General features: G+C 74.3%; 221 protein-coding genes, 1 tRNA gene and 2 pseudogenes (2 of these 224 cut by a window edge). 133 read left to right on the top strand and 91 right to left on the bottom strand.

Going from position 1 to position 226,653, the window contains the following annotated elements:
• From ZF1_RS04585 to ZF1_RS04615, 7 genes and pseudogenes are all read left to right on the top strand, one after another.
• On the top strand, window positions 1–699 hold the 3' portion of the coding sequence (locus tag ZF1_RS04585) for a siderophore-interacting protein (RefSeq protein ID WP_482636570.1). 126 nt of this gene lie to the left of the window's left edge; the window shows 699 of its 825 coding nt (coding positions 127–825); its start codon lies off the left edge, out of view; it ends in the stop codon at window positions 697–699.
• A 197-nt stretch (window positions 700–896) separates the two neighbouring features.
• Entirely contained in the window at window positions 897–4,520 is a 3,624-nt protein-coding gene (gene mfd / locus ZF1_RS04590) for a transcription-repair coupling factor (RefSeq protein ID WP_482638676.1), read from the top strand.
• Window positions 4,521–4,804: 284 nt separating this feature from the next.
• Window positions 4,805–5,992 carry a type III PLP-dependent enzyme gene (locus ZF1_RS04595; RefSeq protein WP_482636571.1) on the top strand — a complete coding sequence of 396 codons (1,188 nt, stop codon included), beginning with the start codon at window positions 4,805–4,807 and terminating at the stop codon, window positions 5,990–5,992.
• Entirely contained in the window at window positions 5,989–9,558 is a 3,570-nt protein-coding gene (locus tag ZF1_RS04600; protein ID WP_482636572.1) for a S41 family peptidase, read from the top strand. Before ZF1_RS04595 ends, ZF1_RS04600 begins: the two co-directional genes overlap by 4 nt.
• Window positions 9,559–9,571: 13 nt before the next feature.
• Window positions 9,572–10,495: a SurA N-terminal domain-containing protein gene (locus ZF1_RS04605; RefSeq protein ID WP_476653845.1), complete on the top strand. Its 924-nt coding sequence runs from the start codon at window positions 9,572–9,574 to the stop codon at window positions 10,493–10,495.
• A complete protein-coding gene (locus tag ZF1_RS04610) occupies window positions 10,495–11,421 on the top strand; it encodes a nucleoside triphosphate pyrophosphohydrolase (RefSeq protein WP_062400292.1) in 927 nt (308 codons plus the stop codon). The genes ZF1_RS04605 and ZF1_RS04610 overlap by 1 nt, the downstream gene beginning before the upstream one ends.
• Before the next feature lie 519 nt (window positions 11,422–11,940).
• Window positions 11,941–12,051 (top strand): annotated as a pseudogene (locus ZF1_RS04615) (lytic murein transglycosylase); the annotation flags it as partial.
• A gap of 233 nt (window positions 12,052–12,284) precedes the next feature.
• On the opposite strand, the gene efeB reads toward ZF1_RS04615, so the two are convergent.
• The 4 genes from efeB to ZF1_RS04635 all read right to left on the bottom strand — a co-directional run bounded on the left by efeB (window position 12,285) and on the right by ZF1_RS04635 (window position 16,072).
• Window positions 12,285–13,514 (bottom strand): iron uptake transporter deferrochelatase/peroxidase subunit, encoded by a 1,230-nt coding sequence (efeB, locus tag ZF1_RS04620; protein WP_482636573.1) that lies wholly within the window; start codon window positions 13,512–13,514, stop codon window positions 12,285–12,287.
• Window positions 13,511–14,659: an iron uptake system protein EfeO gene (gene efeO / locus ZF1_RS04625; protein WP_482636574.1), complete on the bottom strand. Its 1,149-nt coding sequence runs from the start codon at window positions 14,657–14,659 to the stop codon at window positions 13,511–13,513. Before efeO ends, efeB begins: the two co-directional genes overlap by 4 nt.
• A gap of 44 nt (window positions 14,660–14,703) precedes the next feature.
• On the bottom strand, window positions 14,704–15,528 hold the full coding sequence (gene efeU, locus ZF1_RS04630) for an iron uptake transporter permease EfeU (RefSeq protein ID WP_482636575.1): 825 nt from the start codon (window positions 15,526–15,528) through the stop codon (window positions 14,704–14,706).
• A 133-nt stretch (window positions 15,529–15,661) separates the two neighbouring features.
• Complete coding sequence (locus tag ZF1_RS04635; protein WP_043279643.1) at window positions 15,662–16,072, bottom strand: tetratricopeptide repeat protein; 411 nt, start codon at window positions 16,070–16,072, stop codon at window positions 15,662–15,664.
• A gap of 153 nt (window positions 16,073–16,225) precedes the next feature.
• Between ZF1_RS04635 and eno the strand changes: the two genes are divergently transcribed.
• The 3 genes from eno (at window position 16,226) to ZF1_RS04650 (ending at window position 18,820) form a co-directional block, all read left to right on the top strand.
• Window positions 16,226–17,521 carry a phosphopyruvate hydratase gene (eno, locus tag ZF1_RS04640; RefSeq protein ID WP_062400300.1) on the top strand — a complete coding sequence of 432 codons (1,296 nt, stop codon included), beginning with the start codon at window positions 16,226–16,228 and terminating at the stop codon, window positions 17,519–17,521.
• A 170-nt stretch (window positions 17,522–17,691) separates the two neighbouring features.
• Complete coding sequence (locus ZF1_RS04645; protein ID WP_073577652.1) at window positions 17,692–18,291, top strand: FtsB family cell division protein; 600 nt, start codon at window positions 17,692–17,694, stop codon at window positions 18,289–18,291.
• Window positions 18,292–18,295: 4 nt separating this feature from the next.
• Complete coding sequence (locus tag ZF1_RS04650; protein ID WP_062400304.1) at window positions 18,296–18,820, top strand: DUF501 domain-containing protein; 525 nt, start codon at window positions 18,296–18,298, stop codon at window positions 18,818–18,820.
• Here ZF1_RS04650 and ZF1_RS04655 read toward each other — a convergent pair.
• Window positions 18,817–20,460, bottom strand: coding sequence for an acyl-CoA dehydrogenase family protein (locus tag ZF1_RS04655; protein WP_482636576.1), 1,644 nt, complete (start codon window positions 20,458–20,460; stop codon window positions 18,817–18,819). The genes ZF1_RS04650 and ZF1_RS04655 overlap by 4 nt on opposite strands.
• Before the next feature lie 86 nt (window positions 20,461–20,546).
• Here ZF1_RS04655 and ZF1_RS04660 point away from each other — a divergent pair, with 86 nt between their 5' ends.
• Both ZF1_RS04660 and ZF1_RS04665 read left to right on the top strand, forming a co-directional pair.
• On the top strand, window positions 20,547–21,500 hold the full coding sequence (locus ZF1_RS04660; protein WP_251785847.1) for a Ppx/GppA phosphatase family protein: 954 nt from the start codon (window positions 20,547–20,549) through the stop codon (window positions 21,498–21,500).
• Entirely contained in the window at window positions 21,497–22,213 is a 717-nt protein-coding gene (locus ZF1_RS04665) for a uracil-DNA glycosylase (protein ID WP_482636577.1), read from the top strand. Before ZF1_RS04660 ends, ZF1_RS04665 begins: the two co-directional genes overlap by 4 nt.
• A gap of 101 nt (window positions 22,214–22,314) precedes the next feature.
• Here ZF1_RS04665 and ZF1_RS04670 read toward each other — a convergent pair whose 3' ends face one another.
• Window positions 22,315–23,133: a class I SAM-dependent methyltransferase gene (locus ZF1_RS04670; protein ID WP_482636578.1), complete on the bottom strand. Its 819-nt coding sequence runs from the start codon at window positions 23,131–23,133 to the stop codon at window positions 22,315–22,317.
• Window positions 23,134–23,166: 33 nt separating this feature from the next.
• Here ZF1_RS04670 and ZF1_RS04675 point away from each other — a divergent pair.
• The 3 genes from ZF1_RS04675 (at window position 23,167) to ZF1_RS04685 (ending at window position 24,885) form a co-directional block, all read left to right on the top strand.
• Window positions 23,167–23,240: transfer RNA gene (locus tag ZF1_RS04675), tRNA-Leu, on the top strand.
• Between the two features lie 605 nt (window positions 23,241–23,845).
• Complete coding sequence (locus tag ZF1_RS04680) at window positions 23,846–24,370, top strand: hypothetical protein (RefSeq protein ID WP_482636579.1); 525 nt, start codon at window positions 23,846–23,848, stop codon at window positions 24,368–24,370.
• 215 nt (window positions 24,371–24,585) lie between these two features.
• Window positions 24,586–24,885 carry a DUF1905 domain-containing protein gene (locus ZF1_RS04685; RefSeq protein WP_346108009.1) on the top strand — a complete coding sequence of 100 codons (300 nt, stop codon included), beginning with the start codon at window positions 24,586–24,588 and terminating at the stop codon, window positions 24,883–24,885.
• Between the two features lie 234 nt (window positions 24,886–25,119).
• Here the strand turns inward: ZF1_RS04685 and ZF1_RS04690 are convergent, their stop codons facing one another.
• Together ZF1_RS04690 and ZF1_RS04695 are read right to left on the bottom strand one after the other, a co-directional pair.
• A complete protein-coding gene (locus tag ZF1_RS04690; protein ID WP_482636580.1) occupies window positions 25,120–26,463 on the bottom strand; it encodes a PP2C family protein-serine/threonine phosphatase in 1,344 nt (447 codons plus the stop codon).
• 350 nt (window positions 26,464–26,813) lie between these two features.
• The gene (locus ZF1_RS04695) at window positions 26,814–27,866 is read right to left on the bottom strand and encodes an IS110 family RNA-guided transposase (protein ID WP_345647661.1); all 1,053 of its coding nucleotides are present in this window, start codon (window positions 27,864–27,866) and stop codon (window positions 26,814–26,816) included.
• A gap of 340 nt (window positions 27,867–28,206) precedes the next feature.
• Between ZF1_RS04695 and ZF1_RS04700 the strand changes: the two genes are divergently transcribed.
• Both ZF1_RS04700 and ZF1_RS04705 read left to right on the top strand, forming a co-directional pair.
• Window positions 28,207–28,845: a dihydrofolate reductase family protein gene (locus tag ZF1_RS04700; RefSeq protein ID WP_482636581.1), complete on the top strand. Its 639-nt coding sequence runs from the start codon at window positions 28,207–28,209 to the stop codon at window positions 28,843–28,845.
• Between the two features lie 5 nt (window positions 28,846–28,850).
• Complete coding sequence (locus tag ZF1_RS04705; protein WP_208818806.1) at window positions 28,851–29,405, top strand: dihydrofolate reductase family protein; 555 nt, start codon at window positions 28,851–28,853, stop codon at window positions 29,403–29,405.
• 155 nt (window positions 29,406–29,560) lie between these two features.
• On the opposite strand, the gene ZF1_RS04710 is transcribed toward ZF1_RS04705, so the two are convergent.
• The 4 genes from ZF1_RS04710 to ZF1_RS04725 all read right to left on the bottom strand — a co-directional run bounded on the left by ZF1_RS04710 (window position 29,561) and on the right by ZF1_RS04725 (window position 31,749).
• Window positions 29,561–29,845 (bottom strand): putative quinol monooxygenase, encoded by a 285-nt coding sequence (locus ZF1_RS04710; RefSeq protein ID WP_208818807.1) that lies wholly within the window; start codon window positions 29,843–29,845, stop codon window positions 29,561–29,563.
• A 29-nt stretch (window positions 29,846–29,874) separates the two neighbouring features.
• Window positions 29,875–30,408 carry a putative immunity protein gene (locus ZF1_RS04715; RefSeq protein WP_482636582.1) on the bottom strand — a complete coding sequence of 178 codons (534 nt, stop codon included), beginning with the start codon at window positions 30,406–30,408 and terminating at the stop codon, window positions 29,875–29,877.
• Window positions 30,409–30,646: 238 nt separating this feature from the next.
• Window positions 30,647–31,141, bottom strand: a complete 495-nt coding sequence (locus ZF1_RS04720; RefSeq protein WP_405419318.1) for a hypothetical protein — start codon at window positions 31,139–31,141, stop codon at window positions 30,647–30,649.
• An 8-nt stretch (window positions 31,142–31,149) separates the two neighbouring features.
• Window positions 31,150–31,749 (bottom strand): TetR/AcrR family transcriptional regulator, encoded by a 600-nt coding sequence (locus ZF1_RS04725; RefSeq protein ID WP_405419316.1) that lies wholly within the window; start codon window positions 31,747–31,749, stop codon window positions 31,150–31,152.
• A gap of 85 nt (window positions 31,750–31,834) precedes the next feature.
• On the opposite strand from ZF1_RS04725, the gene ZF1_RS04730 reads away from it, so the two are divergent.
• The gene (locus tag ZF1_RS04730; RefSeq protein WP_208818810.1) at window positions 31,835–32,041 is read left to right on the top strand and encodes a hypothetical protein; all 207 of its coding nucleotides are present in this window, start codon (window positions 31,835–31,837) and stop codon (window positions 32,039–32,041) included.
• A gap of 5 nt (window positions 32,042–32,046) precedes the next feature.
• On the opposite strand, the gene ZF1_RS04735 is transcribed toward ZF1_RS04730, so the two are convergent.
• Complete coding sequence (locus tag ZF1_RS04735) at window positions 32,047–32,400, bottom strand: bleomycin resistance protein (RefSeq protein WP_224403517.1); 354 nt, start codon at window positions 32,398–32,400, stop codon at window positions 32,047–32,049.
• Between the two features lie 29 nt (window positions 32,401–32,429).
• On the opposite strand from ZF1_RS04735, the gene ZF1_RS04740 reads away from it, so the two are divergent.
• Both ZF1_RS04740 and ZF1_RS04745 read left to right on the top strand, forming a co-directional pair.
• Entirely contained in the window at window positions 32,430–32,633 is a 204-nt protein-coding gene (locus tag ZF1_RS04740) for a hypothetical protein (RefSeq protein WP_482636583.1), read from the top strand.
• Window positions 32,630–32,785, top strand: a complete 156-nt coding sequence (locus ZF1_RS04745; protein ID WP_482636584.1) for a hypothetical protein — start codon at window positions 32,630–32,632, stop codon at window positions 32,783–32,785. Before ZF1_RS04740 ends, ZF1_RS04745 begins: the two co-directional genes overlap by 4 nt.
• A 9-nt stretch (window positions 32,786–32,794) precedes the next feature.
• Here the strand turns inward: ZF1_RS04745 and prcB are convergent, their stop codons facing one another.
• Window positions 32,795–33,586 (bottom strand): proteasome subunit beta, encoded by a 792-nt coding sequence (gene prcB, locus ZF1_RS04750; protein ID WP_482636585.1) that lies wholly within the window; start codon window positions 33,584–33,586, stop codon window positions 32,795–32,797.
• 102 nt (window positions 33,587–33,688) lie between these two features.
• Here prcB and ZF1_RS04755 point away from each other — a divergent pair, with 102 nt between their 5' ends.
• Complete coding sequence (locus ZF1_RS04755) at window positions 33,689–34,738, top strand: NAD(P)H-dependent flavin oxidoreductase (protein ID WP_482636586.1); 1,050 nt, start codon at window positions 33,689–33,691, stop codon at window positions 34,736–34,738.
• A gap of 7 nt (window positions 34,739–34,745) precedes the next feature.
• Here the strand turns inward: ZF1_RS04755 and ZF1_RS04760 are convergent, their stop codons facing one another.
• Window positions 34,746–34,991 carry a DUF397 domain-containing protein gene (locus ZF1_RS04760; RefSeq protein ID WP_482636587.1) on the bottom strand — a complete coding sequence of 82 codons (246 nt, stop codon included), beginning with the start codon at window positions 34,989–34,991 and terminating at the stop codon, window positions 34,746–34,748.
• Between the two features lie 254 nt (window positions 34,992–35,245).
• Here ZF1_RS04760 and ZF1_RS04765 point away from each other — a divergent pair, with 254 nt between their 5' ends.
• Window positions 35,246–35,461 carry a hypothetical protein gene (locus ZF1_RS04765; RefSeq protein ID WP_482636588.1) on the top strand — a complete coding sequence of 72 codons (216 nt, stop codon included), beginning with the start codon at window positions 35,246–35,248 and terminating at the stop codon, window positions 35,459–35,461.
• Window positions 35,462–35,487: 26 nt separating this feature from the next.
• Here ZF1_RS04765 and ZF1_RS04770 read toward each other — a convergent pair whose 3' ends face one another.
• Entirely contained in the window at window positions 35,488–35,712 is a 225-nt protein-coding gene (locus ZF1_RS04770; RefSeq protein ID WP_062400338.1) for a hypothetical protein, read from the bottom strand.
• Window positions 35,713–35,903: 191 nt separating this feature from the next.
• Here ZF1_RS04770 and ZF1_RS04775 point away from each other — a divergent pair, with 191 nt between their 5' ends.
• From ZF1_RS04775 to ZF1_RS04785, 3 genes are all read left to right on the top strand, one after another.
• Window positions 35,904–36,197, top strand: coding sequence for a hypothetical protein (locus tag ZF1_RS04775; RefSeq protein ID WP_482636589.1), 294 nt, complete (start codon window positions 35,904–35,906; stop codon window positions 36,195–36,197).
• A gap of 156 nt (window positions 36,198–36,353) precedes the next feature.
• On the top strand, window positions 36,354–37,169 hold the full coding sequence (locus tag ZF1_RS04780; protein WP_224403511.1) for a Bax inhibitor-1/YccA family protein: 816 nt from the start codon (window positions 36,354–36,356) through the stop codon (window positions 37,167–37,169).
• 147 nt (window positions 37,170–37,316) lie between these two features.
• Window positions 37,317–37,760, top strand: a complete 444-nt coding sequence (locus ZF1_RS04785; protein WP_208818816.1) for a hypothetical protein — start codon at window positions 37,317–37,319, stop codon at window positions 37,758–37,760.
• Between the two features lie 64 nt (window positions 37,761–37,824).
• Here the strand turns inward: ZF1_RS04785 and ZF1_RS04790 are convergent, their stop codons facing one another.
• Complete coding sequence (locus tag ZF1_RS04790) at window positions 37,825–39,045, bottom strand: acetyl-CoA C-acetyltransferase (protein ID WP_482636590.1); 1,221 nt, start codon at window positions 39,043–39,045, stop codon at window positions 37,825–37,827.
• Window positions 39,046–39,157: 112 nt separating this feature from the next.
• On the opposite strand from ZF1_RS04790, the gene ZF1_RS04795 reads away from it, so the two are divergent.
• The 3 genes from ZF1_RS04795 to ZF1_RS04805 are packed head-to-tail and all read left to right on the top strand — an operon-like array spanning window position 39,158 to window position 42,193.
• On the top strand, window positions 39,158–39,619 hold the full coding sequence (locus ZF1_RS04795) for a pyridoxamine 5'-phosphate oxidase family protein (protein WP_482636591.1): 462 nt from the start codon (window positions 39,158–39,160) through the stop codon (window positions 39,617–39,619).
• Between the two features lie 19 nt (window positions 39,620–39,638).
• Window positions 39,639–41,009 (top strand): cystathionine beta-synthase, encoded by a 1,371-nt coding sequence (locus ZF1_RS04800; RefSeq protein WP_482636592.1) that lies wholly within the window; start codon window positions 39,639–39,641, stop codon window positions 41,007–41,009.
• A gap of 38 nt (window positions 41,010–41,047) precedes the next feature.
• The gene (locus ZF1_RS04805; RefSeq protein WP_251785810.1) at window positions 41,048–42,193 is read left to right on the top strand and encodes a cystathionine gamma-synthase; all 1,146 of its coding nucleotides are present in this window, start codon (window positions 41,048–41,050) and stop codon (window positions 42,191–42,193) included.
• Between the two features lie 15 nt (window positions 42,194–42,208).
• Here the strand turns inward: ZF1_RS04805 and ZF1_RS04810 are convergent, their stop codons facing one another.
• Window positions 42,209–42,436, bottom strand: a complete 228-nt coding sequence (locus ZF1_RS04810) for a hypothetical protein (protein WP_073577681.1) — start codon at window positions 42,434–42,436, stop codon at window positions 42,209–42,211.
• Window positions 42,437–42,527: 91 nt separating this feature from the next.
• On the opposite strand from ZF1_RS04810, the gene ilvA reads away from it, so the two are divergent.
• Window positions 42,528–43,751, top strand: coding sequence for a threonine ammonia-lyase (gene ilvA / locus ZF1_RS04815; RefSeq protein ID WP_346108033.1), 1,224 nt, complete (start codon window positions 42,528–42,530; stop codon window positions 43,749–43,751).
• A gap of 102 nt (window positions 43,752–43,853) precedes the next feature.
• On the opposite strand, the gene greA is transcribed toward ilvA, so the two are convergent.
• The gene (gene greA, locus ZF1_RS04820; protein ID WP_174525543.1) at window positions 43,854–44,342 is read right to left on the bottom strand and encodes a transcription elongation factor GreA; all 489 of its coding nucleotides are present in this window, start codon (window positions 44,340–44,342) and stop codon (window positions 43,854–43,856) included.
• A gap of 473 nt (window positions 44,343–44,815) precedes the next feature.
• On the opposite strand from greA, the gene mca reads away from it, so the two are divergent.
• Both mca and ZF1_RS04830 read left to right on the top strand, forming a co-directional pair.
• On the top strand, window positions 44,816–45,766 hold the full coding sequence (mca, locus tag ZF1_RS04825; RefSeq protein ID WP_405419297.1) for a mycothiol conjugate amidase Mca: 951 nt from the start codon (window positions 44,816–44,818) through the stop codon (window positions 45,764–45,766).
• A 92-nt stretch (window positions 45,767–45,858) separates the two neighbouring features.
• Entirely contained in the window at window positions 45,859–46,158 is a 300-nt protein-coding gene (locus ZF1_RS04830; protein WP_405419295.1) for a hypothetical protein, read from the top strand.
• A 25-nt stretch (window positions 46,159–46,183) separates the two neighbouring features.
• On the opposite strand, the gene trhA is transcribed toward ZF1_RS04830, so the two are convergent.
• The gene (gene trhA / locus ZF1_RS04835) at window positions 46,184–46,846 is read right to left on the bottom strand and encodes a PAQR family membrane homeostasis protein TrhA (protein ID WP_482636593.1); all 663 of its coding nucleotides are present in this window, start codon (window positions 46,844–46,846) and stop codon (window positions 46,184–46,186) included.
• 80 nt (window positions 46,847–46,926) lie between these two features.
• Between trhA and ZF1_RS04840 the strand changes: the two genes are divergently transcribed.
• Window positions 46,927–47,697 (top strand): isoprenyl transferase, encoded by a 771-nt coding sequence (locus ZF1_RS04840; protein WP_482636594.1) that lies wholly within the window; start codon window positions 46,927–46,929, stop codon window positions 47,695–47,697.
• A gap of 134 nt (window positions 47,698–47,831) precedes the next feature.
• Here the strand turns inward: ZF1_RS04840 and ZF1_RS04845 are convergent, their stop codons facing one another.
• Window positions 47,832–48,263: a hypothetical protein gene (locus tag ZF1_RS04845; protein WP_062400354.1), complete on the bottom strand. Its 432-nt coding sequence runs from the start codon at window positions 48,261–48,263 to the stop codon at window positions 47,832–47,834.
• Between the two features lie 1,109 nt (window positions 48,264–49,372).
• Complete coding sequence (locus ZF1_RS04850) at window positions 49,373–49,762, bottom strand: hypothetical protein (RefSeq protein WP_208818823.1); 390 nt, start codon at window positions 49,760–49,762, stop codon at window positions 49,373–49,375.
• A 310-nt stretch (window positions 49,763–50,072) separates the two neighbouring features.
• Between ZF1_RS04850 and ZF1_RS04855 the strand changes: the two genes are divergently transcribed.
• Window positions 50,073–51,326: a DUF885 domain-containing protein gene (locus tag ZF1_RS04855; protein ID WP_476653863.1), complete on the top strand. Its 1,254-nt coding sequence runs from the start codon at window positions 50,073–50,075 to the stop codon at window positions 51,324–51,326.
• A gap of 454 nt (window positions 51,327–51,780) precedes the next feature.
• The gene (gene phoH2 / locus ZF1_RS04860; RefSeq protein WP_062400360.1) at window positions 51,781–53,061 is read left to right on the top strand and encodes an RNA 5'-3' helicase PhoH2; all 1,281 of its coding nucleotides are present in this window, start codon (window positions 51,781–51,783) and stop codon (window positions 53,059–53,061) included.
• Between the two features lie 48 nt (window positions 53,062–53,109).
• Here phoH2 and ZF1_RS04865 read toward each other — a convergent pair whose 3' ends face one another.
• Complete coding sequence (locus ZF1_RS04865; RefSeq protein WP_476653864.1) at window positions 53,110–53,937, bottom strand: class II aldolase/adducin family protein; 828 nt, start codon at window positions 53,935–53,937, stop codon at window positions 53,110–53,112.
• A gap of 42 nt (window positions 53,938–53,979) precedes the next feature.
• On the bottom strand, window positions 53,980–55,425 hold the full coding sequence (locus ZF1_RS04870) for a GuaB1 family IMP dehydrogenase-related protein (RefSeq protein WP_208818826.1): 1,446 nt from the start codon (window positions 55,423–55,425) through the stop codon (window positions 53,980–53,982).
• A 92-nt stretch (window positions 55,426–55,517) separates the two neighbouring features.
• Here ZF1_RS04870 and ZF1_RS04875 point away from each other — a divergent pair, with 92 nt between their 5' ends.
• A complete protein-coding gene (locus ZF1_RS04875; RefSeq protein ID WP_482636595.1) occupies window positions 55,518–56,294 on the top strand; it encodes a UTRA domain-containing protein in 777 nt (258 codons plus the stop codon).
• Here ZF1_RS04875 and ZF1_RS04880 read toward each other — a convergent pair.
• From ZF1_RS04880 to glpX, 4 genes are all read right to left on the bottom strand, one after another.
• Window positions 56,225–57,754 carry an ATP-dependent DNA ligase gene (locus ZF1_RS04880; protein WP_482636596.1) on the bottom strand — a complete coding sequence of 510 codons (1,530 nt, stop codon included), beginning with the start codon at window positions 57,752–57,754 and terminating at the stop codon, window positions 56,225–56,227. The two genes, ZF1_RS04875 and ZF1_RS04880, sit on opposite strands and share 70 nt — an antisense overlap.
• Window positions 57,755–57,799: 45 nt before the next feature.
• Window positions 57,800–59,089, bottom strand: coding sequence for an EAL domain-containing protein (locus ZF1_RS04885; protein WP_482636597.1), 1,290 nt, complete (start codon window positions 59,087–59,089; stop codon window positions 57,800–57,802).
• A gap of 138 nt (window positions 59,090–59,227) precedes the next feature.
• A complete protein-coding gene (locus tag ZF1_RS04890; protein ID WP_405419278.1) occupies window positions 59,228–60,628 on the bottom strand; it encodes a class II fumarate hydratase in 1,401 nt (466 codons plus the stop codon).
• 54 nt (window positions 60,629–60,682) lie between these two features.
• Window positions 60,683–61,669, bottom strand: a complete 987-nt coding sequence (glpX, locus tag ZF1_RS04895; RefSeq protein ID WP_178374467.1) for a class II fructose-bisphosphatase — start codon at window positions 61,667–61,669, stop codon at window positions 60,683–60,685.
• A 217-nt stretch (window positions 61,670–61,886) separates the two neighbouring features.
• Between glpX and ZF1_RS04900 the strand changes: the two genes are divergently transcribed.
• A complete protein-coding gene (locus tag ZF1_RS04900; RefSeq protein ID WP_482636598.1) occupies window positions 61,887–62,732 on the top strand; it encodes a DUF4245 domain-containing protein in 846 nt (281 codons plus the stop codon).
• Between the two features lie 75 nt (window positions 62,733–62,807).
• On the opposite strand, the gene ZF1_RS04905 is transcribed toward ZF1_RS04900, so the two are convergent.
• The 4 genes from ZF1_RS04905 to ZF1_RS04920 form a co-directional block, all read right to left on the bottom strand.
• Window positions 62,808–63,977 carry an alpha/beta hydrolase family protein gene (locus tag ZF1_RS04905; RefSeq protein ID WP_482636599.1) on the bottom strand — a complete coding sequence of 390 codons (1,170 nt, stop codon included), beginning with the start codon at window positions 63,975–63,977 and terminating at the stop codon, window positions 62,808–62,810.
• A gap of 228 nt (window positions 63,978–64,205) precedes the next feature.
• Entirely contained in the window at window positions 64,206–64,430 is a 225-nt protein-coding gene (locus ZF1_RS04910; RefSeq protein ID WP_178374371.1) for an exodeoxyribonuclease VII small subunit, read from the bottom strand.
• Window positions 64,430–65,668: an exodeoxyribonuclease VII large subunit gene (gene xseA / locus ZF1_RS04915; protein ID WP_482636600.1), complete on the bottom strand. Its 1,239-nt coding sequence runs from the start codon at window positions 65,666–65,668 to the stop codon at window positions 64,430–64,432. Before xseA ends, ZF1_RS04910 begins: the two co-directional genes overlap by 1 nt.
• Complete coding sequence (locus tag ZF1_RS04920) at window positions 65,665–66,279, bottom strand: lipid droplet-associated protein (protein ID WP_476653872.1); 615 nt, start codon at window positions 66,277–66,279, stop codon at window positions 65,665–65,667. The genes xseA and ZF1_RS04920 overlap by 4 nt, the downstream gene beginning before the upstream one ends.
• A 113-nt stretch (window positions 66,280–66,392) precedes the next feature.
• Between ZF1_RS04920 and ZF1_RS04925 the strand changes: the two genes are divergently transcribed.
• Complete coding sequence (locus tag ZF1_RS04925) at window positions 66,393–67,370, top strand: 4-hydroxy-3-methylbut-2-enyl diphosphate reductase (protein ID WP_178374368.1); 978 nt, start codon at window positions 66,393–66,395, stop codon at window positions 67,368–67,370.
• A gap of 70 nt (window positions 67,371–67,440) precedes the next feature.
• Here ZF1_RS04925 and ZF1_RS04930 read toward each other — a convergent pair whose 3' ends face one another.
• The 3 genes from ZF1_RS04930 to ZF1_RS04940 all read right to left on the bottom strand — a co-directional run bounded on the left by ZF1_RS04930 (window position 67,441) and on the right by ZF1_RS04940 (window position 70,642).
• Entirely contained in the window at window positions 67,441–67,989 is a 549-nt protein-coding gene (locus ZF1_RS04930; RefSeq protein WP_062400384.1) for a L,D-transpeptidase, read from the bottom strand.
• 192 nt (window positions 67,990–68,181) lie between these two features.
• On the bottom strand, window positions 68,182–69,042 hold the full coding sequence (locus tag ZF1_RS04935; protein WP_482636601.1) for a DUF6542 domain-containing protein: 861 nt from the start codon (window positions 69,040–69,042) through the stop codon (window positions 68,182–68,184).
• Window positions 69,043–69,046: 4 nt separating this feature from the next.
• Window positions 69,047–70,642 (bottom strand): DNA recombination protein RmuC, encoded by a 1,596-nt coding sequence (locus ZF1_RS04940; protein WP_482636602.1) that lies wholly within the window; start codon window positions 70,640–70,642, stop codon window positions 69,047–69,049.
• Between the two features lie 252 nt (window positions 70,643–70,894).
• Between ZF1_RS04940 and ZF1_RS04945 the strand changes: the two genes are divergently transcribed.
• A complete protein-coding gene (locus ZF1_RS04945) occupies window positions 70,895–71,431 on the top strand; it encodes a hypothetical protein (protein ID WP_482636603.1) in 537 nt (178 codons plus the stop codon).
• Window positions 71,432–71,495: 64 nt separating this feature from the next.
• On the opposite strand, the gene ZF1_RS04950 is transcribed toward ZF1_RS04945, so the two are convergent.
• A complete protein-coding gene (locus tag ZF1_RS04950; RefSeq protein WP_062400390.1) occupies window positions 71,496–71,996 on the bottom strand; it encodes a methylated-DNA--[protein]-cysteine S-methyltransferase in 501 nt (166 codons plus the stop codon).
• Entirely contained in the window at window positions 71,993–73,486 is a 1,494-nt protein-coding gene (locus tag ZF1_RS04955) for a DNA-3-methyladenine glycosylase 2 family protein (protein WP_482636604.1), read from the bottom strand. Before ZF1_RS04955 ends, ZF1_RS04950 begins: the two co-directional genes overlap by 4 nt.
• A gap of 726 nt (window positions 73,487–74,212) precedes the next feature.
• Here ZF1_RS04955 and ZF1_RS04960 point away from each other — a divergent pair.
• From ZF1_RS04960 to ychF, 3 genes are read left to right on the top strand one after another with little or no spacing between them, the layout of a single operon-like run.
• Window positions 74,213–75,697 carry a sensor histidine kinase gene (locus tag ZF1_RS04960; protein ID WP_482636605.1) on the top strand — a complete coding sequence of 495 codons (1,485 nt, stop codon included), beginning with the start codon at window positions 74,213–74,215 and terminating at the stop codon, window positions 75,695–75,697.
• Window positions 75,694–76,365 carry a response regulator transcription factor gene (locus ZF1_RS04965; RefSeq protein WP_482636606.1) on the top strand — a complete coding sequence of 224 codons (672 nt, stop codon included), beginning with the start codon at window positions 75,694–75,696 and terminating at the stop codon, window positions 76,363–76,365. The genes ZF1_RS04960 and ZF1_RS04965 overlap by 4 nt, the downstream gene beginning before the upstream one ends.
• A gap of 25 nt (window positions 76,366–76,390) precedes the next feature.
• Window positions 76,391–77,464 (top strand): redox-regulated ATPase YchF, encoded by a 1,074-nt coding sequence (ychF, locus tag ZF1_RS04970; protein ID WP_482636607.1) that lies wholly within the window; start codon window positions 76,391–76,393, stop codon window positions 77,462–77,464.
• Between the two features lie 28 nt (window positions 77,465–77,492).
• Here the strand turns inward: ychF and ZF1_RS04975 are convergent, their stop codons facing one another.
• The 11 genes from ZF1_RS04975 to ZF1_RS05025 all read right to left on the bottom strand — a co-directional run bounded on the left by ZF1_RS04975 (window position 77,493) and on the right by ZF1_RS05025 (window position 84,301).
• A complete protein-coding gene (locus ZF1_RS04975; RefSeq protein WP_465878706.1) occupies window positions 77,493–78,629 on the bottom strand; it encodes a tyrosine-type recombinase/integrase in 1,137 nt (378 codons plus the stop codon).
• Window positions 78,629–78,817: a helix-turn-helix transcriptional regulator gene (locus tag ZF1_RS04980; RefSeq protein ID WP_465878708.1), complete on the bottom strand. Its 189-nt coding sequence runs from the start codon at window positions 78,815–78,817 to the stop codon at window positions 78,629–78,631. The genes ZF1_RS04975 and ZF1_RS04980 overlap by 1 nt, the downstream gene beginning before the upstream one ends.
• Window positions 78,814–80,166 carry a replication initiator gene (locus ZF1_RS04985; protein WP_465878709.1) on the bottom strand — a complete coding sequence of 451 codons (1,353 nt, stop codon included), beginning with the start codon at window positions 80,164–80,166 and terminating at the stop codon, window positions 78,814–78,816. The genes ZF1_RS04980 and ZF1_RS04985 overlap by 4 nt, the downstream gene beginning before the upstream one ends.
• An 83-nt stretch (window positions 80,167–80,249) precedes the next feature.
• Window positions 80,250–80,915: a hypothetical protein gene (locus ZF1_RS04990; RefSeq protein ID WP_465878711.1), complete on the bottom strand. Its 666-nt coding sequence runs from the start codon at window positions 80,913–80,915 to the stop codon at window positions 80,250–80,252.
• Window positions 80,912–81,127: a hypothetical protein gene (locus ZF1_RS04995; RefSeq protein WP_465878712.1), complete on the bottom strand. Its 216-nt coding sequence runs from the start codon at window positions 81,125–81,127 to the stop codon at window positions 80,912–80,914. Before ZF1_RS04995 ends, ZF1_RS04990 begins: the two co-directional genes overlap by 4 nt.
• Complete coding sequence (locus tag ZF1_RS05000; RefSeq protein ID WP_465878713.1) at window positions 81,127–82,554, bottom strand: FtsK/SpoIIIE domain-containing protein; 1,428 nt, start codon at window positions 82,552–82,554, stop codon at window positions 81,127–81,129. Before ZF1_RS05000 ends, ZF1_RS04995 begins: the two co-directional genes overlap by 1 nt.
• 98 nt (window positions 82,555–82,652) lie before the next feature.
• Window positions 82,653–82,841 (bottom strand): hypothetical protein, encoded by a 189-nt coding sequence (locus tag ZF1_RS05005; protein ID WP_465878715.1) that lies wholly within the window; start codon window positions 82,839–82,841, stop codon window positions 82,653–82,655.
• 1 nt (window position 82,842) lies between these two features.
• Window positions 82,843–83,193, bottom strand: coding sequence for a hypothetical protein (locus ZF1_RS05010; protein ID WP_465878716.1), 351 nt, complete (start codon window positions 83,191–83,193; stop codon window positions 82,843–82,845).
• 3 nt (window positions 83,194–83,196) lie between these two features.
• Window positions 83,197–83,385, bottom strand: coding sequence for a hypothetical protein (locus ZF1_RS05015; protein WP_465878718.1), 189 nt, complete (start codon window positions 83,383–83,385; stop codon window positions 83,197–83,199).
• A gap of 269 nt (window positions 83,386–83,654) precedes the next feature.
• Window positions 83,655–83,915: a hypothetical protein gene (locus tag ZF1_RS05020; protein WP_465878719.1), complete on the bottom strand. Its 261-nt coding sequence runs from the start codon at window positions 83,913–83,915 to the stop codon at window positions 83,655–83,657.
• On the bottom strand, window positions 83,912–84,301 hold the full coding sequence (locus ZF1_RS05025; RefSeq protein ID WP_465878721.1) for a hypothetical protein: 390 nt from the start codon (window positions 84,299–84,301) through the stop codon (window positions 83,912–83,914). Before ZF1_RS05025 ends, ZF1_RS05020 begins: the two co-directional genes overlap by 4 nt.
• A 137-nt stretch (window positions 84,302–84,438) precedes the next feature.
• Here ZF1_RS05025 and ZF1_RS05030 point away from each other — a divergent pair, with 137 nt between their 5' ends.
• Window positions 84,439–85,278 carry a hypothetical protein gene (locus ZF1_RS05030; RefSeq protein ID WP_465878723.1) on the top strand — a complete coding sequence of 280 codons (840 nt, stop codon included), beginning with the start codon at window positions 84,439–84,441 and terminating at the stop codon, window positions 85,276–85,278.
• A gap of 140 nt (window positions 85,279–85,418) precedes the next feature.
• The gene (locus tag ZF1_RS05035) at window positions 85,419–86,081 is read left to right on the top strand and encodes a hypothetical protein (protein ID WP_482636608.1); all 663 of its coding nucleotides are present in this window, start codon (window positions 85,419–85,421) and stop codon (window positions 86,079–86,081) included.
• 151 nt (window positions 86,082–86,232) lie between these two features.
• Here ZF1_RS05035 and ZF1_RS05040 read toward each other — a convergent pair whose 3' ends face one another.
• Window positions 86,233–88,020: an IS481 family transposase gene (locus ZF1_RS05040; protein ID WP_482638677.1), complete on the bottom strand. Its 1,788-nt coding sequence runs from the start codon at window positions 88,018–88,020 to the stop codon at window positions 86,233–86,235.
• Window positions 88,021–88,347: 327 nt separating this feature from the next.
• Here ZF1_RS05040 and ZF1_RS05045 point away from each other — a divergent pair, with 327 nt between their 5' ends.
• The 4 genes from ZF1_RS05045 to ZF1_RS05060 all read left to right on the top strand — a co-directional run bounded on the left by ZF1_RS05045 (window position 88,348) and on the right by ZF1_RS05060 (window position 94,534).
• On the top strand, window positions 88,348–89,697 hold the full coding sequence (locus ZF1_RS05045) for a PucR family transcriptional regulator (protein WP_465882522.1): 1,350 nt from the start codon (window positions 88,348–88,350) through the stop codon (window positions 89,695–89,697).
• Window positions 89,698–89,781: 84 nt separating this feature from the next.
• Window positions 89,782–91,356 carry a long-chain-fatty-acid--CoA ligase gene (locus tag ZF1_RS05050; RefSeq protein ID WP_465882520.1) on the top strand — a complete coding sequence of 525 codons (1,575 nt, stop codon included), beginning with the start codon at window positions 89,782–89,784 and terminating at the stop codon, window positions 91,354–91,356.
• Window positions 91,349–92,968 (top strand): FAD-binding oxidoreductase, encoded by a 1,620-nt coding sequence (locus ZF1_RS05055; RefSeq protein WP_465882518.1) that lies wholly within the window; start codon window positions 91,349–91,351, stop codon window positions 92,966–92,968. The genes ZF1_RS05050 and ZF1_RS05055 overlap by 8 nt, the downstream gene beginning before the upstream one ends.
• A 225-nt stretch (window positions 92,969–93,193) precedes the next feature.
• Window positions 93,194–94,534 carry an MFS transporter gene (locus tag ZF1_RS05060; protein ID WP_465882516.1) on the top strand — a complete coding sequence of 447 codons (1,341 nt, stop codon included), beginning with the start codon at window positions 93,194–93,196 and terminating at the stop codon, window positions 94,532–94,534.
• A gap of 281 nt (window positions 94,535–94,815) precedes the next feature.
• Here the strand turns inward: ZF1_RS05060 and ZF1_RS05065 are convergent.
• Window positions 94,816–95,148, bottom strand: a pseudogene (locus tag ZF1_RS05065) (transposase); the annotation flags it as partial.
• 527 nt (window positions 95,149–95,675) lie between these two features.
• Here ZF1_RS05065 and ZF1_RS05070 point away from each other — a divergent pair.
• Together ZF1_RS05070 and ZF1_RS05075 are read left to right on the top strand one after the other, a co-directional pair.
• Complete coding sequence (locus ZF1_RS05070) at window positions 95,676–96,125, top strand: hypothetical protein (protein WP_482636609.1); 450 nt, start codon at window positions 95,676–95,678, stop codon at window positions 96,123–96,125.
• 303 nt (window positions 96,126–96,428) lie between these two features.
• A complete protein-coding gene (locus ZF1_RS05075) occupies window positions 96,429–96,866 on the top strand; it encodes a BLUF domain-containing protein (RefSeq protein ID WP_062400404.1) in 438 nt (145 codons plus the stop codon).
• Window positions 96,867–96,872: 6 nt separating this feature from the next.
• Here ZF1_RS05075 and ZF1_RS05080 read toward each other — a convergent pair whose 3' ends face one another.
• The gene (locus ZF1_RS05080) at window positions 96,873–97,334 is read right to left on the bottom strand and encodes a nuclear transport factor 2 family protein (protein ID WP_482636610.1); all 462 of its coding nucleotides are present in this window, start codon (window positions 97,332–97,334) and stop codon (window positions 96,873–96,875) included.
• Window positions 97,335–97,424: 90 nt separating this feature from the next.
• Between ZF1_RS05080 and ZF1_RS05085 the strand changes: the two genes are divergently transcribed.
• Window positions 97,425–97,985: a TetR/AcrR family transcriptional regulator gene (locus ZF1_RS05085; protein WP_482636611.1), complete on the top strand. Its 561-nt coding sequence runs from the start codon at window positions 97,425–97,427 to the stop codon at window positions 97,983–97,985.
• A 7-nt stretch (window positions 97,986–97,992) separates the two neighbouring features.
• Here ZF1_RS05085 and ZF1_RS05090 read toward each other — a convergent pair whose 3' ends face one another.
• The 3 genes from ZF1_RS05090 to ZF1_RS05100 all read right to left on the bottom strand — a co-directional run bounded on the left by ZF1_RS05090 (window position 97,993) and on the right by ZF1_RS05100 (window position 100,254).
• Complete coding sequence (locus ZF1_RS05090) at window positions 97,993–98,826, bottom strand: SCO6745 family protein (RefSeq protein ID WP_482636612.1); 834 nt, start codon at window positions 98,824–98,826, stop codon at window positions 97,993–97,995.
• Between the two features lie 74 nt (window positions 98,827–98,900).
• A complete protein-coding gene (locus ZF1_RS05095; RefSeq protein WP_482636613.1) occupies window positions 98,901–99,788 on the bottom strand; it encodes an RCC1 domain-containing protein in 888 nt (295 codons plus the stop codon).
• 7 nt (window positions 99,789–99,795) lie between these two features.
• Window positions 99,796–100,254, bottom strand: a complete 459-nt coding sequence (locus tag ZF1_RS05100) for a GNAT family N-acetyltransferase (RefSeq protein ID WP_482636614.1) — start codon at window positions 100,252–100,254, stop codon at window positions 99,796–99,798.
• Window positions 100,255–100,910: 656 nt separating this feature from the next.
• Between ZF1_RS05100 and ZF1_RS05105 the strand changes: the two genes are divergently transcribed.
• The gene (locus ZF1_RS05105) at window positions 100,911–101,540 is read left to right on the top strand and encodes a hypothetical protein (RefSeq protein ID WP_062400412.1); all 630 of its coding nucleotides are present in this window, start codon (window positions 100,911–100,913) and stop codon (window positions 101,538–101,540) included.
• 88 nt (window positions 101,541–101,628) lie between these two features.
• Here ZF1_RS05105 and ZF1_RS05110 read toward each other — a convergent pair whose 3' ends face one another.
• From ZF1_RS05110 to ZF1_RS05120, 3 genes are all read right to left on the bottom strand, one after another.
• Window positions 101,629–102,186 carry a TetR/AcrR family transcriptional regulator gene (locus tag ZF1_RS05110; protein WP_482636615.1) on the bottom strand — a complete coding sequence of 186 codons (558 nt, stop codon included), beginning with the start codon at window positions 102,184–102,186 and terminating at the stop codon, window positions 101,629–101,631.
• Between the two features lie 61 nt (window positions 102,187–102,247).
• Window positions 102,248–102,847: a thermonuclease family protein gene (locus ZF1_RS05115; RefSeq protein ID WP_405419194.1), complete on the bottom strand. Its 600-nt coding sequence runs from the start codon at window positions 102,845–102,847 to the stop codon at window positions 102,248–102,250.
• A gap of 48 nt (window positions 102,848–102,895) precedes the next feature.
• Window positions 102,896–103,051 carry a hypothetical protein gene (locus ZF1_RS05120; RefSeq protein ID WP_168172178.1) on the bottom strand — a complete coding sequence of 52 codons (156 nt, stop codon included), beginning with the start codon at window positions 103,049–103,051 and terminating at the stop codon, window positions 102,896–102,898.
• Between the two features lie 140 nt (window positions 103,052–103,191).
• Between ZF1_RS05120 and ZF1_RS05125 the strand changes: the two genes are divergently transcribed.
• Together ZF1_RS05125 and ZF1_RS05130 are read left to right on the top strand one after the other, a co-directional pair.
• A complete protein-coding gene (locus ZF1_RS05125) occupies window positions 103,192–103,683 on the top strand; it encodes a GNAT family N-acetyltransferase (RefSeq protein WP_346108103.1) in 492 nt (163 codons plus the stop codon).
• 261 nt (window positions 103,684–103,944) lie between these two features.
• Entirely contained in the window at window positions 103,945–104,364 is a 420-nt protein-coding gene (locus ZF1_RS05130) for a YunG family protein (protein ID WP_083474545.1), read from the top strand.
• An 11-nt stretch (window positions 104,365–104,375) separates the two neighbouring features.
• On the opposite strand, the gene ZF1_RS05135 is transcribed toward ZF1_RS05130, so the two are convergent.
• On the bottom strand, window positions 104,376–105,446 hold the full coding sequence (locus ZF1_RS05135) for a 3-deoxy-7-phosphoheptulonate synthase (protein WP_482636616.1): 1,071 nt from the start codon (window positions 105,444–105,446) through the stop codon (window positions 104,376–104,378).
• 200 nt (window positions 105,447–105,646) lie between these two features.
• Between ZF1_RS05135 and ZF1_RS05140 the strand changes: the two genes are divergently transcribed.
• Entirely contained in the window at window positions 105,647–106,444 is a 798-nt protein-coding gene (locus tag ZF1_RS05140) for a carbon-nitrogen hydrolase family protein (RefSeq protein WP_482636617.1), read from the top strand.
• A gap of 40 nt (window positions 106,445–106,484) precedes the next feature.
• Here the strand turns inward: ZF1_RS05140 and ZF1_RS05145 are convergent, their stop codons facing one another.
• The 3 genes from ZF1_RS05145 to ZF1_RS05155 all read right to left on the bottom strand — a co-directional run bounded on the left by ZF1_RS05145 (window position 106,485) and on the right by ZF1_RS05155 (window position 108,807).
• Complete coding sequence (locus ZF1_RS05145) at window positions 106,485–106,784, bottom strand: 4a-hydroxytetrahydrobiopterin dehydratase (protein ID WP_062400425.1); 300 nt, start codon at window positions 106,782–106,784, stop codon at window positions 106,485–106,487.
• A gap of 104 nt (window positions 106,785–106,888) precedes the next feature.
• On the bottom strand, window positions 106,889–107,815 hold the full coding sequence (locus ZF1_RS05150; RefSeq protein ID WP_482636618.1) for a hypothetical protein: 927 nt from the start codon (window positions 107,813–107,815) through the stop codon (window positions 106,889–106,891).
• Window positions 107,812–108,807, bottom strand: a complete 996-nt coding sequence (locus ZF1_RS05155; protein ID WP_482636619.1) for an ABC transporter ATP-binding protein — start codon at window positions 108,805–108,807, stop codon at window positions 107,812–107,814. Before ZF1_RS05155 ends, ZF1_RS05150 begins: the two co-directional genes overlap by 4 nt.
• Before the next feature lie 95 nt (window positions 108,808–108,902).
• On the opposite strand from ZF1_RS05155, the gene ZF1_RS05160 reads away from it, so the two are divergent.
• Together ZF1_RS05160 and ZF1_RS05165 are read left to right on the top strand one after the other, a co-directional pair.
• Complete coding sequence (locus ZF1_RS05160) at window positions 108,903–109,730, top strand: NUDIX domain-containing protein (RefSeq protein ID WP_482636620.1); 828 nt, start codon at window positions 108,903–108,905, stop codon at window positions 109,728–109,730.
• A 78-nt stretch (window positions 109,731–109,808) separates the two neighbouring features.
• Complete coding sequence (locus tag ZF1_RS05165) at window positions 109,809–110,801, top strand: hypothetical protein (protein ID WP_405419181.1); 993 nt, start codon at window positions 109,809–109,811, stop codon at window positions 110,799–110,801.
• A gap of 255 nt (window positions 110,802–111,056) precedes the next feature.
• On the opposite strand, the gene ZF1_RS05170 is transcribed toward ZF1_RS05165, so the two are convergent.
• Complete coding sequence (locus tag ZF1_RS05170) at window positions 111,057–111,206, bottom strand: hypothetical protein (protein WP_208819333.1); 150 nt, start codon at window positions 111,204–111,206, stop codon at window positions 111,057–111,059.
• Window positions 111,207–111,330: 124 nt separating this feature from the next.
• Here ZF1_RS05170 and typA point away from each other — a divergent pair, with 124 nt between their 5' ends.
• The 11 genes from typA to ZF1_RS05225 all read left to right on the top strand — a co-directional run bounded on the left by typA (window position 111,331) and on the right by ZF1_RS05225 (window position 124,699).
• Window positions 111,331–113,226: a translational GTPase TypA gene (gene typA, locus ZF1_RS05175; protein WP_208819368.1), complete on the top strand. Its 1,896-nt coding sequence runs from the start codon at window positions 111,331–111,333 to the stop codon at window positions 113,224–113,226.
• A 152-nt stretch (window positions 113,227–113,378) separates the two neighbouring features.
• Complete coding sequence (locus ZF1_RS05180; RefSeq protein WP_482636621.1) at window positions 113,379–115,238, top strand: ABC transporter substrate-binding protein; 1,860 nt, start codon at window positions 113,379–113,381, stop codon at window positions 115,236–115,238.
• Between the two features lie 322 nt (window positions 115,239–115,560).
• The gene (locus tag ZF1_RS05185; RefSeq protein WP_482636622.1) at window positions 115,561–117,300 is read left to right on the top strand and encodes an ABC transporter family substrate-binding protein; all 1,740 of its coding nucleotides are present in this window, start codon (window positions 115,561–115,563) and stop codon (window positions 117,298–117,300) included.
• 170 nt (window positions 117,301–117,470) lie between these two features.
• Window positions 117,471–118,448, top strand: coding sequence for an ABC transporter permease (locus ZF1_RS05190; protein ID WP_482636623.1), 978 nt, complete (start codon window positions 117,471–117,473; stop codon window positions 118,446–118,448).
• Window positions 118,441–119,364 (top strand): ABC transporter permease, encoded by a 924-nt coding sequence (locus tag ZF1_RS05195; RefSeq protein ID WP_482636624.1) that lies wholly within the window; start codon window positions 118,441–118,443, stop codon window positions 119,362–119,364. The genes ZF1_RS05190 and ZF1_RS05195 overlap by 8 nt, the downstream gene beginning before the upstream one ends.
• Window positions 119,361–120,449 carry an ABC transporter ATP-binding protein gene (locus ZF1_RS05200; protein ID WP_482636625.1) on the top strand — a complete coding sequence of 363 codons (1,089 nt, stop codon included), beginning with the start codon at window positions 119,361–119,363 and terminating at the stop codon, window positions 120,447–120,449. Before ZF1_RS05195 ends, ZF1_RS05200 begins: the two co-directional genes overlap by 4 nt.
• Window positions 120,446–121,474 (top strand): ABC transporter ATP-binding protein, encoded by a 1,029-nt coding sequence (locus ZF1_RS05205; protein WP_482636626.1) that lies wholly within the window; start codon window positions 120,446–120,448, stop codon window positions 121,472–121,474. Before ZF1_RS05200 ends, ZF1_RS05205 begins: the two co-directional genes overlap by 4 nt.
• Window positions 121,475–121,521: 47 nt before the next feature.
• Window positions 121,522–122,637, top strand: coding sequence for a tRNA (adenosine(37)-N6)-threonylcarbamoyltransferase complex transferase subunit TsaD (tsaD, locus tag ZF1_RS05210; protein WP_226367184.1), 1,116 nt, complete (start codon window positions 121,522–121,524; stop codon window positions 122,635–122,637).
• Window positions 122,638–122,646: 9 nt separating this feature from the next.
• Window positions 122,647–123,534, top strand: a complete 888-nt coding sequence (mshB, locus tag ZF1_RS05215; RefSeq protein ID WP_178374349.1) for an N-acetyl-1-D-myo-inositol-2-amino-2-deoxy-alpha-D-glucopyranoside deacetylase — start codon at window positions 122,647–122,649, stop codon at window positions 123,532–123,534.
• Window positions 123,531–123,923: a hypothetical protein gene (locus ZF1_RS05220; RefSeq protein WP_251785722.1), complete on the top strand. Its 393-nt coding sequence runs from the start codon at window positions 123,531–123,533 to the stop codon at window positions 123,921–123,923. Before mshB ends, ZF1_RS05220 begins: the two co-directional genes overlap by 4 nt.
• Window positions 123,920–124,699, top strand: coding sequence for a hypothetical protein (locus ZF1_RS05225; RefSeq protein ID WP_062400446.1), 780 nt, complete (start codon window positions 123,920–123,922; stop codon window positions 124,697–124,699). Before ZF1_RS05220 ends, ZF1_RS05225 begins: the two co-directional genes overlap by 4 nt.
• 16 nt (window positions 124,700–124,715) lie before the next feature.
• On the opposite strand, the gene ZF1_RS05230 is transcribed toward ZF1_RS05225, so the two are convergent.
• Window positions 124,716–125,702 (bottom strand): GNAT family N-acetyltransferase, encoded by a 987-nt coding sequence (locus ZF1_RS05230; RefSeq protein ID WP_482636627.1) that lies wholly within the window; start codon window positions 125,700–125,702, stop codon window positions 124,716–124,718.
• A 128-nt stretch (window positions 125,703–125,830) separates the two neighbouring features.
• On the opposite strand from ZF1_RS05230, the gene fdxA reads away from it, so the two are divergent.
• From fdxA to ZF1_RS05245, 3 genes are all read left to right on the top strand, one after another.
• Window positions 125,831–126,157, top strand: a complete 327-nt coding sequence (gene fdxA / locus ZF1_RS05235) for a ferredoxin (RefSeq protein ID WP_020626080.1) — start codon at window positions 125,831–125,833, stop codon at window positions 126,155–126,157.
• Complete coding sequence (dapC, locus tag ZF1_RS05240; protein ID WP_405419156.1) at window positions 126,154–127,257, top strand: succinyldiaminopimelate transaminase; 1,104 nt, start codon at window positions 126,154–126,156, stop codon at window positions 127,255–127,257. The genes fdxA and dapC overlap by 4 nt, the downstream gene beginning before the upstream one ends.
• Before the next feature lie 156 nt (window positions 127,258–127,413).
• Entirely contained in the window at window positions 127,414–128,622 is a 1,209-nt protein-coding gene (locus ZF1_RS05245; protein ID WP_482636628.1) for an MFS transporter, read from the top strand.
• A gap of 12 nt (window positions 128,623–128,634) precedes the next feature.
• Here the strand turns inward: ZF1_RS05245 and ZF1_RS05250 are convergent, their stop codons facing one another.
• The 3 genes from ZF1_RS05250 to ZF1_RS05260 form a co-directional block, all read right to left on the bottom strand.
• Window positions 128,635–129,603 carry a CHAD domain-containing protein gene (locus tag ZF1_RS05250; protein WP_073577735.1) on the bottom strand — a complete coding sequence of 323 codons (969 nt, stop codon included), beginning with the start codon at window positions 129,601–129,603 and terminating at the stop codon, window positions 128,635–128,637.
• Window positions 129,604–129,666: 63 nt separating this feature from the next.
• Complete coding sequence (gene dapD / locus ZF1_RS05255) at window positions 129,667–130,602, bottom strand: 2,3,4,5-tetrahydropyridine-2,6-dicarboxylate N-succinyltransferase (RefSeq protein ID WP_405419151.1); 936 nt, start codon at window positions 130,600–130,602, stop codon at window positions 129,667–129,669.
• 11 nt (window positions 130,603–130,613) lie between these two features.
• On the bottom strand, window positions 130,614–131,318 hold the full coding sequence (locus ZF1_RS05260; RefSeq protein ID WP_405419148.1) for a helix-turn-helix domain-containing protein: 705 nt from the start codon (window positions 131,316–131,318) through the stop codon (window positions 130,614–130,616).
• Window positions 131,319–131,787: 469 nt separating this feature from the next.
• Here ZF1_RS05260 and dapE point away from each other — a divergent pair, with 469 nt between their 5' ends.
• The 8 genes from dapE to ZF1_RS05300 all read left to right on the top strand — a co-directional run bounded on the left by dapE (window position 131,788) and on the right by ZF1_RS05300 (window position 137,265).
• A complete protein-coding gene (gene dapE / locus ZF1_RS05265; protein WP_405421596.1) occupies window positions 131,788–132,861 on the top strand; it encodes a succinyl-diaminopimelate desuccinylase in 1,074 nt (357 codons plus the stop codon).
• Window positions 132,862–132,964: 103 nt separating this feature from the next.
• Window positions 132,965–133,747 (top strand): LOG family protein, encoded by a 783-nt coding sequence (locus tag ZF1_RS05270; protein ID WP_346108137.1) that lies wholly within the window; start codon window positions 132,965–132,967, stop codon window positions 133,745–133,747.
• Window positions 133,747–134,343, top strand: coding sequence for an LOG family protein (locus ZF1_RS05275; RefSeq protein ID WP_405419146.1), 597 nt, complete (start codon window positions 133,747–133,749; stop codon window positions 134,341–134,343). The genes ZF1_RS05270 and ZF1_RS05275 overlap by 1 nt, the downstream gene beginning before the upstream one ends.
• A gap of 4 nt (window positions 134,344–134,347) precedes the next feature.
• A complete protein-coding gene (locus tag ZF1_RS05280; protein ID WP_482636629.1) occupies window positions 134,348–135,343 on the top strand; it encodes a glucosyl-3-phosphoglycerate synthase in 996 nt (331 codons plus the stop codon).
• A 35-nt stretch (window positions 135,344–135,378) separates the two neighbouring features.
• The gene (locus ZF1_RS05285; RefSeq protein WP_178374339.1) at window positions 135,379–135,741 is read left to right on the top strand and encodes a DivIVA domain-containing protein; all 363 of its coding nucleotides are present in this window, start codon (window positions 135,379–135,381) and stop codon (window positions 135,739–135,741) included.
• Window positions 135,716–136,303 carry an SRPBCC family protein gene (locus tag ZF1_RS05290; RefSeq protein ID WP_482636630.1) on the top strand — a complete coding sequence of 196 codons (588 nt, stop codon included), beginning with the start codon at window positions 135,716–135,718 and terminating at the stop codon, window positions 136,301–136,303. The genes ZF1_RS05285 and ZF1_RS05290 overlap by 26 nt, the downstream gene beginning before the upstream one ends.
• The gene (locus ZF1_RS05295; protein WP_482636631.1) at window positions 136,300–136,926 is read left to right on the top strand and encodes a DNA-3-methyladenine glycosylase I; all 627 of its coding nucleotides are present in this window, start codon (window positions 136,300–136,302) and stop codon (window positions 136,924–136,926) included. Before ZF1_RS05290 ends, ZF1_RS05295 begins: the two co-directional genes overlap by 4 nt.
• Window positions 136,927–137,097: 171 nt before the next feature.
• The gene (locus ZF1_RS05300; RefSeq protein WP_010241564.1) at window positions 137,098–137,265 is read left to right on the top strand and encodes a DUF3117 domain-containing protein; all 168 of its coding nucleotides are present in this window, start codon (window positions 137,098–137,100) and stop codon (window positions 137,263–137,265) included.
• A gap of 80 nt (window positions 137,266–137,345) precedes the next feature.
• Here ZF1_RS05300 and glgA read toward each other — a convergent pair whose 3' ends face one another.
• Window positions 137,346–138,509 carry a glycogen synthase gene (gene glgA, locus ZF1_RS05305; protein WP_482636632.1) on the bottom strand — a complete coding sequence of 388 codons (1,164 nt, stop codon included), beginning with the start codon at window positions 138,507–138,509 and terminating at the stop codon, window positions 137,346–137,348.
• Window positions 138,510–138,646: 137 nt separating this feature from the next.
• On the opposite strand from glgA, the gene glgC reads away from it, so the two are divergent.
• Window positions 138,647–139,882 carry a glucose-1-phosphate adenylyltransferase gene (glgC, locus tag ZF1_RS05310; RefSeq protein WP_208819300.1) on the top strand — a complete coding sequence of 412 codons (1,236 nt, stop codon included), beginning with the start codon at window positions 138,647–138,649 and terminating at the stop codon, window positions 139,880–139,882.
• Window positions 139,883–139,919: 37 nt separating this feature from the next.
• Here glgC and ZF1_RS05315 read toward each other — a convergent pair whose 3' ends face one another.
• On the bottom strand, window positions 139,920–140,552 hold the full coding sequence (locus tag ZF1_RS05315; RefSeq protein ID WP_062400469.1) for an O-methyltransferase: 633 nt from the start codon (window positions 140,550–140,552) through the stop codon (window positions 139,920–139,922).
• A 167-nt stretch (window positions 140,553–140,719) separates the two neighbouring features.
• Here ZF1_RS05315 and sigE point away from each other — a divergent pair, with 167 nt between their 5' ends.
• From sigE to tatB, 4 genes are all read left to right on the top strand, one after another.
• Window positions 140,720–141,361 carry an RNA polymerase sigma factor SigE gene (gene sigE, locus ZF1_RS05320; RefSeq protein ID WP_482636633.1) on the top strand — a complete coding sequence of 214 codons (642 nt, stop codon included), beginning with the start codon at window positions 140,720–140,722 and terminating at the stop codon, window positions 141,359–141,361.
• Complete coding sequence (locus ZF1_RS05325; RefSeq protein WP_251785706.1) at window positions 141,358–142,008, top strand: anti-sigma factor family protein; 651 nt, start codon at window positions 141,358–141,360, stop codon at window positions 142,006–142,008. The genes sigE and ZF1_RS05325 overlap by 4 nt, the downstream gene beginning before the upstream one ends.
• Before the next feature lie 119 nt (window positions 142,009–142,127).
• A complete protein-coding gene (locus tag ZF1_RS05330) occupies window positions 142,128–143,705 on the top strand; it encodes a S1C family serine protease (protein WP_482636634.1) in 1,578 nt (525 codons plus the stop codon).
• 18 nt (window positions 143,706–143,723) lie between these two features.
• Entirely contained in the window at window positions 143,724–144,170 is a 447-nt protein-coding gene (gene tatB, locus ZF1_RS05335) for a Sec-independent protein translocase family protein (RefSeq protein WP_482636635.1), read from the top strand.
• A 72-nt stretch (window positions 144,171–144,242) separates the two neighbouring features.
• Here tatB and ZF1_RS05340 read toward each other — a convergent pair whose 3' ends face one another.
• Both ZF1_RS05340 and ZF1_RS05345 read right to left on the bottom strand, forming a co-directional pair.
• On the bottom strand, window positions 144,243–145,646 hold the full coding sequence (locus tag ZF1_RS05340; RefSeq protein WP_224403481.1) for an amidase: 1,404 nt from the start codon (window positions 145,644–145,646) through the stop codon (window positions 144,243–144,245).
• 5 nt (window positions 145,647–145,651) lie between these two features.
• On the bottom strand, window positions 145,652–146,638 hold the full coding sequence (locus ZF1_RS05345) for a D-2-hydroxyacid dehydrogenase (protein ID WP_482636636.1): 987 nt from the start codon (window positions 146,636–146,638) through the stop codon (window positions 145,652–145,654).
• Between the two features lie 96 nt (window positions 146,639–146,734).
• On the opposite strand from ZF1_RS05345, the gene ZF1_RS05350 reads away from it, so the two are divergent.
• The 5 genes from ZF1_RS05350 (at window position 146,735) to ZF1_RS05370 (ending at window position 151,337) form a co-directional block, all read left to right on the top strand.
• Window positions 146,735–147,232, top strand: a complete 498-nt coding sequence (locus ZF1_RS05350; RefSeq protein WP_482636637.1) for a DUF3830 family protein — start codon at window positions 146,735–146,737, stop codon at window positions 147,230–147,232.
• Window positions 147,233–147,271: 39 nt separating this feature from the next.
• Window positions 147,272–148,000: a maleate cis-trans isomerase family protein gene (locus ZF1_RS05355; RefSeq protein ID WP_251785694.1), complete on the top strand. Its 729-nt coding sequence runs from the start codon at window positions 147,272–147,274 to the stop codon at window positions 147,998–148,000.
• A 9-nt stretch (window positions 148,001–148,009) separates the two neighbouring features.
• Complete coding sequence (locus tag ZF1_RS05360; protein WP_482638678.1) at window positions 148,010–148,681, top strand: GntR family transcriptional regulator; 672 nt, start codon at window positions 148,010–148,012, stop codon at window positions 148,679–148,681.
• 63 nt (window positions 148,682–148,744) lie between these two features.
• On the top strand, window positions 148,745–149,674 hold the full coding sequence (locus ZF1_RS05365; RefSeq protein ID WP_251785693.1) for an AEC family transporter: 930 nt from the start codon (window positions 148,745–148,747) through the stop codon (window positions 149,672–149,674).
• Between the two features lie 406 nt (window positions 149,675–150,080).
• Window positions 150,081–151,337 (top strand): aspartate aminotransferase family protein, encoded by a 1,257-nt coding sequence (locus ZF1_RS05370; protein WP_482636638.1) that lies wholly within the window; start codon window positions 150,081–150,083, stop codon window positions 151,335–151,337.
• Between the two features lie 74 nt (window positions 151,338–151,411).
• Here the strand turns inward: ZF1_RS05370 and ZF1_RS05375 are convergent, their stop codons facing one another.
• Window positions 151,412–152,560 carry an Mrp/NBP35 family ATP-binding protein gene (locus ZF1_RS05375; RefSeq protein WP_062400483.1) on the bottom strand — a complete coding sequence of 383 codons (1,149 nt, stop codon included), beginning with the start codon at window positions 152,558–152,560 and terminating at the stop codon, window positions 151,412–151,414.
• Window positions 152,561–152,693: 133 nt separating this feature from the next.
• On the opposite strand from ZF1_RS05375, the gene ZF1_RS05380 reads away from it, so the two are divergent.
• Entirely contained in the window at window positions 152,694–153,185 is a 492-nt protein-coding gene (locus ZF1_RS05380; RefSeq protein WP_251785689.1) for a MarR family winged helix-turn-helix transcriptional regulator, read from the top strand.
• 4 nt (window positions 153,186–153,189) lie between these two features.
• On the opposite strand, the gene ZF1_RS05385 is transcribed toward ZF1_RS05380, so the two are convergent.
• On the bottom strand, window positions 153,190–153,729 hold the full coding sequence (locus tag ZF1_RS05385) for a DUF1003 domain-containing protein (protein ID WP_224403477.1): 540 nt from the start codon (window positions 153,727–153,729) through the stop codon (window positions 153,190–153,192).
• Window positions 153,722–155,038, bottom strand: a complete 1,317-nt coding sequence (locus tag ZF1_RS05390; RefSeq protein WP_482636639.1) for a magnesium transporter MgtE N-terminal domain-containing protein — start codon at window positions 155,036–155,038, stop codon at window positions 153,722–153,724. Before ZF1_RS05390 ends, ZF1_RS05385 begins: the two co-directional genes overlap by 8 nt.
• 66 nt (window positions 155,039–155,104) lie before the next feature.
• On the opposite strand from ZF1_RS05390, the gene ZF1_RS05395 reads away from it, so the two are divergent.
• The 7 genes from ZF1_RS05395 (at window position 155,105) to ZF1_RS05425 (ending at window position 163,223) form a co-directional block, all read left to right on the top strand.
• The gene (locus tag ZF1_RS05395; protein WP_224403475.1) at window positions 155,105–156,031 is read left to right on the top strand and encodes a PhzF family phenazine biosynthesis protein; all 927 of its coding nucleotides are present in this window, start codon (window positions 155,105–155,107) and stop codon (window positions 156,029–156,031) included.
• 165 nt (window positions 156,032–156,196) lie between these two features.
• Window positions 156,197–157,156, top strand: coding sequence for an HpcH/HpaI aldolase/citrate lyase family protein (locus ZF1_RS05400; RefSeq protein ID WP_062400493.1), 960 nt, complete (start codon window positions 156,197–156,199; stop codon window positions 157,154–157,156).
• A gap of 46 nt (window positions 157,157–157,202) precedes the next feature.
• Entirely contained in the window at window positions 157,203–158,396 is a 1,194-nt protein-coding gene (locus tag ZF1_RS05405) for an acyl-CoA dehydrogenase family protein (protein ID WP_062400495.1), read from the top strand.
• Between the two features lie 166 nt (window positions 158,397–158,562).
• Window positions 158,563–159,084 carry a YflT domain-containing protein gene (locus ZF1_RS05410; protein WP_062400497.1) on the top strand — a complete coding sequence of 174 codons (522 nt, stop codon included), beginning with the start codon at window positions 158,563–158,565 and terminating at the stop codon, window positions 159,082–159,084.
• Between the two features lie 146 nt (window positions 159,085–159,230).
• Window positions 159,231–161,477 (top strand): carbon starvation CstA family protein, encoded by a 2,247-nt coding sequence (locus tag ZF1_RS05415; RefSeq protein WP_482636640.1) that lies wholly within the window; start codon window positions 159,231–159,233, stop codon window positions 161,475–161,477.
• A 2-nt stretch (window positions 161,478–161,479) separates the two neighbouring features.
• A complete protein-coding gene (locus tag ZF1_RS05420; protein WP_202968085.1) occupies window positions 161,480–161,689 on the top strand; it encodes a YbdD/YjiX family protein in 210 nt (69 codons plus the stop codon).
• A 154-nt stretch (window positions 161,690–161,843) separates the two neighbouring features.
• Entirely contained in the window at window positions 161,844–163,223 is a 1,380-nt protein-coding gene (locus tag ZF1_RS05425) for a class I SAM-dependent methyltransferase (protein WP_482636641.1), read from the top strand.
• Between the two features lie 18 nt (window positions 163,224–163,241).
• On the opposite strand, the gene corA is transcribed toward ZF1_RS05425, so the two are convergent.
• Window positions 163,242–164,348: a magnesium/cobalt transporter CorA gene (corA, locus tag ZF1_RS05430; protein ID WP_062404203.1), complete on the bottom strand. Its 1,107-nt coding sequence runs from the start codon at window positions 164,346–164,348 to the stop codon at window positions 163,242–163,244.
• Window positions 164,349–164,712: 364 nt separating this feature from the next.
• On the opposite strand from corA, the gene ZF1_RS05435 reads away from it, so the two are divergent.
• On the top strand, window positions 164,713–165,216 hold the full coding sequence (locus tag ZF1_RS05435) for a MaoC family dehydratase (protein WP_405419109.1): 504 nt from the start codon (window positions 164,713–164,715) through the stop codon (window positions 165,214–165,216).
• A 109-nt stretch (window positions 165,217–165,325) separates the two neighbouring features.
• Here ZF1_RS05435 and ZF1_RS05440 read toward each other — a convergent pair whose 3' ends face one another.
• On the bottom strand, window positions 165,326–165,730 hold the full coding sequence (locus tag ZF1_RS05440) for an NUDIX hydrolase (protein ID WP_482636642.1): 405 nt from the start codon (window positions 165,728–165,730) through the stop codon (window positions 165,326–165,328).
• A 109-nt stretch (window positions 165,731–165,839) separates the two neighbouring features.
• Between ZF1_RS05440 and ZF1_RS05445 the strand changes: the two genes are divergently transcribed.
• The 6 genes from ZF1_RS05445 to ZF1_RS05470 all read left to right on the top strand — a co-directional run bounded on the left by ZF1_RS05445 (window position 165,840) and on the right by ZF1_RS05470 (window position 169,624).
• Window positions 165,840–165,992, top strand: coding sequence for a hypothetical protein (locus ZF1_RS05445; protein ID WP_167379107.1), 153 nt, complete (start codon window positions 165,840–165,842; stop codon window positions 165,990–165,992).
• A gap of 4 nt (window positions 165,993–165,996) precedes the next feature.
• Entirely contained in the window at window positions 165,997–166,554 is a 558-nt protein-coding gene (locus ZF1_RS05450) for a PH domain-containing protein (protein WP_062400505.1), read from the top strand.
• A 171-nt stretch (window positions 166,555–166,725) separates the two neighbouring features.
• Window positions 166,726–167,070, top strand: a complete 345-nt coding sequence (locus ZF1_RS05455; RefSeq protein ID WP_405421592.1) for a TetR family transcriptional regulator C-terminal domain-containing protein — start codon at window positions 166,726–166,728, stop codon at window positions 167,068–167,070.
• 50 nt (window positions 167,071–167,120) lie between these two features.
• Window positions 167,121–168,008 (top strand): PHP domain-containing protein, encoded by an 888-nt coding sequence (locus ZF1_RS05460; RefSeq protein ID WP_405419106.1) that lies wholly within the window; start codon window positions 167,121–167,123, stop codon window positions 168,006–168,008.
• 58 nt (window positions 168,009–168,066) lie between these two features.
• The gene (locus tag ZF1_RS05465; protein WP_208819254.1) at window positions 168,067–168,948 is read left to right on the top strand and encodes a RecB family exonuclease; all 882 of its coding nucleotides are present in this window, start codon (window positions 168,067–168,069) and stop codon (window positions 168,946–168,948) included.
• A 436-nt stretch (window positions 168,949–169,384) separates the two neighbouring features.
• Window positions 169,385–169,624 carry a hypothetical protein gene (locus ZF1_RS05470; protein ID WP_482636643.1) on the top strand — a complete coding sequence of 80 codons (240 nt, stop codon included), beginning with the start codon at window positions 169,385–169,387 and terminating at the stop codon, window positions 169,622–169,624.
• Between the two features lie 20 nt (window positions 169,625–169,644).
• Here the strand turns inward: ZF1_RS05470 and ZF1_RS05475 are convergent, their stop codons facing one another.
• Entirely contained in the window at window positions 169,645–170,898 is a 1,254-nt protein-coding gene (locus ZF1_RS05475; RefSeq protein WP_482636644.1) for an Rv3212 family protein, read from the bottom strand.
• An 8-nt stretch (window positions 170,899–170,906) separates the two neighbouring features.
• Entirely contained in the window at window positions 170,907–172,571 is a 1,665-nt protein-coding gene (locus tag ZF1_RS05480) for a DEAD/DEAH box helicase (RefSeq protein WP_374228739.1), read from the bottom strand.
• A gap of 455 nt (window positions 172,572–173,026) precedes the next feature.
• On the opposite strand from ZF1_RS05480, the gene ZF1_RS05485 reads away from it, so the two are divergent.
• Window positions 173,027–173,683, top strand: coding sequence for a ferritin-like fold-containing protein (locus tag ZF1_RS05485; RefSeq protein ID WP_020625914.1), 657 nt, complete (start codon window positions 173,027–173,029; stop codon window positions 173,681–173,683).
• Window positions 173,684–173,788: 105 nt separating this feature from the next.
• Window positions 173,789–174,019, top strand: coding sequence for a DUF3107 domain-containing protein (locus ZF1_RS05490; RefSeq protein ID WP_073578315.1), 231 nt, complete (start codon window positions 173,789–173,791; stop codon window positions 174,017–174,019).
• A gap of 78 nt (window positions 174,020–174,097) precedes the next feature.
• On the opposite strand, the gene ZF1_RS05495 is transcribed toward ZF1_RS05490, so the two are convergent.
• Both ZF1_RS05495 and ZF1_RS05500 read right to left on the bottom strand, forming a co-directional pair.
• Entirely contained in the window at window positions 174,098–174,421 is a 324-nt protein-coding gene (locus ZF1_RS05495; RefSeq protein ID WP_476653911.1) for a DUF4873 domain-containing protein, read from the bottom strand.
• A complete protein-coding gene (locus tag ZF1_RS05500) occupies window positions 174,418–175,116 on the bottom strand; it encodes a TetR family transcriptional regulator (protein WP_308818189.1) in 699 nt (232 codons plus the stop codon). Before ZF1_RS05500 ends, ZF1_RS05495 begins: the two co-directional genes overlap by 4 nt.
• Window positions 175,117–175,209: 93 nt before the next feature.
• Here ZF1_RS05500 and ZF1_RS05505 point away from each other — a divergent pair, with 93 nt between their 5' ends.
• Window positions 175,210–176,124, top strand: a complete 915-nt coding sequence (locus ZF1_RS05505) for an AurF N-oxygenase family protein (RefSeq protein ID WP_476653912.1) — start codon at window positions 175,210–175,212, stop codon at window positions 176,122–176,124.
• Window positions 176,125–176,138: 14 nt separating this feature from the next.
• Complete coding sequence (locus tag ZF1_RS05510) at window positions 176,139–177,050, top strand: alpha/beta fold hydrolase (RefSeq protein WP_208819244.1); 912 nt, start codon at window positions 176,139–176,141, stop codon at window positions 177,048–177,050.
• A 30-nt stretch (window positions 177,051–177,080) separates the two neighbouring features.
• Here the strand turns inward: ZF1_RS05510 and ZF1_RS05515 are convergent, their stop codons facing one another.
• The 3 genes from ZF1_RS05515 to ZF1_RS05525 all read right to left on the bottom strand — a co-directional run bounded on the left by ZF1_RS05515 (window position 177,081) and on the right by ZF1_RS05525 (window position 180,578).
• The gene (locus ZF1_RS05515) at window positions 177,081–177,707 is read right to left on the bottom strand and encodes a TetR/AcrR family transcriptional regulator (protein ID WP_062400521.1); all 627 of its coding nucleotides are present in this window, start codon (window positions 177,705–177,707) and stop codon (window positions 177,081–177,083) included.
• 102 nt (window positions 177,708–177,809) lie between these two features.
• Complete coding sequence (locus tag ZF1_RS05520) at window positions 177,810–179,597, bottom strand: HAD family hydrolase (RefSeq protein WP_482636645.1); 1,788 nt, start codon at window positions 179,595–179,597, stop codon at window positions 177,810–177,812.
• Window positions 179,598–179,603: 6 nt separating this feature from the next.
• Complete coding sequence (locus ZF1_RS05525; RefSeq protein WP_482636646.1) at window positions 179,604–180,578, bottom strand: hypothetical protein; 975 nt, start codon at window positions 180,576–180,578, stop codon at window positions 179,604–179,606.
• A gap of 142 nt (window positions 180,579–180,720) precedes the next feature.
• Here ZF1_RS05525 and ZF1_RS05530 point away from each other — a divergent pair, with 142 nt between their 5' ends.
• The 12 genes from ZF1_RS05530 to ZF1_RS05585 all read left to right on the top strand — a co-directional run bounded on the left by ZF1_RS05530 (window position 180,721) and on the right by ZF1_RS05585 (window position 197,639).
• Window positions 180,721–181,725 (top strand): alpha/beta fold hydrolase, encoded by a 1,005-nt coding sequence (locus ZF1_RS05530; RefSeq protein ID WP_482636647.1) that lies wholly within the window; start codon window positions 180,721–180,723, stop codon window positions 181,723–181,725.
• A gap of 61 nt (window positions 181,726–181,786) precedes the next feature.
• Complete coding sequence (moeZ, locus tag ZF1_RS05535; RefSeq protein WP_482636648.1) at window positions 181,787–182,959, top strand: adenylyltransferase/sulfurtransferase MoeZ; 1,173 nt, start codon at window positions 181,787–181,789, stop codon at window positions 182,957–182,959.
• A 231-nt stretch (window positions 182,960–183,190) separates the two neighbouring features.
• Complete coding sequence (locus ZF1_RS05540; protein ID WP_482636649.1) at window positions 183,191–185,350, top strand: hypothetical protein; 2,160 nt, start codon at window positions 183,191–183,193, stop codon at window positions 185,348–185,350.
• Window positions 185,351–185,571: 221 nt separating this feature from the next.
• Window positions 185,572–186,399: a TIGR02569 family protein gene (locus tag ZF1_RS05545; RefSeq protein WP_083474553.1), complete on the top strand. Its 828-nt coding sequence runs from the start codon at window positions 185,572–185,574 to the stop codon at window positions 186,397–186,399.
• A gap of 269 nt (window positions 186,400–186,668) precedes the next feature.
• A complete protein-coding gene (locus ZF1_RS05550; protein WP_224403460.1) occupies window positions 186,669–188,042 on the top strand; it encodes a nitrate/nitrite transporter in 1,374 nt (457 codons plus the stop codon).
• Window positions 188,043–188,045: 3 nt separating this feature from the next.
• Window positions 188,046–190,193 (top strand): molybdopterin oxidoreductase family protein, encoded by a 2,148-nt coding sequence (locus ZF1_RS05555; RefSeq protein WP_482636650.1) that lies wholly within the window; start codon window positions 188,046–188,048, stop codon window positions 190,191–190,193.
• A 270-nt stretch (window positions 190,194–190,463) separates the two neighbouring features.
• A complete protein-coding gene (locus ZF1_RS05560; protein ID WP_405419090.1) occupies window positions 190,464–191,903 on the top strand; it encodes an FAD-dependent oxidoreductase in 1,440 nt (479 codons plus the stop codon).
• 11 nt (window positions 191,904–191,914) lie between these two features.
• Window positions 191,915–194,458, top strand: coding sequence for a nitrite reductase large subunit NirB (nirB, locus tag ZF1_RS05565; RefSeq protein WP_482636651.1), 2,544 nt, complete (start codon window positions 191,915–191,917; stop codon window positions 194,456–194,458).
• Window positions 194,455–194,853, top strand: a complete 399-nt coding sequence (nirD, locus tag ZF1_RS05570; RefSeq protein ID WP_482636652.1) for a nitrite reductase small subunit NirD — start codon at window positions 194,455–194,457, stop codon at window positions 194,851–194,853. The genes nirB and nirD overlap by 4 nt, the downstream gene beginning before the upstream one ends.
• Before the next feature lie 106 nt (window positions 194,854–194,959).
• On the top strand, window positions 194,960–196,150 hold the full coding sequence (locus tag ZF1_RS05575; protein ID WP_482636653.1) for a uroporphyrinogen-III synthase: 1,191 nt from the start codon (window positions 194,960–194,962) through the stop codon (window positions 196,148–196,150).
• The gene (locus ZF1_RS05580; protein ID WP_482636654.1) at window positions 196,147–196,854 is read left to right on the top strand and encodes a sirohydrochlorin chelatase; all 708 of its coding nucleotides are present in this window, start codon (window positions 196,147–196,149) and stop codon (window positions 196,852–196,854) included. The genes ZF1_RS05575 and ZF1_RS05580 overlap by 4 nt, the downstream gene beginning before the upstream one ends.
• A 2-nt stretch (window positions 196,855–196,856) precedes the next feature.
• The gene (locus ZF1_RS05585; protein ID WP_482636655.1) at window positions 196,857–197,639 is read left to right on the top strand and encodes a putative protein N(5)-glutamine methyltransferase; all 783 of its coding nucleotides are present in this window, start codon (window positions 196,857–196,859) and stop codon (window positions 197,637–197,639) included.
• A gap of 341 nt (window positions 197,640–197,980) precedes the next feature.
• Here the strand turns inward: ZF1_RS05585 and ZF1_RS05590 are convergent, their stop codons facing one another.
• The gene (locus ZF1_RS05590; RefSeq protein WP_073578330.1) at window positions 197,981–198,262 is read right to left on the bottom strand and encodes an MGMT family protein; all 282 of its coding nucleotides are present in this window, start codon (window positions 198,260–198,262) and stop codon (window positions 197,981–197,983) included.
• 44 nt (window positions 198,263–198,306) lie between these two features.
• Here ZF1_RS05590 and ZF1_RS05595 point away from each other — a divergent pair, with 44 nt between their 5' ends.
• Window positions 198,307–201,798: an ATP-dependent helicase gene (locus ZF1_RS05595; RefSeq protein ID WP_482636656.1), complete on the top strand. Its 3,492-nt coding sequence runs from the start codon at window positions 198,307–198,309 to the stop codon at window positions 201,796–201,798.
• A gap of 105 nt (window positions 201,799–201,903) precedes the next feature.
• Here the strand turns inward: ZF1_RS05595 and ZF1_RS05600 are convergent, their stop codons facing one another.
• Both ZF1_RS05600 and ZF1_RS05605 read right to left on the bottom strand, forming a co-directional pair.
• Window positions 201,904–202,578, bottom strand: a complete 675-nt coding sequence (locus ZF1_RS05600) for a phosphatase PAP2 family protein (protein ID WP_405419079.1) — start codon at window positions 202,576–202,578, stop codon at window positions 201,904–201,906.
• A 10-nt stretch (window positions 202,579–202,588) separates the two neighbouring features.
• The gene (locus ZF1_RS05605; RefSeq protein WP_346108546.1) at window positions 202,589–203,437 is read right to left on the bottom strand and encodes an LLM class F420-dependent oxidoreductase; all 849 of its coding nucleotides are present in this window, start codon (window positions 203,435–203,437) and stop codon (window positions 202,589–202,591) included.
• 80 nt (window positions 203,438–203,517) lie between these two features.
• On the opposite strand from ZF1_RS05605, the gene serS reads away from it, so the two are divergent.
• The 3 genes from serS to ZF1_RS05620 all read left to right on the top strand — a co-directional run bounded on the left by serS (window position 203,518) and on the right by ZF1_RS05620 (window position 209,943).
• On the top strand, window positions 203,518–204,768 hold the full coding sequence (gene serS, locus ZF1_RS05610) for a serine--tRNA ligase (protein ID WP_482636657.1): 1,251 nt from the start codon (window positions 203,518–203,520) through the stop codon (window positions 204,766–204,768).
• A 708-nt stretch (window positions 204,769–205,476) separates the two neighbouring features.
• Complete coding sequence (locus ZF1_RS05615; RefSeq protein WP_482636658.1) at window positions 205,477–206,490, top strand: glycoside hydrolase family 16 protein; 1,014 nt, start codon at window positions 205,477–205,479, stop codon at window positions 206,488–206,490.
• 72 nt (window positions 206,491–206,562) lie between these two features.
• Window positions 206,563–209,943 carry an ATP-dependent helicase gene (locus tag ZF1_RS05620; protein ID WP_482636659.1) on the top strand — a complete coding sequence of 1,127 codons (3,381 nt, stop codon included), beginning with the start codon at window positions 206,563–206,565 and terminating at the stop codon, window positions 209,941–209,943.
• A 69-nt stretch (window positions 209,944–210,012) separates the two neighbouring features.
• Here ZF1_RS05620 and ZF1_RS05625 read toward each other — a convergent pair whose 3' ends face one another.
• The 6 genes from ZF1_RS05625 to ZF1_RS05650 all read right to left on the bottom strand — a co-directional run bounded on the left by ZF1_RS05625 (window position 210,013) and on the right by ZF1_RS05650 (window position 216,127).
• Window positions 210,013–211,635, bottom strand: a complete 1,623-nt coding sequence (locus tag ZF1_RS05625) for a solute symporter family protein (protein ID WP_073578335.1) — start codon at window positions 211,633–211,635, stop codon at window positions 210,013–210,015.
• Window positions 211,632–211,985, bottom strand: a complete 354-nt coding sequence (locus ZF1_RS05630) for a DUF485 domain-containing protein (protein ID WP_073578336.1) — start codon at window positions 211,983–211,985, stop codon at window positions 211,632–211,634. The genes ZF1_RS05625 and ZF1_RS05630 overlap by 4 nt, the downstream gene beginning before the upstream one ends.
• Window positions 211,986–212,174: 189 nt before the next feature.
• Complete coding sequence (locus ZF1_RS05635) at window positions 212,175–213,842, bottom strand: sodium/solute symporter (protein WP_073578337.1); 1,668 nt, start codon at window positions 213,840–213,842, stop codon at window positions 212,175–212,177.
• Window positions 213,839–214,177 (bottom strand): hypothetical protein, encoded by a 339-nt coding sequence (locus tag ZF1_RS05640; RefSeq protein WP_073578338.1) that lies wholly within the window; start codon window positions 214,175–214,177, stop codon window positions 213,839–213,841. The genes ZF1_RS05635 and ZF1_RS05640 overlap by 4 nt, the downstream gene beginning before the upstream one ends.
• Complete coding sequence (locus ZF1_RS05645; protein ID WP_073578339.1) at window positions 214,174–215,034, bottom strand: LytR/AlgR family response regulator transcription factor; 861 nt, start codon at window positions 215,032–215,034, stop codon at window positions 214,174–214,176. The genes ZF1_RS05640 and ZF1_RS05645 overlap by 4 nt, the downstream gene beginning before the upstream one ends.
• A gap of 1 nt (window position 215,035) precedes the next feature.
• Window positions 215,036–216,127, bottom strand: coding sequence for a sensor histidine kinase (locus ZF1_RS05650; RefSeq protein WP_301549119.1), 1,092 nt, complete (start codon window positions 216,125–216,127; stop codon window positions 215,036–215,038).
• A 117-nt stretch (window positions 216,128–216,244) separates the two neighbouring features.
• On the opposite strand from ZF1_RS05650, the gene ZF1_RS05655 reads away from it, so the two are divergent.
• The 10 genes from ZF1_RS05655 to nudC all read left to right on the top strand — a co-directional run.
• The gene (locus tag ZF1_RS05655; protein ID WP_202416755.1) at window positions 216,245–217,243 is read left to right on the top strand and encodes a potassium channel family protein; all 999 of its coding nucleotides are present in this window, start codon (window positions 216,245–216,247) and stop codon (window positions 217,241–217,243) included.
• Window positions 217,244–217,289: 46 nt separating this feature from the next.
• Window positions 217,290–217,982: a thiamine pyrophosphate-dependent enzyme gene (locus ZF1_RS05660; RefSeq protein WP_100879740.1), complete on the top strand. Its 693-nt coding sequence runs from the start codon at window positions 217,290–217,292 to the stop codon at window positions 217,980–217,982.
• Window positions 217,979–218,920 (top strand): transketolase family protein, encoded by a 942-nt coding sequence (locus ZF1_RS05665; protein WP_179760971.1) that lies wholly within the window; start codon window positions 217,979–217,981, stop codon window positions 218,918–218,920. The genes ZF1_RS05660 and ZF1_RS05665 overlap by 4 nt, the downstream gene beginning before the upstream one ends.
• Window positions 218,921–218,929: 9 nt before the next feature.
• Window positions 218,930–219,793: an exodeoxyribonuclease III gene (locus ZF1_RS05670; protein WP_357437509.1), complete on the top strand. Its 864-nt coding sequence runs from the start codon at window positions 218,930–218,932 to the stop codon at window positions 219,791–219,793.
• A gap of 105 nt (window positions 219,794–219,898) precedes the next feature.
• Window positions 219,899–220,879: a DUF4142 domain-containing protein gene (locus ZF1_RS05675; protein WP_482636660.1), complete on the top strand. Its 981-nt coding sequence runs from the start codon at window positions 219,899–219,901 to the stop codon at window positions 220,877–220,879.
• 463 nt (window positions 220,880–221,342) lie between these two features.
• The gene (locus tag ZF1_RS05680) at window positions 221,343–221,804 is read left to right on the top strand and encodes a class F sortase (RefSeq protein ID WP_482636661.1); all 462 of its coding nucleotides are present in this window, start codon (window positions 221,343–221,345) and stop codon (window positions 221,802–221,804) included.
• A gap of 58 nt (window positions 221,805–221,862) precedes the next feature.
• The gene (locus tag ZF1_RS05685) at window positions 221,863–223,140 is read left to right on the top strand and encodes an aldehyde dehydrogenase family protein (protein ID WP_083474558.1); all 1,278 of its coding nucleotides are present in this window, start codon (window positions 221,863–221,865) and stop codon (window positions 223,138–223,140) included.
• 39 nt (window positions 223,141–223,179) lie between these two features.
• Window positions 223,180–224,520: a M16 family metallopeptidase gene (locus tag ZF1_RS05690; RefSeq protein WP_178374296.1), complete on the top strand. Its 1,341-nt coding sequence runs from the start codon at window positions 223,180–223,182 to the stop codon at window positions 224,518–224,520.
• Window positions 224,521–224,569: 49 nt separating this feature from the next.
• Window positions 224,570–225,964 (top strand): M16 family metallopeptidase, encoded by a 1,395-nt coding sequence (locus tag ZF1_RS05695; protein WP_482636662.1) that lies wholly within the window; start codon window positions 224,570–224,572, stop codon window positions 225,962–225,964.
• Window positions 225,961–226,653, top strand: the 5' portion of a protein-coding gene (gene nudC / locus ZF1_RS05700; protein ID WP_476653939.1) for an NAD(+) diphosphatase. 333 nt of this gene lie beyond the right edge of the window; the window shows 693 of its 1,026 coding nt (coding positions 1–693); the start codon lies at window positions 225,961–225,963; its stop codon lies beyond the right edge, outside the window. The genes ZF1_RS05695 and nudC overlap by 4 nt, the downstream gene beginning before the upstream one ends.

A 226,653-nucleotide genomic window follows, 5' to 3' on the forward strand; every position in this document is an offset into this window, starting at 1 on the left:
GACGAGGCCTGCGTCTTCCACTTCCCGCTGCCCGACGGGGGCCGCGACGACCACGGTCGCTGGTACACCCTGCGCGAGGTCAGCCCCTGCCGCACCCGGGCGTCCATCGACCTGGTCTGCCACCCCGGCGGGGTCGGCGCGGGCTGGGCCCGGCGGGCCTGCGTCGGTGACGAGATCGAGGTCTCGCACTCGAACAGCTGGTTCAAGCGCCCGGCCGGCGTCGGCTGGCAGATCCTCGTCGGCGATGCGGCCGCGCTCCCGGCGCTCGCCCGGATCGTCACCGAGACCCCCGAGGGCGTCGACACCGAGGTCGTCCTGGAGATCGACGAGGTCCCGGCCGACTTCCCCACGCGGGCGCGGGTCCGGCGCGAGCCCGCGAGCGAGACCGGCAGCCGGCTGGCGGAGATCGTCGCCGGGCTGGCGCTGCCGGACGGGCCCGGCTACGTCTACGTCGGCGGTGAGGCGTCCGCGACCCGTGCCGCCCGCAAGCACCTGCGCCACGAGCGCGGCCTGCCGCCCGGCGCTTACGGCGTGCTCGGCTACTGGCGTCGTGACGCCGACACCTTCCGTCGCACCTGGCAGGCCAATCAGGAGCGCTTCGAGAAGGCCTACGCCGACGCGGCCGTCGCCGCCGGGGGCGACGACGAGCGGATGCTCGACATCTACGAGGCGACCCTGGAGCGCGACGGGCTGCTCTGAGCGAGGCGTGCCGCGGGACACGGACGCCTCGGTCGGCGCCCGCGTGGGCCAGGCGTAAACTCGGAGGTCGGCACCCCGACCGGGTCGGGAGCCCTACCGCGACCCGGGCAGGGGTCTGTCCTGCCCGCGGCCGGCCCCCGTCGCCGCGCGCACCGCCAGCCCACCTCCACCGAGGAGCCAGCGCCGTCGTGGCCATCCTGTCCGGTCTGCTCACCTCCGCCCTGTCCGACGCCGGTCTCCGCGCCGCCGTCGACGCCGCCTGTGCCGCGGACACCCGCGCCGGTGAGACCCCTGCCGTGCAGGTCGAGGGCCCCTCCGCGGTGCGCCCGCTGCTCGCCGCCGGGCTCGCCGAGACCTCCACGGTGCTCGCGGTGACCGCCACCGACCGGGAGGCCGAGGACCTCGCGGCCGCGGTGTCGGACCTGCTCGGCCACGGCGAGGCGCCGGGCGCCGCCGCCGACACGGTGCACGACTGCGCGGGCGCGCCGGTCGTCGTACTGCCGAGCTGGGAGACGCTGCCGCACGAGAAGCTGTCCCCGCGCCCGGACACCGTCGCCCGCCGGCTGACGATCTTCCACCGGCTCTCCTCGGCGGAGACCGCCCCTCGGGTGGTCGTGACCGCGGCGCGCAGCCTGATCCAGCCGGTCGCGCCCGGGCTGGGCACGCTCGCCCCGGTGACGCTGGCCGTCGGCGAGGAGTACGACTTCGAGCAGCTGCTGGTGCGGCTGGTCGAGCTGGCCTACAGCCGCGCCGAGATGGTCACCACCCGCGGCGAGTTCGCCGTGCGCGGCGGCATCCTCGACATCTTCCCGCCGACCGCCGAGCACCCGGTGCGCGTCGAGTTCTGGGGCGACGAGGTCTCCGAGGTGCGGTCGTTCTCCGTCGCGGACCAGCGCTCGGTCGGCGAGGTCACGCGGATCGACGTGCCGCCGTGCCGCGAGCTGCTCCTCACCACCCCGGTGCGCGAGCGGGCCGGCGAGCTGGCCCTGGAGCAGCCCGAGACCGCGGGCCTCAACCGCAACCCGCTGCGCGAGCTGCTCGAGAAGCTGTCCGAGGGCATCCCCGGCGAGGGCATGGAGTCGCTGATCCCGGCGCTGGTCGGCGGGGAGATGCAGACGCTCACCGACCTGCTCCCGGACGGGACGCGGGTGCTGCTCGCCGACCCCGAGCGCATCCGCACCCGCTGCGCGGACCTCGTGCGCACCGGGCAGGAGTTCCTGGAGGCGTCCTGGCTGGCGTCCGGCTCCGGCGGCGAGGCCCCGATCGACGTCTCCGGGTCGGCCTACCGCGACCTGCGCGTCACGCTGGACCACGCGACGGCGACCGGCCGCCCCGTGGTCTCGCTGTCGCCGCTGCTGTCGGGCTCCGACGACGTCGTCGTGGCGGGCGTGCACGAGATCGAGCCCTACCGGGGCGACACCGACCGCGCGCTGACCGACCTGCGCGCGCACGTCGCCACCGGCGGCGCCGCGGTGCTCGTGCTGGCCGGGCAGGGCACCGCCGACCGCTCGCTGGAGCAGCTGCGCGAGGCCGAGGTCCCCGCCTCCGCCGTCCCGGTGCTCGCCGACGCCCCGGAGAAGGGGATCGTCACCGTCACCTGCGGGCGCGTGCTGAACGGGTTCACCGCGCCGGAGGTCGGGCTGGTCGTCGTCTCCGAGGCCGACCTGACCGGCAGCCGCGCCGGGCTCGACACCGCGCCGCGCAAGACCACCCCCCGCAAGCGCAACGCCGTCGACCTGGCCGTGCTGCAGCCCGGCGACTTCGTCGTCCACAACCAGCACGGCATCGGACGCTTCATCGAGATGAAGGAGCGCACCGTCCAGGGCGCCACCCGCGAGTACCTGGTGCTGGAGTACGCCAGCTCCAAGCGCGGCCAGCCCGCCGACCGGCTGTTCGTGCCGACCGACGCCCTCGACGAGATCAGCCGCTACGTGGGCGGCGAGCAGCCCGCCGTCAACAAGCTCGGCGGCGGGGACTGGGCCAAGACCAAGAGCCGCGCCCGCAAGGCGGTCAAGGACATCGCGGCCGGTCTGGTGCAGCTCTACGCGGCGCGCCAGGCCTCGCCGGGGCACGCGTTCGGCGCGGACACCCCGTGGCAGCGCGAGCTCGAGGACGCCTTCCCCTACACCGAGACCCCCGACCAGCTCTCCGCGATCGACGAGGTCAAGCGGGACATGGAGCGTCCGGTCCCGATGGACCGTGTCATCTCCGGCGACGTCGGGTTCGGCAAGACCGAGATCGCGGTGCGGGCGGCGTTCAAGGCGGTGCAGGACGGCAAGCAGGTCGCGGTCCTCGTCCCGACGACGCTGCTCGCCACCCAGCACCTGTCGACGTTCTCCGAGCGGATGCGCCAGTTCCCGGTGACCGTGCGCGGGCTGTCGCGGTTCACCGACCCGGCCGAGGCGCGCGAGACGATCGAGAAGCTCGCCGACGGGCAGGTCGACGTCGTCGTCGGGACGCACCGGCTGCTCCAGACCGGCATCCGCTACAAGGACCTCGGCCTGGTGATCGTCGACGAGGAGCAGCGCTTCGGCGTCGAGCACAAGGAGCACATCACCGCGCTCCGGGCACACGTCGACGTCCTCACCCTGTCGGCGACGCCGATCCCGCGGACGCTGGAGATGAGCCTCGCCGGCATCCGCGAGATGTCGGCGATCACGACCCCGCCCGAGGAGCGGCACCCGACCCTGACCTACGTCGGCGCCTACGACGACAAGCAGGTCGCCGCCGCCCTGCGCCGCGAGCTGCTGCGCGACGGCCAGGTGTTCTACGTGCACAACCGGGTCAGCTCGATCGACCGGGCGGCCAAGAAGATCCAGGACCTCGTCCCCGAGGCGCGGGTCGCCGTCGCGCACGGGCAGATGAACGAGGACCTGCTGGAGCGGACCGTCAGCGCGTTCTGGCACCGCGAGTTCGACGTGCTGGTCTGCACCACGATCGTCGAGAACGGCCTGGACATCTCCAACGCCAACACCCTGATCGTCGAGCGCTCCGACACGCTGGGCCTGTCCCAGCTCCACCAGCTGCGCGGCCGGGTCGGGCGTGGCCGCGACCGCGGTTACGCCTACTTCCTGTTCCCGGCGGAGCACCCGCTCACCGAGACCGCGCACGACCGGCTCGCCACCATCGCCCAGCACTCCGAGCTCGGCTCCGGCGCGGCCGTCGCGATGAAGGACCTGGAGATCCGCGGCGCGGGCAACATCCTCGGTGCCGAGCAGTCCGGCCACATCGCGGGCGTCGGGTTCGACCTCTACATCCGCCTGGTCGGGGAGGCCGTCGCGGCGTTCCGCAGGCAGGCGGGCGGGGAGATCGGGGCCGAGCCGGAGGAGCTGCAGGAGGTCCGGGTCGACCTCCCGGTCGACGCGCACGTCCCGCACGACTACGTCGACGGCGAGCGGCTGCGCCTGGAGGTCTACCGCAAGATCGCCGAGGCGCCGGACGACGCCGCGCTCACCGCGATCGTCGAGGAGCTGACCGACCGCTACGGCGAGCCGCCGACCCCGGTGCGCAACCTGCTGGAGGTCGCCCGGTTCCGCCAGCTCTGCCGCCGCCTCGGCATCCGCGAGGTCGCCTCGGCGGGCACCCAGCTGCGGATCGGTCCGATGCAGCTGCCCGACTCCGCCCAGCTGCGGCTGCGCCGGCTCTACCCCAAGGCGCAGTACAAGGCGGCCGCGCAGGTCGTCACGGTGCCCAAGCCGGTGCAGGGCAACCGGATCGGCGGCGCCGCCATGCGCGACGTCGAGCTGCTCGGCTGGTGCGCGGAGCTGCTGCTGCAGATCGTGCCGACCTCCACCCCGGTGCACAGCTCAGCCTCGTCCTGACGCGGCCCCGACGCGGCGTTGACGCCGCGTTGATGAACACCGGGTGCTGCACCGGAGAACATCGGGTGTCGGCGTCCGTGCCGTTTCCGGGACGGAACGGGACGGACGCCGGCGAACTGCTCGCCGGAGTTGTCGGGATCAATCGCGCGACGTGGGTTCCCGTTTCCTCCGGTGATCCACGGCACCCCACGCGCGTGATCCACACTGTTTTACGATCGGATCAACGGCGGATCAGAACGCCGTTTCCGTCGTGAACCCCCGTTTCCGGGAAAGAGGTGTGTCCGATGTCCGATCGCCGGCCCGTCTCCACCGAATCCGTCGAACTCTGCACTCCGTACCTGGTGCTGGACCTGGACGCCGTCCGGGAACGGTATGCCGAATTCGGACGTGCACTTCCCGGAGCGGAACTGTTCTATGCGGTCAAGGCGAATCCGGCCCCGCGGCTCGTCGCATTCCTGGTCGGTCTCGGCGCGCGATTCGACGTCGCCAGCCGGCCGGAGCTGGAACTGTGCCTCGCGGCCGGCGCGCGGCCCGCGGACATCTCCTACGGCAGCACCGTGAAGAAGGAACGCGACATCGCGTTCGCGCACCGCAGCGGGGTCCGCCGGTTCGCCGTCGACTCGGCCGCCGAGCTGGCCAAGATCGCGCGCTGCGCGCCGGGGGCGGAGGTGTTCGTCCGGGTCACCTGCACCGGCGCGGGCTCCTGTTTCCCGCTGGACCGCAAGTTCGGGTGCTCGACGGCCGCGGCCGCGTCGTTGCTCCTCGACGCCGACGCGGCCGGTCTGCGCGCCGCGGGCGTGTCGTTCCACGTCGGCTCCCAGCAGCTCGACCCGGGGGCGTGGCGGGCCGGGATCGCCGACGCCGCGGAGGTGTTCCGCCGGGTCCGCGCCCGCGGGCTGCGACCCGACCTGCTCGACCTCGGCGGCGGCTTCCCCGCGCACTACGACACGCAGGTCCGCCCGCTGTCGGACTACGGCGACGCGATCCACGAGGCGGTCGCCGCGGAGTTCGGCGACGACCGGCCGGAGCTGATGATCGAACCGGGCCGGGGCCTCGTCGCCGACGGGGGGACGCTCCACAGCGAGGTCGTGCTCGTGTCCGACCGGGACGGTGACGCCGGTCCGCGCTGGGTCTACCTCGACGTCGGCCGCTTCGGCGGGCTCGCCGAGACCGAGAGCGAGCTGGTCCGCTACCCGATCCGCACCGCGCACGACGACGGCCCCCGCTCCCCGGTCGTCCTGGCCGGGCCGACCTGCGACAGCGCCGACGTGCTCTACCGCAGGCACCCCTACCTGTTCCCCGACGACCTGTGCGCCGGTGACGTGGTCCGGCTGCTGCACACCGGCGCCTACACCGCCAGCTACTCCTCGGTGGGCTTCAACGGCTTCGCCCCGCTGCGCTGCGTCTGCACCGGCGACCCCGCCGCGGGCGGGCCCGGATCGTCGGTGCGTGCGGCTAACGTCGCCGTGTGAGCTTCCTGCGCCATCCCCATCTGTCGGGTGACACGGTCGTCCTGGTCGCGGAGGACGACCTGTGGACGGCTCCGGTCGAGGGCGGGCGGGCCCACCGCCTGACCGCGGACGGGGTGCCCGTCACCGCACCGCGCTTCTCGCCCGACGGCGGGTCCGTCGCGTTCGCGTCCCGGCGCGACGGCGCACCCGAGGTGTACCGGGTCGACGCCGAGGGGGGCACGCCCACCCGGCTGACCTGGTGGGGCGAGGCGCCGACCCGCGCCGCGGGCTGGACCCCCGACGGCGCGGTGGTCGCGCTGTCCGCGCACGGCGACGCGACCTCCCGGCTGTGGGCGTACGCGGTCCCGGCGACCGGCGGGGCACCGCGGCTGCTGCCGTACGGCACGCTCACCGCGCTCGCCCACCAGCCCGGCGGACCCGCCGTGCTCACCCAGGTCGAGGGCGGGCGCGACGCGGCCCACTGGAAGCGCTACCGCGGTGGGCGCGCCGGCCGGCTGTGGCTCGACACCGCCGGGACGGGCGAGTTCACCCGGGTCCTCGCCGCTCTGGCCGGGCAGCTGGAGTGCCCCATGATCGTCGACGACGGGTCGGGCCCGCGGCTGGCGTTCGTCTCCGACCACGAGGGCTGGGGGAATGTCTACTCCGTCCCGCTCGCCGACCCCGGCACCGACCTGCGCCGGCACACCGACCACGGCTCCGGCGGCGGCACCGACTTCTACGCCCGGCACGCCAGCACCGACGGGCGCCGGGTGGTCTACGAGTCGGCCGGGGAGATCTTCCTGCTCGACGACCTGTCCGCCGCCTCGCAGCCGCGCCGGATCGACGTCCGGCCCGGCGGGCCGCGGCGCGCCCGCGAGCCGTTCCGCGCGTCGCTGCCCGCCGACCTCGGCCCGGTCCGGCCCGACCGCACCGGCCGCACGAGCATCGTGTCGGTGCGCGGGACCGTGCACCGGCTCACCCACCGCGACGGTCCCGCCCGCGCGCTGCTCGCCGAGCCCGGTGTGCGGGCCCGGCTCGCGCACCCGCTCGGTACGCACCGCGCCGTGTGGGTGGACGACGCGACCGGTGAGGACGCCGTGGTCGTGGCCCCGCTCGACCCGCACCTCCCGGACGCCCCGGAGCGGGCGCGGTACGCCGCGGGCGGCATCGGACGGGTCCTGGAGCTGGCCCCGGCACCGGACGGGTCCGCCGTCGCGCTCACCACGCACGACGGCAGGCTGCTGGTGCTGCACACCGGCGCCGATCCCGCACCGGACCCGGCGCCCGGCCCCGACGACCGGCACGACGACGGCGTGGTCGACGAGGCCGTCCCGGCCCGGGCGGTGGGGGAGCTGCGCGAGCTGCACCGCGGCACCGCGGGCGAGCCCTCCGACGTGTCCTGGTCACCGGACTCGGCCTGGCTGGCCTGGTGCGACCCGGCCCCCGAGGGGCTGTCGCGGATCGTGCTCACCCGGGTCGCCGACGGCGAGCACGCCGAGGTGACCCCGGCCCGCTTCCACGACAGCGACCCGGTCTTCACCGCTGACGGCAGGCACCTGGCGTTCCTGTCCCGGCGGGTGTTCGACCCCAGCTACGACGAGCACTCCTTCGACCTGACCTTCGGCACCGGCTGGAAGCCGTTCCTGGTGCCGCTGGCCGCGCGGACGCCGTCGCCGTTCGGGGCGGGGCCGGACGGCCGCCCGGTGGACCCGGCCGACGAAGGCCCGGACGACCCGCCCGCGACCCCGCCGACGCCCCCGGCCCCGCCGGAGCCCGGCGACGAGCCCGAGCCGTCCGGCGACGGAGCCGCCGACGGTGCGGGCCGCGCGGTGGCCGCGGCGACCGGGGCCGGGACGCAGGCCCGGAGCGGGGCGCGCGGCGGCCGTCGCCGGTCCGGACGCGACGCCGACGAGGTACCACCGGAGGTCGTCGTCGACGTCGAGGGGCTGGCCGACCGGGTCGTCGGCGTGCCGGTCGAGGCCGCCCGCTACACCCGGCTCTCCGCGGTCCGGGGCGGCCTGGTGTGGCTGCGGCTGCCCGGCGGCACCGGCGTGCTCGGCGACAGCCTCCCCGACGACGACGCCGAGCCCGACCGCGCCGTGCTGGAGCGGTTCGACCTGGCCCGGCGCACGGTCACCGTGGTCGCCGATCCGGCGTCGTCGTTCACGGTGAGCGGCGACGGCACCCGGCTCGTCGTCCGCGACCGGGGCACGGTGCGGCTGCTGCGCGCCGACCGGGGCGGCTCCGCGGCACCCGAGGACGACGCGGGCGGCGACGAGTTCACGATCGACACCCGCCGGCTCGTGGTCACCGTCGACCCGGTCGCCCAGTGGCGGCAGATGTTCGACGAGACCGCCCGCCTCATGCGCGACCACTTCTGGGTCGAGGACATGGCCGGGGTCGACTGGGCCGCCGAGACCGCCCGGTACCGGCCGCTGGTCGACCGGGCCGGGAGCCACGACGACCTGCTCGACGTGCTGTGGGAGCTGCACGGCGAGCTGGGTACCTCGCACGCCTACGTCCTGGGCGGCGGCGCCGGCGGCGACCCGACCGGGCGCCCCGGCCTGCTCGGGGCCGACCTGGAACCCGACCCGGCAGGCGGACCGGGGTGGCGGGTCCGGCGCGTCCTGCCGCCGGAGACCTCCGCGCCCGCCGCGCGCAGCCCGCTGTCCGGGCCGGGCGTCGACGTGCGGGCCGGGGACGTGCTGCTGGAGGTGAACGGGCGCCCGCTGGACCCGCACTGGGGGGTCGCGCCACTGCTCGTCGCGACGGCCGGGAGCACCGTGGAGCTCACCGTGCGCTCCGGTCCCGACCGGCCCGACGCGGGCACCGTCCGCCGCGTCGCGGTGCGCCCGCTGCACTCCGAGGACGAGCTGCGCTACCAGGACCGGGTGGCCCGGCTGCGCGCCGAGGTCGCCGGGCGTTCCGGCGGGCGGCTGGGCTACCTGCACGTGCCGGACATGATGGGCTACGGCTGGGCCCAGCTGCACCGCGACCTCGCCCGCGAGACCGCGAAGGACGGCCTGCTGCTCGACGTGCGCGGCAACCGCGGCGGCCACACCTCGCAGCTGGTGGTGGAGAAGCTCGCCCGCCGCGTCATCGGGTGGGACCTGCCCCGGCACGGCGCACCCGCCACCTACCCCGAGCAGGCGCCGCGCGGGCCGGTGGTGACCCTGGCCGACGAGCGCTCGGGCTCCGACGGCGACATCGTCACCGCCGCCATCAAGCGGCTCGGGGTCGGCCCGGTCGTCGGGACCCGCACCTGGGGCGGGGTGATCGGCATCGACAGCCGCTACCGGCTCGTCGACGGCACCCTGGTGACCCAGCCCCGCTACGCCACCTGGTTCGACGACGTCGGCTGGACGATGGAGAACCACGGCGTCGACCCCGACGTGGAGGTGGTGGTGACCCCGCAGGACCGGGCGGCGGGACGGGACCCGCAGCTGGACCGGGCGATCGCGATCGCCCTGGCCCGGCTCGACGAGCACCCGCCCGCGCGGCCGCCGGACCTCGCGGGGCGGCCGTCGGCGGCCCGGCCCGCGCTACCGGGTCGGCCGGGCGGGGGAGATCGGCACCACATCGCGTGAGAGGCTGACCGCCGTGCGCACTCGCAGGATCACCGCCGCCCTGCTGATCGTCGGGGCCGTCGCTGTCACCGGGGCCGGCTGCGGCACCGGACCGAGCCGGGTCGACTCAGCCGCGATCGTCGGCGAGACGTCGATCCCGCTCGCCACCGTGCAGCCCGCGATCACCTCGGTGCTCACCCGGCCCGGGCTGGTCGACGGTCTCAAGGCCCAGGGCGGGTCCGAGGCCGACATCGGGCGGGCCGTGGTGTCCCAGCTGGTGATCCGCGACCTGATCGGCCTGGCCGCCCCGGAGCAGGGCGTCACCGTGTCCGACCAGCAGGTCGCCGCGGCGATCGCCCGGCAGGGCGGCGAGCAGGCGGTGCAGGAGTCGTCGCTGGCGGTCGGCGGTGCGCAGGCCGCCACCCGGGACGAGCTGACCCTGTCCGAGCTCGCCCGCCGCGAGCTGCCGCGGCTGTCGGTGACCGCGGACGTCGCGGTCGCCCAGGACCGGGCACAGGCCACCACGCTGGCCCGTGAGGTCGCCGCCGGCGGGCAGCGGGCCGAGACGGCGCTGGCCGGTGCCGGCACCACCCAGCGCGGGCTCGCGATCCGCCCGGCCGAGACCCCGCAGGCCGCGCTCACCCCGCTGATCGGGATCCCGGCCGGCTGGGTCGCGGCGTTCCCGCTGGGTAGCGGCCAGGGCTGGGTCGTGGTGCGGGTGACCGAGCGCGACCTCGGCGCCCCCGCCCCGGGCGACGCGGTCGGCCAGCTGGACCAGCGGTCGCTGTCCGAGGCCGGCATCCGCATGCTCACCCCCACCGCGCTGCGCACCGGGGTGCAGCTCAACCCCCGCTACGGCGAGTGGGACCCGATCCAGATGCTCGCCGTACCGACCGCCGAGGACGCCTCCGTGGTGTTCCCGGTCGCCGCGGGCAACCCGACCCCGCCCGCTCCCTGATGGCCGCCACGGTCGTCGTCTGCCCCCGGCGCGGGGCCGCGCTCCCGGCCGCGGCGCTGCCGCTGCTGCGCTCCGCGACCGACGTGCTCGCCGTGCCCGGTCTCGACGCCGGCGCCGCCGCCGGTGCCGCCGACTGGACCGGCACCGACCCCGCCGGGCTCGCCGACGGCACGGTGCTGCTGGTCCCGGCGGGCCACCCCGCCGCCGCGCACCCCGGTGCGGTGCCGCCGCCCACCGGGCACGCGGTGCTCGACGCCGTCGCGGTGATGGATCGGCTGCGCTCGCCCGGCGGCTGCCCGTGGGACGCCGAGCAGACCCACACCTCGCTGCTGCGCTACCTCGTCGAGGAGTGCTACGAGCTCTACCAGTCCATCGAGGACGGTGACCGCACCGAGCTGCGCGAGGAGCTCGGCGACGTCCTGCTGCAGGTGCTGTTCCACGCCCGCGTCGCCACCGAGCACGACGGCGCCCCGTTCGGGATCGACGAGGTCGCGACCGGGCTGGTCGACAAGCTCGTCGGCCGCCACCCGCACGTGTTCGCCGCGGGGGAGCAGGTCGCCACGGCCGCCGACCAGGACCGCCGCTGGGACGAGCTCAAGCGCGCCGAGAAGCAGCGCGAGTCCAGTGTCGACGGCATCGCGACGGTCCAGCCGGCCGTCGCGCTCGCCGCGAAGCTGACCTCCCGCACGGCGAAGGCGGGGCTGCCCGCGGACCTGCTGCCCGCCGACGACGGTGCCGGTGCGGCGCTGTTCCGGCTGGCCGCGGCCGCACAGCTCGGCGGTGCCGACCCGGAGGCCGCGCTCCGCACGGCCGCCCGGGAGTTCGAGGCGCGGGTGCGGTCGGCGGAGAAGGCCGCCGCCGCCGACGGGCTCGACCCGCACGCGCTGACCGCCGAGGACTGGCGCCGCTACTGGGACGGTCCCTGACCCCCACCCCGATCGGGTGATACCCGCCGGTAACGTGTGAGCGTGCGCACCCAGTCGCTGCTCGCGGCCATCGGCGGCATCCTGGCCCTGATCGTGCTCGTCTCGCTGGCGACCGGCCCGGACTTCGGGCCGTCGCTGCCCCGGACCCCGGTCGACAGGCAGTCCGCCCCGCCTGCGTCCGCGCCGCTGCCGGCGGGCACCGACGTCGTCGCGTGGGCCCGGGCGACCGCGGCCGAGGCCGAGATCCCCGAGCGGACCCTGCAGGCCTACGCGAACGCCGAGCTGCGCCAGCGCGAGCGCACCCCGGACTGCCGGCTGAGCTGGGCGACGCTGGCCGGGGTCGGGCGGATCGAGTCCCGGCACGCGACCTTCCGCGGCGCCGAGCCCGGCCCGGACGGCCGCGTCGACCCGCCGATCATCGGCATCCCGCTCGACGGCACCGGCGGCACCCGCCGGGTGGCCGACACCGACGGCGGCCGCCTCGACGGCGACCCGGTGCTGGACCGCGCGGTCGGGCCGATGCAGTTCCTGCCCGGGACCTGGGCGCGCTACGGCGCGGACGGCAACGGTGACGGCGTCGCCGACCCGCAGCAGGTCGACGACGCCGCGCTCGCCGCGGCCGGGTACCTGTGCGCGAACGGGCGCGACGTCGCCGACGCCGACGACTGGTGGCGAGGGGTGCTCGCCTACAACGCCTCGGGCGACTACGCCCGCGACGTGTGGTCCGCCGCCGCGGACTACGCGCAGCGCACCGCCGTCCCGGCGCCGCCGGCCCCTGACCCGGCCCGCCCCTGGCCCGGCCCGCCCCTGGCCCGGCCCGCCCCCGGCGGGCGCGGCCGTGCCGGTGGGACGCGGCGTGCGGGTCAGGCGAGGAGCGCGCGTCCCCAGTGGTCGTCGCCCTCGGCGAGGCCGGGCGGGACCGCGAACACCGCCGAGCCGTTGTGCTCCAGGTACTCGCTGAGCGCATCGGACCGGGCCAGCCTGCGCTGCATCGGCACGTACTGCGTGAGCGGGTCGCGCACGAACGCGACGAAGAACAGCCCGGCGTCGAGGTGGCCGCGGCCGTCGGTGCCGTCGACGAAGTTGTAGCCGCGCCGCAGCATCCGCGCGCCGCCGTTGGCCTCGGCTGAGGCGAGCCGGATGTGGCTGTCGTCCGGGATGACCGGCCCCGACGGACCGGTGGCGGCCAGGTCGGCGAGGTCGAACTCGGCCGTGCCGGTCAACGGGGCGCCCTCACCCTTGTCCCGGCCGATGATCTGCTCCTGCTCGTCGAGCCCGGAGCGGTCCCAGGTCTCGATGTGCATCCGGATCCGGCGGGCGACCAGGTAGGACCCGCCGCGCAGCCAGTCCGGTCCCTCGTCGCCGACCCACACGTGCTGCGCGAGCAGATCGGGCTCCTCGGCCTTGAGGTTGTTCGTGCCGTCCTTGAACCCGAACAGGTTGCGCGGGGTCGCCTGCCCGGTCGAGGTCGACGACGTCCGCCCGAAGCCCAGCTGCGACCAGCGCACCTCGGTGACGCCGAAGCCGTCGCGGACCAGGTTGCGGACCGCGTGCACGGCCACCTGCGGATCGTCGGCGCAGGCCTGGATGCACAGGTCCCCGCCGGAGCGGGCCGGGTCGAGCCGGTCGCCCTGGAACCGGGGGAGCCCGGCGAGCTGGGGCGGGCGGCGGTCGGGGATCCCGAGCTTGTCGAAGAACCCCGGGCCCACGCCGAAGGTCAGCGTCAGCGACGCGGCCGGGAGCCCGAGCGCCTCGCCGGTGTCGGCCGGGGCGGCGTAGCGGTTGGCCGGGATCGCGCCGCCCTCGGCGGTCTCCCGGCCGCTCGTCATGCGCTCGGCCGCGGCGGTCCAGCGGCGCAGCAGGTCGGCGACGGCGGCGCGGTCGGTCGAGGTGAGGTCGAGCGCGACGAAGTGCAGCCGGTCCTGGGCCGGGGTGACGATCCCGGCCTGGTGCTCGCCGCGGAAGGCGACGACGCCGTCGGCGGCGGGTGCGCCGGACAGCCCGTAGCCCGCGGCCGCGCCCGCCCCGGCCAGCGCCGCTCCGGCGCCGGCGAGGCCGAACAGCCGTCGCCGGGACAGGTGCCACGGGCTCATGCCGTCACGGTGCCCGCGACCTTGCTGACCGGCTCGGACAGCGCGTCGACGGCCGCGGTCATCGCGCGGGTGTCCTCCGGGGTCAGCTGGGTGTAGAGCCGGTAGCCGTCGCCGACCCGGTAGCCCTGCAGCAGCGTCTCGACGGCCTCGAACCGCTGGTCGAGCACCGGGCCGAGCGCGGGGTCGTTGGCGTCGATCGTCGGGCGGAGTGCGGCGACCGCGGCGCGGGAGCCCTCGACGTTCGCGGCGAAGTCCCACAGGTCGGTGTGGGAGTAGCGGTCCTCCTCGCCGGTGATCTTGCCGGTGGCGACCTCGTCGAGGAGCTCCTTCGCACCGTTCGCGAGCTGGACCGGGGTCAGCTCGACGGTCCGGGTGCGCGCGGCCAGGTCGGTGATGTCGGCGGTGAGCCGGTCGGCGATCGCGGCCGAGTCGGGCTGGAGGCCGGTGACCCACAGGTCCTTCTCCAGCCGGTGGTACCCGGTGAACCCGACGCCCGGGTCACGCTCGTCGTCCTCCCGGCCGTCGATCCTCGGGTCGATGTCGCCGAAGGACTCGGCGACGGGCTCGATGCGCTCCCAGTAGGTGCGCGCGACCGGGAACAGCGCCTTGGCCTTCTCGACCTCGCCGGCCTTGACCGCGTCGGCGAACTCCTGGGTCTTCGGGACGAGCGCGCCGACCTGGGAGTCGACGTAGCGCTTGTAGCCGGCGGTGGCCGCGGCCAGCTGGGCGTTCGCGTCGGTGGCACGCTGCGCCGAGCCGGTCACGGTGAACGGAGCGCGGATGCCGCCGCCGGACATGCCGGGCTTGCAGGCGGTGGTGTAGGTGCCGCCGTCGGGGACCTCGACGATCAGGTCGCGGGACAGCCCCGGGCCGATGTTCTCGACCTCGCCCATGATCCGGTCACCGGTGGCGTAGAGGTAGAACTCGGTGACCTTGCTGCCGGCGTTGGTGATCCGGAAGGTGACGGTGCCGGCCGGGGCCTGCGCGGTCGAGATCTCGCAGGCGGTGTCGGTGGCGTTCACGGTGATCGGGCCGCCGTCGCCCGCTCCCTGCGCCGTGGGGGCGGTCGAGGTGCAGCCGGCCAGCAGCGCGCCGGCGACGGTGAGCGACGCCAGGCCGGCGGCCGTGCGCGTGACGGGGGACATCGTGCGTTCTCCTAGAGGGGTCGACACCGTGGACGGTGCGGGGTTCAGGCGTCGGTGGTGGCGGGGGCGCGCCGGCGGGCGGGGCGCAGGAACAGCGCCAGGACCACCACGACGTAGAGCGACCAGACGACGGCCTCGAGCACGGTCGTCTGCGGTGAGAAGTTGAAGATCCCCTTGAGGAGCGTGCCGTACCAGGAGTCGGCGGGGATCACGTCGCTGACGTCGAAGGCCAACGTGGTCAGCCCCGGCAGGATCCCGGCCTCCTGCAGGTCGTGCACGCCGTAGGCGAGGATCCCGGCGGCGACGAAGATCAGCAGGAAGCCGGTGACGGTGAAGAACCGGCCCAGGTCGATCTTCAGCGCGCCACGGTAGATCGCGTACGCCAGCGCGACGGCGATCGCGATGCCGATCAGGAACCCGACCAGCGGCCCGGCCGTCTCGCCCGCGGCCTGCGCGGCGGCGAAGAAGAAGATCGCGGTCTCCAGGCCCTCGCGGCCGACGGCGAGTGCCGCCATCACGACGACGGCCCACGGCCCCATCGACACGGCCCGGTCCAGGGCGCCCTCCAGCTCCTGGGACAGGGTCCGGCCGTGCGAGCGCATCCAGAAGATCATCCAGGTGACGAAGCCGACCGCGATGATCGAGAGCGAGCCGCCGAGCGCCTCCTGGGCCTCAAAGGTCAGTGCCTGCTGGGTCAGGGTCAGCCCGAGCGTGACGCCGACGCTGACGGCGACGGCGAGCGCGACGCCCGCCCACACCCTGGGCAGCTCGGAGCGACGCCCGGTGCGGACCAGGAACGCGACCAGGATCGCCACGACCAGTGCGGCCTCGAGCCCTTCGCGCAGCCCGATGAGCGCGTTCCCCAGCATACGACCTCCTGCAGCGTGACCACGACGAGCAGTCACCAGGTGAGGGTGTGCTGCCGGGCGGGAAGGCTAACCTCACCCGATCGAGCGGGGAAGTGTCGCGCGGCATTCGCCCCGGAAGATCCGTTTTCGGACGTCAGGGACGGTCGGGTGCGAGCGCGATGCGGGCCCGCACCTCGCCCAGTGCCTCCTGGTACTCCGGGCGCGGATCCATCGCCGAGGCGATCTTCAGCTGCGTCTCGGCCTCGCCGAGCCTGCCCTGGCGCTGCAGCGTCTTGCCGAGTGCGAAGCGCGCGTAGTGGTCGGCCGGGTCCATCTCGACGACCCGGACGAAGGCCGCCTCGGCCTTCCGCAGCTGTGCCGAGTCGAGGTAGGCGCGGCCGGCGAGCAGGTGCACCGAGGCGTCGCCGGGTTCGTCCGGACCGTGGGCGTCGAGGACCGGGCGGAGCGCGTCGAGTGCCTCGAGCGGACGGTGCCGCGAGAGCAGCCGGTCGGCACGGCGGAACGCCGCGACCGGGTCCTGGTGGTTCGCACGGGGACTGCTCATGGTCACCCTTACGTTAGGTGCGATCCGGGCGGGATGCGAGGTCTTGACAGACCGCCGGTGCGGAGCAGGGTGACGCAAGCGTCCCCCGCCGGGGGCCGACCGGTGACTACGCTGACGCACCGGACGACACCCGCGATCAGAACAGGAGTCACGGTGGCGGTCATCGAGCAGGTCGGGGCACGCGAGATCCTCGATTCCCGGGGCAACCCCACGGTGGAGGTCGAGGTCGCGCTGGACGACGGCACGCTGGCGCGTGCCGCGGTCCCGTCGGGCGCCTCGACCGGCGAACACGAGGCCGTCGAGCTGCGGGACGGCGACAAGAACCGCTACGGCGGCAAGGGCGTCGAGAAGGCCGTCGCGGCCGTCCTCGACGAGATCGGGCCGGAGCTCGTCGGCGTCGAGGCGGTGGACCAGCGACTGGTCGACCAGCGCCTCGTCGACCTCGACGGCACCCCGGACAAGTCGAAGTTCGGCGCGAACGCCCTGCTGGGCGTGTCGCTGGCCGTCGCGAAGGCCGGGGCGGAGTCCTCGGGCCTGGAGCTGTTCCGCTACGTCGGCGGCTCCAACGCGCACGTCCTGCCGGTCCCGATGATGAACATCCTCAACGGTGGCGCGCACGCCGACACCTCCGTCGACGTGCAGGAGTTCATGGTCGCCCCGATCGGTGCGGAGACCTTCCGCGAGGCGCTGCGCTGGGGCGCGGAGGTCTACCACGCGCTGAAGTCGGAGCTGAAGGACAAGGGCCTGTCGACCGGCCTCGGCGACGAGGGTGGTTTCGCCCCCGACGTCAAGGGCGGCACCCGCGGCGCGCTCGACCTGATCGCCGCCGCCGTGCAGCGGGCCGGCTACACCCTGGGTACCGACGTCGTGCTGGCGCTCGACGTCGCGGCGACCGAGTTCCACGACGCCGGCAAGTACTCCTTCGAGGGCAAGAAGATCACCGCGGACAAGCTGTCCGAGGTGTGGGCCGAGCTGGTCGACTCCTACCCGCTGGTGTCCATCGAGGACCCGCTGGACGAGAACGACTGGGACGGCTGGGTCGGCCTCACCGAGGCCATCGGCGACAAGGTGCAGCTCGTCGGCGACGACCTGTTCGTCACCAACCCGGAGCGGCTCGAGGACGGCATCGCCCGGGGCGCCGCGAACGCGCTGCTGGTGAAGGTCAACCAGATCGGCACCCTGTCCGAGACCCTCGATGCGGTGACGATGGCGCACAACGCGGGGTACCGCTGCATGATGAGCCACCGTTCCGGGGAGACCGAGGACGTCACCATCGCGGACCTCGCCGTCGCGACCGGCTGCGGCCAGATCAAGACCGGCGCCCCGGCGCGGTCCGAGCGGGTGGCGAAGTACAACCAGCTGCTGCGCATCGAGGAGCTGCTCGGTGACGCCGCGCGCTACAACGGCGAGCTGGCGTTCCCGCGCTACCAGGTGCCCGGCCAGAGCTGACGCTCCGGTCGTTCCCCCGTCGGTGACGCCGGTGCCGCCCGGATCGTCTGCGGACGGTCCGGCGCGGCACCCCCACCGGTGCCCGATCGGGCGGCATGCTGGACGGGTCGCCACGGAGGGGCACGGGCGGCACCGACGGGTGAGGGAACCCGGGACGGACGGGAGGGTGCATGGCGGACCGTCGGGGACGTGGACGGGACGCTCGTGCGCGCACGACCGGCACCGGGCGTGGGCGTGCCGCGGCCAAGCCGCGGACCACGACCGCACGCTCGGCGCGCGCCCCCGCGTCGACGGGCGGCTCCGGTGCGCGGTCGCGGCCGGCCGGACCGCAGGGCGCCCGGCCCCGTCTGACCCGCGCCCGGTCCCGCGCCGGCGAGGTCGTCGCCCGCACGACCGGGCTGCTGGGCCTGTCGTCGACGAAGCGGGCCGCGATCCTGGCCATCGTGGTCTGCGCGCTCGCACTGACCGTCGCGGTGCCGCTGCACAACTTCGTCGCCCAGCGCCAGGAGCTGGCCGACGTCTCCGACCGGCAGCAGGCGCTGGAGGCCGACGTCGCGCGGCTGTCCTCCGACCGCGCCCGGCTCTCGGATCCGGCCGAGGTCGAGGCGCAGGCCCGGTCCCGGCTCGGGATGGTCCAGCCGGGGGAGACCCCCTACGTCGTGCAGTTCCCGGCCCCGCCGGCGCCGGTCGTCGAGGACGGCCAGGCCGAGCCCGGCGTGCCCTGGTTCCACACCCTGTGGAACGACGTCACGGGCGACCCGCGACGATGACGGTGTGAGCAGCACTCGTTCCCGTCCGCCCGGTCTGGAGCCGGGCCCGGTCGCCCAGGCCGACCTCGACGCCGTCGCCGACCAGCTCGGTCGCGCCCCGCGCGGGGTCCTCGCGGTCGCCTACCGCTGCCCGTCCGGGCACCCGGCGGTCGTGCAGACCGCGCCGCGGCTGCCCGACGGCACTCCGTTCCCGACGCTGTACTACCTGACCTGCGCCCGGCTGGCGTCGCGGATCGGGACCCTCGAGGCCGAGGGCCGGATGCGGGAGATGGAGGAGCGGCTGGCCGTCGACGACGAGCTGGCCGCCGCCTACCGTCGCGCCCACGAGACCTACCTCGCCGAGCGCGACGCCATCGAGCCGCTCGCCACGCACCCCGACGTCACGGCCGGGGGGATGCCGGACCGGGTCAAGTGCCTGCACGTGCACGTCGCGCACGCCCTCGCCGCCGGGTCCGGGGTGAACCCGTTCGGCGACGAGGCCCTCGACGAGATCGGGGAGTGGTGGCGGTCCGGACCGCCCTGCCTCTAGATCCCCGGCGTCGCCCGCTCCAGCAGCACCCCGACGCTGTCCTTGCCCGGCCGCGTCCCGGCCGTGCGCAGCGGCCCGTCGGCGTCGAGCCGGGTCGCGTGGAAGACGTCCGCGACGGCCGTCGGGGCGTGGCGCACCAGCAGCGACCCCTGCAGCGCCAGCGCGGCCAGCTCCGCGAGACGGCGGGCCCGGCGCTCCTCCGGCGCGGCCAGCTCGGCGCGCAGCGCGGTGACCGTCGCGTCCAGCCGCGGGTCGGCTCCCGCGGCGAGGTCGATCTCGGCGAGCAGCGCCTCGACGGCGTGCGGCTCGCGGGCGATGGCGCGCAGCGCGTCGAGCGCGGTGACGTTGCCCGAGCCCTCCCAGATCGAGTTCAGCGGCGCCTCCCGGTAGAGCCGGGGCAGGTCGGACTCCTCGACGTAGCCGTTGCCGCCCAGGCACTCCAGCGCCTCGGCGACGACGGTCGAGGTCCGCTTGCACACCAGGTACTTCGACACCGGCAGGGCCAGGCGCAGCAGCGCCGAATCACCCCGGTCGACGGCGCCGGCCAGCCGCAGCGCCAGGACGGTCGCGGCCTCGGTCTCGGCGGCGAGCTCGGCGAGGACCTCCCGCATCAGGGGCTGGTCGGCGAGCCGCGCCCCGAACGCGGACCGGTGCGCGACGTGGTGCGCGGCCTCGGTGACCGCGGCCCGCGCGGTCGCCGCGGAGCCCAGCACGCAGTCCAGCCGGGTCATCGAGACCATCTCGATGATCGTCCGGACGCCGCGGCCCTCGTCGCCGACCCGCCAGCCGACCGCGCCCGCGTACTCGATCTCCGACGACGCGTTGGACCGGTTGCCGAGCTTGTCCTTGAGCCGCTGCAGCCGGATCGCGTTGCGGGTGCCGTCGGGCAGCACCCGGGGCAGGACCAGGCAGGTCAGCCCGCCGGGGGCCTGGGCGAGGGTGAGGAACAGGTCGTTCATCGGGGCGCTGGTGAACCACTTGTGCCCGGTCAGGCGGTAGCTGCCGTCGGGCTGCGGGGTGGCGACGGTGGTGCCGGCGCGGACGTCGGAGCCGCCCTGCTTCTCGGTCATCGACATGCCCGCGAGGAGGCCGTCCTTGCCGGCCGGGACGGCGAGGCCGGGCACATAGCGGCGGGCGGTCAGACCGGGTTCGTAGGCGGCGGCGAGCTCGGGCGCGTGCCGCAGCGCGGGCACCGACGCGTAGGTCATCGAGATCGGGCACAGGTGACCCTGCTCGACCTGCGAGGTGAGGTAGAAGCCCGCCGCGCGGGTGACGTGCGCGCCGGTCCCGGGCTCCTCCGCCCACGGAGCGGCGGCGAGGCCGTGTCCGACGCTGGTGCGCATCAGCGCGTGCCAGGACGGGTGGAACGTGACCTCGTCGACCCGGTGCCCCGTGCGGTCGTGCGTGCGCAGCTCCGGCTCGCAGGCGTTCGCGGAGCGGGCGTGCTCGCGGTGCTCCGCGGTCCCGACGGCCGCGGCCACCGACTCCAGCGCCGCCGCGTCACCGCCCTCCCGCGCGAGCGCCTCGACGACGGCCGGGTCCGCGGAGAGCAGGTCGCCGTCCGAGCGCGGCGGGACCTGGTTGAGGACCTCGTGGGTGCCGAGGTCGGACACCGGGGCCGGGGTGTGCGTCGTCGCCATTACCGGAGGGTAACCCGGACGGGCGGCTCCACCGGCCGATCCCGACTACGGTGAGGCCCGACGGTCGCCGAGAGCAGGGAGTGCCGATGTCGCGGGTCGCCGCCATCGACTGCGGAACCAATTCGATCCGGCTGCTGGTCGCCGACGTGACCGAGGCGTTCGACGGGCAGAAGGAGCTGCGCGACCTGCACCGCGAGATGCGGATCGTGCGGCTGGGCAAGGGCGTCGACGCGACCGGCCGGCTCGACCCGGAGGCGCTGGAGCGGACCCGGGTGGCGCTGGTCGACTACGCCGTCGCCGCCCGCCGCAAGGGAGCCGAGCGGATCCGGATGGTCGCGACGTCGGCGACCCGGGACGCGTCGAACCGCGAGGACTTCTTCGCGATGGTCCGCGACACCCTGGGCGTCGAGGCGGAGATCATCTCCGGCGACGAGGAGGCGCGCCTGTCGTTCGTCGGCGCCGTCGGCGACCTCGACCCCGACGACGGCCCGTTCGTGGTGACCGACGTCGGCGGCGGGTCCACCGAGGTCGTCGTGGGGGAGCTGCGCGACGGGGTCGCCGTGGTGACCGCGGCGAAGTCGGTCGACATGGGGTCGGTGCGGCTGACCGAGCGCTGCCTGCCCTCGGACCCGCCGTCGGACGCCGAGATCGACTCCGCGCGTGCGGTCGCCGCCGAGGTGCTGGCCGAGGCGTTCGCATCGGTGCCGCTCGAGACCGCGACGACCTGGGTCGGGGTGGCCGGGACGATCACCTCGCTGTCCGGGATCGCCCAGGAGCTGCCCGCCTACGACCGCGAGCAGGTGCACGGCTCGACGCTGACCCGCGAGGACCTGCACCGGGTCGCCGACCTGCTGATCCGGTCGTCGCGGGCGGAGCGGGAGAAGCACGGTTCGCTGCACCCGGGCCGCGTCGACGTCATCGGTGCCGGGGCGCTGGTCGTGCAGGCCCTGGCCGACGAGCTGCATGCGCGCGCCGGGATCGACCGGGTCGTCGTCTCCGAGCACGACATCCTCGACGGGATCGCGCGATCGATCGCATGAACCTGGCGGTCCTGGACCAGCGGATCTCCGAGTGCCGGGCCTGTCCGCGGCTGGTCGAGTGGCGCGAGCAGGTGGCCCGGGACAAGCGGGCCGCGTTCCGCGACGAGACCTACTGGGGACGCCCGGTGCCCGGCTTCGGCCCGCCCGACGCGCGGATGCTGATCGTCGGGCTGGCTCCCGCCGCGCACGGCGCCAACCGGACCGGGCGCATGTTCACCGGCGACCGCAGCGGCGACGTGCTCTACGCCGCGCTGCACGCCGTCGGACTGGCCTCGCAGCCGACCGCCTCCCACATCGGCGACGGCCTGGAGCTCCACGGGGTCCGGATCACCGCGCCCGTGCACTGCGCACCGCCGGCGAACAAGCCGACCCCGGCGGAGCGCGACGCCTGCCGGAACTGGTTGGAGCAGGAGCTCGACCTGCTCGCGCCGACGGTCCGCGGGGTCATGGTGCTCGGCGGCTTCGGGTGGCAGGCGCTGCTGCCGGTGCTCGCCGGGGCGGGGTGGACGGTCCCGCGGCCGGCCCCGAAGTTCGGGCACGGGGCGTCGGTGACGCTGGCCCCGGCCCGGCCCGACCGGGAGCCGCTGGAGCTGTTCGGCTGCTACCACGTGAGCCAGCAGAACACCTTCACCGGCCGGCTGACCCCGGCCATGGTCGAGCAGGTCCTGGCGGACACCGCGCTGGCCGCGGGATTGTCGCCGATCCGACGATGAACGTCGTCGCCGCTGCCGCCGCCGAGATGCAGCTCAGCGGGGTTCCGGTACGGGGCGCCGCCCGCTGAGCTGCATCTCGGCGGGCGTCCCGGTCCCGGGGCTCAGCCGGTGGTGAAGCGGTGCAGGCGCATCGCGTCCTGCATGGCGGGGAGGTGTCCGGCCGCCGACAACAGCGGGCGCAGCCACACCCGCGGCTCACGCAGGGACACCTCGTCGTAGATCGAGATGTCGTCGCGCTCGGTCAGCGACGGGTGCCGGTGCGCGAACTCCGCGGGACTCCACGACCACCGGAACTCGGTACCGACGGCGCGGAACGTCGGCGTCCACCGCGAGGCACGCACCGTCCACGGGGCGACGGCGTCGAACGCCAGCGTCGCCGCGGGGGTTCCGGCCACGACCCGGTCGACGGTGGCGTGCACGGCCTCGGCCGGGACGTACATGAACAGCCCCTCGGCGACGACGAGCGTCGGCAGCGTCGGGTCGACGGCGGGCCACCAGTCGTCGTCGGTGACGGAGCCGGAGACCTGCTCGATGCTGTCGGGGAGGTCGTAGAGCCGGCGTCGGACCTCCATCACCTCGGGCTGGTCGACGTCGACCCAGCGGCACGTCGAGGGCACCCCGACCCGCAACGGCCTGCTGTCCAGCCCGCAGCCCAGGTGCAGGACCTGCCCGGCGGGCTCGGCGGAGAGGAACTCCCGTGTCCAGCCGTCGAGGATCGCGGCGCGGCACACGATGGTCGAGACGTCTCCGGTGAACTGCCAGAGGCCGTGGACGTCGTGGTCGATGCGGTCCCAGACGGGCTCCGCCCACGGGTCGCCCAGGATCGGGCGGCGGGACCGGGCGTCCAGGCGTCGCATGTAGAGGGTCATCAGCAGGGTCGCCGCGGCGCCCCGGAGGTCGACCTTCTCGGTGCTCGGCATGAGTCCTTCCCGCCCTGGCTACGCTGTCGCGGCGCCCCCGTAGCCCAACGGCAGAGGCAGGCCCCTTAAAAGGGTCACCGGTGTGGGTTCGACTCCCACCGGGGGCACCCGTTCCGACCGCGACGTTACGCCCCTGACCAGCGTGTTCGCCCGTCGAGGCCGTGAGGCGGCCGTCCGGCTGTGACCGGCGGGAACCGGTGCCCACCGGGTGGCTGTGTCGAATACGTGTCGAAGTATCTGCCACGGCCGGGCTCCCCGAAGCATCGGCGATCCGCTGGCGGGCCGCGTCCTCCTGGCCGGAGATGCACGTGGCGTGGATCTGCAGCTGGACGACGACGCCGTGCCCGGCCCGCTCGGCGACCGGCGTCGACGGGGCCGACCGCGTCGAGCCGTGTCGGCACGGCGGTGCGCCGGGGACCGTACGGACGCCGAGTCAGCGGTGGGTCCACCTCGTCGCGGCTCGTGCGTGCCCGGTCCGCACTACTCCGGCGAACACCGCCGCCAGGACCAGGGGCGGGGCGGGAGTGTGTCCGGGAGGTCGGAGGTGTCGCTCCACCGCTCGCCCTGTAACGCAGGCCGGCGCCTTCCCGACCCCCGGTCGGACGTGTCACCGACCTGGACGACAACTCGGCACGACGGAGAGCGCGGAATCTGCTTCAGGCCGACCTGGCGGCGCCGGGAATCCGGTGGCGGATCTGAACAGGGAGAACCGATGACCGGGACGCTGTCGGTCGTGATGGGGGGAGCGGGTGTCGTTCTCCTGCTGGTCGGGCTGATAGGTGGTGGTTTCACGTTCTCGGGTTCCGTCATGCCGACGGTGGGGCGCGGTCCGCGAGTGGCCTGTTTCGCCGTCGGCTCGGTTCTTCTCCTGCTGGCGCTCGTCCTCGGTCTGGCCGACATCGGTTCGAAGATTCCCCAAGCAGAACCTCGGTCGAGCTATCCCGGGCCTCCTCCGGAGCCGAGCGTGTCGGCCGCGCCCGCTCCGTTCGTCGCGAGCGTTCTCGTTCCGGCCGGACACGGTGCTCTCATCTATTCGGATCCGTTGTCGACCGCGCCGACCGTGGGGCAGGTCAACTCCGGTGTATCGATCAACCTCTTCTGCAGCGTGCAGGGTGAGTACGTCGTGAACTCACAGAACGTCGGAAGCACGCTCTGGTACCGCACGGAGACCGGATACGTTCCGGACGTCAATCTGAACACCGGGACGAATCAGTCCGTCACCGTGGCGTGTCAGTGATTCCCGGAGGGGTGGTGCATGCCCGCTCGTGACCCTCGAGGCGGGACGGCGAGCCGGTCGGCCCCGGCGGACCGACTGTCCGTGGCGCCGGCCGCAGGGGTGGTGCCTGCGGTGTCGCCACGGCTTCGCCGTCGATGATTCCCCGGCCCCGTGCCGGTCTCCCTCGTTGTCCAGGTCGGCCGACCCGTGGACATCCGTCCGACAAGGAGAACCCGATGAGCGATCCCGTCGCCTCCCAGGCCCTCGACCACACGTTCACCGCCACGCTCGAGAAGAGCGACGCACCGGGCGGGTGGGTCTACCTGCGCACCGACTGGTCGGCCGAGTTCTTCGGCACCCGCGGACCGGTCAAGGTCCGGGGCACGATCGACGGCCACCCGTTCCGGAGTTCCTTCATGGCGCTCGGCGACGGGACGCACAAGCTGCCCGTGACCGCTGCGGTGCGGACGACGATCGGCAAGCAGACCGGGGACACCGTCACCGTCCATCTCGACGAGCGCCTGGGCCGTCACTGACCTCCGTCCTCGCCACGCTCGGTGCGGTGGTCGCGGCGTTCGTGCTCGGCAGCGTCCCCCACGCCGTACCCAGGTCCCGGCCGGCGGGCCTCCTCCCGGCCGGCGCCGGGCCCTGCCGCTCGGCGGGCGCGACCGTGGTCGTGGAGCTGGTCCGCGACCTCGTTCTCGCCGTCGTTCCCGGCGTGTTCGTCGCGATCGGCTTCCGAGCGCCCGGCAGGGTCACGGGCTCCACCCTCATCCGGGCGGATCCGCGTGGAAGTGCACGGCGAAGGCGACGACGTCGTCGTGGGTGTTCTCGGGCAGCGACTCCATCGCCGCGGTGACGACGGCCTCCGGTCCGTCGTCGCGGACACCGTCGAGGAGCGCGACCAGAGCCCGGGTCGTCTCGTCGATGTCGGAACCGGGGCGCTCCACCAGTCCGTCGCTGTAGAGGAACAGCGTCGATCCCGGTTCCACGACCAGCTCGTGGTCGGTGCGCGTGAGCCCGTCGGTGATCGCGAAACCGAACAGGGCGTCGTGGTCGGCCAGGAGCTCGGTCCGGCCGTCGGGCCGCAGCAGGAGGGGAGCGGGGTGCCCCGCGTTGGTCCAGCGCACCACCCACGGGGCGCCCGGCGGGCGGTGCATGTGGGCCACCACCGCGGTGCCCGCGGCGCCCGGGCCGATCCCCCGGTTGGCGGCTTCGAAGGCGCCGAAGACCGCCGTCGGAGGCCCCGCCGAGTGGTCCCACGCCGCTTGGCGCAGCATCCACCGGACCTGCCCCATGAGCGTGACCGCCGGGAGGTCGTGCCCGATCACATCACCGACCGAGACGGCCACCGCCTGACCGTCCCGGTCGCGGGCACCGCGAAGCGCGATCGCGTCGTACCAGTCGCCCCCCACGTTCAGGCGTGAGTCCGCGGGCCGGTAGCGGGCGGCCATCGACAACCCGTCGATGGCGGGGAGGACGGTCAGCATGGCCGCCTGCAGCTCGCGGACGACCTGTTGCTGCCACTGCTCGACCAGGTCGCGGCGCCCGGCCTCGATACCGGCGTCGTACCGGGCCAGCCGCAGCCGGAGCTCGGCCGAACAGGAGCGGGCGATGTCGTGCAGCGTGGCGAGGTCGTCGTCGGACCAGTCGCGCGGTCGCCCGTCGATCGCGCACAGCGAGCCGAGGACCCTGCCCCGCTCGTCGGTCAGGGGGACACCCGCATAGGCGACGACGCCGAGATCCGGGATCGCGAGGTTGTCCCACACGAGCGGATGCGCGCGGGCGTCGCGGATCACCAACGGCTGCGCCGACGCGACGACGTGCTGGCAGAACGAATGCGTCAGCGGCGTCGCCCGCTCGGCGGCAGCTGGCTCCGGCAGGCCGACCATCCCCGGGAAGACCTGTCGGTCGACCTGGACCAGCGACACCAGCGCCGTCGGCACACCGAGCGCGCGGCGCACCCAGTCCGCGATGCGGTCCATCTCGGGGTCGGCCGCCGGACCGAGCCCGGTCCTGGCCAGCGCCAGCAGCCGCGCCCGGTCGCACACGGCCCGCTCGGCGTCCGGGTACCCGCCCGCGTGGGTCGGCCCGCCGACGACCGCCTCGCCCACAACCGCCTCCTGGCCCACGTGGTCGGCCGGTCCACGACCCGGCGGACCGACCCCCGCCCGCGAGATCGGTGCGGGGCCCTCCGATGGCACAGCGTAGGACGGCCGGGTCCGTCACGCGCACGGTCTCCCGCTCCAGCCGCGACGACCGGTCCGGCGTCGACGGGGCGAGCAGCTCGTCGAGGACGCGGTGCTGCTCGGCCGGTCCGGCCACGACGGTGTCCACGATGCGCTCCTTTGCGGACGTCGGCCCGTGCCGGACCGCGCCCCGCCTCGACGACGAACCGGCCCCGGACGACGCCGGCCGGCAGCCGGACCCCGCGTCGACCGACGCTTCTATGTCTGTCAAGACCTCAGGTAGGGATCATGGTTGCGGCGAGGGTTCTGTAGAGCTCACGGGTGATGTAGCGCTTGAGGCAGCGGCGGATCTCGCGGGGGGACTTGCCTTCGGCGGTGCGCCGCTCGACGTAGGCGCGGGTGCGCTCGCAGCAGCGCATCCTGGTGAGGGCGATGGTGTGGACGGCGCGGTTGAGCGCCCGGTCACCGCCGCGGTTGAGCCGGTGTCGCTTGGTGCGTCCGCTGCTTGCCTCGAGTGGGCTGGTGCCGGCGAGCGCGGCGAACGCGGCGTCGTTGCGGCACCGGCCGGGGTGGGAGAAGGACACGATCGCCTGGGCGGCGCTGACCGGGCCGACACCGCGGCGCTCGGTCAGCCCGGGGACGAGGTCATCGACGATGGCGTGGAGCTGGGCGCGGTTGGCGTTGAGCGCGCGGGCGCCCTCGCGGACCGCGACCGCGAGACGGCGCAGCTCACCGTGGCGCACGGCCTGGGCCCGGTCGGCATCTCGGGGGCTCCTGCGCCTGGCCAGCCCGGCCAGAACGGTGTCGGTGAGCCTGGCGCGGGCGGCGCGTCGGTCGGTGTCGTCACCGCCGAGCAGCAGCGCGCGGAGCCGGTTGGTCTGCGCGGTGTGGCTGCTGGTGAGGTCGTGGCGGGCGCCGAGCAGGATCCGCAGCGCCTCGCGATCGCCGTCGGCGCGCGGGGTCGGGAGCTGGTCGGCGTTGAGCTGTAGCGCGGTCAGCACCGCCAGGTGCGCGTCGATCGGGTCGGATTTGCCTTTGCCCCGGCGGGCTTTGCGGTTGGGCTGTTCGCACTCGATGACTGTCAGTCCGGCTGCGGCCACAGCGCGGGCCAGTCCGAGTCCGTAGCTGCGGGTTCCTTCGATCGACACGGCCAGTCGTGGGCCGGGCGAGTGGTCGACGATCCAGGCGAGCAGCTCGGCGTAGCCGGTGCTGTCGTTGCTGATCTGGCAGGTGGCGACCGGGGTCCCGGTCGGGAGGGCGATCTCCACCTCGTGGGTGTCGCGGTGGGTGTCGACACCGACGACGGCGTCGACCATTTCTGCCAGCATGGGCACCGGCTCGGTCCTTCCTGCAGGGAGCGGGTCACGGGTCGGCACCGGCCTGGGTGGAGTCACCGAGTGGCACATCTGTGACGGGTCACGCCGCAGGGCGGACAGGCTTCTGATCAGGCCAACCTGGTGGGCCAGGCCGGTGCCGGCAACCACAGCGGACACGTCGGCACGAAGGCACACCGAAGCGGCCAGATGAGTTCGGAGTCACGCTGGGTCACCGGCACCGATCCTGGTGGTCCTCCTCCCAGGAGCACCGATACGACACTCACAGATGAGTTCCGCCGCCCCCTGCGGTCCACCGTCGTGACGCGGTCCGCGTGTTCACCGAGGAGGCCCCATGCCCCGCACCCGGGTGCACAACCTGTTCATCTCGCTCGACGGCTACGCCGCCGGCGACCACGTGGCCCTCGACGCCCCGATCGGCGACGCCGGACGGCTCTTCGCCGGGTTCGACGGGCGGTTCATCCACGGGATCGGCGGGGTGGAGGCCCCCGTCACCCTGGACCGCGCCCTGACCAGCACGTGGGCCCAGGGCATCGGAGCCGAGATCATGGGGCGGCGCAAGTTCGGCCCGCAGACCGGCCCCTGGACCGACGACGGCTGGCGGGGCTGGTGGGACGACGAGCCCCCGTTCCACACCCCGGTGTTCGTCATGACCCACCACCCGCGGCCGCCGATCGAGTTCGCGAACGGGACGAGCTTCCACTTCGTCGACGGGTCGGCGCAGGAGGTGCTGACGGTCGCGCAGGAAGCCGCGGGCGACCTCGACGTGCGACTCGGTGGGGGACCCTCGACGATCCGGCAGTTCCTCGACGCCGACCTCGTCGACGTCATGCACGTGGTGATCCTGCCGATCGTCCTGGGGCGTGGGGTGTCCCCGTGGGAGGGACTGACCGGCGTCGAGGACCGGTTCACGGTCGAGTCGGTCGCCTCGACGAGTGGGCGCATCCACCAGTTCTGGAACCGGAAGGTCTGACACCCGTGGGTTTCCTCAGCTACTCCATGAGCATGTCCCTCGACGGCTTCGTCGAGGACCCCGCCGGCAGCATCGCCTTCGGCGACCCCGACGAGGAGGTGCACCGCCTGTCCAACGACCAGACCCGGGCGACGTCGGTGTTCCTGTTCGGCCGCAACCTCTACGACGTCATGGAGGACTTCTGGACCGCCCCCGAGCGGGCCGACGGCCACCCGGTGGAGGCGGAGTTCGCGCAGCTCTACACCGCGATCCCGCGGGTGGTGTTCTCCGACTCGCTGACCTCCGTCGCGCCCGGGTGCCGTCTCGTCCGCCGCGCCGACGCCCTGGAGGAGGTGGCCCGGCTGAAGGAGGAGACCGACGGCGAGCTGGCCGTGGGCGGGCCCGGGCTGGCCGCGTCGCTGCTGGATCTGATCGACGAGTTCCGCCCGCGGGTGGTGCCGGTCGTCCTCGGCGGCGGGAAGCGGTACCTGCCGCTCGGCGCGGACCTGCGGCTGCGGCTGGTGGAGCAGCGCGTGTTCGACGGCGGGACCGTGCACCTGCGTTACCAGCGCGTCCGCTGACCCGGAGCATCGCGTGGTACGCCGACCTGCGCCGCCGCCGTCGCCCCGGACCGCACACCGGGACCGTCGACGGCGCCGGGCACCTCGTGCCCGTCGGGCGGCCGGAGGCGTTCGCCGAAGGACGCACCCGCCGGGGCGCCCGCGGCGCGTGGGCGTCAGGCGTCGCCGACCGAGGAGATGGCATAGCGCCGCACGTCCGCGCCCAGGATCCGGGCCGCGGTGTCCCCGTCCGGCCCGGAGCCGCGGAACGCGAGCAGCTCCTCCTCCGACGCCCAGCGCTCGAAGACGTTCACCCGCGCCGGGTCCAGGGTGTCCGCGGTCAGGGCGAAGTCCAGACAGCCCGGCGCCGAGCGCGCGAGCGCGACCGCCCGCGTCCCCTCGGCGACGAGGGCGTCCCGGTCGGCAGGGTCGGTGAGCAGGTGGCCCGCGACGATCAGCATGCAGGAGAGACCGCAGCGCGGCCCCGGACTCATCGGTCGCGCAGCGCGTCGTCCAGCGCGGTGATCAGCGCGGCGACGCGGCTGCGCCCGGCCGCCGCGCGCGGGTAGCGGCACAGGACGTCGACCAGCTCCGGTGTCGCGCGCCGCCGGGCACGGTCGAGCTGCGCGTCGCCGCTGCGGGGCGCGTCGCCGTCGGCCAGCTCGACGGCGTGCGCGGCGTGGGCGGCCGCGCGCAGGATGTGCCCGACCTGGGTGGCCTTCGCCAGTGGGTGCAGGTAGGCGGACGCGGCGGCGTCGGCGGCGGCCAGCGCGGCGTGCCTGCCGGCTGGGGTGTGGGCGTCCTTCGCCGCCCGCGCCGCGTCGACGGCGGTCACCCGCTGCAGCCGTGACCGCTCGGCGCCGTCGGCGAAGGCCCACGCCGCGGCGAGCGCCGCGCAGGGTCGGCCGTCGTCGGGCGCGTCGAACAGGGGGAGGGCCTCGGCGGCGCACTCCGCGGCGAACCGGGTCACGACCCGCAGGTCGGCCATGGTGAGGGTGATGTCCCCCGGTCCGATCCGTGCCATCGCCGCACCTTCCCGTACCGCGCGCACCTCCGCCAGGACGGGCTCGTGCCGACGACGGTGGAACCGGGCTGCGCATGACCGGCCGCCACCACGAGATCCACCTCGGCGACCCCGCCGGACGGCCCCGGAGAAGCTGCGCACGCCCTGCGCCGGCCCGTCACCGACGCGTGATCACCGGTCGGGGAGCGGCGCGTACGCGAGGCGGTCGTCGCGCTCCACGACCGGTGATCACGGGCGCTCAGGCCGGGCGGTACCGGTAGCGCGCCAGGTAGAGGCAGTACCCGACGATCCCGGCGACCAGCAGCGCCAGCACCACCCAGAGCGGTCCGACCGGCAGCCGTGGCGGATCGGTGCGGGTGGCGTACACCGCCGTCACCGGGACCACGGTGAGCAGGAACAGGGTCGCGCCGAAGGTCCGGCCCATGTCCTCGGCGAGCATGCGACGCAGCCGCCCGATCCGCTGCGGCGCCGTCCAGTAGTCGCGGTGCGGCACCGACACCCGCGCCAGCGAGCCGGTCGCGACGAGGCGGTAGAGCCCGGCACCGGTCCCGGCGACGAGCAGCCCGAACAGCGTGCCGAGCGTCAGGAACCAGGCGCGGCTGCCGAACGCGGTCGGCGCGCCCGTGGGGTCGAAGTGCAGCGGCACCCCGTGCTCGGGGAGCTCACCGGCCGCCCACACCAGGGCGAACGCGTAGAACACCGAACCGGCGAGGAGCGGGAACCAGGGGCGCACCGCCCGGATCATTCCGGGTCGCCGGCCGGTCCGCGCGCCGTGGCGGGGGCGAGCCGGTCGAGCATCGCGGTCAGGGTCCGCCGGGCGCGGTCGACGGGGGCGCCGTGCAGCGCGACCTCCGCGCTGAGCCCCCCGGTCAGGGCGAGCAGGGCGTGCGCGTCGGTGTCGGGGTCGGCCGATCCGGCGTCGGCGACGACCCGGACGGCGAGCGCGCGGATCTCGTCGTCGCCGTCGGTGAGGATCGCCCGCGCGCGCTCGTCGACCTCGCGGGTGGCGAAGGCGGCATGGATGCGCAGCGCGTCGCGGGTCCGCGGGTGCTCGCCGAGCAGCTCGTCGAGGATCGTCGCGAGGACGGTCCGGTCGCCGCCGCCCACTGCCCGGGCCCTGGCCTCGATCCGCTCCTCCATTCGCCGGTGCGACCGGTCCAGGGCGTGCAGCAGCAGTGCGTCCTTGCTGGCGAAGTAGTGCTGGACGCGGCCCATCGAGATGCCGGCCTCGGCTGCGACCGAGCGCAGCGAGACCGCCTCGGTGCCCGACCGTGCGACGAGCGCGAGCACGGCGTCGGCGATCTCGGAGCGTCGGGTGTCGTGGTCGACGGAGCGGGGCACGACGCCACCGTAGCAATGCGGTCGCATTGACAACTCGCGCCGCGCTCTGTTGCAATGCGAGTGCATTGCAATCTGGAGAGGGCATGTGAAGACGGCACAGAACGTCGCCGGGTTCCTCGGGGTGGTCCTCGGCGTGATCCCGCTGCTGCAGTACCTGGTCACCGGCCGGATCGGCCTGTGGTCCTTCGTGGTCGGCGACGCGCCGCCGCTGCCGTGGGCCTACCCCGCGGTCCTGCTCGTGGTCACCGCGGTCGTGGTCGTGGTGGCCGACCGGCGGGAGAAGGCGGGCTGACCCGGTCAGTCCTGCCGCGGCGAGCCGTAGCGCAGCAGGTTGTTGTCCGGGTCGTGGTGCGCGCCCTCGCGCAGCCCGTAGGAGGTGTCGACCGGCGCCACCTCGCGGCCGCCGGGCACGGCGGACCAGCGGGTGTGGAGCGCGTCCGCGTCGTCGACGTGCAGGTAGGCGCAACCCGCGGTGCGGGCCGGGTCGTGGTCGGGCAGCACCGAGACGTGCAGCTCGACGCCGCCGAGGACGGCGAAGCCGTAACCGTCGTCGTAGCGCTCGACGGTGAACCCGAGCGCCCGGTAGTGGTCCAGCCACCGGTCGAGATCGGTGGTGGCGAAGACCGGGGCGACCGAGCGCAGCGTGGACACCGAGGCAGTCTGCCCGCATGCTCGCCGCCGTGACCAGACGCCACGACGAGCTGAACCGGGCACTCGTGCACGGGATGCGTCCGGTCGTCGTCGAGCTCGCCGATCCCGACCCGGCCTGGCCCGCCGCCTTCGACGCGGCGGCGGCCCGGCTCCGTGCGGCGCTGGGGAGCGGGCCCACCGGATCGAGCACATCGGATCCACCGCGGTGCCGGGGCTCGCGGCGAAGCCGGTGATCGACGTCGTCGTGGCGCTCGACGATCCCGACGACGAGACGGCCTACCTGCCCGACCTGCTCGCCGACGGCTACGACCTGCGGGTCCGCGAGCCCGGGCACCGCTGCCTGCGCGGCGCCGTCGGCCGGGCCGGCGGCCCGCCCCGGCCCTGACCCGCCGGATCAGCCGCCGGGACGCTCCGCCCGCTCGGTGAGCATCCGCTCGGTCGCCGCCCGGACCTCGTCGACGCCGATCTCCTCGACGCCGTCGGCGGTCACCGTGATCAGGTTCGGGAAGATCGCCCGGGTGAGGTCGGGGCCCGCGGTGGCGGTGTCGTCGTCGGCGGCGTCCCACAGCGCGTTGACCGCGAGCGCGATCGCGCCGGCCCGGTCGACGCCCGGATCGTGCCGCTTCTTCAGCGACGCCTCGGCGAACTGCGAGCCGGACCCGATGCCGACGTAGCCGGACCGGGCGCGCTTGATGCTGCCGGTCGGGTCGTAGGTGACGATGCGGACCGGGTCGGGGTCGGTCGGGTCGTAGCCGACGAACAGCGGCAGCGCGACGAAGCCCTGCATCGCCGCGCCCAGGTTCTCCCGCACGATGCTCGACAGCCTGCGGACCTTGCCGTCCTGGCTGATCGGCGCGCCCTCGACCTTCTCGTACTGCTCCACCTCGGCCGCGAACATCGTCAGCATCTGCAGCGCGTGCCCGACCGACCCGGCGAACCCGGCGGCGGAGGTGTCGTCGATGCCGACGACCTTCACCAGGTCCTTCTGGGCGATGAGGTTGCCGGAGGTGGCGCGCCGGTCACCGGCGAGCAGCACGCCGTCGGCCCAGGTCAGGGCGATGATCGTGGTGCCGTGCGGGACGTCCAGGTCGGCGGGGACCCGCTGGGCCGGGTCGCGCGGGAGGTGCGAGGGCAGCAGCTCCGGGGCGTGGGCACGCAGCTGCTCGAGGAACGAGGGTCCGGTCATGAGGGGGAGCGGGCTCCTTCGCACTGCGGGGCGGGGACGGGTCCGATCCTTCCCGTCCGCGGCGCCCCGGTCCACCCGCGGTGCCATGGCACACTCAGGGCGGTGAGCGCACGGAGCCGGGCCGAGTCCTTCTGCACACGCCACGGGCTGCGGGTGCCCGTCCTGGAGGCCCCGATGGCCGGGGCCTGCCCACCGGAGCTGGCGGCCGCGGTGGCCGCGGCGGGCGGCATGGGTGCCGCGGGCGTCGTGAACGACACCCCGGAGGCGATCGCCGACTGGGCCGCCCGCTTCCGCGCGCTCGCCGGGACCGCGCCGTTCCAGCTCAACCTGTGGATCCCCGACCCGCCCGCCGACGACGACGTGGGCCTGCAGACCGCCTACCTCGACACCCTGGGCGGCACACCCGCACCGGCCGGCGGCCCCGGACCGTCGTTCTCCGACCAGCTCGCCGCCGTCCTGGCCGCCCGGCCCGCGGTCGTCTCGACGATCATGGGCCTGTTCACGGCCGAGCAGGTCGCCGCGGTGCACGGTGCGGGCTGCGCCTGGTTCGCGACGGTCACGACCCGCGCCGAGGCCCTCGCGGCGGAGCGGGCGGGGGCGGACGCCGTCGTCGTGCAGGGCATGGAGGCCGGCGGGCACCGCGGGACCACCGACCCCGCCGACGCCGAGGCCGTCTCGGTCGGGCTGCTCGCGCTCGTCCCGTGGGTGGCCGACGCCGTCGGTGTCCCGGTGGTCGCCGCCGGCGCGATCGGCGACGGCCGGGCCCTGGCCGCCGCGCTCACCCTCGGCGCGAGCGCGGTGCAGGTGGGGACGGCGCTGCTGCGCTGCCCCGAGGCCGGGATCGACGACGGCTGGTCCGCGCGGCTCGACGGCCTCGACCCCACCGGCACGACGACGACCCGTGCCTACACCGGCCGGCTGGCCCGCGGCATCGCCACCGACTACGTCCGCGCCTGGACCGTGCCGGGCGCCCCGGCCCCGGCGCCCTACCCCCATCAGCGACGCCTGGTGGCCCGCTACCGCGCGGGCGAGCCCGGCGCGGTCGACCGGGTCAACCACTGGGCCGGGCAGGCCGCCGGACGTGCGACGACCGACCCGGCGTCCGAGGTCGTCGCCCGGCTGTGGCGCGAGGCGGACCCGCTGCTGCCGTGAGCCCGGCTCAGTCGCGGAAGGGGTCGACCATGTCGTCGAACTCGCCCTTCTTGGCACCGTCGACGAATGCGGAGATCTCGGCCGGGGTGTAGACGAGCACCGGGCCGTCGGGGTCGCGGGCGTTGCGGACCGCGACCTGGCCGTCGTCCAGGACGGCGAACTCCACGTTCTGCCCGTCGGCGGTCCCGCCGGCCGGGCGGCGCCACGTCACGGGGCCGAGATCTGCTGCGCGCGTGCCGTTCGGGTGGGGCATGGGGACCTCCGGGTGTGTCCGCTGCGTCCGTTTGACTGCGGAGAGTGTCGAAAGACTGTGCAAGCGATCTTGCATCCGCACGTGTCATCCGTGACGATGGAATCACCGACACGCTGAGGGGGCCCGTGAATGCGCCGGTCGACGCACGGATCTGCCGCCGGGTGGCTGTCGTCGTGACCGCCGGACGGATGAACGAGGCCGGCGGACCCGATGTCCTGACGGTGACGTCCGTTCTCGACGGTCGTGCACACAAGGTGACCGACTCGGAACTCTGCGCACCGCACTCGATGCGGACCGGCCGGTATGCGGCCCTGTGTGGCCACCTGGTGTCCCCGGCCCCGCTGATCGACGTCGCCGGGACCCCGTGCGGCCGCTGCGTGGAGCTCGACCCGACGCCACCGGCGGAGGTGACGTCGCGGCGCCCCGCCCGCCGGCGCGGCTGGGGCCTGCGCCGGGTACTGCCGGCCTGAGTCGTCCGGTACCGGAGCGGGACCCGTCAGCGGGCGAGCCGCTCCGGGTCGGTCTGCTCGTGGCGGCGCAGCGGTCCCCGGGTGCGCCGCTCCAGGTAGCGGCGGCCCGAGCGGGTCAGCTTGCTGAGGGTGTTGGGGCCGCGGCGGCGCTCGACGGCGTCGCCGATCTTGCCCAGGAGCCAGGCCAGCAGCGGTGCACCGACCGCCAGGAGCAGCCATACGCGCAGGTGCCGGGAGAGCAGGGCCCACATGTCCGGACCGTCCTTTCACTGGGGGCGACGGAGGTGTCGTCGCCGGAGGCGCCGACAGTAGTGCGGCCCGCCCGGGTGCGCCCGCTGCGAGGTGACGGCCCGTGACCGACCCGCCACGGGATCGTTGTACGACGCGAGGGTGGGTCCGGCTGCCCCCGGCCGGGCGCCCGCTTCTGCGAGGAGGTACGCCCGTGTTCGTTCCGGGTCCCGGCAGCGTGGTGGTCGTCGCCGTCGCGCTGCTCGTCGTCGTCGCCGCCCTGGTCAGTCCCGCGGGCCGCCGTGCCGCGGTGGCCGCGCTCGGCTCGGTCGGACGCTGGCCCGCGCTGATCCGCGCGGAGATGCGGGGTGACGCGCCGCTGTCCGACGCGCGTGCCGACACCGCCGACGACCGTCGCTTCGACACCACGCCCGAGATGCCGGCGGTGCGTGCCGAACCGCTGCCGCCGACGTCGACGTTCCCGCAGGTGAGACACCCGGGGCGGTGATCATCGCCCGTCGTGGGAGACGGGGCTGACGCCGGAGGCCCCGGACGCGGTAAATTTTCTTTTACCAGCGGGAACCCCCGGCGCTCCCTCGGCGTTGCACACGTGTGAGGGCCTGCCAGAGGTGGGCCCCGCACACGTCCGTCGAGGAGGATCCAGGTGCGCTCCACGAGCAACCCGGCGTTCCGCAACCTGCCCACACAGCAGCAGGGCGGCTACGCCACGTTCGACCGCTCGGGTGGCGGCATGATGGGCGGGGGCGCCGCCATGGCCGGCTCCCAGTCGTCCTACGTCGACCCGACCCAGGCCACGCAGGACACGGGCCGGCCGATCACGGTCGACGACGTCGTCCAGAAGACCGCCATCAGCGGCGGACTCGCGCTCGTCGCGGGCTTCCTGACCGCCATGTCGGGGCTCTACATCCTGGCGCTGCCCGCGTTCGTCGTCGGGCTCGTCGTCTCCCTGATCGTCATCTTCAAGCAGAAGCCCAGCGCCCCGCTGACGCTGACCTACTCGATCGCGATGGGTGTCGCGCTCGGCGGCATCACCGGGCCGATCAACCAGCTCTACCCGGGCATCGCCTTCCAGGCGCTCATCGGCACCGCCGGTGTGTTCTTCGGGATGCTGGTCGTCTACAAGACCGGTGCCGTCCGGGTGACCCCGCGGTTCACCAAGTGGATGATGGGCGCGCTGATCGGCGTCGTCGTCCTCATGCTGGCGAACCTGGTCGCGAGCTTCTTCATGGAGGGTGGCTTCGGCCTCCGTGACGGCGGCCCGCTGGCCATCCTGTTCTCGGTCGTCGTGATCGGTGTGGCGGCGTTCAGCCTGCTGCTCGACTTCGACGCCGCGGACAACGCGGTCAAGGCCGGCGTCCCGGCGAAGTACTCCTGGTACATCGCGTTCGGTCTGATGACCACGCTGGTCTGGCTCTACATCGAGATCCTGCGCCTGCTGAGCTACCTGCGCCAGGACTGACCGGTCACCCACGACCCGGCCCGTGAGGGCCGGGTGCGGCCGGAATCGCCCCCTCCGGTCGCGCGCGCCGCGGACACCCCCGGGTGTCCGCGGCGTCGTCGTGTCCGGGGGTGGCCCGGCGGGACCGGGAGTCGTAGCGTCGGTGTCGTGCCCGGGAACGACCCGGTCGTCACCGGGATCGCCATCCTCCTGGGGATCGCGTTCGGGCCCGCGGTGCTGGTGGGGCTGCTGGTGCGCCTGCCCCGCCTGGTGCGCTGGGTCGCCGCGCGGCACCGCCGCCCGGCTCCGCCCCGTCCGATCGGGCCGCCGCTGGAACGGCTCGTCGCCGACCTGCGCCGCCTCGACCGGCTGCGCCGCGGGCCGCAGCCGGCCACCCGGGTCCGGCGCCTGGCGCTGCTGGCCGCCTACGACGACGTCCTGCTCGACGTCTGCCGGGCCGTCGGCGTCGAGGACCCGCCGCTGCGCGCCCACGTCGAGGCGGGCGGGACCCAGGGCGCGCTCGACGCCGACCGGGAGCTCGCCCGGCTGCGGACCGAGGCCGAGATCGAGGCGACCGGCGTGCGCATCGACCCGCCCGGCCACGCCGCCTGACCCCGTGACGCCGACGGGCCGGCCCGCGCGAGGCGGACCGGCCCGTTCGTGGGACGCCGTGGGGTCAGGCGAGGTTCTCGATCACCAGCGCCATGCCCTGGCCGCCGCCGACGCACATCGTCTCGAGCCCGTAGCGGCCGCCGGTGCTGCGCAGGCCGTTCATCAGGGTCGTCGTGATGCGGGCGCCGGTCATGCCGAACGGGTGGCCCAGCGCGATCGCGCCGCCGTGCACGTTCAGCTTGGCCTCGTCGATGCCCAGGTCGCGGGCGCTGGGCAGCACCTGCGCGGCGAAGGCCTCGTTGATCTCGACCAGGTCGATGTCGTCGATGGTGAGCCCGGCGCGGCGCAGCGCCTGCTGGGAGGCCTCGACCGGGCCGTAGCCCATGATCTCCGGCGACAGCCCGGTGACACCGGTCGAGACGACCCGGGCCAGCGGCGTGACGCCGAGCTGCTCGGCCTTCGTGTCGGACATGATCACCAGGGCGGCGGCGCCGTCGTTGAGCGGGCACGCGTTGCCGGCGGTGATCCGGCCGTCCGGGCGGAAGACCGGCTTGAGCTGCGAGATCTTGTCGTAGGTGGTGCCGGGGCGGGGGCCGTCGTCGGTGTCGACGACCGTGCCGTCGGGCAGCGTCACCGGGGTGATCTCGCGCGCGAAGAAGCCGTCGGCGATGGCCTTCTCGGCGCGGTTCTGCGACTGCACCGCGAAGCGGTCCATGTCCTCGCGGGACACGTCCTTGTACCGCGCCAGGTTCTCCGCGGTCTGCCCCATGGAGATGTAGGCGTCCGGCAGGAGACTCTGGTCGCGCGGGTCGGTCCAGCTCTCGGCGCCCTTCTCCGCGGTCTCGGCGGTGCGGGTCTCGGCGTCGGCGAACAGCGGGTTGTGCGTGTCCGGCCAGGAGTCCGACGTGCCGCGGGAGAAGCGGGAGACGGTCTCGACGCCGGCGGAGACGAACACGTCGCCCTCACCGGCCTTGATCGCGTGCAGCGCCATCCGGGTCGTCTGCAGCGACGACGAGCAGTACCGGGTGATGGTGGTGCCGGGCAGCGAGTCGTGGCCGAGCTGGATCGCGACGATCCGGGCCAGGTTGTTGCCCTGCTCCCCACCGGGCAGGCCGCAGCCGAGCATCAGGTCGTCGATCTCGGCCGGGTCCAGCTGCGGGACCTGGCCCAGGGCGGCGCGGACCATCTGCACGGTCAGGTCGTCCGGGCGCATCCCGGCCAGGGAGCCCTTGTTGGCGCGGCCGATCGGGGACCGGGCCGCGGCGACGATCACGGCTTCGGGCATGGGACGTCCTCCTCCATCGCAGGTACCTCTCGATCAGACCCTACTCGTCGGTAACCGATGATCGGGAGACGGCGTGACGAAACCGTCAGGGGTCCGCGGCATGCTCCGGTCCATGACGTCGTGGGGAGACTTCCGGCGGGCCGAGCCCGCGTTCGCCGACCTGTCCGAGCGGATCCTGCGGCGGGGGATCGCGCTCGTGATCGCGACGCTGCGCGCCGACGGGGCACCGCGCGTCTCCGGGATCGAGGTGGTGCTGGACGACGCCGGCGGTGACACCGAGCTCTCCTTCGGGTCGATGCCGGGCGCCCGGAAGGGCTCCGACCTGCGGCGGGACCCGCGGTTCGCGCTGCACGCCGCACCGGCCGACCAGTCCGGCGGGGACCTCGGGGACGGCGACCTGAAGGTGTCGGGCCGGGCCGTGCTGCAGGGCCCGCTGTCCGGGCCGGTCACCGGGGACGCGTTCCGCGTCGATCTCACCGAGGTCGTCTGGACCGGGCTCAACGACGAGCGGAACCGTCTCGTGGTCCGCTGGTGGACCCCCGGTGGCGAGATGCAGGAGGTCGCGCGCGAGTGAGCGGTGCGAGGATGCGTGCATGCGCTACGTCGAGCACGTCGTCGACCTGGTCGGGAACACGCCCCTCGTCCGGCTGGGAGCGACGGCCCAGGGCATCGCCCCGCCGGTCCTGGCCAAGGTCGAGTACCTGAACCCCGGTGGATCGGTGAAGGACCGCATCGCCCTGCGGATGGTCGAGGCCGCCGAGGCCTCCGGTGAGCTGCGCCCGGGCGGCACGATCGTCGAGCCGACCTCGGGCAACACCGGGGTCGGGCTGGCGATGGTCGCCCAGCGCAAGGGCTACCACTGCGTCTTCGTGTGCCCGGACAAGGTCGGGGAGGACAAGCGCAACGTCCTCAAGGCCTACGGCGCCGAGGTCGTGGTGTGCCCGACGGCGGTCGACCCCGAGCACCCCGACTCCTACTACCGGACCTCCGACCGGCTGGTCCGCGAGATCGAAGGCGCCTGGAAGCCCAACCAGTACGCGAACCCGGCCAACCCCGAGTCGCACTACCACTCGACCGGCCCGGAGATCTGGGAGCAGACCGAGGGCCGGATCACCCACTTCGTGGCGGGGATCGGCACCGGCGGCACCATCTCGGGCATCGGGCGGTACCTCAAGGAGCAGTCGAACGGCGCCGTGCGGATCATCGGCGCGGACCCGGAGGGCTCGGTCTACTCCGGCGGCACCGGGCGCCCCTACCTGGTCGAGGGCGTCGGCGAGGACTTCTGGCCGACCACCTACGACCGCGACATCTGCGACGAGATCGTCGCCGTCTCCGACGCCGACTCCTTCGAGATGACCCGCCGTCTCGCCCGCGAGGAGGCGCTGCTCGTCGGCGGTTCCTGCGGGATGGCGACCGTCGCCGCCCTCCGGGTGGCCGCGACGCTGCCCGCGGACGCGGTGGTCGTCGTGCTGCTGCCCGACGGTGGCCGTGGCTACCTCGGCAAGGTCTTCAACGACCGCTGGATGGCCAGCTACGGCTTCCTCCCGCCGTCGCAGGGCGCGACCATCGGCGACGTGCTGCGGCGCAAGGACGGCGCGCTGCCCGCGCTGGTGCACGCCCACCCCAACGAGACCGTCGCCGACGCCGCGCTCTACCTGCGCGAGTTCGGTGTCTCCCAGATGCCGGTCGTCAAGGCGGAGCCGCCGGTCATGGCGGCCGAGGTCGCCGGGTCGGTCAGCGAGCGCGACCTGCTCGACGCGCTGTTCACCGGGCGGGCCAAGCTCTCGGACCGGCTCGAGGACCACATGTCCGAGCCGCTGCCGACCCTCGGCGCCGGCGAGTCGGTGCAGGACGCGATGGAGGCCTTCGCCAAGGCCGACGCCGCGCTGGTGCTGGAGGACGGCAAGCCCGCGGGCGTCGTCACCCGGTCCGACGTGATCGCCTTCCTCGGGGGCAACGCCTGACCCGGCCCGCACGGACGCCGGGAGTAGCCTCGGCGTCCATGCAGGGCTTCTCCACACGCGCGATCCACGCCGGCCAGGTCCCGGACCCGACGACCGGCGCGGTCACGACGTCGATCCACACCAGCTCGACCTACGCCCAGGACGGCGTCGGCGGGACCCGCGGGGGGTACGAGTACTCCCGCAGCGCCAACCCGACCCGGACCGTGCTGCAGGACCAGCTCGCCGCCCTGGAGGGCGGCCGGCACGCGCACGCGTTCGGCTCCGGGATGGGGGCGACGGACACGCTGCTGCGGATCCTGCTCAAGCCCGGTGACCACCTGGTCATCCCGCACGACGCCTACGGCGGCACGTTCCGGCTGGTGGACAAGGTGCTGTCCGGATTCGGTGTCGAGCACACCCCGGTCGACCTCGCCGACCACGACGCCCTGCGCGCGGCGCTGCGGCCCACGACCAGGGTCGTGTGGTGCGAGACCCCGACCAACCCGCTGCTCGGCATCGCCGACATCGCGGCGCTGGCCGGGGTGGCGCACTCCGCGGGCGCGCGGCTCGTCGTCGACAACACCTTCGCCTCGCCCTACCTGCAGACGCCGCTGGCGCTGGGCGCCGACGTCGTCGTGCACTCCACGACCAAGTACGTCGGCGGCCACTCCGACGTCGTCGGCGGTGCACTGGTCACCGACGACGACGCCCTGTCCGAGCAGATCGCCTTCGTCCAGAACTCCACCGGTTCGGTGCCCGGCCCGTTCGACGCGTGGCTGACCCTGCGCGGCGCGAAGACCCTCGCGGTGCGCATGGAGCGCCACTGCGACAACGCCGAGCGCGTCGCCGAGATGCTCTCCGCGCACCCCGCGGTGGCCTCGGTGCTCTACCCGGGCCTGCCCGGGCACCCCGGCCACGAGGTCGCGGCCAAGCAGATGCGCCGGTTCGGCGGGATGGTGTCGTTCCTCGCCGCGGGCGGGCGCGACGCGGCGCTGCGGATCTGTGCGGGCACCCGGCTGTTCACCCTCGCCGAGTCCCTCGGCGGAGTCGAGTCGCTGATCGAGCACCCGGGCGAGATGACCCACGCCTCGACCGCGGGGTCGATGCTCGAGGTGCCGGACTCGCTGGTCCGGCTGTCGGTCGGCATCGAGGACGCCGACGACCTGCTCGACGACCTGCGGGCCGCGCTCGACGCGGTCCGGTAGCGCCGCCGGGCGGGCTCAGCTGCGCGACTGCTCCGGCGACGGCGCGGGGGGCTGGACCACCGGCGGCGGCGGGATGACCAGGTCACCCGGGTCCACGCAGCCGCCGACCAGCGACCACGTGCCGTCGCCGCGGGCCTCGTAGCGGCCCGGGTCGGCGCAGCCCGCGTCGTGCACGGTCGCCACCGCGAGCGCGGCCAGACCGGCGGCCAGCAGCAGCGGTGCCGTCGTGCGCAGACGCGTCATTCGCGAGTCCCTCCCGACACCGGGCGCGCAGGAGACGTCACGCCCGGTGAGACACCGGCGAGGTTACCCGGGGCGGTGCGAGACTGCCGGGATGGCCGCCCCCGTCATCCCCCCGGTCACCGCCGACGACGTGCTCTCCGCCCGCGAACTGCTCTCCGGCGTCGTGCGCACCACGCCCGTCGCCGGTGCCCGCGCCTTGTCCGACCTGACCGGCTCCCGGGTCGTTCTGAAGTGCGAGAACCTGCAGCGCACGGGCTCGTTCAAGATCCGCGGTGCCTACACCCGCATCGCACGCCTCTCCGACGACGAACGTGCAGGCGGCGTCGTCGCGGCGTCGGCGGGCAACCACGCCCAGGGCGTCGCGCTCGCCGCACGGCTGCTGGGCGTGCGCGCCACCGTGTACATGCCCGAGCGGGCGGCCCTGCCCAAGGTCGACGCGACCCGCGGCTACGGCGCCGAGGTCGTGCTCACCGGCCGCACCGTCGACGAGGCCGTCACAGCCGCCACCGCGGCCGCCGAACGGTCGGGTGCGGTGTTCGTGCACCCCTTCGACCACCCCGACATCATCGCCGGCCAGGGCACCGTCGGCTGCGAGATCCTCGACCAGGTCCCCGACGCCGGCACCGTGCTGATCTCCGCGGGCGGCGGTGGGCTGCTCGGCGGGACCGCCGCGGTCCTGCGCGCCGCCCGCCCGGACGTCCGGATCGTCGGGGTGCAGGCCGCGGGTGCCGCGGCCTGGCCGTCGTCGCTGGCGGCCGGCGAGCCGATGCCGGTCGGCGGGATGCGCACGATGGCCGACGGGATCGCCGTCGGACGCCCGGGCGACGTGACGTTCGCCCAGGTCAGCAGCCTGATCGACGAGATGGTCACGGTGTCGGAGGACGCGTTGTCCGCGGCGCTGCTGCACTGCCTGGAGCGGGCGAAGATGCTCGTCGAGCCGGCCGGCGCCGCGTCCGTCGCCGCACTGATGGAGCAGCCCGACCGCTGGCCGGGGCCGGTCGTGTGCGTGCTGTCCGGCGGCAACGTCGACCCGCTCGTGCTGCTGCAGGTCATCCGGCACGGGCTGGTCGCCTCGTCCCGCTACCTCACGCTGCACCTGAGGATGCCCGACCGCCCCGGCGCGCTCGCCGAGCTCCTGGCCCGGGTCGGTCGGCTCGGGGCCAACGTCACCGACGTCGCGCACTCGCGGATCAGCGGCGCGCTCGCGGTGGGGGAGGTCGACGTCGAGCTCAGCGTGGAGACGCGGGGGCCCGAGCACCGCGACGCGATCGTCGCCGACCTGCGCGAGGCCGGGCACGCCGTCGCCACGCCCTGACCCGCCCCGGTCCGCTCCGACCGGCTCCGACACGCTCGACCGGCCCCGACACGCGAACGGGCCCGGCCGACCGGCCGGGCCCGTTCCGCGGGTGGTCGTGGGTCAGCCGGTGAAGGCCTCCACCGACACCAGCGTCACCTTCATGGTTCCGCCGTCGGGCAGCTGGTACTCGCGGGTGTCACCCGGCTTCGCGCCGAGCAGCGCCGCGCCGAGCGGGGAGTTCGGGGAGATGACCTGCAGGTCGCCGTGGCTGCCCTCCTCGCGGGAGCCGAGCAGGACCTTCTCGGTCTCGTCGTCGTCCTCGTAGCGGATCTCGAGGACGGTGCCGGGGGAGGCCTCGTCGGAGCTGGACGGCGCGGTGCCGACCTGGGCGGTGCGCAGCAGCTCCTGCAGCTGACGGATCCGGGCCTCCTGCTGGCCCTGCTCCTCGCGCGCCGCGTGGTAGCCGCCGTTCTCCTTCAGGTCGCCCTCCTCGCGGCGGGCGTTGATCTCCGCGGCGATGACGGGCCGGTTCTCGATCAACCCGTCCAGCTCGGCCTTCAGCCGGTCGTAGGCGTCCTGGGTCAGCCAGGTGGCCTGGGTGTCCGTCACCGTCATCAACTCCTCCAGGAAAACAGGACGTGTCGCCGCCGGGACGCCTGGCGCCCGGCGGGCACACGGGGGTGGCGGCTCCGAGCGGCACGCCCCGAGTAAGGAAAAACACGACCCGCCTGCGGGTCGTGTGGGGCTCACCTTACCACGGAGCGTGCCGCTCATCGCAGCCTTTCGGTGAACGGGCGCGTGTACCGGATAGTTCCCTGCCGAGGAATATTCGCAGGTAACGGGGTTGTCGGCGGCCGCACAGCCGCCCCGGTCGCGTCGGCGTCAACCGTCCGTCGCAGACGGGTGCCCCGGCGGGAACAGATGGTGCGGGTGACGGCGTTGCCGATGCCGGAGCCCGTGCTCGGCGCGGTTCCTGTCGGTCCCCTCTGCCAGGATCGTCCCTGAGCACGACCTCGCCGCCCGCCGCCGGCAGACCACCGGCGCGGGACCCGAGTCCGGTGACCGTGGAGGAACCCGCCCCGATGGCTACGCAGTACACCCCGTCCGCCCCGCGCCCGGTCCAGCCGCCGGCGCCCGGCGAGCGTCCCCGGTTGATGACGGTGCACGCCCACCCCGACGACGAGTCGTCGAAGGGCGCGGCGACCACCGCCCGGTACGCCGACGAGGGTCACGAGGTCATGGTCGTGACCTGCACCGGCGGTGAGCGGGGCAGCATCCTGAACCCCGCGATGGACCGGCCGGACGTCCTGGAGAACATGACCGCGGTCCGCAACGCCGAGATGGCGCGCGCCGCCGAGATCCTCGGTGTGCAGCACGTCTGGCTGGGCTTCGTCGACTCCGGCCTGCCCGAGGGCGACCCGAAGCCCCCGCTGCCCGAGGGCTGCTTCGCCCTGGGTGACGTCGAGGAGCAGACCGCGGCCCTGGTGAAGGTCATCCGCGAGTTCCGCCCGCACGTGATCGTCACCTACGACGAGAACGGCGGTTACCCGCACCCGGACCACATCCGCACCCACGTCATCTCAATGGCGGCCTGGGAGGCCGCGGGCGACCCGGCACGCTTCCCGGAGGCGGGGGCTCCGTGGCAGCCGATGAAGCTCTACTACGGCCACGGCTTCTCGAAGGCCCGGCTGGAGGCCTTCCACAACGCGATCGTCGAGTCCGGCCAGGAGTCGCCGTACGCGGAGTGGCTGGAGAACTGGAAGAGCGACCGGCCCGACCCCGGCACCCGGGTGACCACCAAGGTCCCGTGCTCGGACTGGTTCGGCCGGCGCGACGACGCGCTGCGCGCACACGCCACCCAGATCGACCCGGACAGCAGGTTCTTCTTCACCCCGCTCGAGGTGCAGGCCCGGGTGTGGCCCACCGAGGACTACGAGCTGGTCCAGTCCCTGGTCGACACCGAGGTCCCGGAGGACGACCTGTTCGCCGGCATCCCCGTCGAGGTCGGCGGGGAGCGCCGTCGCGCCGGATGAGGGCGCGCGGGCTCCGCGGGTAGCCTGGTCACCGGCCCGTCCCGCAGCTGCGGGGTGGTGCCGGTGATCCGGGAACCGGAGTACGGAGGCGCGTGGCGGTGCAGGTCGAGAACGTGACGGCTGTGGTGAACCAGGTCGTGACGGGGCTGCTCGTCCCGATGCAGGACCGGCCCCCGCCCCCCGGGCAGCTGCCCGAGTTCGGCAACGCGGCCCCCGCCGGCCTGGCGATCGTGCTGCTCCTGCTCCTCGCGACGGTCTTCCTCATCCGCAACATGAGCAAGCGGATCACCCGCCTCCCGGAGTCCTTCGACGGAGAGGACACCGCGACGGGCGGATCCGACCCGGCCGGGACCGCGACCGACCGCGGCGAGCCGGGACCGGCCCGCTCCTGAGCCGCCGACCCGCGCAGGCGCCGGGTCAGCGCAGCAGGGCCAGCCAGATCGCGACGTGGTGGCAGGCCCAGGCCAGCACCGTCGCGGCGTGGAAGAACTCGTGGTAGCCGAACGTCGCGGGCCACGGGTCGGGCCGCCGTAGCGCGTACATGACCGCGCCGACGGTGTAGAGGGCCCCGCCCGCGAGCAGCAGCACGAGCGCGGCCACGCCACCGCCGGCCAGCAGCCCGGGCAGCACGAACACCGCGACCCAGCCGAGCGCGACGTAGATCGGCACCCCGACCCAGGCCGGCGCGGTCGGCCAGGCGAGCTTGAGCGCGACCCCGGCGAGCGCCCCGCCCCAGACGACGGCGAGCACCCAGGTGGCGGTCACCGCGGGGAGCGCCAGCACCGAGACCGGCGTGTAGGTGCCCGCGATGAACAGGAAGATCATCGAGTGGTCGAGGCGCTTCATCAGCCGTCGCCGGGCCGGGTCGACCCAGGTGTGCCGGTGGTACAGCGCGCTGATCCCGAACAGGCCGAACGTGGTCAGCGTGTAGACGGCCGTGGCCGCGGCCGCGGAGGCCCCGACGAGCGCCCCCGCGACACTGATGAGCGCGGCGCACGCGAAGACGGAACCGACGAGGCTCCACAGGTGCAGCCAGCCCCGCAGACGGGGCTTGAGCGGTGCGGACGGGGCGATGCTCACGCACCCCGACGTTACGGGTCGCGACGGCGGGGGTCCCGTCCGGCGGACGAACGCCACACCCGGGACTAGGCTCCCTGTACGTGGCCCTCCGAGACCTGCTCTACACGGTGTACGAGCGCAGGATCCTGCGTCAGATCGCGGGGGCCGAGCAGCCCAGGCACGTGGCGCTCATCCTCGACGGCAACCGCCGCTGGGCGCGGGAGGCGGGTCTGGCCGACCCCGCGGAGGGGCACCGTGCCGGCGCCGCGAAGATCGCCGAGATGCTCGGCTGGTGCTCCGAGGCCGGCGTCGAGGTCGTCACGGTGTTCCTGCTGTCCACCGACAACCTGGACACCCGCTCCCCGGAGGAGCTCAAGGACCTCCTGGAGATCATCGCCGGGGTCGTCGACGACCTCTCCGGCCCGGACACCCCGTGGCGGCTGCGAGTCGTCGGCGCGATGGAGTTGCTGCCGGGCAGCCTGGCCGACCGGCTGACCGCGGCGGTCGCCCGTACCAGCGACCGCGGGGGCATCCAGCTGAACGTCGCCGTCGGCTACGGCGGCCGCCAGGAGATCGCCGACGCCGTCCGCAAGATGCTGCTGACCCAGGCGGAGGCGGGACGGACTATCGAGGAGCTCGCGGAGTCGCTCGACGTCGACCACATCGCGGAGCACCTCTACACCTCCGGACAGCCCGACCCGGACCTCGTCATCCGGACCAGCGGTGAGCAACGACTGTCGGGGTTCCTGCTGTGGCAGTCGGCCCATTCGGAGTTCTGGTTCTGCGAGGCCTACTGGCCCGAGTTCCGCCGCGTCGATTTCCTGCGGGCACTGCGCGACTTCGGCGCACGGCACCGACGTTTCGGCGGATGAATTCAGATCGACCGTAACCTCCGGACGACTCGCTCGTTATAGTTGTCCCGGAAACGGGGATCACGATCCCCGGAAACGGGAAAGGCCCCGGGAGCGGACTCCCGGGGCCTTCCGCGCGTCGGTGACGCGAGGTCTTACTTGCCACCGCCGTGGTGCTTGCCACCGTCGATGTCGACCTTGTCGCCGTTGTCGGCGGCGTTGGTGCAGTCGACGCTGTTGTCCGACTTGACGCCCGACTTGTTGTACGCCTCGCTGAACAGACCGCCCAGGGCACCCTGGACCAGGCTGTTGCCGTTGAGGGCGGTCCCGCAGGCCTGCGGCGAGACGTTGATGTTGTTGTTGGACAGGTTCACCAGGCCGGCGCTGTTCTTCTGCGCGACGCCCTCGGAGTCCTCGACGGTCGAGGCCTTGGCCTTGTTGCCGCTGAAGTAGCTCTCGTGGGACTTGGTGTTACCGCTGTCCTTGATGTGGGTGTCGCCACCGTGCTCACCCGCGAACGCGAGCGGGCTCAGCGCGACGAGCGACGCGGCGCCGGCCGCGGCAACGATTCCAGCCTTCTTCAGCACAGTCCGTCTCCTGTTAGTCGGAGAGCGCGCCCGACCAAGGTGCGCGACTCTCAGTACCTGTCGACGCTCGAACCGGGGAGCCCGCATCGACTGCGTGTCAATCTAACGGACGCTTTCGCGCTCGACAATCTGACCCTGCGTAATTCTTCGACGGAGTCGACGAATCATTCGTGTACCTGGGGATTCGTCGCCGCACTCGCAGCGCGGTCGGCGTGGCGTGCGGGCGTGTCGGCACTGCGGCGGACGGGGCAGTGCGGTGGGAGCCGTCCGGGGGAGGCGTACGGACAGTGCCGACGGCACCGGGATCCGGCTGTGCGGCCCGCCGCGCGGGTGGGCATCGCCTTCACGAGTTCGGCGCCGGCCGCGACGGTCGAGCCGGGTGGGTCTCGGAGGTGGGCCGTGCCGGAGGAGGGCTCAGGTCGGCGGGCGAACCCGGGGGGTGCCGCATGAGTCGAACCGGTGCGGGCGACCCGGTTCGGCTCCCGGCCCGGCCGCATGATCACCGGTTGTGGAGTCAGGCGTCCGCCACGCGGACGTTCCGCTCCACAACCGGTGATCATGGCGGCGTCGGGCGTCCGGCATCTCGCGCGAGGTCGTGAGCGCCGGACGTGGCGCGCACGGGCCGGGACGGCGGCGGTCGAGGCGGGGGCGGTCGACGCGAGGACTGTCGGGCGGCCGGGGCGGCCGCGACCGAGGCGGCCGGGGCGCCGGGGGTGACCGGGCGCGAGGCTGCTGGGACGTCGGGCGACCGGATCTGCCGCGACCGAGGGCCGCCGGGCGGCTGAGCGGCAGTCGCGTGCCGGGGGCGCCGGGAAGTCGGGCGGCCTCACGGCCGCCGGTGCGAAGGAGGTCGGGCGGCAGGAGGGTCGCCGGGCGCGGGTGTCGCCGCCGGGTGCGAGGGGAGGCAGGCTTCGTGTACGGAGCGTGGTCAGGAAGCCGAGGAATCGGAGTGGCGCCCGGAGGTGTCGACACGACGGGGTGAGCACGACCGTCGGTCCCTCGAAAACGATGACCCGGCGGAATCCCGGTCACCCGGGAGTGGGCACGGACCGGAACGCAAGAATGCCCCGGAGCAGAAGCTCCGGGGCATTCTCAGATCTGCGAGGAGATCAGCCGATCGAGTCGCCGGCGCCGGCCTCCTGGCCGCAGTTGTCCGACTGGTCGGTCGTCGAGTCGCCCGACTTGGCCTGGGCCTTGCCCAGGATACCCAGGGCGCCGGTGACGCCGTTGAGGGCGGAGGCGTCCTCGACCGGGACCTGCACGCCCAGCACGTTGACCGGGACGTTGTTGTTGCAGGCCTGGATCGGCACGTTGACGTTGTTGCCGTTCAGGCCGGCGATGAGGCCCTTGGCGTCCTTGTCGATGACGTTCTCGGCACCGTGGTGGTGGCCGCCCTTGTGGCCGTGGTCGCCGTCCTTGTCGCCGGCGAAGGCGAGCGGGGACAGGGCGAGCAGGGACGCGGCGGAGGCCGCAACCACGATTCCAGCCTTCTTCAGCACAGTTTTCTCCTGTTGAGTCTCGAGTCCGCCCGAAGCCGGTCTCACGCGTGCCGGCACGCTGACGAGGGGGAGCCCGTACCGACTGCGAGAAAAGCTACCGCTGTTATTCCTGCGAAACAAATCTCGTGACCCTATCGAGGTACACTTTCACTGACGGTTCCGATACTCCCCAAATAGGTTGTTCCGCTCCCGTGCGACCGAGCCGTCGCCGACCCGAACCGTGCACTCTGCGTGGCCGGGTACCTCCGAACGGACGCGTCACCGGCGGCCCTCGCCGTCGTTCCGCTCCGGGCCCGCCTACGCTCCGGGGATGGACCTGCTGCACGCGACGGCGGAGCTCGCGTCGCGGGTGGACCGGCTGCGGCCGGGTGTGCTGGACGGGCCGCCGCCGTACCCGTCGATCGCCCGGCGGGTGGCCGCGGAGCCGGTCGGGGACCCGGCGGCGCTGGTTGTCACGGCCGGGCGGCTGCGTGCGCAGGTCGCGGCGGCGGGACTCCCGGACGGTCGTCGCCGGTACCTGGACGCGCTGCTGGTCGCGCTGCGCTGCCGGGCCCGGCTGCTCGCCGGTGAGGACGTCGGCTACGTCGAGCAGGTCCGCGACCTGTTCGGAGTGCTCCCGCGCCGCAGCGAGCCGGACGAGCTGCACGAGGCGCACCGCAGGCTGGCGGCGGTGCTGCCCGGGCGCGGTCCGCTGGCCGCCCGGATGCGGGACCACCGGGCCGCCGACGTCGTCCCGGCGGAACGACTGGCCGCTGCGGTCACCGCCGTCGTCGCCGAGCTGCGCCGCCGCACCCACGACACGCTGGGGCTCCCGGACGGCGAGCACGCCGACGTCGACCTCGTCGGCGCCCGGCCCTGGACGGCGTTCACCCGCTACCGCGGCGGCCTGCGCAGCCGGATCTCGGTCGCGACGACCGGTCGGGTGCGGGCCGGCTCGCTGCTGCCGCTGCTCGCCCACGAGGTCTATCCCGGTCACCACCTGCAGTACTGCCGGGCCGAGGTCGCGTCGGCGCGGTACCCGGAGCTGGCGCTGCGGCTGGTCCACAGCCCGCAGGGGCTGGTCGCGGAGGGGGCGGCGGAGGCCGCCGTCGCCGTGGTGCCCGGCCCCGGCTGGGGCGCGGTCGCCGAACGCGTCCTCGCGGGCGCGGGCGTGCGCCTCGACGGCCCGGCGGCCGAGCGGATCGAACGGGAGCTGGACCTGCTGGGCCGGGTCCGGCTCGACGCCGCCCTCATGCGGCACGTCGACGGCGCCGGCCCCGACGCGGTGCTCGCCCACCTCGCACGCTGGCTGCTGGTCGACGACGACCGGGCGCGGCGCATGCTCGACTTCCTCGACCATCCCCAGTGGCGCACCTACCCGGTCACCTACGCCGAGGGCGGCCCGCTCGTGCGCGCCCGGCTCGCCAGCGCCCCGGAGGGCCCCGCCGCCGCGCTGGCGACGCTGCTCGACACCCCGGTCCTGCCGTCGGATCTGGTCACCGACGGTGGCGCCGCGCACGGTCCGGAACGCGGTGGACCGACCGCCGCCGCGGTCGGGGTACTCCGTCCGCCGCACCTCGGCTGAGCCGAACGGCCCGCCACCGAACGAGGTGCCGTTACCCGATCCGACGTCGGACGGTACCGATCACACGATGAACGGCACGTTACGACTGTTCCATCAGGGGTCAACGTAGCGATCGGACGGAGAGTTGCTATTGACCGCACGAGGGTGACCACTAGTAGCGTCCATGACGACGGGCTGTACCCGATGCGGCCCGTTCGGGAGGCCCTGGAGTGGTGTCACACGCACCCGAGAGGGCCGGCACCCGGCCCTTGCGGGCGTGCCGGCCGGAGGACCGCCATGGTCCCTCCGCGTCGTCGCGGCCCGCACCGGGGCCGGCCGGCCCGACGCAGAGCAGGCGCGGTGCCGCGCCTGCGAGGGAGCACCCGTGACCGATCGTCGTCCCGCCCTCACCGACCCGACCTCCGCACCCCAGGGGTCCGTCGGGGACGCACCGGCAGGTACCACCCGCTGCTATGTGCTCGACACGTCCGTGCTGCTGTCCGACCCCTGGTCGCTGCAGCGCTTCGACGAGCACCAGGTCGTCCTGCCGCTCGTCGTCATCAGTGAGCTGGAGGCCAAGCGTCACCACCCCGAGCTGGGCTGGTTCGCCCGGACCGCGCTGCGCCAGCTCGACGAGCTGCGCGTCAAGCACGGCCGTCTCGACGCCCCCGTGCCGATCGGCGAGTCCGGCGGCACGTTGCACGTCGAGCTGAACCACTCCGACCCCACGGTCCTGCCGGCCGGGTTCCGCACCGACTCGAACGACTCGCGGATCCTGGCCTGTGCGCTGAACCTCAAGGCGGACCCGGCAGCGCCGGCGGACGTCACGCTGGTCACCAAGGACATGCCGTTGCGGGTCAAGGCCGCCGCGGTCGGTCTGGACGCCGACGAGTACCACGGCCAGGACGTGCTGTTCTCGGGCTGGACCGGCATGACCGACCTGGAGGTGACCCCCGAGGACGTCGACGCGTTGTTCCGCGACGGCGTCATCGACCACGACGAGGCCCGCGACCTGCCCTGCAACACGGGGTTGCGGCTCGTGGGGGCGTCGAACGCGCTCGGGCGGGTCACCGCGGACAAGCGGGTCAAGCTGGTGCGCGGGGACCGGGAGGCGTTCGGGCTGCACGGCCGTTCCGCCGAGCAGCGGATCGCGCTGGACCTCCTGCTGGACAACGAGGTCGGGATCGTCTCCCTCGGCGGCCGGGCCGGGACGGGCAAGTCGGCGCTCGCGCTGTGCGCCGGCCTGGAGGCGGTGCTGGAACGACGCCAGCACCGCAAGATCGTCGTCTTCCGGCCGCTCTACGCCGTCGGCGGGCAGGACCTCGGCTACCTGCCCGGCAGCGAGGTCGAGAAGATGCAGCCCTGGGCGCAGGCCGTCTTCGACACCCTGGGCGCGATGGTCAGCCAGGACGTCATCGACGAGGTCATCGCCCGCGGGCTGCTGGAGGTCCTGCCGCTGACCCACATCCGCGGCCGGTCGCTGCACGACACCTTCGTGATCGTCGACGAGGCGCAGTCGCTGGAGCGCAACGTGCTCCTCACCGTGCTGTCCCGGCTCGGGACGGCGTCGCGCGTCGTGCTCACCCACGACGTCGCGCAGCGGGACAACCTGCGCGTCGGGCGGCACGACGGTGTCAACGCCGTCATCGAGAAGCTCAAGGGCCACCCGCTGTTCGCGCACGTCACGCTGACCCGCAGCGAGCGCTCGCCGATCGCCGCGCTGGTCACGGAGATGCTGGAGGGACCGAACTCCTGAGGTCCCGGGCGCGGCCCCCGTCCGCAGCCGCGGACGGGGGCCGTGTGCTCAGTCGAACAGGTCCGGGTCGGTACGGACGACCTCGTCCCACAGCGGCTGGTAGGAGAACCAGCCGGCGTAGGGGGTACCGGTCTGCTCGGCGGTGAACCGCGCGTTGACGTGGTCGACGAGCGTCGGCGTCCCCGCGGCCTCGGCGAGCAGCTGCGCCTGGCAGTTGCGCTCGGTCGAGATGAACCACCAGGCGGCCTCGGCGACGGTCTCGCCGACGGAGAAGATCCCGTGGTTCTGGTGGAACACCATCTTCCGGCCGGTCAGTCCGCGGGCCAGCGCCCGGCCCGCCTCCGGGTCGAGCACGACCGCGCCCGCCCCCTCGTGGACGACGCCGTGGTTCTCGTAGAGGGCGCAGGCGTCCTGGGTGATGGGGTCCAGCGGGCGGCCCAGCGACGACCACGCCTTGCCGTACACCGAGTGGGCGTGGGCGGCCGCGACGACGTGCGGGTGCTCGGCGTGCACCGCCGAGTGGATGACGAACCCGGCCTGGTTCACCGGGCGGTTCCCGTGCCGGACCGTGCCGTGGTGGTCGACCATGATCAGGTCCGAGACCCGGATGTGCCGGAAGCTCATGCCGAACGGGTTGACCCAGAACATCTCCGGGTCCTCCGGGTCGCGCACCGTGATGTGCCCGGCGACGCCCTCCCCGAAGCCGAACCGGCCGAAGATCCGGAACGCGCCGGCGAGCTGCTGCTTGCGGTGCAGCCGTTCCTCGGCCGAGGTGGCGAACGTCGGTGGCGTGGGCAGACCGCCGGTACCACCGCCGCCGAGAGCGGCGGTACCGGAGCTGCTGGTGGTGGTGGTGTCCTGCGTGGGGGCGGCCATGACCCGACCGTGCGCCGGATCACGCCCCGGTCAAGCGGTGGGTCAGAGGCCGTGCGGGGTGCCCTCGGTGAACCCCGCGGTGGTCTGCACCCCGACGACGGACCGCTCGTGCAGCTCGTCGACCGAGCGCGCGCCGGCGTAGGTGCACGCGGAGCGGACGCCCGAGCAGATCTCGTCGAGCACGTCCTCCACGCCCGGCCGGTCCGGGTCCAGCCGCTGGCGCGAGGACGAGATGCCCTCCTCGAACAGCGACTTGCGGGCCCGGTCGAACGCGTTGTCCCCGCGGGTACGGGCGCCGACCGCGCGCTTGGACGCCATCCCGAACGACTCCTTGTACGCGCGGCCGTGCTCGTCGCGCAGCAGGTCGCCGGGGGACTCGTAGGTGCCCGCCAGCCAGGAGCCGATCATCACCGAGGCCGCGCCCGCGGCGAGGGCGAGGGCCACGTCGCGCGGGTGGCGCACCCCGCCGTCGGCCCAGACGACGGCGCCGCGCTCGCGGGCCGCGGCGGCGCACTCGGCGACCGCGGAGAACTGCGGGCGCCCGACGCCGGTCATCATCCGGGTCGTGCACATGGCGCCGGGGCCGACGCCGACCTTGACGATGTCGGCGCCCGCGTCGACCAGATCGGCGACGCCCTCGGCGGTGACCACGTTGCCGGCGGCGACCGGGACCGCGGCTCCGGCCTGGTCGACCACACGGCGGACCGCGCCGAGCGCGTCGAGCATCTTCTCCTGGTGGCCGTGCGCGGTGTCGACGACGAGCACGTCCACACCGGCGTCGAGCAGGGCCTTCGCCTTCACCGCGACGTCGCCGTTGATACCGATCGCGGCCGCGGTGCGCAGCCGGCCCGCGCCGTCGAGGGCGGGGGAGTAGATCCCGGCCCGGATCGCGCCGAGCGGGGTGAGCAGGCCCGCGAGGCGGCCGTCGCCGTCGAGGCCGAGCGCCACCGCCTTCCGGCCGGCGTCGAGCTGCTCGAACACCTCGCGCGGCTCGGTGCCCAGCGGCAGCGCCAGCGGGTCCGGATCGAGGACTTCGGCGAGCCGGGTGAAGCGGTCCACCCCCGCGCAGTGCGCCTCGGACACGGTCCCGACCGGGCGGCCGCCGTCGTCGACGACCACGACGGCGTCGTGAGCCCGCTTGGGCAGCAGGTTCAGCGCGTCGGCCACCGCGTCGGAGGTACGCAGCACCAGCGGGGTGTCCCACACCGGGTGCCGGGACTTGATCCAGGACACGATCCCGGCGACGGCGTCGGTCGCCACGTCCTGCGGCAGCACCGTCAGCGCGCCGCGGCGGGCGAGGGTCTCGGCCATCCGGCGGCCGGCGACGGCGGTCATGTTCGCGGCGACGACCGGGACCGTGGCCCCGGAGCGGTCCGGGGCGGTGAGGTCCACGTCGAACCGGGACGTCACCGTGGAACGGCGCGGGACGAGGAAGACGTCGTCGTAGGTGAGGTCGTGCTCGGGCCGGCGGTCGTCGAGGAAGCGCACGGTATCGGGACTGTACGCCCCCGGCCGCCTCGTCACGTGCCCGTCACGTGTCGACAACCGTCGGGCAACCACGGATGCCTACCGTCGGGTACATGCCGGTGCCGTCGCCGAACCCCCGTGTGCGTGCTGCCGACGTACGCCGGCTCCGGGACCTGCTGCGCATCGCCGTGGCCGGGCGCGGGCGCCCCGGGGACCTGCTCCCCGGCGAGGACGAGCTGATGGTCGGCCACGGTGTACCGCGCAGCGCCGTCCGTGCCGCGCTGGGGCTGCTCCGCGAGGAGGGGCTGCTGCGGCCCGGGCCGACCGCGCACCGGATCGTCGCCCGCCCGCACTACCCCGGCCGGACCGCCGTCACGGGCACGGGCGCCCGGGTCCCGCGCTGGCTGGAACGCACCGGGATCGCCGCGCCCGACGTGCTCGCCGACTGGCTCGGCGTGCCGGTCGGGGCACCGTGCCTGCGCACCGAGTGCGTCTCGGCCACGGCCGGTGGCGGCGCGGTGCTGGAGACCCACTACGTGACGACCACGGCCGCGGCGCGGCTGCTCGCGGTGCCCGGGACCGGCCCCTTCGACCGGCAGCTGTGCGAGGCCGGGCTGCGCCCGGCGTCGGCGGGCACCCGCTCCGGGCCGGTGCCGGCCGACCCGGACTCCGCGGCGCTGCTCGGTGTCGCCGCCGGCACGCCGCTGCTGGGCGCCGAACGGACCCTGACCGGTGACGACGGCCGCGTCCTCGCGGTCAGCGTGCTGCGTGCCGACCCGGCCGGGTCGGTGCCCGCGGCCCGCGACGGCGCCGCGGCCGCTCAGCCCGACAGCAGCGCCCGCACCGCGTCGAGCGAGTCGGCCTCGGCCGGGGTCTTGTCCGGGCGGTAGCGCAGCACCCGGGCGAAGCGCAGCGCGACCCCGCCCGGGTAGCGGGTGCTGCGCTGCGCGCCGTCGAGCGCGATCTCGACGACGAGCTCGGGTCGCAGATGCACCACGCCCGGCTCGCGCGCCGTCTCGTACTCCGGGAAGGTCGCGGTCTGCCAGGCCAGCAGCTCGTCGGTCATCCCCTTGAACGTCTTGCCGACCATCACCGGCTCCCCGCCGTCCGGGTCGCGGGCGCCGAGGTGGATGTTCGACAGCGACCCGGTCCGCCGCCCGTAGCCCCACTCGGCGCCCAGCACCACCAGGTCCAGTGTGTGCACCGGCTTCACCTTCTGCCATGCCCTGCCGCGCCGCCCGGCCGCGTACGGCGCGGCCAGGTCCTTCACGACGACGCCCTCGTGCCCCGCCGACAGCGCCTCGGACAGGACCGCGGCCGCCTGCTCCGGCGACGGCCGCCGCACCCCCGGCATCCGCAGCGCGGCGTGGGTGTCCGCGGCGAGCAGCCCGGCGAGCGCGTCGAGCCGGACCTCGGCGGGCTCGTCGACCAGGTCACGGCCGTCGAGGTGGAGCAGGTCGAAGAAGAACGGCGACAACAGGACGTCCGGTACCCGCTCCTCGGTGCCGAACCGGCTCATCGTGTCCTGGAACGGGCGGGGGCGGCCGTCGTCGTCGAGGGCGAGGGTCTCGCCGTCGAGCACCGCGGTGTCGCACGGCATCCCCCGCACCAGCTCCACCAGCTCGGGCACGCGAGCGGTGATCTCGCGCAGCGTGCGCGTCCACACCCGCACCTCGTCGCCGCGGCGGTGCACCTGGATGCGGGCGCCGTCGAGCTTGTGCTCGACGGTGACGTCGGTGCCGAGCCCGGCCAGCGCGGCGTCGAGCGAGTCGCCGGGGGAGGCGAGCATCGGCCGGACCGGCCTGCCCACCTCCAGCCCGACCGCGGCGAGCGCGTCCTGCCCGCCGGTCAGCGCGGTGGCCGCGGTCTCCGGCAGCCGGCCGGACAGCATGAACGCGCGGCGCACCGCGGCCGCGGCCACCCCGGAGGCGGCGGCGACGGCGTCCACCATCAGCCCCTCCAGCGCGCCCTGGCGCAGCTCGCCGGTGAGCAGACGGTGCAGGAAGCGCTGCTCCTCGGTGGTCGCGGCGCCGTACAGCTCGGTGAGCAGCTCGCGGCGCCGGGCCGCCGAGCCGGTCCCCGCGGTGCCGGCCAGCTCGTCGAGCAGTGCGTCGACCTGCTCCACCGTCAGCGACGGCTCCGCCGCGGCCGGCACGTCGACGCCCGACAGCGTCCGCCAGCCGGTCCCGATCCGGCCCTGCCGGGGCACCCCGGACAGCCAGGCGACGACCGGCACGACCTCGGCCGGCGCGGCGGTGCGCAGCAGCCCGGCGAGCGCGGCGGTCTTCTCCTTGCGCGCGCGGGTCGCCCCGACCGCGGCCGAGGTGGTGACGACGTCGGTGAACAGCACCGGGTCAGTGAAGCAGCGACCCCCGACAGTCCGCGCGTCGTCGGATCAGGCGGTGCGCGCGGCCTGCGGTACCGGGACGGGGCGCGGGCCGGACGCGGCGGGCGGCAGGATCGCGCGGCGCCACAGCTCGGCGACCGGGACGACCCCGCGGCAGGTGCCGTCCGGGGCGACGACGACCAGGTCGTCGTAGCCGCGGGCCGGGTCGCCGGACAGGCCGATCTCCATCGCGCGGTGCAGCGGGGTCCGCTCGTCGACGGTCCGCGGCGGGTCCGCCAGCTCGGCCGCCGGCTTCTCGGCCCACAGCGCGTGCCCGAACCGGCCGGCCAGCTGGAGCAGGACGCGGCTGCGGTCGAGGTAGCCGACCGGCCGGTGCGCCCGGTCGACCAGGACGATCCCGGCCGAGTCGGGACGGGCGCGCAACGCCTCGCGTGCGGTGTCGCCGACGGCGTCGTCGGGCAGGGTCACGGCCGGCACGGCGAGCCCGCGCACCGGGGGACCGGCCGGGACGGGCACCGGGGTGGCGGCCGGCTCCGGCGTCCCGCCGCGCTCCGGCGCCGGGTGGCCGGGCCCGGGACGCCCCGGGACGGGACGGACGGCGGCGGTCCGGCCGGCGGCGGGCTGTGGCATCGCGCTCAGCAGGCCGAGCAGCTCCGCGCGGGTCGCCGGGTCGGCCTCGGGCGCGGCGCGCGTCCCACCCAGCAACGGGCCCTGGGCGAACGCGATCCCGGTCGCGAACAGCCCCGTCAGCCGGGCCGCGTCGCGGACCCCGGTCGCGGCGACCGGCGCCCCGACCGCGCGGGACACCTCGACCACGGCACGGACGGCGGCACCGGTCCCCGTGTCGAGCATTCCGTCGCAGAGGTCCGGCTCGAGCTTCACCACATCCGGCCGAACGGCGGCCACGAGCTCCGGACCGAACGCGCGCCCGGCCCCGTCGAGACCGATCCGGAACCCCCAGCGCCGCAGCTCGGCCAGTGCCAGGACGAGGTGCTCCGCCGGTGCGGCCGCGGCGATCGGCGGGCCGACCTCCAGCAGGGGAGCGACCGGGTCGGAGGTGCCGCCGAGCATGGCGCGCAGCCGGCCGCGGGCGTGGAGGACGGTGTCCGCGGCGACGTCGACCTGCACCGGGACGGCGGCACCCCAGGACCGGGCGGACGCGACCGCGGAGACCGCGGTGCCCGCGTCGAGCTCGGCGATCCGGCGGGCGTCCCAGCCGCGGTCGCGGGCCGCGACGGCCACCGCGTCGTGGTGCAGTCGCGGCACGACCTCGACCCCGGTGCAGCGACCGGAGCGCAGATCGTGCACAGGGACGTACGCGAAGCGCTGGTCGGGCATCGGAGGGATCCGTTCGGGTGACGGTGATCGACTGACGCACACACGGTGTCACGTCGATGTGGACCGAACGGGGACGCGGAGGTGAACAGCGGATGGACTGACCCGGTGCGCCCGGCCGGTGACCGGGCGCAGCCGGGATCAGGAGCGCTTCTCGCCGCGGGTCATCGCCAGCACGTCCAGGGCACGGTCCAGCTCGTCCTCGGTGAGCGTCCCGTTCGCCACGTGCCCGCGCTCGATCACGACCTCGCGGATCGTCCTCCGCTCCTTCAGTGCCTGCTTCGCGACGGCCGCCGCCTCCTCGTAGCCGATCCTCGAGTTCAGCGGGGTGACGATCGACGGGGACGACTCGGCGTACTCGCGGGTGCGCTCGAGGTCGGCCTCCATGCCGTCGACGACCTTGTCGGCGAGCAGCCGGGCGGCGTTCGCGATCAGCCGGGCGGACTCCAGAACGTTGCGCGCCATCACCGGCATCATCACGTTCAGCTCCAGGTTGCCCTGGCTGCCGGAGAAGCCGACCGTCGCGTCGTTGCCCATGACCTGCGCGCAGACCATCATCGTGGCCTCGCAGATCACCGGGTTGACCTTGCCCGGCATGATCGAGCTGCCCGGCTGCAGGTCCGGCAGGTGGATCTCGGCCAGCCCGGTGCGCGGCCCGGACGACAGCCAGCGCAGATCGTTGGCGATCTTGTAGAGCGACACGGCGACGGTGCGCAGCGCGCCGGAGGCCTCGACCAGGCCGTCGCGGGAGCCCTGGGCCTCGATGTGGTCGGTGGCCTCGGTGAGCTGCTCCAGGCCGGTCGCCTCGCGCAGCTTCGCGACCACGGCGGCGCCGAACCCGTCCGGGGCGTTCAGCCCGGTGCCGACCGCGGTCCCGCCGATCGGCAGGACGGCGAGGCGGGGGAGCGCGTCGCGGACGCGGTCGGCGCCGTAGCCGGCCTGGCTGGCCCAGCCGCCGGCCTCCTGGCCGAGGGTGATCGGGACGGCGTCCATCAGGTGGGTGCGGCCGGCCTTCACGACCTCCGACCAGTCCGCCGCACGCCGGCGCAGCGCGGCCTCGAGGTGCTGCAGCGCCGGGACCACCTCGGTCGCCAGCGCCTCGGTGGCGGCGAGGTGGATGGTCGTCGGGAAGACGTCGTTCGACGACTGCGAGGCGTTGACGTGGTCGTTCGGGTGCACGTCGGTGCCGGCGCGGGCGGCCAGCGAGGCGATCACCTCGTTGGCGTTCATGTTCGACGACGTGCCCGAGCCCGTCTGGAAGACGTCGACCGGGAAGTGGTCGTCGTGCCCGCCCGCGGCCACCTCGTCGGCGGCCGCGGCGATCGCGCGGGCCCGGTCGTCGTCCAGTACGCCCAGCTCGCCGTTCACCCGGGCCGCGGCCGCCTTGACCAGGCCGAGTGCGCGGATCTGGGCGCGCTCCAGGCCGCGGCCGGAGATCGGGAAGTTCTCCACCGCGCGCTGGGTCTGGGCCCGCCACAGCGCGTCGGCGGGGACCCGGACCTCGCCCATGGTGTCGTGCTCGATGCGGAAGTCCTCGCTCATGGGCTGAGGTCTACTCCTCCGCGACCCGTCCCGCAGTGTTAAGTGAGCCTAACCTCACGGCAGCGGCGGGGCCTCGCCCTCGACGCCGTCGAAGTCGACGGAGGAGAACTCGCGCAGCTTGGTGAGACGGTGGTAGCCGTCGATCAGCCGGACGGTGCCGGACTTGGACCGCATCACGATCGACTGGGTGGTCGCCCCGCCACCCCGGTAGTGGACGCCGCGCAGCAGGGGGCCGTCGGTGATGCCGGTGGCGCAGAAGAAGACGTTCTCGCCGCGCACGAGCTCGGCGGTGGTCAGGACCTTGTCGAGGTCGTGGCCCGCGGCGAGGGCCTTCTCGCGCTCGGCGTCGTCCTTGGGCCACAGCCGGCCCTGGATCTCGCCGCCCATGCACTTCAGCGCGGCCGCGGTGATGATCCCCTCCGGGGTGCCGCCGACGCCGTAGAGCATGTCCACGCCCGAGGTGGGACGCGCGGCGGCGATGGCACCGGCGACGTCGCCGTCGGAGATGAAGGCGATGCGGGCACCGGCCGCGCGGATCTCGGTGACGATCTGCTCGTGGCGGGGGCGGTCGAGCACGCAGACGGTGACGTCGGCGACGTCGATCTCCTTGGCCCGCGCGACCCGGCGGATGTTCTCCGCGACCGGTGCGGTGATGTCGATGGCGTCCGCGGCCTCCGGCCCGACCGCGATCTTCTCCATGTAGAAGACGGCGGACGGGTCGAACATGGCGTCCCGCTCGGCGACGGCGAGCACCGCGAGGGCGTTGGGCATGCCCTTGGCCATCAGCGTGGTGCCGTCGATGGGGTCGACGGCGACGTCGCAGAACGGGCCCTCGCCGTTCCCGACCTCCTCGCCGTTGAACAGCATCGGGGCCTCGTCCTTCTCGCCCTCGCCGATGACGACGACGCCGCGCATCGACACCGAGGAGATGAGCTGGCGCATGGCGTCGACGGCGGCACCGTCCCCGCCGTTCTTGTCGCCCTTGCCGACCCAGCGGCCCGCGGCCATCGCGGCGGCCTCGGTGACCCGGACCAGCTCCATCGCCAGGTTGCGGTCGGGCGCCTCACGACGGCGGGGGGTGGCGGGACTGGCGGGCTGGCTCACGGATACGTCTCCATTCACGGGCGGCGTGCTCGTCGGCGACGTCCCCTCGTCCGGGTTCCCACGGGCGTACGGGGAGGCGCCCGGCGATCCTCGCACGCCCGACGTCGGGGGAGCAGCGATGAGCGACCGACGCCATGCCTGGGACGATGGACACGTGAGCGCACGACCTGACCCGGGAACGCCGTCGCCGGACTCCTCGGAGCCCGCCGGGCCCCCGGCTGTCCCGGACCCGGCCGACACCTCCGGTACCGCCGGGGCCGCCGAACGGGCCACGGCCGGTGGCACCGGCCCGGACCCGGTTCCGGCGGCGGACCCGGCCGCCGCGCCCGAGGGTGCGGCCCGGTCCGGGAGGCCGCAGCCGCCGCCGGTGACCCGCCGGATCCCCGAGGCGGGTCCGCAGGCGATGCACAAGCCCGGCCGTGGCGATACGTCGGTGCGCGACCTGATCTGGGCCTGCCTGATCCTCGTCCCGGTCGCCCTGCTGATCTTCTCGGTCGGCGGGTCCTGCTCGTTCTCGCCCGGCGCCCCGGCCGAGGACGCCGAGTCGGCCCCCACCGTCGACGCCCCGGCCCGGATCGCCGAGTACGCCCGTGGCTCGGCCTTCCCGCTGCGGCTGCCGGACGTCCCGTTCCGGGTCAACTCCACCGACCGCGGCCCGGTGGAGGGCGGCGGCACCGCGGTGCGCATCGGCTTCGTCACCCCCGACGCGGACTTCCTGAGCCTGGTCCAGACCGACGGCTCGGTCGAGGGTGTCCTCGCCACCGAGTCCGGTTCCGCGGGACGCGGCGACGGCCCGCCGACGATGCGCGGCACCGTGCAGGCGGGCGGTCTGACCTGGGAGGTCTACGGCGCCGAGGGCGGCGAGCCCTTCCGGATCGCGACGCTGCCCGGACGGCCGGAGGTCCGCGTCCTGGTGACGGGCTCCGCGTCGGACGCGCAGTTCCGCACCCTCGCCGACGCCCTCGTGGAGGCACCTCCGGTCGCGCCCGCAGGATCCTGATCCGTCTCGGTGACGCTGACGCGGCACCGGCGGGGCGCGCGGGGCGAACCCGGCTCCGGACGGTCGCGACCTGCCTCAGCGGCCGAGAACGGTGTCGAGCCAGTCGAACGTGCGCTGGTGGAACAGCAAGAGCGCCCCCTCGTGGCAGTGCTCCCCGCCTCCCTCGTCCTCGCGGAACACGATCAGCTCCTTGACCGAGGTGAGCTCGTCGTACACGCGTTGCGGCTGTCCCCGGAAGAACTGGTCGTTCTCCGCCTCCAGCACCAGCGTCGGGCACGTGATGAGCCCGGTGACCCCGTTCATCGTGTAGGGCCCGGCCGCGTCGAGGAGCTCGTCGAAGTCGCGTACGCCGAAGGTCCACAGCCCGTTGAGCACGGCCCAGCGCGCACCCGTGTCCCGGGCCATCAGGGCGTCCAGCCCGCCGGGGGTCGCTGCAGCGCGGTCACCGATCGCGGCGACGACCGGCCGGAAGTCGTGGACGCCGTCGTACAGCACCGCGGCGGCCGGCCGTGGCTCGAAGGCGGCGGCCCTGGCGGCCAGGTACCCGCCCAGGCTCATGCCGATCAGGGTGAGGCGCTCCGGGTCGACCTCGGGCTGGGCGAGGGCGAGGTCGACGGCCGGAGTGACGACGGCTTCCCAGTCCGGGCGGAAGTGCAGGCCCCGGTCCCGGAGGCTCCGGCCCTGACCCGGGCCGTCGAAGGCCAGGACGTCGTAGCCGCGCCGCAGTGCGCCGGCCGCGAGCGCGAAGTAGTCCTCCTCGAGGGTGGAGTCGTAGCCGCCGTGGAAGAGCACGGTGGGCCGGCGGGCCCCGGAGTCGTCGACCAGGAACAGGTAGCCCGGCAGCGACACGTCCTCGTAGGGGATCTCGACGGCCCGGACCGGGGTGTCGAAGAGGGTGACCGCGTCCGCGAACGTCTGCTGCGACGCGGTGGCGAGCCGGGCGGACTCCGTGTCCTGCGCGGGGTTCTCGCGCCGGTAGAAGTCAGCGGTCCGGTAGTAGTTCGACGCACGCAGCAGGGCCTCCCGGGCGCTCACCGGGTGACCGGCCGCCTGCGCGTCGCGACCGATGAGCTCGACCTGCGCCGCGGTCGCGGCCCATCGCGTCGACCAGGCGTCATGGTCGCCCTCCGGGATGTCCCGGCAGGTCACCAGGACCTCGCCGAGGTCGGCGCCGGCGTAGGCCGCGTAGCCGGCCGCGCGCAGCGCCTCGAAGGAGAAGGACTCGTCGTCGAAGAGGAACTTCATCGCCACCTCCGGTGTCCAATGGAACGAAACGGTATCGTTCCGTTTGAACGGTAGGCAGGACCGGGGACGATGTCCAGGGGTGGGTGCGGGCGCGTGGCCGCCGGGCACACGACGTGGCCCGGCGTGCCGGGTCCCGGATCGTCGCCCGGCTCGACGGACGGGGCCGTGGTCGTCGCCGCGGGTGGCCTGCCGGCGCCGGCATCCCGACCGTGTGCCGGCGGGACGGCGTCAGGAGTCGGGGTCGCGTTCCGCCTCGGCCAGCTTCTCCTCGATGCGGGTGCGGGCGCCGGCGAGCTGGGCGTCGCAGCGCTTGGCCAGGGCCTCGCCGCGCTCCCACAGTGCGACGGACTCGTCCAGGCCGAGGCCGCCGACCTCCAGCGCGCGCACGACCTCCACCAGCTCGTCGCGGGCCTTCTCGTAGCCCAGGGTCTCCACTGCCGGTCGGTCGCTCATCAGGTCTCCGGGTCGGGGGTGGTGGTCACGGTGGCGGCGACGGCGCCGTCGGCGACCCGGATCCGCAGGCCGGTGCCGGCGGGCGCGTCGGCGACCGACCGCAGCAGCGGGGGCACGTCGTCGTCGGTGCGGTCGGCGAGCTGCACGATCGCGTAGCCGCGGGCCAGGGTCGCGGTCGGGCCGAGCGCGGCGAGCCGGGCACCCAGGTGCTCCAGCTCCGACGACGACCGGTCCAGCCGGCGCAGCACCGCGCGGTGGGCGGCGGCGCGGGCGTCGGCGATCTCGCCCTCCCGGGAGGTGACCATGCGCAGCGGGTCGGCCAGCACCGGCCGTCGTCGCAGGTCGTCGAGGCGGTGCTGCTCCCGGTCGACCCAGCCGTGCAGCGCGCGGCGGGCCCGGTCGCGCAGCCCGGAGATCCGCGCGGTCTCCTCGGCGAGGTCGGGCACCAGGCTGCGTCCGGCCTCGGTGGGGGTGGAACAGCGCACGTCGGCGACGTGGTCGACCAGCGGGGTGTCCGGCTCGTGCCCGATGGCCGACACGACCGGGGTCCGGCAGGCGGCGACGGCGCGGCACAGCGTCTCGTCGGAGAAGGGCAGCAGGTCCTCGACGCTGCCGCCACCGCGGGCGAGCACTATGACCTCGACGTCCGGGTCCCGGTCGAGGGCCCGCAGCGCGCCGACGACCTGCTCGACGGCGAGCCCGCCCTGCACCGCGACGTTCTCGATCCGGAACCGCACCGCGGGCCAGCGCGAGGTCGCGTTGCGGACGACGTCGTGCTCGGCCGCCGAGTCGCGCCCGGTGACGAGGCCGATGGTGTGCGGGAGCAGCGGCGGGCGCCGCTTGAGGGCCGGGTCGAACAACCCCTCGGCGGCGAGCAGCCTGCGCAGCCGCTCGATCCGGGCCAGCAGCTCGCCGAGCCCGACCGCGCGGATCCGGTCGACGCGCAGCGACAGCGTGCCGCGCCCCAGGTAGAACGACGGCTTGCCGTGCACGATCACCCGGCTGCCCTCGGTCACGGCGCCGCCGGCGTCGCGCACGAGCGACGACGGCGCCGTCAGCTGCAGGGAGATGTCCGCGGCCGGGTCACGCAGGGTCAGGAACGCGGTCCCGGAGCGGGCGTTGACCTGCGCGAGCTGGCCCTCGACCCACACCGCGCCGAGCCGGTCGACCCACTCGGCGATCTTGCGGGCGACCGTGCGGACCGGCCACGGGGCCTCCTCGGAGGTCGTGGCGCTCAACGGTTCTCGGACACCGTCGCGATCCGGTTCGTCAGCATCGTGACGTACGGCGGCCGGTTCTCGTGCGCGGTCTCCCAGGCGAGGAGGTCCGCGAGGTCGTCGAGGCTCAGCGTGCGGAGCTTGCCGCGCAGCTGGGGCACGGTCATCGTCGGGTACTCGGGCAGCGCGGCGGGCGCGGCCGCACTCGCCTCGGCCCGGTTCGACGCCGACGCCGGACGCGGCGACGCGGGCGACCGGTCGATCGGGATGCCGGTGCGGGCGGGCCGCAGCGACGACACGGTGCCGTTGCGCCCGGCCGGGGGAGCGGCGGGCGGCAGCGGCGGGGCGATCGGCTCCGGGTCGGGCAGCGAGAGGTCGGCGCCGTCGGCCAGGTCGTCGTCGAAGGTCGCCCAGCTGGGGATGTCGTCGGCGGGCCGCAGTGTGCCCAGCGCGCGGTCGCCCTTGATGGCCAGCTCGGTGATCCGCTGCTGGAGCCGCATGGACACCTGCAGCGCCTGGCTGACCGCGGTCACCGGCAGCTCGACGGCGTGCCGCGGCAGCTCTCGGGCCTGCTCGACGGCGGTCACGACGAGGCCGGCGGCGATCCGCACGGGGAACGGCAGCGGAGACATGCACGCCATTGTCCCCTGATCCGCGGCCGCCTGTCGCGCCGGGCGCGCCGGGAGCCGGTCGGGCCGGTCACGTACGGCTGCCCGCTCCCGGGCCGGTCCGTACCCTGGGGGCCATGTCCGGTTCTGCCAAGCAGGTCCTGCTCGCCAAGCCCCGCGGCTACTGCGCGGGCGTCGACCGTGCCGTCGAGGCGGTGGAGCAGGCGCTCGACCAGTACGGCGCCCCCGTGTACGTCCGCAAGGAGATCGTGCACAACAAGCACGTGGTGGAGACGCTGCGCGAGCGCGGTGCGATCTTCGTCGACGAGGCGTCGGAGGTTCCGGAGGGCGCGCACGTGGTGTTCTCCGCGCACGGCGTCTCGCCCGCGGTCCGCGACGAGGCCGCGGGCCGGAACCTGCAGACCATCGACGCGACCTGCCCGCTGGTGACCAAGGTCCACCAGGAGGCGAAGCGGTTCGCCCGCGAGGACTACGACATCCTGCTCGTCGGGCACGCCGGGCACGAGGAGGTCGAGGGGACCTCCGGTGAGGCGCCGCAGCACATCCAGCTCGTCGAGTCCGCCGCCGACGTCGACTCCGTGACCGTCCGCGACCCGGAGCGGGTCGTGTGGCTGTCGCAGACCACGCTGAGCGTCGACGAGACGATGGACACCGTCCGTGCGCTGCGCGAACGGTTCCCGAAGCTGCAGAACCCGCCGTCGGACGACATCTGCTACGCCACGCAGAACCGCCAGGTCGCGGTGAAGACGATGGCGCCGCGCTGCGACCTGGTGCTGGTCGTCGGGTCGCGGAACTCGTCGAACTCGGTGCGCCTGGTCGAGGTCGCACTGGGCGCCGGGGCCGGTGCCTCGTACCTGATCGACTACGCCCGCGAGATCGACGAGTCCTGGCTCGACGGCGTCACGACGGTCGGGATCACCAGCGGTGCGTCGGTTCCGGAGATCCTCGTGCAGGGTGTCGTCGAGTACCTCGCCGAGCGCGGCTTCGGCTCGGTCGAGGAGGTCGACACCGCCGAGGAGACGCTGACCTTCTCGCTGCCCCGCGAGCTGCGCCCGCCGCGCGGCCGGTCGCTGGGCCTGACCCCGGTGAACTGACCCGCGGCACACACGACGGAGGCCCCGGACCGACCCGGTCCGGGGCCTCACGTGTGTACGGGGCGGGGGATCAGCCCGCGGCGCGGTCCGCCTGGACCTGCTTGGCCGACACCACCTGCACCTGGTCGCCGATCTGCAGGGTGTCGAACCAGAGCTTCGCGTTCTCCGGGGTGAGCCGGACGCAGCCCGCCGACGGGGTGTCGGTGCGGCCCTCGTGGAAGGCGATGCCGCCGTCCTGGAAGAACACCGCCCACGGCATCGGGGCGGGCTCGCCGTTGGTCATCGTGTACTCGCCGCTCTTGTGCAGCTGCTCCTTGCGGTAGACCCGCAGGGAGTGGCCGACCGGGGTCTCCTTGCCCGGGCCGCCGATGGCGACCGGGACGGGCCCGTGGGTGATCTTCCCGTCGGTGAACAGCCAGGAGCGCTGGGTGTCGAGGTCGACGCAGGCGCGGGCCGTGACGGTGCACGGGGTGCCCGCGACGAGCGGCTGGTCCCGGAAGGCCTGCGCGGCCGGGGTCCCGGCGATCGCGGTGCCGACGCCGATCAGCGCGACGGCCGCGGCGACCAGCGCGACGACGATCGCGGGTCGTGTCCTGCGGGGGCTGCGGGTGGTCGACATGGCTCTCCAGTGGGTCCGGCGTGCGTCGGGGAGCGGCGGGGTCACGCCGTGCCCCCGATGGGAAGACGCTCGGGAGGGCAGTGGGTTGCTCCCATTGTCCGATCCGTCGTCACCCGGGCGTTCTGCGGGGTACGTTCCGGCCGTCCACCTGGGCGGATGCGTCCGGACGACCGTGGCTGCGCCGGGTGGCGGTCAGCGGGTGTCGCGGCGTGTCCGGCCGGTCGCGCCGCGTGTCGACCCACGGGAGGGGTCGGAGCGGGAGGAGTCGGCGCGCGCGGAGCCGGAGCGCGCGATCCCGGTGGAGCGCGCTGCGGAGCCGGTGCGGGAGACCCCGGTGCCGGTGGACCCGGTGCGCCCGGTGGACCCGGTGCGACCGGCGCTCCCGGTGCGGACCGATCCGGTGCGGGCGGTGCCGGTCGTCGAGCCGGTGCGGGCGGTGCCGGTGGTGCGGGAGCGGGCCGCGGTCGTCGTCGCGGTGCCGGTGCCGCGCGGTGCCCGGGTCCGTCCGCCGGGACCGTCGGGGTCGTACCCGCCCGGGTCGCGGCCCAGTCGCTGCCGCAGCCGCCCGACGGCGTCGTCCGGGCCGAGACGCTGGCGCAGCACGCGCAGACCGGCGACGAGCAGGACGACCAGCGTCGTCACCGCCATCGCCGGGAACGCGTTGATCAGCGGGGCGCCCGCCATGAGCAGGCTCTGCGCCGTGCCGCCGCCGGACGGGGCGCCGATCAGCACCGCGACCAGCGGTACGACGACGGCGAGCAGCAGCGGCGGCTGCACGGTCGGGAGGAACAGCCCGCGCCGGCGGACCCAGGACACCGCGAGGACGCAGCCGAGCAGATAGCAGACCTCGAACACCCGGCCGACGGTGCCGATCCGCAGCAGGTCCACCAGGACCCCGAGGGCGGTGGTGCCGACGGCCAGACCGGTCGCCGCGAGCGGCGGGATGCCGAGCACCGGGGGGAGCAGGGACCGCTCACGCACCGGCCAGCCGCCGCGCGCGGGGGCGGACCCCCGGCCGGGCCGGCGGGCCGAAGTCGATCGGGCCGTGGTCACCCGGTCAGCCTAACCCCTCCCGCCACGGTGTCCCCGCCCCCTCGTCGCGAGCCGTGTCGCCGTCGCCGAACGTGCCCGGATGTGCGCCGTCGGGTCGGCCACCGCCGGATCGGGTGCCGTCCGGCCGGTGGTGGTCGGGCCGCCCGAGGTCCTCCAGGGACACCAGCGAGTCCCCGGCCGAGGCGACCAGCTCGGGCGCGGAGACGCCGCGCGGGGTCCGGTCGACCGTCGCGGGGGTGCCCAGCTCCGTGTCGGACACCTGCAGCTCGGTGAACTTGCGGGCGCTCACCAGGACGCGCGCCTCCAGCGAGGAGACGGTCCGGTTGTAGCTGTCCACCACCGCGTCCAGGCTGCGGCCGAGCTTCGCGACGTGCGTGCCCATCGTCGCGAGGCGCCCGTGCAGCTCGCGCCCGAGCCGGTGCACCTGGGCGGCGTTGCGGGCCAGGGCCTCCTGCTTCCAGCCGTAGGCGACGGTGCGCAGCAGCGCGACGAGGGTGGTCGGCGTCGAGAGCACGACGTTGCGGCCGAAGGCGTACTCCAGCAGCCCCGGGTCCGAGCGCAGCGCCGCCTCCAGGAAGGGGTCGCCCGGCACGAACAGCACCACGAACTCCGGTGTCGGCTCGAACGACTCCCAGTAGGCCTTGGCCGAGAGCTGGTCCACGTGCGTGCGCAGCTGCCGGGCGTGCGCCGCGAGCCGTTCGGTGTGCACGTCCGGGTCCGAGGCCTCGACCGCCTGCAGGTAGGCCGCGAACGGCACCTTCGCGTCGACGACGACCTGCTTGCCGCCCGCGAGCCGGACCAGCATGTCCGGGCGGACCCCGCCGTCCTCCCCGGCGGCGGACACCTGGGTGGAGAAGTCGCAGTGCTCGAGCATCCCGGCCATCTCCGCGACCCGCTGCAGCTGCATCTCGCCCCACCGGCCCCGCACCTGCGGTGCCCGCAGCGCGTTGACCAGCGCCTTCGTCTCGGTGCCGAGCTTGTCCGAGCTCGCCGCCATCGCCCTGACCTGCTCGCGGAGCCCGGCGTAGGCGGACTCGCGCTCCTTCTCCACCGTCCGCAGCTGCCCCTCGACCCGGCCCAGCGCCGCCGAGACCGGATCGAGCAGCTGCTCGACGGCCTTCGCGCGGGCGGCCTGGTCGCCGTCGGCCTTCGCCGCGAGCGCGGCGGTCGCCTCCTTGAGCCTGCTCTCCGCCAGCGCCACGAACGCCTCGTTGTTACGGGCCAGCGCGTCCTGCGACAGCGCGGCGAAGGAGTCCTTCAGCTCGGCCTCGCGGCGCACCGTCGCGGCCTCGGCCCCGGCCCGGGCCTCCCGCTCGGCGCGCAGCGCGGCGGTGGCTCCCGCGGCGTCGGACTCGGCCCGCCGGGCGCGGATCGTCGCGTCGTCGAGGGACTCGTGCAGCTCCTCGACCCGTTCGAGCAGCGCGGCGCGCTCGGCGCGCAGGCCCGCCGCGTCGGCCCGGGTGGTGGCGGCGGTGTTCGCGGCGGCCCGGGCCGCCTCGGCCGCCTCGGCCCGGAACCGGGCGGCGACCACCGACCGGACCACGGCGGCGGCGACCGCCGCACCGAGCAGCGATCCGAGGAGCAGGCTGAGGACGTCCACCCCCGCAGCGTGCACCGCGCCCCCGACAGTTCCGCGTCGCCGCAGCTCAGCGGCGTGTCCGGAGCCGGGTGTCTCGCACGGGCACGCACGGGGGACGGCCGGCGGCCGGCCGGGTTGCCCCGGCGAGGCGGATGCCACGCCGGGCGAACCGGTTCGCGATGCACACGTCTTTCCCGGTGTCGGACCTTCGGGGGCCCGACGGTCCGGGCCGGGGGGCCCGGGCGCACCGCGAGAGTGAGAGAGGTACCTGTGATGACCACCCGACTCGCCCGCACCATCGGCCGTACGGCCGCCACGACCACCGCCGCCCTGGCGGTCGCCGCCGCGTCCGTGCTCGTCCCGGCCGGGGTCGCCTCGGCCGCACCCGCGACGCCGGCGGGGGACCCGGCGCCCAGTGCCTGCCGCCCGGCGAACCAGCAGGCGACGATCCACCCGGCCCCGGGCAGCGCCGGACACCGTCACTACACGGTCGTGCTCAGTGCGGCCCCCGGCACGTCGCCGTGCCTGCTGTCCGGATCGCCGTCGGACCTGGTGTTCAGCCTGAACGGCTCGCCGCGCGCCTCCGAGGTCGCGGTGCCCTACGGCGACCAGACCCGCGCCGTCGGGTTCGGGCCGGGCGAGCCCGTGCAGTTCGACGTGCAGGTCCGCGACTCCGCCGGACCCGCCCGGGCGAACGAGCTGCAGTTCTCGCTGCACGGTCCCGGCGGTGACATCCCGGGTAGCTTCCTGGCCCGCGGACCGATCGGCGTCGACGCCGGCATCCAGGTCGGGCCGGTCACCGAGCGCTGACCCGGGGCGGGACCACCGGACACGCGGCGGCCGCGGTGCGCGATCCGCGGCCGCCGCGGTGGTCTCAGACCGCCTCGTGCTCCAGCAGCCACCGCTTCACGGCCAGGCCGTAGCGGAACCCGCCGAGCGTCCCGTCGGTGCGCAGCACGCGGTGGCACGGGACGAACAGCGCCGCCGCGTTGTGCGCGCAGGCGCCCGCCGCGGCCCGCACCGCCGCGGGGCGGCCGGTCTTCTCGGCGTAGCCGGTGTAGGTGACCGGTGCCCCCGCGGGGACGGTCCGCAGCACGTCCCACGCCAGCTCCCGGTAGGGGCCGGACCGCTGGCGGACGGGCACGTCGTCGATCACCGACAGGTCGCCGCCGTGGTAGCGGTCGACCGCCTCGCCGACCGCACCGAGGTCGCCCTCGACCACGGTCGCCGGGGCCAGCGAGCGGTGCACCAGGGCGAGCAGCTCGTCGACCGAGGCGGTCCAGCCGGAGGCGAGGACGTGTCCGTCGGCGTCGTCGACGACGGCGGTGAACGGCCCGGCCGGGGTGTCCCGTGTGGACCAGGTCGCTGTGCTCATGCGCTCCTCCGAGCAGTGGTGGTGGCGGCGGACGTCGCGGCCCGCCAGAGATGGGTGGCGGCGTAGGACCGCCAGGGGGCCCAGGCGTGGGCGCGCGCGGTGAGCGCCGCCTCGCCGCCGGGCAGTCCGAGCGCCTCGGCTCCGCGGCGCACCGCGAGGTCGGAGGCGAGCAGCTCGTCGGGGTCGCCTAGGACGCGCATGGCCAGGTAGCCGGCGCTCCACGGACCGATCCCGGGCAGCGCGCACAGCTCGGCGCGCAGCCCGTCCGGGTCGCGCCCGGGGTCGAGGGCGAGGGTGCCGCCGGCGAGCGCGGCACACAGCCCCCGCAGCGACGACGCCCGACGCGCCGGCCCCGCGATGTCGGCGTCGGCGAGGGTCTCCGGCCCGGGGAACAGCAGGTGCGGCCCGTCGTCGTCGCGCAGCTCGGCGGGCAGCGGCGTCCCGTGCACGGCCGCGAGACGGGCCGCGGCGGTACGGGCGGCGGCGACCGACACCTGCTGGCCCAGCACCGTGCGCACCGCCGTCTCGGCCGGGTCGACGGTGCCCGCCAGCCGGATCCCGGGCGTCGCGGCGACCACCGGGGCGAGGGCGTCGTCGGCGCCCAGCACGGCGTCGACGGCGAGCGGGTCGGCGTCGAGGTCGAGCAGCCGGCGCAGCCGGGACACCGCAGGCCCGACGTCCCGGGGGTCGGACGCCCGCAGCGTCGCCACCACGGACCCGGCCCGCGCGGTCAGGTCCAGCGCGACGACGGCCGGTCCGTGCGGCAGCCGCAGCGTGCGCCGGTAGGTGCCGCCGGTGACGGCCTCGACGCCGTCGACGGCGCGGGCCGCGAGGTGGTCGAGCAGGCCGTGCGGGTCGAACGGGGACCGGTAGGGCAGGCGCAGGACCAGCGCCCCCGGCGGACCGGGCTCACGGGTCCGCGACCGGCGGGCGGCCTCGGCGCGCAGCTGTGAGGGCGGGACGCCGTAGACGGTCCGGACGGTGTCGTTGAACTGGCGGACGCTGCCGAACCCGGCGGCGAACGCGACGTCGGCCAGCCCGAGCGGGGTGGTCTCGACGAGGATGCGGGCGGTGTGCGCGCGCTGCGCGCGGGCCAGGGCCAGCGGCCCGGCGCCCACCTCGGAGGTGAGGATCCGGCCGAGCTGGCGGGGCGAGTAGCCCAGCCGCGACGCGAGCCCGGGGACCCCGTCGCGCTCGACGACGCCGTCGGCGATCAGGCGCATGGCCCGCCCGGCGGCGTCCGCGCGCAGGTTCCACTCCGGCGAGCCGGGGACGGCGTCGGGCAGGCACCGCCGGCAGGCCCGGTAGCCCGCGGTCTGCGCGGCGGCCGCGGTGCGCAGGAACTCGACGTTGCGCGAGCGCGGAGGCGGTACCGGGCAGGACGGGCGGCAGTAGATGCCGGTGGTGCGCACGGCCGTGACGAACTGGCCGTCGAACCGCGCGTCCTTGGCGGCGACGGCGCGGTAACAGGAGTCGTGGTCGAGCAGCACGGCACCGACGATGCCACTCCGCGGCCGCCGTCACTGGCGGGAATCGGTCACCGGTGTCCGGTCTACGGGCAGAGCGCGCCCGACACCCATCCCTGCTCGCAGGCGAAGCGGACCTCCTCCTCGCGCGAGGCGTCCCGGTCGGGGACCCCCGACGGGCGCTCGCGGGTCCGCTCCGGGGTGGTGCGCGGAGGGTCGGCCGGGGCCGGGGTCGCGACGGGGGCGGGCTCGACCGGCTCGGGGCCGCCGTCTCCCGCTCCCGGGTGACGGCGCCGGTGTCGTCGCCGGTGTCGTCGCGCACGACGGGTGCGTTCCCGCCGGACGGTGCCGGTGCCGGTGCCGGGGCCGGGACGAGCGGCGGGGAGCGGGCGCGGGCGGGGCGGGTGCGGCCGGCGGTGCCGGGGGTAGCGCGGGCTCCTCCCGGCCGGCCGCGGTCAGCGACACCGCGGACACGGTCCCGGCGGTGGTCAGGACCGCGACCCCCGCGGTCAGCAGGGCGTGCATTCCGGGCAGGCGCACGACGTCCCCCTCGGTCTCGGTCGTCGAAGCTCGGCCCGGACGGATGTGGTGCACGGCCGTCCGGGTGATGGGAGCGGTTCGACGATGGCTGTACGTCACCTGTGCGTCGTGCGACGGAGTATGCCTTACGCCCAACGGAGCAACGTCGGCGACTGACGGTGATCTTCCGCGGTGGATGTCGTGTCCCGGCCCCGGGGTGGGTACGGGATCATGGTCGTCGGCACGGACGAACTGGAGGCGATCATCGCGACCGAGGCCGTCGAGACCGGCCCCGGGCCCCGTCGCGCCGGGCGGGTGACCGCGGCCCGCACCCGCATCGTCGGGTGGGTCCTGCTGCTCGTGCTGGCCTCGCTGGGCGTCGTCACGCTGCTGACCTGGATGTTGCTGATCGACGAGACCGACCGCCGGATCGACGGCGCGCTGAACTCCGAGATCGCCGAGTTCGCCCGCGTCACCGAGACCGGCGTCAACCCGACGACCGGCCAGCCGTACTCCTCTGTCGACGAGATCCTGCGGTCGGTGATCGCCGCCAACGTCGCGCGGCCGAACGAGAAGTTCCTCGGCTACCTCGACGGGCGCTTCCGCTGGGAGTCCCGGCGGACCAGCCCGCGGGTGCTGCTGCGCGAGGACCCGGCGTTCGCCGCGCTGGTCGCGGACGTGCGCCGTCCCACCCGCGGCTCCTACCTCAGCTCGGCGGGCGAGGTGCGCTGGTCGGCCCTGCCGGTCGGGCTCGCCGGCGACCCGCAGCGCGGCGTCATCGTGATCGGCTACTTCACCGAGCGCGAGCACGACTTCGCCCACGAGGCCGCGCGGCTGATGGGGCTGGTCGGGTTCGGGACGGCGCTGCTGTCCGCGGTCGGGGCGTGGCTGGTGGCCGGGCGCATCCTGCAACCGCTGCGCGACGTCGCCGCGACGGCCCGCACCATCACCGGGCGGGACCTGTCGCGCCGGGTGCCGCAGCGCGCACGGGCCCGCGACGAGATCGCCGAGCTGGCCACCACGCTGAACGCGATGCTCGACCGGGTGCAGAGCGGGATGGTGTCCCAGCGGCGGTTCGTCGACGACGCCGGGCACGAGCTGCGCACCCCGATCACCATCGTCCGGGGGCACCTCGGGGTGCTCGACCCGCGCGACCCCGACGACGTCGCCGAGACCGTCGCCCTGGTCGACGACGAGCTGGAGCGCATGAACCGGCTGGTGTCGGAGATGCTCGCGCTGACCCGGGCCGAGCAGCCGTCGCTGCTGCGGACCGAGACCGTCGACGTCGGCGTGCTGACCCGGGAGCTGTTCGAGAAGCTGACCGGCCTCGCCGACCGGGACTGGCGGCTGGAGTCGGTGGCCGCGGTGCGGTGCCGGATGGACCCGCAGCGGATCACCCAGGCCGTCGTCGCGCTGGCCGACAACGCGACCCGGTTCACCGGTGACGGCGACCGGATCGCGCTCGGCTCGGAGGCGGTCGACGGGCGGGTGCGGATCTGGGTGGCCGACTCCGGACCGGGCGTCGCACCGGAGGACCGGCACCGGGTGTTCCGGCGCTTCGCGCGCGGCGACGACGCGCCCCGCTCCGACGGCGCCGGGCTCGGGCTGTCCATCGTCGAGGCCATCGCGACGACGCACGGCGGCCGTGTGCTGCTCGAGAGCACGCCCGGGCACGGGGCGACCTTCACGCTGGACCTGCCGAGGAGCGAGACGTGAGCAGCCGGATCCTGGTGGCCGAGGACGAGCCGCGCATCGCGTCGTTCGTGAAGAAGGGCCTGGTCGGGGCCGGGTTCGAGGTCACCGTCGTCGCCGACGGGGCCGGCGTGCACGACCACGCCGTGACCGGTGGGTTCGACCTGCTGGTGCTCGACATCGGGCTGCCCGGGATGGACGGCTTCGAGGTCCTGCGCCGGCTGCGGGCGGCGGGCAGCGCCGTCCCGGTGATCATCCTGACCGCGCGCGACAGCGTGCACGACACCGTCGCCGGGCTGACCGGCGGCGCCGACGACTACATGGCCAAGCCGTTCCGGTTCGAGGAGCTGGTGGCCCGGATCCGGCTACGGCTGGAGCGCGCCCGCCCCGTCCCGGACCCGGACGTGCTGACCTTCCACGGGCTCGAGCTCGACCCCCGTACCCGGCACGTGAGCGTGCACGGCCGCACCGTCGAGCTGTCGGCGCGCGAGTGCGCGCTGGCCGAGACGTTCCTGCGTCACCCGGGTCAGGTGCTGTCCCGCGACCAGCTGCTCCGGCTGGTGTGGGGGCCCGACGGGTCGGGGGCGTCGTCCAACGTCGTGGACGTCTACGTCCGCTACCTGCGCCGCAAGCTCGGCGCCGGCTGGATCGCGACCGTGCGCGGCGCGGGCTACCGGCTCGAACCGGGCTGAGCGGACCCGACTACCCTGGTCGTCCGTGTCCCTCACCCTCGGCATCGTCGGCCTGCCCAACGTCGGCAAGTCGACCCTGTTCAACGCGCTGACCCGCAACGACGTGCTCGCCGCGAACTACCCGTTCGCGACGATCGAGCCCAACGTCGGCGTCGTCCCGCTCCCCGACGCGCGCCTCGGGACGCTGGCCGAGATCTTCTCGTCGGAGAAGATCATCCCGGCGTCGGTGTCCTTCGTCGACATCGCCGGCATCGTCAAGGGCGCGTCCGAGGGCGCGGGCCTGGGCAACAAGTTCCTCGCGAACATCCGTGAGTCCGACGCGATCTGCCAGGTCGTGCGCGTCTTCGACGACCCGGACGTGGTGCACGTCGACGGCCGCATCGACGCCGCGAGCGACATCGAGACGATCGCGACCGAGCTGGTCCTGGCCGACCTGCAGACGCTGGAGAAGGCGATCCCGCGGCTGGAGAAGGAGGCCCGCACCCAGAAGGACCGCAAGCCGGTCCTGGACGCCGCGAACGCCGCCGTCGCGATCCTCAACGAGGGCCGGACGCTGTTCCAGGCGAACGCCGACACCGAGCTGCTGCGCGAGCTGACCCTGCTCACCACGAAGCCGTTCCTCTACGTCTTCAACGCCGACGAGGCCGTCCTCACCGACGACGCCCGGCGCAAGGAGCTCACCGAGCTCGTCGCCCCCGCCCAGGCGGTCTTCCTCGACGCCAAGGTCGAGGCCGAGCTGCTGGAGCTCGACGACTCCTCCGCCGCCGAGCTGCTGGAGTCCATCGGGCAGGACGAGCCGGGCCTGGCCCAGCTCGCCCGGGCCGGGTTCTCCACCCTCGGGCTGCAGACCTACCTGACCGCCGGGCCCAAGGAGTCGCGCGCCTGGACCATCCCGCAGGGCGCCACCGCGCCGCAGGCGGCCGGGGTCATCCACACCGACTTCGAGCGGGGCTTCATCAAGGCCGAGATCGTCTCCTTCGACGACCTGGTCGCCGCGGGGTCGATGAACGCCGCGAAGGCCGCGGGCAAGGTGCGGATGGAGGGGAAGGACTACGTCATGCACGACGGCGACGTGGTCGAGTTCCGCTTCAACGTCTGACCGACCCCCGTTTTCGCTGGTCAGCGCGTCACGCGTCCGGCTCGTTCGTCACTGGTTCGTCAGTAGCGCGGAGCACGGCCGTCAGCATCGTGTCCGCAGCGGACCGGGTCCGGTCCTCCGCAGTCGGCCACAGGTGCGCGTAGGTGCTCAGGGTGACGGTCGCGCTGGAGTGTCCGAGCGCCCGTTGCACGGTCACCACGTCGCAGCCGGCCGCGATCAGCCCGGAGGCGAAGAAGTGCCTCAGATCGTGCAGGCGGATCGTCCGGTGCCCGGCGTCGCTCCGGGTCTTGCGCCACCAGTAGCCGACGGTGTTCTGGTGCGGCGGGTTGCCGTTCTCACCGCGGAACAACCACCGCTCCGACCCGCGGCCAGGTAGCCCGGCCAGGTGTGTCCGCACGATGTCCACCAGGCCGTCGGCGAGATAGACCGTGCGCTCACTGCCGTACTTGGGTGCCCGGATCTCGACGGCCTGGGCGTTCGCCCGCTGCACCTGACGACGGACCAAGAGCCGCCGGTCCGCCAGATCGAAGTCGCCGACCTGGACCGCGGCGGCCTCTCCGAGCCGCAGCCCGGCGAAGGCACACAGCGCGATGAAGCACACGAACCGTCGGTCGGCCATCTCCAGCAGCACCCGGACGTCGTCCGAGGTCGGTAGCTCCATCGCCACGTCGGTGCGACGGGCGCGGGGGAGCTTGACGCCCTCGCTCGGATCGGTCGCCAGGACCCGGTCCTTGACCGCCCCGCGTAGAACGGCCCGGACGTTGTTCACCCGCGTCCGGATGGTTCCCGGTGCGAGCCCGGCGGCGCGGTCAGGGCCGCGATCGGCAGCCTGCATCTCTTTGATCCACAGCTCGATGTGCGACCGCAGCAACCGCTGTAACGGGACGTCCCAGAACGGCACCGAGCGAGCAGCCAGGTTCATCGCCCGCGCCGTCCCCGGCACCCAGATCTGACGGGCGGACCAGCGCTCGAAGTAGGCCCCGAAGGCGACCCGCCCGGCGTGGGGATCGACGTAGTTGCCGCTGATAAGCGACGTGGTCTGCTCGTCCAACCACCGCTGCGCGTCGGACTTCTTCCGGGTTGTCCGGGTGATCTGCTTCCCGCCCGGGTAGGGCCGGTATTGCGCCTGCCATCGACCGTCGGTCAGTTTCCGCACGCTGGCCATCAGGCGCTCGCCTTGACCTGGTCGGCGACCCAACGCCGAACGTCGTCCGCGCGGTACCGGACGTGACGGCCGATCCGGACGCCCCTCGGGCCGTAGCCGCGACTGCGCCACTGGTAGAGGGTCTGCATCGGCACCCCGAGGTAGTGCGCGACGTCCTGGATCGTCCACAACCGCTCAGCGCTGCTCATCGGGCGTTCCTCTCGGTACGGGTGCGGCGTTGTTCGCGTCGTCGTTCGGCGATGCCGAGGGCGATCTCGCGTTCGGCGTCGTTGCGGTGCCCGATCTGGACGATGTGCCAGTCGTTGACCACCAGCACCGTCCCCGGTTCGGCCGGGGTGTCGAGGGCGGCGAGGGTTTCGCCGAGGCGGTAGGTGCGGCGTTCGCCGCGGATGGCGCCGAAGGTGGTGGAGTAGTTGCGGGACTTGGTGAGGAAGTGGCCGCGGAACCCGAGCATGTGCGCCCACCGCCGCAGGTTCAGCTCCTCGTACTCCTCGCGCCCGCCGAGCTCCCACGCGGCCTCGATCAACCGGCGGTGGTGGTCGGTGATGTCGAGATGCGGAACGTGGGCGATGTCGCGGATCGGCCGGTCGGTCGCCTCGGACTTGCCGGTGCCCTTGGTGGCGTACTTCGCCACGTAGGCAGCAAGCGCCGAGTCGGTGATCTCGCCGTGGTCGTCCTCGAGCGCGGCGGCCGCGGTGGAGGTGATCGATCGGATGTCGACCTGCCGCCCCCAGGCCAGCGGCAGCGCCGTCCCGTCCGGCCGGTCGACGACGAGCGACACCGAGCTTGCTGCGTACCGGACCGCGACGGTCAGGGCCTCGGTGGTGATCCAGTCGGGTGGGGCGGTGGTGGGTCCGTCGGGGCCGTCGAGGCGGACGACGGCGTGGAAGTGCACCAGCCCGCGGCGTTGGTACTCGGCGACCTTGGCGTAGGAGAGGCGGGCGTGATCTTTGAAGTCGCGGACCTTGATCCCGAGCATCCCGGCCAGGACCCGGCGCAGGCGGATCGCGAAGCGGTTCCAGAGCTTCCCGGAGTGGGCCTGCCACAGCACCGCCCCGACGTAGTCGTGGGTGTCGTAGTCGAGGGCGGTGCCGACGCGCGGGTCGTCGCGGTGGTGCTTGTCCCCGCACCCGCAGGGGACGACGAGGCCGCGGGCGGTGACCCGGCGGGTGTGCACCGGCCCGAACGACGGTGCGGTGAGCGTGACGAACAGCCGCGGATGCGCTGCGGCCGAGTCGGGGACGCCTTTCCCGCCGGCCATTCCTGCGCGGAGGAGGTGGTAGGCGTCGGAGGCGTAGCGGTCCGAGCAGGCCGGGCACACTGACGCGCGTCGGTTCCCGCAGGGGGCGAGGATGTCGCCTTCCCGCTCGGCCAGGACGGCGCCGGTGGCGCGGTCGTGGATGCGGGAGGAGCCCGACAGGTGGATGGGGGCGGCGCAGCCGCCGAGGGCGGTGACCTCGCGGCGCCACTGCTGGAAGCCGTCGGAGCGCAGCAGGTGGGACAGGTCGTGGTCGTGCTGGGTGGTGGCAGCGGTCATGGCGGCATCCCTCCCGGGGATGTGGTCGTGGGGGTGGCTTCCGGGCCCGCCGGGGCTGGTCCCACGCGCGGGGCCGGGCCGGGTCACCGGCGGTGGGTGTGGTGTTCGTGCTCGATCTCGACCGGGCCCGGCGTGTAGCCGTGGTAGCGGGCCAGGAGCCGGGCGGCGGCCCGGTAGCTGGAGGCGTGGCCGATGTGGGTGCCGTGGTCGTTCTCGACCCGGTAGCGGTTGCCGTCGCGCAGCACGGTCCCGCCGGCGCCGGTATTGCCGAGGACGACCAGGGCCTTGCCGGGCTGGACGACGTCCACGCCGATCACACCGGTCGAGCGCTGCCGGTTGTTCGTCTGCTCCAGTGCCCGGGCGGTCTCCGGGATGGGCCGCAGGTGGTCCCAGCGGGCGACCATGTCCCGGGTGGCCTTCGGGACCAGCACCGATCGGGCCGGGCCCTCCGAGCCGTTGTGGTGGACGTGATGGGTCCCGCCGAGGCGCAGGTGTCCGGTGTCGAGGAGCTGGAGGACGGTGGCGCCGTCGAGGCGGGCCGCCGTCTCGGCGCAGCCGGGCCGGGCCGGATCGGTGCGCAGGACCTGGCCGGTGCGCTCGATCAGCAGGAACCCGGGCTCCTGGGCCGTGGCGACGATGCGGGCGACCTCGCGCGGGTCCTGCGTCGCGGCCGCGCCCTGGCCGTCGCTGGCGACGGTGACCGGCTCGCCGAACAAGGCGCCCTGGACGGTGCTGGTGTGGCCGGTCATGCCGACCACCACCAGGTGGCGCGGGCCTCCCAGGACCATTCACGGGCGAGCTGGCGGATCACGTAGTACTCGCCGACCACCGCCAGGCCGACGGCGACCCAGAACCAGCCGGAGCCGGTGCCGAAGTGCAGCCAGGAGCCGCCGACGATCACGACGAGCAGGACGGTGAGCTTGGCCCAGGTGCGCAGCGCCCACAGGGTCGCGGTGCCCATCAGGCCGCGCCCCGATCCGAGGCCAGCTCGATCACCTCGGCAACCGGAGGTGCGCAGCGGGCGACCAGTTCGGCGATGTCGTCGTCGGTGACGTAGGCGGCCCGGAACCGGACCGGGAGCCGGGAGCCGTGGTCGATGACGAACCCGATCCCGGCGTGCCGCTCGTCGCCGGGGATCTCGTCGGCCAGCGCACCCCGCTCCCGCGCGCCGTCGCCAAGCACCATGTCCACATGACTCGCGGCGGTGACGGCGAGGGCGATCCGCTGGGTGAACAGCTCCCGCACGTCGAGGACGTCCTTGGAGGGCTCCTGCAGGTAGCCCTGGACGGAGAACAGTGAGGCGCGGCCCTGGGTCATGATCTCGGCGAGCAGTCGGAGGGCGTCGCGGACGGCGGTGCGGTCGCCGTAGGCGGTGAGCATGGCCATCTCGTCGATGACCAGCAGCTCCACCGGCGTCTCGACCGACGGTGTGCAGCGGCGGATGTTGTGGTCGCGCATCCAGTCCTGGCGGTCGCGCATGGCGTCGCGGAACTCGGTCAACATGTCGAGGGCTTGGGTCATGGTGGTGGCGTAGCGGTGGAACAGCGGGGCGCCCTGCTCGGTCTCCACCCCGCCTTTGAGGTCGACCATCCAGACCCGGGCGACCCCGTCGCGCAGGCACGGGCCGAGTGACCGGAGGGTGCCCCAGAGGATGGAGCCCTTGCCGGAGCCGGTGCGGCCGGCGACGAGGCGGTGCCCGTCGATGACGGAGGCGGTGAAGGGCTGGCCGTGTTCGTTGTCGCCGATCTCCACCGCCCGCAGGTCGACGTCGTCGGCCTGGTCGGGGATGTCGGGTGCGGGGATGACCCGGGTGAAGGGGAGTTCCCATTCGATGACGATCGCGACGACGCCGGGGCGGTGGCGGGTGATCGCGACCCGGTGCGCGATCAACGCCTCCCACAGGACCGACGCGCGTTCCTGCCAGTAGGCGACGTCCTGGCCGCGGACCATGCGCACGTAGACGGTGTCGATCGTCGCCGAGGACGAGCGGACCCACAGGACGCGGGGGACGAGGTGTTCGCCGGTGTGGCGGTGCTCGCGGGTCAGCCCGGTGTCGGCCATCAGCCGCGACCAGCGGCGGCCGCGGTAGACCGTCCAGCGCCGCCAGCACGCGCGCAGCCGGGGCGCGGCGAACCGGTCGAACGTCGCCGGGTGCACCCGCCACCACACCAGCACAACGGCGACGAGGGCTGCGATGCCCAGTCCGGCCCCGAACGCGCCAAGAGTGAGCGTCAGGCCGAGCCCGAGCAGTGGGGCCAGGACGAAGCCGGGGTGCCGGAACAGCCAGGCGGTGGCCTGGACCTCCCGCCCCGGTGGGCGCGTGGCACGGCCGCCGTGACTGCGAGCCGGGCCGTTTATGCGAGTTGCGGAGCTACTACGCTGCTTCACTGCTACCAGTCCTCACGAATCGAGATCGGGTAGCGGGACGCCCGCCGTGTGTTTCCGCCAAGAACCAATCTCGGCGGGCGCCCCACCACCCGGGGTGATCACTTCTGTTCGCGCAGTGCGCCGCGCGCCGAGTCGAGCTGCACCGTCAGGTGCGCGACGTCGCGGGCGAGGTTGTCGTGGGTGTTCTTGAACCCACCGGTCCGATACGGGATCCCGTGCAGCGAGCGCCTGAGTTCGCGCATCGCCGCGTCGAGTTCTTCGACGGTCCGGTCGACGGCCTTGGACATGTCACTTCCTCCACTCGCGGGAGATCAGCTCGGCCTCCCACTTCTTGGCCGAGGCGGCCATCACGCGCAGCGAGCTGTGCGACTTCTTCGCCGACGCCGAGATCTCCTCCGGCGAAGCCACCGACCAATGCCGCCCCTCCGTGCCGGCCTTCGCCGACGTCTCCTTCGCGCCGGTCCGGCCGCGCTTGCCGGCCTTGGTGTCACCGGCCTGGGCGGCGACCTTCTCCGCCTCAGTCAGGGCGTCGCCGACCAGCTGCAGGGCGCGCCAGAACTCGCCGTACTTGCGCAGTGCGCGCCGGTTGACCTTCGGCAGCGTCTTGACCCGGTCCCGCGGGCCGAGGTTGATCGCCATCGCTCAGACGCCCTTGCGGATGGCGAGTTGGGCCAGGCGCAGGCCCTCGGCGACCCCGGCCCGCCACGCCTGCTCGGTCGGCACCACCGGGTAGTCGTTGCGGGACCAACGACGCCGCTCGATCTCCAGACGCCGCACCAGCCGGCCCACACCCGTCCTCGCGCGGGGCCGCGTGTTCGTGGTCGTGTTCATCGCGTTGCCTCCGTCTCCGCCAGCGACGCGGTGCCGCTGGTCTCGCCGTCTCCGAAGCAGCCCGGGCAGGCCCCGGAACCGCCACAGGCCGTGCACTCGATCCCGTTGATCGAGTCGCCGTAGCCGTCGCACACGTCGCAGGCGCGGCTACCGCTGCAGTCGCCACACACCACTGGCGATCACCCCTGGCTCGGGACATAGGTGTCCCCGTCTCGGAGTTGCATGGAAGTGCCGGAACAGATCCGGCCGGAAGAAATGGGCCGCGAGTGTCAGGCGGCCGGCCCGCTGATCGCGGAGCCCTCGTTGTCGTTCTGTCTGCTTGTCAGATCGTGCTCGGCCTGCTCCAGCACCGTGCACAGGCGGGCGATGTCGGGGCGGTCGAGGAACAGCGTCACCGATCCGCCGGAGCCGGTCGCGTCGATCGTGACTCGGTCCTCGTCCGGGTAGGTGCGGGTCACGAACTCGGTGCTCTCGTAGACGTGGAGCCCGACCGAGACCGTGGACGAGGGCAGGAAGTCCGGGCGGCTCACGACTCGCCCTCCCCGTTGTCCTTGCCCCGCCGCATCGGCATCGGCGCCGGGCCGGAGTGCTTGATTCCCATCGCCTTGAACGCGATCCCCGACACCGTGCGCCCGTCCGGGGACTCGATCGAGTACGGGTTGATCTTCGCGTCGATCAGCTGCACCCGGGTGTCCTCCGGAAACCCCTCCCCAGGATCGGCGGTCAGCGTCACCTTGATCTCCTCCCCCTTCGGGGCCCGCTGCCCCGCCTGGACCTGGAGCTTCGCGAACAGCGACACCACGAACTGCGCCACCCCGTCCCGGTCAGTCACCGGCACATCAGCACCGTTCGCGTCCTGCCGCACCTTCGGTGCGGGCGGCTCCACCACCGTGAGCTTGAAGCCGTCCAGCACCACCGGAAGGTCCCTCATGTCTCCACCTCTCGTTCGTTAATACCCCTAAACGTACTTGTCGCGTGAGTGCGTGCGTGTTCAGGGGGCTAAACCAGGATGCCGCCGGTCGCCAAGCTTGTCAAGGGGCCTAAACTCGGGGAGTGGCTGCTGTTGACGATGAGTTCCATGCGCTTCGCCTGGAGCCGGACCCGGTCCGGCGGGGGCGGCGTGCAACCGACCTGCTGGCGACCTACCAGCAGCGTTCGGTCGAACTCGCGCGCATCCGCCGCGCCGCGGTCGAGGAAGCCCGCGACCAGCTCGGCGGCAGCTACACCGAGGTCGCCCGGGCCTTCGGCCTGACCAAGGGCCGCATCACGCAGATCCGCAGCAGTGCCCCACCGGCGCATCGAGCGTTCTTCGGGGTCGGCCCCCTGGAGATGGCGCTGCCCGGGAGGCGGCTGCTCAACCGCGACGATCTCGTGATCGCCGGCGAGGACGATGCCACCGGCGTGCACCTGACCGATGAGGTCGAGCGCCTGATGTTCACCGTCGAGCGCCGCATCATCGACCCGCTACAGGAGTGGGAGCCCACCGGCGACGCCGTCGTGGTCTGCGGCCCGGCGTCCGCGCACGTGGGCAACGCGCTGATGGAGCGCGATCCCTTCTTCACGATGACAATCGGCGACGGCGCACGCTGGGGACTCGTCGACGATCAGACCGGCGAGCGCTTCGTGTCCCCGATGGACGATCCCGAGCCACGCCGGGCCGACATCGCCTACCTCGCACGCCACGTGATGCCCACCGGCGCCGTCGTCGTCCACATCGCCGGGCTACACGCCCTGGGCTCCGTGGGTGCCGCGCACTACCTCACCGAGCACGTCGCAGACCTGTGGGCCGAGCTGGGGGAGGACTCGTTCAGCATGGTCCTCAGCGGCGAGTTCGACGAGCTCACCCCCACCACGCTGAAGGTGCTCGTCCCTCCGCGACGATGGCCCCGATGAGCACTCACGGCGCATCACTACCCGGGGGAACAGGTCCCGGACAAGACCGCTGGGCAGCCACCCCGAACGGACTCATCGTCCTCGACGGCGCGACCGCCATCGCCCCCGACGTCCCACCAGCGGAGCAGTACGTCGACGCCTTGCTCGACACCCTCCGAACAGGCCTCAGCTCCACGTCAGACCTGCGGACCGTCATCGCCGACGCCATCGACCACGTGTCCGCCGAACTCGACCTGACCCCGGGCGACGGCCCGTCCTCGACAGTCGCCCTGCTGCGATGGACCGACACCGGTGCCGACGCGGCGGTACTCGGCGACAGCACGATCATCCTCGGCACCCGCGACGGCCACGAGATCCGACTCTGCGACGAACGTTTGGAGACCGTCGCGCCCGCACAGCGGCAGAGCTACCGCGAGCGGCTGCAGCGGGGGAGTGGCTACGACGAGACCCACCGGCAGCTCCTCGCCGACCTACAGACCACCGAGCGTCGCGCCCGCAACTCCGATGATGGCTACTGGATCGCCGAAGCCACCCGCGACGCCGGCCATCACGCCACCGTCCGGCACATCGACGCCGACAACCTCCGTTGGGCCGTGCTCGCCACCGACGGTGCCCAACGCACCATCGACCACCTACACATGGCCTGGCACGACATCGCCGCCAAGAGCGACGACGAGCTACTTGCGCTCCTCCAGGGCCTGCAACGCTGGGAAGCCGAACGGGACCCCGAGGGGCAGGACCTCCCGCGAGCCAAGCGCCACGACGACAAGACCGTCACCACCTGGCAGGCCGACACCCGCTGACCGTCTGACCGTCGACCGGACGTCGACCGGACGACAGTCGACCGGACGTCATCGACCGGACGTCATCGACCGGACGTCAATCGACCGGACGTCCTGTCGGGTCTCACCTGATGCTTGACGTTCCTGTCCCGGGTGATGGTTGACGTTCGGGCTAGGAAACTGTGCGGTCTATCTGGGCCTTGAGGTTACGGATCGCGCCGGTGCTGGTGCGGCTGACGGTGCGTTGGGCGCCGTCGACGAGGTCGATGGTGATGGTGTGTTCGGCGACGTGGGCGGTGATCACGGTGCGGGCCTGGTCGCGGCCGAGCGCGATGAGTTGTCGGGCGATCATGATGGTGCCGGTGGCCGAGACTCGGCGGGTGACGGTGACCGGCTCGGTGCTCGGTCGTGGTGGCGGGCCGGCGGGTCGGGCGCCGCGCAGGTGTCGGGCCTGGTCGTAGGTCAGCGGGTTCGGTCTGGTGCGCAGCAGTTCCCGGGTTTCGGGGTCGAAGATCAGCAGGACGTGGTCGTCGATGCGGATGGTGACCCGGCGCCCGCCGAGGATTTCCGCAGCGGGGTGCCAGTGTCCGGCCAGGGCAATGTTGCCGAGGCGCGAGACGGTGCGGTCGATCTCGATCGCGGTGCCGTCGGGTTCGGCCGGTGGCAGCGGTGGCGGGCCGGCGGGGCGGCCTCCGGTCGCGGCGAGGGTGGCGAGCTGGTCGTCGGTGTAGGGGGAGCGGACGGTCTTGATCCGTGCCCCGCCGGCGGACAGGTGGATGACCTGGGCGTCGGCCCAGAACGTGATGGTGACCCCGGCGCGGAGCGGGCCGAGCCAGAACTGCTTGCCGAGAACGGCGAGGTTCCCCGAGGCGGGGACGACCCGCTCGAACTCCACCGGCCCGCCCCGATAGATCTCGATCTCGGTGCTCGTCTCGTCGTCCGGGGCCGGGCCGGGGTGCTCAGGGCCCTCTGCCGGGACGGGCGCGGCGGTGAGCCGGGCGGGCAGCCGCAGTGGGAGCAGGTCCTCGTCGCCGCGCTGGTGCTGGCTGGGGGCGAAGCGGTCGACCGGGCAGGCCATCTCGATCGCCTGGTGCGGGCGGGTGCAGTTGTAGTCGGCGATCCAGGAGTCCAGCGCCGCCTGCGCCGCGGTCAGGGTGTCGAAGGGTTCGGCGTGGTCGAGCAGCTCGCGGCGCAGGGTCTGGTGGAAGCGTTCGACCTTCCCGGTGGTGGTCGGGGTGGCGGGCTGGGTGAGGCGGTGGGTGATGGCGTTGTCGCGGCAGATCCGGTCGAACAACACCTCGCCGCCGCGGCCGAAGCGGGCGGTGAACTGCTTGCCGTTGTCGGTCAGGACCTCGTCGGGGATGCCGTAGCGGCGCAGCGCGTCGGCGAAGGCGAGGCAGACCGCGCGGCCGGTCGCCCGGACCATGACGGTGGCGATGACGGCGAAGCGGGAGTGGTCATCGACCCCGGTCACGATCTTCGCTTCGGTGACCGTGCCGTCCGGGGCGCGCAGGTGGATGCCGCCGACGATGTCGAGCTGCCAGAGCGCCATGGGCTCCGGGCGTTCCCAGCGCCGGTAGTCCGAGCGCAGCTTGCGGCGGCGACGGGGTTCGACCAGGCCGTTGCGGTGCAGGATCCGCGCCACCGTGCTGCGCGACGGGGCCTGGGCGCCGAAGCGGGGAGCGAGTTCATGGGCGATCCGGCGTGGTCCCCAGCGGGGGTTGCCGCGCCGCATCTCGCAGACCGCCACCTCCACCACCTCGCTGGCCTGGTGCGGGCAGGAGTCCGGGCGGTGTGAGCGTGAGGCCAGCCCGGCCAGTCCGTCGGCGCGGTAGCGGGTGATCCAGGTGTGCAGGGTCTGCCGGGAGACGCCGAACTGGGCCGCGACCTGATAGCGCGGTTCGCCTTGCTCGACGGCCAGCACGGCGCGGTAGCGCTGCTCGACCACGGTCATGTCCACCAGGGCCAATCCCGGCCTCCCCGCCACCCGCTGACCAGCACGGACAGCGGACAGGAAAGCCGATCAGGCCCGAACGTCAAGCATCAGGTGAGACCGGAACGTCAAGCATCAGCCGGGACACGACAATCGACCGGACGTCCGCTGTGTTTAGACCTTCCATTCGGTATCAAGGCGGCGCTCCGCGCCGCTGTCCCGGGCTGTGGTCAGGCTCGGCGCGCGGCGCTGGGGCATGCGGCCTTCGGCCGGTCCCCAGCGCCGCGCGCCGAGCAAGAGCGCTACTACGTGCTGCGGTGCGCGCAGCTAGTCCACCGGCGGTTGCGGCGACTTGTGCCCGACCTGCGCGACGGCGGTAGCCTCAGTCGCTTCCTTCAGTTCTCGCTCCTTGCAGGTGATCGAATGGTCGACAGGCCGGACGGAAACCATGACTTGGCGCTCGAGATCGGTGCCGAGTCGCTAGCTGTCGCCCTAGAGCCGTCGCTCGACGATGTCGTTCGCCGTGCTGTGGACGACATCTGGCGGCAGGTCCCCGCATACGCAGGAAGCGACGACGGCGAGCTGCGCGACAATGTCACGGCCCACGTAGGGTCGGTGTTTCGTACGGTACTGGCTACGATCTCAGAGGGGCGTCCGGCGTCCCGTCCGGACTTCGCGCCGAGCGCAGAGCAGGCACGGAGGCGTGTCGGGCAGGGCGTGTCGCTGTCGGATTTCCTCCAAGCGTTCCGGATCGGGCAACTGAACCTTTGGCAGGGTCTGTTGGCGGTCTCGAAGCAGCGCCCGGGGTCCGGCGACACGGCGTTGTCGCTCGTTGCGCACGTCATGCAGGTGATCGAGGTGGGCAGCTCGGTGGCTGCGGAAGCCTATCTCGCTGCGCAGCAGTACCAGCTGGCCGAGTACGACCGGGTCCGCCGCGACCTGCTCGAAGACTTGCTCGCACGGCGAGACTGTTCGTCAGGCGTACGCCAGTCAATTCTGCGGGCATCCGGTCTCGGCCCGTCGACCCGACTGATAGCCCTGTCGGCTGCGCCCGTGCAGCAGCTACCGGGGGAACGCACGCTGGGCGACGTGGTGGCTGCGGTCCAGCTCGCCGCCGGCCCCGGCTTCCAAGGACTGACCGTCGTCCGGCATGACGAGATCGTCGGAATTGCACCGGTACCGACCCGTGGGGTGCGACCGTTGGTCGACGTTCACGAGCGCACAGTGGAGCAGCTTGAGCGGCAGGGCATCCGGCTGTCCATAGGTGTCAGCACGGTGTACTCCGGTCTCGCCGAGGCGCCGGAGGCGTACGCCGAGGCATGCGTTGCCCGCGATGGCCTCAACGGGCGGACCGGGGTTCTCGCCTTGCCGATGCTGTCAAGCCTGGACTACCTGATGCTGCGAGACGACGGGACCGCCCGTCGGCTGATCCACCCTGAACTGCGACGATTCGTCGAGGAGGATCAGTCCGCCGGTGGCTATATGGTGGCCACACTCCTGGAGTACGCCGCTAGCGACCTCAACGCCAAGGTCGCTGCCGAGCGGCTGCACGTACACGTCAACACTGCTTACTACAGACTCGATCGAATCGCTGCGCGTACCGGACGAGACATGCGCAAGCTCGCAGACATACAAGAGTTGCTGATCGCCATTCGCCTGTTGTTGGGGCGACGTCCCGAGAGGATCTCACCCGACAGCTTGTGACTCGATCTCAGCCAGCCTTGTGGTCCGGCCACTATCCGTGTCCGGCCGCACCGGGCCACGGTGTGGTGTCTCACCCACAGAGCCGTGGAGATCCGGATGTTCAATCTCGCTGTCCTGCTCGAACATGCCGCGCGTGAGTTCCCCGATCGTGATGCGGTGGTGCTCGGTGACGAGCGCCTGAGCTACGCCCAGCTCGACCGAGCTACGGACGAAGTGGCGCGAGGGCTGCTGGCTCGTGGCGTTCGACCGGGTGACCGCGTCGCATTGACGTGTCCGAACGTGCCCGCCTTTCCGGTCGCCTACTACGGCGTTCTGAAGGCCGGAGCGGTTGTCGTCCCATTGAACGTGCTGCTGACCGCGCGCGAGATTGCTTTCCACCTCGAGGACTCGGGAGCGAAGACGTACCTGTGTTATGAAGGCACCGCTGACCTCCCGTCTGGAAGGAGCGGGTGGTCGGCGTTCCAGTCCGCATCGGGCTGCGGGCATTTCGTACTTATTCGGGCAAGTGCGCCCCGTCAGCTGGAACACACTGAGGTGTCGACGCTCGACGACCTGCGGCGCTGGGGAGTGCAGGAGTCTGCAACCCCACCCATTTGCGAAACTGACACGGCGGTGGTTCTCTATACGAGCGGAACAACCGGAAAGCCAAAAGGCGCGGAGATGACTCACAGCAACCTGGTGCTTAATGCGCTTCTCGTTGATCGGGTGGTCGGTCGCCACTCGCACGACGTACACTTGGCCTCGCTGCCGCTCTTCCACTCGTTCGGTCAGACGGTCCAGATGAACGCGGGCTTTGCGAACGGCGCGACGATCGTCCTCCAGCCGCGCTTCGACGCCGCCGAAGCATTCCAAATCATGCGTCGTGAGAAGGTTACGGTATTCGCCGGCGTGCCGACGATGTTTTGGCAATTGCTTAACCACGCGCGGGAACGACTCGCCCCGTCAGACGTTGACCATGCGTTGCGGGTATGCCTCGCTGGTGGCGCTCCGCTCCCGATTGAAGTGCTTACTGGTCTCGAGCGGACTTTCGGCGTGCCAATCCTCGAAGGGTACGGCCTGTCGGAGACCAGCCCGATTTCCACATTCAATCGCCTCGACGAGCCACGCTGTCCCGGATCGGTCGGGCGGCCGGTATGGGGTGTGGAGGTGAGAATCCGTTCAGCGGACGGGAGCCAAGCGGCCCCCGAAGAACTCGGAGAGGTGTGTATCCGTGGCCACAACGTGACCAAGGGTTACTTGAACCGCCCTCAATCCACGGCTGATGCCATCGATGCCCACGGCTGGTTTCGGACCGGGGACATCGGCAAGCAGGACGCGGCCGGCTGCGTCTATATTGTCGACCGCAGCAAAGAGATGATCATCCGCGGCGGCTTCAACGTGTACCCGAGAGAGGTCGAGGAAGTGCTCGTGACTCATCCGGCTGTGAGCCTCGCGGCCGTAGTGGGGGTGCGCGACGAGCAATATGGCGAGGAGGTTAAGGCGTATGTAATTTGCGAATCCGGCGCCGAGATAGGCGAGGATGAATTGATTGCGTGGTGCAAGGATAACCTGGCGGCCTACAAGTACCCAAGGTTCGTCGAGTTTCGCGACACGCTGCCTATGACGGCCACCGGAAAGATCCTCAAGCGCGAACTAACGAAGGAGACAACGCATGCGTGAAAGCGGAAACGACGCGACCACGGAGACCGCGCGGACGCGTTCCTGGTGGGGATGGGGCACCATCGAAGATGCAGCCACCGGGCCAGAACTCGAGGCCTTGCTGGCGCGGATCACCGCACTGCTGCCCAACGCCGACCTGACCGACCACCAACCGCCCGAGGTCACGGCGCTGAACCTTCCAGCGGCACGTGTGACGCCGCCTTCCTCTCTGGCCTCCTTGTGCTCGGACGACCTGCTTGACCGTGCATCGCATGCGCACGGCAAAGGATTTCGCGACGTGGCCCGGAACCTGCAGGGAGACATGTCCCACGCACCGGACCTTGTGATTCGACCACAGAACGAGCAGGACATCATCGACGTGCTCGACTGGTGCACCGAGAACCGCCACGCCGTGATTCCCTACGGTGGCGGTAGCTCGGTCGTCGGGGGCGTCGAGCCCCGGTTCACCGATTTCCCGGCTACGGTCACGCTGGATCTCGGGAGGCTCAATCAGGTCCTCGAGATCGACCACACCAGCAGGGCGGCCCGGATCCAGGCCGGCGTCCTGGGCCCCGATCTGGAGAATGCGTTACGCCCCCACGGACTCTCTTTGCGCCACTTTCCTCAGTCCTTCGAGTTTTCGACGCTCGGCGGCTGGCTGGCGACCAGGGCTGGTGGACACTATGCGACCCGGCTGACCCATATCGATGACATGGTCGAGTCCATGCGCGTGGTCAGCCCGACCGGGGTCGGCGAGTCGTGGCGGCTACCCGGCTCGGGCGCCGGCCCATCACCCGACCGGATGTTCCTTGGATCGGAGGGCACTCTCGGATTAATCACCGAGGCCTGGATGCGGCTGCAGGAACGACCGGTACACCGCGCCGGAGCGTCGGTGATTTTCGACTCGTTCGAGGAAGCTGTGGAGGCTACCCGAGCCGTCGCGCAGAGCGGCCTAGACCCTGCCAACTGCCGCTTGCTCGACACGGTTGAAAGCGCGCTCAACGCCGGGATCACGACGGGGGGCGGGGTGCTCGTGCTCGGGTTCGAGTCCGCAGATCACCCGGTCGACATCCAGCTGGCCCGAGCTACCGAGCTGTGCCGACAGCACGGCGGCACGGTCCACGACCCCGTGGAGAACCGGAGCGCTAGCCCCGCACAGGCGTGGCGGACGTCGTTCCTGCGCATGCCCTACCACCGGGATGCGCTGGCGAGGCGATCGATGATCCTCGAGACCTTTGAGACCTCCTGTACGTGGGATGCCTTCCCCGCGTTGCACGCTGCCGTCACCGAGGCCGCGCAGCACGCGTTCGCAGACGTCACGGGCTCAGGCCTGCTCACCTGCCGGTTCACGCATGTGTACCCGGACGGCCCGGCGCCCTACTACGGCGTCTACGCCCCTGGCAAATGGGGGAGCGTCTTGTCCCAATGGGACGAGATCAAGTCGGCAGTATCGGAGGTTCTCGTCAAGCACCACGCGACGATCACCCACCACCACGCCGTCGGTCGCGATCATCGACCCTGGTACGACCGGCAGCGGCCGGAGCTGTTCGCGAGCGCACTCGCCGGCGCCAAACGAGCGCTCGACCCAGCCGGTGTCCTCAACCCGGGAGTGCTGTTGCAGCCCGCCAGCTGAGGCGACCTGACGATCAGGAGTCGGGGCACGGGCGGCTACGGGCCGCCCGGCTCGCGATGCACGTGTCCGCGTCAGTTGCGGTACCGAGAACACGTCGTCAGCGGTGCCCGACATGGACGAGCCCGTTGCTTCTAGACGGTCCGAGCCTTGGCCAGTTCACTCCCAGTTTCGGGCCATTCGTGCGGCCACACGTCAATCACCCCATTTTCCCGGGAGGACCGAGAAATGGAGCTCTACGAGAACGGCAGCGCCGAGGCGGCTCCGGCCCCCGTAACCGCCTCGACCCGTCGCCGAGCGATAGTCGCGGCATCCATCGGGAACGCCGTAGAATGGTACGACTACACGGTATACGGATACCTCGCGGCGACACTCGGAGTGATCTTTTTTCCGTCTACCGACCCGACTGCGTCAATACTCGCCTCGTTCGCCGCATTCGCCCTGGCCTTCATCGTCAGACCGATCGGAGGCATAGTCTTTGGCAGCATCGGCGACCGGATCGGCAGGCAGAAGACGTTGGCCGCGGTCGTCATACTGATCTCCGTAGCAACCTTCGTGACCGGACTTCTACCCGGCTACGCGAGCATCGGCGTCGCGGCGCCCGTCTTTCTGGTGCTCCTTCGAATCATCCAGGGCCTCTCAGCCGGTGGAGAGGTCGGCGGTGCGGTGGTCTTCCTCGCCGAGTACGCCCCGGCGCACCGCCGCGGGTTTCAAGTCGGATGGGTGAACATGTCGGCACTGCCTGGTGCGTTCGCCGGGGCAGTCTTCGTCACCGTACTGAGCGCGACCCTGTCGCAGGAGGAGATGGTCACTTGGGGATGGCGCGTGCCGTTCCTACTCGCGCTCCCGCTCGGGCTCATCGGTCTCTACCTGCGCCTGAAGGTTGAAGACACTCCCGAGTTCCGGGCCTTGGTCGCCGCCGGTGAGCACACCGGCTCCCCGTTGCGCGAGACTGTGAAGGGGAACGTTCGTGGCATCACTCTTTGTCTCGCCCTCACTACGATGCATGCGGCAGGCTTCTACATGGTCCTGACATACATTCCTACCTATCTGGCGACGGTCCACAATTTCGAACGCGGCAGCGCGCTGGTCATGATGATGATTGCCCTCGGAATCGCGATCGCCGTCATCCCGATCACAGCCTCGCTGTCCGACCGGATCGGCCGGCGGCCGGTCGTCGCCGCAGCGTGTATCGGCTATATTCTTCTTGCCTACCCGATCTTCGTGCTGATGTCGTCGGGCGACACCGGAAGCGTGATCTTGTCCCAGGTACTGCTGGGTCTTCTTTTCGGCACGTTCTCCGGCGCGCCTTTCGCGGCGATGATTGAGCTGTTCGCCACGCGCGTCCGTTACACGGCGTTCTCAATCGGTTACAATATATCGATTGCACTATTCGGGGGCACAACGCCCATGATTTCGGTTTGGCTAGTCGCGATCACCGGTATCGACGTCGCTCCGGCACTGATACTCATTGCGGCCGGTGTCGTGTCACTCGTCGCCGTCAGCTTGATCCCCGAGACCGCCAGGCTTCCGCTCGGCAGCTTGGGATCAGTCGGTCGAAGCACGTAATTCGGGTGGTTTGAAGGGGTACGGATGCCCGCCAGTCGCGCATCAGTCCTGGCGGTCTCAGTTCACCGAAAGCCGAGCATGCCCTCGCCGGGCGGGCAGGATGCTCCTATGTCCTGTCAAGAACGATGACCGGGGTGTCCTTCGTCCGCTGGGATGGTCCGTGGGGCAGGCAGGCGCTTCAACCCCGCTGCGCGCGCCTGCGGCGTTTCAGGGTTGACCCGCCCACCTGCCCCACTGAGTGAGCTGGGACGACGAGGACGGGTAGGTGTGAGCAGCGCTTGGTAGAGCTCGCGCGCCAGGTAGCGCTTGAGGCACCGGATGATGTCGTTCTTGGACAGGCCCTCCGCGGTGCGCCGGTCGAAGTAGGCGCGAGTGCGTGGATCACAGCGCATCCGGGACAGCACCACGGTGTAGAGCGCGTTGTTCGCGCCGCGGTCACCGCCGCGGTTCAGCCGGTGGCGGATGGTCTTGCCACTGCTGGCCGGGATCGGAGCGACGCCGCAAAGATGGGCGAACGCGGCCTCCGAGCGCATCCGCTGCGGGTTGGCCCCGGCGGTGGTGAGCAACTGGCCGGCGACTTCGGTGCCGACCCCCACCAGGGCGAGCAGGCGCGGCGTCGGTGACGAGCCCGTGCAGGTCGCGGTCGGCGTCGCGGATCTCATCGGTGGGGTGCTGGTAGCGCACGGCCAAGCGGCGCAACGCCAGAACCACGGCGGCGCCGGGATCGTGCAGCGGGCCACGGGGCTCGAGACTAGCGCCGGTTGCCCCCACGGCACAGCAAGGTCGGGTGGGGCCACTGTCGACGGGATGGCACCAGGCGCCTTCTGCGGTGGGCGGGCAGAGCCGGAGGGCGTTCGTCAGTTGTTCGTCAGCAGATTCACTACGGGCGATAGGCAGCGACAGGTGTTAACCCACGTTCACGCAGGTCACGCCGTATGCGATCGCGAACACCGCAGGTCCGTGGACCGTGCTGATTCGTTCCGCTTCAACGTCTGAGCCACGGCGGGCCCGCCCGTCGTCCCTCATCAGAAGGGGTGACGATCCGGCGTACACGCTGACCGTCGTCGCGCCACCCACGACACTGTGGGCCGGCCCCGGGGGGCGGGGCCGGCGTGACCGGGGTGGGGGAACGACGATGGGCATGGGCCGCTTCGCCGTGGCGGCCGTCGTCGCCGCCGTCTTCGCCACCAGCGCGTGCGCCGCCGCGTCGGGCGCCGAGCGGGCCACCACTCCGGCACCCGCGGCCGCCTCGGTGTCCGCGCCGTTCGCACCCGCCGCCGGGGTGCTGCCCCGGGCCGGGGTGGGCTCGTCCGTGCCGGTTGCGGCGGTGGACGGCGCGGTCGTCGCGGCCCGCCGGGCGATGGACCGGGCCGCGGCCGCCGAGGCGCGGTCGGCGGAGGCGAGCAGGGCGAGGACGTCCGGTGACGACTGCGCGGCACGGGCGATGGCCGCCGGGCGGTTCGACCCGTCGTGCTCGGCCTACCAGGGGTATCTCGACCCGGGCACGTCCGCGGGCCGGGCGCCGACCAGCGGCGAGACCCAGATGCAGTACCTGTGCGAGCGGGGCCTGGTGCCCCGGAGCGACTGCTGACCAGTCGCGGCGCGTGGCGCGACGTCACCGGTGAGGGCGCGCCGCCGCGGGTCCGGGTCGACGGTGCGGAACGGCCGGGCCACGGTGTGGCGGCACGGGGCGGACGGCAGGTCCGGGTGGACGTCCGGTTCGACGGGACCCGCTGACGGCCGATCTTCCGACGGGTTGTCTCATATCGCGACGCTGCAGTGTGTCCCACGCCACTACCGTCGGACCATCCGTGACGATCACCCGGGGTCCGGGCCCGTGACGGTTCCGCGCCCGGCCCGGTGACGCGGCCCGACCGACACGGGGGAAGCCCACATGGCCGAGCAGGTCCACCGGTTGATCTACCGCAGTCACAGCACCGTGCCGCGCGAACGCCGCGACGAGGTCCTCGCCGAGATCTTCGACGTGGCCCGGTCGAACAACAAGAAGGCCGGTGTCACCGGTGCGCTGCTGATCTCCGACAACTGGTTCGTCCAGACCCTGGAGGGCGACGAGACGGTCGTCACCGGGCTGTTCGAGAAGATCCGGGAGGACGACCGGCACACCGATGTGTCGGTCGTCGAGTCGACGACGGCCCAGGCCCGGGTGTTCTCCCGCTGGTCGATGGCCCGCATCTCGGTGATCGGGCGCTCGGACATCCCGCTGCACGACGTCGACGGCCGCATCCGGCCCGCCGCACCGGACCAGCCCGGGCGTGAGCAGCAGGAGCTGCTCACGCGGATGCGGAACACCATCGGCGCGGACTCGGTCTGACCCGGCTCACCGCAGCGGGATGTCGACACCCCGCTCGGACTCGGGGCGCGGACCGTGGATCCGCCGCTCCGCCTCGGTGATCGGGACGTCGTTGATGCTGGCCTCGCGCCGCCGCATGAGTCCCAGCTCGTCGAACTCCCACAGCTCGTTGCCGTAGCTGCGCCACCATCGGCCGTCGGCGTCGCGGGACTCGTACTGGAACCGGACGGCGATGCGGTTGTCGTCGAACGCCCAGAGGCTCATGCGCAGCGCGTAGTCCTGCTCGCGCTGCCACTTCGCCGTCAGCAGCTCGACGATCTCCTGCCGGCCGGTGGCGAAGGTGTCGCGGTTGCGCCACACCGAGTCCGGTGTGTACGCGCCCGTGACGCGCTCGGGGTCCCGGGTGTTCCAGGCGTCCTCGGCGGCCTGCACCTTCTGGCGTGCGGTCTCCGCGGTGAACGGCGGGTAGGGCGGACGGCCATCGGCCACGACTGTCTCCTCGGTCAGTCGAGAACGAGCGTTCTCGATCTGCTCCGGTAACGTAGGGAACGATCGTTCTCGATGTCAAGGAGGCCATCGGTGCCCGCGGCCATCACCGAGGAACAGGCCCGTCTCGACCGGGACGGCCTGCTGGACGCAGCGGAGCTGCTGTTCTACGAACACGGCATCCGAGCCGTCGGGATGGACCGGGTCAGGTCGGCGTCGGGGCTCCCGCTCACGCGGATCTACCGGGACTTCGCGACCAAGGAGGACCTCGTCGTCGCGGTGCTCCGTCGGCGCGACGAGCGCTGGCGGGGCGACCTGGTGGCGTACGTGACCCGGGTCGGGGACCCGCGGCGGCGGCTGCTCGCCGTCTTCGACTGGCTGGGGGAGTGGTTCGCCCGGCCCGGGTTCCGCGGCTGCGCGTGGATCAACGCCTACGGCGAGCTCGGCAGCACCTCGGAGCCGGTGCTGCGCGAGGTGCGCAGCCACAAGGAGCTGTTCCACCGGCAGCTCGGGGAGTGGGCGTCGGCGGCCGGGGTGGATCCCGTCGAGCCGGTCTGCCTGCTCGCGGAGGGGGCGATGGTGACCGCGGCGATCGGCGGGAGCCCGGAGCCGGCGCGGCAGGCGCAGGCGGCGGTGGCGGCGCTGCTGCCCTGACCGGCGGTCACTGCGACCAGGCCGCCGACATCACCGCGGACAGCGGCTCCAGCTCCGCGACCAGCTCGTCGAGCTCCGCGTCGGACAGGGCCGCGTACGGCGGCGCGGCGAGCTCGTCGGTCAGCGTCTCCACGCGCGCCGTGAGGTCCCCGCCCGCGTCGGTGAGCCGTCCGTCGTCGTCGACCAGGCCGCGTCGCCGCAGCCCGGACATGACATCGGCCAGCCGGGCCGCCGGCAGGTGGTGCACGCGCCCGAACGTCTCCGGCGGGTGGATGCCCATGTCCAGCGCCGACAGCAGGTGGGCCTCGGTGCCGCCGACCCGCTCGGTGAGCAGGGCGGTGACGTGCCCGTCGCCGCGGTGCTCGCGCAGCGTCGTCGCGGACTGCCACAGCCGGGTCAGCGGGTCGCCGGGGATCTCCAGGGTGCGCATCCCCGCGTACATCACCCGGCCCTCGGTGGGGGCGCTCGTCGCGGCGGTGGTGAGCAGGTCGGCGGCCCGGGCCACACCGGGCGACCCGGACAGCTGGGTGCCGAGGATCCGGCGCAGTGCCGCGACGCTGCCCCGTCGCCACGCGGCGAAGGACTCCTCCGGCGGGACCGTCGCCCAGGCGCTCGGGATGTGCCGGGCGGCCTCGCCGTCGGCGAAGCTGTAGAACGCCGCGTGCACGACCTCGGCCGGGACCCGGCCGAGCGGCGCGGCCCGGCTCGCGAAGTAGCCGTCCCAGTAGGTGCGGTGGCCGAGCGCGGCCAGCTCCTCGTTCGGCTCGTCGGCGAGGTAGGTGACCAGGCAGATCGGCTCGGTCAGCCCGAACATGCGGCGTGCGGTGTGTGCGGAGGACATGACCGGTACGACCGGGCGGGCGTCCGGAACTGATCGGCCACCCGGGCGCCACGGTCCGGCTCACGTGCGACCCCTCACCCGCCCCGACGGGACGGTCGCGCACCCGAGGATCCGCCCGGCGCGGTGACGGCGAGGGTCCAGCCGTCGACGTCGCAGCGGCCGTCGGAGCCCTCGCCCGCGGCGACGACGGTCCCGTCGGCCCGCAGCCCGAGCGTGTGCGCCGACCCGGCGGCGACCGCGACCACGTCCCGCCAGGTCCCGACGGCGCACTGTCCGAGGTCGTCGTCCCCGGCGGCGACGGCCGTCCCGTCCGCGCGCAGCCCCACCGTGTGTCCGCTGCCCGCGGACACGGCGACGACGTCGTGCCATCCCGCGACGTCGCCGCCACCCCGCCCGGTGGTCACGACCGTGCCGTCGGCCCGCAGCCCCACGGTGTGCAGGTACCCGGCGGACACCGCCACCAGGTCGTGCCATCCGCCGACCGCGCACTGGCCGTACCGGTCGTTGCCGGTCGCGACCGCGGTGCCGTCGTCGCACAGCCCGACGGAGTGCCAGTCGCCGCAGCTCAGGCCCCGGACCCCGCGCCATCCGTCGACCGCGCACGCGCCTTCGGCGGCGCGGCCGGCGGCGAGCACGGTGCCGTCGGCGCGCAGCCCCAGCGTGCGGCGCCGCCCCGCGGCGACCGCGACGACCCCGCGCCAGCCGGCGACGGCGCATTCGCCGTCGTCGTCGCGGCCGGTGGCCAGGACCGTGCCGTCGGCGCGCAGCCCGACGGTGTGCGTGCGGCCGGTGTTGCGGGCGGTGTGGACGTTCCCCACCGCGACGGCGACGACGCCGGTCCAGCCGTCGACGGCGCACTCCCCGGCGCGGCCGTCCCCGGCCGCGACGACGGTCCCGTCCGCCCGCAGCCCGGCCGAGTGCCGCCGGCCCGCGGCGAGGACGCCCATGTCGCCGGGATGCACGGCCGGCTCAACCCAGCCGGCCGTGCACGGCGTCGTCGTCGACGGTCACGTCCGCGCCCAGTCCGCGCAGCACCGCGACCGCCGCGACGTTCGCCGGGGTCGTCTCCGCGACGACCGGGCCGTCGGCGCGTGCCACGAGCATCCGGAGCACCGCCCCGCCGACCCCGCGGCCCCGCCACGGCCGGGCCAGCCAGATCCCGGCCTCCTCGCCGCCCTCGACCGGTTCCAGCCGCGCCGCCCCGGCCACCTCCCCGTCGACGACGACGGCCCAGGTCCGCTCCACCGGCACCTGCGCCGCGACCGACCGCTCCCGGTGGAACGCGACGAACGCCGCGCGCCGCGGCGTCGTCCAGCCGGGTGGGCCGGATACCGGGGGCATCACCTCGAGCGGGTCCGCCCCGGCCGCTGCCGTGTCGCACAACGACGCCAGCAGGGACTCGTCGAGGCGCCTCAGTCCGATGTGCACCCGCCCAGGATCGTGGTCACCCGTCCGGCGCGTCACCGGGTTTCCGGCCGGCGTGCACCGTCGCGGCCCGCACGGCGGCGGATGACCCGGCGGAGGAGTGATCTGCACCGACAGCGTTACTCCGGACGGACCACGTCGTTGACCATCGTGAGGGACCGCGCCGACGTGCGACAGTCTGGCGCGAAAGGCTGTCCAGCCCCGTCCCGTGCCGCCGTTCGGCGATCGATACACACCCGACGGCCGTGCCCCGCACGACGAACGGTCGAGTCCCGTCGCGCCGTACGGCCCATTCCCGCAGGTGGTCGCGGGTGTCGGAGGGCTGCCGGGCGGGTCCGGCGGTGACACCGGGAGCTAGAGACGCCCGTTCCGGCCCGTCGTTGCGCTGATGTGATCCATCCCACTTCTCGGCGCCTTACTGTAACGATCGGCGAGCTGTCGATCTTCTACGGAGAGTAGCTAAACGACACCTGACGGATAGCACTGTGTGTAGTTGATCAGCGGCGAACGGTCGGTTCGGGCGAACGGAAACGGGCATAACGCCGCCCGAACGAGGGGGTGCTCTCGCTTCGGTGATCGGCGTCCGTACGTTCTGCGGCACCGGCCAGTGACGGAGTGTCAGTACGACGGCCGGATCACATCGCCACAGAAGGAGTGCCATGAACGCCCCCGAGACGACCCCCGCCCGTCGTAACGCCCGGCGGATCGCCACCGCCGGCGTCCTGTCCGTCCCGCTGGTCCTGGGCTCGGCCGGAATGGCCTTCGCCGGTGACTACGGCGACGGCGGCAAGCACCACGACAAGGGCCGCGACTGCGCGCCGTCGTCCGCCTCGCAGAAGGGTGGCCTGCTCGGCCTCGACGCGGCCGTCGACCCGCAGCTGAACGTCGGAGGCATCCTGAACCAGGGTGCGGTCTCCCAGCACACCACGAAGCTCGACCGGTCCAACTCCGGCATCGTGCAGAGCGGCTGCGGTGCGGGCGACGCCGTGCAGGTCGACGACCTGGTCGGGCTGGGCCTGGACGTCAGCCCGTCGGCCAACATCGGCGGCATCCTGAACTCCGGCCCGGTGCAGCAGTCGACCACCACCGTCGACGACTCCAACAGCGGGATCCTGCAGTCCGGCGGCACGCACGGCGGTGGCGGGCACGCCTCGCAGCGCGGCGGCCTGATCGACGTCGCGGCCACCGTCAACCCGTCGATCAACATCGGCGGCCTGCTGTCCAGCGGCCCGGTGTCGCAGTCCACCACCACGGTCGACCAGGGCAACTCCGGCATCGTCCAGGGCTGAGCTCCGCGGGACACCCGCGAGGCGCGTACCGCCCGGGCCGCTTGACCCGGCCCGGGCGGTACGGCCGACCGGTCCCTCCGAGCGGAGCTCAGAAGTCCCGGCGGACCAGCATCCGCCACGCCCACCCGGCCGCGACGTCGGGTGGGGGCAGCGGGTCGCGTTCCAGCCAGCTGGCCGCGACCCCGAGCAGTGTCCAGGTCAGGCCGGCGGCGAACACGTCCAACGGCATGCCGAACGCGTCCTCGGAGACACCCAGCCGCACCGTCGTGTCGGCGACGACCGACTGCATCCGCCGGCGCATCCCGGCTGCCGCGTCCGGCGCCGCGGCACCGCCGAGCGCCTGCCGGTACAGCGGGGCGTGCTCCGCCAGATGGAGGAACCAGCGCAGCAGCGCCGCGGGCGGCTCGGGCCCGATGTCGTCGATCGACAGGTCCGACAGGTCCGCCCCGGCGTCCGCCGCCCGGTTGGCGAGCGCATCGGCCAGCAGCATCTCCTTGTCGGTGTAGTGCTGGTAGAAGCTGCTGCGGTTCACCGACGCGTGCTCCGCGACGTCGGCGATCGTGATCGACTCGAGGGTGCGTTCCCTGGCCAGCGCGAGCAGCGCGTCCTGGAGACGTCGTCGTGTGCGCACCGCCCGGGGATCCACGCTCAGCATTCTGCCGAACGGGTGACACCCGGTTGCGACGGCCCACCGTGTCGCCGTCCGGTCAGGACGTCCGGTTGCACGGCGGCCCCCACATGCCGGCCCGCCGGTCCTGCGCGATGCGCTGCCCGGCCTCGAAGCCCGGCCGGTAGCGGCCCTGCCCCGGGCCCACCCAGCCCGCGACGAGCGCCGCGTCGGTGTAGGACTGCTGCGTCCCGACCACGAGGTACGCGGGCCAGGTCGGGGCGTCCGCCGCCGGGGCGGGCAGCGTCGGGTCCGGTACCAGGGTGACCTCCTGACCGTCGAGGAAGCCCTGGGCGAACCGCTGCGCGTCGGCCCGCGCGCACGGCGGCGTCGAGGCGGTGTCCACGCCGATCACCGACACCGTCACCGGACGGCCCCCGACGTCCACCACGACCGTCGCCGGGTCCACGACGCGCTGCACCCGCCCGTACAACGTCGGCGGGCCGGTGAGCGGGCCGAGCGCGGCCGTCCCCGGTTCGCCGGCCAGGGCCGGGCCGTCGGACATCCGGCCGATCGTGAGCCCCCCGACGATTCCGAGGGCGACCAGCGCCAGCACGGTCAGCATCGTGATCATGCGGCGTGGGCCGGTGGACCAGGCGGACTGGAGTGTCCGGGCGCGGTGGCGCGGTTCGGGCAGCATGACTGGAGTTCGTACCGAATCGGGCGTCCGGTTGCCTGTCGGGCGGGATCAGGGACATCCGGCCGCGGTCCAGGCCGCGGAACAGCCGGTGCCCGCGGAGGCGGGCCCGGCGACCCCGGTCCCGAACAGGGCGAGCGCGAGGACGGCGCCGGCCAGCAGCAGGCGGGGTCCGGTGGGACGGGTGCGGCGGCGCGGCGCGGTCATGCCGGTCCTCTCGCCGGACAGCGGGCCGATGTTGCGCCGTCCGGACCAACCTCATCAGGATTGTCGATCGCCGGACACGCGGCGGGACCGCTCCGGGGCGCTGCTAGGTTCGGCGCCTCCGTCCGTCCGGGAGGCCATGCGTGATCACCGTCCGGGAGCTGGGACCCGACGACTGGGAGACCTGGCGCGACCTGCGCCTCGCCGCCCTGGCCGAGGCCCCCGACGCGTTCCACAGCCGGCTCACCGACTGGCTCGGCGCGGGGGAGCGGGAGTGGCGCGACCGGCTGGCCGCGCCCGGCCGGTACCTGGTGGTCGAGGTCGGCGGCCGCCCCGCCGGGCAGGTCGTGGCCGTCCCGCCGGACGGCGACGGCGTCGCCGACCTCATCGCCCTGTGGGTCGCCCCGCACGCGCGCGGGGGCGACGCCGCGACCGCGCTCGTCGACGCGGTCCTCGACCGCGCCGCCGGATGGGGCGCCCGGACGCTGGCACTGCACGTGGTGATCGGCAACGACCGCGCCGCGGCGTTCTACCGGCGGCTCGGGTTCGTCGACCGGGGTGTCGTCGAGCGGCCCGACGGCATCAGCGAGACCCGGATGGACCGGCCCGTCGGCCGTCCGGCCCCGCGGTGCTGACCGTCCGGCCCGCGGTGCCCTCCGACGACCCCGGGCTGACCCGGATCGACGCCCTGACCTGGACCGCGGAGGTCAGCCCGGCCCCGCCGCCCGGGAGCTGTACCGCCGCTGCGGCTTCGTCGAGGAGGGGGTGCTGCGCGCCGAGTTCGTGATCGACGGGGTCGCCGTCGACGACGTCCTGATGGCCAGGCACCTCGCTCCGCCGGTCGGCTGACCTGCGGCGACGCGGAACTGTCGGGGGTCGGTCGTAGCGTCGAAGCCATGACCAGCGCCCTGCCGTCGCCCCCGGCCTCGCCACCCGTCCCGGCCCGGGTGGCCGCCGCGCTGCGCGCCTCCTGGGGCCGCGACACCTGCGATGTCGCGGACGTCACCGGCTGGACCCCGGACCGTCCGTCGCGGGGCCAGTGCGGGGCGACGGCGCTGGTCCTGCACGACCTGTTCGGCGGTGACCTGCTGCTGGCCGAGGTGTGGCAGGCCGACGGCCGGCTGCAGGGCTACCACTGGTGGAACCGGCTGCCCGGCGGCGCCGAGGTGGACCTCACCCGGGACCAGTTCGGCCCGGGGGAGACGGTCCACCCGCCCCGGGTGGTCGTGCGCCCGGAGGGCCCGCCGCGGCGCTGCCGCGCGCAGTACGAGCTGCTGCGCCGGCGGGTCCTCGACCGGCTGGACGGCCCGGGGTGAGCGGCCGGGGCTCAGCGGCGGCCGCGGCGCACGGCGTCGGCGAGCGTGCCCAGCAGCTCGTCGGTGGTGCCCCAGGACATGCAGGCGTCGGTCACCGAGCGGCCGCGGACCATGTCCGGCCCCAGCTCCTGGCGTCCCGCCTCCAGGAAGCTCTCCATCATCAGCCCGGTGACGGCCCGCTCGCCGCCCGCGATCCGCTCGGCCAGCTCCGCGACGACGCCGGCCTGCCGCACGTGGTCCTTGCCGCTGTTGCCGTGGCTGGCGTCGACGACGACCCGCTCCGGCAGACCCGCCGCACGCAGCCCGTCGGCGGTCGCGGCGACGTCGGCGGCCGAGTGGTTGGGGGTGGCCCCGCCGCGCAGGATGACGTGGGTGTCCGGGTTGCCGGTGGTGGTGACCAGGCCGGCGAGCCCGTCGGCGTTCACCCCCATGAACACGTGCGACGCCGCGGCCGCGCGCATCCCGTCGATCGCGGCGCGGATGTCGCCGTCGGTGGCGTTCTTGATCCCGACCGGCATCGACAGGCCGCTGACCAGCTGGCGGTGCACCTGGCTCTCCGCGGTGCGGGCGCCGATCGAGCCCCAGGTGACCACGTCGGCGATGTACTGCGGGGTGATCGGGTCGAGGAACTCGCAGCCGACCGGCAGCCCGAGCGCGGAGATGTCGAGCAGCAGCGTGCGCGCGGTGCGCAGCCCGCGGTTCACGTCGAAGGTGCCGTCCAGGCCCGGGTCGTTGATCAGGCCCTTCCAGCCGACGGTCGTGCGCGGCTTCTCGAAGTAGGTGCGCATGACCACGCACAGCTCGCCGGACAGCTCCTCGGCCCGGGCGGCGAGGCGGTGGGCGTAGTCCAGGGCGGCGTCCGGGTCGTGCACCGAGCACGGCCCGACGACGACGAGCAGCCGGTCGTCGTCGCCGTCGAGGACGTCGGTGACCGCGGCGCGGCCGCGGGTGACGGTCTCGGCGACCCGGGGGTCGCAGGGCAGGTCGTGCCGCAGCAGTGCGGGCGAGATCAGCGGGCTGATCCGCTCGATGCGGCGGTCGTCGGTCGGGGCGACCTGCAGGGGGGTGGTGCTCGCACTCATCGGAGACGGTGGTCCTTACCCGGCGGACCGCCCCGGATCACCTCGACCGAGCCGGTCTGGAATGCCGGCTCGAGGGGATGGAGGTCAGCGCGCTACGGCACCTGCCAGCCCATCCCGGGCCGGCCGGCGAAACCAGTAGTACGCGTTCAGCACGTGGCGACCGTACCCCACGCCGACGGCAGGCGTGGTACCACCGGCACATGCGGATCGCCCTCGCCCAGATCGTGTCCACCCCGGATCCCGAGGAGAACCTCGCCGAGGTGGAGCGCCGCACCCGCGCGGCCGCCGACGCCGGCGCGCAGCTCGTGCTGTTCCCCGAGGCCACCATGTGCTGCTTCGGGGTCGCGCTCGGCCCGGTCGCGCAGCCGCTGGACGGACCGTGGGCGACGCGGGTCCGCGAGGTCGCCGCGGCGGCCGGGACCACCGTCGTCGCGGGGATGTTCACCCCGTCCGGGGACGGCCGGGTCCGCAACACTCTGCTCGCCACCGGCGGCGGTGTGGACACCCACTACGACAAGATCCACATGTTCGACGCGTTCGGCTTCGCCGAGTCCGACACCGTCGAGCCCGGCACCGAGCCGGTCGTGGTCGGGGTGGGCGGTGACGAGCCGGTCACGGTCGGCCTGTCCACCTGCTACGACGTGCGCTTCCCCGGTCTGTACCAGCGCCTCGCCGACGACGGCGCCACCGTGCTGCTGGTACCCGCCTCCTGGGGCGCGGGCCCGGGCAAGCGCGAGCAGTGGGAGCTGCTGGTGCGGGCCCGTGCGCTCGACACCGGCTCGTTCGTCGTCGCGTGCGACCAGGCCGACCCGACGACGGTCGGCCGCGAGCACGGCAAGGCGCCGACCGGGATCGGGTACAGCCTGGTCGCCGGCCCGCGCGGCGAGGTCGTCGACGCACTCGGCGCCGAGCCCGGGCTGCTCGTGGTCGACGTGGACCCGGCGGCGGCCACGACCGTGCGCGAGCAGATCCCGGTGCTGGCCAACCGGCGGTTCTGAGCAGCGTCCGCCGCCCGGAGCGGCGGCCGCCCGGGGCGGCTCAGCCGCCCGCGGTGCTGAGGCGGTCGGAGATCTGCGCGGCGAGGTCGACGTCCTTCGCGGTCAGCCCGCCCTCGGAGTGCGTGGACAGCCGGAACGTCAGCGTGGCGTAGCGGATGTCGATGTCCGGGTGGTGGTCGGCGGCCTCGGCGTCCTCGGCGACCCGGTCCACCACCGCGATCGCGGCCTCGAAGTCGGGCAGGGTGGCGGTGCGGACGATGGAGTCGCCGTCGCGGTCCCAACCGGGCAGCTTCTGCAGGGCGTCGGCGATCTCGGCGTCGGTGAGCGTCGGGGTGGGCATCGCCCCATCGTGGCGCAGACGGCGCACCCCGTCGCGGTGGAGGGTGTCCGAATCCTCCCGGTGGAGCAGCCCGCTCCGGTGGAGCGGCGACCGGCCGGGAGCGCTCATCCGTCGCGGCGGGTCAGGGCGAAGACCACGGCACCCGCCCCGGCGACGGCGAAGCCGGCCGCCCGCGCCGTGGTCGCCCACAGGGCCGACGGGTCGGCGGGCACCGCGAGGACCCCGGCCAGGACCTCGTGCCAGTGCCCGGACGGCAGGACCGGCGCGATCGGCTCCCACAGCACGGTCGCCAGCGGCGCGACGGTCAGCGCGGCCAGACCGGTCGCGACCACCCCGGCGGGTCGCCGGACCAGCGCCGACATCGCCAGCAGCAGCATCCCGAGCCCGCACAGCTGCAGCGCGGCCCAGCCGGTGAGCACCAGGGCCCGGGCCACGGTGGCGCCCGCCCCGAACGGGCCGGCACCCAGGGTGAGGCCGCCGCAGACCAGGGCGGAGACGACCGTCGTCGCCGCGGCGAGCAGCGAGGTCACCGCGACCGCGGCGGCCTTGAGCCCGAGCAGCCGTCCCGGGCCGACGGGGGACAACCGCAACGCGTCGAGGGTGCCGCGGGCCCGCTCCGCGGCGAACGCGTCGGCCGCCACGAGCACGACGGGCATCCCGAGCGCGAACGCCGCGGGTTCGGACAGCGCGACCGTCAGGGTCCCGAGTGCGAAGGACAGGCGGCCGGCGTCGGTGGCGAGCGCGATCGTCGCCAGCAGCGGCACCAGTGCGACCGCCGCGAGGACGACCGCGGTGCGCGGACGCAGCAGGGCCAGCTCCAGCTCCGAGCGGAGCAGCCGGCCGAAGGGCGCCGAGGTGGGGCGGCGTGCCGTCGGGCCGGAGCGCGGGCGGGTGGAGCCCGCGGACCGCACCCGCGCCGGTGCCTCCGAGGGAGACGGCCCGGTCCGGGGGAGGGGGGCGGCGGCCCAGTCGTCGTCGGGCCGGGGAGCCGCGGTGCCCCGGGTGTGCTCGGGACGCACGCCCGCGCTCACCGTCCCGCTCCGTACCCGGCACCCGCCGGGGCCGGTTCCCCGGTGAGCCGGGCGAAGAACTCCTCCAGCCGGGCGGCGGGCCGGGTCACCCCGTGCACGGCGACACCCGCGTGCACCAGCGTCGCGACGACGTCCGGCGCGGCGGGCCCGGCCGGCACGAACACCCGGTCCCGGGCTCCCGGCTCGGCGTCGATGCCGCGGGCCAGCAGGGCCGCGACGGCGCGCTCGCCGTCCGGCGTCGTCACCACCAGCGCCGACGGGCCGGAGTCGACGAGCTCGTCGAGCGGGCCGGCGCACAGCAGGCGCCCGGCCCGGAGCACCGCGACGTGGCTGCAGGTCGCCTCGATCTCCCCGAGCAGGTGCGAGCTGACGATCACCGTCGCGCCCGCGGCGTTCATCTCCGCGATCAGCCTGCGCACCTCGCGGGTCCCCGCCGGGTCCAGCCCGTCGGTCGGCTCGTCGAGCACGACCAGACGTCGCCGGGTCAGCAGCGGCACGGCCAGACCGAGGCGCCGCCGCATCCCCGAGGAGTACTCACCGGCGCGGCGGTCGGCCGCCTCGGCGAGCCCGACCCGGCGCAGCACGGCGTCGACGGCGGCCGGGATCCGTGCCGAGTCCAGCAGCGGTTCGGCGGCCGCGGCCCGCAGGAGGTTCTGCCGGCCGGTGCGGTGCGGGTGCAGCGCGGGCGCGTCGACCAGGGCTCCGACGTGCGGCAGCACCTCCGACGCGCGGTACGGCAGCCGCCGTCCGAGCAGCTCGACCTCGCCGTCGGTGGGGGCGAGCAGCCCGAGCAGCATCCGCATGAGCGTCGTCTTGCCCGCGCCGTTGGGGCCGAGCAGCCCGAGGACCGCGCCCATCGGCACGTCGAGGTCCACCCCGTCGACCGCGCGCACCGCGCCGAAACCGCGGGACAGGCCGATCGCGCGCACGGCCGGTGGGCGGGGCGTGGCGGTCGGCTCGGGGGAGTCGGCGGGGGCGGACGTCCGGTACACGGGACCCAGCGTGACCGTGCGGCGCCGCGAGCGGGCCGTTTCGGCGAGATCGGGCGGCCCGGCCGGGTGCGGGCCCGGCTGCGAGGATCAGCGGTGTGCCGGTGCTGAGCCTGGACCATCATGTGGACGGACCGCCCCGACTCGTCGCGGGGGTGCTGCGTGAGTCCGCCCCCTCGGCCCGCGCGGTCGCGCGGGTGGGCGCCCGGTTCACCGCACCGTCGGCGCTGCTCGTGGCCGGGGACGAGATCCGGGTCGCGCTGCCCGGCGGGTTCCTCGCCTGCCGGACCCGGATCACCCGCGCCGGGGCCGACGGGTTGTGGTCGGAGCTGGCGGCGGGTCCGGCGGCGGTGCTGCGGCACTCGACCCGGGTCACGCCCGCGGACGGCGGCGGCAGTCATGTCCACGACGAGCTCACCTGGGAGCCGCCCCTCGGTGCGCTCGGCCGCCTCTCCGACCCGGTGCTGCGCCACTACGGGGCGCGGCTGCTCCGGGCCCGCCGTGACGTGCTCGCCGAGCGGGTCGCGGAGCTGGGCCGGGCCGGGGTGGTCGTGGGAGCGGCGATCGTCCGCGACGGCAGGCTGCTCGTCGCCCAGCGCTCCTACCCGGCCGAGCTGGCGGGACGCTGGGAGCTGCCCGGCGGCGGCGTCGAGGACGGCGAGAGCGAGCAGCAGGCGCTGGTCCGGGAGTGCGCCGAGGAGCTGGGCGCCCGGGTGGTGGTCGGGGCGCGGCTGGGCACCGACCTGCCGATCGGGCGACGCGTGCTGCGGATCCACACCGCCCGGGCGGCGGCCGGCTCCCCGGAGCCGGAGGCCCGCGAGCACCGGGCGCTGCGCTGGGTGGGGCCGCACGAGGTGGCGGCCCTGGGCTGGCTCGACGCCGACCGGGCCGTCGTCGCCGAGCTGGTGGACCTGCTGCGGACCTGACGCGCGGTCCCCGGTGCCGGAACGACGATCACCGCCGGATCGGTGGAACCGATCCGGGCCGGGCGTCGTCCAAGCCGCATGAACCGGAACACCACCGCCCCCGTCCCGTCCGTCCTCCCGGCCGCCGCGCACGGGGCGGCCCGCCGCCGCACGTCGCGCGGCACCGACCCGCTCGCCCGGCTCGTCGCCGCACAGGACGGCCTGGTCACCCGGGCGCAGGCGCTGGCCCACGGCCTGTCGACCGACCAGGTCGACCGCAGGCTCGCCGCCCGGCGCTGGATCCCCGTGCACCCCCGCGTGTACCGGCACACCGCCCACCCGCCGAGCGAACGGTCCCGGGTCCGCGCCGCCGCACTCTGGGCGGGGGAGGACGCCGTGCTGACCGGGGCCGCCGCGGCCTGGTGGTGGGGACTGATCCCGTCGGCACCCGCGGTCGTCACGGTCACCGTGCCGCGCCGGCGGGCTCCGCGGTCGCGGGCGGGGGTCCTCGTCCGGCGCCGGGACCTGGACCCGCGCGACGTCGTCACCCACGACGGGGCGGTCGTCGCCCGTCCCGCGGCCGCGGTGCTGGAGGCCGCGGCCGATCCGTCGGTCCCCGGGGACGCGCTGCTCGACCACGTGCTCACCACGGGCTCCGTCGGTGCGGCCGAGCTGGTCGAGGCGCACGCCCGCAACCTCGGTGCGCACGGGTCGGGTCCGGTCGGCCGGATGCTGGCGGAGGCGTCGCGCCGGGGCGCCGTCCGGGCCCGGCACGGGCTGCGGGCGCTGCTCGCCCGGAGGGGGGTGCGGGCCTGGCGCACCGACGTCACCGTGGCCGGGGTGCTGCTCGACCTCGCGTTCCCCGCGGCCCGGCTGGCGGTCGAGGTGCACGACCCGGTCGACCCCGGGACCGGCGCCGACGGCTGCGGCCCCGCGTGGCGGCGGGCGGTGCTGCGCCGGCACGGGTGGCGGACGCTCGTCGTCGAACCGGCGGAGCTCCGGTGCCCCGACGAGCTCCTGGACCGCCTCCGCGAGGCGGTGACCGGGCACCCGGCGGGGCCCGGCGGTACCGCGGGGCGGGCCGCGGGGTGAACGACCGGCGAACGCCACCACACACGGTGTCACCGGACCACTCGGACGACTGTGATTCCGGCCATGCCGGCACCGCGCAGCGGACGCGTCGTCGCAGCGTACGGGGTGATCATGAAGGCCGGTCCGGGGTCCGGGCGCACGACGACCCGGACCTGCCGGACGACGTCGACCGGCCTGCCGCCCTCCTGTCGGACAGGCGGTGCGCACGCACCCCGCAGCGCGACGTCGTCGCAGGTCAGCGGGTCATACGTCCGTTCAGTAGATGCGCGCGATCTTGATCGCGCGGGTGAGTGCCTTGCCGCTCAGGTCGTCCGCACCCGCCTTGCGCAGCCGCAGTGCGACGACCGGACAGCTCTTGCACCGCTTCGGCTTGGACCGGCAGCACTTCTTCTTGACCTTGCTCATGATGAGGTCAGGCTAACCTGCGCCCGGGGCAGGGTGAAGGACTTGCAGCGGATACCGTTGAGGTGTGACCATCCCTCGTTCCGCCTCGGCCCTCGACGCTCGTTCCTCGCTCGAGAGCGACGCCGTGCCCGATCGGGCCGGTCGACCCGAGCTGCGCAACGTCGCGATCGTCGCGCACGTCGACCACGGCAAGACCACGCTCGTCGACGCGATGCTCCGCCAGTCCGGTGCCTTCGCCGAGCGTGCCGAGCTCGTCGACCGGGTCATGGACTCCAACGACCTGGAGCGCGAGAAGGGCATCACGATCCTCGCCAAGCACACGGCGGTGAACTGGCACGGCACGACGATCAACGTCGTCGACACCCCCGGCCACGCCGACTTCGGCGGCGAGGTCGAGCGCGGCCTGTCCATGGTCGACGGCGTGGTGCTGCTGGTCGACGCCTCCGAGGGCCCGCTGCCGCAGACCCGCTTCGTGCTCCGCAAGACCCTGACCGCCGGTCTGCCCGTCATGCTCGTGGTCAACAAGACCGACCGCGGCGACGCCCGGATCGCCGAGGTCGTCGACGAGTCCCTCGAGCTGCTGCTGGAGCTGGCCGACGAGCTGGAGCTCGACGAGTCGGTCACCGCCCACCTGCTCGACCTCCCGGTCGTCTACGCGTCCGGCCGCGCCGGCAAGGCCTCGCGGATCCGTCCGGCCGACGGCGAGCTCCCGGACTCCGACAACCTCGAGCCGCTCATCGAGACCCTGCTCGACGTCGTCCCGCCGCCCGCCGACGACGTCGACGCCCCGCTGCAGGCGCACGTCACGAACCTCGACGCGTCCAGCTTCCTGGGCCGCATCGCGCTGTGTCGCGTCCGCGCCGGCGTGCTGCGCCGCGGCCAGCAGGTCGCCTGGTGCCGCGAGGACGGGACCACGCCGCGGGTGAAGATCACCGAGCTGCTGCGCACCGAGGCGCTGACCCGCGTCCCCGCCGACGAGGCGCGCGCCGGTGACCTGGTCGCCGTCGCGGGCATCGCCGAGGTCACCATCGGCGACACCCTCGCCGACCCGGAGTCCCCGGTCGCGCTGCCGCGCATCCACGTCGACGAGCCCGCCATCTCGATGACGATCGGCACCAACACCTCGCCGCTGGCCGGCCGCGACCCGCACCCGGGCAAGAAGCTGACCGCCCGCCTGGTGAAGGGCCGGCTCGACGCCGAGCTGGTCGGCAACGTGTCCATCCGCGTGCTGCCGACCGAGCGCCCCGACGCCTGGGAGGTCCAGGGCCGCGGCGAGCTCGCGCTGGCGATCCTGGTCGAGACCATGCGCCGCGAGGGCTTCGAGCTGACCGTCGGCCGTCCGCAGGTGGTCACCAAGACCGTCGACGGCACGCTGCACGAGCCGTTCGAGCAGCTGTCGGTGGACGTGCCCGAGGACAGCCTCGGCGCCGTCACCCAGCTGCTCGCCGCCCGCAAGGGCGAGATGGGCGACATGGTGCACGGCGACGGCCGGGTCCGGATGGAGTTCCGCGTCCCGTCCCGCGGCCTGATCGGCTTCCGCACCGAGTTCCTGACGATCACCCGCGGCGCGGGCATCGCCAGCCACGTCTTCGACGGCTACGGCCCCTGGGTCGGCGAGATCCGCACCCGGAACAAGGGCTCGCTGATCTCGGACCGTTCCGGGCCGGTCACCCCGTACGCGATCGACCAGCTCGCCGACCGCGGCACGCTGTTCGTCGGGCCGACCACGCTGGTCTACGGCGGGATGGTCGTCGGGGAGTACACCCGCAACGAGGATCTCGAGGTCAACATCACCCGCGAGAAGAAGCTGACCAACATCCGCTCGTCGACCTCCGACGTGCTGGTCAAGCTGATCCCGCCGACGATCCTGAGTCTCGAGCAGTCGCTGGAGTTCTGTGCGACCGACGAGTGCGTCGAGATCACCCCGGAGAACGTCCGGATCCGCAAGATCGAGCTGGACCCGAACCTGCGGGCCCGTGCCCGGTCCCGCGCGAAGGCCGCGGCCAACGCCACGAAGTGACCCGTACGGCCCGTGCGCTGCAGTGTCGCGTATCGGTGAGCAGAGCAGAGCCTCACCGACACCCGGCCCTGCTGCGTATCGGTGAGCAGAGCGGTGGCGCCCGCCGTACCCCGTCCGGCGGGCGTGCCCGCCCCGGTGGGGATACTGCGGACGTGAGAGCACGTCGACGCTTCCGGGCGCTCCCGGCGCTCCTGCTGGTCGCCCTGCTGGCGCTGACGGGCTGCGCGGCGGACCCGCAGCCGGCACCCCCGCCGGAGACGAACCGCCCGACCGAGCCGGTCACCGCCCCCACCCGGGTGGTGGTCGGCGTCGACGACCTCGGGCCCGGGTTCAACCCGCACCTGCGGTCGGACCAGTCGGCGGTCACCACGGCGATCGCGTCGATGACGCTGCCGTCGGTGTTCCGACCCGACGACCGCGGCGTGCCGCAGCTCGACACGACCGTCGCCACGTCCGCGACGGTCACCTCGCAGAGCCCGTTCACCGTCAGCTACGAGCTCAACCGCGACGCCGGGTGGTCCACCGGCGCCCCGATCGCCGCCGAGGACTTCGTCTACCTCTGGCAGCAGATGCGCAGCCGGCCCAACACGATCGGCGCCGCGGGCTACCGCGAGATCACCGACGTGCGCTCGCGTGCCGCGGGCAAGGCCGTCGACGTCGTGTTCCGCGAGCCCTACCCGCACTGGCGGGAGCTGTTCACCGACCTGCTGCCCGCGCACCTGCTCAAGGACGCTCCGGGCGGCTGGACCGCCCCGTTCGCGGGCGGGGTGCCCGCGTCGGGCGGCCCGTTCCGGCTGATGCAGGTCGACCGCCTCCGCGGCGAGGTCCTGCTCGCCCGCAACGACCCGTACTGGGCGACCGCCGCGGTCGTCGACGAGATCATCCTGCGCCGCATCCCGGCGAACACCCTGCCGACGGCGCTGGAGAGCCAGGGCGTCGACCTCGCCCTGCCCGACGCCCGGCCGGAGATCACCCAGGCCCTCGACGTCCTGGCCCGGGGCCCCAAGCCGCCGACGGTGCAGCGCGGCCCGCGCCCGGCCGTCGAACAGCTGGAGTTCCGCACCACCGACGGCCCGCTGGCCGACCCCCGGGTCCGCGAGGGCATCGCGGCGCTGCTGGACCGCGACGCGATCCGGGAGCGCGTCAATCCCGACGCCGTGGCCGTGAACGCCTTCGGCGCCGCCCCGTCGGACCCCGGCTACGCGCCGACCGCCCCCGCCGGTGCCCCCGGCAGGCCCGATGCGGCGGCGGCCGCGGCCGCGTTCACCGAGGCGGGCTACGTCCGCGGTCAGGACGGCCGGTGGACCCTCGCCGGGCGCCCGCTCACCGTGGTCATCGGCGCCGGGGCCGAGCGGACCGAGGACGTGAACGTCGCCCGCGTCGTGGCCGAGCAGCTCAAGGCGGGTGGCATCGGCGCCACGATCGTCGCCCCGTCGGCACCGGACCTGCTGACCGACCCGAGCGTCGCCCCGACGACCCCGACCCCGACCACCACCCCCGCCCCGGGCGCGGGACCGGTCCCCGGCGGCAGCGACGCGCCGGCCACCACGCCCCCGGCGGCCCCGACCACGACGTCGGCCGCCCCGACGACGTCCGGTGCCCCCGACTCCGGGACCCCGGTCGCCGTCGACGTGCTCGTCGCCCCGCGTGCCGCCCACGGCGCGATCGGGCCGCGGCTGGACTCCGACTACGGCTGCCCCGCGGACGCGGTGCCCGCCGGGCTGCCGGGCGTGGCCTGCTTCCCCGCGTTGCAGCCGCTGCTCGACGACCTGCTGGTCGCCGACAGCCCGGATCCGGCCGTCGTCGCCGAGGCCGAGCGGGTGCTGTGGCGCCAGCTGCCCGCGCTGCCCCTGTACCAGGCGCAGGGTCTGGTCATCAGCAACCCGCAGACCGACGCGGCCACCCGGGTCACGCCCGGCCCGATCGCGACCGGCCCGATGTCGGGTGCCCGGACCTGGGCCGAGCCGGAGGGCTCGGGCGAGCGCCCGACCGGCGACGACGACCCGAACTGACACCGACGGACGCGTCCGTTCGGACGCACTCCGCTGCTGCACGGTGACGGCGAGTGGTACGTAAGTACCAACTGTGTTTCGGCGTGCATCGAGGGCTGTGCGACGCAACGGTCCCGTTGTTACTGTCCGGTTCGGCTGCGAGCCCGTTACGCCGTTCAATGGTCACCGTTTCGCCACGATCGGCGTCGGACCTCGCTGCTGGAGGGCCGCGATTCCTAGCGTGCCTCCCGACGGGCCCCGGCACACATCCGGTGGTCCGTCGCGTCCCGGACGGGTGCGACAACGGCGTGCACCCACGACATCTCGAGAGGCACGGCGGACGATGAGAATCAAGGCGGCAGCCGCGATCGCTGTGGCGGGCATCAGTGCCCTGCTGCTCAGCGCGTGCGGAGTGGGCGGCGGCGGCGGGGGAAGCGCTACTGCCAGCGGGAACTTCGCCGACTGTGCCGGAGACATCAACAACTGCAACGCGGTCCCGGCCGACCAGGTGCAGCAGGGCGGCACGATCACGTTCGCGATCGAGAAGAACATCCCGAACTGGAACGTGAACTCGGCCGAGGGCAACGTCTTCGAGACGGGTATGGCGACCAAGGCGTTCCTGCCCTACGCCTTCACCTCGCAGCCGGACCTGACGACCAAGCTGAACTCCGACCTCATGGTCTCGGCGGACCAGACGAACCCCACGACGATCGTCTACAAGGTCAAGCCGGAGGCGAAGTGGAGCGACGGCACCCCGATCGCCGCGCCGGACTTCGTCTACTCCTGGAAGACCCAGGACTCGCGCCAGTGCCCGGACTGCGCCACGGCGGGTAACGGCGGGTTCGACCAGATCAAGAATGTCGTCGGTTCGGACAACGGCAAGACGGTCACCCTGACCCTGGACAAGCCGTACACCGACTGGCAGTCGTTCTTCAACTCCTCCGCGCCCCTGTACCCGGCGCACATCGCCGCCCAGCACGGCGACATCAACACCCCGGCCGGTCTGGCGTCCTCGTTCGACTGGCTCGGCAAGAACGTCCCGACCTACTCGGGTGGTCCGTTCGTGATCGCGAACTGGCAGGACAACCAGGCGCTGACGCTGAAGCCGAACCCCACCTGGTACGGCGCGACGAAGCCGAAGATCGACACCCTGATCCTGCGCGTCATCACCGACGCCACCCAGGAGCCGATCGCGCTGCAGAACAACGAGGTCCAGGTCGTCTACCCGCAGCCGCAGGTCGACATCGTCTCGCAGCTGCAGCAGATCCCGAACACCTCTCAGGTCCAGCAGCTCGGACTGACGTGGGAGCACTTCGACTTCAACCTGCGGAACCCCGTCCTCAAGGACAAGGCACTGCGGGCGGCGTTGTACACCGCCACCAACCGGCAGGACATCATCGCCAAGACCGTCGGGCAGTTCAACCCCGACGTGAAGCCGCTGAACAGCCTGATGTTCCTGCCTCAGCAGTCGGAGTACGTCGACAATCTGCAGGGCTCCTCGCTCGGCAGTGGCGACATCGAGGCCGCGAAGAAGCTGCTGACCGATGCCGGCTACACCGGTGTGGGTACCAAGCTCGTCGCTCCGAACGGCCAGGCCGTCCCGGACATGCGAATCCGCTTCACGGTCGGCAACTCGATCCGCCAGAACACGGCGGAGCTGTTCGCCGGGTACGCCAAGCAGCTCGGCGTCACCGTCACGGTCGCCCCGACCGACGACCTCGGCACCACGCTGACCGCCGGCGACTACGACATCATGGTGTTCGCCTGGGTCCAGTCCCCGTTCCCGTTCGGCGGCGCTCAGCAGCTGTGGCTGTCCACGTCGGGCTCGAACTTCGGTAAGTACACCAACCCGAAGACCGACCAGCTCATCAACGCCGCGGCCTCCAGCACCGACAAGGCGTCTGCGGCACAGCAGCTGAACGAGGCCGACAAGATCATTCTGGGCGACGCCTACGTTCTTCCGCTCTACCAGAAGCCGACCCTGCTGGCGGCGCAGAACTCGGTCGCCAACGTCCGGGGCAACGCGACCCTCGACGGGCCGATGTACAACGTGTCCGAGTGGGGGCTCCGCTCCGGCAGCTGACGCCGACCACGAAGGAAGCTCCGGCCGGTCGCGCGCTCCGCGGGAGTGTGTGACCGGCCGGGGTTCCGGCTCATCTCCACCGCCCCGGCGGGTCCCGTCGGCCGGCTGTACGGTTCTCGGTCACGAGCCGGGTCCGGCCCTCCCACCACACATGTCGGAAAGACCCCCACATGCTCCTGTACGCAGTGCGCAGGGTCGTGGTCTCGATCCCGATCCTTCTCGTCTCGTCGTTCATCGTGTTCTGGCTCGGAACGTTGTCCGGGGACCCGCTCACGCCGCTCCGCCTACGCAACCCACCCCCGCCGCAGGCCGTCCTCGATGCCGAGGCCGCACGGCTACATCTCGACCAGCCACTCCTGCCCCGCTACTTCTCCTGGCTCGGAGGGGTGCTCCAGGGCGACTTCGGGCCGTCCGTCGTCTCGACCCAGGTGATCGGCAACGAGCTCGGAACCCGGTTCTGGGTCACGATCCGCCTCATCCTCGTGGCGATGGCCGTCGCGCTCGTCCTGGCCGTCCTGGTCGGCGTCTGGACCGCCGTCAGGCAGTACTCGAAGTCCGACTACGCCGCGACGTTCGTCGGCTTCCTGTTCCTCGCGATGCCGTCGTTCTGGCTGGCCATCCTGCTCAAGCAGGCCGGCATCGACTTCAACACGATCGTCGGGGCCCAGGTCATCTCGACCATCGGCTCGGAGTCCATCCCACCGAAACACGGGCTGGAAAGGGTCTTCGACATCGCAGGCCACCTGGTGCTCCCGACGATCGCCCTCGCGCTCATCTCCTATGCCGCGTGGAGCCGGTTCACCCGTGCCTCCATGCTCGAGACGCTCAACTCCGACTACGTCCGGCTCGCCAGGGCGAAGGGACTGTCCCGTCGTACGGTGATGTTCAAGCACGCGTTGCGGACCGCGCTGATCCCGCTCACGACCGTGACCGCGCTCGACATGGCGACGATCCTCGGTGGAGCCGTGGTCACCGAGCGGGTGTTCCAGTGGCGCGGGTTGGGTGACTTCCTCCTCGTGTCGATCCAGCAGTTCGACACCTACGCGGTCGCGTCGTGGCTGCTCGTCTCCGCGACGATCGTCATCGCCTTCAACCTGATCGCCGACCTGCTCTACGGCGTTCTCGACCCCAGGATCCGCTATGCCTGACGCCGCCGACACCCGTCCGGCCGTGCCGTCGTCCGCATCCGTGCCGGACCGCGAGTTCACCGTCGCCGAGCGCACCCAGAGCCAGCTCGTCGTCCGCCGGTTCCTCCAGCACCGTGCCGCCATGGTCAGCCTGGTCGTTCTCGTGCTGCTGGTCCTGCTCGCCTACGTGGGCGGAGCCCTGTGGACCTACGGCGTCGGGGAGATCACCGACGCGAACTCCGCAGCGCCCTCGCTCGCCCATCCCTTCGGCACCGACGCGGTCGGGAAGGACCAGTTCGCCCAGGTTCTCGGAGGCACTCGCACCTCGCTCCAGGTCTCGATCCTGGTCGCGTTGATCGCCACCGCGGTCGGCACGATCTGGGGTTCGGTGGCCGGTTACTTCGGTGGCTGGGTCGACACCGTCATGATGCGCATCGCCGATCTGGTCCTGACCCTGCCGCTGATCGCCGTCGCCGCCATGCTGGCGCACAACTTCGGAGGCACCTGGTACCTGATCGCCCTGGTGATCGCGGGGCTGTACTGGGCGTACGTGTCCCGGGTCGCACGTGGGGTCGTCCTGTCCCTGCGGGAGAAGGAGTTCGTCGAGGCGGCCCGGGCACTCGGTGCGTCGGACGCCCGCATCATCTTCCGGCACCTGGTGCCCAACGCCTTGGGCTCGATCTTCGTCAACCTGACCATCCTGGTGGCGACCGCGATCCTGATCGAGACGGCGCTGTCCTACCTCGGATTCGGGGTGCTGCCTCCGGACACCTCGCTGGGACTGCTGGTCTCCGAGGCGCAGACGGCGTTGACCACCCGACCGTGGTTGTTCTACTTCCCAGGACTGTTCATCATCATCATTGCGCTCACGATCAACTTCATCGGTGACGGCCTGCGTGACGCGTTCGACCCGCAGCAGACGAAGGTGCGCCAGTGACAGCGACGACGAACGGGGCGGAAGACACGGTCCTCGAGGTGTCCGGTCTGACCGTCACCTTCCCCGGCGACGACGGTGCGGTCCGCGCGGTCCGGGGTGTCGACTACCGGCTCCGCCGCGGTGAGGTTCTCGGCATCGTGGGCGAGTCCGGCTCGGGCAAGTCGGTGACCTCCCTGGCCGTGATGGGACTCCTGCCCCGCACCGCGAAGGTCACCGGCGAGATCAGGTTCGACGGCCGTGATCTCCTGGGCCTGTCCGAGAACCAGCTCAACTCGGTCCGTGGCGAGCGCATCGCGATGATCTTCCAGGACCCGATGACGTCGCTGAACCCCGTTTACTCGATCGGCTACCAGATCGCCGAGGCGGTGCTGGCGCACCGGGACGTCTCGAAGGCCCAGGCCCGGGAACGGGCGATCGAGCTCCTGCGGACCGTGCGTATCCCGAATCCCGAGCAGCGGATCGACTCCTACCCGCACGAGCTGTCCGGCGGGATGCGGCAGCGGGTGGTCATCGCCATCGCGATGGCCAACGACCCCGACGTCATCATCGCGGACGAGCCGACGACGGCGTTGGACGTGACGGTCCAGGCCCAGGTCCTCGAAGCGCTGAAGGTCGCGCAGCAGGCGACCGGTGCGGCGATGGTGCTGATCACCCACGACCTCGGGGTGATCGCCGGACACGCGGACCGCGTGCTCGTCATGTACGCCGGTAAGCCGGTGGAGATCGGCGACGTAGAGGACATCTTCTACCGCCCGCGGATGCCGTACTCCCTCGGCCTGCTGGGAAGCCTTCCTCGCCTGGACCAGCCCACCGACCGGCTGACCCCCATCCCCGGATCGCCGCCCTCGGTGGTCAACATGCCGTCGGGCTGTCCCTTCTCCCCACGCTGTCCCCTGGTCTCGTCGGTGTGCCACGAGACCGAGCCCGAGCTGACGGACGTCCGGCCCGGACACCGGGCTGCCTGTCATCACTCCGACCAGATGGTGGACACCGCGGCCGAGGAACTGTTCGAGGCCGGATCCGTCGCGGATCCGGACCCGGCCGGCGACGCCCACGGCGCGGTCACGACGGAGGTCGACCGATGAGCACCACCACGTCAGCGCCGACCCTGTTGTCGGCCCGCGACCTCGTCAAGAACTTCCCGATCCGCTCGGGGGGCCTGCTGCGCAAGCAGGTGGGAGCGGTGCAGGCGGTCTCCGGGGTGTCCTTCGACATCGCGGAAGGGGAGACGCTCGGGTTGGTCGGTGAGTCCGGGTGCGGGAAGTCGACGCTCGCCCGGGTCGCGCTGAACCTGCTCCCGGCCACCTCCGGCGAGGTCCGTTTCGACGGCCACGAGATCACCGGGTTGTCCGGCTCGCGGATGCGGGCGTTGCGCCGGGAGATGCAGCTGGTCTTCCAGGACCCGTACGCGTCGCTGAACCCGCGGATGCCGGTGAGCGAGCTGATCGCGGAGCCGCTCCGCATCCATGATCTGTACGGCAACGACGGGCGGCAGCAGGTCCGCGACCTCATGGCCACCGTCGGGCTCAAGCCCGAGCACGGCAACCGCTACCCGCACGAGTTCTCCGGTGGCCAGCGCCAGCGCATCGGCATCGCGCGGGCGCTGGCACTGAAGCCGAAGCTGATCGTGCTCGACGAGCCGGTCTCGGCGCTGGACGTCTCGATCCAGGCCGGTGTCCTCAACCTGCTGCAGGAGCTGCAGGCCGAGCGCGGGCTGTCCTACCTGTTCGTCTCCCACGACCTGTCCGTGGTCCGCCACATCGCCGGACGGATCGCGGTGATGTACCTGGGCAAGATCGTCGAGACCGGCCCCGCCTCCGAGCTGTTCGACGCGCCGGGGCACCCGTACACGCACGCGCTGATCTCGGCGATCCCTCTGCCGGACCCGCGGCGGGAGCGGGCCCGCGAGCGGATCACGGTCGTCGGGGACCTGCCGAGCCCGGCGAACCCGCCGTCGGGGTGCCGGTTCCGGACGCGCTGCCCGAAGTTCGCCATGGAGCTGTCGGAGTCGGAGCAGGCACGGTGCACCGACAGCGAGCCCGAGCTGGTCGACCGCGGGGCCGGGCATCCGGTCGCCTGTCACTTCGCCGAGGTCCGCTCGCTGCTGTAGTCGGACCCCACGGCCACGACACGCCACCCGGTGCGAAACTGGGTGGCGTGTCGCTGGTTCTGGGGATCGAGACGTCGTGCGACGAGACCGGTGCCGGTCTCGTCCGGGACGGGGTGCTGCTCGGCGAGGGGCTGGCGTCGTCGGCGGACGAGCACGCCCGTTTCGGCGGTGTCGTCCCGGAGGTCGCGGCCCGCGCCCACGTGAGCGCGGTGACGCCGATGGTGCGCGCGGCCGTCGAGGCGGCCGGGGTGTCGCTGTCCGACGTCGACGCCGTCGCCGTCACCGCGGGGCCGGGACTGTCGCCCGCGCTGCACGTGGGCGTCGCGGCGGCCAAGGCGTACGCGGCGGCGCTGGACGTGCCGCTCTACGGGGTGCACCACCTGGCCGGGCACGCCGCCGTCGACGTCCTGGAGCACGGGCCGCTGCCCGACCGCTGCGTCTGCCTGATCGTCTCCGGCGGGCACACCTCGCTGCTGGCGCTGGGCGACCTGGCCCGCGACCCCGTCGAGCACCTCGGCGACACCGTCGACGACGCGGCGGGGGAGGCCTTCGACAAGGTCGCCCGGCTGCTGGGCCTGCCGTACCCGGGCGGCCCGTCGGTCTCGAGGGCCGCACTCGACGGCGACCCGGCCGCGATCGCGTTCCCGCGCCCGATGACCGGTCCGCGCGACGCCGCGTTCGGCTTCTCCTTCTCCGGGCTCAAGACCGCCGTGGCCCGGCACGTCGAGGCCGCCCAGGACGCGGGCCGCGCCGTCCCGGTCCCGGACGTCGCCGCGTCGTTCCAGATGGCCGTCGTCGACGTGCTGGTCCGCAAGGCCCTGCGGGCGTGTGCCGAGCGCGGCGCGGACACCCTGCTCATGGTCGGCGGGGTCGCGGCGAACCGGGTGCTGCGCACCGAGATGGAGCGCGCCTGCGCGGGCGCCGGGATCACCCTGCGGGTGCCCGTGCCCCGGCTGTGCACCGACAACGGCGCGATGATCGCGGCCCTGGGCGACCTGCTGGTCCGCGACGGCGTCGAACCCGCGGGGCTGGCCGGGACCGCGGTCCCGACGGTGCCGCTGACCGGCGCGACGATCACGTTCCCCCCGGCGACGGGGGAGGCGGCGGAGTTCCCGCTGCCCGTCGTCCCCCACGCCGCAGCGGGGTCGATCATCGCCCCGTAGGCTCCCGGCGTGCCTGCTCGTCGCCTCCTGCTCGTCCACGCCCACCCGGACGACGAGACCCTGACCACCGGCGGGACCATCGCCCGCTACACCGCCGACCCCGACTGCGAGGTCACAGTGGTGACCTGCACCCTCGGTGAGGAGGGCGAGGTGATCGGTCCGGAGCTGGCCGAGCTCGCCCCGGACCGCGGTGACCAGCTCGGCGGCTACCGCATCCGCGAGCTCGACGCCGCGCTGGCCGCCCTCGGCGGGCCCCGGCACCGCTGGCTCGGCGGCCCCGGGCGCTGGCGCGACTCCGGCATGGTGCTGGCCGGGCACGGCACCCGCGCCGCGCTCCCGCCGGAGCTGCACCCGCGGGCGTTCGCCGCCCCGGAACCGTTCGGCACCCAGCTCGCCCAGCTGCTGGAGATCATCGACGAGGTCCGCCCGCAGGTGCTGGTCTCCTACGCCTCCGACGGCAGCTACGGCCATCCCGACCACGTCCGGGCGCACGAGCTGGTCGTCGCCGCGGCGGGGGCGCGCCCGGACGTCGTCGCCAAGCTGTACTTCGCGGTGCGGTCGAGCGCGCTGCTCGACGACGGGCTCACCGAGCTGCTCTCCGCGCTCGGCGGGGACCCGGACCGCACCGGGCTGCGCTGGCCGGAGCCCGACGAGCACCCTGGCCACGACGCCGCCGCCGTCACCACCCGGGTCGACGTCGACGCCCACGACGACGAGCGGGTCGCGGCGATGCGGGCGCACGCCACCCAGATCGACGTCCGCGGCGGCGACGGCTGGGTCGCGTTCGCGATGAGCAACGGCATCGTCCAGCCGCTGCTGGGGGTCGAGGAGTACGTGCTCGCCGGCGCGCCGCCCGGCACGACGGAGACGGATCTGTTCGAGGGGGTCGACGGGTGAGCGACGTGACGAGGCTCCCGCTCGCGCTGGTGCTGCTGGTGATCTCGCTGCTGCTGGTGGCCTTCGAGCTGATGTTCCAGATGCTCTACATCGGGCCGGTCCCGGTGCCGCTGGGCACGGTGATCGTGGTCGTCTCGCTGCCGTGGCTGATCCACACCACGGCCACCGAGATCCTCCCGACCCCGGCGGGTGCGGCGGCCCCGCTGGTCGTGTGGTTCGCGGCGGTGCTCGTGCTCGGCTTCTTCGGCCCGGGCGGGGATCTCCTGCTCCCGGTGAACTGGGAGTCGCTGCTGCTGCTCGTCGCCGGCGCCGTGACCGGCGTCGTGTCGTTCCGCAGGGCGCTCGACCGGCTGGCGGCCGGCCGCAACGACCGGAGGGTGACCCGATGACGATCTCCGACGACGACCTGGTGCGGGTCCTGCGCCCGTTCGTGCGGGCCACCCGGCCGGTGCTCGAGGGGCTGCGCGAGTCCGACCCGTTCGGCCTGCGGGCCCGGGTGACGCCCGGCTCGGACCGTCCGGAGGACGCGACCGACGAGGAACGCTCGCTCGCCGACAAGATCCTCGACGCGCTGGCGTCGGTGAAGGTCCCCGGCACCTCGGCCTGGGCGGCGATGGACGTCCCCGCCCGCACCGACTGGTGGGTCTACCGGGTCGGCCGGTTCACCACGCTGATCGCCGCGATCCCGGGTCTGGGCGGGGCACTGGCCCGCACCCTGCCGGTGTCCGACGCCGTCGGCGCGGCGGGCGAGGGGCTGCTGCTCGTCGCGATCGCGGGCGAGCACGGCGTCCGCTCGGAGGACCGGCTCGTCGAGCTGCTGGCGTCGGTGCTGTTCCAGCGTGAGCTCGACCTCGCCGCCCGGGAGCTCACCGCGGCCGAGGACGCCGATGCCGACGCCCGCGCCGAGGAGCTCACCGGTGATCTCGCCGGCGACGGCAAGCGGGCCACGCTCAAGCGCGTAGGCAGCGCCGTGTGGCGTCTCGGGCGGGCCCTGTGGGGCGTCGAGGACGAGCTCGGCAAGCGTCCGCACGGCCGCTTCTACCACCAGTGGCTCGGGCTGCTGCCGGTCGTCGGCGTCGTCGGGAAGTACCTGGGGGAGTGGTCGGGGCTCAAGCGCGCCGCCAAGCAGGCCCGCGCCTGGCTGCTCCGCCGCGGGTTCGCCTGAGCCCCTGACCCTCCGGTCAGGCCGGATCCGGGGGGACCAGGTAGTGGTAGCGGTGGTGGTCGGTCCAGCCGGTGGCGCGGTAGAGGGCGAGCGCGGCGGTGTTGTCGTCGGCGACGTCGAGCATCCCGTGCCGCGCCCCGTGCGCCGCGCCCCAGGACAGCGCCTGTCCTGTGAGCCGGGCCGCGAGACCGCCGCGCCGCGCGGCCGGGACGACCCACAGCCGTGACACGTAGACGTGGGAGTCGACGACGGCGGCCCGCACCGACGCGAGCGGCGTCCCGGCGGCGTCGGCGAGCGTGCCGAACCCGACCTCGACGCGGTCCGTGCCCGTCGCTCCGCTCTGCTCACCGGGACGCAGCACCCCGGTCAGCACCGCCCACGCGGGCGCGCCGGGCCCGGGCTCCGGCTCGCCCTGCGCGGCCCACCAGTCCGGTCCGGGCGTCGCGGGCCACTGCGGCGCCGGGCCGTCGGACGCGGCGCGGGTGACGAGCACGGTGCAGGTCCCGGGGTCCTCGGCCCGTACCCAGCCCGCCTCGGCCACCCGGTTCGACCAGGGCGCGTCCACCGGGGCCTGCACCGTCGGGGCGATGTCGTGCCGCCCGGCGAACTCCCGCACGCGTTCCAGGGCTCGTTCGACCGGCATCCCCGGGTCGCCGAGCGCGAGCGCGGAGTTCGCCCGGCGCGTCCAGCCGCCGGCCGCGCGCAGCAGCCAGCTGCCCAGCTCCTCGGCGACCGGCGCCGGCCAGGCCGCCGCCCGAACGCGTTCCAGCCGGTCCACCGCCGCACGGGACGCCCGCCGGGCCGGGGCGGGCGGCACCTCCCGGACGGCGACGACGGCGTCGCGCCGCACCCGGACCGGGCCCGACCGGGTGTGCACGACGACGGCGTCGGGCCCGTCGGGCTCCAGCTCACCGACCGCGTCGGTCAGTCCGGGGCCCGGTGCGCCCTCCGGCGCGATGCGGTGGCGCAGGGCCACCCGCCGTCCTGCCAGCTCGTCGAGCATGAAGCCGACCACCTCACTCCTGCCCCGCCGGGGGGCGCGGGTTAACCTGCGGGCGTCCCAGTTTGACCGGGCGCCCCGCCACCACATGATCTCCGGGTGCCCGCTGCTCCGAGTGGAGGACCACCGAAGTGACCTACGTGATCGCCGAACCCTGCGTCGACCTGCTCGACAAGGCGTGTATCGAGGAATGCCCGGTGGACTGCATCTACGAGGGTGGACGGATGCTCTACATCCACCCCGACGAGTGCGTCGACTGCGGGGCCTGCGAGCCGGTCTGCCCCGTCGAGGCCATCTACTACGAGGACGACGTCCCCGACCAGTGGGCCGCCTACACCAAGGCCAATGTGGACTTCTTCGACGAGCTGGGCTCGCCCGGCGGCGCCTCGAAGCTCGGCAAGGTCGACCGTGACGTGGAGCCGGCGAAGAGCCTGCCCCCGCAGGAACACGACGAGTGAGCAGGCTCGACCTCCCCGACTTCCCCTGGGACTCGCTGACCGGTGCGCGTGAGCGCGCGGCGGCGCACCCGGACGGCATCGTCGACCTGTCCGTCGGCACCCCGGTGGACCCGGTCCCCGGGGTGCTGCGCGACGCGGTGGCCGGGCCGGCCGCCGCCGAGCCCGGCTACCCGACGACCCACGGCCCGGCGTCGCTGCGCGAGGCGGTCGTCGCCTCGCTGCAGCGGCGCTTCGGCGTGTCCGGGGTCGACCCGGCCGCGGTGGTGCCCACGATCGGCTCCAAGGAGCTGGTCGCGTGGCTGCCGACGCTGCTGGGCCTCGGTGCGGGCGACACCGTCGTCATCCCGGAGCTCGCGTACCCGACCTACGAGGTCGGGGCGCGGCTGGCGGGGGCCGGGCACGTCCGTTCCGACGGCCTCACCGCCGCGGGTCCGGCCCGGGTCCGGCTGGTGTGGCTGAACTCGCCGTCGAACCCCACCGGCCGGGTCCTGCCGGTCGAGCACCTGCGCAAGGTCGTGACCTGGGCACGGGAGCGGGGCGCGGTCGTCGCCTCGGACGAGTGCTACCTCGGACTGCCCGGCGACGCCGACCCGGCCCCGCGGTCGGTGCTGCACCCCGACGTCTGCGACGGCGACACCACCGGGCTGCTGGCCGTCCACTCGCTGTCGAAGGTGTCGAACCTCGCCGGGTACCGCGCCGGGTTCGTCGCGGGGGACCCGGCGCTGGTGTCGGGGCTGCTCGAGGTGCGCAAGCACGCGGGCATGATCGTGCCGCGTCCGGTGCAGGCCGCGCTGGAGGCGGCCGTCTCCGACGACGCGCACGTCGCCGAGCAGGCCGCCCGCTACGACGCCCGTCGCACCCGCCTGCGGGCCGGGCTGGAGAAGGCCGGGCTGACGGTCGAGCACTCGCAGGCCGGGCTCTACCTGTGGGCGAGCGCGGACGAGCCGTGCCGCGAGACCGTGGACCGGCTCGCCGGCCTGGGGATCCTCGTCGCACCCGGTGAGTTCTACGGACCCGCCGGTGCCCAGCACGTCCGGGTCGGGCTGACCGCGCCGGACGAGCGGATCGACGCCGCGGTCGAGCGGCTCGGCGCGGCCTGACCCCGGCTGTCGTTGCGATAGGCAAGGACCCGGGAGAGGATCGGCCCGGTAGCGACGAGGCCGGTGCAGCGAGCCGGCAGGCGAAGGAGCCGTCGAATGCAGGCACCGCGTCCCGGTGGTCGGAACCTACCCGGGGGCGCCGGGCCTGGCGCCCCCGTGGCCCGGTCCCGGCCGGTCGTCCGGCCCGCCCTGGTCCTGCTCGGGGTGCTGGCGCTCGCGGTCAACCTGCGGGCCGGGCTCGCCGGGTACCCGCCGCTGCTGGAGACCGCGCGGGCCGACCTCGGGATCGGGGCGGGCGCGGCCGGTCTGGTGCAGGCCGGCGCGGTGTTGATGATGTCGGTGGGCTCGTTCGGCGCCGCCGCCGTCGCCGTCCGGGTCGGCCGTGAGCGGCTGCTCGGCGTCGCCGTGGCGACGATCGCGGTGGGCAGTCTGCTGCGGTCGGTGATGGCGCTGCCCGCGCTGGTCGGTGGCTCGGTGCTGGTCGGGCTCGGCATCGGGGTGTCCGGGGTGCTGCTCACCGGGGTCGTCAAGGAGCATCTGGCCGAGCGTGCGGGTGCGGTGACCGGTGCCTATGTCGTCTCGATGATGATCGGTGCGACGGTCGCGTCCGCGGTCGCCGTGCCGCTGGCCGTCGCGCTCGGCGGCTGGTCGTGGTCGCTCGCGGTGTGGGCGGTGCCCGCGGTGTTCGCCGTCGCGGTGTGGATCCCGGTCGCGAGCCGGATCGGTCTCGCCCGGCGGGAGCCCGTGGGCGCCCCGGAGGCGACCGGCGACGGCCCCTCGCTCGCCGAGGAGGTCCGGGTCCGGCACGACCCGTTCGCCCGCCGTGTCGCCTGCTACCTGGCCGGGACGTCGACGATCTTCTACGGCTGGCTGACCTGGCTGTCGCCGTTCTACGAGTCGCAGGGCTGGTCGCCCCAGGGGGCCGGGCTCCTCCTCGCCGTGTGGAGCATTGCTCAGATCCCGTCGGCGCTGCTGTCCCCGGCCGCGGCCGAGCGACGACGCCGGTGGCGGTTCTGGGCGGCGTTGTCCGTACTCAGCTCGGCCGCCGGGACGCTGGGGGTGCTGCTCGCCCCCGCGCAAGGGACGCCACTGCCGTGGCTGTGGGCGATCCTGATCGGGATCGGGGTCGGCGCCGGGTTCCCGCTGGGACTGACCGTGATCGCCTGGCGGACGCCGACCCCTGCCCGCAGCGCCGCCGTCAGCGGCTTCGGCCTCGGTATCGGCTACCTCTCCGCCGGGGTGGGACCGCTGGTGATGGGCCTGGTCATCGACTCCGCCGGGTTCCCGGCCGCGATCGCGTTGCTTCTGATCGGCGCCGCGCTGCAGGGCGGCGCGGTGGTCAGGATCGGGGACCGTCCGCGCTGAGCGGGCGCCGTCTCAGAGCGCCTCGGCCTGCTCGGCCAGACGTTCCCACGCGGCCCACCACTGCTCGCGCAGCGCCTCGGCACGGGCCCGCTCCCGCTCGACCAACCGGCCGCCGACGAAGACCTCGTGGGCGTCGGGGCCGGGGCCCAGCTCGTCGAGCAGGGCGCGGATGCGGTGCTCGGCGACGCAGGCGTCCTGGTGGTCCCCCAGGACCTCCTGCAGTCCGGCGGCGGCCTTCAACATCCGGCGGACCTGACGGGCGTCGTCGGTGCGGGACCCGTCCGCGTCGCGCATCGCCGGTTCGACGAGTTCACCGGTGTAGCGCAGCCGCTTGGTGCGGATCCGCAGGTCGTGCAGGGTCATGTCCGGCGGGTTCGGCCCGGCCCGGCGCACCGCCTTGACGAGCTTGCGGGTCTCGGCCCGGACCAGCTCGATCAGTTCGGGGCGGGCGACCTCGTCCGGCGGCTCCGGCAGCGGAGCGGAGACGGCCTCGACCAGCGAGCGACGCAGTGCCGCGTGCCGGTCGGAGTCGAGCTCGTCGAGCATCTCGGCCCGCGCACCGACCCGCTCGGCCTCCAGCACCGCGATCAGTCGCTCACCGGCGGCCAGTTCGGCCGACGGCAGCGTGGCCACCTCACCGCGGAGGCGGGCGATCATCACGTCGAGGTCGCGCACCGGGCCGAGCGCCCGGCCGAGCCGGCCGAGCTCGGCGCGCAGCAGGTCCGCCCAGGTGTGCTCGAGCAGGGGGCGGGCAGCCTTGAGCGCCGCCCGCATCCGCCGCACGGAGACCCGCATCTGGTGCAGGTCCTCGATCTCGGATCCGTCGCGCACACCGGGCTCGTGCCGCAGCATCGCGCGCAGCCGCTTGTCCAGCAGCGCGCGGACGTGCGCCACCGGCGGGTCCTGCGGTCCCGCGGTCAGCGGCTCACCGAGGTCCGCGGCGCCGTAGAGGTTCCCCGGAGGCTGTGCAGCCCCGTCCATACCCACCATGTCCCTGCCGTCCTGCTTCTGTGGGTCGTTCCGCCGCGAACCGCTGCCGGGCCGTCAGTTGGCGTGCAGCGCTGCGTTGAGGGCGATGCCGTCGCCGGTACGGGCCAGCGCCTCGACCGCGCCGGACACCGAGTTGCGGCGCAGCAGCAGCCCGTTCTGACCGGACAGCTCGCGCGCCGCGGTGGTGCTGCCGTCGGGCAGCGTGACCTTGGTGCCCGCCGTGAGGTAGAGACCGGCCTCGACCACGCAGTCGTCGCCGAGGGAGATGCCCAGGCCCGCGTTCGCGCCGAGCAGACAGCGGCGGCCGATCGAGATGACCTCCTTGCCGCCACCGGACAGCGTCCCCATGATCGAGGCACCGCCGCCGACGTCCGAGCCGTCCCCGACGACGACACCGGCGGAGATCCGGCCCTCGACCATCGACGCGCCGAGAGTGCCGGCGTTGAAGTTGACGAAGCCCTCGTGCATGACGGTCGTGCCCTCGGCGAGGTGTGCGCCGAGCCGGACGCGGTCGGCGTCACCGATGCGGACGCCGGCGGGGATCACGTAGTCGACCATCCGCGGGAACTTGTCGACATGGGTGACGATCACCGGGCCGCGGCCGCGCAGCGTCGCCCGGGTGAGCTCGAACCCGGGCACCGGGCACGGGCCGTGGTTGGTCCAGACGACGTTGGTGAGCAGCCCGAACTGGCCCTCGAGGTTCACCTGGTGTGGCTGGACGAGGCGGTGGCTGAGCAGGTGCAGCCGCAGGTAGACGTCGGCGGCATCGGCGGGCGCGTCGGCCAGCGAGGCGATCTCGGTGCGCACGATCTCGGTGCGGACTCCACGCAGCTCGTCGGTCCCGACGAGGTGCGCCAGGTCGACGGCGTCGTCGGACGAGCCCCCGGCCAGCACCGGCGCCGGGTACCAGACGTCGAGGACGGTGCCGTCGGTCGTGACCGTGGCCAGGCCGGTTCCGGAAGCGCCTTCGCGGCGGTACTCGGTGCTCACGGGCCCCGAACCTACCGGCCCGCCGTCGCCCACGGCACGCCGCGGTGGGTGCGCCGGGACACGTCCTCATGATCGGCTGCCCGTGCCGAGAGCAGGAGGGCCGCGGCCTGCAGGTAGCGGAGCACCGCGGTCGGCGCGAACGGCGGCGGTGGCGGGTCGGGCAGCCGCCCGCACGCCCGGCACCGGGCCTGCATCATCATCCAGTGCTCGATGGTCGGCGGTGGCGGCACGGTGCGGAACTGCGCGACCCGCACCTCCCACACGCTGCGCCGCCGCATCGCGTCGCGCAGCGGCCGATCCCGGTGGAACGTCTCCGGCGGTCGTGCGCAGCCGTACCGGTCGCCCCACCACTCGCCGGGCAGCGGGTCGAGGATCACGTCCAGATGTGACGGGAACCTGCGCCCCGCCCCGTCCCGCAGGTCACCCGGCGGGTCCTCCATCGGTGGCACCCGCCGGTTCTCCGCGTCGACGACGACCAGCCGCAGCCCCGCGACCGACAGGATCGCGGCCAGCGTGTCCAGCGCCGGCGCGAGCGACCGGCTCTCGATCCGGGCGATCGTCGACGGCGCCAGCCCCGTCCGCTCCGCGAGCTCCCGCTGCGATAGGTCAGCGCTGCGCCGCACCCGCCGGACCAGGCCGGACAGATCCGGGACGACGACGTCGACCGGGGCCGGCGGCGGCTCCGCGGGCAGCCGGTCGCCCTCGATGATGTCCATGCACCGACCCTGCCTCCGCGAGCCCGGAATGCGCCGGTGACCTGCGAACCTGTGGACAACTCGCGCACTTGTGGACAGCCGGGCCGTCGCCGGTGCCGGCGATGATCGACGCGGCGGGCCGCGGCCGGATCGGTCGCCCGGAGGTGGCCGTCCGTGCGTCGCTTTGCTCTGCTCACCGATACGCAGCGGGCAGGTCCGGGGGCGCCCCCAGAAGGCGAACGGAGACCGTTCACGCCCCGACCCTGCCCCGATCCGGGGGCGACGGGAGGGGCGCGAGAGGCGCCCGTGGGCCCGTGCTGCGTATTGGTGAGCAGAGCAAAGCCACGACCAGGGAGCCCCCCCGGCGACGCGGCACGGGCCGGGGGCGTCGATCCGGCGCCGCGGCGGTCGGTCCGGAGTGCCCGCGCGGCCGGGTCGCGGAGGAGGGGCGCCCGGGCGGGTCGGTAGCGTCGGGCCGGTGACGACGACGCTGCCCGCGCTGGACCTCACGTCCGACCCGGTGACCCTGACCGCCGCGATGGTCGACATCGCCAGTGTGTCCGGGGACGAGCGGCGCCTCGCCGACGCGCTCGAGGCCGCGCTGCGGACCCAGGCACCGCACCTGGAGGTGCTGCGGTCCGGTGACGCGGTGCTCGCGCGCACCGATCTGGGGCGTCCGCACCGCGTGCTGCTGGCCGGGCACATCGACACCGTGCCGATCGCGGACAACGTGCCGTCGCGCCGCGCCGACGGGATCGTGCACGGCTGCGGCACCTCGGACATGAAGTCCGGCGATGCCGTCTTCGCGCATCTCGCGGCCACGCTGCCCGAGCCGAGGCACGACCTCACCCTGGTGTTCTACGACTGCGAGGAGATCGAGGCGGAGCGCAACGGGCTCGGCCGCATCGAGCGCGAGCACCGGGACTGGCTCGACGCCGACCTCGCGATCCTCGGCGAGCCCACCGACGGCACCCTCGAGGCCGGCTGCCAGGGCACCCTCCGCGTCGAGCTGCGGACCGCGGGACGACGCTCGCACTCGGCGCGGTCGTGGCTGGGGGACAACGCGATCCACCGGGCCGGGGAGATCCTCTCGCGGCTGGCGGCGTACCGGCCGCGGTGGGTGGACATCGACGGCTGCGAGTACCGCGAGGGTCTGCAGGCCGTGCGGATCGGCGGCGGGGTCGCGGGCAACGTCGTCCCGGACGAGTGCGTCGTCACCGTGAACTTCCGGTTCGCCCCGGACCGGTCCGCCGAGCAGGCCGTCGAGCACGTCCGAGAGGTGTTCGACGGGTTCCCGCTCGTCGTCACCGACCTCTCGCCGGGTGCGCTGCCGGGCCTGTCCGCGACGGCGGCCGCGGAGTTCGTCGCCGCGACCGGGGCCGTGCCGCGGGCGAAGTACGGCTGGACCGACGTCTCCCGCTTCGCCGCGCTGGGCATCCCGGCGGTGAACTACGGGCCCGGCGACCCGAACCTCGCCCACACCCGCGAAGAGCACGTCGCCGAGGACGCGATCACCGCCTGCACCGAGGTGCTGCGCCGCTACCTCGCGGGCCACCCCGCCTGACCGGAGCCGGCCGGCCGGGCCCGCGCCGACGACAGCGCCGACGACAGCGCCGACGACCCCACCGGCGGGGGCGGGTCGTCGCCGCCCGAATACCGTGATCGCCATGGCCGACGAGAACGCCGATCCCCGGACGCTGCACGAGAAGCAGCCCGAGAAGCAGCGTGGCCCGGTGGTGCTGCGCGGCGAACGCAGCATCGAGCCGACCACCACCGACCAGCGGCTGCTCGACTCCCGGGGCCCGGCCGACTGGGTGCACACCGACCCGTGGCGGGTGCTCCGGATCCAGGCCGAGTTCGTCGAGGGGTTCGGGATGCTCGCCGAACTCCCGCGCGCGGCGACCGTGTTCGGCTCGGCCCGCACGCAGGCCGGCTCCCCGGAGTACGAGCTGGGCCGCGAGCTCGGGGCGCGGCTCGCCGGAGCCGGGTTCGCCGTCATCACCGGGGGCGGCCCGGGCGCGATGGAGGCCGCGAACCGCGGTGCCTCCGAGGCGGGCGGGCTCTCGGTCGGGCTCGGCATCGAGCTGCCGTTCGAGCAGGGCCTGAACCCGTGGGTCGACCTCGGGATCAACTTCCGCTACTTCTTCGCCCGCAAGACGATGTTCGTGAAGTACTCGCAGGCGTTCGTCTGCCTGCCCGGCGGGTTCGGCACGCTCGACGAGCTGTTCGAGGCGCTCGTCCTCGTGCAGACCAAGAAGGTCACGAAGTTCCCGGTCGTCCTGCTCGGCAGCGACTACTGGGGCGGCCTCTACGACTGGATCGCCAAGACCGTCCTCACCGACGGCAAGATCAGCGAGAAGGACCTCGACCTGCTGCACGTCACCGACGACATCGACGACGCCGTCGACGTGGTCAACGAGGCCTACCACGCCTGGGAGGAGACGCACTGATGGCCGGTCCGGAGCCCGGGTTCGCCGTCTGCGTCTACTGCGCCAGCTCCGACGGCGTCGCCCCGCACTACCTCGACCTCGCCCGGGAGGTCGGCCGTGCCGTCGCCGCCCGCGGCTGGACGCTCGTGTCCGGCGGGGGCCGCAAGTCGATGATGGGTGCGGTCGCGGCCGGCGCCCGGGAGGCAGGCGGCCGCACCGTCGGGGTCATCCCGCGGTCCATGGTCGAGCGCGAGTGGGCCGACCACGACAGCGACGAGCTGCTCGTCGTCGAGAGCATGCGCGAGCGCAAGCAGCAGATGGAGGATCGTGCCGACGCGTTCCTCGCGCTGCCCGGCGGCATCGGGACCTGTGAGGAGCTCTTCGAGGTCTGGACCGCCGGGTCGCTCGGCCTGCACGGCAAGCCGGTCGTGCTGCTCGACCCCGACGGCCACTGGGACGGCCTCGTCGACTGGGTCGCCGGCCTCGCCGACCGCGGGTTCGCCTCACGGGCCCCGATCGAGCGGCTGCGGCAGGTCCGCGGCGGCGACTCCGCTCCGGCCGACCCCGCCGGGCTGGCCGACGCGGCGCTCGACGAGTGCGCCCGTCCGCTCACCTGAGCCCGTGACCCTCTCCGCCCGGCTCGCCGCCCGCAAGGACGGCCGTCGCATCGCCGTCGTCCTGCCCGCCCTGGACGAGGAGGCGACGGTCGGTGCGCTCGTCGCCGGGCTGACCCGGCTGTGCGAGGGCCCGTCCCCGCTGGTCGACGACCTCGTCGTCCTCGACTCCGGGAGCACCGACCGCACCGCGGAGTACGCCGCGGCGGCCGGGGCACGGGTGCTCGGCCGCGAGCGGGCGGTGCCCGGCGTCCACGTGCTGCCGGGCAAGGGCGAGGCGATGTGGCGCGCCGTCGTCGCCCTGGGGAACGGGCCGCGCCCGGCCGACCTGGTCTGCTTCGTCGACGCCGACCTCGTCGACCCGCACCCCGAGCTCGTCGAACGGCTCCTCGCGCCGCTGCTCACCCGGCCCGGGACCGCGCTGGTCAAGGGCTACCACCGGCGTCCGCTCACCGGCCCCGGCGGCCCCGGTGGTGCCTGCGGCCCCGACGAGGCGAGCGGGCACGAGGGCGGCCGCGTCACCGAGCTGCTCGCCCGCCCCCTGCTCGCCGCGCTCCGCCCCGGGCTGCGGCACGTCCGCCAGCCCATCGGGGGCGAGTACGCCGCCACCCGCGAGCTGCTCGACCGGCTCCCGTTCGCGACCGGCTACGGCGTCGACATCGGCCTGCTGCTCGACACCGACGCCGACACCGTCGTCGGCGGGACCGCGGCCATCGCGCAGGCCGACCTCGGCGTGCGCCGGCACCGCAACCGCCCGCTGCACGAGCTCGGCCGCACCTCCCGCGAGGTCCTCGCCACGGCCCTGGCCCGCTGCGGGGTCGAGGACTCCGGCGCCGGACTCACCGCGTTCCTCCCCGACGACGCCCTCCCCGGCCACGGTACGGAGACGGGATGGCGCACCGAGACCCGTCCGTTGCGCCAGGTGGACCGGCCCCCACCAGGCCGGGTGCGCGACGGGGGGTCCGCCGAGCCGGTGGTCGCACCCGCCGCCCGCGTGGGGTGAGACCCGTCGTCGGACCGGCGTGATGAGATGGCGGCATGGGGACCGCCCTCGCGTACGTGATCGTCCTGGCCGGCGTCGCCGCGCTGGTGTTCGTGTTGGCGGCCGCGGTCTTCGGCCGCGGGGAGGAGCTCGCCCCGCTCGCCCCGGACGCGACACCCACCCGGCTGCCCGCCCGCGAGGTCTCCGGAACCGACGTCCGTGACCTGCGTTTCCAGCAGGTGCTGCGCGGATACCGGATGGCTGAGGTGGACTGGGCACTCGACCGGCTGGCCGGCGAGCTGGACCGGGTCCGGACCGACCGGCACGAGCTGGCCGACCGGGTGGCCCGGTTGGAGGCGACGATCGCGCGGATGCGCGCCGAGGAGGACCCGGGTGACGAGCAACGACGGCAGTGGTGACGGCGGTACCGCAGGCAGGAGCGGGGACGGCCGCGACGGCGGGGTCGGCGACCGCACCCCGGGCGTGCGGCCGGCCGGTGGCGGCCGGGTGGAGCTGACGGTCCCGGTCGACGTCAACGTGCCCGCCGACGTCCTGTGGGAGGTCGTCTCCGACCTCGAGGGCCAGTCGGACTGGATGCTCGGCACGACCGTCGAGATCACCGCGGGCGACGGCCGCTCGGTCGGCACCGAGCTGCGCGCGGTCACCGGGGTCGGGCCGCTCGGCGTCGCCGACACGATGCGGGTCACCGAGTGGACCGAACCACCCGCCGGTGCGCCGGGGGAGCGGCGGATCGTCGTCACCCACACCGGCACCGTGATCCGCGGCGACGGCGTGTTCGTCGTCGTGGAGCTGGGCCCGGCGCGGTCGCGGTTCCTGTGGACCGAGCTGCTCGACCTGCCGCTCGGCGCGCTCGGCCGGTTCGGCTGGCCGCTGGTGCGCCCCGCGTTCCGGGCCGGGGTCGCGCACTCGCTGCGCGGGATGGCCGAGCGGACCGAGGACCGCTACCGGGCCGGCCGGTGACATCGCCCGGCCCCTCGGCCCACGACGACCGCCCCCGCTGCGACTGGGCGCTCTCAGCACCGGACTACGTCGCCTACCACGACGACGAGTGGGGCCGCCCCGTCCACGGCACCGCGGCCTGGTTCGAGCGCATGAGCCTGGAAGCGTTCCAGTCCGGGCTGTCCTGGATCGTCGTACTGCGCAAGCGCCCGGCGTTCCGCGAGGTCTTCGCCGGCTTCGACCCGGACACGGTCGCCCGCTTCGGCGACGACGACGTGGCCCGCCTCCTCGGCGACGCCCGGATCGTCCGCAACCGGATGAAGATCGAGGCCACGATCTCCAACGCCCGCGCCGTGCTCGACCTCCTCGACGCCGGCGACGACCTCGGCGCGTTCCTCGCCTCCTACGCACCCGACCCGGCCGACCACCCGCGCCCGGCACGGCTGTCCGACGTCCCCGGCTCCACACCCGCGTCGACGGCGCTGTCGAAGGCGCTCAAGAAGCGCGGCTTCCGGTTCGTCGGTCCCACCACCTGCTACGCACTCATGCAGGCGACCGGTCTGGTCGACGACCACGTCGCGTACTGCTGGCGTGCCGGGGCCGCCCCGGAGGGCCCGCGGGGGACCGGACCGGGGTCGCCGTAGCGTCGCCGGGCCGTTGCGCTGCGTGAACGCCGCGGGTATCGCTGCCGAGCCGTGATCGCCTCGGTTGCACCTCGGCGCCGGTGATGGGGGACAATGTGGTCCCACGGTCGGCGCGTGCCCCGAGCGCGCACCGGGGAACGACAGTTGTGGATGTTGACGGAGGACGGACGAATGGCCGCGATGAAGCCCCGCACCGGCGACGGGCCCATGGAAGTCACCAAGGAGGGCCGGGGCATCGTGATGCGCGTCCCGCTCGAGGGTGGCGGGCGTCTCGTCGTCGAGATGACCCCGGACGAGGCCACCGACCTCAGTGAGGCGCTGAAGTCGACCGTCGGCTGACGGCCGACGGAACGGACACGACGCGGCGGGACCGGGGAACCGGTCCCGCCGTCGTCGTACCCGGGGCCCGGTGACGGGCCTCAGGCCACCGACTCGTAGACCTCCAGCGTCCGCCGGGCCATCTCGGCCCAGGCGAACTCGGCGACCGCACGCTCCCGGCCCCGCTCACCCATCGTCGCGGCCCGTCGCGGGTCCGCGACCAGCGCGTTGACCGCCTCGGCCAGTGCCGCCTCGAACGCGGCGGTGTCGGCCGGGTCGTAGTGCGCGAGGAGGCCGGTCACGCCGTCGTCGACGACCTCCGGGATCCCGCCGACGTCGGAGGCGACCACGGCCGTACCGCAGGCCATCGCCTCCAGGTTCACGATGCCCAGCGGCTCGTAGACCGAGGGGCACACGAACACCGTCGCCGCCGACAGCAGCTGGCGGACCTCGGCGGTGGCGAGCATCCGCTGGATCCACACGACGCCGTCGCGCGAGGCGGACAGCTCCGCCACCGCCCGCTCGGTCTCGGCCGCGATCTCCTTCGTGTCCGGGGCGCCCGCGCACAGCACGACCTGCGCCGACGGGTCGAACCGGTGCGCCGCCGCGACCAGGTGCCCGAGGCCCTTCTGCCGGGTGATCCGGCCGACGAACACCACGAGCGGCCGGTCCGGGTCGACGCCGTGCGCCAGCAGCGCGTCGCGGGCCGGGTCGGGCGCGTAGAACTGCGTGTCGATGCCGTTGTGCACCACGTGCACCAGGTCCGGGTCGATCGCGGGGTAGGCGTTCAGCACGTCGCGGCGCATGCCGTGGGAGACCGCGATGACGGCGTCCGCCGCCTCGTAGGCGGTCCGCTCCACCCACGACGACAGCCGGTACCCGCCGCCGAGCTGCTCGGCCTTCCACGGCCGCAGCGGCTCCAGCGAGTGGGCCGTGACCACGTGCGGGCGCCCGTGCAGCAGGCCGCCGATGTGGCCCGCCATGTTGGCGTACCAGGTGTGGGAGTGCAGCACGTCGCAGCGCTCCAGCTCGGCGGCCATCGACAGGTCCACCCCGAGCGTGGTCAGCGCCGCGTTCGCCCCGTCCGGCAGCGGCGGCGCGGAGTGTGCGCGCGCGTCGGCCGGGGCGTCGCTGCCCGGTTCGGCGAAGCAGTGCACGTCGACGTCGACGAGCTCCCGCAGGGCGGGGACGAGATGTCCCACGTGGACTCCGGCGCCGCCGTAGACGGCGGGCGGGTATTCACGGGTGAGAAGGCCGACGCGCACGGGCCGGGACGCTACCGGGGCGGGCGGACGCGGCGCGAGGAGTCCGCCGGGCGATCGCTGCGTCCGATCCGGTCCGACCCTGCCCGGCGGGCCCGGACGTATGGCCCCGCCACCGGGCGCCCACTAGTGTTCACGCCATGCGACCGACCGCGTCCGGACGTCTTCCCGGAAGGGTTCTCGGCATCGTGCTGGCCGGTGGCGAGGGGAAGCGGCTCTGGCCGCTCACCGCGGACCGTGCCAAGCCCGCCGTCCCGTTCGGTGGCAACTACCGGCTCATCGACTTCGTGCTGTCCAACCTCGTGAACTGCGGGATGGACCGGCTGTGCGTGCTGACCCAGTACAAGTCGCACTCGCTGGACCGGCACATCTCGACGACGTGGCGGCTGTCGTCGGTGCTCGACCAGTACATCACCACCGTCCCGGCCCAGCAGCGGCTCGGCAGGCGCTGGTACACCGGCTCGGCGGACGCGATCTTCCAGAGCCTCAACCTGGTCTACGACGACCAGCCCGAGTACATCGCCGTGTTCGGCGCCGACCACGTCTACCGGATGGACCCGGCGCAGATGATCGCCCAGCACGCCGAGTCCGGCGCGGGCGTCACCGTCGCGGGGATCCGGGTGCCGCGGGCCGAGGCCAAGGCGTTCGGCTGCATCGCCTCCGACGAGACCGGCCGCATCACCGAGTTCCTCGAGAAGCCGTCCGACCCGCCGCACGTGCCGGACGATCCCGAGGTGACCTTCGCCTCGATGGGCAACTACGTGTTCACCACCGAGGCACTGCTCGACGCGCTGAAGGCCGACGCGGCGAACGCCGACTCCGACCACGACATGGGCGGGGACATCATCCCGGCGCTCGTCGCCAAGGGTGACGCGCACGTCTACGACTTCGCCGACAACGTCGTCCCCGGCGCCACCGAGCGCGACGCCGGCTACTGGCGCGACGTCGGGACCATCGACGCCTACTACGACGCGCACACCGACCTCGTCTCGGTGCACCCGATCTTCAACCTCTACAACCAGCGCTGGCCCATCCGCACCGCGGTGCCCGCGCTGCCGCCGGCGAAGTTCGTCGAGGGCGGCATCGCGCAGGACTCGATCGTCGGCGCGGGCACGATCATCTCCGGGGCGATCGTGCGCCGGTCGGTCATCAGCCCGAACGTGTCGGTGTCGGGCGGCGCGGAGGTCTCGGACTCGGTCGTGCTGCCGGGCGCCCGGATCGGCCGGGGCGCGGTCGTGCGCCGGGCGATCCTCGACAAGAACGTCGTGGTCCCCGACGGCGCCCTGATCGGCGTCGACCTGAACCTCGACCGCAGCCGCTACACCGTCTCCAACGGCGGCGTCGTCGTCCTGGGCAAGGGCGTCACGGCACAGTAGCGCTCACCTGCCGGTGCCGGTGCCGCGTTCGCTCCGCTCACCTGCGGACGGCGCAGAGCATCCCGTCCGCGACCGGGAGCAGCGCCGACAGCAGGCGCTCGTCGTCGCGGACCAGCGCGGCGGTCTCGCGCAGTGCGGCCGTACCCGGGCCGTGCGCGGCACCGGGCTCGGCGACCCGGCCGCCGTCGAGCACACCCTCCAGCACCAGCACCCCGCCCGGCCGCAGCAGCCGGATCGCCTCGGCCAGGTAGCCGGGGTACTCGGCGGGGACGGCGTCGGCGACGACGAGGTCGTAGCCGCCGTCGGTCAGCCGCGGCAGCACCTCCAGTGCCATCCCGTTGATCAGCCGCGCGCGCCCGGGCCCGTACCCGGCGGCGAGGAAGGTGCGCCGGGCCGAGCGCTGCAGCTCCGGGTCGACGTCGATGGTGGTCAGCGTCCCGTCCCCGGCCATGCCGCGCAGCAGGTACAGCCCGCTCACCCCGGCTCCGGTCCCGATCTCGACGACGGCCCGCGCGGAGACCGTCGCGGCGAGCACCGACAGCGCCGCCCCGCCCGCCGCGGAGATGGGGTGCGCGCCCGCCGCCGTGCCCAGTGCGCGGGCCTCGCCGCACGCGTCGTCCTCGGCGAGGTAGCCCTCGGCGTACGCGGCCGCCCCCGCGGGTGTGCTCATGGCGCAAGATTATCGCCGCATGATCCGTCGTCGGTTTCACAGACTTCTCTCAGACGGGTTTCACATCCTCCTCATGGGTGGCGGGCAGTCTGTGGTGCAACGAACGAAGCCTCGCGGCCGATCGACACCACGACACGGTCGCGACTCCACGGAGGTGCCCCGCCCCGATGTCCGCCCCTCGCGCAACCGACGACGCCCCGTTCCGGGACGCCGCCGCCGGTACCCGCCCCGGTGAGGGTGCCGACTGGACCCCGCCCACCTGGGACGAGGTCGTCCGGGAGCACGCCGACCGCGTCTACCGACTCGCCTACCGCCTGTCCGGCAACCAGCACGACGCCGAGGACCTCACCCAGGAGACCTTCATCCGGGTGTTCCGGTCCCTGGCGTCCTACAAGCCGGGCACCTTCGAGGGCTGGCTGCACCGCATCACCACGAACCTGTTCCTCGACATGGTCCGCCGCCGCGCCCGGCTGCGGATGGAGGGCCTGCCCGAGGACACCGACCGGCTCCCGGGCGGCGGCCCCGAACCCGAGACCGTGTTCGCGATCAACCACCTCGACCCGCACCTGCAGGCCGCGCTGGACGAGCTGCCCCCGGACTTCCGGGTCGCCGTTGTCCTGTGCGACGTCGAGGGCCTGTCCTACGAGGAGATCGGCGCCACCCTCGGGGTGAAGCTCGGCACCGTCCGCAGCCGCATCCACCGGGGCCGGACCGCGCTGCGGGCGTCGCTGGAGCGGCACCGCGCGGCCGCGGTGGAGGAGCAGGCGGTGGCATCCGACCGCGGTCCGGTGGCAGAGTTGGTCCCGTGACCGAGCGACGGCGTTTCCAGGTCGTCCCCCCGGACTGGGGGACGACCCACCTGACGCTCGAGGCGGTCGTCGCCTTCGTGGACGACGAGCTGGCCGCCGGTCCGCACGACCGCGCCACCCGCCACCTCGAGCGTTGCCCCGACTGCGCGGTGGAGGTCGCCGAGCAGCGGCGGGCCCGTACCGCGCTGCGCGGTGCCGACGCCCCCACGCTGCCGCCGTCGCTGATGTCGACGCTGCGCGCGATCCCGCAGGACACCGAGCTGCCCCCGCCGCCGGCGGGCCTGTCGCTCACCCCGGACGGTCAGCTCGTGTCGGTGCTCCGCCCGGCGCCGGTCGAGGGCGACCACGGCCGTCGCGCCGGCCGGTCGCGTCGGGTGCGTCTGGGCACCGGCGCCGCCGTGTCCGGGCTGGCGCTCGGCGCGCTCGCGTTCGGTCTGCCCGCCGCCACGACCGCCACCCCGGCCGGGCCGGTCGTCCCCGGCCCGGGTGCCGCGGCCGTCGCCCGGTTCGCGGCCACCCCGGTGCCCGCCTCGTCGCGGCGGACGGCCGTCCCGGCCGCCACCACGGTGGGCTCGACCGGTGCGCCGCTGTCGCCGACGACCTCGGCCACGCCGACCGGTGACGCCGACATCTCCCCGACGCCCTGACGCGTCACCGATACACCGACTTCACCGCCCGCCGGGCAGGCTGTGCGGGTGTACTGGGTGGACGCCGTGCCGGCTGATCGATCGTCGGGAGCAGTCTCCCCGGGCTCCGGGGTGACCCGGTGAGCGACGACCGCGGCACCCGCCCGGACGGCGCAGCCGACCCGGAGGCCCACGGCTCCGCCCCGCCGCGGCTGCGCCCCCGCCCGCTGGACCGTCCCGCGACCGACCCCGGTGAGCAGGCCGCCTTCGGCCGCCCGGACGGCGTCGGCAGCTCGTTCGCGCCGCCGTCGTCGCACCTCGGGTCGAACGAATCGCTGCCGACGGTGCCCCCACCGACCGCCGCGGTCGCCCGCGCGTTCGGCCGCCCGGACCGCACACCCGACGGCGACCCCGCCGGTGGTCTGCAGCGTCCGCCCGGTGCGTCGGGCGACGCGCTGCGCGGTGGTGAGCAGAGCGCCGAGCAGGACCCGTTCTGGCCCGGCGGCTCGACCGGCGACCCGTGGCGCGACCCGGGCACGCCGGTCGTCGCCGCCCCTCCGCCCGGCGACGGCGACGGCCCCGGTGGGGGTCCCCGGCCCGACGGCCCCCGGCTGAGCGTCCGCGAGGTCCTGTTCGGCAGGCGGGTACAGCCGCGCGCGCTGGCGCTGCTCGGCGTGCTCGCCCTCGTCGTCGGTGCGGCGGGCGGCCTGATCGGGCACTGGACGGCCACCGCGGCGAGCGCACTGACCAGCCCCGGAGCCGTGCTGAGCGCGACCGAGCCCGCCCGGGAACGGCCGCCCGGCTCGGTGTCGGAGGTCGCCTCGCGGGTGCTGCCCGCGGTCGTCTCGCTGGAGGTGACCGTCGGCAACCAGGCGGGCAACGGTTCCGGCGTCGTGATCGACCCCGCGGGCTACGTGCTCACCAACGACCACGTCGTCGCGCCGGCGACCGGACCGGGCCAGGGCACCATCGAGGCCCTGTTCTCCGACGGCTCCCGCGTCCCGGCCACCGTGGTCGGCGCGGACCCGATGACCGACCTCGCGGTGGTCAAGGTGCCCGTCGCGAACCCGACGGTCGCCGCGATCGGCCGCTCCGGCGAGCTCGCCGTCGGCGACGCGGTGATCGCGATCGGGTCGCCGTTCGGCCTGGCGGGCACGGTGACGACGGGGATCGTGTCGGCCGTCGACCGCCCGGTGCGGCTCGACCCCGAGGGCAGTGCGGGCGACGCGGTGATCGACGCCGTGCAGACCGACGCCGCGATCAACCCCGGCAACTCCGGCGGCCCGCTGGTGGACGCGACCGGCGCCGTCGTCGGCATCAACACCGCGATCCGTAGCGCGGGCGGCGCCGAGTCCGGGGCGCAGGGCGGCTCGATCGGCCTGGGCTTCGCCATCCCGATCGACGACGCCCGCGCCATCGCCGAGGAGCTCATCCGCACCGGCCGCGTGGCGCACGCCGACCTCGGTGTCAACGCCCGCTCGGTCACCGACGGCGCCACCGACGGCGCCCAGGTGCAGAACGTCGTCGCCGGGGGACCGGCGGCCGCGGCCGGGATCGCCGACGGCGACGTCGTCGTCGACGTCGCCGGACGCCCCATCGCCAGTGCCGACGAGCTCGTCGTCGCCGTCCGCGAACACGCCCCCGGCGAGCAGGTCCCGGTCGGTCTCGTCCGCCAGGGACGACCGCTCACCGTGACCGTCACGCTCGGGCAGCGCTAGTACCCGTACGCTGGCGCTGTGTTCGAGAACATCGGCATGCCGGAGATCCTCGTCCTGGTCGTGGCGGGGCTCTTCATCCTGGGCCCGGAACGGCTGCCCGAGGCCGCGGCCTGGGTCGGTCGCGCGGTCCGCCAGGTCAAGGAGTTCGCGAGCGGCGCCCAGAACCACCTGAAGAAGGAGCTGGGCCCGGAGTTCGACCAGATCCAGCAGCCCCTCAACGACCTGCGCAGCCTGCGCTCGCTCAACCCGCGCACCGCGATCACCCGCAGCCTGTTCTCCGACGACGGGTTCGCCGGCCCGGTCAAGCCGAACGGCTTCGCCCCCGGCGCCGGGACCGCCGCGGCGGCCGGCGGCGCGGCGGCGGCCGGGGGCGCGGCCGCGGCGAGCACCCCGCCGCCCGTCCGGGAGCCGCAGCCCCCGCTCACCTCGGGGGAGAAGCCCCCGGTCGACTGGGACGCCACCTGAGCCCACCCGCTCCGACGCCCCCGGCGCCGCACCCGATCCCGGGGTGCGGCGCCGGCGTCGTACGGGACGGGGTCAGCCCAGCAGCGGGGGCCTGCGCAGGTGGTGGGTCGTCGCCTGCTGGTAGGCGTGCGCGGCGGCCAGCACCGTGGCGTCGGCGTGCCGCGGCCCGACGACCTGCAGCCCCACCGGCAGCCCGGCGGAGGTGAAGCCGCACGGCACCGACGTCGCGGGCTGCTGGGTCATGTTGAACGGGTAGGTGAACGGCGTCCACGACGTCCAGCGTGGGTCGTGCCAGCCCTCGGGGACCTCCCGGCCGCCCTCGAACGCGGTGATCGGCAGCGTCGGGGTGAGCAGCAGGTCGTACTCGGAGTGGAAGGCGCCCATCAGCGTCCCCAGCTCGTTGCGCACGGCCATCGCGCCCAGGTAGTCCAGCGCCGAGACCCCGGCGCCCTGCTCGGCGATCTCCACCAGCGCCGGGTCCATGGCCTTCCTGGCCTCGGCGCCGATCGGCTCCAGGGACTTCGCGGCCGCGGCGAACCAGAGCGTGTGGAACGGCTCGATCGGGTCGGCGAAACCGGGGTCGGCGTTCTCGACGGTCGCGCCGAGCTCACGGGCGAACACCGCGACCGCCTCGGCGACCAGCGCCGCCACCTCCGGGTCGACGTCGACGAACCCGAGGGTGGGGGAGAACGCGATCCGCAGGCCCTGCGCGCCCCCGGCGAGCCGCTCGACGGCGGACTCGCGGGGCACGTCGAACACCCACGGGTCGCGGGTGTCGGGCTGGGCGACGACGTCGTGCAGCAGCGCGGCGTCGTCGACGGTGCGGGTCATCGGGCCGACGTGGGCGAGCGTCCCGAACGCCGAACCGGGGTAGTGGGCGATCCGGCCGTAGGTCGGCTTGTGCGCGACGGTGCCGGTGAACGCGGCCGGGATGCGGACCGAGCCGCCGGCGTCGGTGCCCAGCGACAGCGGGCCCATCCCCAGCCCGACGGCCGACGCCGAGCCCCCGGACGAGCCGCCGGCCGTCCTCGTCGGGTCCCACGGGTTGGTGGTGACGCCGGTCAGCGGTGAGTCGGTCACGCCCTTCCACGCCAGCTCGGGCGTGGTGTTCTTCCCGATCAGCACCGCACCCGCGGCGCGGACCCTGGCCACCGGCGGGCCGTCGACCTCGAACGGCCCGTCCGGCGACGTCGTCGTCGAGCCGCGGCGGGTGGGCCAGCCGATGGTCAGGAGCATGTCCTTGATCGAGGTGGGGACGCCGTCGAGCGGCCCGACCGGCTCCCCGGCCTGCCAGCGCGCCTCGGAGTCCTTCGCCTGCGACAGCGCCGAGTCGGCGTCGACCAGGCAGAACGCGTTCACCGCGCCGTCGTGGGCCTCGATCCGGTCCAGCGCGTCGCGGGTGGCCTGCACCGGCGAGATCTCGCCGCTGCGGTAGCCCGCCAGCAGCTCGGTGGCGCTGAGGTCTGCGGTCGTCACGGCAGTCACACCTTTCCTGCGGATGAGCTCACGTACCCACGTTCGGGGTCCACCACGTTGCGCAGCTCCCGGCCGTCCCGGAAGCGCGTGAGGTTGTCGGCGAACAGCTCGACGAGCATGTCCTTCCAGCCGACGACGTCACCGGACATGTGCGGGGAGAGGAGCACGTGCTCCATCGTCCACAGCGGCGAGGTCGCGGGCAGCGGCTCGACCTCGAACACGTCCAGGGCGGCGCCGGCGAGCCGCCCGGTCGCGAGCGCGTCGGTCAGGTCGTCCTGCACGACGAGCGCGCCCCGGCCGACGTTGACGACCCGCGCCCGCTCGGGCAGCAGGGCGATCGTCCCGGCGTGCAGCATCCCGCGGGTCGCCTCGGTCAGCGGGGCGGCGAGCACCAGGTGGTCGGTGTCGGGCAGCAGGCCGGGCAGCTCGTCGAAGGCGTGCACGCCGTCCGCGGCGCGCCGGCCGACCAGCCGCACCCGCATCCCGACCGCGCCCAGCAGGTCGGCGACGGCGCGCCCGATCGGCCCGCTCCCGACGACCGTCGCGACCTTCCCGGCGACGGTCTCGGTCTCGCGGTGGCGCCAGGTCCGCTCCCGCTGCAGCGCGAGCGAGCGGGCGGTGTCCTTGGCGAACGCGATCACCGCGCCGAGCACGAACTCGGCGATCGGGCGGTCGAACACCCCGCGCGAGTTCGTCAGCGTCGCACCCGAGGCGAGCAGCGCGGGGAACGCGACCCGGTCGACGCCGGCGCTGGCGGTGTGCACCCAGCGCAGCGCCGCGGTGTCGGTGGCCTCCCAGACGTCCTTGACGGCGTCGGAGGTGAAGTCCCAGGTGAGCAGCACGTCGCAGCCGGGCAACGCGGCGGCGAGCTCGCCGGCGTCGGCGGCGAAGCGGAGACGTGCGTCACCGGCGTGCCGCTCGAGCCCGGGCGGGGTCTCCCCACTGTGCAGCACGGCGACGGTGATGGGGTCCTGACCAGCGGAAACCGGCAACGGTAGATCCTGTCGGTAGGGAGGTCGGGCGGCGTTGACACGCTAGGAAGCGCACCTACGATTGTCAACAATCCGCGTATCGGACAGGGGGATCGGATGACGAAGCTGATCAGGATCGAACTCGCGAAGCGTGGCGTCGCGTGCACCGCGAGACTGCTGGAGGCCGAGGCCCCGCGCACCGCCGCGGCGGTCTGGGAGGCGCTGGCCGACGGCCCGCGGGGTGGCGACGCGCAGCACGCCAAGTACGCCCGCAACGAGGTCTACACGATCGTCTCGCGGTTCGGTCCGCGGATCGGGCAGGAGAACCCGACGGTCACGCCCATCCCGGGCGACGTCTGCTACTTCGACTTCCACGGCGGGATGCTCGACAGCGCGTTCAAGGACGACCAGGGCATCGACGCCGCCGAGGGCGGGATCGACCTCGCGATCTTCTACGGGCGCAACAACCTGCTGCTCAACGGCGATGTCGGCTGGGTGCCGGGCAACGTGTTCGCCACCATCGTCGACGGGCTCGAGGAGATGGCGACCGCCTGTCACGACGTGTGGCGCGCGGGCAGCGTGGGGGAGCGGCTCGTCTACTCGCGGGCGTCGTGACCCTTGCGGTGAGGCGGTCTCTGTAGGATTGTCGACAACATGAGCACGGTCGGATTCCTCTACCCGGGCTTCTCCGCCGAGGACGACTACCCGCGCGCCGAGAAGCTGCTGACCGACGGCAGCCGGCTCGCCCTCGTCCACACCGCGATGCCCGAGGACGCCCACCGCGAGGACGCGCTGCTGACCATCGGCGGCGACGAGGTCCTCGCCGACGGCGCGCGCCGGGTCGCCGCGGAGGCGGGCCCGCTGGACGCGGTCGTCTGGGCCTGCACCTCGGGGTCGTTCATCTTCGGCCCCGAGGGTGCCGCCCGGCAGGTCGCGGCGCTGGAACGGGTGTCGGGGGTGCCGACGTCGAGCACGTCGTTCGCCTTCGTCGACGCCTGCCGGCGGCTCGGGATCCGTTCGGTGGCGGTCGGGGCGACCTATCCGCCGGACGTCGCCGGTGCCTTCGTGCACTTCCTGACCCACCACGACATCTCCGTGCACACGCTGTCCGCCCGCGACATCATCACCGCCGCCGAGGTCGGGACGTTGCCGCCCGAGACCGTGCTGGAGTTCGCCGCCGCGGTGGCCTCGGACGCGCCCGGCGCCGACGCGGTGCTGCTGCCCGACACCGCGCTGCACACCGTGGACGTGCTCGACGCGCTGGACGCACGCGTGGGCAGGCCGGTGCTGACCGCGAACCAGGTGAGCATCTGGCAGGGACTGCGTCTCGCCGGGGCCGACGTCGACCGTCCCGGCCTGGGGACACTGTTCCGGAGAGGGTGAGTCGTGGGGCTGGACGTCTCGGAGCTCGAGCCGGTGAGCCGGCGCTCCACCGCGGAGATCGTCGCCGACCGGATCCGTGCGGCGATCATGCGCGGCACGTTCGCGCCGGGCACCCAGCTTGGCGAGGTGGATCTCGCGAACCGGCTGGGGGTGAGCCGCGGCCCGCTGCGCGAGGCGATGCAGCGCCTCGTCGCCGAGGGTCTGCTGCGCAGCGAACGCCACCGCGGCCTGTTCGTGCGCGAGCTCGGTCCCGACGACGTCCGTGACGTCTACCTGGCCCGCACCGCCGTCGAGCGGGCCGCGGCGCTCAAGGTGTTGGAGGGTGACCTGGCGGCGGCCGTCGTCGCGCTGGAGATCCCGCTCGGCGTGATGGCCGCCGCGGCCGAGGCGGGCGACGCCGTGGCCCTCGCCGACGCCGACCACGACTTCCACGCCGCGCTCGTCGCCGCGTCGGGGAGCCCGCGGCTGCGCCGGATGACCGAGGGTCTGCTCGTCGAGACCCGGATGTGCCTCGCCGCGTTCCAGCAGACGGCCCCGCCCGCCCGGGCGCTGCTCGCCGAGCACGAACGGCTGCGCGACGCCCTGCGCGACGGCCGCACCGAGCTGCTGCTCGACCGATTGGCCGCCCACATGGACGACGCCGTCACCCGCATCCTCGCCGCGATGCCCGGGGCGGCCTGAGCGCCTGTGAACCGAACCGCCGGACACCCCGGGGACTAGTTCGCATACGTAACATGTCGGCACGTGGTGGGTGTCCTCGAAGGTTTCCTGGTCATCGGCGTCGTCGTGGTCGTCGGGTACGTCCTCGGCCGCGGAGGCCTGCTCGGTGACCAGGGTTCGAAGGTCCTCGCCCGCACCGCCTTCTTCGTCGCGACGCCCGCGCTGCTGTTCACCACGCTCAGCCGTTCGGACGTCGGCGCCGTCCTGTCCTCGGGGCTGGTCGTCACCGCGCTCACCAGCACCCTGGCCTGCCTGCTGTTCGTGCCGGTCGCGCTGCTGCGCCGCCGCCCGGCAGGCGAGGTCGTCGTCGGGTCGATGGCGTCCGGCTACGTCAACGCGGGCAACCTCGGCATCCCGATCGCGGCCTACGTGCTCGGCGACTCCGCCGCCGTCGCCCCGGTGCTGCTGTTCCAGCTCGCGATCCTGACGCCGCTGTTCACCACCCTGATGGACGTCCTGCCCGGCGACGGCCGCGGTGAACGCCCCGGGTGGGTCCGGGTCGCCCTCGCCCCGCTGCGCAACCCGATCGCGATCGCCACCGCCGCCGGGCTGACCGTCTCCGCGACGGGCGTCGTGCTGCCCGAGCCGGTGACCGCCCCGGTCGAGCTGCTCGCCGACCTCGCGGTGCCCGCCATGCTGCTCGCGTTCGGGATCTCCCTGCACGGCGCCCGCCGCCCCGGGACGGGGGAGACCGCGGGCTCGGTGTGGACCGCCGTCCTGATCAAGAACGTGCTGCACCCGCTGATCGCGTGGGCCTTCGCCGCGGGTGTGCTCGGCCTGACGGGCCCGGCGCTGCTCGCCGCGGTGGTGCTGGCCGCCCTGCCCACCGCGCAGAACGTGTTCGGCTACGCCGTGCGCTACGACCGCGCCGTCCCGCTGGCCCGCGACGTGGCGCTGGCCTCGACCGTCGTCGCCGTCCCGGTGCTGCTGGTGATCGCCGCACTACTGGCCTGACCAGGGCTTCCTCGTCGCCACGTCCGGGATGTGGGGGTCCTTCGCCCGTCCCTTTGCTCTGCTCACCGATACGCAGCACCGGCCCCGCGCCGGCGCCCGGCGGCCGCACGACGGGCCGGCCACCCGGGTCGAGCGTGCGCCGAGATGCATCCCAGCGGGCCGTGGAGATCGACAACTCCCGTTGAGCTGCATCTCGACGCCGCCGAGGGCTGTCCGCCCGGCAGCGCGGGCCCGCCCGGGGTCGCAGCGCCGGGGCGTTCCGGGCGCGTGCTGCGTATCGGTGAGCAGAGCAAAGGCGGGCCCGACCGACCCTTGCCCGGACCCACCCGCCCGTGTTTCCCTAGGATTGTCGACAACTCGACAACCCGAGACGCACCACCCTCGACGTATCAGGAGCTGCGAACCCATGGCACAGCTGTCCCCGCTGCTCAAGCAGGCCACCCCGGTCCAGGCCGCCCGCGGTGAGGGCGTCTACCTGTACGACACCGATGGGCGCCGCCACCTCGACTTCACCGCCGGCATCGGCGTCACCTCCACCGGGCACTGCCACCCGACGGTCGTCGCGGCCGCCCAGGAGCAGGTGGCCACGCTGATCCACGGCCAGTACACGACCGTGATGCACCAGCCGCTGCTGACGCTGGTCGAGCGGATGGGCGACGTGCTGCCCGAGGGCATCGACTCGGTGTTCTTCACCAACTCCGGCTCCGAGGCCGTCGAGGCGTCGGTGCGGCTGGCCCGCCAGGCCACCGGCCGGCAGCTGATCGTCGCGTTCGACGGCGGCTTCCACGGGCGCACCATGGGTGCCGCGGCGCTCACCACCTCCGGGGCGAAGATCCGGGCCGGGATCGCCCCGATGATGGGCGGGGTCGCGTTCGCGCCCTTCCCCTACGCCTACCGCTACGGCTGGTCCGAGGAGCAGGCCGTCGCGTTCGCCCTGTCCGAGCTCGACCGGCAGCTGGCGAGCACCGCGCCGGCGTCCGACGTCGCCGCGTTCATCGTCGAGCCGGTGCTCGGCGAGGGCGGCTACGTCCCGACCCCGCCCGCGTTCCTGCACGGGCTGCGCGAGCGCGCCGACCGGCACGGCATCCTGCTGATCGCCGACGAGGTCCAGACCGGCTACGGCCGCACCGGGAAGTTCTGGGGCCACCAGCACGCCGAGGGCCTCACCCCGGACATCATCGTCACCGCCAAGGGGCTCGCGTCCGGCTTCCCGCTCTCGGCCATCGCCGCGCCGAAGGCCCTCATGGAGAAGGCGTGGCCCGGCTCGCAGGGCGGTACCTACGGCGGCAACGCCGTCGCCTGTGCCGCCGCGCTCGCCACGCTCGAGGTCGTGCAGGGCGAGGGCCTGGTCGAGAACGCCCGCGTGCAGGGCGAGAAGCTCCTCGCCGGCGTCCGGGACGCCGCGCAGGGCATCGCCGCCATCGGCGACGTCCGCGGCCGGGGCCTGATGGTCGGCATCGAGTTCATCGACGCCGACGGCAAGCCCGACGGCGCGACCGCGGCGAAGGTGCACGCCGCGGCCGCCGCGCAGGGCCTGCTCCTGCTGACCTGCGGTGTGTACGGCAACGTCGTCCGGATGATCCCGGCGCTCGTCGTGACCGCCGAGCAGGTCGACGAGGCCCTGGCGCTCTGGACCAAGGCACTGAACGACGCGCTGTCCTGAGATCCGCCCCCGGGGGAACGGACGAGGCCCCGCACACCTGCCGGTGTGCGGGGCCTCGTCGTCGGAGGTGCGGGTCAGCGCCCGACGGGGGAGATGTTCAGGCTCATCCCGGCCAGACCGCGGGCCTTCACGGTCAGCTTCTCCGCGATGGCGTCGAGGGCCTGCGCCGCGGCCGACTCCGGCTTGCCGAGCACGATCGGGGTCCCGGCGTCGCCGCCCTCGCGCAGCGCGACGTCGAGCGGGATCTGGCCCAGCAGCGGCACCGTGGTGCCGACCGTGCGGCTCAGCGAGTCCGCGACGATCTGCCCGCCACCGGAGCCGAAGATCTCGTTGCGCGAGCCGTCGGGCATCTCCATCCAGGACATGTTCTCCACGACCCCGGCCAGGCGCTGGCGGGTCTGGGTGGAGATCGACCCGGCCCGCTCGGCGACCTCGGCGGCGGCCTGCTGCGGGGTGGTCACGACCAGCAGCTCGGCGTTCGGCACGAGCTGGGCGGTGGAGATGGCGACGTCGCCGGTACCCGGCGGCAGGTCGAGCAGCAGCACGTCCAGGTCGCCCCAGAACACGTCGGCGAGGAACTGCTGCAGCGCGCGGTGCAGCATCGGGCCACGCCAGACGACCGGGGTGTTGCCGTCGGTGAACATGCCGATCGAGATGACCTTCACGCCGTGCGACTGCGGCGGCATGATCATGTTCTCGATCTTGGTGGGCCGGTCCGCGGCACCGATCATGCGCGGGACCGAGTGGCCGTAGATGTCGGCGTCGACCACGCCGACCTTCATCCCGCGCCGGGCCATGGCCGCGGCCAGGTTGACGGTGACCGAGGACTTGCCGACGCCGCCCTTGCCGGACGCCACGCAGAACACGCGGGTCAGCGAGCCGGGCTGGGCGAAGGGGATGACGGGCTCGTCGGCGTCGCCGCGCAGCGAACGGCGCAGCTCGGTGCGCTGCTCGTCGCTCATCACGTCGAGCTCGACCTCGACCCGCTCGACGCCGGGGACCTTCGAGACCGCCTCGGTGACGCGGGAGGTGATCGTCTCGCGCATCGGGCAGCCCGCGACGGTCAGGTAGACCCCGACGTGGGCGAGGCCGTCGGCGGAGACGTCGACGCTCTTGACCATCCCCAGCTCGGTGATCGGCTTGTGGATCTCCGGGTCCTCGACGGTGCCGAGGGCTGCGCGCACGGCCTCGACGACGGTGCTGGTGCTGCCGGTGACGGACATGGGCTCCTACGACCTCTTTCCTCTCGCGTCACCCCATGCTACGTGGGTGCTTCCGCGGTCTCCGGGTCACCGGCGGTGTCGCCCGGCACGTCCGCGCTGACGAGGTGGTGCGGGTGTCTCTAGCATTCCTGCGATGGACGACACGAGTGGCACCCCGACGCGCGAGCACCCGGCGCGCCGCCGCGTGGTCCCGACCCCGGCCGAGCTCGCGTCGTGGCGCAGCTTCCTACGCGCGCACGCGGGCGTCACCAGACAGCTCGAGACCGAGCTGGAGGGCGAGCAGCAGCTGTCCCTGGCCGCCTACGACGTGCTGGTCCAGCTGTCCGAGGCGCCCGGCCACCGGCTGCGGATGACCGAGCTGGCCGACGCCGTGCTGCTCTCCCGCTCCGGGGTCACCCGGCTCGTCGACCGGCTGGAACGGGTCGGGCTCGTCGCCCGGGCCAAGGTCGCCGACGACGGCCGCGGGGTCACCGCCCGGCTCACCGACACCGGCTACGACCGCCTGCGCACCGCCGCGGTCACCCATCTGCGCGGGGTCCGCGCGCACTTCGTCGAGCGGCTCGACGCCGACGACCTCGCGGCGCTCGAGCGCATCATGGGCCGCCTGGTCCCCGAGCGCTCCTGAGCGCTCAGCGTTCCTTCTTGCGCATCTTCTTCCGGGCACCCGGCTCGACCGGGAGCTCCTCGCCGCGGCTGCGGGCCACGGCGTCGTCGAGCCGGTCGCCCAGCTTCTCCAGCTCGCCGCGCAGGTAGTCCCGGCTCGCGGTCTCCCCGACGGCCAGGCGCAGCGCCGCCAGCTCCCGGGCGAGGAACTCGGTGTCGGCCTTCGTCCGCTCGGCGCGCCGCCGGTCCTCGTCCAGCGCGATCCGGTCCCGGTCGTCCTGCCGGTTCTGGGCCAGCAGGATCAGCGGTGCGGCGTACGCGGCCTGGGTGGAGAACGCCAGGTTGAGCAGGATGAACGGGTAGGGGTCCCACTGGATCGACCAGGCGACCAGGTTCAGCGCGATCCACACGACGACGATCACCGTCTGGATCGCGAGGAAGCGGCCCGTCCCGAGGAACCGGGCGATCCGCTCGGAGAAGCGGGCGAAGCCGTCCGGGTCCACCTCGAACCGCCGACGCCCGACGCGCGGCTGGTCCAGCCGCCGTCCGATCCCGGGCTCAGGCACCGTGCACCTCCCCGTCGTACGTACGGTCGCCGGCGCCGTTCGCGGCCCGCACCGCGCCGCCGTGCACCTCGCCCGGGGCGAGGTCGCGGTCGCGCCAACCCTGCGGCAGCAGGTGGTCCAGCACGTCGTCGACGGTGACCGCGCCCAGCAGGTGGTCCTCGGCGTCGACGACCGGGCCCGCCACCAGGTTGTAGCTGGCGAAGTAGCGGGTCACCTCGCCGAGCCCGGCCTCGGGCCCCAGCTGCGGCAGGTCGGCGTCGACCATGCCCGCGACCAGCTCGAACGGCGCCGCCCGCAGCAGCTGCTGTGCGTGCACACAGCCCAGGTAGCGCCCGGTCGGGGTCGCGGTCGGCGGGCGGACGACGAACACCATCGACGCCAGCGCCGGGGGCACCTCCGGGTTGCGCACCCGGGCGAGCGCCTCGGCGACGGTCACGTCCGGCCCCAGAGTGATCGGCTCCGGGGTCATCAGGCCGCCCGCGGTGTCCCACTCGTAGCGCAGCAGGCGGCGCACGGGCTCGGACTCGTCGGGCTCCATGAGCTCCAGCAGCCGGCCCGCCTCGTCGTCGTCGAGCTCGCCGAGCAGGTCCGCCGCGTCGTCCGGGCTCATCGCCTCCAGGACGTCGGCGGCACGGTCGTCGTCGAGGTAGCCGAGCAGCTCGCGCTGGTCGGACTCGGACAGCTCCTCGAACACGTCGGCGAGCCGCTCGTCATCCAGGGCGTCGACGACGTGGCGCTGCCGGTCGTCGGGCAGCCGCGACAGCGCCGCGGCGACGTCGGCCGGGCGCATCGAGTCGAACACCGCGAGCAGCCGGTCCGCGCCCTGCGCGGCGGCGACGTCGAGCCCGGACACGGCCTCCCAGCCGTACACCTCGACCCGCGGCCTGCGCGCCAGCCGGGTCCGCCGGAACCGCAGCGCCACCTTGGTGATCACCCAGTCCCGGGTCCGGCTCGGCTCGACCGCCACGTCGACGACCGAGCCCTCGATCCCGCCCTCGCGCACCGTCGCGGGGGAGTTCAGCAGCTGGCCGAGCACGAGGGTCTCGTTCGGGCGCTGGTCGAACGAGCGCAGGTTCACCGAGCCGCTGGCCAGCGTCACCGCGGTCGGCGCGATGTCGGCGACCCGCAGCATCGGCACGAAGATGCTGCGGCGCGCGGACAGGTCCACGACCAGGCCCAGCACCCGCGGTGGATGACTGTCCAAGCGCAGCGACACCACGACGTCGCGGACCTTGCCGATCCGCTCACCGTCCGGGCCGTAGACGGCCAGGCCGGCCATCCGCGCGACGAACACCCGTACCGAGGCCATGGGGCCGAGACTAGAACCCCCGGCGGTACCGCGACCGCCCCGGCCGTGTGACTAGGCTCCCCCGCCGTGAACGAGCCGCAGCACGATCCCGGCCAGGGCCCCGAACCCCTCCGCTACGACATCGTCGACGTGTTCACCGACCGTCCGTACGCCGGTAACCCGCTGGCCGTCGTGCACGGCGCCGAGGCCCTGTCCACGGCCCGGATGCAGGCGATCGCGCGGGAGTTCAACCTGTCGGAGACGACGTTCCCGCTGGCTCCGACCGGCGACGGCGAGGGCGGCGCCGACTACCGGGTGCGGATCTTCACCCCGCTCGCCGAGCTGCCCTTCGCCGGGCACCCCAGCGTCGGCACCGCCTGGGTGCTGGCCCGCGACGGCGCCATCGGCGAGGGCGACCGCGTGCAGGAGTGCGGGGCCGGTCTGCTGCCCGTGCGGGTCGACGGCACCGGCGCCCGGGTGTGGGGCGGCGCGCCGTCGGTCGGCGCCGAGCTGAACGCCGTCCGCCTCGCCGCCGCGCTCGGCCTCGGCCCCGACGACGTCGACGGCGCCGCCGTGCCGGGCGTGGCCGGTGCCGGGACCGACTTCGCGATCCTGCTCGTCGTCGCCGGCGCGGTCGCCCGCGCGGTGCCCGACCCCGCGGCGCTGGCCGCCGCGGTCGCCGACAGCGGCGCGACCGGGCTGCTCGTCGCCGCCGTCGACGCCACCGCCGAGCGGGTCCACGCCCGCATGTTCGGCATCGGGATCGGGGTTCCCGAGGACCCGGCGACGGGCTCGGCCGCCGTCGCGCTCGGGATCTTCCTCGCCGACCGCGGTCTGGTCACCGACGACGGCGAGCACTCCTTCGTCGTGACCCAGGGGGTGGAGATGGGCCGTCCGTCCACGTTGTACGCCGGCGTCCGCACCGAGGGCGGCCGGGCCGTCGGCAGCTGGGTCGGCGGGACCGTCGTCGCGGTGGCCAGGGGTTCCCTGACCCCACCTCCCGAACAGGGGTGACCGACGGGTAACCCCGCCTGACCACCGGCGGGTGAGAAACCAATCACCTGGACGGGGCGCCGCGGCCGTCGTCGTGCCAGCATCAGTCCTCAGCCCGAGCGCCCGTGTCGTGACGACGTCGTCGCCGCGACGCGGGCGAGGACGATCTCGACGAGGAGCCCGCCTGTGAGCACCACCCTCCGCGCCCGCCGGTCCTGCCTGGCCGTGCCCGGATCGAGCCAGAAGTTCATCGACAAGGCTCGCACGCTGAACTCCGACCAGGTCTTCCTGGACCTGGAGGACGCCTGCGCCCCGCTGGCCAAGCCCGGTGCGCGGACGACGATCGTCGAGGCCCTCAACGAGGGCGGCTGGGGCGAGAAGATCCGCGTCGTCCGGGTCAACGACTGGACCACCGAGTGGACCTACCGCGACGTCGTCGAGGTCGTCGAGGGCGCCGGCGCCAACCTCGACGCGATCATGCTGCCGAAGGTGCAGACCCCCGAGCAGGTCGTCGCGCTCGACCTGCTGCTGACCCAGATCGAGAAGACCAACGGTCTCGAGGTCGGGAGGATCGGCATCGAGGCGCAGATCGAGAACGCGCTGGGCCTGACCAACGTCAACGCCATCGCCACTGCGTCGCCGCGGGTCGAGACGATCATCTTCGGCCCGGCCGACTTCATGGCCTCGATCAACATGAAGTCGCTGGTCGTCGGCGAGCAGCCCCCCGGCTACGACGTGGGCGACGCCTACCACCACATCCTCATGTCGATCCTGATGGCGGCCCGCGCGCACGACAAGCAGGCCATCGACGGCCCGTACCTGCAGATCAAGGACGTCGACGGGTTCCGCCGGGTCGCCGGCCGGTCCGCGGCACTGGGCTTCGACGGCAAGTGGGTGCTGCACCCCGGCCAGATCGACGCCGCCAACGAGACCTTCTCCCCGGCGCAGAGCGACTACGACCACGCCGAGAACATCCTCGACGCCTACGAGTACTTCACCTCCGAGGCCGGCGGCAAGCGCGGCGCGGCGATGATCGGCGACGAGATGATCGACGAGGCCAGCCGCAAGATGGCGCTGGTGATCTCGGGCAAGGGCCGCGCGGCGGGCATGACCCGCACCGACAAGTGGACCCCGCCGGAGGCCTGAGCCCCGACCGCCCGCCACCGACGACGCTCACCGAGGAGTAACCAGCATGGCCCGGCTCGCCCAGACCGCCGGTCTGACCGACATCCAGACCGAGATCCTGTCCACCGTCCGCTCGTTCGTGGACAAGGAGATCATCCCGCACGCGACGGCGCTGGAGCACGCGGACACCTACCCGCAGGACATCGTCGACGGGATGAAGGAGATGGGGCTGTTCGGCCTCATGATCCCGGAGGAGTACGGCGGCCTCGGCGAGTCGCTGCTCACCTACGCCCTGGTGGTCGAGGAGATCGCCCGCGGCTGGATGAGCGTCTCCGGCGTCATCAACACCCACTTCATCGTGGCGTACATGCTCCGCCAGCACGGCACGCAGGCGCAGAAGGAGAAGTACCTGCCGAGGATGGCCACGGGCGAGACCCGTGGCTCGTTCTCGATGTCCGAGCCCGACCTCGGCTCGGACGTCGCGGCGATCAAGACCCGCGCGAAGCAGGACGGCGACGACTACGTCATCGACGGCGCCAAGATGTGGCTGACCAACGGTGGCACGTCGAACCTGACCGCCGTGCTGGTGAAGACCGACGAGGGCGCCGAGCGTCCGCACCAGAACCTCACCACGTTCCTGGTGGAGAAGCCCACCGGCTACGGCGAGGTCGCCCCCGGCCTGATCGTCCCGGGCAAGATCGACAAGATGGGCTACAAGGGGGTCGACACCACCGAGCTGGTGTTCAAGGACCACCGGATCTCCGGCGAGCAGATCCTCGGCGGGGAGCGTGGCAAGGGCTTCGCGCACATGATGGACGGCGTCGAGGTCGGCCGCGTGAACGTCGCCGCCCGTGCCTGCGGCATCGCGATCCGGGCGTTCGAGCTGGGTGTCGAGTACGCCCAGCAGCGCTCGACCTTCGGCAAGCCGATCGTCCAGCACCAGGCGATCGCGTTCAAGATCGCCGAGATGGCGACCAAGGTCGAGGCCGCGCACCTGATGATGGTCAACGCCGCGCGCCTGAAGGACCGCGGCGAGCGCAACGACGTCGAGGCCGGCATGGCCAAGATGCTCGCCTCGGAGTACTGCAAGGAGGTCACCGAGGAGGCGTTCCGCATCCACGGCGGCTACGGCTACTCCAAGGAGTACGAGATCGAGCGCCTCATGCGCGAGGCGCCGTTCCTGCTTATCGGCGAGGGCACCTCGGAGATCCAGAAGACGATCATCTCCCGGGGTCTGCTGCGCGACTACAAGCTGCGCTGACCGCACCCGCGTCCACGGCCCCGTACCCCGTCCCGGGGTGCGGGGCCGTGTCGTCCGGTCGGTGGGGTGTGACCTGCGGCTCCGCGACTAGTGTTCGGGGCACGTCGCGGTCGGGTCGAACGTTGCACCGACGACGAGACAGGACATCTTCCACGAGGAGCACGCCATGACCAACCCCTTCGGCGGCCAGACTCGTCCGGCTCCGGGCCTGCCGCAGCTGCCCACTCCGCCGACCGGGTGGCCGGTGGGGTCCTACGCCACCTACGAGGAGGCGCAGCGGGCCGTCGACCACCTCGCCGACTCCGACTTCCCGGTCGCCGACGTGACGATCGTCGGCGTCGACCTGATGCTCGTCGAGCGGGTCATCGCCCGCCTGACCTGGGGTCGCGTGCTGGCCTCCGGCGCGGCGCAGGGCGCCTGGCTGGGTCTGTTCGTCGGTGTCCTGCTGTTCGTGTTCTCCCCGGACGGCAACTTCCTGCCCATCGTCGTCGGCCTGGTGTCCGGGGCGGTGTTCTTCATGGCCTTCGCCGCGGTCAGCTACAGCGCGAGCAAGGGCCGCCGGGACTTCCAGTCCGCCAGCCAGATGGTGGCGGGCCGCTACGACGTCCTGTGCGAGCCGCGCAACGCCGAGCGGGCCCGCGAGATGCTGGCCAAGCTGGCGATGGGCGGCCCCGGCGGAGGCTTCTGACCGGCTCCCGCCCCGCCCGCACGACCCCGCGGCCGTCGTCACCCGACCGGGTGGCGGCGGCCGTCGTGCGTCGGCAAGCGGACATCGGTTCCCACAGGGCACACCGCCTCCTATAGTTCGCGCGTCGGACATATCGGAGGGGCGCGATGACACAGGTGTCGGGCGGACCGGCGGGGCGTGAGCTCCCGCCGGCGGCGGTGGACGAGGAGGTGCTCCTCGCCGAACAGCGGGCGTGGACACCGTGGAAGATCGCGGTGTGGGCGGGGATCGCCCTGCTGGGCGGTCTGGCGTGGGTGATGCTCGCGCTGGTGCGCGGGGAGACGGTCAACGCGATCTGGTTCGTGTTCGCCGCGGTGAGCACCTACGCGATCGCGTACCGGTTCTACTCCCGCTACATCGAGAACAAGCTGCTGCGTCCGGACGACCGGCGCGCCACCCCGGCCGAGTACAAGGAGAACGGCCAGGACTTCCTGCCGACCGACCGGCGGGTCCTCTACGGCCACCACTTCGCCGCGATCGCCGGTGCCGGTCCGCTGGTCGGACCGGTCCTGGCCGCGCAGATGGGGTACCTGCCCGGCACGATCTGGATCATCGTCGGCGTCATCGTCGCCGGCGCGGTCCAGGACTACCTGGTGCTGTTCTTCTCGATGCGCCGCGGCGGGCGCTCGCTGGGCCAGATGGCCCGCGAGGAGCTCGGCCGGGTCGGCGGGATCGCGGCGATCATCGCGACCCTCGCCATCATGATCATCCTGATCGCGGTGCTCACGCTGGTCGTGGTGAACGCGCTCGGGGAGAGCCCGTGGGGCGTCTTCTCGGTGGCGCTGACCATCCCGATCGCCCTGTTCATGGGCGTCTACCTGCGGTACCTGCGGCCCGGGAAGGTCTCCGAGGTCTCCTGGATCGGCTTCGTGCTGCTGATCGGCGCGATCGTCGCCGGCGGCTGGGTCTCCGAGACCGGCTGGGGCCAGGCGCTGTTCACCCTGGACCGGACCACCATCGCCTGGGGCGTGATCGTCTACGGCTTCGTGGCCGCGGTGCTCCCGGTCTGGCTGCTGCTCGCCCCGCGCGACTACCTGTCGACGTTCATGAAGATCGGCACGATCGTGCTGCTCGCGGTGGCGATCATCGTCGTCCGCCCCGAGCTCGCGGCGCCCGCGTTCAGCGAGTTCGCCGGTCGCGACGACGGCCCCGTCGTCGCCGGGTCGCTGTTCCCCTTCCTGTTCGTGACGATCGCCTGCGGCGCGCTGTCCGGCTTCCACGCCCTGATCTCCTCGGGCACCACGCCCAAGCTGGTCGAGAAGGAGCGCCAGACCCGCTTCATCGGCTACGGCGGCATGCTCATGGAGTCCTTCGTGGCGATCATGGCGCTGGTCGCGGCGCTGTCGATCGACCGCGGGCTCTACTTCGCGATGAACGTGCCCGCGTCGCTGACCGAGGGCACCGTCGAGGGCGCGGCCGCGTTCGTGAACTCGCTCGGCCTGATGAACGTGAACGTCACCCCCGACCAGCTCGCGACGACCGCGGCACTGGTCGGCGAGGAGTCGATCGTCTCCCGCACCGGCGGTGCGCCGACGCTGGCGGTCGGCCTGGCGAACATCATGCAGCAGTTCATCGGCGGGCCCGGGATGATGAGCTTCTGGTACCACTTCGCGATCATGTTCGAGGCGCTGTTCATCCTCACCGCCGTCGACGCCGGCACCCGGGTGGCGCGCTTCATGCTGCAGGACGCGATCGGCACCGTGGCCCCGAGGTTCAAGGACACCTCGTGGCGGCCGGCCGCCTGGATCTGCACCGGGCTGATGGTCGGTGCCTGGGGCGCGATCCTGCTGATGGGCGTGACCGACCCGCTGGGCGGGATCAACACGCTCTTCCCGCTGTTCGGCATCGCGAACCAGCTGCTGGCGGCGATCGCGCTCGCGGTGTGCCTGGCGATCGCGGCCCGGCGCGGGCACGTGCGCTACCTGTGGATCATCGTCGTGCCGCTGGCGTTCGCCGCCGTCGTGACGGTCACGGCGTCGATGTACAAGATCTTCTCCTCGAACCCGAAGATCGGGTACTGGGCGCAGCACTTCGCCTTCCGGGAGGCCATCGCGTCCGGGGAGACGAGCTTCGGCACCGCGGGAACCCCGCAGGCGATGGCGGCCGTCGTCCGCAACACCTTCGTCCAGGGCACGCTGTCGATCCTGTTCGTGACGCTCGCGCTCGTCGTGATCGTCGCCGCGGTCCTGGCCGCCTGGACGTCGATCTCGACGGGCGGCCGCCCGGACCACGAGGAGGAGCCGGTTCCCTCGCGGCTCTACGCCCCGGCCGGCCTGGTCGCGACCCCGGCGGAGAAGGAGCTGGAGAAGGAGTGGACCGAGACGGTCGGCACCCCGGCCCGGTCGGGGCACTGACCGTGGCGGGACCGACCGTGGCGGCCGCGACGCTGGCCCGGCTGCGGGCGCTGCACGGCTGGTGGCGCGGGGTGATCGGGGCGGACCTGTACGACCGTTACCTCGACCACCACCGTCGCAGCGGGCACGACCACCCGCCGATGACCGAGCGGGAGTACTGGCGGGCCCGCACCGCGTACCAGGAGAGCAACCCGCAGGGCCGCTGCTGCTGAGGCGGCACCCCGTCTCCGGCCGGATCCGCTGCGCCGCACGGGTGGCCGGAGCTCCACGTTCGGCCCAGCGCGCCCTCCCGGGTGGGTGTCACACCCCACCGGGGAGGGCGCGTCGGGTTCCGGACACGGGCTGCTGCGGGCAGGATCAGGCCCCGTGAGCGGCGAGGCGTGGCAGGAGAGCGACCAGATCCGCCCGGCCACGGTGCACCGTGCCTACGGGCGGGGTGCCGCGGGCTTCGACGCCTTCGTCGCGACCCTGCCCGGCTACCGCACCCACCTGCGGGTGTCGGCGTCGCGGATGGGCCTGGGCGACGGCCACGGTCTGCGTCTGCTCGACGTCGGCTGCGGCACCGGGGTGTCCACCGAGGCGCTGCTGACCAGCGTCGGAGGTGCCGAGGTGGTCGCGGTGGACGCGTCCGCGGAGATGCTCGCCGTCGCCCGGAAGAAGAACTGGTCGCCCCGGGTGACGTTCGTGCACTCCCGGCTGGAGACCCTCGCCGAGGCCGGCATCGAGGGCCCGTTCGACGGGATCCTCGCGTCCTTCCTGGTGTCCAACCTGCCCGACGCCGAGCACGGCCTGCGCCGGCTGCTGAGCCTGCTCGCGCCCGGCGCCCCGCTGGCGGTGCACGACTACGCCGTCGGCGGCCGAAGCCGGATGCGCTGGACGACGGCGAACTGGACCTGGATGCTCCCGATGGCCTCGCTGCGCTGGGGGGCCGCGGACCTCGCCCGCTACCGGGCCAGGCGGATCGCGACGGCCGGTGGGCCCGAGCAGATGGTGCACCGGATGGAACGGGCCGGGTTCGACGACGTCCGCGTCCAGACCGTCGGCGGGGTCCAGCAGCACCTCGTGCACACGTTCCTGGGACGGCGCCCCGACGAGCCCGACGTCGTGGGGGAGCGCCAGGAACGCCGCGCCCGCCGCTCGGCCATCGCCGCCGCGGGGTGGCGGCCCCTCCGGGACGAGCCCGCCCCGGCTCCCGAGGACACGACCGGACCCGTCGACGAGGGCGGCCCCGAGGACCCCGGCTACGCCGAGACACTCCCGGAGCAGGTGCTCGAGGACGACGGGGTCGAGGTGGGGGAGGGTGACGCCGACGGCGCCGCGGACCCGGCCCCGTCCGGTGCGGCGGACGACCCCGCCCCCACCGAGGACGACGACCCGGACACCCGCCCGCGCGGACACGCCGTCGCCCGGGCGCTGCGGTACGGGCTGCCGGACCCCCGTCCCGAGCCCCCCGGCCCCGCGGAACCCGGTCCCGGTGCCGCGGAACCCGAGCCCGGTGGCACCGCATCCGACCCCGGCGCCGCCGGAGCCGACCCCGGCGCCGCCGGACCCGACCGCGGCGCTGCCGGGCCCGGGCCTGCCGGCCCCCCGCCGCCGCGGGCCCCGGCGCCCGGCGCCCGGCCCCGTCCGCGCCGCCCGGTCGGGCTCCCGGCGCCCCGGCCCCGCGGCCGCGCGCCCGGGGACGCGCCCCCGCCCGCCGGGGACGACGAGCCGCCGACCCCGCCGACGGGCACCCGCCGGGTCTGACCGGCGGGCGTCCCGCGCCTACAGCCAGCCGTTGCGGCGGAAGTTGCGGTACAGCAGCCCGCACAGCGTCGCGATGACGATCAGGACCATCGGGTAGCCGAAGTCCCAGTGCAGCTCGGGCATCGAGTCGAAGTTCATGCCGTAGACGCCGGCGATCATCGTCGGCACCGAGATGAGGCCCGCGTAGGCGGTGATCTTCCGCATGTCGTTGTTCTGCCGCATGCTGATCTTCGCGAGGACCGCGTCGACCAGGGTGGTCAGCAGCTCGTTGAAACCGGCCACCTGCTCGGCGACGCCGCCGAGGTGGTCGTCGACGTCGCGGAAGTAGGACCGTACGTCGTGCGGGACCAGCGCGCTGTAGCCCTCGGCGAGCTTGCGCATCGGCCCGACCAGCGGCATCACCGCACGACGCAGGTCGAGGATCTCGCGCTTCATGACGTAGATCTGCTCGGGGTTCATCGTCGAGCGCGGCGAGAACACCTCGGCCTCGACCGCGTCGATGTCGTCCTCGATCTGCCCGCAGACCTCGATGTAGGAGTCGACGACGTGGTCGGCGATGGCGTGCAGCACCGCGGCCGGGCCGAGGGACAGCTGCTCCGGGTCGTCCTCGAGCCGTCGCCGGACCTCCCGCAGACCGGTGTGGCGGCCGTGCCGAACGGTCACGACGAAGTCGCGCCCGAGGAAGGCCATGACCTCACCGGTCTCGACGATCTCGTTCGACGTCGTCGGGTCGGCGTGCCCGACGTAGCGGACGGTCTTGAGCACCATGAACAGCGTGTCGTCGTAGCGCTCGAGCTTGGGGCGGTTGTGCGCGTGCACCGCGTCCTCGACGGCGAGCTCGTGCAGCCCGTAGGTCTCGGCGACGCCGGCGATCTGCTCGGAGTCCGGCTCGTGCAGCCCGATCCAGACGAAGCCCTCGCCGCGCTCGCGGACCTCGGCGATCGCCTCGTCGTGGGTCCAGCGGCCGGGGAGACGGCGGCCGTCGACGTAGACGGCGCAGTCGACGACGTAGGCGGACAGCGGGACGCGCAGCCGGACGGGCGGGCTCGCGGCGGCCCGCGCCGCGGCGCGCTCGGCGCGGCGGGACGGGCGGATGGTGGGGCGGAGCTGGGAGAGCGAGGGCATCACGAGGACCACCTCCGGGCGTGCCGGTGCGGCTCGGGGGCGAGCGGCACCGGGGAACGGTGCGACCGCGCTGGGCGGTCGCCGGGCCGGAACTCGCCTCCCGCCGGGATCAGCCCGTGACGTACTCCGGGGCCGTGTGCAGCGGGAGGCGGCACCTACTGCTCGCCGGTGTCTGGGACGCGGACACCGCACTCACCTCCCTGCCGTTCCGGTGGACGTCCTGTGTCTCGTCCGTGCGCGGGCGGACGTCACCGAGATGTGACATCCCCGACCGTGCACGTGTGAGCCGGACCGCCCTTCCTCGCGCGGGCCACCGGATAGATTACTCCCGCAACGAATCGACAGCGTGATGGGAGCGTGAACGGTGCAGTTCGGGCGCTACTACGAGGAGTTCGAGGTCGGTGCGGTCTACAAGCACTGGCCCGGCAAGACGGTCACCGAGTACGACGACCACCTGTTCTGCCTCCTCACCATGAACCACCACCCGCTGCACATGGATGCGCACTACGCGGAGGAGACGACCGACTTCGGCAAGAACGTCGTGGTCGGCAACTACATCTACTCGCTGCTGCTGGGCATGTCCGTGCCGGACGTGTCGGGCAAGGCGATCGCGAACCTCGAGGTCGAGTCGCTCAAGCACACGAAGCCGACCTTCCACGGCGACACGATCTACGGCGAGACCGAGGTCCTCGACAAGACCCCGTCGAAGTCGAAGGACGACCGCGGCGTCGTGTACGTCGAGACCCGCGGCTACAAGCAGGACGGCACCGTCGTGTGCACCTTCCGCCGCAAGGTCATGGTGCCCAAGCGGTCCTACGGCGACAGCCGCGGCGGGGAGCAGCCCGGCCGCCCCACGCCGCAGGCCTGACCCGCGCCACAGCACGCCGGCACCGGCCCCCGACTCCGTCCCGGAGCGGGGGCCGTCGTGTGTCACCCACACGCATACCGCGGGGCCGGACGGGCACCCGCCGTGGCGGTCAGGTCCGGGGCAGGCAGTCCCAGCCGCCGAGGGTCTCGGTGAGGCCCTCGACGACGGCCAGCGCCGCGTAGCCCGCCCGGTCGACGAACCGTGCGTCGGTGGCGTCGTCGCCGGCCCGCGGGACGCCGTCGCCGGTCGCCAGGGTGCAGACGTAGTCGGCGATCCGGTACGGGCCGCGGAGGACCACCCCGGCCAGGCGCCCGGCGACGACCGTCAGGCCGGTCTCCTCGGCGAGCTCGCGGACCACGGCCTCGTGCTCGCTCTCGCCCGCCTCGACCCGGCCGCCGGGGACCGACCAGAGCCCCCGACCAGGCTCGTTCGCCCTGCGGACGAGCAGCAATCGTCCGTCCGGGTCGAACACGATTCCACCCACGCAGGCGACGTGTCGGCTACTGTCGGTCATCCGGAACGACGGTACGCTGCTCGGGTGCCGGTACCGGGGCCAGTCGGCCCTCCGGTACCAATGACATGTCTGTGTGTCCGACACACCGAGAAACGGGTGGGCAGGGAACGTGAAGAAGATCCTGATCCTGGTAGCGGTGGCGCTGGGGATCTTCCTGGTGATCACCAATCCCAATGGTGCGGCCGGTTCGGTCTCGAACGTGGGCAACATCCTCTACGACGCGGCGCAGTCCGTCTCGACCTTCGTCACCAACCTGATCTGAGCCCGTGCTCGCGCCCCGGGAGATCGACGAGTACCTGCTCCCCACGGAGCGACGCGTCATCCGTGTGCGCCAGCACTGGGCGGTGATGGTCAAACACATCTGGCAGACGGCGCTGTTCATCGTCGTGGTGATCGGTGTCGAGCAGCTGCTCGACCGGCCCGGGGTCGACCCGGTGCTGGACGTCGTGGTCGACAACCTGGCGTTCTACCTGGTCGTCGTCGCGGTCCTGCGCTACACGGCGCTGTCGATCCTCTGGTGGATCGAGCGGATCGTGATCACCGACAAGCGGGTGATGATCGCCCAGGGGATCATCGTGCACAACGTCGGCATGATGCCCCTGGGCAAGGTCACCGACCTGACGTTCCAGCGTTCGCTGTCCGGGCGCATGCTCGGCTACGGGACGATGGTCGTCGAGTCCGCGGGCCAGATCCAGGCGCTGAACCGCATCGACTACATGCCGCGCCCCGAGGAGATCTACGAGGCGCTCTCCGAGCTGGTCTTCGGGGAGAAGGGCAAGACCCGCGCGACCGGCATGCTCGCCAAACCGCGCTGGCGGCGCTGACCCGCCGCCACCTCCCCGGAGCGCCGTCCCGGCGCCCCGGCACAGCCCGTCCCGACGCGGGGCCGCGCACCGTGCGCGGCCCCGCGTCGTCGTGTGCGCACCCGGCGTCCGGGGTGTGGCCGCGGGCCGTCGCGGGGGCGCCGCCGCAGCCGGTGAGCCCCGCGCGACGGCCTGGACCTGCTGCTCGCCGCCTCGCTCGACGAGGAGACCCGGCCGCACCGGCGGCTGTGGTTCGAGTGCTGGCAGGACGGCGTGTGGGACGACGAACGGTCCCAGCACGAGCGCTACACCGGCTGGCACGCCGTCCTGCGGGACCTGGTCCTCGCCGGGGTCGCCGACGGCTCGCTGCGCTGCGCGGACCCCGACGGCACCGCCGCCCGGCTCGTCGCGCTGGTCGACGGGCTGGCCCTGCAACGGCTGCGCGGGGTGCCCCCGATGTCGTCGGAGCAGGCCGTCGCGCACGTCCGGACCGCGCTGGCCGACTGGACCGGGTCGTCCCACCCGACGGGGGAGTAGGCGCCCCGTCCCGGGGTGCGTCGGCGGTGCGCGGGGCTAGGGTCGGGCGCGTGTCCGTCATCGACCTGCACGCCCACTCCACCGCGTCCGACGGCACCGACTCCCCGGCCGGGCTGGTCCGGGCGGCCGGCGCCGCGGGGCTCGACGTCGTCGCGATCACCGACCACGACACCACCGCCGGATGGGCCGAGGCGGGGGCCGCGCTGCCGGCCGGTCTCGCACTGGTGCGCGGCGCCGAGTTCTCCTGCCTGAGCCCGACCGGCCGCACGGGCGAGCCGCGCTGCTCGGTGCACCTGCTCGGCTACCTGTTCGACCCGGAGCACTCCGCGATCGTCGCGGAGCAGGAGCGGCTGCGGTCCGAGCGCGTGCAGCGACTGGAGACGATGATCGGGCGGATGGCCGCCGACGGGTACCCGGTCGACGTCGACACCGTGTTCGCGCACCTGCCCGAGGGCGGCAGCGCGGGCCGGCCGCACCTGGCCCGGGCGCTCGTCGCGGCCGGCGTCGTCGGGTCGGTCGACGAGGCCTTCGCCGAGCTGCTGCACAACGACAGCCCCTACTACGTGCCACGGGCCGACACCCGGGTCGAGACGGCCGTCGAGATGATCGTCGCGGCGGGCGGGGTCGCGGTGTTCGCGCACCCACTCGCCCGCAGGCGCGGTGTGGTCGTGGAGCCGTCGGTGCTCGTCGACCTCGTCGGCCGGGGGCTGGGCGGGATCGAGGTCGACCACCCGAACCACGCCCCGGCCGACCGCGAGCTGCTGCGCGGGATCACCGCCGAGCACGGCCTGCTCACGACCGGCTCCAGCGACTACCACGGCACGAACAAGACGACCCCGCTCGCCGAGGAGACGACCGACCCGGAGGTCTACGCGGCACTGACCGAACGGGCCACCGGCGTCCCCGTGCTGCACGGCGGATCCGGCGGCACCGCGTGACGGTGCGTCGCCGGGAGTGATCGACGGTCGGTGACCGTCCCGGAGTACCGTGGCGCCCATGGCCCGGACCACCGCTCCCGCCACCGGGACCCCGGACGGTCAGCTCGGCCTGGACCTGCTCGACCCCGGCTTCGGTGCGACCGCGCTGCACCGGGTCACACCGGCCCGGCTCGACACCTGGGACGCCTGCCCGCGCCGCTACCGGATGCTGCACGTCGACCGCCCGGCCCCGCCGCGCGGGGGCGGGTTCGCCCACACCACGATCGGCGCGGTCGTGCACCTGGCGCTGCGATCGCTGGCGGCCCTGCCCGCCGAGCGGCGCACCCCGGAGCAGGCCGCGTCCCTGGTGGACCGGCACTGGACCGGCGAGGGGTTCGCCGACGACGCCCAGGCCGCCCGGTACCGCGAGCGCGCCCGGGACTGGCTGGCCGCCGCCGTCGACGGCCCGGCCGGGCGGGACGAGCCGCTCGCCGTCGAACGGTGGGTGCGGGCCCCCGCCGGGCCGCTGCTGGTCGAGGGCCGGGTCGACCGGATCGACGCGCGCGACGGCGAGGCCGTCGTCGTCGACTTCAAGACCGGGCGCCGGGTGCCGACCGCGGCCGACGCCGCGGACTCCCGGCAGCTCGCGCTCTACGCCGTCGCCACCGCCTCGGTGTTCCGCCGCCCCTGCCGCACGGTCGAGCTGCACCACGTGCCGACCGGGACCGTCGCCGCGCACACCCACGACCAGGCCTCCCTCGACCGGCACGTCGCCGCGGCCGCGGAGTCCGCCGACGCCGCCGCCGGGGCGACGACCGCGCTGGCCGACGGCGGCGACGCCGACACGCTCTTCCCGGCCCGCACCGGCGCGCACTGCGGGACCTGCGCGGTCCGGCGGAACTGCGCTCCGGGCCGCGCCGCCGTCCCGGAGCCGCGACCGTGGGACCTGCTCGCACCGTGACCGCCGACCCGCAGTTCCCCGGTCCGCCGCCCCGCGGCCGCCCCCCGCTCCCGCCGGGCCCGCCCGCCCTGTACCGCGCCGGGCCGTCGTACGGACGCCCGCACCCCGGCCCCGACGGCTACGGCCCCCGCCCGCCGGTCCCGCCGTCCGGCCCGCCCGGCCGGCGTGGCGGCGTTGGCCCCCGGCCGGTCCGCGCCCCACCGAGGCCCTGCCCGAGTCCCGCCGCGCGCAGCGCCGCGGCGACGCCGGGTCCCGCCGGGGGCTGTCCTCCGGCGCGGACGAGCCGCCGCGCGCCGACGAGCACCCCGCCGCCCGCGCGCCCGGCCGTCGGGCCGACCGCCGCCGCGCCGAGGAGGGCGAGCGGCGGGCACGGCGCCGCACCCCCGGACCCGACGTCGAAGGCGCCGGCGCCCGGCTGCTGCGCGGCCTGGCCGGGGTGCTCGCCGGCGGGCTGGTCGTGCTCGCGCTCGGGCTGGTCGTCGTGGAGTGGGCGGCCGGGAACAGCGGGGTCCCCGGCCCCGGCTCCGGCGCGATCGTCGCGCACGTCGGGGCGGCGGTCGTCGCCGTCGTCGGCCAGGTCGTCGCGGACCGGCGGCGGGACCGCACCGGTCTGCTCGCCGCGCTCGGGGTGGTCGTGACGGCGTCGCTGGTGCTCGGGTTCGGCTGGTTCCTGTAGCCGCGCGGAGCGACGCCGGCTCAGCCGGCGGGCCCCAGCACGACGAGCTCGTCGCCGCGCAGCTCGACCAGCAGGGCGCCCTGGGCGGCGAGCAGGACCGGCGCGGTGACCGGGCCGCGGTCCACCGGCAGGGTCCGGGCGACGACACCCGTGGCCGGGTCGACGTCGGCGATCCCGCCGGGGACGGGCACGAGCAGCCGGTCGCCGTAGCGGGTCCCGGGGCCCAGCGTGCCGGGCAGGCTCCAGCGCGGCTGGAGGCTGCGGGTGTCCAGCGCGACCGTCGCGCCGCCGGTCCACCAGTAGCGGCGCCGGTCGTCGGCCGTGGTGCGGGCGACGCCGTCGGAGGGGGCGGCGACCGTCGCGCTCGCGTCGACCGGGAACTCGCCGATGCTGCGCCCGGACCGGTCGTAGAGGGCCAGGCGGGGTGCGCCCGGCAGCAGGACGGCGACGCGCTCGGACGACGCGGCGACCACCTGGGCACCGTCGGTACCGGTGACCGACGACGAGTCGAACGCGGGCCGGTCACCCTCGGTCCCGCTGGGGCGCAGCACCGTCAGCCGCTCGGACGGCTCGCCGGGGCAGCGCTCCAGGATCGCGGCGCGGTCCTCGGCGGTGGCGAACGAACGGAACGTGCACCCCGACCGCGGCTGCGAGCCGGGCTCCTCCAGCGCGCGCACCGTGCCGTACTCGGCGGTGCGGACCAGGTCGGAGCGGAAGGTCTCGACGTAGTCCTGGCCGGTCGCGAGCACCGGGTCCTGGCCGATCAGCCGGGTGCCGGGCCGGGCGTCGAGGGTCCGGGCCGGTCCACGGGCCCCGGAGCCGGGCTGGAGCGTGGACAGCTCCGAGCAGTACTCGTCGTTGCGGTAGAGCGCGAGCACGCGGCCGTCGGCGAACCCGGTGGTGCACAGCGGCAGGTCACGGGAGTAGCTCCAGCGCTCGGCGCCCGTGCGGGCGTCGTGCCCGGAGACCCGCGACCCCGCGGCGACGACGACGCCGTCCCCGACCGCCAGCGGTACCGGGGTGTCCGGGCTGGCCGCCCGCCACAGCTCGGTGAACCCGGCCGGGACCGGGCCGACCGGCGGCGGTGGGGTGGGCGCGGTCGCCGCCGTCACCGACTCGGTGTGCGCGGCCGGGCTCTGCACGGCGTAGAGCACCGCGACCCCGGCCAGCAGCAGCACGAGCACCGCGGCGACCAGTCGGTCGCCGCGGTGTCGTCGTTCGGCGGGGACGCCCGGGAGCGGGAGCCGGTCCCGCAGGGGTCGGCCGCGCAGCACGCGTGGGGTCAGCTGGCGGCCGCGTCGGCCCCGTCGGCGGACTCGCCGCCGCCGGGTCCGCGCCGCGAGCCGCCGCGGCGACGACGGCGGCGCGGCTTGGCCGCCCCGCCCTCGGCCGACGCGCCGGCGTCCGGCCCGTTCTGCGGGGCGCCCTCGGCGGAACCCGCGGAGGCGGCACCCTCGGCGGGGGCCGAGGCACCCGCCTCGACCGCGACCCCGCCGCGGGTCCGGGAACGGGACCGGTTGCGCCGCGGGCGGCGACCGCCCTCGTCGCCGTCGCCGTCGCGGCTGCCCTCGCGGCCGCCGCCGTCGCGCCCGGCGCCGTCACGACGGCTGCCGCGCGGCTTGCGGGCACCCTGGTGGTCGCCCTCGGAGTCGATGTACTCGGCGTCGAGCCCGGCGCGGGTACGCGCGGACAGCGGGAGCCGCCCGGACGCCGTCGTCGGGATGTCGAGGTCGGTGAACAGGTGGTCCGAGGTCGAGTAGGTCTCGACCGGCTCGTCGATGCCCAGCGACAGGTCGTCGGAGATCATCTTCCAGCGCGGGGTCTCGTCCCAGTCCACCAGCGTGACCGCGACGCCCTCGCGCCCGGCGCGGCCGGTGCGGCCGATCCGGTGCACGTAGGTCTTGGCGTCCTCGGGGCACTGGTAGTTGATGACGTGCGTGACGCCGGTGACGTCGATGCCGCGGGCCGCGACGTCGGTCGCGACCAGCACGTCGACCTTCTCCGCGCGGAACGCGCGCAGCGCCTGCTCACGGGCGCCCTGGCCGAGGTCACCGTGCACCGCGGCGGCGGCGAAGCCGCGCTCGGCGAGGTCGTCGGCGACCCGCTGGGCGGTCCGCTTGGTCCGGGTGAAGATCATCGTCAGGCCGCGGTCCTTGGCCTGCAGGGCCCGGGTGACCAGCTCGACCTTGTCCATCGCGTGCGCGCGGTAGACGAGCTGCTTGGTCCGCTCGTGGATGGAGCCCTGGTCGGCCTCCTCCGCACGGATGTGCGTCGGGCGGGTCAGGAAGGCGCGCGAGAGCTGCACGATCGGGCCCGGCATGGTGGCCGAGAACAGCATCGTGTGCCGCTCCTCGGGGAGCATGCGCAGGATCCGCTCGACGTCGGGCAGGAAGCCCAGGTCCAGCATCTCGTCGGCCTCGTCGAGGACGAGCGCCTTGACCCGGCCGAGCACCAGGTGGCGCTGCTCGGCGAGGTCGAGCAGCCGGCCCGGGGTGCCGACGATGACGTCGACGCCCTTGCGCAGGGCCTCCAGCTGCGGCTCGTAGGCACGGCCGCCGTAGATGGCGACGACGCGCACGCCCAGGTTCTTGCCCGCGGCGGCGATGTCCCGGGCGACCTGCACGCACAGCTCGCGGGTCGGGACGACGACGAGCGCCTGCGGGACGTCCTTGGTGCGGTCGGCGGCCTCGCCCTCGGCGGTGGCCGCGGCACGCTCACCGGGCGGGGTGATCCGCTGCAGCAGCGGGACGCCGAAGCCCAGCGTCTTGCCGGTGCCGGTGCGGGCCTGGCCGATGACGTCCTCGCCGGCGAGCGCCAGCGGGAGGGTGAGCTCCTGGATCGCGAACGTGCGCACGATGTCGTTCTCCGCGAGCGCGGAGACGATCTCGGGCCGGACGCCGAGCTCGGCGAAGGTCGGGGGGAGCTTCTCGCCGCCGGGGTTGGTCACGCCGAGCGGGGTCTCGCTGGGGGTGATGCCGGTGGGCAGGAAGCCCGGGTCGGCCTCGGGGGTGTCGGTGCTGTCGACTCGGGACAGTGTGATCGCCTCTCTCCGCGCACAGGAGCCGTGGCGTGGCTCGTCGACCGGCCCCGGGCCGTCGGGGACGGTCCGGGCGGGAGAGCCGCCGAGGCGCTGCGCGCACCAGTTCGGGTGCGGGTCCCGGTGAGACGTGCTCGGCCGTGTCGGCCGCTCGTCCCGTTACCCGGTCCCCGCGCGGTGGGCGCGTCCGCATGGAGTTCCATGAGCCCGAAATCCGGTGACGCGCTGCCCGCATGGTACCCGCCGCGGCGCGCGAACACGACGGCGCGGGCGTCGCCGGGTGTGGTGAGTTCTCTCGCCCCGTGGCCCGGGTGGCCGTCGCGGGCCGCCCGGCGGGCCCGTACGGCCCGGTTAGGGTGGTGGTCATGACCACTGGAGGCGACGCGCCGACGGCCGCGACCGTGGAGCTGCTCGGCGTGCTGGCCTACGGCGAGCTGTCGGCGTTCGACCGGCTCGCCGAGGACGCCCGGGCCGCGCCGACGCTGGCCGGCCGCGCGCAGCTGTCGACGATGGCGGCCGCCGAGATCGGCCACTTCCGCCTCATCGAGGACCACCTGGGCCGCAGCGGGATCGCCGTCGCCGACGCGATGGCGCCGTTCGTCGCGCTGATCGACAGCTACCACGCCTCGACCGCCCCGCGGAGCTGGCTGGAGTCGCTGGTCAAGGCCTACCTCGGAGACGGTCTCGGCGCCGACTTCTACCGGGAGGTCGCGGGCTGGGTGGACCCCGGCACCGGCGACCTGGTGCAGCGGGTGCTCGCCGACACCGGGCACTCCGCCTTCGCCGAGCGCGAGGTGCAGGCCGCCTGCGCCGCCAACCCGGCGCAGCGCGACCGGCTGGCCCTGTGGGGCAGGCGGCTGCTCGGCGAGGCCGTCACCCACGCCCAGCGGGTCGTCGCCGAGCGCGACGAGCTCGCCGAGTTCATCGTGCTCGGCTCGGGGGAGAAGGGCGGCGTGGCCGGGCTCATCCGGACGGTGCAGACCGCCCACGGCCGCCGGATGGGCAGGCTCGGACTCTCCTGAGCCCCGGCCCGGCCGTCCGCTCCCGGCTCGCCGATGCTCCGGCCCGATCTGGACTAGCCTGGCGAGGGCAAGGTGATCAGAAGTGACGGATCGGGAGGACCACCGGTGAAGGTCAAGATCGGCATCGCGGAGACCCCGCGGGAGCTCGTGGTGTCCAGCGACCGCACGCCGGACGAGGTGGCCCAGCTCGTGAGCGGGGCGATGAAGTCCGACGACGGGCTGCTGGACCTCACCGACGACGAGGGCCGTCGCTACGTCGTCCCGGTCGCGCGCATCTCGTACGTGGAGATCGGCCCGACCGAGGAGCGCCGGGTCGGGTTCGGCCTCAGCGGCTGAACGCACACGGAGTCGTCCGGGCCCGGTACCCGTCCGCGGGACCGGGCCCGACGCGTGTCCGGGCCCGGTGTGCGCGGGTCAGTCGGTCTCCGGCGGGGGCGGCCCGTCCAGCGCGAACGGCGGCCTGCCGGTGCCGGTGATCCGGAACCGGTCCCACACGTCCGGCTCGGACAGCGTGCCGACGGCCGCGTGCCCGGGCGTCCGGACCTCGGCGGTGCCGCCGCGGCTGCCGAGCAGCGCGGTGAGCCGGGGGTGCGCGGCGACCCGGCCGGACCAGTGGAGCCTGCCGTCGAAGGGCTCGTGCCGGGCGTCGAGCAGCACCTCGACGTCGACGGTCTCCCCGTCGAGCACCAGGGTGGCGGGGCCGCGGTAGCCCTCGTTGTGATCGTGGTCGCCGCTCACCGGTCGCGCCCCGAGGCGTCGTGCACCTGCGGCTCGGGGACCAGCCGCAGGATGTCGGCGTTCGCGGTGGGGGAGTCGATCCCGGCGACGCCGGCGATCCCGCCCCAGATCAGCGCGGACAGGTAGTTGGTGAGCGCGTCACGGCTCATCGTCCGGCGCTCCAGCCACCACTCGCCCGCGGTCTGGACCATCCCGATGATCCCGTGCGCCCACGCCTCGGCGCCGCCGGAGTCGCGGCCCTCGGCGCGCAGCCGCTCCCCGAACAGGGTGGTCAGCAGGGCGCCGATCTGGCCGCGGACGTCCTGCGCGATCTCGGCGCCCGGCACCGGCTCGGCCGGGTTCGCGACGACGAACCGGTACAGCTGGGGCTCGTCCTCGATCATCCCGAGGTAGGCGTCGATGACGGCGGCGACGTGCTCGATCGGCTCGGCCTCGATCGCCAGCACCGGGTAGATCCGCTGCATCAGCATGTCCGCGGCGTGCTCGCTGACGGCCCGCTGCAGGTCGGCGCGATCGGCGAAGTGCCGGTAGAGCACCGGCTTGGTGATGCCGGCCGCGGCCGCGATCTGGGCGACCGAGACCCCCGGGCCGTGCTCGCGGATCGCCTCGACGGCGGCGGAGACCATCTCGGTCCGCCGTTCCTCCCGTCGGCGGCTGCGCGCGTCCGGCTTGACATCCCTCGCGTCCTGGGGCACGTTACCAGTGGTAACCGTTACCGGCGGTAACAGCAAGGGTTCCGGGTGTGGAACCCGCCACCGCAGGCCCCTCCCAGCAGGAAGGCGCGACCGATGAGCGCTCCCGCCCGCACCGGCAGCAAGACGAACCTCGCCGACCGCGAGGACACCGCCCGACGGCTGCTCAAGAGCTCGGTCACGACCTCCTACGACCCGTCGATCGACATCGACTGGGACGCCCCGCTGGTCGAGGGCAAGTACGGCATCGTCCCCGAGCGCGTGTCGCTCTACGGCACGCCGCTGTGGAACGGCCTCACCGAGGAGCAGCGGATCACGCTGTCGGTGCACGAGTTCTGCAGCGTCGCCCGGATCGGGCTGTGGTTCGAGATGATCCTCATGCAGATGCTGCTGCGCTACGCCTACGACCGCGACCCGCGTCGCGCGCACATCCAGTACGCGCTGGTCGAGATCGCCGACGAGTGCCGGCACTCGATGATGTTCGCCAAGGCCACCGAGCGCTACGGCGTGCCGGACTACGCCCCGCGCCGGCTCACCCACGAGCAGGGCCGGCTGATGAAGACCATCGGCACCGGCCCGGCGATGTTCGCCGGCACCCTCTACGTCGAGGAGATCCTCGACCAGCTCCAGCGGGAGGGCATGCGCGACGAGCGCGTCCAGCCGCTGTCCCGCATGATCAACAAGATCCATGTCACCGAGGAGGCGCGGCACGTCCGCTACGCCCGGGAGGAGCTGCAGCGGATCATGCCGAGGACCAACCGCGCCGAGCGCGTCTGGGCCCGCTACCTCACCGCGCGGATCGCGTTCGTCGTCGCCCGCAACCTCGTCCACCCCGAGGTCTACCGCAGCGTCGGGATCGACCCGGCGGTCGGGCGGAAGGCGGCGCTGGCCAACCCGCACCACCACGAGATGCTGCGCTGGTCCTCGCGCAAGCTCGTGCCGTTCCTGCGCGAGCAGGGGATCGTCGGCGGCCCGACGGAGACCCTGTGGAAGCGCGCCCACCTGATCTGAGGAGGCATCCCGCGATGAGCACACGGATCGTCACCCGCGACGGGACCGGCCTGTTCGCCCGGGTCTCGGGCCCGGAGTCGGCGCCGGTCACGGTGCTGCTGGCGCATGGCTGGACCCTCGACGAGCGCTGCTGGGCCCCGGTCGCCGACGCCCTCGCCGTCGGTGCGCCCGGCGGCGGCCCCGCGCCGCGGGTGATCCGCTACGACCACCGCGCGCACGGCCGCTCCGACGACACCCCCGACGAGCTCAAGACCCTCGACGTCCTCGCCGACGACATGGCCGAGGTGATCACCCGACTCGCCCCGACCGGGCCGCTGGTGATCGCCGGGCACTCGATGGGCGGGATGACGGCGATGGCGCTGGCCCAGCGCCACCCCGACCTCGTCGCGTCCCGGGTCACCGGCGTCGCGCTCGTCGCGACCGCCAGTGGCGGCCTCGGGGCGGCGGCGACGCTCGGGATGACCGGGCGGCCCGCGAAGATGTTCCTGGCCGGCAAGGACAAGGTGACCGTCAGCCCGCTGTGGACCGGGCGCCGGTCGCTGTCGACCCACCCCACGTTGCTGCGGGCCGCGCTGCAGCCGTTGCTGCTCGGCACCCGGCCGGACCGGCTCGCCGTCCGCGCGACCTGCGAGGCGATCGCCGACTGCCGCCCGACGACGATCTCCGGGTTCACCCCGACCCTCACCACCCACGAGCGCGACGAGGCGCTGGCGGCGTTCTCGTCGCTGCCGGTGGAGATCCTCGTGGGGACCCGGGACCGGCTCACACCGCCGCGGTTCGCCCGGCGGATCCACCGCAGCCTGCCGCGCGCCGAGCTGACCGTGTTCCCCGGCGCCGGGCACATGCTCCCGGTGGAGCGGGTCGGCGGGGTCACCGGCCGGATCGCCGCGCTGGTGCGCCGGGCCGGCGCGGAGCAGGCGGCCTGAGCCGCCCGCCCCGCCGCCGGGGCCGGGCCGTCAGATCTGGTCGAGGCCCTGCTTCGGGAACCCGGCGATGCCCCGCCAGGCCAGCGAGGCCATCAGCGCCACGGCCTCGTCGCGCGGGACCCGCTGGTCGGAGTCCAGCCAGAACTGGGCGCCGACCTGGCTCAGCCCGACGAGACCGACGGCGAGCAGCCGCGCACGGTCCTGGTCCAGCCCGGCGTCGGTGGTGACCGCGCCGGCGACCGCGTCGATGCAGCGGTCCAGCGCGCTCTCCACCAGCGCCGCGGCCTCCGGGTCGCCCCGCAGGTCGGACTCGAACACCAGGCGGTAGGCCTTGCCCTCGCCGGCGACGAAGTCGAAGTACGCCGCGACGGCGGCCTGCACGCGCTCCTTGTTGTGCTCGGTCCGCTCGATGGCGTTGGAGACCCGCTCGACGAGCTCCTCGGCGTAGGTCGTGAGCAGCGCCTGGTACAGCTCCAGCTTCCCGGGGAAGTGCTGGTACAGCACGGGCTTGGAGACGCCTGCCCGCTCGGCGATGTCGTCCATCGCGGCGGCGTGGTAGCCCTGGTCGGCGAACACGTCGCGGGCGGCCAGCAGCAGCTGGGCGCGCCGCGCACCGCGGGACAGTCGTGCGCCCCGTGGCGTGGCGGTTCCGGTCATGGGCCCCCTACCTCTCACCCGTCGTGGGAATACCCTACTAGCAGGTAACCGCGTTGACGAACGATCCGTGAAAGGGCTTCTCCGCAGAAGGGTGACAACCTCTCACGATCGGCGGCGCGGGCCCCGGGCGGCGAGCCCGAGCGCACCGAGGACCGGCACGGCGGCCACCACGACCGCGGGCGTCCCGAGCACGGCGAGGACCACGCCGGCGACGGCGAGCACCACGGCCGCACGGACGTACGCGCGGACCTGAGCCCGCGCGCGGCGGGCGATCAGCAGGGCGGCGGCCACCTCGGCGGGGCCGCCACGGGCGCAGATCCTCTCCGATCCGGGTGCGGGCACCACGACCGGGTCCGGCCGCGCGTCCGGGCCGTCGTCGGACCCGGGGCCGGCCCCGTCGTCGGTGGGCCAGGGCACCAGCTCCACGGCCAGGTCGGCGGCGGCCAGGGCGGCCTCGTCGGTGGCCGGGTCGGCCGCCACCGCGACCGTGCGGCCGCGTACCCGCAGCCCGGCGACGGCCGCGGCCCGCGCCGCCGCGTCCAGCCCCGGGCGGACGGCGTCGGGGTCGGCCGGGTCGAGACCGGACGCCGCGGCGAGGGCACGGGCGGCGCCGTCGTCGTCGGGGGTGAGCAGGACCGGCGCGACCCCGGCCGCGGCCAGTTCCGCCACCCCCGGTCGGGCCGCGGGGTGCGGCGCCCGGGGCAGCGCGAGCACGGCGCGGGCGCACCCGTCCCAGGCGACGACGAGGACGGCGCGGCCCTCGGCCACCGCCCGCTCCCGCTCCGCCGACAGCGGCGGGGGCACCCGGATCCCGTGCTCGGCCAGCCAGTCCGGGCCGCCGAGCAGGACCGCGTGCGCGACGACGGTCGCCGTGGTGCCGCCGTCGCCCGGGCCGGGCTCCCGCAGCTCGGCCACCAGGCCGGACACCCCGAGGCCGGGCTGCTCGTCGGCCTCGGCGACGTCGGGCACCGGGCCGTCGACGGCGTCGGCCAGCGCCCGCGCCGCGACGCGCAGGTCCGACCCGGGCCGCGCGCCCGCCGCGACCGACGCGGCCAGCCGCAGCACCAGCGCGGGGTCCTCGCCCCGTCCCGCGTGCACGGTGACCGTCCCGGGGCCGGTGCCGGTCAGCACGTCCGGCCCGGCCAGCGCGACGGTGTCCACCCGGCCCACGAGTCCCGGGCCGCCCGCGGGCCCGGTCCAGCCCACCGGCTCGCGACGCCCGGGCAGTGGCGACGGCAGCCGCACCGTGTCCCCGCCCGCCCGGTCCGCGGCCCGCAGCGCCGCCGGCAACGCGGCCAGCAGCGGCACCGGGCAGGCCCCGACCAGCACCGCGATCCCGGCCGGGACCGCGACGGGCCACGGGGTGCCGGTGCCCGCCGCGAACGCGGTCACCGCGACCGCGGCCAGCGCCGCGGGCGGGGTGAGCAGGGCGCTCCACCGGTCCGCGACGGTGCGCAGGCCCGCGCGGACCTCGTCGGTATCCCCGTCGGCCGGGCGCCCGGTGCGCTGCACCGCGGCCGCGACGACGGTCAGCACCGCGGCGGCGCCGGGCAGCAGGACGGGCCCGGCGAGCGGGTCGGCCGGCACCGCGCCCGGACCCGCGGGCGAGACCGCCGCGACGGCCAGCACCGCGGCCGGCCACCCCAGCGCGGCGAGCACGGCCGCCGCGACGCCGGTCTCGGCGGTCACCGTGCCCTCCCGCAGCCCACGCCCGGCGACGCGCAGACCGGGGCGCCCCGTCGTCGCGACGACGGCGAGGGCGACCAGCAGGGCGGCCGTCGCGCAGGGCGGGGCCCACGCCGCGCCGGCGAGTGCCGGGCCGGCGAGCGGCAGCAGCAGGGCGAGCAGGGCCGCCGTCGGCGGGGCGACGGCCCGCAGGACCGGAGGCAACCGCCGTCAGCTCCCCGGGGCGGTCGGGAGCGTGAACTCGCACGACCGCAGCACACCGCCGGAGCGGTAGTCGAGGAACAGCCGGTAGCTGCCCGGGGCGGGGACCGACACCGCGAACGCCACCCCGGGGCCGGACCGGTCGGTCGCGGCCGCGCCGGTGATCTCGGGACGGACCGGGAACCGGGCCAGGTCGCCCTGGCGGACCGCGGTCATCCGGCCGAACGCGCCGCCGTCGACGGGCTCGAGGTCGGTGACCGGGGTGCCGTCGCGCCCCACCGTCGCGAACAGCCGGGACTCCCCGCCGGGGACCAGGGCGCCGTCGAGACGGACCTGCTGGTCACTGCCCCCGCAGAGCCCCGCCCGGTTCTCGGACGGGAAGGTGAAGGCACCGTAGGTACCGGGGACGTGCAGGTCGGCCCCGAGGTCCAGGTGCGGGCCGCCGGTCGGGGTGAACCCGGCGTACAGCCGCCACACGCCCTGGCCGGGGAACCGGACCGGCGCCCGCCACACGCCGTCGGGGCCCTGGGTGGCGCGCAGCCGCATGTAGCCGGCGACGTCGCGTCGCAGCACGGCGACGTCCATGACCCCGGAGCCGTCGGACGGGGCGTCGAACCGGGTCACCGGGGCGCCGTCGGAACCGGTCACGGTGAACGCGACCTCGGTGGGCTCGCGCCAGGGGTGGACGGTCCCGACCGGGGTCAGGGTGTAGCCGGCCGCGGTGGTGAGCACGCCGCCCGCGCCGGTCGTCGCGTCGCCGGTGGCCAGGCCGGCCGCGAGGACGCCGTCGTCGCCGCGCTCGTCGCCGGGGTCGCCGCCGGCCCGCGTGTCGGCGGCCGGGGTCGCCGAGAGGGTGCCCACCGCACCGCCCGCCGTCCAGGCCGCGGTGAACACCAGCACCGACGCGGCGCCGAAACCGGCAAGCCGGGCCGCGGCCGATCCCGCGATCCGCCCCATGCCCACCTCCTCCGTCTCGTCGTCCACGGGGTACAACGTCCGGGGGACGATCTCGTTGCGCTCCGTGGAGCCCGGATGCGGACGGTGATCACAGCGAGACGGGGATCACCCGGCGCGGCGGGTGGCGCGCACGACACGTCATGCTGGTCGGATGGTCGCCGCCCCGTCGATGTCCGTTCACCCGCCCGTCACCGTGCCCGCGCCGGTGACGGCGTCGGGTGCCGGGACGTCCCCGGGTGCGTCGGGAGCAGCGCACGCGGACCGGGCCTCGGCGGACCGCCCGCCGTGGCCGGGCCGCGCGGTCACCTCCGGCGGGGTCACCCTGCACGTGCGCGAGACCCCCGGCTCCGGCGACGCCGACGCCGTCTACGTCCACGGGCTCGCCGGGTCGGCCACGAACTGGACCGACCTCGCCGGGCTCCTCGCGCCGCGGGCGGCGGGCCTGTCCGTCGACCTGCCCGGGTTCGGGCTGTCCGAGCCGACCGCCGTCGCCGACTTCGGCCCGGACGGCATGGCGGACGCGCTGCTGTGCTGGCTGGCCGGGCGCGACCGCCCGGTGCACCTGGTCGGCAACTCCCTCGGCGGTGTGATCGCGACGACGGTGGCGGCCCGCCGTCCCGAGCTCGTCCGCACGCTCACCCTGGTCTCGCCCGCGGTGCCGGACCGGCGTCCCGACCCGCGACGCCTGTCGGACCCGCGGATGGCGCTGGCCATGGTGCCGCTGCTCGGGCGCGGCGCGCGGCGCGCGCTGGCCGAGGAGCCGCTGCGGGCCCGCGCCGAGCGGATCGTGAAGGTCTGCTTCGCCGACCCGCAGCGCGGCTCCGCCCGCCGGCTCGAGGAGCTGGTCTCCGAGCACGAGCACCGCGCGACGCTGCCCTGGGCCGGCGCGGCCACCGACGGCGCCACCCGCGGTCTGCTCGGGCTGTGGGCCGGACGCGAGATCTGGCGCCGGATGGCGCGGGTGCGGGTGCCGTCGCTGGTGGTGTGGGGCGAGCAGGACCGCATCGTGTCCCCGCGGCTGGCCGCGCGGACCGCGGCCACGCTGCCCGGGGCGCGGCTGCTGGTGCTGCCCCGTGCCGGGCACGTCGCGCAGATCGAGCGGCCCGCGGCGGTGGCCGACGCCGTCGCCGCGCTGTGGGACGCGGTACCGGTCGGGGCGGGTGCGGGAAGATGACGCGCACGAGGCGCGTTGAGACGCCCTGAGACCCGTACGCAACCCGCGAGGAGTGGACGAGATGGCGCTACCGCCACTGGTGGAGCCGGCAGCCGAGCTCACCAAGGACGAGGTGGAGCGGTACAGCCGCCACCTCATCATCCCCGACGTCGGGATGGACGGGCAGAAGCGCCTGAAGAACGCGAAGGTGCTCGTCGTCGGCGCGGGCGGCCTCGGCTCGCCCGCCCTGCTGTACCTGGCCGCCGCGGGCGTCGGCACCCTCGGCATCGTCGAGTTCGACGTCGTCGACGAGTCGAACCTGCAGCGTCAGGTCATCCACGGGCAGTCCGACGTGGGCCGCCCGAAGGCCGAGTCGGCCCGCGACTCGATCCGCGAGGTCAACCCCTTCGTCGACGTCCGCCTGCACAACGAGCGCCTCACCAGCGAGAACGTGCTGGACGTCTTCCGGGACTACGACCTCATCCTGGACGGCACCGACAACTTCGCCACCCGCTACCTGGTGAACGACGCCGCGGTGCTGCTCGGCAAGCCCTACGTCTGGGGCTCGATCTTCCGGTTCGAGGGCCAGGCCTCGGTGTTCTGGGAGGACGCCCCGAACGGGCAGGGCCTGAACTACCGCGACCTCTACCCCGAGCCGCCGCCGCCCGGGATGGTCCCGTCCTGCGCCGAGGGCGGCGTGCTGGGCGTGCTCTGCGCGTCGATCGGCTCGATCATGGTCAACGAGGCGATCAAGCTGCTCACCGGCATCGGCGAGCCGCTGCTCGGCCGTCTGGTGATCTACGACGCGCTGGAGACCACCTGGCGCCAGGTGAAGATCCGCAAGGACCCGGAGACGCCGAAGATCACCGAGCTGATCGACTACGAGGCGTTCTGCGGCACCGTGACGCAGGAGGCCCAGGACGCGGCCGCCGGCAGCACGATCACCGTCGGCGAACTCAAGCAGATGATCGACGCGGGCAAGGACTTCCAGCTCATCGACGTCCGCGAGCCGCACGAGTACGAGATCGTGCGGATCCCGGGCTCGGTCCTGATCCCGAAGGACCGGATCCTGTCCGGCGCCGCGCTCGCGGAGATCGCCCAGGACAAGCCGGTCGTGCTGCACTGCAAGTCCGGCGGCCGGTCCGCCGAGGCCCTCGCCGCCCTGCACAAGGCCGGGTTCCGCGACGCCGTCCACGTCGGCGGCGGGGTGCTGTCCTGGGTCAAGCAGATCGACCCGTCGCAGCCGACCTACTGATCATGGGCTGACCGGCTCCGCACTACACCGACGGCCGCCGTCACCGGTACACCCGGGACGGCGGCCGTCGGCGTTCCTGGTGTGGCACAGGGTGACCGCTCGTCGATCGCGCACGACCGTCCGAGTGAACATCGTCCGTTCACCCCTGTGATCGGCCCGTTGGGCGAAACATCTGCACCGATCGCCGCGACATGGGGATGCACGCGATCACCAAGATCGGGAGGACGCTCGGTGGACGACTCGCTGCGCACATGCGCCCTGCAGGGGTGCGACGCACCGTTGGAGCCCGCGGGGGACGTGTCCGGCGACCGTCCACAGCGGCGCTACTGCTCGGCCGCCCACCGGCTGGCGGCCCGCCAGGTCCGCCGGGCCGCGGCGCAGGCGGCGGGGGACCAGCGGCTCGCCGACACGCTGCCGTGGCTGCGTGAGCCCGAGGCCGTCGAGGCCGACGGGCGCGTGGTGCCCGCCGGGCGGGGTACGGCGACCCGCCGTCCCGTCGTGGCGCGCCCGGCCGTGTCGGCGGGCCCGGACCGCCCCGGACCGCTGCGTGCCCCGCGCAGCCCGCTGCGGCACCGGCGCACGCTGGCCCTGATCGGGGCGACGGCCGTGCTCCTCGGCGGGTACGCGCTGACGACCTCCCCGGCGGTGACCGGGAAGCCGGCGCCGCAGGACCGCAGCGCCGACCAGTGGGCCGGGCAGGCCCGGATCGCGTTGGCGGCCCTCGACGACAAGCTCGGGACGCTCAACGCGAGCGAACGGACCTGGCAGGCGTCCGCGCCCGAGTCGGACCGCACCCCGGCCGCGGTCGCGAAGCTGCAGCAGCAGCGCGACACCCTGCTCCAGCAGCGCGCCGCCCTGCAGTCGCAGCTGCAGGTCTACACCTCCCGGCAGGACGCCGTGGACGCGCTGGCCGCCGCCGAGCAGCAGCTCGCCGAGATGGACCGGATCGTCGCCGACCTGCCGCCGGCCACCCGTCGGACCCCCGACCAGATGGCCGCGGCCGCCTCGCTGGAGGAGCAGCGCGACCTGCGCGCCCGCAACCGCGACGCCTGCGCGGAGCGCCTGGCCGCCATCGACGACGGCATCGACCGGGCCCGCACCGCCCCGCTGCCCGGCGACGGCGACGAGACCGAGAAGGTCTCCGACGACGTGCTGGCCCTCGCCCGCGGCGAGGACCCCGCCAACCCGGAGCCGTCCGGGGTGCGCCGCAACCCCGAGGTCCTGGCCGGGGGCCGGGAGACCGCCGGGGACCGCGAGCGCGACGACGTCGGCACCAGTGGCCCGCCCGACCCGCGGGGCCCGCTGGACGAGACCCGGCCGCGGGCCGAGGGGCCGGAGGGCGCCTCGGCCCGCGGGCCGGGCAGCACACCCGGCCGGGACGCGGGTCCGGGGGAGAAGCTCGGTGGCGCCGTGTCCGGTGCCGCCGACAACGTCGCCGGCCTGACCGGCGGCGAGCCGGGCCCCGGCGACGGCGCGGGCTCCGGTGCGGGTTCCGGCGCGGGTTCGGGTGCGGGTTCGGGCGCCGCGAAGAAGGCCGACCGGGCCGAGGTCGTACCGGCGTCGTCCGAGGGTTCGGTGAAGAAGGTCGGAAACGGCGTCGGCGAGGCCGCGCAGGGCGTCGGGGACACCGCCGGATCGCTGGGCCGGGGTGTCGACGACGTCGCGGGCGGGCTGACCGGGAAGAAGTCCGGCTCGGGTTCCGGCGGCTCGGACGCCGGCTCCTCCGGTCCCTCCGACGAGGCCCCCGCCCGGTCCGCCCCCGCGCCGCGGAAGGACCCCGCGCCGCGGAAGGAGTCCTCGCCGCGCGCGGCCGCGTCCCCTGCGAGCCCGCCCGCGTCGACCGCCCCGGCGGAGAGCCCCGGCACGGAGCGCTCCGGCTCGGGAGCGCAGGGGTCCGGCGGGAGCCGCGGCTCCGGCGGCATCGTCAGCGCCGTGGCCGGGTCCTACGTCGAGTCCGCCATGGGGCGGGAGGCGGCGGCGCCGGTGCTGGCGGAGGCCGACCGGCAGGCGGCGGAGCAGATGGCCGAGCGCAGCGGGTCCTCCGGGGCCCGGTCCGGCGGCTCGTCCGGCTCCTCCGACGGCTCGGGATCGGACTCGCGGTCCTCCGGCTCCCGCTCCTCCGGATCGGACTCCGACTCCGGATCCTCGGGGTCGCGGTCGTCCCGGTCCTCGGACTCCGGTTCGTCCGCCCGGTCGTCGGACTCGGGCTCGTCGTCGTCCCGGTCGTCCGGCTCGGGCTCCTCGTCCTCCTCGGACTCGGGGTCGTCGGACTCGGGGTCGTCGCGGAGCAGCGGCTCGGACGACTCCCGCTCCTCGTCCTCGGACTCCGGCTCACGGTCGTCCGGGTCGGACTCGGGGTCGGACTCGGGCGGCGGCAGCTCCTGGTACTGACGGTGTCGCCCGCGGTGGCCGGCTCCCACGGCCGGTCACCCGGGCCGGCCGTGTCACCGGGCCGTGTCACGGGACCGACCGCCTCGCCCGGCCGACGGCCCCGCCCGCCCCGCCCCACCGGCCCCGACCGGCCCACCGTTCACCCGATCGGTCGTGGCGCGTCGCGCGGTTCGGGCGTGGCGCGACGAACGCGGGCCGGTGACGCGGGTACCGTCCCCGCTGTGACCGCTGCCCGCACGCTCGCCACCGCGCCGGCCGCGAGCGTCCTGCCCGAGCACGTCCGCACCGCCTTCGGCGTGCGCGAGACGTCCCCCCGTCCCGTCGTGTGGGCGGGCCAGCGGGCCTGGCAGTGCGGCGACGTGCTGCTGCGGCCGGTGTCCGACCACGTCGTCGCCGCCTGGTCGGCGACGGTCCTGGAGAACCTCGAGGTCGACGGCGTCCGCCTCGCCCGCCCCGTCCGCAGCTCGGACGGCCGGTGGGTCGTGGGCGGCTGGGCCGCGTCCCGGCACGTGCCCGGCGTCCCCGAGCCGCGGCACGACGAGGTCGTCGCCGCGTCGCTGCGGCTGCACGCCGCCACCGCGACCGTGCTGCGCCCGCGCCTGCTCGACGACCGCGACGACCTGCTGTCCCGGTCCGCGGCCGCTGCGTTCGGCGAGCGCCGCCTGGACCTGCACCCCGAGACCGGCGGCCGGCTGTTCGCCGAGCTCGCCGCGCACCGCCGCACGATCCGGCTCACCCCGCAGGTCGTGCACGGCGAGCTGTTCGGCGCCATGCTGTTCGACCCGACGGGGCGGCCCGCGGTGCTCGACCTCGTGCCGTTCTGGCGGCCCGCGGAGTGGGCGGCGGCGGTCGTCGTCGTCGACGCGGTCGCCTGGGGCGGTGCCGACGAGGAGCTGATCGAGCGCTGGTCGGAGCTGCCCGAGTGGCCGCAGTCGCTGCTGCGGGCGGTGCTCTACCGGCTGGCCCTGCACGCCCAGCACCCTGACGCGACGACCGAGTCGCTCACCGGGATCGAGCGGGTCGCGAGCCTGGTCAGCCGCCGGCTCTGACGGGGCCGCTCCCGGCACGCCGCCGCTCACCGGCGCCGCGGGGAACACGGGGACGCCGTTGCGTCCCCGGCCGACCCGGTGCACCACCGGGTGGGCGGCGCGTTCTGCGACGCCCCGCTCGGCGTCCCGATGCGCCGAAGCGGCTCACAGCCGTCGCGACACCCGTGTGAGACAAGCGTTGCGGGGGTGTCACACGGGGCCACCCGTCGGAAACTGGGGGTCCCTAGCGTCGTCGACGACGTGACCGCCGGCGATCAGGAGACCGATCCGTGACCACCACCTCTGCCCCGGGGCGCCGCATCGGCGGCCGCTGGATCGACCACTGGGACCCCGAGGACGAGGGGTTCTGGCAGCGCACCGGCTCGGCGATCGCCCGTCGCAACCTGTGGCAGTCGATCTTCTCCGAGCACATCGGCTTCTCGATCTGGACCATCTGGTCGGTCCTGGTGCTGTTCATGGGGCCCGAGTACGGGTTCACCGCGGCGCAGAAGTTCTTCCTGGTCGCCGTACCCACGCTGGTCGGGTCGATCCTGCGGCTGCCCTACACCTTCGCCGTCGCCCGCTTCGGCGGCCGCAACTGGACGATCTTCGCGGCGTCGTTGCTGATCGTGCCCACGATCCTGGCGATGGTCGTGCTGGAGCCGGGCGTGTCGTACACGACGCTGCTGGTCGTCGCCGCGGTCGCCGGAGTCGGCGGCGGCAACTTCGCGTCGTCGATGGCGAACATCAACGCGTTCTTCCCGGAGAAGGAGAAGGGCTGGGCGCTGGGGCTCAACGCCGGCGGCGGCAACCTCGGCGTGCCGGTCGCGCAGCTGCTCGGCCTGCTCGTGATCGCCACCCTCGGCGCAGGCTCCCCGCGGGTGCTGCTGGCGGTCTACCTGCCGTTCATCGTGATCTCGGCGTTCCTGGCGTGGAAGCGGATGGACAACATCGCCGCGATGTCCAACGACACCGGCGCCTTCACCGAGGCCTGCCGGGACCGCCAGACCTGGATCATGTCGTTCCTCTACATCGGGACGTTCGGGTCGTTCATCGGCTACTCGTTCGCCTTCGGCCTGGTCCTGCAGAACCAGTTCGACCGGACGCCGCTGCAGGCCGCCGCGGTCACCTTCATCGGCCCGCTCATCGGGTCGCTGATCCGCCCCTACGGCGGCAAGCTCGCCGACCGGTTCGGCGGTGCGGTCGTCACGCTGTGGAACTTCGTCGGTATGGCCGTCGCCACGCTGGTGATCATCTTCGCCTCGGGGATCGAGTCGCTGACGCTGTTCACGATCGGCTTCATCGCCCTGTTCACGCTGTCCGGCGTCGGCAACGGGTCGACCTACAAGATGATCCCGGCGATCTTCACCGGGCGGGCGCGCGTCGCGATCGCCGGGGGCGCGGACCGCGGGACCTCGTTCGACACCGCGCGACGGCTCTCCGGCGCGGTCATCGGCATCGCCGGCGCGGTCGGGGCGCTGGGCGGGCTGTTCATCAACCTCGCCTTCCGCCAGTCGTTCATGACAGTGCAGTCCGGCACGCCCGCGTTCTGGAGCTTCCTGGCGTTCTACGTCCTCTGCATCGGCGTCACCTGGGCGGTGTACCTGCGCCCGCGCGCCGCCCTGGTCGGGAGCACCGAGGCCGCCGCGATGGCCCGGGTCTGAGCCGTGGGTCCGGACGACCGGACCGCCACCCACTGCCCGTACTGCGCCCTGCAGTGCGGGCAGTGGGTCGGCCCGTCCGGCGAGGTCGACGCCCGTGACTTCCCGACCAACGCCGGGGGCATGTGCCAGAAGGGCTGGACCTCCGGCGCTCTGCTCACCCATCCGCAACGCCTGACGTCGCCGCTGGTCAGGACCTCGCGGACGGCCGGTTTCGCCGAGACCGGCTGGGACGACGCGCTCACCGGCGTCGCCGCGCGGCTCGCCGCGCTGCGTGCCGAGCACGGGCCCGACTCGGTCGCGGTGTTCGGCGCGGGCGGGCTGACCAACGAGAAGGCCTACCTGCTCGGGAAGTTCGCCCGGGTCGCGCTGGGCACCAGCCAGATCGACTACAACGGACGGTTCTGCATGTCCTCGGCGGCCGCCGCGGGCAACCGGGCCTTCGGCGTCGACCGCGGGCTGCCGTTCCCCGTCACCGACCTCGACGACGCCGAGCTGGTCGTCCTCGCCGGCGCGAACGTCGCCGAGACCATGCCGCCCCTGATGTCGCACCTGACCGGCGCGCGCCTGGTCGTCGTCGACCCGCGGCGCACCCCGACCGCGGAGCGCGCGCTCGCCTCCGGCGGGCTGCACCTGGCGCCGCGCCCGGGCACCGACCTGGTCCTGGCGCTGGGGATGCTGCACGCCGCCGTCGTCGACGGGCACCTCGACCTGTCCTACGTGGACGACCGGACGACCGGTTTCGACGACGTCTGGGCGATCGCCTCGCAGTGGTGGCCCGAGCGCGCGGAGCGGGTCTGCGGCGTCGCCGCCATCGACATGCGCACCGTCGTGCGCTGGCTCGCGGAGTCCATGCGGCGCTACGTGCTCACCGCGCGCGGCGCCGAGCAGCACGCGCACGGCGTCGACACCGTCGCCGCGTGGATCAACCTGTCGCTGGCGCTCGGCCTGCCCGGCCGCCCCGGATCCGGGTTCGGGACGATCACCGGGCAGGGCAACGGCCAGGGCGGGCGCGAGCACGGACAGAAGTCCGACCAGCTCCCCGGCTACCGGCACATCACCGATCCGGCCGCCCGCGCGCACGTCGCACGGGTGTGGGGGGTGCCCGAGCCCTCGATCCCCGGGCCCGGCCGCAGCGCCGTCGAGCTCCTCGACTCCCTCGGCCGCCCCGGCGGGCCGAAGGCGCTGCTGGTGTTCGGCTCGAACGTGCTCGTCTCCGCGCCCGACGCCCGCGCCGTCGCCGAGCGGCTCGACGCGCTGGACCTGCTCGTCGTCGCCGACGTGCTGCCCGGCGAGACCGCGCTGCGCGCCGACGTCCTGCTCCCCGTCGCCCAGTGGGCCGAGGAGGAGGGGACCATGACCAACCTGGAGGGACGGGTCCTGCGCCGCCGTCGCGCACTCGCCCCGCCGCCCGGGGTGCGCACCGACCTCGAGGTGATCGCCGGACTGGCCGCGGCCCTCGACGCGCCGGGGGAGTTCCCCGCCGATCCGCGGACCGTGTTCGACGAGCTGCGGCGCGCCTCGGCCGGTGGGATCGCCGACTACGCGGGCGTGTCCTACGACCGGCTCGACGCGGGCGAGGCCCTGCACTGGCCGGTCCCCGCCGACGACCACCCCGGGACCCCGCGGCTGTTCACCGAGCGCTTCGGCCACCCCGACGGACGCGCCCGGATGCTGCCGGTCGACCACGTCGAACCGGACGAGGGTGTCGACGACGGGTTCCCGCTGAACGTGACGACCGGCCGGGTGCTGGTGCACTACCAGTCCGGTGCGCAGACCCGCCGGGTCGCCGAGCTGGCGGAGGTGTCGCCGGAGGTGTTCGTCGAGGTGCACCCGGACACCGCCGCCCGGCACGGTCTCGCCGACGGCGACCTGGCCGACGTCGTGTCCCGGCGCGGGACGACGACGGCGCGCGTCCGCTGTGTCGCCTCGCTGCGCCCGGACACGGTGTTCCTGCCCTTCCACTTCGGTGGGGCGGGGGCGGCGAACAACGTCACCAACCCTGCCCTGGATCCGGTGAGCCGGATGCCGGAGTTCAAGGTGGCCGCGGTGCGGCTGGAACCCGCCTCGACGGACCGGGACCCGTCCGACGGATCCGGGACCGGCACCGCCGCCGAGCTGAGCCCCACCGGCGCGGGTCGGTCCGCGCGCTGATCCGCTGCTCGCGCGCGTCGGGACACGCGCGAGCAGCGGATCACCGCGCGCTCTGCGGATCACCGCGCGGACGGTGGGCTCCGCGGCCGTTGCGCAGGCGCACCTCGGACGGTCCCACCCCACCTCGCACACGCTGCAGAGGCTGCGAGGGGGGAGGAACCGCTGCGAGGTCCCGGCTCACGGAGGGCGCCCGCCGAGAATGAGGACCTCGTAACGCCCGTGCAATGGCCGGCGTTCTGCCCGTAACCCCCCGTTCCTACCGTCGGTGTCATGAGCAGGCGCGTGGTGGTGATCGGGCACGGCATGGTCGGCGCCCGTTTCGTGGAGGAGGTCCGCCGGCGCGACCCGGACGGCGAGCGGGTGACGCTCACCGTCCTCGGCGCGGAGTCCCGCCCCGCGTACAACCGGGTGCTGCTGTCCACCGTGCTCGCCGGCGGGCTGCGGCCCGCCATGGTCGCGCTGCCCGTCGTCGACGGCATCGCCCTGCACACCGGCGTCGCGGCGACGGCGCTCGACCGGACCGCGCGCGTCGTCCACGCCGACGACGGCACCGTCCACCCCTACGACGAGCTGGTCCTCGCCACCGGCTGCCGCGCCTGGCTGCCGCCGGTCGACGGTCTCGCCGACCCCGGGGCCCCGGAGGTCCCGGCCCGCGGCGTGAGCCTGTTCCGCGACCTCGACGACTGCGGGCGCATCCTCGACGCGGCCGCGCCGGGCGCGCGGATCGCCGTCGTCGGGGGCGGGCTGCTCGGGGTCGAGGCCGCCCGCGGGCTCGCCGGACGCGGTGTCGCCGTCACCCTCGTGCACCCGCGCACCCACCTGATGGAGCGCCAGCTCGACGCGGGCGCCGGTGAGGTGCTCGCGACCGCGCTGCGCGGGCTCGGGGTCGACGTCCGCTGCGGTGTCGGCGCCAAGGCCTGGGACCCCGAGGCCGGCCTGGACTGCGACGACGGTTCCCGGATCGCCGCGGACCACGTCGTCGTCGCCGCCGGGGTGCGCGCGAACAGCGGGCTCGCCGCCGACGCCGGGCTCGCGGTCGACCGGGGGATCCTCGTCGACGACCGTCTCGCCACCGCCGACGGCCGGGTGCACGCCCTCGGCGACTGCGCGCAGCACGCCGGCGCCCCGGGCGGGCTCGTGCAGTCCGGCTGGGAGCAGGCCGCCGTCCTCGCCGACTTGCTGACCGGCACCGACCCGGCCGCGCGCTACCGCGGCACCCGCCCGGTCACCCGGCTCAAGGCGCGCGGCATCGACCTCGCCGCCCTCGGCGACCCCACCGCGGGCGACGAGGAGCTGCGTGTCTCCGACCCCCGCCGCGGCCGCTACGGCGTGCTCGCGCTGCGCGACGACCGCGTCGTCGGGGCCGTCCTCATGGGACTGCCCGACGCCGCCGCCATGATCACCGGGCTCTACGACTCCGGCGCCCCCGCTCCCTCCGACCGGCTCGCGCTGCTGCTCGGCCGGGCCCTGCCCGGCGAGACGTCGCCCGCCACCGACCCGGTCCGGATGCCGGGAAGTGCCGTGGTCTGCCGCTGCAACAGCGTCACCAAGAACGCGCTGGTCACCGCGTGGCGCGCGGGCGCCCACGACGTCGACGCGCTGTCGCGGCGCACCCGGGCCGCCACCGGCTGCGGGAGCTGCCGCGACGTCGTCTGCGGGATCCGGGACTGGCTGGCCGACATCGACCCGCCGCAGGAGAGCGCGGCATGAAGGAGCAGAGCATGAGTCGTCTGGTCGTCGTCGGGAACGGCATGGTGGGCCACCGCCTCGTCGCCGCGATGCGGGACCGGGACACCGCCGGGGACTGGGAGATCACCGTCCTCGGCGAGGAGACCCGCCGCGCCTACGACCGGGTCGCCCTGTCCTCCTACGTGGACGGACGCTCCGAGGAGGAGCTGCGCCTCGACGACGACGAGCTGCGCGGCGACCCGCTGGTGACCTACCACCTCGGTGACGCCGTCGCGACGGTCGACCGCGACGCCCGCCGCGTCACCACCGCGTCCGGCCGCACCCTGACCTACGACGCGCTGGTGCTCGCCACCGGCTCCTACCCGTTCGTCCCGCCGGTCCCCGGCAAGGACCTGCCCGGGTGCTTCGTCTACCGCACCCTCGACGACCTCGACGCGATCAAGGCGGCCGCCGCGGCCGCCGCCGACGACCCGGGCCGCAGGGGACGGCCGTCGGCGATCGTCGTCGGCGGCGGGCTGCTGGGCCTGGAGGCGGCGCGCGCGATGCGGCTGCTCGGGCTGTCCCCGCAGGTCGTGGAGATCGCGCCGCGGCTGATGCCGGTGCAGGTCGACGCGGGCGGCGGCGCGCTGCTCGAGCGGCTGGTCACCGCGCAGGGCATCGCCGTGCGGACCGGGGTGTCGCTGGCCGCGGTGTCCACCGACCGCGGCCGGCTGGTCGGGACGCTGTCCGACGGCGTCGAGCTCGACGCCGACCTGGTCGTGTTCTCCGCCGGCATCCGGGCCTCCGACCAGCTCGCCCGCGACTGCGGCCTGCCGGTCGGCGAGCGCGGCGGCGTCTGGGTCGACGACCGCTGCCGGACCCGTGACGACGCCGTCTGGGCGATCGGCGAGTGCGCCGCGCTGGAGGGCCGCACCTACGGCCTGGTCGCCCCCGGCTACGCGATGGCCGAGGTCGTCGCGGACCGGCTGCTCGGCGGCGAGGCCCGGATGACGCCCGAGGAGCTGGACATGTCCACCCAGCTCAAGCTGCTCGGCGTCGACGTCGCCAGCTTCGGCGACGCGCACGCGGTCACCGAGGGCGCGCTGGAGATCGTCGTCAACGACCCGGTCGAGGGGACCTACTCCAAGCTGGTCGTGTCCGACGACGCGTCCACCCTGCTCGGCGGTGTCCTGGTCGGCGACGCCTCGCGCTACGGCGCGCTGCGCCCGCTGGTCGGGTCCCGGCTGCCCGACGACCCGGTCACCCTCATCTCCAAGGGCGGCGCCGAGCCCGACGCGTCCGCACTGCCGGACTCGGCCCAGATCTGCTCGTGCAACGCCGTCACCAAGGGCACGCTGTGCGCGGCGATCGCCGACGGTGCGCACACAGTGCCGGAGCTGAAGGCGTGCACCCGCGCCGGTACCACCTGCGGCTCGTGCGTCCCGGCGCTCGCCCGGATCCTGGCCCAGCAGGGCGTCGAGGTCTCGAAGGCCCTGTGCGAGCACTTCGACCACTCCCGCGCCGAGCTCTTCGAGATCGTCGCCGGGGCGGGCATCACCTCGTTCTCCGCGCTGATCTCCCGGTACGGCCGCGGGTCGGGCTGCGACATCTGCAAGCCGGTCGTCGGGTCGATCTTCGCGACGCTCTACAACGAGCACGTCCTCGACGGCGAGCGCGCGACCCTGCAGGACACCAACGACCACTTCCTCGCGAACATGCAGCGCAACGGCACCTACTCGGTGGTGCCGCGGATCGCCGGTGGCGAGGTGACCCCCGAGGGCCTGATCGTCATCGGCGAGGTCGCCCGCGACTACGGGCTCTACACCAAGATCACCGGTGGACAGCGGATCGACATGTTCGGCGCCCGCGTCGAGGACCTGCCGGCGATCTGGCGCCGCCTGGTCGACGCCGGGTTCGAGTCCGGGCACGCGTACGGCAAGTCGCTGCGCACCGTGAAGTCCTGCGTCGGCACGACCTGGTGCCGCTACGGCGTGCAGGACTCGGTCGGCCTCGCCGTCGAGCTGGAGCTGCGCTACCGCGGGCTGCGCAGCCCGCACAAGCTCAAGTCCGGCGTCTCCGGCTGCGCGCGCGAGTGCGCCGAGGCCCGGTCCAAGGACTTCGGCGTGATCGCCACCGAGCACGGCTGGAACCTCTACGTCGGCGGCAACGGCGGCTTCACCCCGCGCCACGCCGAGCTGCTCGTGTCCGACGTGGACACCGCGACGCTGGTCCGGACGATCGACCGGTTCCTGATGTTCTACGTCCGCACCGCCGAGCGGCTGCAGCGCACCGCGCCGTGGATCGAGGCGATGGAGGGCGGGCTGGACCACCTGCGCGCCGTGATCGTCGACGACTCGCTCGGTATCTGCGGCGAGCTCGACGCCGCGATGGCCCGTCACGTCGACTCCTACGCCGACGAGTGGGCCGGCGTCCTGGCCGACCCGCAGAAGCTGGAGCGGTTCGTCTCCTTCGTCAACGCGCCCGACTCCCCCGACCCCACCGTCCGGTTCGTCGAGGAGCGGGGACAGAACGTCCCGGCCCCCGGCCGTCCCGACGAGCCCGTCCTGATCGGCCTCCCGGAGGTGTCCTCCCGATGACCACCCGGCTCGACGCGACCACCACGACCACCGCGCCCGCCCCGGCCGGGACCGAGCCCACCGGCTGGCTCACCGTCTGCCCGGTGGACCGGCTGCAGCCTGGCCGGGGTGTCGCCGCACTCCTCGGCGACACCCAGGTCGCGTTGTTCCGTCTCGCCGACGGCTCGGTGTACGCCCTGGACAACATCGACCCGTTCACCGGGGCCGCGGTCGTCTCGCGCGGCATCGTCGGCGACCGCGGCGGCGAACCGACCGTCGCCTCACCGCTCCACAAGCAGGTCTTCGCCCTGCGCGACGGCCGCTGCCTGGCCGGGGCCGACGACGGCGACGCTGTGAGCCTGCCCGCGTTCGCGGTGCGGGTCATGGGCGACGCGCTGCAGGTCGGGCTACGGTGAACGGGCCTTCCCGCACCGTCGTGCCCACCACCACCCGCGACGCTCCCGGCGACCTCCGCGCGTCCTCCGCGCCGGCCGGCCGGGGTTTCGGAGGAACGGAGAACCGGTGACCCGATCCGCCGCACGAGACACCGCCGCCGCGCCCGACGCGGCCCCGGTGCCACCGCTGGCCGGGTTCACCGTCGGCGTCACCGCAGCCCGACGCGCCGAGGAGCTCGCCACGATGCTGGAGCGCCGCGGCGCGACCGTCCAGCACGGGCCCGCGCTGCGCATCGTGGCCCTCGCCGACGACGCCGACCTCGAGAACCGCACCCGCGAGCTCGTCGCGGCACCACCGGACATCACCGTCGCGACCACCGGGATCGGCTACCGCGGCTGGATCGAGGCCGCCGACGGCTGGGGGCTGGGCGAGGACCTGCTCGCCGCGCTCGGCCGCTCGGAGATGCTCGCCCGCGGCCCCAAGGCGCGTGGCGCGATCCGCGCGTCGGGCCTGGTCGACGCCTGGTCCCCGGAGTCGGAGTCCACCGCCGAGGTGCTGGAGCACCTGCTCGACCGCGGCGTCGAGGGCAGCCGGATCGCGGTGCAGCTGCACGGCGAGCCGCTGCCCGACGTCGTTGACGCCCTGGAGATGGCGGGCGCCGAGGTCGTCACGGTGCCGGTCTACCGCTGGGCACCGCCGCTGGACCTCGGCCCGCTGGACCGGCTGATCGACACCACCCTGGCCGGCGGGATCGACGTCCTGTCGTTCACCAGCGCCCCCGCCGCGGCCGGGATCCTCGCCCGCGCCGGGGAGCGCGGTCTGCGCGAGGGCCTGCTCACCGCGCTGCGCGGCCCCGTGCTGGCGCTGTGCGTCGGCCCGGTCACCGCGGCACCGCTGGAGGCACTCGACGTGCCGACGGTGCAGCCGCAGCGCTCCCGGCTCGGCGCGATGGTGCGGACCTGCGAGTCCGTCGCCCCGGCCCGCGCCCGCAGGCTCCCGGTCGGCGGCCACCACCTGGAGGTGCGCGGACACGCGGTGCTCGTCGACGGCACGCTGTGCCCGCTCCCGCCGACGCCCATGGCACTGCTGCGGCTGCTCGCCAAGCGCCCCGGCCGGGTCGTGTCCCGCGCCGAGCTGCTCGCCGCGCAGCCCGGTGGGGCGGGCGACGAGCACGCCGTCGAGAACGCGATCGGCCGGCTCCGCGCGGCGCTCGGCGTCCCCGGCCTGGTGCAGACCGTGGTGCGCCGCGGCTACCGGCTCGCACTCGAACCCGAGCACGGCGCGCACTGCGCCGAGGACCCGGAGGTGACCCGGTGACCGGGCTCCCGCTGCTCCTCGTCGCGCACGGGTCGCGCTCCGACGCCGCCGACGCGGTGATCCGGTCGCTCGCCGCGGCCGTCGCCGCACGTGGCCCGCAGGTCGAGATCTGCTACGTCGACGTCCGCGGTCCCAGGGTCGTCGACGCCGTGATCGGGCTGCGGGACCGCGGCCACGACGGCGCCGTCGTCGTCCCCGCGTTCCTCGCCGCCGGCTACCACGTGCGCACCGACCTGCCCGCCCAGCTCGCCGAGGTCGGCGCCGACCCGGCCCGGTTCCCGGTCACCCGCTCCATGGGGCCCGACCCGCTGCTCGCCGCCGCGGCCCTGGACCGGCTGCGCACGGCCGGCTACCGCGACGGCGACGCCGTCGTCCTCGCCGCGGCCGGCTCGTCGGACCCGTCCGCGGTCGCGCAGGTGCACGCGAGCGCCGGAATGCTCGCCCGCCGGGTCGGCCGTCCGGTCCCGGTCGGGTTCGCCGCCACCGGCAGCCCGTCGGTGACCGAGCTGGTCGCCCGGCTGCACGACGCCGGGGAGCGGCGGGTCGCGGTCGCGTCCTGGCTCCTGGCTCCCGGGGTCTTCCAGACGCGGCTGCTCGGATCGGGGGCCGACGTCGTCGCCGACCCGCTGGGCGTGCACGACGACGTGGTGACCGCCGTCCTCAAGCGCTACGCCGCCGGGGCCGCCGCGGTGCTCGCGGCCTGACGGTGCCCCGGCCCGACCCGGACCTGGTCGCCCGGCTGCGGGCGGCGGGCTGCGTGTTCGCCGAGGACGAGGCCGCGCTGCTCGCCGCCGCGGCCGCCGGACCGGAGCTGGAGGTGCTGGTCCGGCGCCGCATCGCCGGGGAGCCGCTCGAGCACGTCCTCGGCCGGGTGGACTTCGACGGGCTGACCGTGCGGGTCACCCCGGGGGTGTTCGTGCCGCGCCGTCGCAGCGAGGCGCTGGTGCACGCGGCCGTCGCCGCGTTGCCGGGCTCCGCGCAGCCCGGGCGCCCGCTCGTGGTCGACCTGTGCTGCGGCTGCGGGGCGCTCGGGCTCGCCGTCGCGCGCCGGGCCGCCGTCGACCTCCACGCCGCCGACGCGGATCCGGTCGCGACCGCCTGTGCCGCGCAGAACCTGGCCGGGGTGGGGACGGTGCACACCGGTGACCTGTTCGCCGCGCTGCCGACCGGACTGCGGGGACGCGTCGACGTGCTCGTCGCGAACACCCCCTACGTGCCCAGCGGCGCGATCGGCTCGATGCCCCCGGAGGCCCGCGACCACGAGCCCCGCACCGCGCTCGACGGCGGCCGCGACGGCCTCGACCCGGCCCGCCGGGTGGCCGCGGGGGCGGGGGAGTGGCTCGCGCCGGGCGGGGCGCTGCTGATCGAGACGGGCACGGCCCAGGCTCCGGTGCTGGCGGAGGTGTTCGGCGGGCACGGGCTCGTCGCGCACGTCGGGCACGACCAGGACCGTGACGCGACCTGGGTGCAGGGCCGCGCGGCGCCCTGATCGGCCGCCCCTTTGCTCTGCTCACCGATACGCAGCACCCTCGCAGTCCCGTCGAGCGTCGCCCGGCGCATCGAGACGCACGTTTCCGCCCCGGCGAGGGCGAGAACGTGCGCCTCGATCGGGCGGCGGGGCCGCCGTCGAGCACGGCCGCGAGAGCGGTGGTCGTCGCGGCAGGGTCGTCGGAGAGCCGGACGGCGCCGGGCCCGCTCGATCCCCGACGCCCAGCCGCTGACCCACGCGCTGAGCGACGAGGTGGTAGCGCTGCGGGTCGAGACCGTCACCCGGGAGGCGGAGGCGATCATGGCCGGGAGGAGGGCGCGCCGGGGCGGTCGAGGGCCGGCTCAGCGTCGGCGGTGCTCACGGGGCAGCCGGCCGTCGACCATCAGGATCCCCTCGGCCCGCAGCCGGGCCGCCTGCTCGGCGGCGATGTGCGGGGCCGAGCGCCCGTCGGAGCGCAGCACCCGGTGCCACGGCAGGTCGTGGCCGTCCTCGGCGAGGATCCGGCCGACCAGGCGCGCCGAGCGGATCCCGGCCAGCTCGGCCACCTCGCCGTAGCTGAGGGTCTGCCCGGGCGGGATCGACCGAACGACCTCGCGCACCCGTTCCAGGGTCTCGGAGTCCACGCCTGCAGTCTGACGCTGTCGGTGCCCCGTGGTCTCATCGCCCCATGAGCCGAACAGCCCCCGAGCAGGCGTCGCCGCGCCTGGTGCGTGCGGACCCCCGGCCCGCTCCCGTTCGGGAGTGGACCGGCGCCGCCGCGCGGGTGCTCGCGCACGAGCGCGGCGCGCTGCGGGTGCTGGGCGGCCCGGGCACGGGCAAGACGAGCCTGCTGCTCGACGCGATGGTCCGCCGCATCCGGGCCGGTGAGCCGCCGGGGTCGGTGCTGCTGCTGGTGGGCAGCCGCCGGGCCGCGGAGGAGCTGCGTGGCCGCCTCACGTCGCTGCTGACCGCGGGCGGGGGTGAGCTCGCCGGGGACTTCGGGGTGCGCACCACCCGCGAGCTGCTGGTGCGGACGGTGCACTCCTACGCGTTCGGGGTGCTGCGGCTGCACGCCGCGCGCTACGAGGACCCGCCGCCGCGGCTGCTGGCCTCGGCCGAGCAGGACGTGGTGGTCCGCGAGCTGCTCGCCGGGGAGATCGACGGCTGGGGCGGCACCGTCCCCGGCTCGGGCTGGCCGGAGCGGCTCGACCCGGCCCTCGGGCTGCCCGGGTTCGCCGCGGAGCTGCGTGAGCTGCTCCTGCGGGCGGCCGAGCGCGGGCTGGGGCCACGCGAGCTGGCCGAGCTGGGACGCGAGCACGGGCGCGAGGAGTGGGTCGCCGCGGCCCGGTTCTTCCGCACCTACGAGGAGGTCACGCTGCTCCGCGGGGCGGCGGGGCGGGGCGCACCACAGGCGACGGCCCCGGCGCTGGACTCCGCCGAGCTCGTCGCCGCCGCGCTGGACACCCTGGCCGCGGACCCGGACCTGCGGGAGCAGGAGCGGCGCCGGGTCCGTCACCTCCTGGTCGACGACGCGCAGGACCTCGACCCGCAGCAGATGGAGCTGGTCGCGGCGCTGGCCGAGCACGCGGGGTCCACGCTGCTCGCGGGCGACCCCGACCAGGCGGTCCTGACCTTCCGTGGTGCGGACCCGCAGGGCCTGACCGTGCTCGACGCGCCCACCGAGGTCCTCACCGTCGACCACCGCCAGCGGCCCGGGGTGCGGGCGGCGGGCCTGCGGGTGGCGGAGAAGCTGCCCGGCTCCGGGGTGACCCGGACCCGGCGCGGCCCGGAGCACGACGACCCGGCCCCCGAGGCCCCGGACGGGTCCGGGGTGGGCGAGGCGCTGCAGGTCCGGGTGTTCGGGTCGCCGTCCGCGGAGGCCGGGTGGATCGCCGACCGGCTGCGGCGCGCACACCTCGTCGACGGGGTGCCCTGGTCGGACATGGCGGTGCTGTCCCGGTCCGCGCGGCGCACCCTGCCCGCGCTGCGCCGGGCGCTGGCCGCGGCCGGGGTCCCGCTGGCCGCACCACCGGACGAGGTGCCGCTGCCGCGCCAGCCCGCCGTCGTGCCGCTGCTCCTGGTGCTGCGCGCGGCATGGCGGCCGTCCGCGGTCGACGCCGACCTCGCGACCTCCCTGCTCACCTCACCGCTGGGCGGCGGCGACCCGATGCGGATGCGGCGGCTGCGCCGCGGCCTGCTGCGGATGCACGCCGCCGCGGGGCACGACGTGCGGACCTTCGCCGACGACGAGCGCGTCGAGGCGGGTGAGGTCGACCCGGCCGCGGCGAGCAGCGACCCGTTGCTGGTCGGGATGCTGCGCGACGCCGTCGCGGGCCGGCCCGACCCGCTGCCGATGCTCTCGCCCGCCGAGGCCGCCCCGATGCGCGACGTGGGCCGCCTCCTCGACACCGCCGCCCGCTCGATCGGCGCGGGCGAGCAGGTCGAGGAGACGTTGTGGAAGGTGTGGCGGCGCACCGGCCTGGCGAGGCGCTGGAGCGAGGCCAGTGCCCGCGGCGGCCCCGGCGGAGCGGCCGCCGACCGGGACCTCGACGCGGTCCTGGCCTTGTTCGACGCCGCCGCCCGCTACACCGACCGGCTGCCCGGCGCCGACGTCGGCGGGTTCCTGGAGTACCTGCTCGACCAGCAGCTGCCGGGGGAGACCCTGGCCCCGCAGGCGCCCCGGGGGGGCGCGGTGGAGCTGCTCACCGCACACGGCGCCCGCGGCCGGGAGTGGACGGTCGTCGCGGTGCCCGGGGTGCAGGAGGGGCTGTGGCCCGACGTACGCCTGCGCGGCAGCCTGCTCGGCCACGAACGGCTCGTCGACCTCGTCGGCGGAGTCGCCGCCCCCGACGACGCGGTCTCCCGCACGGCGCCACTGCTCGCCGAGGAGCGGCGGCTGTTCTACGTCGCCTGCACCCGTGCCCGGACGACGCTGCTGGTCAGCGCCGTGCAGGGGGAGGACGAGCAGCCCTCCCGGTTCCTCGACGAGCTCGACCCCCGCCCCGCCGACGCCGCCGAGGCCCGCCCGGTGCACCGGCCCGAGCGCTCCCTGGTGATGGCCGAGCTGGTCGGGGAGCTGCGGCGCGCCGTCACCGAACCCGACCACGGCGACCCGGGACGCGCCGCACGCCGTCACCGGGCGGCGACCCAGCTGGCCCGGCTCGCCGCCGACGGCGTCCCCGGGGCCCACCCCGACGACTGGTACGGCGTCGCCGACCTGTCCGACGGCGCCCCGCTGCGCGCCGAGGGCGAGCTCGTCCCGATCTCGCCCTCCGACGTCGAGACGATCGCCGGCTGCCCGCTGCGCTGGGTGCTGTCCCGGCACGGCGGCGACGAGACCGGCGCGCTGTCGGCGGTCACCGGGTCCCTGGTGCACGCGCTGGTGCAGGCCCGCGCCGCCGGGGCCGACCCGGTCGAGCTGGAGGAGGCGCTGCGCTCGGCGTGGCGGCGGCTGGACTCCGGGGCGCCGTGGTTCGGGCGCCGCGAGCTGGTCCGGGTGCGCGAGATGCTCGCCGCCTTCGACGACTGGGTCCGCCGCAGCCGTACCGAGGGACTGGAGCTGGTGGCCGTCGAGCAGCCGGTGCAGCTGGACCTGGACGGCGAGGACGACAGCGAGGGCGACGACCCGGGCCTGGCCCCCGGCGGCATCGGTGCGGGCGACGACGACCCGGCGGGGGCCGCGCTCCTCCCGGTCGACACCGACGGCGACGGCGCGGGCGGACGCGGCGGCGGGGCCGCGCGGGCGGCCCGGCGGGTCCGGCTCCGCGGCCGGGTCGACCGGCTCGAACGCGACGACCAGGGGCGCCCCGTCGTCGTCGACGTCAAGACCGGGAAGACGGCCACCTCGGCCCGGGCCACCGCCGAGCACCACCAGCTGGCCGTCTACCAGCTCGCGGCCTCGCTCGGCGCGTTCGACCAGTTCGTCGGGGGCGGGGTGGAGCCGGGCGGGGCGCGGCTGCTGTTCCTGGCCGACCGCAAGGCCAACGGGGAGGCGAAGGAGCCGCAGCAGGCGGCGCTGCGCCCGGAGGAGATGGGGCACTGGCGCGACGTGCTGATGACCTGCGCCGAGGACTCGGCGGGTGCGGTGTTCGTCGCCCGCGCCGGGCCGGACTGCGACCGGTGCCCGGTCCGCACCAGCTGCCCCGCGGTCGAGACCGGCCGGACGGTGGTGGACGGGTGAGCGGGTCCGGTCTCGTACCCGGACGGACCTCACACCCGGCCGTGCCGGCCCGCGGTCGAGTCGTGCAGCCGGCCCGGGCTCCACACCTGCGGTGCCGGACCCCGGTCAGGTCGTGCGGACGGGCGGGATCCGGCGGTCGGCGACCCGGTCGATGACCAGCGCCGAGCCCAGCCCGAGTGCGACCGCGGCGCAGAACCCGCCGACGGTGTCGGTGGCGTAGTGCGCCCCGATCCGCACCATGCCCGCGCCGACGGTGCCGCCGGCCAGCAGCGCCGTCGCGGCCAGGGTGGCGACGGCGGGCCCGGTGCGGGCCACCGGCAGCAGCCCCACCAGCAGCAGGGCGACCACCAGCCCGATCGACACCGCGCCACCGGTGTGGCCGGACGGGAAGGCGAAGCCGTCCACTCCGGGGGCGCCGATGGTGCGCCCGATGAGCGGCTTGAGCACCGTCGTCGCGACACCGGTGAGGCCGGGGCCGACGACGGCCAACACGGCCAGCCGCCGCCGTCGCAGGACCAGGGCCAGGCCGGCGACCAGCAGCGCGCACAGCACGACCGTCGGCGGGGACCCGAAGGTCACCGCATCGGCGAGCAGGGAGCCCGGGCGGTGGCCCAGCGCGTCCACCGCGCTGCCGGCGCGCCGGTCGATCCGCCCGGCGGCGGCGTCGCCGCGGTACACCCACGCCAGCACGGCGAAGACGGCGACGGCCGCCGCCACGATCAGTGGCGCCGGCCGTCGCAGCGGTCCCAGCAGGGACGGGTGGTCGGGGGTCGGGCGCACCCGGCCCAGGTTATCCGGCGGTGCCGAGGCCGAGCGCGCTCGCCAGCCGGCGCAGGTCGCCCTCCGGATCGGCCATCCCGGGGGTGATCACCTGGGCGCAGACGTGGTCGGCGCCGGCGTCGAGGTGCTCGTTCAGGCGGGCCGCGACCTGCTCCGGCGTGCCGTGCGCGACGAGCGCGTCGATCAGGGCGTCGCTGCCGCCGTCGTCGAGGTCGGACTCGGCCCAGCCGAGCCGCTTGAGGTTGCTCCGGTAGTTGACCAGCCCCAGGTAGGGCTTCTCGACGACCGGACGGCCCAGGGCCCGCGCGGCCTCCGGGTCGTCGTCGAGCACGACCTTGTGCTCCGGCGCGATCAGCGCCCCGGCGCCGTAGCGTTCGCGCGTGGAGCGGGTGTGCTCGGGCGTGGTCAGGTACGGGTGCGTCCCGGCGGACCGGTCGCGGGCCAGGTCCAGCATCTTCGGCCCGAGTGCCGCGAGTGCGCGTCCCTGCACCGGGACACCGAGCTCGTCGAGCCGGTCCACGTAGGCGACGAGCGCCGCGTACGGGCGGGTGTAGTCGCTGGTGGCCTCCGGGTGCCCGACGCCGATCCCGAGCAGGAAGCGGCCCGGGTGCTTCTTCTCGATGCGGTGGAAGGACTCCGCGACCTCGTCGGCGGGGGTGGCCCAGATGTTCACGATGCCGGTGGCGACCGCGAGCGACGTCGTCGCGTCCAGCAGCGACTCCGCCAGGGCGAGGTCCCCGGGAGGGGAGCCGCCGATCCACACCGCGGTGAACCCGAGCTTCTCGATCCCGGCGGCGAGATCGGGGGACAACCCGGTCTCGTGCCGCCAGACGCCGTACCGGCCGAGGGAGACAGTCATGTCCTTGACTACCACTGCGCGGGCCGAATCATTCCCGGTCCTACGATGACCCCTCCACTACCCGAGAGGCTGGAACAGCAGTGATCGACCTCAAGGCGGCCCGACAGGACCCGGACACCTTCCGCACGGCGCTGTCCCGTCGCGGCGCGTCCGCGGACTTCGACGCCCTGCTGGAGGTCGACACCCGCTGGCGCGAGGCCACCGACCGCGTCGGCGGCCTGCGCGCCGCGGCCAAGCAGCGGCCCAAGGGCAAGCCGACCCCGGAGCAGGTCGAGCAGTTCAAGCGGGAGAAGGAGGAGCTGCGCGCCGCCGAGGACGAGCTCGCCGCCGCCGACGTCGAGCGCACCGGCCTCCTCGCCCGCATCCCGAACCTCCCCGACCCGAGCGCGGCCGACGGCATGGCCGAGGAGGACGCGGTCACCGTCCGCACCTGGGGCGAGCCGCCGGTCTTCGACTTCACCCCGCGCGACCACCTGGACCTCGCGTCGCCGACCGGCCGGGTCGACATGGCGCGCGGCGCGCGCCTGTCCGGCTCGCGGTTCGCCTACCGCTTCGGCGACGTCGCGCAGCTCGAGATGGCGCTGTTCCGCTACGTCATGGACAAGCTGGCCGGCGAGGGCTTCGTCCCGGTGCTCGGCCCGGTCTTGGCCAACGAGCGGGCGATGTACGGCACCGGCTTCCTGCCGACCGAGGCGTCCAACCTCTATGAGCTGGAGAAGGACGGCCTCTACCTCACCGGGACCTCCGAGGTCGCGCTCGCCGGCATCCACATGGACGAGATCGTCGACCTCGACGCCCTGCCCGCGAAGTACGTCGCGTTCTCGACGAACTTCCGCCGCGAGGCGGGTGCGGCGGGCAAGGACACCAAGGGCATGTTCCGGGTGCACCAGTTCGACAAGGTCGAGATGTTCGTCTACTGCCTGCCGGAGAACTCCCGGGACGTGCACGAGGAGCTCCTCGCCCACGAGGAGTCGATCGTGCAGGAGCTGGGGCTGCCCTACCGGGTGCAGAACATCTCCGTCGGCGACCTCGGCAACCCGGCCGCGAAGAAGTACGACATCGAGGCCTGGTTCCCGGTCCAGGAGCGCTACCGCGAGATCACCTCGTGCTCCAACACGACCGACTACCAGGCACGACGCCTGAACGTCCGGTTCCGTCGCGAGGCCGGAGCGCCGACCGAGAACGTGCACACGCTCAACGGGACCGGCGCCACCGCCCGCGCCATGCTCGCGATCATGGAGAACTTCCAGGACGTGAACGGGACGGTCACGGTGCCGGAGGTCCTGCGGTCCTACGGTGCCCCCGCGACCGTCGGTACCCCGCCCGCCTGATCCCCGGTCGCAGGCGGGGTGACGCGCGCGACCTCCCGACGGGGCAACCGGACGGGGGCCCGCGCGTCCTGCTTGCGTGGAGAGATCGGGGAGCGGTGCGTCGCGGGCCGGGGAGCGCCCGGACACGTCGCGCCACGCCGTCCCCGCCGGGGCCGACGCCCGCCGTCCCGGCTCCCACCGTTCCGAGGACCGGCCGGACACCTCGGACTCCGGCCGGCACCGCTCGCCCGAGCCGCCCGTCGACGGACGTCGTGCCGCCGCACCGTGGCCGACCGGGCGACGGGCCGCGTCGTCCACGCCCCGGACGACGGCACCCGCGGTCCCGCCCGCGCCGCAGCCTGCCGCCCGGAGGCCGGTGGCCCCGGCGGCCGCGCCTGCGGGCCCGGTGGACGCGGCGTGGCCGACGGCCGGTCGCCGCGGGCCGGTGCCGCCGGCCCGCCGGACGTCGTCGGCAGCCGGCTCCGAGCCCGCCCGGTCCACCGCCCGCGGACCCGTCGCGCGCCCCGAGGACATCGTGGCGTCGACCGTCGCCCTCCCGCCGCGGACCGCGCCCCCGCCGACCCTGTCCCGGAGTCCCGCCGCCCCGTACGCGAGGTGCCCGCGCCGTCGCGCCCCGCCCCGGACCCCGTCCCCGGCCCGCGCCGAGCGCCCCGGCCTCCGGCGGCAGCGCAGGCACCCGTGGTCCGGCCCCCCGTGGCGAGGACCCCCGTGGCGCGTGTCTCCACGACGCCGGAGCCGGTCGCCACGACCTCCCGTATCCGCCCCACCGACCGCGGAGCCCGTGCCACGGTCGTCCGGGCCGAGATCCCGGACGGTGCCGGACGGGCGGACCGTGCCGGGCGGACCGGACGTCGTGAGCGCCCGGACCGCGCCGTCACCGGCCTGCGCCGCCGGATCGCGCACGGCACCGGAGCGATGGCGCTGGTGCTCGTCGCCGCCGCCGGGCTGACCTGGACCGTGCTCGTCCCGCCGGACGGCACGGCCGTCGCCGCCGACCCGGCGACCTCCGCACTGGACAACCAGCTGCCGCCCCCGCCGCCCCCGCCCCCGCCCCAGCAGTGGCGCCAGGTCGGTGGCGACGAGTTCGACGGCTCCCGCGTCGACCGCTCCACCTGGAGCGTCTACAACTCGCCCGGCGGGTTCGGCAACGGCCTGCGCCGCCCGTCCGCCGTCGGCGTCGGCGACGGCCTGCTCACCGTGACCGCGCGCCCCCGGGCCGCGGGCGGGGGCGTCTCCGGCGGTGTCGCGATGCACGACGGCCGGCTCTACGGCCGCTGGGAGTTCCGCGCCCGCACCGACGTCGGCAACGGCTACAGCCCCGCGATCCTGCTCTGGCCGGACTCCGAGCGGTTCCCCGACGACGGGGAGCTCGACATGATGGAGATCCCGTTCGGCGACCGGCACGCGGCCACCGCCTTCGTCCACTACGGCGCGCAGAACCACATCCTGTCCACCGACACCCCCGGCGACTTCACCCAGTGGCACACCTTCGCCCTGGAGTGGCTGCCGGACCGGATCACCTGGTACGTCGACGGGGTGAAGAAGTGGGAGGTCACCGACCGCCGCGCGATCCCCACCACCCCGATGCACCTGGCCGTCCAGCTCGACCAGGGCCCGGCGTCGGGGTGGATCCCCGGCCCGGACGCGACCACCCCCGACGAGGTACGCCTGCAGGTCGACTGGGCCCGCGTCTTCGCACCGGTCGACGACGCCGGCCGCTGATCCGCCGCCGGTCCCGGGCCGGGACGGCGCCGGGTGGCGGATCTGTCGGTGACGCCGGGTAGAACGGTCCGTGTGGACCCCACCCCCGCCGAGCTGGCGCACGCGCTCGGTCTGCACCCGCCGACCGAGGAGCAGGCCGCCGTCATCGCCGCGCCCGCCGGGCCGGCGCTCGTCGTCGCCGGGGCGGGGGCCGGCAAGACCGAGACGATGGCGGCCCGCGTCGTCTGGCTGGTCGCGACCGGCCGGGTGCTGCCCGAGCAGGTCCTCGGACTCACCTTCACCCGCAAGGCCGCCCAGCAGCTCGGCACCCGCGTCCGGTCCCGGCTGCGCCGCCTCGCCGGGGCCCGGCTGCTCGACGACCTGGACCCGTCGGGTGCCCGGCGCGCCGCGCTGCTGGCGGGCGAGCCCACCGTCGCGACCTACCACGCCTACGCCGGTCGCCTGGTCGGCGAGCACGCGCTGCGGCTGCCCGCCGAGCCCGCCGCCCGGCTACTCGGCCCGACGGCGGCCTGGCAGCTGGCCCACCGGGTCGTGTCCACCTGGGCCGCGGACCTGGAGATCGACCGGGTCCCCGCGACCGTCACCGGCTACCTGCTCTCCCTGGCCGGGGAGCTGGGGGAGCACCTCGTCGAACCGGACCAGGTGCGGCGCCTCGCCGAGCGGATGCTGCCGGTGCTGGAGCACGCCCCGCCCGGCAAGCGGCAGCGCGCCGAGCCCTCGGCCGGGTACAAGGCCCGGATCGCCGGGCAGCGGATGCGCTGCGAGCTGCTGCCGCTGGTCGAGGAGTTCGCCCGGCGCAAGCAGGCCGAGCAGGCCATGGACTTCGCCGACCAGATGGCCCTCGCGGCCCGGATCGCCGAGGCCGACCCGGAGGTCGGGCGGATCGAGCGTTCCCAGTACCGGGCCGTGCTGCTCGACGAGTACCAGGACACCGGGCACGCCCAGCGGGTGCTGCTCCGCGCCCTGTTCGGCGTGCCGCCCGGGCTCGCCCCGGAGCCGGACGACGGCCCGGACCACCGCTCGGTCACCGCGGTCGGCGACCCCTGCCAGTCGATCTACGGCTGGCGGGGCGCGAGCGCCGGGAACCTGGCGCGCTTCCGCACCGACTTCCCCGCCGCGGGCGGCGACCCCGCGCCCGTGCACGGGCTGCTCACCAGCTTCCGGAACCCGTCCGAGGTGCTCGTCCTGGCCAACCGGGTCTCCGAGCCGTTGCGGACCGCGCCCGGCACCGTGCGGGTGGGGGAGCTGCGCCCGCTCGACGGCGCCGGCCCCGGCGACGTCCGGGCCGCCCTGCTGCCCGACGTCGCGGCCGAGGTGGCCTGGACCGCCGACGGCATCGCCGAGCGCTGGCACGCCGGCCACGACGAGGGCACCCCGCCCACCGCGGCCGTGCTGGTCCGGCGCCGCTCCGACATGGACGCGCTCGCCGCCGCGCTGCGCGACCGGCGGGTCCCGGTGGAGGTCGTCGGGCTCGGTGGGCTGCTGTCCACCCCCGAGGTCCGCGACCTCGTCTCCGCGCTGCGGGTGGTGTCCGACCCGCTCGCCGGGCCGGCCGCCGTCCGGCTGCTGACCGGGCCGCGGTGGCGGCTCGGGATCGCCGACCTGGCCGCGCTGTGGCAGCGCGCCCGCGAGCTCGTCCCGCACCGCCCGGCCCGCCCCGGGCCGCTGTCGGCCGCCGACCTCGCCCTCGGCGCACTGCCCGGCGAGCAGGCCGAGCAGGCCGGTCTCGTCGACGCCCTCGACGACCCGGGTGGCCCGGAGCGCTACTCCCCGGCCGGGTTCGACCGGATCCGGCGGATCGGCCGTGAGCTCGCCCAGCTGCGCGCCCGCACCGCGGCCCCACTGACCGACCTGGTGGCCGACGTCGAGCGGACCCTGCTCCTCGACGTCGAGACGATGGCCCGCCCCGGCCCCACCGGCCGGGCGCACCTCGACGCGTTCGCCGACGTCGTCGCGGACTTCGCCGCCGGTGCGGACGTGCCGTCGCTACCGGGTCTGCTCGACTATCTGGAGACCGCCGAGCAGGCCGAGGAGGGGCTGACCCCCGGCGAGGTGGAGGTCGCGCCGGACCGGGTGCAGATCCTCACCGTGCACGCGGCGAAGGGGCTGGAGTGGGAGGTCGTCGCCGTCCCGCACCTGGTCGCGCAGGTCTTCCCCGGCCGGAAGATGTCCGGCTCCTGGCTGAAGGACCCGGCCGCGTTGCCGGTCCCGCTGCGCGGCGACGCCGACGACCTGCCCGGCCTGCACCTGCCCCCGCCCGGCGCCGACCGCAAACAGGTCGAGACCGCGCTCGACGACCACGACGACGCCCTCGACGAGCGCCGCCTCGCCGAGGAACGCCGGCTGTTCTACGTCGCGCTCACCCGGTCCGAACGGGTGCTGCTGGTGTCCGGGCACCGCTGGCCCGCGACGGGGGAGAAGCCGAAGGAACCGTCGGTGTTCCTGACCGAGCTCGCCGAGATCCTGGAGGGCCCCGGCGGCTCCGAGGTCGGTGTGCTGGAGCAGTGGGCACCGCCGCCCGAGCTGGACACCGGCAACCCGGCGCTGGGCGTCGAACGGACCGCGCAGTGGCCGCCGGACCCGTTCGGCGACCGCGCCGACGACGTGCGCTCCGGGGCCGACCTGGTCCGTACCGCGCTGCGGGCCCGGCGCCCGAAGCGGCCGCGCCGCGCCGCGCCCGCCGACCAGCTCGCACTGGAGCTGCCGGCGGCTCCCGACGCGGAGCCCGGGGCCGGCGTGGTCGACGCCGAGGGTGATCCCGAGGGCTGGGCCGCCGACGTCGACGTCCTGCTCGCGGAGCGGGCCGCCGCCGCGCAGCGGCCCACGGTGTCGCTGCCCGGGCGGCTGTCGGTGAGCCGGCTCGTCGAGCTCGCCGACGACCCGGACGCGCTCGCCGTGCGGCTGCGCCGTCCGGTGCCGATGCCGCCCGACCAGCACGCCCGCCGCGGCACCGCGTTCCACGCCTGGCTGGAACAGCGCTTCGGCGCGGAACGCCTGCTGGACATCGACGAGCTGCCCGGCGCCGCCGACGAGTCGGTCTCCTCGGAGGCCGATGCGACCGAGCTCGCCGAGCTGCAGGCCGCGTTCGAGGCGTCGGAGTGGGCGGACCGGCGGCCCGTCGACGTCGAGGTGTCGTTCGAGACGGTGCTGGCCGGGGTCGCCGTGCGCGGCCGGATGGACGCGGTGTTCGCCGACCCCGACGGCGGCTGGACGGTCGTGGACTGGAAGACCGGTCGCCTGCCCGCCGAGGACCGCAGGCAGGCGGTCGGGGTGCAGCTCGCCGCGTACCGGCTGGCATGGGCGGCACTGCAGGGCGTCGAGCCGGACCGGGTGCGGGCGGCGTTCCACTACGTCCGCGACGGCGTCACCCTGCGCCCGGCGGACCTGCTCGACGCCCGCGCGCTGCACGACCTCGTCGCCGGGGTGCCGACCGTCTCCGCCGCCGAGGTGTAGCCGCAGGACGCGGAGAGCCCGCGCCCCCGGGGACGGGGACGCGGGCTCTCCGCGTGGGGTGGCCTGCGGTCAGTGCGCCTCGGCCTTGGCGATGCCGGCACCGGTCAGGGACCGGACCTCCATCTCGGCGTACTTGCTGCCGTCGTGGCGCTTCTGCCCGATGTAGGTCCCGACCACGCCGAGCAGGAACGACAGCGGGATCGAGACCAGGCCGGGGTTGGCCAGCGGGAACCAGGCGAAGTCCACACCCGAGAAGATCGACGTCTCGGCGCCCGACACCACCGGCGAGAAGACGATCAGCACCAGGGTGCTGATCAGACCGCCGTAGATCGAGAACAGGCCGCCGGTGGTGTTGAACCGCTTCCAGAACAGCGAGTACAGGATCGTCGGCAGGTTCGCCGACGCCGCCACCGCGAAGGCCAGCGCCACGAGGAACGCGACGTTCTGGTCCTTCGCGAGGATGCCACCGACGATCGCGACCACGCCGATCACGATCGCGGTCCGCCGGGCGACCCGGACCTGGGTGGCCTCGGTGTCCTCGACCTCGCCCCGCTTGATCACGTTGATGTAGACGTCGTGCGCGAACGACGCCGACGCGGTGATCGTCAGCCCGGCGACGACCGCCAGGATCGTCGCGAACGCGATCGCGGCGATGATGCCGAGCAGCACCGGTCCGCCGAGGGCTGCGGCGAGCAGCGGCGCGGCCGAGTTCACCTTGCCCGGCGCGGCCTGGATCGCCTCCGGCCCGACCAGCGCACCGGCCGCGAAGCCGATGACCAGCGTGAACAGGTAGAACAGGCCGATCAGCCAGATCGCGACCTCGACCGAGCGGCGGGCCTCCTTGGCCGTGGGCACGGTGTAGAAGCGCATCAGCACGTGCGGCAGGCCCGCGGTGCCGAGCACCAGGGCGATGCCGAGCGAGATGAAGTCGATCTTCGAGGTCAGCGACGCGCCGTACTGCTGGCCGGGGGCGAACAGGCCCTCGCCCTTGGGGGAGCCGTCCGCGGCGGCCTGCATGATCGACGAGAAGTTGAAGCCGAACAGCGCCAGTGCCCAGATCGTCATGACCAGCGCGCCCACGATGAGCAGCACCGCCTTGATCATCTGGACCCAGGTGGTGCCGCGCATGCCGCCGATGAGGACGTAGGCGATCATCACGACGCCGACGACGGCGATCACGACGCCCTGGGCGAACCCGCCCGAGATGCCGAGCAGCAGCGAGACCAGTGCACCGGCACCGGCCATCTGCGCGAGCAGGTAGAAGAACGACACCGCCAGGGTGGAGGTGGCCGCCGCGGCGCGGATCGGGCGCTGCTTCATCCGGAACGCCAGGACGTCGCCCATGGTGAAACGGCCGGTATTGCGCAGCAGCTCCGCGACCAGCAGCAGCGCGACCAGCCACGCGACCAGGAAGCCGATCGAGTAGAGGAAGCCGTCGTAGCCGTTGATCGCGATGGCGCCGGCGATGCCCAGGAACGACGCCGCCGAGAGGTAGTCACCGGCGATCGCGAACCCGTTCTGGGTGCCGGAGAAACCCCCGCCCGCGGTGTAGAAGTCGGCGGCGGTCTTCCTCGCCTGCCGACTGTTGACGTAGAAGACGATCCCCAGCGTCACGATCACGAACGCCAGGAAGATGGAGATGTTCAGCGCCGGGTTGCTGTCCGCGGTCGCCGCCAGGACGGTCGGGCTCATCGGGTTCCCTCGATCTCTCCGCGGAGCTTCGACGACAGCGGGTCGAGCACACGGCCGGCGAAGCGGATGTAGACCACGGTGATCGCGAAGGTGGACACGAACTGCAGCAACCCGAGGACCAGACCCAGGTTGATGTTGCCCAGCACCGGGATCGCCATGAAGTCCGTCGCGAACGTCGCGAGCAGCACGTACAGCAGGTACCAGGCCAGGAACCCGGCGGTGACCGGGAAGACGAACCCGCGCAGACGCCTGCGCAGCTCCTGGAAGTCGGGGCTCGCCTGTGCGGCGGCCCAGTCGGGAGTTCCCGGCGTCGGACCGCCGGGCTGCTCGTCGGACTCGGTCGTACTCACGTATGCCTCCTTGCACAAGCCACGCACGGCCACGGGACCGGACCCAGGAAAGGGCCTTCGGGCCGTGTGCGGAACCCCACACGCACGCTCCGAGCGGCCCAAGATGCAAGCGGCCGACGACCGGACGATCGAGCGCGGCACCGAACGACGAGCGGTCTTGACTCCGATGTCGCCGCTACGCTAAAGCGCTCACTCCCGATCGGCCAGATGGAGCCGCAGCATCGTAGCTTCCGCGTCCGACGGAACGTGATCGCCCAGTGACACGGCGATCATGACGAGGAACGCGCAGGGCACCGACCACAGCGCGGGCTGGGCGAGCAGCATGCCCGCCGTCCCGCCGAGCCCGAGCGCGGCGCCCAGCGCCATCGACCCGACCGTCGCGAGCAGCCCGGTGACCATCCCTGCGTACGCGCCGCGCGCGGTCAGCCCCTTCCACCACAGGCCGAGCACCAGCAGCGGGCAGAACGTCGACGCCGCGACGGTGAACGCCGAGGTCACCGCCGCGCTGACGTCGACGCGCACCATCAGCAGCGCCGCCGGTACGACGGCCGCCGACGCGGCCAGCGCGGTCAGCCGCAGCCGGCGCAGCCCCGAGGGCATGAGGTCGTGGGCGAGCGCCCCGGACAGCGCGAGCAGCAGCCCGAGCGAGGTGGCCAGGAACGCGGCGAACGCCCCCGCGGTGAGCATCGCGGTCAGGGCCGCCGCGGTGCCGCCGCCGGTGACCCGGCCGGGCAGCGTGACGATCGCGGTGTCGGTGCCCTGCGACAGGTACAGCTCGGGGGTGAGCACCGTCCCGAGCAGCCCGTAGACGATCGGGAACAGGTAGAACGCGCCGAGCATCGCGACGGTGATCGCCGCGGTGCGCCGGGCGCCGCGCCCGTCCGGACTGGTGTGGAAGCGCACGATGATGTGCGGCAGCCCCATCGTCCCCAGCGCTGTCGCGACCAGCACCGACCAGGTCGTCAGCAGCGGCGAGGTGTCGGCGGTGCCGAGCAGCGGCAGTGCCCACTCGGCGCCGCCGGGCACCGGCAGCGACGCCCCGTCGCCGCCCAGCTCGGGCACGGCGGCACCGTCGGGGAAGACCCAGACGGCGTCGGCGGCGGCGTGGTGCGGGCCGGGGGTGAGCGGGACCGGCATCCCGTCGACGACCACGACGGTCGGCTCGGTCAGCACGAGCTCGGTGTCGAGCCGGAAGTCCACCGGGGTCTCGGCGGTGAACCGGGTGAACTCCGGCGGGGCGACCATGTCGGCGCGCAGCTGCGGCCCGGCGAGCAGCAGCAGCCAGATCGCGGGCCCGGCGAACAGCAGGAGCTTGAGCGCGAACTGGAACGCCTGCACGTAGGTGGCGGCGCGCATCCCGCCCAGCGCCAGGGTCAGGCCGACGGCGAGCCCGGACACCACGACCCCGACCCAGTAGTCGACGCCCGACACCAGCGTGAGCAGCTGCCCGGCCGCGACGATCTGCGGCACCAGGTAGAGCACCGCGATCACCACGACGACCACCGCGCAGAACCGGCGCAGCGACCGCGACCCGAGGCGGGCCTCGGCGAACCCGGGCACGGTCAGTGCCCCGGAGCGGCGCATCGGCGCGGCGACCAGCGCGAGCATCAGCAGGTAGCCCGCGGCGAACCCGACCGGGTACCAGAGCGCCCCCGTGCCCTCCTTGATCACCAGCCCGGCGACGCCGAGGAACGACGCCGCCGACAGGTACTCCCCGGAGACCGCGGCTGCGTTGAGCATCGGCGAGGTCCGCCGGGACGCGACGAGGAAGTCCGAGGTGGTGCGCATCGCCGCGACGCCACGTGCCCCGATCAGCACCGTGACCAGCAGCAGGGCGACGACCGCGGCGGCCGTCACGGGCGTTCCGCGCGTTCGGCCCGGCGCAGATGCCACCACGCCAGCCCGCCGAGCAGCGGGTACGGGAGCCAGGCGACCGCGATCCAGCCCAGCGGGAGCCCCCCGACCCGCCACTGGGCCAGATCCGGCGCGAGCCGCAGCAGCACCGGCAGCCCGAACAGCAGCACCGCGGCGCAGGCCAGGGTGACCACGGCGCGCCGCAGCTGGGCCCGGCGCAGCCCGCGGGCCCGCTCGGTCAGCCCCGGGTCGAGCGCCGCGGCCGGCTGTGGGCGCGGTACGGCGGTACCCCGCTCGGGCGGTGCGCTGACCGCGACCCGGCGCGGGCGGGCGGTCACGGCCGCCCCCGGCCGCTTCCCGGGCCGTCGCCGTCGGGGGCGCGGTGGCCGTCGAGCGCCCCGGCGGTGGCCGCGGCGAGCAGCTGGTCGCGCAGGTCCCGGGCGTGGCGACGACTGACCGGCACGTCACCGGCATCGGTGTGGGCGAGCAGGCCGCCGCCGGCGTCGCTGCGCAGCTCGCGGACCGCGGGGAGGTGCAGCAGGAAGCTGCGGTGCACGCGGACGAAGCGGTGCGGGTCCCAGTGCTCCTCCAGCCGGGACAGCGGGATCCGCACGAGGTGTGAGCCCCCGGGCAGGTGCAGCCGCACGTAGTCGCCGTGGGCCTCGACGAAGCGGACGTCCTCGCGGCGGACGTAGCGGGTGCGCCCGGCGGCCTCCACCGGCAGCACGGCGAGCTCGTCGACGCGGGGGAGCGCGGGCCCGGCCGGTTCCGGTGCGGTCCCCCCCGCGGTGCCCGGCCCGGCGGCCGAGCGGCCCGCCCGGGCCCGGTGCACCCGGCCGAGCGCGTCGGCGAGCCGGTCCGCGCCGACCGGTTTGAGCAGGTAGTCGACGGCGCCGAGGCCGTACGCGGCGACGGCGTGCTCCTCGAACGCCGTCACGAAGACGATCTCCGGGGGCGTGGCCATCGCGGCCAGCACACCGCCGAGCTCCAGGCCGTCCATCCCGGGCATGGTGATGTCGAGGAAGACGGCGTCGAACCGGCCGGTGGGGATCGCGCGCAGCGCCTCCACCGCGCCGCCGGCCCGTGCGACCTCGCCGACGTCGGGCGCGTCGGCCAGCAGCGCGCAGATCTCGTCGAGGGCGGGGGCGACGTCGTCGACGGCCAGTACGCGCAGTGGCTCGGCGGGGGGTGTCACCTCAGATCACCACCCCGGGCTGGAACCGCGGGATCCGCAGCACGATCCGGGTGCCCGCGCCGGGCGCGGTCTCGATGACCAGGCCGTGATCGGGGCCGTAGACCGCGCGCAGCCTGCGGTCGACGTTCACCAGCGCCAGCCCGGCGCCCTCGGCGGTGCCGGCCAGTACGGCGCGGGCGTGCTCGGGGCTCATGCCCGGCCCGTCGTCGTCGACGGTGATCACGCAGACGTCCCCCTCGGCCTCGCCGCTGACCTGTACCAGCCCGCCGTCGGGGGAGCGCTCGACGCCGTGCTGCACCGCGTTCTCCACCAGCGGCTGCAGCGCCAGCACCGGGACCGGCACCGGCAGCACCTCCGGCGCCACCCGCACCTGCACCCGCAGCCGCTCGCCGAGGACGGCGCGGGCGAGGGTCAGGTAGGCCTCGACCGAGCGGAACTCCCCGGCCAGCGGCACGTAGTCGCCGCGTGCGGCGAGCGAGTGCCGGATGAACTCGGCGAAGGTCTCCAGCAGGTCGCGGGCGCGCGCCGGGTCCGAGCGGACGAACGAGGCGATCGTGGTGAGCGCGTTGTAGACGAAGTGCGGCGAGATCTGGGCCCGCAGCGCGCGCAGCCGGGCGGCCTCGGCCTCGGCCTCGCCGTCGGTCAGGCGGGCGCGTTCGAGGGCGTCGGCGACGAACGCGGCGGTCCGGCGGGCGGCGGCCGACCCGACCCCACCGGCCAGGACGAGCACCGGCCCGTCGCCGACGGGCAGCGCGGTGCGGCCGGCCTCGGTGAGCCGTCGCCCGCGGGCCCGCCCGGCGAGCGCGACGCCGTCGGCGCGGCCGGGGCCCCACCACGAGTCGGGCAGGCCGGGCCGGACCAGGCCCGCCGCCTCGGCGCCGCAGAGCCCGGCGAGCCGGCGCAGCGCCTCGGTCGCGGCGGCGGACCCGGCGGGCTCGCGCAGGCCCGCGGCCACGGCGACCCCCGTCTCGAGGGCCTCGGTCGGGTCCGGTCCGGGTGCGGCACCGCCGCGGAACCGGCGCGCGCTCAGCCGCGGCCGCAGCGACGTGCGCGCAGCAGGCGTCACACGTTCGTGGTCCCCCTCGGCCGACACCTGAGTGAGGATAGGGCCCGGGCGGTCGGTGCGGCGCGACCTGGGCGCTAGCCTTCGCACGTGATCGGCTCCACCCGGCTCAGCGAACTCGATCCCCAGGTCGAGGGTGCGCTGCGGATGCCGGACCCGCGGTCGGGCCCGGTGCGCTCGCTGGTGACCCGCCTGGCGATCGCGGTGTTCGCGCTCGGCGCGACGACGTTGATCGTCTTCTTCGGGCGCGACGGCTACCTCGACAACAACGGTACGGGCGAGATCTCGCTGCTCGACGCCCTCTACTACGCGACGGTGTCGCTGTCGACGACCGGCTACGGCGACATCGTGCCGGTCAGCCCGATGGCCCGCTCCATCAACATCGCGGTGATCACCCCGTTGCGGGTGCTGTTCCTGATCGTCCTCGTCGGTACGACCGTCGAGCTGCTCACCGAGCGCTCGCGGCAGTCGTTCCGGATCCAGCGCTGGAGGTCGCGCGTGCGCGAGCACATCGTCGTCGTCGGCTACGGCACCAAGGGGCGCGCGGCGGTGGAGACGCTGCTCGGCGACGACGTGGACCCCGGGAAGATCGTCGTCGTCGACACCGACCGGGCGCGGCTGGACGTGGCCTCCGGGCTGGGCCTGGTCACCGTGTCCGGCAACGCGACCCGCTCCGCGGTGCTCCGCATCGCCGGGGTGCAGCTGGCGACGACGCTGGTCGTCGCCCTGGACCGCGACGACACCGCGGTGCTGGTCACCCTGACCGCCCGCGAGCTGTCCAAGTCGATCTCGATCGTCGCCGCGGTGCGCGAGGCGGAGAACGTGCACCTGCTCCGCCAGTCCGGCGCCAGCTCGGTGATCGTGTCCGACGAGACGGCCGGGCGGCTGCTGGGCGTCGCGACCCGCTCGCCCGCCGTCGTCGAGGTGGTGGAGGACCTGCTCACCCCGGACGCCGGCTTCGCGATCTCCCAGCGCCAGGTCGAGCCGACCGAGGTCGGCGGCTCCCCGCGGCACCTGCCCGACATCGTGCTCGGCGTGGTGCGTGGCGAGCAGCTCCACCGGGTCGACTCGGCCGCCGTCGACGCGCTGGAGCGGGGTGACCAGCTGCTCTACGTCCGCAAGGCGACCCCGCCGGACGAGGAGTAGCTCGGCCCCTTGACCTGAAGTCGGCTTCAGATCACAGAGTGGTCGAATGCGATCACCGACCGGCTACGCCGACCTCGCCGGGCTGATGACCCGGATGACCGGCGACGAGAAGCACGAACCCGCCGCGACCTCCACCCTCGACGTCCTGTGGGTCCTCTACGACCGCATCCTGCGCGTCGACCCGCAGCACCCCGACGACCCCGACCGCGACCGCTTCCTGGTCTCCAAGGGGCACGGCCCGATGGCGCTCTACGCCGTCCTCGTCGCCCGCGGGTTCCTCGACGACCACCTGCTCGACCGGTTCGCCGGGTACGACTCGACCCTCGGGCACCACCCCGACCGCACGCTCGTGCCCGGGGTGGAGATCTCCTCCGGCTCGCTCGGCCACGGGCTCGGACTGGCCGTCGGCACCGCGTCGGGGCTGCTGCTGCAGGGCCGCGACGCGCGCACCGTCGTCCTCGTCGGCGATGCCGAGCTCGACGAGGGCTCCAACTTCGAGGCGATCCAGTACGCGGGCCGTGCCGGGCTGTCCGGGCTGAGCGCCGTCGTCGTCGACAACAGCTCGGCCTCGCACGGCTGGCCCGGCGGGATCGCCGGCCGCTTCACCGCGGAGGGCTGGGTCGCCGTCGACGCCGACGGCCGCGACCACGACGACCTGGAACGCGCCTTCCGCACCGCACACCCCGACCGACCGCTCGCCGTCGTCGCGCACGTCGAACCGAAGGGGAGCCACCGATGACCGGCTTTGCTCTGCTCACCGATACGCAGCAGCCCACTCCCTCCGACCCCGTGACCCCGCCCGACCTGCGGGAACGCTTCTATGCGCTGCTGCCGGAGCTGATCGCGTCCGACCCGCGGGCCGTCGCGCTGCTGGCCGACATCGGGGCCGGCTACGTCGACGTCCCGCCCGACCTCGCCGACCGCGTGATCAACGTCGGCATCCGCGAGCAGCTGCTCGTCTCCACCGCCGGTGGGCTCGCGCTGACCGGGATGCGCCCGGTCGTGCACACCTTCGCGCCGTTCCTCGTCGAACGGCCCTACGAGCAGCTCAAGCTCGACCTCGGGCACCAGGGCGTCGGGGCGCTGCTGGTGTCGGCCGGTGGGTCCTACGACATGGCGGGCGCGGGGGAGACCCACTTCGGCCCGCGCGACGTGCCGCTGCTCGACACCCTCGACGGTTGGACCGTCCACGTGCCTGGGCACGCCGACGAGGCGGAGGCGCAGCTGTGGGCCGCCCTGCCCGGCGACGACCGGGTCTACGTCCGGCTCTCGGGCGCGTCCAACGCGCGGCCGTACGGGGCGGGCCCGTCGATGACGGTGCTGCGGCGGGGGCGCCGGGGGACGGTCGTCGCGGTGGGGCCCCTGGCGGACCGGACGCTCGCCGCCGTCGCCGACCTGGACGTGACCGTCCTGTACGCCGGGACCGTCCGCCCGTTCGACGCGGCCGGCCTGCGCGCCACGCTGTCCGAGCCGGACGTCGTGCTCGTGGAGCCCTACCTCGCCGGGACCTCGGTGCGGCACGTCTCCGACGCGCTCGCCGACCTGCGGCACCGGGTCCTCGGGCTCGGGGTCGGCGCCGCCGAGCTGCGTCGCTACGGCAGCCCGGAGGACCACGACGCCGCGCACGGCCTGGACGTCGCGGGCATCCGCCGGTCGGTGACGCGCTTCCTCTCGTAGGGTCGGGGCGTGCGTCTGGCCACCTGGAACGTGAACTCCGCGAAGTCCCGGCTGCCGCGGCTGCTGCCGTGGCTCGACGAGCGGGAACCCGACGTCGTCTGCCTCCAGGAGACCAAGCTCTCCGACGACGACTTCGCCGCGGCCTTCGGCGAGGCACTGGCCGAGCGCGGCTACGCGAGCGCGCACCACGGCCAGGGCCGGTGGAACGGCGTCGCCCTGCTGTCGCGGGTGGGTCTGGACGACGTCGTGCGCGGCCTGCCCGACGAGCCCGTCTTCACCGAGGGCGGGCTGGAGGTCCCGGACGCGCGCGCCGTCACCGCCACCTGCGGCGGGCTGCGGGTCACCTCGGTGTACGTGCCGAACGGCCGCAGCCCCGAGGACCCGCACTACGCCTACAAGCTGCGCTGGCTCGGTGCACTGCGCGAGCTGGTCGCGACGGGCGACCCCGCGTCGACCGTGGTGGCCGGGGACGTGAACATCGCCCCCACCGACGACGACGTCTGGGACCGTTCCCTGTTCGACGGCGCCACCCACGTCACCCCCGACGAGCGGGCCGCGCTCGCCGCGCTGCTCGGGACCGGGCTGCGCGACGTCCTGCGCGAGCGCTGGCCCGACGAGCGCGTGTTCAGCTACTGGGACTACCGGGCCGGCCGGTTCCACCAGGACCAGGGGATGCGGATCGACCTGGTGCTGGCCGGGTCGGGCCCGGCCGACCGTCGCGCGGCGGTGTGGGTGGACCGCAAGGCGCGCAAGGGGAAGCTCCCCAGCGACCACGCCCCGGTCGTCCTGGACCTCGACGAGGCGCCCGACGGCGACGTCGGCCCGGTCGTCCCGCCGCCCTCGGCCCCGGCACCGCTCAGCCGTCGGCGATAACCACTCGCCGCCCGCATGGGACCTGTCGTGTGGTTCGAGTTGCAACGTCCGGAGTAAGCCGATAGCCCATCAGGCGTACACCGCTACCTCCGGGGGATGACTCGCATGACGACGACCACGAACCACCCGCGCCGGATCAGCCGCACCGTCGGTGCCGCCGTCGCCGCGGCCGCACTCGTGGGGCTGACCGCCTGCGGTGGCGAGACGCCGCAGGTGCCGAACCTGCCCGACAACCTCCCGCAGGTCCCGGGCGTCGGCGACCCGCGCCAGGCGTTCGGCGACGCGCACCAGAAGGCGCTCGGCCTCGCCGCGCTCGGCGGCATCGGCCTGGAGCAGGGCGTCGGGGACAAGGTCAAGGAGCTCGCGCCGCAGGTGCAGGGCGAGGGCCAGCAGATCAACGACAAGCTGCGGGGGCTGGCGTCGTCGATCGGCGTCTCGCTGCCCGACCAGGTCTCCCCGGAGATCCAGTCCCAGGTCGACGACCTCAAGGCCCGCACCGGTGAGCAGTTCGACCAGGGCTGGCTGCAGGCCGCGCAGGAGCAGGTCGGACAGCTCAGCGACCAGGCCCAGCAGCTGCTGAACGTCCCCGGCCTGCCGCCGGAGCAGCTCGACCAGGCCCGCGCGCAGCTCACGAACCTGGGTGAGCTGAAGACCAAGCTGGACCAGGCCGCGGCCGAGGCCGGGGCCACGACCCCGGGCTCCGGCTCGGACAACCCCGGGAACGGCACCGACGGGAACGGCACCGACGGGAACGGCACCGACGGGAACGGCACCGACGGGAACGGCACCGACGGGAACGGCACCGACGGGAACGGCACCGACGGGAACGGCACCGACGGGAACGCCGCCGGGTCCGGCGACGGGACCGCGCCCGGTGCGGGCACCGGCAACGGTACCGGCAACGGCTCGGCCTCCGGTTCCGGTGACGCCGCGGGCCGGGGCGGCTCCGGCGCGCCCGCCGTCGACGCCGGCACCGGCGGTCAGGCCGCGTCGGCGTCCGACGCCGCGCTGCCCGTCGCGCTCGGCGGTGCCGGGCTGCTGCTGCTCGTCGCCGGCGCCGTCCGGCTGCGTCGCGCCCGCGCGTGACACCGCGGCGCCGGCGCCCGGCCGGGGGCGTACGGGGAGCGGCCGCGCTGCTGCTCCTCGGCGCCGCCCTGCTGGGCGCCGGCGCCGGTCTCGCACTCGGTGACGACGCCCGCGTCGAGGCGAGCGACCTCGGCGCCGTGCCCGCGGGAACGGCCCCCACCGCGACGCGTGCGGTGCCGGTGGCCCGGGCGGTGCCGGTCCTGGCGCCACCGGACCCGGCTCCGGTGGTCGGGGCGCTCGACGCCGCGGCGCTGCCGGGGGCGGCTGTTCCCGGTCCGCCCGGCCCGCCCGCTCCCTCGGTCCCGCCCCCACCCGCGTCCGCCGGGCTCCCGGCGGGCCCGCTCCCCGGCCCCGGCGACCGCACCGGCCCCCGCCCCGCTCCACCGGCCCGGCGCCGATCGCGCCGCGCGAGCCGTGGACCGTCTCGGCGGTCTACCCGCTCCCCGCGCCCGAGCCCGGCACCGTGTCGCAGCCGGTCGTCCCGGCCGTCCTGGAGCTCCCCGCCCGCGGCCTGTCCGCCCCCGTCGACGCGGTCGGCACCGCCCCGAACGGCGGGATGGTCGTCCCCGACCAGGTGCGCACGGTCGGCTGGTGGGCCCCCGGTGTCCTCCCGGGCGGCGCGTCCGGGAGCGCCGTGATCGCCGGTCACGTCGACTCGCGCACCCAGGGCATCGGGTTCCTGTCGGTGCTGCCGCAGCTCGTCGCGGGCGAGCCGGTCGTCGTCCGTGGCGCCGACGGCCGCACCGCGGCCTACCGGGTCGTCGCGCGTCGCGAGTACGGCAAGCACGACCTGCCCCGCGAGGTGTTCCGCCGCGACGGCGACCCGCAGCTCGTCCTCGTCACCTGCGGCGGGGTGTTCGACCCGGCGGCGGGGAGCTACGAGTCGAACATCGTCGTCTACGCCGTGCCGACCGCTGCGCCCTGAGCCGTCCTCGCCGGATACCCGGTCGGGCCCGCGACGGCGACCGCCTACCCTGACCTGCGTGAGCAGCACCGTGACCACCCCGCAGGAGACGACCGAGGCGCCGGAGTTCGCCGCCGTCCGTGAGGCCGCGCAGCGCGCCCGGGCCGCCGCCCCGGCCGTCCGCGCCGCGGGCGAGGGCCGGATCGACGACGCCCTGCGCGCCGCCGCCTCGCTGATCCGGGACCGGGCGCACGAGCTGCTCGACGTCAACGCCGCCGACGTCGCCGCCGCCGAGCGGAACGGCATGGCGGCGGGCCTTCTCGACCGGCTGCGCCTGGACCCCGAGCGGCTGGCCGGGATCGCCACCCAGCTCGAGGTGCTCGCGGCGACCCCCGAGCCGCCCACCGAGTGGCCGGTCCGCACGCTGGAGACCGGCGAGCGGGTGTTCGAGCGGCGCATCCCGGTCGGCGTCATCGGCGCGGTGTTCGAGGCCCGGCCGAACGTGACCGTCGACGTCGCCTCGCAGGTCCTCAAGGCCCGCAGCGCCGCCGTCCTGCGCACCGGGTCCGCCGCGCTCGGCAGCGCCACCGCGCTCGTCGAGCAGGTGCTGCGCCCCGCACTGGCCGACGCCGGGCTCCCCGAGGCCGCCGTGCAGCTCGTCCCGCTGCCCGGCCACGCCGGCGCCGAGGCCCTCGTCGGGCTGCCCGACCTGGTGCCGCTGGTCGTCGTCCGCGGGTCCGGGGACGTCACCCGCAAGCTGTCCGTGCTCGGCGCGACCGCGGGCACCCGGGTGCTCGCCCACGCCGACGGCGGCGGCGTCCTCTACCTCGACGCCAGCGCCACCGAGGCCGACGTCACCCGCCTGGTCACCGACTCGACCGACCGGCTCGGCGTCTGCAACCGGCTCAACCTGCTGCTCGTCGACCGGCCCGTCTACGACACCCTGCTGCCGGTCGCGAAGGCCGCCCTCGACGCCCGCGGCATCGCGCTGTCGCTGCCCCCGCACGACCACCCGCTCGGTCACGAGTGGGCGCTGGACTCCGGCGCCGAGGCGCACGTGACGGTCGCCGTCGTCGACGGCCCCGACGACGCCGCCGACACCGCCGCCCGGGAGACCTCCGGCCTGGCCGCGACGATCTGCGCCGCCGACGAGCAGGTCGCCCACCGTTTCATCGACCGCTACACCGGCACCGGGGTGTTCTGGAACGCGCCGTCGCGGTTGCTCGACGGCTACAAGCTGCTGGGCCTGCCCGAGACCGGCATCAACGTCGATCACACCCCCGGCCCCCGCGGCCCGGTGACCTACCGCGACCTCGGGCTGCGCCAGTTCGTGATCCTGCCGCCCGAGCGCGCCTGACCGGGCAGGTTGCCGGGGGTGGGGGATAGCCTCGCTCCCGTGTCCGTGATCGCCGACAAATCCGCTCTCGAGCTGCACCGGGCCACGCTGGCCAACGGGCTGCGCGTGCTCGTCGTCCCGGACCCGGCCACCCCGGTGGTCGGGGTCTCGGTGCACGTCGACGTGGGCTTCCGTTCCGAGCCGGAGGGACGTACCGGCTTCGCGCACCTGTTCGAGCACCTGATGTTCCAGGGCAGCGAGAGCCTGGAGAAGCTGGAGCACTTCCGGCAGGTCCAATCCGCGGGCGGGATCTTCAACGGCTCGACCCACCAGGACTACACCGACTACTTCCAGGTGCTGCCCGGTGCGGCGCTGGAGCGGGCGCTGTTCCTGGAGTCCGACCGGCTGCGCGCCCCGAAGCTCACCGTCGAGAACCTGCGCAACCAGGTCGACGTCGTGAAGGAGGAGATCCGGCTCAACGTCCACAACCGCCCCTACGGCGGGTTCCCGTGGATCCTGCTGCCACCGGTCCTCTACGACACCTTCCCGAACGCGCACAACGGCTACGGCGACTTCTCCGAGCTGGAGCAGGCGAGCCTGGACGACGCGGCCGCGTTCTTCGACACCTTCTACGCGCCGGGCAACGCGCTGGTCACCGTGCACGGTGACCTGTCCGAGCACGGTGTCGACGGCACCCTCGCCCTGGTCGAGCGGCACTTCGGGGACATCCCCGCCCGGCCCGTCCCGCAGCGGCCGTCGTTCACCGAGCCCGCTCCCGGCGCGGAGCGGCGGCAGACCGTGGCCGACGCCCACGCCCCGCTGCCCGCCCTGGCGCTCGGCTACCGCGTCCCCGACCCGGCCGCCGAGCCCGACGCCTACCTGGCCCACGCCATGCTCGCCACCGTCCTGGCCGACGGCGAGGCCTCACGGCTGCAGCGCCGCCTGGTCCACGGCGGCGCCGACGGAGCAGGCCTGGTCACCGACGTCTCGGCGTCCAACGGCCTGATGGGCGGCCCGTTCGACGCCCGCGACCCCGACACCTTCACGATCACCGCGGTGCACCCGGCCGAGGTGCCCGCGGACCGGGTCACCGCCGCGGTCGACGAGGAGCTGGACCGCCTCGCCGAGCAGGGCCCCGGCGCCGAGGAGCTGGAGCGTCAGACCGCCCGCTGGGTCGCCGCGCTGCACCGCGAGGACGACCGCGTCATGTACCGGATGCTCGGGCTCGGCGCCCGCGAGCTGCTCTACGGCCGCGCCGAGCTCGCCGTGGAGCTCCCCGGCAGGCTGGCCGCACTGACCGGTGCCGACGTCGCCGCCGCGGCCGCCCGGCTGCGTTCGGCCGGGCGGGCCGTCCTGCTGGTCGAGCCGGCCGCCGAACCGACCGGGGACGGCGACGCGTGAGCGCACCGACCCGTCCCGGCACCGTGAACCACACCGAAGGGGGCTCCGCGTGAGCGCCGACCGCACACACCGCAGCGCGGAGGAGATCGGCCGCACCGAGCGCGGCCCCCGCCCGCTGCCCGCGCTCGGCCGCACCAAGGAGGTGCCGCTGCCGGACGTGCTCACCGAGACCCTGCCGAACGGGCTGACCGTCCTGGCCGCGCGCCGCCCCGGGGTCCCGCTGGTCGAGACCGTCCTGCGCATCCCGGCCGCCTCGCCGGAGCCGGTCGCCGACGCCGCCCGCACCGCGGGCACAGAGGTGCTCGCCGAGACCATCCTGACCGGCACCGCGGGCCGCGACCGGATCGGCATCGACGACGCGCTGGCCTCGGTCGGCGGGGAGCTCGGCGTCGCCGTCGACCCGGAGTACCTGCAGGCGGGCGGCTCCGCGCTGGCCACGGGTCTGCCAACGGTCCTCGACGTCCTCGCCGACGTCCTCACCGCCGCCACCCACTCCGACGCCGAGGTCGCCCGCGAGCGGTCCCGGCTGGCCGAGCGGATCGCCGTCGCCCGCGCGCAACCGCGCACCGTCGCCCGCGAGGCGCTGATGCGCCGCCGCTTCGGCGACCACCCCATCGTCTCGGAGATGCCGACCGCCGAGGCCGTCGCCGCGGTCACCCCGGAGCGCGTGCGGGAGCTGCACGCCGACCTCGTCGTCCCGGACGGGGCGAGCCTGGTCCTCGTCGGCGACATCGACCCCGAGGCCGCGATCGCCGAGGTCGCCCGCCGGCTCGGGGGGTGGACCGGCGACCACCCCGCCCGGTGGCTGTCCGCCCCGCCGGTGCCGCAGGCGGGCGACCTGGAGCTGGTCCACCGGCCCGGCTCCGTGCAGTCCCAGCTGCGTCTCACCGCGCCCGGCCTGGACCGCACCGACGAGCGCTACACCGCGTTCCAGCTCGCGAACCTCGTGTTCGGTGGCTACTTCTCCTCGCGCTGGATGGAGAACATCCGCGAGGACAAGGGCTACACCTACGGCGCGCACTCCGGGCAGGAGTTCGTGCCCGGGGGCGCGGTGCTCGGTCTCGACGCCGACGTCGCCTCCGACGTCACGGCCGCCGCCCTGCTCGAGACCCGCTACGAGCTCGGCCGCATGGTGACGGTCCCGCCGACAGAGCAGGAGGTCACCTCGGCCCGTCGCTACGCGATCGGCTCGCTGCTGATCTCGCTGGACAGTCAGTCCGCGCTGGCCGGCACCCTGTCCGCGCTGCACGCCGCCGGGCTCGACGTCGACTGGCTCCGGGACCGGCCGCGCCGGCTGGAGGCGGTCACCGTCGACGAGGTCGCCGCGGCCGCCACCGCGCTGTTCGCGCCGACCCGGTTCACCGGGGTGGTCGTCGGGGACGCCGACGTGGTCGGGCCACCGCTCGCCGCGCTCGGCGGCGTGGTCCGCGGAGGCGGGCGATGAGCCCCGGGGACTTCTCCCTGACCGAGGAGCCGGTGCTGTCGCGCAACGCGCTCTCCCGCGACGAGAACCGGCGCCTGGACCCGGCCTACGTGCGCGACACGTGGGCGACGGCGCGCGTGGTCGTCGTCGACGAGTCCGGACGCACCCCGGTGGACTGGGAAGTCGAACCGGGCCGCGAGTTCCGCGAGGTCGACGCCGCCGCCTGGGACGACGCGGCGGGCCGTGGCGGGCACGTCCGGACCCGCGCGGGCACCGACGTCGCCGCGGAGCCGCCGGCCGAGGCCGTGCTGCTCGGCGAGCGCGAGGGCGTCCCGTACTGGGCGGTGCGCGTCGGGACCGAACGCACCGCCGACAGCGACATCTTCACCGGCGAGGGGGAGTGGGCGGACCTGCGCGCCGCGGGCGCGTTCCTCGACCCGCTCGGGTCCGGGCTGCTCACCGGCGCGGTCGCCACGCTGAACTGGCACGACCGGGCCCGGTTCTGCGCGATCGACGGCACCCGCACCCGCCCGCACAACGCGGGCTGGGCCCGGGTCTGCGACAACGGCCACGAGGAGTACCCGCGCACCGACCCGGCGATCATCTGCCTGGTGCACGACGGTGCGGACCGCGTCCTGCTCGCCCGCCAGCCGGTGTGGCCGGCCGGGCGCTACTCGGTGCTCGCCGGGTTCGTCGAGTCCGGCGAGTCG

This window comes from Pseudonocardia sp. ZF1 (assembly GCF_056835605.1).

Excerpts from the sequence above, each read along its gene's own strand:
- ZF1_RS04595 (WP_482636571.1), top strand. The coding sequence starts at position 4,805 with ATGTCCGATCGCCGGCCCGTCTCCACCGAATCCGTCGAACTCTGCACT.
- ZF1_RS04610 (WP_062400292.1), top strand. The coding sequence starts at position 10,495 with ATGGCCGCCACGGTCGTCGTCTGCCCCCGGCGCGGGGCCGCGCTCCCG.
- efeB (WP_482636573.1), bottom strand. The coding sequence starts at position 13,514 with ATGAGCCCGTGGCACCTGTCCCGGCGACGGCTGTTCGGCCTCGCCGGC.
- efeO (WP_482636574.1), bottom strand. The coding sequence starts at position 14,659 with ATGTCCCCCGTCACGCGCACGGCCGCCGGCCTGGCGTCGCTCACCGTC.
- efeU (WP_482636575.1), bottom strand. The coding sequence starts at position 15,528 with ATGCTGGGGAACGCGCTCATCGGGCTGCGCGAAGGGCTCGAGGCCGCA.
- ZF1_RS04635 (WP_043279643.1), bottom strand. The coding sequence starts at position 16,072 with ATGAGCAGTCCCCGTGCGAACCACCAGGACCCGGTCGCGGCGTTCCGC.
- ZF1_RS04645 (WP_073577652.1), top strand. The coding sequence starts at position 17,692 with ATGGCGGACCGTCGGGGACGTGGACGGGACGCTCGTGCGCGCACGACC.
- ZF1_RS04655 (WP_482636576.1), bottom strand. The coding sequence starts at position 20,460 with ATGGCGACGACGCACACCCCGGCCCCGGTGTCCGACCTCGGCACCCAC.
- ZF1_RS04660 (WP_251785847.1), top strand. The coding sequence starts at position 20,547 with ATGTCGCGGGTCGCCGCCATCGACTGCGGAACCAATTCGATCCGGCTG.
- ZF1_RS04665 (WP_482636577.1), top strand. The coding sequence starts at position 21,497 with ATGAACCTGGCGGTCCTGGACCAGCGGATCTCCGAGTGCCGGGCCTGT.
- ZF1_RS04670 (WP_482636578.1), bottom strand. The coding sequence starts at position 23,133 with ATGCCGAGCACCGAGAAGGTCGACCTCCGGGGCGCCGCGGCGACCCTG.
- ZF1_RS04680 (WP_482636579.1), top strand. The coding sequence starts at position 23,846 with ATGACCGGGACGCTGTCGGTCGTGATGGGGGGAGCGGGTGTCGTTCTC.
- ZF1_RS04685 (WP_346108009.1), top strand. The coding sequence starts at position 24,586 with ATGAGCGATCCCGTCGCCTCCCAGGCCCTCGACCACACGTTCACCGCC.
- ZF1_RS04695 (WP_345647661.1), bottom strand. The coding sequence starts at position 27,866 with ATGCTGGCAGAAATGGTCGACGCCGTCGTCGGTGTCGACACCCACCGC.
- ZF1_RS04700 (WP_482636581.1), top strand. The coding sequence starts at position 28,207 with ATGCCCCGCACCCGGGTGCACAACCTGTTCATCTCGCTCGACGGCTAC.
- ZF1_RS04710 (WP_208818807.1), bottom strand. The coding sequence starts at position 29,845 with ATGCTGATCGTCGCGGGCCACCTGCTCACCGACCCTGCCGACCGGGAC.
- ZF1_RS04715 (WP_482636582.1), bottom strand. The coding sequence starts at position 30,408 with ATGGCACGGATCGGACCGGGGGACATCACCCTCACCATGGCCGACCTG.
- prcB (WP_482636585.1), bottom strand. The coding sequence starts at position 33,586 with ATGACCGGACCCTCGTTCCTCGAGCAGCTGCGTGCCCACGCCCCGGAG.
- ZF1_RS04760 (WP_482636587.1), bottom strand. The coding sequence starts at position 34,991 with ATGCCCCACCCGAACGGCACGCGCGCAGCAGATCTCGGCCCCGTGACG.
- ZF1_RS04770 (WP_062400338.1), bottom strand. The coding sequence starts at position 35,712 with ATGTGGGCCCTGCTCTCCCGGCACCTGCGCGTATGGCTGCTCCTGGCG.
- ZF1_RS04790 (WP_482636590.1), bottom strand. The coding sequence starts at position 39,045 with ATGCCCGAAGCCGTGATCGTCGCCGCGGCCCGGTCCCCGATCGGCCGC.
- ZF1_RS04795 (WP_482636591.1), top strand. The coding sequence starts at position 39,158 with ATGACGTCGTGGGGAGACTTCCGGCGGGCCGAGCCCGCGTTCGCCGAC.
- ZF1_RS04800 (WP_482636592.1), top strand. The coding sequence starts at position 39,639 with ATGCGCTACGTCGAGCACGTCGTCGACCTGGTCGGGAACACGCCCCTC.
- ZF1_RS04805 (WP_251785810.1), top strand. The coding sequence starts at position 41,048 with ATGCAGGGCTTCTCCACACGCGCGATCCACGCCGGCCAGGTCCCGGAC.
- ZF1_RS04810 (WP_073577681.1), bottom strand. The coding sequence starts at position 42,436 with ATGACGCGTCTGCGCACGACGGCACCGCTGCTGCTGGCCGCCGGTCTG.
- ilvA (WP_346108033.1), top strand. The coding sequence starts at position 42,528 with ATGGCCGCCCCCGTCATCCCCCCGGTCACCGCCGACGACGTGCTCTCC.
- mca (WP_405419297.1), top strand. The coding sequence starts at position 44,816 with ATGGCTACGCAGTACACCCCGTCCGCCCCGCGCCCGGTCCAGCCGCCG.
- ZF1_RS04855 (WP_476653863.1), top strand. The coding sequence starts at position 50,073 with ATGGACCTGCTGCACGCGACGGCGGAGCTCGCGTCGCGGGTGGACCGG.
- ZF1_RS04865 (WP_476653864.1), bottom strand. The coding sequence starts at position 53,937 with ATGGCCGCCCCCACGCAGGACACCACCACCACCAGCAGCTCCGGTACC.
- ZF1_RS04875 (WP_482636595.1), top strand. The coding sequence starts at position 55,518 with ATGCCGGTGCCGTCGCCGAACCCCCGTGTGCGTGCTGCCGACGTACGC.
- ZF1_RS04885 (WP_482636597.1), bottom strand. The coding sequence starts at position 59,089 with ATGCCCGACCAGCGCTTCGCGTACGTCCCTGTGCACGATCTGCGCTCC.
- ZF1_RS04890 (WP_405419278.1), bottom strand. The coding sequence starts at position 60,628 with ATGAGCGAGGACTTCCGCATCGAGCACGACACCATGGGCGAGGTCCGG.
- glpX (WP_178374467.1), bottom strand. The coding sequence starts at position 61,669 with ATGGAGCTGGTCCGGGTCACCGAGGCCGCCGCGATGGCCGCGGGCCGC.
- ZF1_RS04905 (WP_482636599.1), bottom strand. The coding sequence starts at position 63,977 with ATGAAGTTCCTCTTCGACGACGAGTCCTTCTCCTTCGAGGCGCTGCGC.
- ZF1_RS04910 (WP_178374371.1), bottom strand. The coding sequence starts at position 64,430 with ATGAGCGACCGACCGGCAGTGGAGACCCTGGGCTACGAGAAGGCCCGC.
- ZF1_RS04920 (WP_476653872.1), bottom strand. The coding sequence starts at position 66,279 with ATGTCTCCGCTGCCGTTCCCCGTGCGGATCGCCGCCGGCCTCGTCGTG.
- ZF1_RS04925 (WP_178374368.1), top strand. The coding sequence starts at position 66,393 with ATGTCCGGTTCTGCCAAGCAGGTCCTGCTCGCCAAGCCCCGCGGCTAC.
- ZF1_RS04930 (WP_062400384.1), bottom strand. The coding sequence starts at position 67,989 with ATGTCGACCACCCGCAGCCCCCGCAGGACACGACCCGCGATCGTCGTC.
- ZF1_RS04945 (WP_482636603.1), top strand. The coding sequence starts at position 70,895 with ATGACCACCCGACTCGCCCGCACCATCGGCCGTACGGCCGCCACGACC.
- ZF1_RS04950 (WP_062400390.1), bottom strand. The coding sequence starts at position 71,996 with ATGAGCACAGCGACCTGGTCCACACGGGACACCCCGGCCGGGCCGTTC.
- ZF1_RS04960 (WP_482636605.1), top strand. The coding sequence starts at position 74,213 with ATGGTCGTCGGCACGGACGAACTGGAGGCGATCATCGCGACCGAGGCC.
- ZF1_RS04975 (WP_465878706.1), bottom strand. The coding sequence starts at position 78,629 with ATGGCCAGCGTGCGGAAACTGACCGACGGTCGATGGCAGGCGCAATAC.
- ZF1_RS04980 (WP_465878708.1), bottom strand. The coding sequence starts at position 78,817 with ATGAGCAGCGCTGAGCGGTTGTGGACGATCCAGGACGTCGCGCACTAC.
- ZF1_RS04985 (WP_465878709.1), bottom strand. The coding sequence starts at position 80,166 with ATGACCGCTGCCACCACCCAGCACGACCACGACCTGTCCCACCTGCTG.
- ZF1_RS04990 (WP_465878711.1), bottom strand. The coding sequence starts at position 80,915 with ATGACCGGCCACACCAGCACCGTCCAGGGCGCCTTGTTCGGCGAGCCG.
- ZF1_RS04995 (WP_465878712.1), bottom strand. The coding sequence starts at position 81,127 with ATGGGCACCGCGACCCTGTGGGCGCTGCGCACCTGGGCCAAGCTCACC.
- ZF1_RS05005 (WP_465878715.1), bottom strand. The coding sequence starts at position 82,841 with ATGTCCAAGGCCGTCGACCGGACCGTCGAAGAACTCGACGCGGCGATG.
- ZF1_RS05010 (WP_465878716.1), bottom strand. The coding sequence starts at position 83,193 with ATGGCGATCAACCTCGGCCCGCGGGACCGGGTCAAGACGCTGCCGAAG.
- ZF1_RS05015 (WP_465878718.1), bottom strand. The coding sequence starts at position 83,385 with ATGAACACGACCACGAACACGCGGCCCCGCGCGAGGACGGGTGTGGGC.
- ZF1_RS05055 (WP_465882518.1), top strand. The coding sequence starts at position 91,349 with ATGCGTGAAAGCGGAAACGACGCGACCACGGAGACCGCGCGGACGCGT.
- ZF1_RS05060 (WP_465882516.1), top strand. The coding sequence starts at position 93,194 with ATGGAGCTCTACGAGAACGGCAGCGCCGAGGCGGCTCCGGCCCCCGTA.
- ZF1_RS05070 (WP_482636609.1), top strand. The coding sequence starts at position 95,676 with ATGGGCCGCTTCGCCGTGGCGGCCGTCGTCGCCGCCGTCTTCGCCACC.
- ZF1_RS05075 (WP_062400404.1), top strand. The coding sequence starts at position 96,429 with ATGGCCGAGCAGGTCCACCGGTTGATCTACCGCAGTCACAGCACCGTG.
- ZF1_RS05090 (WP_482636612.1), bottom strand. The coding sequence starts at position 98,826 with ATGTCCTCCGCACACACCGCACGCCGCATGTTCGGGCTGACCGAGCCG.
- ZF1_RS05105 (WP_062400412.1), top strand. The coding sequence starts at position 100,911 with ATGAACGCCCCCGAGACGACCCCCGCCCGTCGTAACGCCCGGCGGATC.
- ZF1_RS05115 (WP_405419194.1), bottom strand. The coding sequence starts at position 102,847 with ATGCTGCCCGAACCGCGCCACCGCGCCCGGACACTCCAGTCCGCCTGG.
- ZF1_RS05120 (WP_168172178.1), bottom strand. The coding sequence starts at position 103,051 with ATGACCGCGCCGCGCCGCCGCACCCGTCCCACCGGACCCCGCCTGCTG.
- ZF1_RS05130 (WP_083474545.1), top strand. The coding sequence starts at position 103,945 with ATGACCAGCGCCCTGCCGTCGCCCCCGGCCTCGCCACCCGTCCCGGCC.
- ZF1_RS05135 (WP_482636616.1), bottom strand. The coding sequence starts at position 105,446 with ATGAGTGCGAGCACCACCCCCCTGCAGGTCGCCCCGACCGACGACCGC.
- ZF1_RS05140 (WP_482636617.1), top strand. The coding sequence starts at position 105,647 with ATGCGGATCGCCCTCGCCCAGATCGTGTCCACCCCGGATCCCGAGGAG.
- ZF1_RS05145 (WP_062400425.1), bottom strand. The coding sequence starts at position 106,784 with ATGCCCACCCCGACGCTCACCGACGCCGAGATCGCCGACGCCCTGCAG.
- ZF1_RS05165 (WP_405419181.1), top strand. The coding sequence starts at position 109,809 with ATGAACCGGAACACCACCGCCCCCGTCCCGTCCGTCCTCCCGGCCGCC.
- ZF1_RS05170 (WP_208819333.1), bottom strand. The coding sequence starts at position 111,206 with ATGAGCAAGGTCAAGAAGAAGTGCTGCCGGTCCAAGCCGAAGCGGTGC.
- ZF1_RS05185 (WP_482636622.1), top strand. The coding sequence starts at position 115,561 with ATGAGAATCAAGGCGGCAGCCGCGATCGCTGTGGCGGGCATCAGTGCC.
- ZF1_RS05190 (WP_482636623.1), top strand. The coding sequence starts at position 117,471 with ATGCTCCTGTACGCAGTGCGCAGGGTCGTGGTCTCGATCCCGATCCTT.
- ZF1_RS05195 (WP_482636624.1), top strand. The coding sequence starts at position 118,441 with ATGCCTGACGCCGCCGACACCCGTCCGGCCGTGCCGTCGTCCGCATCC.
- ZF1_RS05205 (WP_482636626.1), top strand. The coding sequence starts at position 120,446 with ATGAGCACCACCACGTCAGCGCCGACCCTGTTGTCGGCCCGCGACCTC.
- ZF1_RS05225 (WP_062400446.1), top strand. The coding sequence starts at position 123,920 with ATGACGATCTCCGACGACGACCTGGTGCGGGTCCTGCGCCCGTTCGTG.
- ZF1_RS05230 (WP_482636627.1), bottom strand. The coding sequence starts at position 125,702 with ATGCTCGACGAGCTGGCAGGACGGCGGGTGGCCCTGCGCCACCGCATC.
- ZF1_RS05250 (WP_073577735.1), bottom strand. The coding sequence starts at position 129,603 with ATGGACGGGGCTGCACAGCCTCCGGGGAACCTCTACGGCGCCGCGGAC.
- ZF1_RS05260 (WP_405419148.1), bottom strand. The coding sequence starts at position 131,318 with ATGGACATCATCGAGGGCGACCGGCTGCCCGCGGAGCCGCCGCCGGCC.
- ZF1_RS05270 (WP_346108137.1), top strand. The coding sequence starts at position 132,965 with ATGGCCGACGAGAACGCCGATCCCCGGACGCTGCACGAGAAGCAGCCC.
- ZF1_RS05275 (WP_405419146.1), top strand. The coding sequence starts at position 133,747 with ATGGCCGGTCCGGAGCCCGGGTTCGCCGTCTGCGTCTACTGCGCCAGC.
- ZF1_RS05285 (WP_178374339.1), top strand. The coding sequence starts at position 135,379 with ATGGGGACCGCCCTCGCGTACGTGATCGTCCTGGCCGGCGTCGCCGCG.
- ZF1_RS05300 (WP_010241564.1), top strand. The coding sequence starts at position 137,098 with ATGGCCGCGATGAAGCCCCGCACCGGCGACGGGCCCATGGAAGTCACC.
- glgC (WP_208819300.1), top strand. The coding sequence starts at position 138,647 with ATGCGACCGACCGCGTCCGGACGTCTTCCCGGAAGGGTTCTCGGCATC.
- ZF1_RS05315 (WP_062400469.1), bottom strand. The coding sequence starts at position 140,552 with ATGAGCACACCCGCGGGGGCGGCCGCGTACGCCGAGGGCTACCTCGCC.
- sigE (WP_482636633.1), top strand. The coding sequence starts at position 140,720 with ATGTCCGCCCCTCGCGCAACCGACGACGCCCCGTTCCGGGACGCCGCC.
- ZF1_RS05350 (WP_482636637.1), top strand. The coding sequence starts at position 146,735 with ATGACGAAGCTGATCAGGATCGAACTCGCGAAGCGTGGCGTCGCGTGC.
- ZF1_RS05355 (WP_251785694.1), top strand. The coding sequence starts at position 147,272 with ATGAGCACGGTCGGATTCCTCTACCCGGGCTTCTCCGCCGAGGACGAC.
- ZF1_RS05370 (WP_482636638.1), top strand. The coding sequence starts at position 150,081 with ATGGCACAGCTGTCCCCGCTGCTCAAGCAGGCCACCCCGGTCCAGGCC.
- ZF1_RS05375 (WP_062400483.1), bottom strand. The coding sequence starts at position 152,560 with ATGTCCGTCACCGGCAGCACCAGCACCGTCGTCGAGGCCGTGCGCGCA.
- ZF1_RS05380 (WP_251785689.1), top strand. The coding sequence starts at position 152,694 with ATGGACGACACGAGTGGCACCCCGACGCGCGAGCACCCGGCGCGCCGC.
- ZF1_RS05390 (WP_482636639.1), bottom strand. The coding sequence starts at position 155,038 with ATGGCCTCGGTACGGGTGTTCGTCGCGCGGATGGCCGGCCTGGCCGTC.
- ZF1_RS05405 (WP_062400495.1), top strand. The coding sequence starts at position 157,203 with ATGGCCCGGCTCGCCCAGACCGCCGGTCTGACCGACATCCAGACCGAG.
- ZF1_RS05410 (WP_062400497.1), top strand. The coding sequence starts at position 158,563 with ATGACCAACCCCTTCGGCGGCCAGACTCGTCCGGCTCCGGGCCTGCCG.
- ZF1_RS05415 (WP_482636640.1), top strand. The coding sequence starts at position 159,231 with ATGACACAGGTGTCGGGCGGACCGGCGGGGCGTGAGCTCCCGCCGGCG.
- corA (WP_062404203.1), bottom strand. The coding sequence starts at position 164,348 with ATGCCCTCGCTCTCCCAGCTCCGCCCCACCATCCGCCCGTCCCGCCGC.
- ZF1_RS05440 (WP_482636642.1), bottom strand. The coding sequence starts at position 165,730 with ATGACCGACAGTAGCCGACACGTCGCCTGCGTGGGTGGAATCGTGTTC.
- ZF1_RS05465 (WP_208819254.1), top strand. The coding sequence starts at position 168,067 with ATGGCCCGGACCACCGCTCCCGCCACCGGGACCCCGGACGGTCAGCTC.
- ZF1_RS05485 (WP_020625914.1), top strand. The coding sequence starts at position 173,027 with ATGACCACTGGAGGCGACGCGCCGACGGCCGCGACCGTGGAGCTGCTC.
- ZF1_RS05505 (WP_476653912.1), top strand. The coding sequence starts at position 175,210 with ATGAGCGCTCCCGCCCGCACCGGCAGCAAGACGAACCTCGCCGACCGC.
- ZF1_RS05510 (WP_208819244.1), top strand. The coding sequence starts at position 176,139 with ATGAGCACACGGATCGTCACCCGCGACGGGACCGGCCTGTTCGCCCGG.
- ZF1_RS05515 (WP_062400521.1), bottom strand. The coding sequence starts at position 177,707 with ATGACCGGAACCGCCACGCCACGGGGCGCACGACTGTCCCGCGGTGCG.
- ZF1_RS05530 (WP_482636647.1), top strand. The coding sequence starts at position 180,721 with ATGTCCGTTCACCCGCCCGTCACCGTGCCCGCGCCGGTGACGGCGTCG.
- moeZ (WP_482636648.1), top strand. The coding sequence starts at position 181,787 with ATGGCGCTACCGCCACTGGTGGAGCCGGCAGCCGAGCTCACCAAGGAC.
- ZF1_RS05560 (WP_405419090.1), top strand. The coding sequence starts at position 190,464 with ATGAGCAGGCGCGTGGTGGTGATCGGGCACGGCATGGTCGGCGCCCGT.
- nirB (WP_482636651.1), top strand. The coding sequence starts at position 191,915 with ATGAGTCGTCTGGTCGTCGTCGGGAACGGCATGGTGGGCCACCGCCTC.
- nirD (WP_482636652.1), top strand. The coding sequence starts at position 194,455 with ATGACCACCCGGCTCGACGCGACCACCACGACCACCGCGCCCGCCCCG.
- ZF1_RS05595 (WP_482636656.1), top strand. The coding sequence starts at position 198,307 with ATGAGCCGAACAGCCCCCGAGCAGGCGTCGCCGCGCCTGGTGCGTGCG.
- ZF1_RS05605 (WP_346108546.1), bottom strand. The coding sequence starts at position 203,437 with ATGACTGTCTCCCTCGGCCGGTACGGCGTCTGGCGGCACGAGACCGGG.
- ZF1_RS05625 (WP_073578335.1), bottom strand. The coding sequence starts at position 211,635 with ATGAGCCCGACCGTCCTGGCGGCGACCGCGGACAGCAACCCGGCGCTG.
- ZF1_RS05655 (WP_202416755.1), top strand. The coding sequence starts at position 216,245 with ATGCCGGACCCGCGGTCGGGCCCGGTGCGCTCGCTGGTGACCCGCCTG.
- ZF1_RS05660 (WP_100879740.1), top strand. The coding sequence starts at position 217,290 with ATGCGATCACCGACCGGCTACGCCGACCTCGCCGGGCTGATGACCCGG.
- ZF1_RS05665 (WP_179760971.1), top strand. The coding sequence starts at position 217,979 with ATGACCGGCTTTGCTCTGCTCACCGATACGCAGCAGCCCACTCCCTCC.
- ZF1_RS05675 (WP_482636660.1), top strand. The coding sequence starts at position 219,899 with ATGACGACGACCACGAACCACCCGCGCCGGATCAGCCGCACCGTCGGT.